The organism is Pseudomonas sp. NPDC089918, from assembly GCF_050280605.1.
Taxonomy (GTDB): domain Bacteria; phylum Pseudomonadota; class Gammaproteobacteria; order Pseudomonadales; family Pseudomonadaceae; genus Aquipseudomonas.
This window is the reverse complement of sequence record NZ_JBNNVP010000008.1, coordinates 1-178974: the sequence shown is the minus strand read 5'-3', so window position 1 is coordinate 178974 and position 178974 is coordinate 1. Positions and strand designations below refer to the sequence as shown.

Genomic DNA, 178974 nt, shown 5'->3' with positions numbered 1-178974 from the left:
GGGGCGAAATCTCCCACGGATCTGTACTGCGTCAACAGTCAGAATCGGGCTTTGTCCCTCCTCCTCCCTTCAAGTCCCAGCATACAAGCGGGCTTGCCCGCGATGAGGCCCGCCCGGACAGCAAAAGACTTATTGAATGATCAGGTTGTTGAACAACAAATCCTCAACCACCGGCTTGCCGGTCTCGTCGTTCATTACTTGCTGGGTCTGCTTCAAGGCTTCCTGACGCAGCTTTTCCTTGGCTTCGACGTTGTTCATGGCTTCAGTAGTCTGTTGGGCAAACAACGCCACCAGCTTATTACGGATCAATGGCTCATTGGCCTTTACCGCTTTGGTCGCCTCGTCACCGGTCACCCGCAACGCCACATCGGCCTTGTAGACCTTGAGCTTCGGCGTACCGTCCAGCCCATAGTTGCCCACGAATGGCGGGCTCAGGGTGATGTAGTTGACCTTCGGGGCTTCACCTTCTTTGGCTTCTTCGGCCAGCGCTGCCACAGGCAGAGACAGGGCCAGCATCAACATGATCCACGCTTTCACAATTCGCTCCTTATCCGGTTTGCGGCCAAGCATAACGACCCGCCGCTCAAGCACAAGCTTATGGCTGACTATCAGGGTCGGGCATGCTCGTTGACCCAATGACTCACACACCTACACTTATCGGCCATCACTCCCAAAGGAATAGCCCTGATGAAAGCCGTGCTGTGCAAAGCCTTCGGCCCTGCCGAATCGCTGGTGCTGGAAGACGTCGCCAGTCCTGTCGCGAAGAAGAATGAAATCCTGCTGGAAGTGCATGCGGCTGGGGTGAATTTCCCGGACACGTTGATCATCGAGGGCAAATATCAGTTCAAGCCGCCCTTCCCGTTTTCTCCGGGTGGCGAAGCGGCCGGCGTGGTCAGCGCAGTGGGCGAAAAGGTCAGCCACCTCAAGGTCGGTGACCGGGTCATGGCCCTGACTGGCTGGGGCAGCTTTGCCGAGCAGGTCGCAGTGCCGGGCTACAACGTGCTACCGATCCCGCCCTCGATGGACTTCAACACCGCCGCCGCATTCAGCATGACCTACGGCACTTCGATGCACGCCCTCAAGCAACGGGGCCACCTGCAACCTGGCGAAACCTTGCTGGTGCTCGGCGCTTCCGGCGGCGTCGGCCTTGCCGCGGTGGAAATCGGCAAAGCCATGGGGGCTCGCGTTATAGCCGCCGCCAGCAGCGCAGAAAAACTCGCGGTGGCCAAGGCTGCCGGCGCCGATGAGTTGATCAACTACAGCGAAACCAGCCTCAAGGACGAGATCAAACGCCTGACCGACGGCCAGGGCGCCGACGTGATCTACGATCCAGTGGGCGGCGACCTGTTCGACCAGGCGATCCGCGCCATTGCCTGGAACGGCCGTCTACTGGTGGTCGGTTTTGCCAGTGGACGAATCCCGGAGCTGCCAGTGAACCTGGCACTGCTCAAAGGCGCCGCGGTAGTCGGCGTGTTCTGGGGCTCCTTTGCCCAGCGCCAACCACAGGACAACGCGGCAAACTTCCAGCAGTTGTTTGGCTGGTTTGCCGAGGGCAAGTTGAAGCCGCTAGTGTCTCAGGTGTATCCCCTGAGCAACGCGGCCCAGGCGATCAATGATCTTGGCCAGCGCAAGGCGGTCGGGAAAGTGGTCGTGCAGGTTCGCTGATTATTTTCTAGCCAGGTCGCAGTCTTGCGACCTGGCTCCGTCATCCCCACACCGACCCTCATTTATACTTGAGCGACATGTTCATAAAGGAACATGCGATCTCCAACATTTCCGCTGTTTTGCCGATGCGAACCGGTGCTATTTTCGGTAACGAAACTGTAACATTCGCATCCGCAGTCAAAACAAGAAATCTGGAGCTCTTGAATGTTTGCTTTCTTTCGTCCTGCCGCACATCAGGCTCCATTGCCTGAAGAAAAAATAGACAGCACCTACCGACGCCTTCGCTGGCAGATCTTCGCCGGGATTTTCATTGGGTATGCGGGTTACTACCTGCTGCGCAAGAACTTCACCCTGGCATTTCCGGATCTGATCGCCCAAGGCTATACAAAAGGCCAACTGGGTGTGGCCATGTCGGCGATTGCGATCGCCTACGGCCTTTCCAAGTTTCTGATGGGCATCGTGTCCGACCGCTCCAACCCTCGTTACTTCCTGCCTTTTGGCCTGATAGTGTCCGCCGGGGTGATGTTCGTTTTCGGTTTCGCACCGTGGGCAACGTCCAGCGTGACCATGATGTTCATCCTGTTGTTCATCAACGGCTGGGCGCAAGGCATGGGCTGGCCACCGAGCGGGCGCACCATGGTGCACTGGTGGTCGCAGAAAGAACGCGGCGGCGTGGTTTCGGTATGGAACACCGCGCATAACGTCGGCGGCGGCTTGATCGGCCCGCTGGCGATACTCGGCATGGGCTGGTTCAACGACTGGCACAGCAAGTTCTACGTACCGGCAGCGGTGGCGTTGCTGGTCGCTGTATTTGCCTTCATTGTCATGCGCGATACCCCGCAATCGACGGGCTTGCCGCCCATCGAGAAGTACAAGAACGACTACCCGGAAGGCTACGACGCCAGCCACGAAGAAGAATTCAGCGCCAAGGACATCTTCGTCAAATACGTGCTGCGCAACAAAATGCTCTGGTTCATCGCGCTGGCCAACGTCTTCGTCTACTTGTTGCGCTACGGCATTCTGGATTGGGCGCCGACTTACCTTAAAGAGGTCAAGCACTTCGACTTCGACAAGACGTCCTGGGCTTACTTCCTGTACGAGTGGGCAGGCATTCCCGGCACGCTGCTGTGCGGCTGGATGTCGGACAAGATCTTCCGGGGCAACCGTGGCCTGACGGGCATGGTGTTCATGGCACTGGTGACCGTTGCGACGATCGTTTACTGGCTGAATCCGCCGGGCAATCCGATGGTCGACATGATCTCGCTGTTCGCCATCGGCTTCCTGATCTATGGCCCGGTGATGCTGGTCGGCCTGCAGGCGCTGGAGCTGGTTCCGAAGAAAGCTGCAGGAACGGCCGCGGGCTTTACCGGTTTGTTTGGTTACCTGGGTGGTTCAGTCGCGGCCAGTGCCCTGATGGGCTACACGGTGGACTACTTCGGCTGGGATGGCGGCTTCATCCTGCTGGTCGCCGCCTGCCTGCTGGCGATGGCGTTCCTGGCACCCACCCTGGGCCACAAGAACGTCGCCAGTCAGAGCCGCGAAGCAATCGCCTGATCGGCCTTTGATTTGCAGCGCTTGAGCCGCGCCTCCAGATTCCGGTCTGGCATGGCGTGGCTACGCAGGGCGTGCGCGGTCTGCTCGACATATTCGCGCGTGGTGCCGTAACGCCCGCAAGCGCTTTCGAATACCTGGCTCAGCACATGATCCGGCAAGTTGCCGGCATAGCTGGGCAGGTGCCGCTCCAAAACGAATCCCAATGCCTGAACCTGGCTTCCGTCTTCGAGACGGCAGTTAAGCCAATGTGGGCGATAGGACGGGAATGGCATTTCACGCTGCCAGAGCGCATAAAGCGAAGCTTCGAGTTGCTCTTCGGGCAAGCGATAGGCAAACCCGCTGCATGAGCCGCCGCGATCCAGGCCAAACACCAGCCCGGGCACTTCCGGCGTACCGCGATGTTCGTGGGACCACAGGTATAAACCGCGATGGTAGCCATGCACCCGACCGCGCACTCGCTCAACCGCCGCACATTCAGGGCGCCAGATCAGCGAACCATAAGCGAATAGCCAGACCGGCCCACCCTTGTGGCGCGCCATGGTCGACTGCATCGAGCTGAGCAATTGTTCGTGCGTAAGCTGCGGCCCCAGATCGAGCCGCGGAGGGTAAGCCAGATTCAAAAAAGCAGATTCAATGGCGCTCATGGCGAATAGCGTTCAGCTCCCCGCGGGTGAAGAATTACTTAATAGAACGCACCGCTGTAACAATAAGGCACATATGTTTTAAGGCAATTTAAGTGCCATGGCGGCGCTCTAAAACTTATTGCCTGAATGAGATATAACCTACCGGCATTTATAAAAATTTATAAATACCGATCGGCTATATGGGGAGTTATAACGATTTAAGATCGAGGATCAAGATCGGGGGGCGTAAGCGAACACATCCGCGCGCATTTGATGGGCATCCATCCCCGCTTCGACCAGGACATCCAGCGTGCCATAGACCATGGCCGGAGAGCCGCTGGCATAGACATGCAGGGCTTTCAGGTCAGGGAAATCTTCACACACTGCCTCATGCAACATGCCGCAGCGCCCTCCCCAGCCACACTGATCGCTGACGACTTTATGCAGGAACAGATTGGACAGTTTTTCCCATTCATCCCAATGTTCGATGTCATAAAAGTCTTCAGGACGACGCACGCCCCAATACAGATGCACCGGATACTTGAATCCCGTAGCCCGGCAATGTTCGATCAGGCTGTGGATCTGGCCCATGCCGGTACCGGCAGCAATCAGTACCAGTGGACCGTCTGGCAATTCCGCCAGATGGGTATCGCCGAACGGCATTTCGATGCGTACCATCGCGTTGCGCTGAAGCTGTTCGATCAGGCTCAGCGCACTGCTTTCGCGCGCCAGTACATGAATTTCCAGGTCGCGCCCGGAATGCGGTGCAGAGGCCAGGGAGAAGGCGGATTTCTCGCCGTTCTCTCGCTCGATCATCAGGTACTGACCGGCGTGATAGCGCGGCGGCTTGCCCGCCGGCGCACGCAGACGCACGCGCCAGGTATCGCCGCCGACATCCCTGCATTCAATGACCTGACACGACACGCTGCGCACCGGCAATTCTCCCAGCGCGAGCACGCCATCCCACAGCACGATGCAGTCTTCCAGCGGCTCTGCAATGCAAGTGTAGAACTCGCCATGGTCACGCACATCGCCGGCTTGTTCGACCCGCCCTTCCACCAGCAACGCGCCGCACACATGGCAATTGCCGTTACGACAGCTTTGCGGGCATTCATAGCCCAGGCGCCGCGCGCCATCGAGAATCCGCTCGCCGGGCAGAATCTCTAGCACTGCTCCGGAGGGCTGCAAGGTTACACGCATCAATCTATTCCTAACTGATTCCAGATGGCATCGATCCGTTGGGTAACGGCTTCATCCTTGACGATGACCCGGCCCCACTCGCGGGTGGTTTCGCCTGGCCATTTATGCGTGGCATCGAGTCCCATCTTCGAGCCCAGGCCGGAAACCGGCGAGGCGAAGTCGAGGTAGTCGATCGGCGTGTTGTCGATCATCACCGTGTCGCGCTTGGGGTCCATGCGCGTGGTGATGGCCCAGATCACGTCGTTCCAGTCCCGTGCGTTGATATCGTCGTCAGTGACGATAACGAACTTGGTGTACATGAACTGTCGCAAAAACGACCAGACACCGAGCATTACCCGCTTGGCATGGCCGGGATACGACTTCTTCATGGTCACGATGGCCATGCGGTACGAACAGCCTTCGGGCGGCAGGTAGAAGTCGGTGATCTCCGGAAACTGCTTTTGCAGGATCGGCACGAACACTTCGTTCAGCGCCACACCGAGGATTGCCGGCTCATCCGGCGGACGGCCGGTATAGGTGCTGTGGTAAATCGGTTTGATCCGGTGAGTGATGCGCTCGACGGTGAACACCGGGAAGCTGTCGACTTCGTTGTAGTAGCCGGTGTGGTCGCCATACGGACCTTCATCGGCCATTTCGCCCGGATGGATCACGCCCTCGAGGATGATCTCGGCGGTGGCCGGCACTTGCAGGTCGTTGCCGCGGCACTTCACCAGTTCGGTGCGGTTGCCGCGCAACAGACCAGCGAAAGCATATTCGGAGAGACTGTCCGGCACCGGCGTCACAGCGCCAAGAATGGTTGCCGGGTCAGCGCCCAGGGCCACAGAGACCGGGAATGGCTGACCAGGGTGTTTTTCGCACCACTCACGGTAATCCAGCGCGCCGCCACGGTGGCTCAACCAGCGCATGATCACCTTGTTGCGGCCGATCACTTGCTGACGATAGATGCCGAGGTTCTGGCGGTCCTTGTTCGGACCTTTGGTGACGGTCAGCCCCCAAGTAATCAGCGGACCGACGTCGCCCGGCCAGCAGGTCTGTACCGGCAACATCGCCAGATCGACATCGTCGCCCTCGATGACCACTTCCTGGCACACCGCGTCTTTGACGACTTTCGGCGCCATGGCAATGATCTTGCGGAAGATCGGCAGCTTGGACCAGGCGTCCTTCAGACCTTTCGGCGGCTCGGGCTCCTTGAGGAACGCCAGCAGCTTGCCGATTTCGCGCAACTCACTGACCGCTTCTGCGCCCATGCCCAGCGCCACGCGCTCGGGGGTGCCGAACAGGTTGCCGAGTACTGGAATGTCATAACCGGTAGGGTTTTCGAAAAGCAGCGCCGGGCCCTTGGCGCGCAACGTGCGATCGCAGACCTCGGTCATTTCGAGCACTGGGGACACTGGAACCTGGATGCGCTTGAGTTCGCCGCGCTTTTCCAGGCCGCTGATAAAGTCGCGCAAGTCGCGATACTGCATGCGTGAGCCTCGTGTTGGCCGTGGCGTTCGGGGCAGGCAGTTTAGCGCCGAACCCCTCTATTCAGAACCACGAACTGCCGTTGATCAAAAATCAGATAGCAAAAAGCCGGGTTTCCCCGGCTTTTGCTGACTTTCTGCGACTTACTTGCGTTTCATCGACAGGAAGAACTCGTCGTTTGTCTTGGTCTGTTTCAGCTTGTCGACCAGGAACTCGATGGCAGAGACTTCGTCCATCGGGTGCAGCAGCTTGCGCAGGATCCACATACGCTGCAGTTCGTCGTCGGCCGTCAGCAACTCTTCGCGGCGAGTACCGGAACGGTTGATGTTGATGGCCGGGAACACACGCTTTTCGGCGATCTTGCGATCCAGAGGCAGTTCCATGTTGCCGGTGCCTTTGAATTCCTCGTAGATCACTTCGTCCATCTTCGAGCCGGTTTCAACCAGCGCGGTAGCGATGATGGTCAGCGAGCCGCCTTCTTCGATGTTCCGTGCAGCGCCGAAGAAACGTTTCGGTTTCTCCAGGGCGTGGGCATCGACACCACCGGTCAGCACCTTGCCGGAGCTCGGGATCACGGTGTTGTAGGCACGCGCCAGACGGGTGATGGAGTCGAGCAGGATCACCACGTCCTTCTTGAGTTCGACCAGGCGCTTGGCCTTCTCGATCACCATTTCGGCAACCTGCACGTGGCGGGTTGGCGGCTCGTCGAACGTCGAGGCAACCACTTCGCCGCGCACGGTGCGCTGCATTTCGGTCACTTCTTCCGGACGTTCGTCGATCAGCAACACGATCAGATGAACTTCAGGATTGTTCCGTGCGATGTTCGCCGCGATGTTTTGCAGCATGATCGTTTTACCGGCTTTCGGCGGTGCAACGATCAGGCCGCGCTGGCCTTTGCCGATCGGGGCGCACAGGTCGATGACACGACCGGTCAAGTCTTCGGTGGAACCGTTGCCGGCTTCCATCTTCATGCGCACGGTCGGGAACAGCGGGGTCAGGTTCTCGAAGAGAATCTTGTTTTTCGCGTTCTCGGGACGATCGTAGTTGATCGTGTCGACCTTGAGCAGTGCGAAATAACGCTCGCCTTCCTTTGGAGGGCGGATCTTGCCAACGATGGTGTCACCGGTGCGCAAGTTGAAGCGGCGGATCTGGCTCGGCGAGACGTAGATATCGTCTGGGCCGGCGAGATAGGAAGCGTCAGCGGAGCGCAGGAAGCCGAAGCCGTCCTGGAGAATCTCCAGCACGCCATCACCGGAGATTTCCTCGCCGCTTTTAGCGTGCTTTTTGAGCAGGGAGAAAATCACGTCCTGCTTGCGCGAACGGGCCATATTTTCTATGCCCATCTGTTCGGCCAATTCGAGCAGTTCGGTAATCGGCTTTTGCTTGAGTTCAGTCAGATTCATATAGGAATGACGTAATCATTTATGGAGGGGGGAAATTAAGCTTTTGGCTTAATGAGGCCGCGCCGCAGAGAAGGCGACAGGATCGCGTACTTATTCGAAAAGGAGTGCGTCGGCGACGGCTAGCAGGGGGCAGTGGAGAAACCAGTGCGGGGCCGAATGTACCACCTGAGTTTCGGAGCGTCTAGCCCTCAATAACGAAAAGGCCCCGCATTATGCGGGGCCTTTTCATGACGCTTTATAACAACGCTTAGATGTTGGCGTCGAGGAAAGCAGCCAGTTGCGACTTCGACAGCGCACCGACCTTGGTGGCTTCGACGTTGCCGTTCTTGAACAGCATCAGCGTCGGGATACCACGTACGCCGTGCTTGGCCGGGGTTTCCTGGTTTTCGTCGATGTTCAGTTTGGCGACGGTCAGCTTGCCAGCGTAAGTGCCAGCGATCTCGTCCAGAACCGGGGCGATCATTTTGCAAGGGCCGCACCACTCAGCCCAGTAGTCAACAAGCACAGGGCCAGCAGCCTTCAGTACTTCTTCTTCGAAGTTAGCGTCGGTGACGTGCTTGATAAGATCGCTGCTCATGGATGTCTCCGGGTTGTAAGCAATAAAAAACGTGGCCCATCATAGCCGCCCTTCCCGTGTTCAGGAAGCCGCAGATGATTGAGTCTCGCTATGGTGGCCCATGAGTTTGGGTATAGCTCAAGTCATGAGGTGGCGGGAGCGACGAAAGCAATTCCGGTACGCAGGGCGGCGTTGCGCACATGCTCCTGCATGGCCTTCTGCGCGGCGCCAGAGGCCCGACGAGCCAGCGCACGGAGGATTTTACGGTGTTCCTGCCAGGTTTCCATCGCCCGTTCGGCCCGGATGAACGGTAGCTTCTGGCTCTCCAGGAAGATATCGGCGCTGGCGGTCAGAATGCTCAGCATCGCCTGATTGCCGCTGGCCAGGAGGATGCGCCGGTGAAACTCGAAGTCCAGTCGTGCCGCCGCCTCGAAGTCGGCGGCACGCAGTTCGTTGCGCATGGCGGCGACATTGTCCTCCAGGGCATCAAGATCGTCGGTGCTCAGGGTCACGGCCGCCAGCCCGGCGGCAAAACCTTCCAGGGCGTAGCGCAACTGGAAGATGTCCAGCGGCGATGCCTGGGCCGCGAACGGCCAGCCCGGCGCCGCATCGCCCCGGGGCAGATCAACTGGTGATTGCACAAACACGCCCTTGCCCGGCTGGATACTGATCACGCCCAGCGCACTCAGGGACGATAACGCCTCACGCAACGACGCCCGGCTGACCCCCAATTGCACCGCCAGGTCCCGTTGCGAGGGCAAGGCATCCCCCGCCCCGAAACCTTGCTCGGTGATCAGTTTGCGGATGGCTTGCAGCGCCACTTCGGGTACGGCGCGGGAGATCGAGTTCATGGTTTTTTCAGACGAGCCAGGCCAATGAGCGGCTAGTTGTAAAGCTATTCGCGGCGTCCGGCAAGTCGTGCCCCATGGGGGTTCGGGAATTTTCACGGGTGCGCCATCAGGGTGCGAAACGCACCCCAACTGTTCAGACCAGTAAGACCGAACGACACCAGCAAAACCGTGGCCTGTGGCCCCCAAAACCGAATCTTGGCATGGCCTGTGCTCTGTCGATCCGCAGAAATCACTTCCCGCCGATCCGGAGATTTGCCATGACCATGCGTTACAGTGCCCTCCTCGCCGCTCTGTTTGCCAGCCTGATGCTGAGCCAGGCACCCGCCCACGCCGACGGTCTGGAGGACGTGGTCAAACGCGGCACCCTCAAAGTCGCGGTGCCCCAGGACTTCCCACCATTCGGTTCGGTCGGTCCGGACATGAAACCTCGCGGCCTGGACATCGACACCGCCCAACTGCTGGCCGACCAGCTCAAGGTCAAACTCGAACTGACCCCGGTCAACAGCACCAACCGCATTCCGTTCCTGACCACCGGCAAAGTCGACCTGGTGATTTCCAGCCTCGGCAAGAACCCTGAGCGCGAGAAAGTCATCGACTTCTCCCGTGCCTACGCGCCGTTCTACCTCGCCGTATTCGGCCCGCCAGACGCCGCCATCAAGGGCCTGGACGATCTCAAGGGCAAAACCATCAGCGTCACCCGTGGCGCCATCGAAGACATCGAGCTGACCAAAGTCGCTCCCGAAGGCGCGACCATCAAACGCTTCGAAGACAACAACTCGACCATCGCCGCTTACCTCGCAGGGCAAGTCGACCTGATCGCCAGCGGTAACGTGGTGATGGTGGCAATCAGCGAGAAAAACCCGAAACGCGTGCCGGCGCTGAAAGTGAAGCTCAAGGACTCGCCGGTTTACGTTGGCGTGAACAAGAACGAGCCGGCGCTGCTGGGCAAGGTCAACGACATCCTCACCACGGCCAAGGCTGACGGTGCGCTGGAAAAGAACTCGAAAACCTGGCTGAAAGAGCCGCTGCCGGCCGATCTCTGATCGTTCGCGGAGACGACTTATGGCTTATCAGTTCGATTTCTTGCCGGTGGTGGAAAACACCGATCTGCTGCTGCGCGGTGCGCTGTTCACCCTTGAGTTGACGGCCATTGGCGCGGTGCTTGGGGTCGGCCTGGGTATCGTCGGGGCACTGGTGCGGGCGTGGAACATCCGCCCGTTCGCCGGCATTTTCGGGGTTTACGTCGAGTTGATCCGCAACACGCCATTCCTGGTGCAGTTGTTTTTCATCTTCTTCGGTTTGCCGTCGCTGGGCCTGCAGATTTCCGAATGGCAGGCGGCGGTGCTGGCGATGGTGATCAACCTTGGTGCCTATTCGACCGAGATCATCCGCGCCGGCATTCAAGCGATCCCCCGCGGGCAGCTGGAAGCCGCGGCCGCCTTGGCGATGACCCGCTTCGAAGCCTTCCGCCACGTGGTTCTGCTGCCGGCGCTGGGCAAGGTCTGGCCGGCCCTGAGCAGCCAGATCATCATCGTCATGCTCGGCTCGGCTGTCTGTTCGCAGATCGCCACCGAAGAGCTGAGCTTCGCCGCCAACTTCATTCAATCGCGTAACTTCCGCGCCTTTGAAACCTATGCCCTGACCACACTGATCTATCTGTGCATGGCGCTGCTGATCCGCCAATTGCTGAACTGGATCGGCCGGCGCTACATAGCAAGGAGCAGCAGCCAATGAGCGATTTCACCCTCTGGGACATCCTGCGCAACCTGCTCACGGGCCTGCAATGGACCCTGGCATTGTCGCTGGTGGCGTTTATCGGCGGCGGGCTGATCGGCTTGCTGATCATGGTGATGCGGATTTCAAAAAAATCCCTGCCCAGCCACTTCGCCCGCACCTACATCGAACTGTTCCAGGGCACGCCGCTATTGATGCAGCTGTTTCTGGTGTTCTTCGGTGTGGCGTTGGCCGGTGTGGAGATTTCGCCGTGGATGGCCGCGGCGATGGCCTTGACGCTGTTCACCAGCGCTTACCTGGCGGAGATCTGGCGCGGTTGTGTCGATTCGATCCCCAATGGCCAGTGGGAAGCCTCGTCGAGCCTGGCGCTCAATCCGCTGGAGCAACTGCGTTACGTGATCCTGCCGCAAGCCCTGCGTATCGCCGTGGCGCCAACCGTGGGCTTCTCGGTGCAAGTGGTCAAAGGCACCGCCGTCACTTCGATCATCGGCTTCACCGAACTGACCAAGACCGGCGGCATGCTCGCCAACGCGACCTTCGAGCCCTTCATGGTCTACGGCCTGGTGGCGCTCGGTTACTTCCTGCTCTGCTACCCCTTGTCCCTCAGTGCGCGCTACCTGGAAAGGAGACTGCATGCCTCTGCTTAGAATTTCCGCCCTGCATAAATATTACGGCGACCACCATGTGCTCAAAGGCATCGACCTGAGTGTCGACGAAGGCCAGGTGGTGGCAATCATTGGCCGCAGCGGCTCGGGCAAATCCACCTTGCTGCGCACCCTCAATGGTCTGGAATCGATCAATGATGGCGTGATCGAAGTCGACGGCGAATACCTCGACGCCGCCCGCGCCGACCTGCGCAGCCTGCGGCAGAAAGTCGGGATGGTGTTCCAGCAGTTCAATCTGTTCCCACACCTCACTGTGGGCGAAAACGTCATGCTCGCGCCGCAAGTGGTGCAGAAAGTGCCGAAAGCCAAAGCCGCCGAACTGGCGCGGCAGATGCTGGAACGGGTCGGGCTGGGGGAAAAATTCGATGCCTTCCCCGACCGACTGTCTGGCGGCCAGCAACAGCGGGTGGCGATTGCCCGGGCGCTGGCGATGTCGCCGAAGGTGCTGTTGTGCGATGAAATCACCTCGGCGCTGGACCCGGAACTGGTCAACGAAGTGCTGAGCGTGGTCCGGCAACTGGCCAAGGAGGGCATGACGCTGATCATGGTCACCCATGAAATGCGCTTTGCCCGCGAGGTTGGGGACAAATTGGTGTTCATGCACCATGGCAAGGTGCATGAGGTGGGGGATCCGAAGGTATTGTTTGCCAACCCGCAGACGGCGGAGCTGGCGAATTTCATTGGCACTGTTGAAGCGACAGCCTGAAAGAGTCTCAGTGTCTTTAATGCCCTCATCGCTAGCAGGCTAGCTCCCACAGGGGTACGCATTCCAATGTGGGAGCTAGCCTGCTAGCGATTGACCGCGCAGCGGTCACCCACTTTCCTGCGTCGGATCAAGGCTTTGAACCGTACGCGTTGGCGGCAGCGTTTGATCGTGGCAGGATGTCGAGGTTATCGACCGAGACCCCCTGACCATGCCGCAATCCCAAGCCAAGAATCTGTCCCTGATCGCCGCAATCGACCTGGGCTCCAACAGCTTTCACATGGTCGTGGCCAAGGCCCAGAACGGCGAAATCCGGATTCTCGAACGTCTCGGGGAGAAGGTTCAGCTGGCCGCCGGCATCGACGAAGAGCGCCAACTCAGCGAAGAATCCATGCAGCGCGGGCTCGATTGCCTGAAGCGTTTCGCCCAACTGATCAGCGGTATGCCGCCCGGCACCGTGCGGATCGTCGGCACCAACGCCCTGCGCGAAGCCCGTAACCGCGCCGAATTCATCCACCGCGCCGAAGAAATTCTTGGCCATCCGGTAGAAGTCATCTCTGGTCGTGAAGAAGCGCGCCTGATTTACCTCGGCGTCTCCCACACCCTCGCCGACACGCCGGGCAAGCGCCTGGTAGCCGACATCGGCGGCGGCAGTACCGAATTCATCATTGGCCAGCGCTTCGAACCGCTGCTGCGCGAAAGCCTGCAAATGGGCTGCGTCAGCTATACCCAGCGCTATTTCAAGGATGGCAAGATCACCCCGGCCCGCTATGCCCAGGCGTACACCGCGGCGCGGCTGGAGATCATGAGCATCGAACACGCCCTGCACCGCCTGACCTGGGATGAAGCCATCGGCTCCTCGGGCACCATTCGCGCCATTGGCCTGGCGCTGAAGGCCGGCGGGCATGGCACTGGCGAAGTGAATGCCGAAGGCCTGGCCTGGCTCAAGCGCAAGCTGTTCAAACTCGGCGATGCCGAGAAAATCGATTTCGAAGGCATCAAGCCCGACCGGCGGGCGATTTTCCCCGCCGGGTTGGCGATTCTCGAAGCGATCTTCGACGCCCTCGAATTGCAACGCATGGACCACTGTGAAGGCGCCCTGCGCGAAGGCGTGCTCTACGACCTGTTGGGCCGTCATCATCATGAAGACGTGCGTGAGCGCACTCTCAGCTCGCTGATGGAGCGTTACCACGTTGATCTGGAACAAGCCGCGCGGGTCGAACGCAAGGCGCTGCATGCTTTCGATCAGGTGGCCGAGGATTGGCAGCTGGATGACGGTGTCTGGCGCGAACTGCTGAGCTGGGCCGCCAAGGTCCATGAAGTGGGTCTGGACATCGCGCACTATCAGTACCACAAGCACGGCGCCTACCTGATCGAGCACTCGGACCTGGCCGGATTCTCCCGCGAAGACCAGCAAATGCTCGCACTGCTGGTGCGGGGCCACCGACGCAACATTCCCAAAGACAAGTTCGCCGAATTCGGCGACGACGGCATCAAGCTGATTCGCCTGTGTGTGCTACTGCGTTTTGCGATTCTGTTCCACCACATCCGCGGTATCCAGGAAATGCCACAGGTCGTGCTGCACGCCAATGGCGACAGCCTGGACGTGTTGTTCCCGGAACACTGGCTGGACGACAACCAGTTGACCCAGGCCGACTTCGCCCTGGAAGCGGAATGGCTGACTCGCGTCAGCTTCGTGCTGAACGTCCGCTAAACCCTGTGGCGAGGGAGCTTGCTCCCGCTGGGCTGCGAAGCGGCCCCAAAAAGAGGGACTGCTGCGCAGTCCAACGGGAGCAAGCTCCCTCGCCACAAGTCATTCACCGCTCGGGCGGGAACAAAAAAGGGCGATCCACATGGATCGCCCTTTTTTGTATCAACCGAATCTACGTTAACGAACAGCCAGAATCGGGCTACCCAAACGCTCAAGCAAGGTGGCCTGGGCACTGCGCGGGTTCTGGTTGCCGGTCGGCGTGTTGCGGATGTAGCGACCGTCCGCCTGCAGGCTCCAGCTGTGGGTGTTATCGGTCAGATAAAGCTCCAGCTCTTTCTTGACCCGCAAAATCAGCTTCTTGCCCTCGACCGGGAAGCAAGTCTCGACGCGCTTGTCGAGGTTGCGCTCCATCCAGTCGGCGCTGGACAGGAACATCTGCTCTTCGCCACCGTTGAGGAAGTAGAAAACCCGGGTGTGTTCCAGGAAACGACCGATGATCGAGCGCACATGGATGTTATGGGAGACCCCGGCGATGCCCGGTCGCAAGCAGCACATGCCACGCACAACCAGATCGATACGCACCCCGGACTGACTGGCCTTGTACAACGCGCGGATGACCTTCGGGTCGGTCAGCGAGTTGAACTTGGCGATGATGTGCGCCGGTTTGCCGTCGAGGGCGAACTGCGTCTCCCGGGCAATCATGTCGAGCATGCCCTTCTTCAACGTGAACGGTGCGTGCAGCAGTTTCTTCATGCGCAGGGTCTTGCCCATACCGATCAACTGGCTGAACAGTTTGCCGACGTCTTCGCACAAGGCGTCGTCGGAGGTCAGCAGGCTGTAGTCGGTGTACAGACGGGCGTTGGCCGCGTGGTAGTTGCCGGTCCCCAAGTGGGCGTAACGGACAATTTCGCCCGCCTCGCGGCGTAAAATCAGCATCATCTTGGCGTGGGTCTTGAAACCGACCACGCCGTAAATCACCACCGCACCGGCCGCTTGCAGACGGCTGGCCAGTTGCAGGTTGGACTCTTCATCGAACCGCGCGCGCAATTCGATCACTGCCGTCACTTCCTTGCCGTTCCGCGCAGCGTCTACCAGCGCATCGACGATCTCGGAGTTGGCGCCGCTTCGATACAACGTCTGGCGTACCGCCAACACATGCGGGTCTTTCGCTGCCTGACGCAGCAAGTCGACCACCGGGGTGAACGACTCGAACGGGTGCAGCAGCAGAATGTCCTGCTTGCTGATCACGCTGAAAATGTTCTCGCTGTTTTGCAGCAGTTTCGGGATCTGCGGGGTGAACGGGTTGTATTGCAGCTCCGGATGACTGTCCAGGCCAGTGATGCTGAACAGCCGGGTCAGGTTGACCGGGCCGTTGACCTGATACAACTCGGTCTCATGCAGGTTGAACTGCTTGAGCAAATAGTCGGACAAGTGTTTCGGGCAGGTATCGGCAACTTCCAGCCGCACCGCGTCACCGTAGCGACGGGAGAACAACTCGCCGCGCAGGGCGCGGGCCAGGTCTTCGACATCTTCGGTGTCGACCGCGAGGTCGGCGTTTCGGGTCAGGCGGAACTGGTAGCAGCCCTTGACCTTCATGCCCTGGAACAGGTCATCGGCGTGGGCGTGGATCATCGACGACAGGAACACATAGTTGTCGCCGGGACCGCCGACTTCTTCCGGCACCTTGATGATCCGCGGCAGCAGACGCGGTGCCGGGATAATCGCCAGACCGGAGTCGCGACCGAAGGCGTCGATGCCTTCGAGCTCGACGATGAAGTTCAGGCTCTTGTTCACCAGCAACGGAAACGGGTGCGTCGGGTCGAGGCCGATCGGGGTGATAATCGGGGCGATCTCGTCGCGGAAATAACGACGAACCCAGGTCTTGAGCTTGGTGGTCCAGTAACGGCGACGGATGAAGCGGACCTGATGTTTTTCCAGTTCCGGCAACAGAATGTCATTGAGGATCGCGTATTGGCGATCGACGTGGCCGTGCACCAGTTCACTGATGCGAGCCAGGGCCTGGTGCGGTTGCAGGCCATCGGCGCCAGCCTGTTCGCGAGCGAAGGTGATCTGCTTCTTCAGGCCGGCGACACGAATCTCGAAGAACTCGTCCAGGTTGCTGGAGAAAATCAGCAGAAACTTCAGCCGCTCCAGCAATGGGTAGGACTCATCCAGCGCCTGTTCCAGCACGCGGATGTTGAACTGCAGTTGCGAGAGCTCACGATGGATGTACAGGCTGCTGTCATCCAGGCCGGGAATGGCAATCGCTGGCGCCGCAACAACGGGCTCGGCCACCACCGCGGCCGGAGCAGGCTCCAGCTCCGGCGGGGTTTCGGCGATTGGCTCCACCACAGGTTGAGCGTCTTTTACGGCAACTTCAGTGAGTCCTTCGGTATTCATCGAATGTTCCTGGGAGGGCTATTTTTGCTCTCGTAACAATTGAGCAGCACGGACGGCAAAGTAAGTCAGGATGCCATCAGCGCCTGCACGTTTAAAAGCGGTCAGGGATTCGAGGATAACCCCTTCGCTCAACCAGCCATTCTGGATCGCTGCCATGTGCATGGCGTATTCACCGCTGACCTGATAGACAAAGGTCGGCACTTTAAATTCTTCTTTGACCCGGTAAAGGATATCCAGATACGGCATGCCTGGCTTGACCATGACCATGTCCGCGCCTTCTGACAAGTCCGCCGCCACTTCGTGCAGGGCTTCGTTGCTGTTGGCCGGGTCCATCTGATAGGAGGCCTTGTTGGCCTTGCCCAGGTTCAGCGCCGAACCCACCGCATCGCGGAACGGGCCGTAATAGGCGCTGGCGTATTTGGCCGAGTAAGCCATGATCCGCACGTTGACGTGATCGGCCAGCTCCAGCGCTTCGCGGATCGCTTGAATGCGACCGTCCATCATGTCCGAAGGCGCCACCACCTGAGCGCCGGCTTCGGCGTGGGACAGGGCCTGTTTAACCAGTGCGTCGACGGTAATGTCGTTCTGCACGTAGCCTTCTTCATCGAGAATGCCGTCTTGACCGTGGGTGGTAAACGGGTCCAGGGCGACGTCGGTGATCACACCCAGCTCCGGGAACCGGTCACGCAGGGCTCGGGTGGCGCGCTGGGCGATGCCGTCGGGATTCCAGGCTTCAGCGGCGTCCAGGGATTTGAGCTCCGGCGGCGTCACCGGGAACAATGCCAGGGCCGGAATCCCCAACTCAACCCACTTGGCCGCTTCTTCCAGCAACAGGTCGATGGTCAGGCGCTCGACGCCCGGCATCGACGCCACCGCTTCGCGACGGTTTTCACCGTCCAGCACGAACACCGGCAGGATCAGGTCATCGACGGTCAGTACGTTTTCACGGACCAGTCGACGCGAGAACTCATCACGACGGTTGCGACGCAGGCGGGTTGCAGGAAACAAACGATTGGCGGGGGTAAAGCTCACGGCAGACTCCTGAGCCCGCGCTGGCGGGCGAGCGTGACAGTTATAAGCGGCCATTATGACGAACGGATGACAGTTGTGCTTCAGGAAGCCGCATTCCATTGTCCTTGTAGGAAATGTTCACGTCGAGACACATTTTGACACTTTCCTGAATGTGTCCGAGGGGTTAGGCTGCGCGTTCATTTCGCCAGCACCCAGACAATGCTCCAACAATTTCTTCAGGAATTCGGCTACTTCGCCCTCTTTCTCGGCACATTCTTCGAAGGCGAAACCATCCTGGTGCTCGCGGGCTTCCTTGCGTTCCGTGGATACATGGACATCAAGGTGGTGATGCTCGTGGCATTCCTCGGCAGTTATGCCGGCGATCAGCTGTGGTATTTCCTGGGACGCAAGCACGGGCGCAAACTGCTGGCGCGCAAACCGCGCTGGCAACTGATGGGCGATCGGGCGCTGGAACATATCCGCAAGCACCCGGACATCTGGGTGCTGAGCTTCCGCTTTGTCTATGGACTGCGCACCGTGATGCCAGTGGCGATCGGTCTGTCGGGCTATCCACCGGGACGTTACCTGCTGCTCAACGGGATTGGCGCAGCCATCTGGGCCGCCGCGCTGGCTTCCGCCGCCTATCATTTCGGCGCAGTGCTCGAAGGCATGCTGGGCAGCGTCAAGAAGTATGAGCTGTGGGTGCTGGGCGCCCTGCTGGTACTGGGCTTTTGCCTGTGGCTGCGGCGGCGCTTCAAGAATGCCCGTCTGGCGAAGAAGATCTACGCCGACGAGCAAGCGTTGAAAGCTGAACAGGCCAAGTCCAGCGAACCTACGACGCCCATCGAGTGAAGCGGTTTCTACAACAATAGAGACCGATGCCGCTGAGCAGGCTGTAACTGAGCAGCCCCACCCAGCCCACCGCATTGCCCATTACACTGTCCGGCCATAACCCGACCATTGGCGCCAGCCACACCAGCGGCAGGTTCGACGCCAGCCGCAACAGCTCCAGCTTCAACGCCTGCGGGCGATTTTCCAGGGCCGCGCCCAACACAAACAGCCCCAGTGCCACGGCGCCCCAGCCCAACACCAGGGCCGAAGTCGGCAGGCTCTGCTCCAGGTTCATCAAGTAACTGCCCAAGGCGATGTAGACGCAGAACTGCAGCGCCACATACCACTGCTGGCGTCCATCCAGCGGCACCTCGAATTTGCGGAACTGGCTCAGGTCCGGTTTGTTCATCGGGTACTTGGCCGCCACATCCGCTGGTCGCCAACCGGTGCGCATGAACCAGATCCGCAGCTTGTCCCACCAGCGTTCGGCGCGCCGTGCGTCATCCCATAGCTGCGCATAGAACTGCACGTTCGCCCACAACGGATTCCAGCTCGCCAGCGGTGTGGTCACGCCGAAAATCACCGGCTCGTTGTCGTCCTCTTCCTGGAACGAGCCAAATAGACGGTCCCAAATAATGAACACCCCGCCGTAGTTGCGATCCATGTAAAGAGCGTTCTGTGCATGGTGAGCCCGATGATTGGACGGCGTGACGAAGAACCATTCGAACCAGCCGAGCTTGGGAATGTGCCGGGTATGCACCCAGAATTGGTACAGCAGATTCAGCGCCGCAACGCTGACGAACACCACGAGTGGAACGCCGAGCACGGCCATGGGCAGGTAGAAAATCCAGCTCAACAGAAACCCGGTGCTGGTCTGGCGCAAGGCCGTGGAGAGGTTGTAATCCTCGCTCTGATGATGCACCGAGTGGGCAGCCCAGAGGATGTTGCGTTCGTGACCCATGCGGTGCAGCCAGTAGTAGCAGAAGTCGTAGAAGACGAAAGCGAACACCCAGACCCAGACGCTGTCGGCCGACAGCTCAATCACGGCCAGATGCTTCAGGGCGAAGGCATAAGTCACCAGGCCGACGCCTTTGGTCAACAGGCCCGTGGTAGTCGACAGCACGCCGGTGCTGAGACTGTTGATCGCGTCTGCCACGCGGTAATTGCTCACCCCGCGCCAACGGTCGGCCAGCAACTCGACCGCAATCAGCACAAAGAAAAACGGCACCGCATACAGAATGAAGTCCATGACGCGCCCTGATCAGAATCGTTCAGCAGAGATTAGGTGTAGCCGCGTGTTAACCCTATGGCAACGAGTGACAAATTAGTGGACATTTAACGCCATGAATCTGGAGAAAAGCCCATGAGCAAAAAAATTGCAGTGATCCTTTCCGGCTGCGGCGTGTACGACGGCGCCGAGATCCACGAAAGCGTGATCACCCTGCTGCGGCTGGACCAGCGCGGCGCCCAGGTGCAGTGTTTCGCACCCGATATCGCGCAGTTGCATGTCATCAACCACCTGACCGGCGAAGAAATGCCCGAGGCGCGCAACGTGCTGGTGGAATCAGCCCGGATCGCCCGGGGCAACATCAAGGATATCCGTGAAGCCAGCGTCGAAGACTTCGATGCGCTGATTGTTCCCGGCGGATTCGGGTCGGCCAAGAACCTGTCGAACTTTGCCGTCGAAGGTGCCGGTTGCAGCGTTCAACCTGACGTCCTGGCGCTGACCGAAGCGTTCGCCGAGGCCGGCAAACCGGTGGGGCTGATCTGCATCTCGCCGGCCCTGGCGGCCAAGATCTACGGCCCGGGCGTGACCTGCACCATCGGCAACGATGCCGATACCGCCGCAGCGATGAACAAAATGGGCGCCACCCATGCCGAGTGCGCGGTGACCGACATCGTCGAAGACAAGGCGCGCAAACTGGTGAGCACTCCGGCGTACATGCTGGCGCAATCAATCAGCGAGGCTGCTTCCGGCATCAATAAACTGGTCGACCGCGTGCTGGAACTGACCCACGAAAACGACGAGTAAAAGAAGCAAGATGATCATTCCCACGCTCCGCGTGGGAATGCAGCCCGGGACGCTCTGCGTCCCAAAGCGGACGCAGAGCGTCCATTGAGGTATTCCCACGCGGAGCGTGGGAACGATCATTTGCTCAAGACTTGCGCGACAACCGCGTAAGTATCCGGTCCAGCGCATTGGCGAATGCCTGCTTCTCGCGCTCGCCAAACGGCGCCGGTCCGCCGCTCATCTGGCCCTGCTCGCGCAGATCGGTGAACAGATTACGCACCGCCAGTCGATCGCCCATGTTCTGCGCATCGAACTCTTTGCCCCGCGGATCCAGCGCCGCCACGCCTTTCTTCACCAACCGGTCCGCCAGCGGCACATCGCTGCAAATTACCAGCTCACCCGGCGCCGCGTGTTCCACCAGGTAATCGTCAGCGGCATCCGGGCCGCTGGGTACTACGATCAACTTCACCAGCGCGAGGCCCGGTTTGATTTGCGGCTGGCCGGCCACCAGCACCACTTCGAACTGGCGCTTGAGGGCGAACTTCACCACCAGATCCTTGGCTGCCCGAGGGCAGGCATCAGCATCGATCCACACGCGCATAGTGTTTCCTCTATTGAAAAGCATCGCGGGCAAGCCCGCTCCCACAAGGTTAGCGCTGAACCTGTGGGAGCGGGCTTGCCCGCGATTATGAGCGTAGCGAATGCTTCAGGAAACCGACACCCGCCGCTTCTCGGCCATCCGGCTACGGCTATACAACACAATGATCGCAATGATCGCCACAGCCTGAGCACTCAGGGAATACGCATCAGCGTGGATCCCTAGCCAGTCGAAGTCAAAGAACGGCACCGGCCGCGTGCCGAAGATCCCGGCCTCCTGCAACGCCTTCACGCCATGACCGGCAAACACCACCGACAATGCGCACAACAACCCGGCATTGATGCCGAAGAACAACGCCAGCGGCAGTTTCGCCGAGCCGCGCAGAATCACCCAGGCCAGGCCGATCAGCAATACCAGCGCCGTCGCCCCGCCCGCCATTACGGCGTTGTGTCCTGCCGGCCCGGCCTGCAACCACAGGGTTTCGTAAAACAGGATCACTTCGAACAGCTCGCGATAAACCGAGAAGAACGCCAGGATCGCAAAGCCGAAACGCCCGCCACCACTCACCAGGCTGCTCTTGATGTAATCCTGCCAGGCCGCTGCGTGGCGACGGTCGTGCATCCACACGCCGAGCCAGAGCACCATGACACTGGCAAACAACGCCGTCGCGCCTTCCAGCAGTTCACGCTGGGCGCCGCTGACGTCGATCACATAAGCCGCAACCGCCCAGGTCGCCAGCCCGGCCAGCAGTGCCAGGCCCCAACCGATGTTGACGCTGCGTACCGCCGATTGCTGACCGGTATTGCGCAGGAATGCGAGGATCGCCGCGAGCACCAGAATCGCTTCCAGACCTTCACGCAGCAGAATCAACAGACCGGAAATGTAGCTCAGCGACCAGCTCAAGCCATCACTGCCCAGCAGGCCAGCGGACTCTTTCAACTTGGCTTTGGCCGCTTCCAGGCGCTGCTCGGCCTGGGCCACCGGCAAGCCGTCCTGCAACGACTGACGGTACGCCATCAGGGATTTTTCGGTGTCTTTGCGCACGTTGGCGTCGACGTTGTCCAGAGAGCTTTCGACCAGCTCGAAGCCTTCCAGGTACGCGGCCACCGACAGGTCGTAGGCCTGATCGTGATCGCCAGCGCGGTAGGCGGCGATGCTCTTGTCCAGGGTGGTCGCCGTGTAATCAAGCAACTGCCCCGGACCACGCTTGACCTGCGGCGGTTGCGCTCGTTGCGCTCGGAAAATGGCGGCCGCTTGCGGACCTTCAGCGGCCTGCACTTCGGCTGGCGTCTGACGTGCCAGGTCGGCGATGTTGTAGGTTTTCTCGGATTTGGCCGCAGCCGGATCGGCGCTGAAGCTGGCGATATAGGTCGCCAGGTCCCAACGTTGACGATCATCCAACTGATCGGCGAAGGCCGGCATGTCGGTGCCTTCAACGCCCATGCTCAACGTGTTGTAGATCGCATAGAGGCTCAGACGGTCCAGTCGCACGGCATCGCGCAGATTGGCCGGCGGTGGCGTCATGCCGACACCCGCCGGACCGTCACCGGCGCCCGCATCGCCATGGCACACCGAGCATTGCTGGGTATACAGCGGCGCGCCGCGAGTCGGGTCTGGAGTGATAACCGGGGCTTGGCTGACCTCATAGGTCACCGCCAGTTTTGCCCCCAGCTGCCGCGCCTGACGGGCAACATCCGCGCCGTCCTTGCGAGCGGCGATGGCAGCGCCAAGGCTGCCGACGCCCTGCTCCAGCTCTGCGCGTTCGGGTTTGGCCGGCAAATCGGCGATCAAACCTTGTAGCACCTTGAGGAATTCCTGCTGTTCGCGGTATTCAGACTCATCGATGACCTTGCCCGCCTCGACCGTCGCTGGGTAATCGGCGCCAATGTAATCGAGCAAATGCAGGGCCTTGGGCGCACCTTCCGCGGTTTCGGCCAGCACATTGAAGCTGCAGAACGCGATCACCGGCAGCACGAGCCACGCCAGAAAACGAGAGGAGGCAATCATGAATAAATCTCAAATGGAAATACGAAGTAACACATTGTTCACTCCCAATGAGTTTCACTCAAGCTTTGTTGGTATTTCCTGCGTAGCTGCGTATAAATTCAGCGGCTAATTGCCACCTCCGCCGGTTTCGTTCAGGGAAGAATCAACGTGTCCATGCGTTCACACCTGTTTTTCTCACTGCTGTTAAGCCTTGCCCTGCAACTGACTGGTTGCGCCGCCTATCGCGACTACGACCTGGAACTGGAGCAAACGACCGCCCAGTTGAAAGCCGGAAATCCGCAGGGCGCTCTCCAACTGCTGGAGCTGCACAATCCGTCAGAAGAACGGGATCTGCTCTACTACTTCGAAAAAGGTGCAGTCCTGAGTGCCGGTGGTGCGCTGCCGCAAAGCCAGGTTGCCTGGCGCAGTGCAGAGCAAATGGTGATCCAGCGCCAGGACACCGTCGAGTCTGCTGGCACACAACTCTTGTCCGCGATGGGCGATCATTGGGGCAGCATCATCAATGACAAACTGCGGCGCTACGATGGCTACGACTACGAAAAAGTCATGCTGACCACGCAGATGGCCCTGAACCAGTTGGCCGTGAATGACTTCGACGGTGCTCGCGCCGACATCAAGAAAACCCACGAACGTGAAGCACTGATTGCCCGTCAGCGGGAAAAGGAATACGAGCGACTTGAAGAAGAAGCCAAGGCTCAGGGCGTTCGCGTGCACTACAAGGATCTCCAGGGCTATCCCGTGATGACCCTCGATGCGCCCGCCGTGATCGCGCTGAAAAACGGCTATCAGAGTGCATTCAGTCACTACCTGGCCGGGTTTACGTATGAAGCGCTGGGTGAGCGTGATCTTGCCGCCCCGGGTTATCGCCAGGCCATCGAGTTGCGACCCGACCTGCCCTTCTTCGAGCAGGCATTGCGCGAACTCGACAAACCCGCAGCCAAGGCAAATGAAAGTGATGTGCTAATCATCGTGCAAAGCGGCCTGGCTCCGGCGCGCAGCTCGGTTCGTGTCCCCTACCCGGTGCGCCTGGAAGACAATCAGGTGATCGTCGCCAACGTGTCGTTTCCGGTGATGGTTCCCGACACGTCGACCCCGGCGTTCACACAGATGACGATCGGCGGTCGCAAACAGCAACTGACCCTTGTTAACAGCATCACCGACATGTCTTTGCGCACGCTGCGCGACGATATGCCGGGCATCATTCAGCGCACCGCGCATCGCGCCTACCTGGCTGCTTCTGTTCAGGCTACAGACAACCGACGCGACCCGAGCAAAGCCTCTTACGTGACGCAGCACGATGGCTTTGAGCACGCGGACACCCGAACCTGGCGCACGTTGTCCAACATCACCCTGGTGGCGCGCCTGCGCCTGAAAAAAGGCGAGCACCTGATCAGCCTGCCCAACGCGCCGGGCGCCGCGCCCCTGAAAGTCCGCATCGAGCAGAACCATCAGGTCATAGGCCTGCGAGCGCTGGGCGAGCGGGTTTACAGCAACGGAGTGGCTTTCGAACCTGCCGTTGCGCCTGAAAGTAGTGTGGTATCCGGTCTGAAATAAGTAATGGCACATTTGTGAAAACATGTAATTAAAAAGCCATTACATAGCCAGCATCCCTGTTTATAATGCCGCGCCGTCGTTATTGCGATACGGCATTTAAGCTCCTCTTTTTATGAGGAATTGGCAGGACGCCAGTCTCCCTGCCGATAGGTCCCAACAGCCCGACCCGCACGCGGCTGCTTATATTCAGGGAAGACGTACCCCTTATGGCATTCCGCGCCCCCACTTTGATCGCGCTCAGCGCTGTCACTCTGCTTTCCGGCTGCTCGGCCTTTCGTAACTACGATTCGGAACTTGCACAAACCAACCAGCAACTGGTCTCCGGCAACGTCGACGCCGCCTTGACCCTGCTGGAAAAGAACAACACCAGCAAAGACAAAGACCTGCTCTATTACTTCGAGAAAGGTGAACTGCTGCGCGCCAAGGGCGACTTGTCCGGCAGCCAGAACGCCTGGACCAGCGCCGATCAGGTGGTGGGCAAGTGGGAAGACGCGGTCAAGCTCGACACCGACAAATACCTGGCTCAGTTCGGCAGCTTCCTGGTCAACGACAAGGTTCGTCGCTACGAAGGCTACGACTACGAAAAAGTCATGCTGACCACGCAGATGGCCCTCAACCTGCTGGCGGTGAATGACTTCGATGGCGCGCGCACCGCGATCAAGAAGACACACGAACGTGAAGCAGTGATCGCCGACCTGCGTGACAAGGAATACCTCAAGAGCGAAGAACAAGCCGAGAAAGAAGGCGTCAAAACCCAGTACAAGGATCTTCAGGGTTACCCGGTGGCGAGCCTCGACGCGCCGGAAGTGGTCAGCCTGAAAAACAGCTACCAGAGTGCGTTCAGCCATTACCTGGCAGGCTTCGTTTATGAAGCCCTGGGCGAGAAAGAACTGGCGGCGCCGGGTTATCGCAAGGCCGTCGAACTGCGCCCGAACACGCCGCTGCTGGAACAGGCACTGGTGAATCTCGACAAACCGGCCAAGGACGAAGACAGCGACATCCTGATCGTCGTGCAAAGCGGTCTGGCACCGGCCCGCGATTCGATCCGCATTCCGTTGCCGTTGCCGATCAGTAACAACGTGGTGATCACGCCGCTGTCGTTCCCGATCATCAAGCCGGATACCTCCACCGCCGTGTTCGCCCAAATCGGCGTGGACGGTCAGCAGTTGGACCTGACGCAACTCAACAGCACCACTGCCATGTCCCGTCGCGCGCTGCGTGATGACATGCCAGGCATCATCCTGCGCACCACCGTGCGGGCGATCACCCGTGGTGTGGCACAGAAGCAGATCAACGAAACCAACCCGCTGGCAGGTCTTGCAGTCGGTATTACTTCAGCCGTACTCGAAGGTGCCGATACTCGTACATGGCGTACGCTGCCGGACAACACTCAGGTGGTGCGTCTGCGCTTGAAGAAAGGCGAGCACCACGTCACGCTGCCAAGCGCCGTGGGCGGCTCGGTGGTCAAGGTCATCGTTGATCAGCGCTTTCAGGTCATCACCCTGCGCGCCGTGGGCAACCAGGTATTCGCCAACGGCCTGGCCGCACACGTGATCCCGAGCGCCAACCCGACCGCCGTCGCCAGCCTCAAACAACCTTAAGAACGGAGTCTTTGCATGCGTTTCAAATTCATCGCTGTCGTCGCCCTGGCCTTGCTGGCCGGCTGCGCCACCCCGCCACCGCCAGAGCCAGGCAGCGCTGCCAGCAAGGTCGTGGCCATGGGCAAGCTCAAGAACATCGTGGTCGGCGCCATGCGCGTGGCCCGGGAAAATGGCTTCATGACGGTCAATGCGCAGCTGAGCAATACCAGCTACAACAACAAGACCTTCTACTACCGTTTTGCCTGGCTCGGCCCTGAAGGCTTCCCGGTTGCCGAAGAGGAAACCTGGAAAAGCCAGATGATGTACGGCGAGCAGACCAGTTTCATTCAGGCGATTGCGCCAACCGCCAAAGCCGTGGATTTCCGTCTCGAAATCAAAACGCCTTAAGCCCGACACCCTATTCGTTCAGTTTTAGAGAGCATTCCCATGTTTGCACGCTTTTCGTTCATCGCCGTCATTGCCCTCCTGGCAAGCGGTTGCGCCAACACTTCGCCAACGCTGGGCAGCAAAAACATCAGCTACGGTGACACCAAGGCCGTGGAAACCGTGACCAACGAGTTCGGTTCCACCGACCTGCAGATGATCGCCGAATCCATGACCCGCTCCCTGGCCCAGTCCGGCATCCTGCAAGGCCGTCCGGTGGTTCAGGTCTACGACGTGAAGAACAAGACCAGCGAGTACATCGATACCCGCGAAATCACCACCAGCATCAAGACCCAACTGATGAAGTCCGGCACTGCCCGCTTCGCCAGCGACAACACCGCCATGCAAAGCCAGGTTGACCAGCTCAAGCTGCAAAACCAGAGCGGTTTGTACAAGAAAAGCACCGTGGCCAAGACGGGCAACATGATCGCTGCCCAATATCGTCTTGAAGGTTCGATCAGCTCGATCGTCAAGCGCAGCAGCGATTACAAGGACGTCTTCTACAAATTCAGCCTGCAGTTGATCGACGTTGAAAGCGGTCTGGCCGAGTGGATGGACGAAAAAGAGATCCGCAAAACCACGGAGCGTTAATCGATGCGCACATGGATTGGCATGATGGCCCTGGCTTGCGCGTTCAGCGTGCAAGCGGCCCCGAAAGTCGCAGTAGCAGACCTGGCGTATCAGGAACGGGTGGAACAATACGTCCACACTGTTTCGGCCCAGAGCAACCACAGCCAGAGCTATTACGGCGCCAGTGGTTCATCCAGTTACGAAGAGTACGAAGCAACCAGCAGCTACATCGAGCAAGGCGAGCTGCGTAAATTCACCGGCGACATTAAGGGCGAGATTCTGCGCACCGGCATGTTCCAGCTGGTGCAGGGCACGCCTTACACAGCATCGTCCAAAGGTGACGTGTATGACGTGATCAAGCGGATCAAGGCCGGTAGCTTCAAGGGTGCCGACTACGTGCTGTTCGGCACCGTGTCAGACATCGACTTCACCCGCGACATGAACGAGCTGGCCAACACCGACAGCTATTCGGCGGTGCTGGGGCTGACGCTGGTGGCGGACTTCAGCCTGATCAACACCAAGACCTTTGAGATCACCTCGGCCTTCACGGCGATGGGCGAAGGTCAGGACACCAAACTGGTGAATGGCCGGGATATCAAGATTTCGCTGAACCGCCCACGGGTGGTACGTGACGTGTCCAAGGCGCTGGGTGAGGATGTGGCTGCGCAACTGAGCCAACAGCTCGGTGGCGGTGGCTACGAGCAGCCGGGGCAAGCGCCGCTGCGCAATAACCTGCCGCAGGATACGGCGCCGGTGATTCTGCGCTGAGTAGGCTCTGATCGTTCCCACGCTCCGCGTGGGAATGCAGCAGGCAGGGACGCTCTGCGTCCCAAAGAGCCGAACGCGGAGCGTCCGTTGAGGCATTCCCACGCAGAGCATGGGAACGATCAGGCGACCTGAAGAGGTCGCCTTTTTTGTACCTGAAGGTTTTACACCGCCGCTTTGCGCAGGGTCGCCATGAACGCCGCCGCGCCAATGAACAGCCCGGCAAACGTGCGGTTCATGCGTTTTTGCTGCTTGGGTGTGCGCAACAAACGCAGCACCTTCGCCGCCAGTCCGGTGTAGCCGGCCATGACGATCAGGTCGACGCAGATCATGGTCACGCCGAGAATCAGATACTGGGCCACCAGCGGCGCGTGGGGGTCGATGAATTGCGGCAGCACCGCGAGCATGAACACCAAGGCCTTGGGGTTGCTGACGTTCACCAGAAAGCCACGGAACACCAGCGCCATCGGCTTGCCGATCTGCCGGATGGCGGCGTCGTCGCTCATGTCATTGGGCAGCGCGCGCCATTGTTTGACCGCGAGGTAGACCAGGTAGGCCACGCCAAACCATTTGATCGCATAGAAAGCCGTGGCGGAGGCCGCGAGGATCGCACCCACACCGGCAGCGACAATCGCGATCTGCAAGGCCAGGCCCAGTTGCAGGCCCAGGGCGTTCCAGTAACCGCGCCAGAACCCATAGCGCAAACCGCTGGACATCGACGCAATGGCGCCGGCACCGGGAGAAAGACTGATCACCCAGCAGGCGGCAAAAAACGCCAGCCATGTTTGAAGCAGCATCGCACACCTCGATTCAGACTCATGACAGACGTCTAAGCTAATGCGCCTTTGGGCCGATGACTACCGATTTTTTGTAGGACATGGCAACTGCCGACCAGCGTTTGCGGCTTGAAGGGCCCATCGTCTGACACACCACCATCGCGGGCAAGCCCGCTCCCACAGTTTTTTGGGGTCGGATTACAGGTTTGTGATCAGCCCGAAACCCTGTGGGAGCGGGCTTGCCCGCGATGGCGGTGTGTCAGACAACAGAAGGCTTACTTTTCAAACCCGCTCGAAGGGAACACATCCGTCCCACGCCAGCGTCGAACCGAGCGCTGGAAGAACAGGCTATTGGGCACTTGCACCATGGCACTGCCGGTGCCGAGTTCTTCGGCTTCGATCAGCGTGGTGTAGAGCAGATTGATCGCCACCACCCGACCTTTGACGCCGGGCTTGTCGGTGGTATCCACCAATTCGACCACATCGCCGATGCGGAACGGGCCGACGGTGAAGATCAGAATTGCGCATAGCAGGTTGGACAGCACGCTCCACATGGCGAAAAACGCCACGGCGGCCACCGCAACGAAACCGGACAACGCCGTCCAGAGCACCGTGGCCGACACACCAAGGCGTTCCAGCACGAAAATCAGCGCACTGCCCATTATCAGCCAACGCAAACCACCGCGCAGCGGCATGAAAAACTGCGGCGGAAACGGATAGCGTTCGCCCAGGCGAGTCAGGCATTTAGCGACAACACGCTGGGCGACATAACCGGCCAGCAGGATCAGCAGAATTTGCACAACCAGCCAGAGCGGCTCGCCCCACACAGCCGGCAACGGCAGCTTGAAGGCTTCCATCAGGACAGTGCCTCCAGCTCCGCCTGCATGCTTTCCAGCAGTTCCAGCGCTTCCATCCAGGCTTCTTCCAGTTCGGCTTCACGCACCTTCAGCTTGGCTTGTTCAGCCAGCAGATCACGCAAATCGTTCTTGCGCATCGGCTCGTAAATGTCGCTGTCGCCAAGGCTGGCATCGATCTTTGCCAGTTTCTCGTGCAGCTTGCCCAGCTCGGCTTCAAGCTTGTCAGCCTCACGCTTGTGCGGTGCCAATTGCTGACGCAACGCAGCGGCAGCCTGGCGCTGGGCCTTCTTGTCGGTCTTGTCCGGATTGACCGGGGTATTGCTGACCGGGGCATTGCGTTGACGGTATTCGACCAGCCAACGGGCGTAGTCTTCCAGATCGCCGTCGAACTCCTCGACCTTGCCGTCGGCCACCAGATAGAAATTGTCAGTAGTGCTTTTGAGCAGATGGCGATCGTGTGAGACCACCAGTACCGCGCCACTGAATTCCTGCAGGGCCATGGTCAGCGCCAGACGCATTTCCAGGTCCAGGTGGTTGGTCGGTTCGTCGAGCAGCAACAGGTTCGGTCGATCCCAAGCGATCAATGCCAGGGCCAGACGCGCCTTCTCACCGCCGGAGAAATTCAGTACCGGCTCATCGATACGCGCGCCGCGGAAGTCGAACCCTCCGAGGAAGTCGCGCAGGGTCTGCTCACGCTCGGTCGGCGCCAGGCGCTGCAAGTGCAGCAACGGGCTGGCTTTGGAGTCGAGAGAATCCAGCTGATGCTGGGCGAAGTAGCCAACGACGGTGTTTTCACCGCGCGTCAGGCGACCGGCCAACGGCTCAAGCTCACCGGCGAGGTTTTTGATCAGGGTCGATTTACCCGCGCCGTTCGGGCCGAGCAAACCGATCCGCGCGCCGGGGGTCAGTTGCAGCTTGACCTTCTCCAGCACGGCTTTGTCGCCGTAACCCAGTCGAGCATCCGACAGGTCGATCAGCGGGCTGGAAATTTTCGTCGACTCGCGGAAGACGAAGTCGAACGGCGAATCGACGTGGGCGGCGGATAGCTCTTCCATCCGCTCCAGTGCCTTGATCCGGCTCTGGGCCTGACGGGCCTTGGTGGCCTGGGCCTTGAAGCGGGCGATGTAGCTTTCCATGTGCGCACGTTGCGCCTGTTGCTTCTCGTAGGCCTGTTGCTGCTGGGCCAGACGTTCGGCACGGGCGCGTTCGAAGGCGCTGTAACCACCGCGATACAGGGTGATCTTGCGTTGATCGACGTGGGCTACGTGATCGACCACGGCATCAAGGAAGTCCCGGTCGTGGGAAATCAGCAGCAAGGTGCCGGGGTAGCTTTTAAGCCACTCTTCGAGCCAGATGATGGCGTCGAGGTCCAAGTGGTTGGTCGGTTCGTCGAGTAGCAACAGGTCCGAAGGGCACATCAAAGCCTGCGCCAGATTCAGACGCATCCGCCAGCCACCGGAGAAATCTCCTACTTGCCGATCCATCTGCTCGTTGGTGAACCCAAGGCCGGCCAGCAGCTTTCGAGCCCGGGCATCGGCGGTGTAGCCGTCGGCGCTGTCGAGTTCCGAGTGCAGGCGGGCCTGAGCGGCACCGTCATGGGCCGCTTCGGCTGCGGCGAGGTCGCGTTGCACCTCGCGCAGGCGCAGGTCGCCATCGAGCACGTAGTCGACCGCCAGGCGTTCGAGTGTCTCGATTTCCTGGCGCATGTGGGCGATGCGCCAGTCGGCCGGCAAGAAGCAGTCACCCGAGTCCGGGTGCAGTTCGCCACGAATCAAGGCGAACAGGCTCGATTTGCCGGCGCCGTTGGCACCGATGAGGCCGGCTTTGTGGCCGGCGTGCAGGGTCAGCTCGGCGTCTTCTAGCAGACGTTGCGGGCCACGCTGTAAAGTGAGGTTCTGAAGTCGAATCATAATGGCGGCGGAGTCTACCAGCTTCGCTCGCAACTGGCGCGAGTAGCACTATGTCCTCTGACCTGTGGAGCTTTTCCGTTATCACTTACTCCCGTCGCGGGGTAGAGCGTGCGTGCCTGCAATTGCAGTCGGCAGGCGTGAATGTGTGCCTGCTGCTGTGCGGGTTGTGGCTGGAAGAGCGTGGAGTTACCTGCAACAAACAACGCTTGCAGCTGCTTCGCGATGTAGCCGGGCCTTGGGACGCGGATGTCGTGCAACCGTTGCGCGCCTTGCGCCTGCAATGGAAAGCCGCCGCTAGCGAGGATGCCGGGCTGAATGATTTGCGCGGACAGGTAAAGTCACTGGAGATGGAAGCCGAACGACATCTGCTGTCACGGCTGGAACGATTGGCACAGAGTTGGCCGCAGTATGAGGAGACCGAACGAACGGCCTGGCTCGAAGGTGTGGCGGCGGGTGCCGCCAACCTGGACCGCGACGCGCTGCATCAGCTGCGCGTCGCGGTAAGCAGCACTTAGGAAGCGCTGGTTGGGGTGGTTGCTGCGATCGATGCGGCGGCCGGCGTTGGCGCTGGCGTGGCTGTCGAGGTGGCTGCTGCTAAAGCAGACGTTGCTGCCGGAGCCGGGTTGGTTGGCTTGGCAACTGGCGCGGTGGCCGGCTTGGCGGCAACCGGTTTTTTCACCGCGGGTTTAGCAGCCGGTTTGGTAGCGGCAGGTTTGGCTGCTGGTTTCGCTGCGGCAGGTTTTGCAGCAGTGGTTGGCTTGGCTGCAGCAGGTTTTGCAGCAGCAGTTTTGGCAGCCGGTTTGGCTGCAGCTTTTGCAGCTGGCTTGGCAGCTGTTTTAGTCGCGACTGATTTCGCGGCTGGCTTGGCAGCAGGTTTCGCAGCGGCAGTTTTTGCAGCTGGTTTTGCGGCCGGTTTGGCAGCTGCTTTCGCCGCTGCAGTTTTCGCCACCGCGGGTTTAGCAGCAGCGGTTCTTGCAGCCGGTTTAGCGGCAGCTGTTTTGGCAGCGGCTGGCTTGGCAGCAGGTTTCGCAGCGGCAGGTTTGGCAGCCGGTTTTGCAGCCCTTGCAGCGACAGTTGTTTTCGCCGCAGGTTTAGCGGCAGGTTTTGCTGCGGCTTTCACCGGTGCTTTGGCAGCCGGTTTGGCAGCAGACTTGGCCGGTGCTTTTGCAGCAGCCGGTTTGGCAGCGGCTTTCTTGGCAGGAGCCGCAGCAGGCTTGGCCGAACGCAGGGACAACGCCTTGCCGACAGCCTCTTGTACACGACCGACGCCCTGGGCCAGTTTCAGGCTTTCTTGAGCATCGCGCTTGAGTTGCAGAATGTAGCTGCGCGTTTCGGATTGACGATCCTTGAGGGCATCGAGCAAGTCCTCAAGCTCCTTCACCGCACCCTTGGCTTTGGCTTGTGCCTTGGCCTTGCCGGCCGCCGCAGCGTCCTGCAATTTGGTACGGGACTTGTGCAATTTCTCTTGCGCTTTTCCGCGTTGCTTCTCCAGTTTGGCGAGCAGTTTTTCAGCATCAGCCAAGGCTTGGGAACAAGCGTTTTCCAAATGCTCGAGCAGGCTGCCCGAGAGTTGTTGGAGTAAGTGCAACGGAGTATTTACTGGCTTCTTGGTGGCCGACATGGTTTTACCTCCTGGCTGACGTGAATGCGGCTCATACTAGACCTCTGCTGCAACCGCCGCTAGGGCATGTTGACAGTATCGAAAGCACTACGTTGCAACGAAGTAAAAATGTTCTGTGCTTGCGCAAAACCAGTTCACCTTTGAACGCATTCACACTGGCATAATCCTGCGCATCTCAGGTCGGAGAGTGCCCATGTCGCGCTACCTTTTTTTATCGTTGTGCGTGGTTTTTTCTGTGGCACAAGCCGCCGAAAAAACCGCCGCAAATGACACTCACGATCTCGCTTACAGCTTGGGCGCAAGCCTTGGCGAACGCTTGCGCCAGGAAGTTCCGGACCTGCAACTTCAGGCCCTGCTCGAAGGTTTGCAACAGGCCTATCAAGGCAAGCCGCTGGCACTGAAAGATGAGCGGATCGAACAGATTCTGGCTGAGCATGAAGCCCGGATTGCCATGCAGTCGCCTGTGCCGCAAAGCGAATTGGCATTGGAAAACGAGCGACGGTTTCTCGTTGAAGAAAAAGCCAAACCCGGCGTTCGCGAACTGGCCGATGGAATATTGCTAACAGAGTTGGTGCCGGGCACCGGTGCCAAGGCCGGTCCGAATGGCAAGGTCCAGGTGCTGTATATCGGACGCCTGCCTGACGGCTCAGTGTTCGACCAAAACAGCGAGGCGCAGTGGTTCAGTCTGGATAGTGTGATCACGGGTTGGCGCAGTGCGCTGCAAAACATGCCGGTCGGCGCGAAATGGCGCCTGGTGATCCCATCGGCCCAAGCCTATGGTGCCGACGGTGCCGGCGACCTGATTGCGCCATTCACGCCGCTGGTATTCGAGGTCGAATTGCGCGGTGCTAAAAGCTGAAAACCGGAAACGAAAAACGGCGCGCATTTGCGCACCGTTTTGAGGGTGTTGCTGGATAAGGTTCAGGCTTGAACCGAATCCTCTTCCTTGTGAGCAGTGTGCAGCACTTCGATCAGGCAATCTTCCAGTTCGAAGCGTTCGTGCAACAAGCCACCCAGCTCCTTGAATTTCTCCGCGACACACTTGCCGGCATCACACAGGTCGTTGAACGCCAGCAGCTTCTCGGTGATGACGTCGATGCGCGGGTAAATTGTCTCGGCCAACTCCAGACCACGAGTATCACCGAACGCCTTGGCTTCGCCCGTCAGCTGTTCGTAGATCTCGAAATGCCCGGCAGACACGTAGTCGACCAGCACACCGCAGAATTCCTGCAACGGTTTTCGGTTCTCGCCCAAAGCTTCGGGCTTGGCGCCGAGAGCGTCATAGGCCCGAACCAGTTCGTGACGCTCCTGCAACCAGCGATCGATCAGCAGATGCACTCCACCCCAACGTTCCTGAGCATTCTGACAACTTTCGAGCATGGTGATTCTCTCTTCCCTTGTGGGTCATGCTGCTCTACACCTGTCGCACACTTGAAGATCAAGAATCGACCAGGCAGAGCGTCATTCGAGCAACATAAATCCAATGACACGTGCGGGCCAGATTATGCCCGCGCGCCTATGGCTTCAAGGTACGCAGGAGATAAAGTTCATACAAGTGTTTAATCACCCGCCAATGCCCGGTGCGACGACTCGCCGCTGAGCGGTCGCTGACACGCGATCCAGACAAGGCGCAGCAACTGATACCCGCCCAGAATCATCATCGCAACGAAGAACAGCAAACTCCATTCCGGGATGCTCAGGTCGAACAGCGTCCAGGAAATTTCCGCGCAATCGGCGGTTCCTTTGAACATTCGCTGCACGACACAAAGCCAGGGCGTACTGGCGAACAGATCGGCCAGATCAGGCGAACATGTCGATAACTGATGCACCGGATCGCTCTGCAACACCACCTGCCGCCACGCCGTGATGGTGCCCGCCAGACTGCAGAACAGACCCAGCAACCAATACAGGAAGGATCCAAAGCGTCCAGGCCCCTGCACCGAAGCCGTCAGGCAGACACCCGTCAGCAGCGCCAGGCAAACCCGCTGCAACAGGCACAACCCGCAAGGCTTGAGGCCGACCACATATTCCAGGTGATAGGAAACGCCCAAGGCCAGGGCACCTGCAATGAAAACCATGAAAAACAAGGAGCGTGAGCAGGCCAAAGACATGGCTTTTCCGTAACAGTAGAGACAGGCGGTTACGGTAGAGGAAAGCGCAGCAGCCTTTCAAGGCAGGCCCCCACGGACACTTCACCAGAAGTGTAGGGAATTCCCGACAGCATCGAGAGGATTTGATGTAGTCCTCTGTAGGACTTTGCCGGCGAAGGATTACAACGCTGAAACAATGGCGGGTTCGAAGCGATTCCCGCCCTGTAGCCGCTGCCGAAGGCTGCGTTCGGCTGCGAAGCAGTCGTCATAAGTTTAACGTGCCCGCCTGATCAAACTGCGGCGTCTGATTTTGCGACTGCTGCGCAGCCGAACGCAGGCTGCGCCAGCTGCTACAGGGGCGGGAATCAGGCGTGAGCCGGCACTGGCAGCGGTGCCGCCAGCAAACGCTCATCCAATAGACCCAAGCCCTCCTGGAACAGCTGATTACTGCGTTCGGTGTCACCCAGTTGCGCCAGCAACCGCGCCAGCTCGGCGCAGGCTTCAGGGTTGCGCTGCACGCGCAGGCTGCTCTCCAGATAATCCCGGGCCTTGCCCCACAGACTGCTTTGCAGGCACAAACGGCCCAACGTCAGCAGCAAGCTCGGGTCGGCGGGATGATCCTTGAGCCAACCCTCGGCGGTGTGCAGTTGCCTGGCCGGATCGCTGCCGCGAACCAGTCCGTAAAGGCGTGCCAGATGGCTGTCGTATTTGCGCTTGAGGGCTGCACACAGGACCTCCTCGGCCTCGACCTGTGCCCCTAGTTGCCGCAATTGCTCGGCATAGGCCAGCACCAGTTGCGGTTCCTGGCGCTGAGCGGCGGTGAGTTGCTGCCAGGCGCGATTGAGTGATTGCAAACCGACCGTTCCGTCCTCTTCCCGCTGCGCCGCCAACGAAAGATTTTCACCCCAGGCACGGCGCTCCAGCTCAGCCAGTTCGGCCGGTGGCAATACCTTGTCCTTGCGTAACTCCGGCAACAAGCGAATCACTGCCGACCAGTCGCCCCGCTGCTGAAGCAGGCGCTGCAACTGGCGCAGGGTCTGGACATTATGAGGGTGACGCTCGTGCATGGCTTGCAGGGTTACCAGCGCGCCTTCAGTGTCGCCGCGGTCAGTCTGCAACTGGGCATGGTTCAAGGCAATCGCCAGCTCGGCCTGGGGCTGCCGCTCGAGGGCGCGCTCCAGCAGGTTGTCGCTTTCCTCGTAGTGACCTTGTTCGTTCGCGGCGCGGGCAGCACCGAGGTAGTAGAGCAGCGGCTGGCGCTCGGCTTCCGCTGCGCGATACAAATGACGCTGCGCACTGGCCCAGCGGCCCTCGGCCAAATCCAGCTGACCGTGTTCTATCGCCACTTGCACCCGCCGACTGCGATTGCGCCGGGACCATGGATTGACCACTCCACCGGAAGTCGTCACCAGCTCGATCAGTGCCTTGATGCCCCAGAACACCAGCCAAAGCACGGCCACCAGGGCGAGGGTTGCCCACAGGCTCGATTCGTAACGGAAAGTTTTGTAGGCGATCAGCACATAGCCAGAATGCTCGGCAATCGCCAGCCCCAGCGCGGCAGCCGCCGCGATGACCACGAACACGATCACATAGAGGCGCTTCATGGCATGGCCTCCTGCGTCGTGCTCGCGGCAGGTTTGGCCAGAGGTTTCACCGACTCCTCGGCGTTGACGTTGCGCCGCTCAAGATAGGCCTGGACCGTACTCAACGTGCCCGTCAGATCTGGCGTGATCACCGTGACTGGCTGCTTGCTCAACTCGGCCACCTGCTCCAGCATGACTTTGCTCTGAGGGTTGTCCGGGTTGAAGTTGCTCTTGAGCACGTCCCGCGCTTCGGCCAGCGCTTGTGTGTAAACCGCGGCCTGGCCATTGAGCGCGGCCCATTGCGCCTGCTCCAGCGCCAGGCTCAGGGCCAGACGCACCTGGCTCAAGCTCTGCCCTGCCAGCAACGGCCGGACATTCTTGTCGGCGTTGAAATCGATGCGGATATAACGAGAGATCTGATCCCACCATTGCGCCCAGCGACTGGCGCCGTCGCCATCAGCGGTCAGGCCCAGCAGGGATTCGCCACGATCCTTGTACTCAGGCGCCAGCTCGGTGAGGTTGATCACCTGATCGCGCAAGGCACCCAGTCGCAGGAACAACCCGGTGCGATCCGGCTGTTCGGTACTGCGCAGGGCCACCAGGGTTTTGGCCACTTGCTCGCGAGCAGCGAAAGCCCCGGGGTCGTTCTGTTCACGAAGAATTTCGTCGGCGCCTTGCACCAGAGCCTGGGCGCTGCTGATGTCCTGCAATGCCGACAGACGCAGGCTGGCCAGGCGCAGCAAGTGCTCGGCTTCGGCCAGACGCCAGTCCTTGCGGCTCGCGCCGAGGACGGTTTCCAGACGTTGATTCAGGCGTTGCTGATCGCCTTGGAGTTGAGTGACCAGACGACTGCGCGCGTCGAGTTCCTCGGCAGCAGGCATTTGCTCGAGGCGAGCCGTCAGGCGTTGTTCGTTGAGCTTCAAGCTCTGGGCCTGATCGTTCAGCGCCTGAACCTGACTCAACTGTTGCTGGTTATTGGCTTGCAGGTGACGCACCTGCCAGACTCCCCAGCCGCCCACGGCAACACCTGCCGCGCCCAACAGCAGCGCGACGATTGCCAACCCATTACCTCGGCGCTGCTCAACAGCAGGTGGCGCAGTTTCAACCGGTGCATCAGCCGGTGCATCAAGCACGGGCCGGACGTCATCTTTAGGCAAGGCTGTTTCGCTCACGTATCCATCCTTTGCATTAGAAAACGGGCACGGGGTGTTCCCGTAACGCCGCCAGCAAGGCCGCGGCACTGGCGCCACGACAATCCACAACTGTTTGGGCCCCGGCGGCGCGTGCCAGCTCGGCGACCCTGGGGCTTGGAACAAACAACGGCAGCCGCACCATGCTCGGCCAGGCATCGCCAGCCAATCGGTGCAGGTGCTCAAAACCCTGTCCACTGCTGACCACCAGCCCGTTCAAGCGTTCCGCCTTGATCCGGTCAGGCAGCGTTGCCGACGGGTACTGCGGCAAACCGCGTCGGTACAACTCCAGATACTCGACACTAGCACCAAGCTCGCGTAAACGCTCAGCCAGCAGCTCGCGTCCACCCTCCCCGCGCAGGATCAGCACTCGCGGATCGGGACCGGCGACAGCCTCGCGCAACGGCGCAAGCGCAAGCAAGGCTTCGCTGTCATCGCCGTCGACCGGGAAGCTCACATCCAGCCCGCTATCCTCGAGAATCTGCGCCGTCGCCGCGCCCACGCTGAACCACTTCAGGCACGGTGGTTGCGACCAGTACTGGTTGAGCAGACTGACAGCGATTCTGGCGGCCGGTTTGCTGACCACGATCACCGCGCAATAGTTTTCCAGGTTCTGAATCACTTCGCGCATTGTGTCAGAGGCAGGAATCGGCTCGATATCCAAAAGCGGCAAGCTGCTGCTGAAAATCCCCGCGTCGGCCAGCACACGGGCAAGCGCCGCCGATTCATCCGCAGGGCGCGTCAGCAACAGGCGCCAGCCAGTCACTCGTGCCCTGCCTCGCCATAGACTGCTTTCAGAATGTCGGCGGCGCCCTGGCTCAGCAGGTCTTCAGCCACTTGCACACCCAATGCCTCGGCATCAGCCCGCGGCGCCCGGGCCTCGGCGCTGAGCAACAGGCCGCCGCCCGGATCGCCCACCAACCCGCGCAACCAGATTTGCTCGCCTTCAAGCACGGCGTAGCAAGCGATTGGCACCTGGCAGCCGCCATTCAAATGTTTGTTGAGCGCACGTTCGGCGGTAACGCGAGTGGCCGTGTCCTGATGATGCAGCGGCGCCAGCAGCGCATGGATTTCAGTGTCGGCGCTACGGCATTCGATACCGACCGCGCCTTGGCCACCGGCCGGCAGGCTGTCTTCGACACTGATGGCCGAGGTGATGCGGTCTTCGAAGCCCAGGCGAATCAAACCCGCCGCGGCGAGGATGATGGCGTCGTATTCGCCGGCATCGAGCTTGGCCAGGCGAGTGTTGACGTTGCCGCGCAGGAAGCGGATTTCCAGGTCCGGGCGGCGGGTCAGCAACTGCGCCTGGCGACGCAAGCTGGAGGTGCCGACGATGCTGCCTGACGGCAACTCATCCAGGCTGGTGTAGGTATTGGAGACAAAAGCATCGCGCGGGTCTTCGCGCTCGCAGATGCAAAACAGACCGAGGCCTTCGGGGAAGTCCATCGGCACGTCTTTCATGGAGTGCACGGCGATGTCGGCTTCGTTTTCCAACAGCGCAGTTTCCAGCTCCTTGACGAACAGGCCCTTGCCGCCGATTTTCGACAGCGGCGAATCAAGCAGCTTGTCGCCGCGACTGACCATAGGCACCAGCGTCACGAGCAGGCCCGGATGGGCCTGTTCCAGACGAGCCTTGACGTATTCGGCCTGCCACAGGGCGAGAGCACTTTTGCGGGTGGCGATGCGGATTTCGCGAGAGGACATGGATCAATCCGTACTGAATAGATACGGCAGATAATAACAGCTCAGCCAAATCCGCTTTGACTTGTATCAGAAACTGCATGGCCTCCCTGGCCCTCAATGTCCGGTAATAGGGTAGAAATCCGGCCCCTAAAGCTGTTGCATCATTTTGCGCACGCCGGCCACATGGCGTCGACTGACGATCAGGGCATCGCCGTTCAGGCCTTTGAGAAACAGCTGGAAATGCCCCAAAGGCGTGCGTTGCAGCCGCTCGATGCGTTCGCGAGCAACCAGTGCGTTGCGGTGGATCCGCACGAAACGGTCGCCAAATTCGTCTTCGAGAGCCTTGAGTGGTTCGTCGAGCAGCACTTCACCGCCTTCATGACGCAAGGTGACGTACTTGTGGTCGGCAATGAAGTAGACCACCTGACCCAACGGAATCAGCTCGATGCCTTTTCGGGTGCGGGCGCTGATGTGGCTGCGCGGACCGCTACCGGTTTCGGCCGCCGGGCGAGTCAAGGCCGCGAGCTGGACGCGATTGGGTCGCTCGGCTTTCTTTAATGCTTCGTGTAACTGTTCTGTGCGCACAGGCTTCACCAGATAGCCCACGGCGCTGGCCTGTAGGGCTTCCACGGCAAATTCATCGGGCCCGGTGCAAAACACCACGGCGGGCGGGGTTTCGCGTTCGCACAATCGTGCAGCCACTTGCAGGCCATCGAGGCCCGGCATGCGAATATCGAGCAGCACGATATCCGGTTTGTGACTGTCGATCAGTGCCAACGCCTCTTCGCCGTTCGTGGCGCTGGGCTCCAGGACATTGTATCCCTCGAGTTCGCCCACCATTCGGCTCAGGCGCTCGCGGGCCAGGGGTTCGTCATCAACGATCAGGACATTCATATTGCGCTGGATTCCTGCGTGAGTCTCGCACAAGGATAGCGTAGACAGGTGAAGTGACGTCCGTCACCGCGATCCACGCTAAGACTAGCGCGAGGGCCAAAAAGTGCCGCGAGACCGGCGGCTAAATTTTTATCTGCCGCGTGACTGGCGGCCCAGGCCCGCACTGGCGAGGCATCGCCGTAGGGTTTGCTGATACACAATATGAACACCCCTCTTCTCTCTATAGTCAGCTGCAGCATCGAGAAGTGCGCTGATCCTCTGTCCAACTGTAGACGGTTGCCGGGACGATATTGCTCAATTGAGAAATATCGTTGTGCAATTTCCGCATCGCTTGCTTCGAGCAGGGGTCGCACGATGAGAAAAAAACCTGTCGACCAGTGTCAGCGACAGGATTGGCAACCCTGTTATTATCCGCGTCAGCGTTTCACGCCATCTTTCTTCAAGCCGATACGAGCGAATTCATGAGCACTGACAAGACCAATCAGTCCTGGGGCGGCCGCTTCAGTGAACCCGTCGACGCCTTCGTCGCCCGCTTCACCGCCTCCGTCACCTTCGACCAGCGCCTGTATCGCCACGACATCATGGGCTCGATCGCCCACGCCAGCATGCTGGCCAAGGTCGGCGTGCTGACCGATGCCGAGCGCGACAGCATCATCGATGGCCTGAACACCATCCAGGGTGAAATCGAGGCCGGCCAGTTCGACTGGCGCATCGACCTTGAAGACGTACACATGAACATCGAGGCGCGTCTGACCGACCGCATCGGCGTGACCGGTAAAAAGCTGCACACCGGCCGCAGCCGTAACGACCAGGTCGCCACCGACATCCGTCTGTGGCTGCGTGACGAGATCGACCTGATCCTGGGCGAAATCACCCGCCTGCAACAAGGCTTGCTGGAGCAGGCCGAGCGCGAAGCCGCCAGCATCATGCCGGGCTTCACTCACCTGCAAACCGCCCAGCCGGTGACCTTCGGGCATCACATGCTGGCCTGGTTCGAAATGCTCAGCCGCGACTACGAGCGTCTGGTCGACTGCCGCAAGCGCACCAACCGCATGCCGCTGGGCAGCGCCGCGCTGGCGGGCACCACGTACCCGATCGACCGCGAGTACACCGCTCAACTGCTGGGCTTCGACGCGGTCGGCGGTAACTCCCTGGACAACGTGTCCGATCGCGACTTCGCTATCGAATTCTGCTCGGCCGCGAGCATCGCGATGATGCACTTGTCGCGGTTCTCCGAAGAATTGGTGCTGTGGACCAGCGCGCAATTCCAGTTCATCGATCTGCCGGACCGTTTCTGCACCGGCAGCTCGATCATGCCGCAAAAGAAAAACCCGGACGTGCCGGAACTGGTTCGCGGCAAGACTGGCCGGGTATTCGGCGCATTGATGGGCTTGCTGACCCTGATGAAAGGCCAACCATTGGCCTACAACAAGGACAACCAGGAAGACAAGGAGCCGCTGTTCGACGCCGCCGACACCCTGCGCGATTCGCTGCGAGCCTTTGCCGACATGATCCCGGCGATCAAGCCGAAACACGCGATGATGCGCGAAGCGGCTCTGCGCGGTTTCTCCACCGCCACTGATCTGGCTGACTACCTGGTGCGCCGTGGCCTGCCGTTCCGTGATTGCCACGAGATCGTCGGCCATGCGGTGAAGTATGGCGTGGACACCGGCAAGGATCTGGCGGAAATGAGCCTGGAAGAACTGCGCAAGTTCAGCGACCAGATCGAACAGGACGTATTTGCCGTGCTGACCCTGGAAGGCTCGGTGAATGCCCGTGACCATATCGGCGGGACTGCGCCGGCGCAGGTCAAGAAGGCTGTTGCTCGCGGCCAGGCATTGCTCGCCAGCCGTTAAAAGCTTCGCGGGCAAGCCCGCTCCCACAAGGATCTCCGACTGGCCAAAATCTATGGCAGACAGAGAACCTGTGGGAGCGGCGGTGCGACGATTCGACTTGCCCGCGATGACTGACTTCAGAGCACTACAAAACCTACTTTTTGGACGCGATCATCTCCAGGAACGCTGGCATCGCCGCGTCCTTGTCCTTTGCGATCCGCTGCACATGCGGGTTCTGCCCCAGACGCTCCAGCAGCGCCTTGGCCGCCGGCATCCCGGCCAACAGATCGATATCGAACAGCTTCTGCGCCACGGCACAGGCCATCGGCACGCTGTACAGAAAATACAAATCCGCAATGCTGAGACTGTCGCCCGCCACGTAAGGGGCGAACTTGCCATGCCTGCCCAGCGAGGCGAACCCCAGCAGCAGCTCGGTCTTGGTCTTGTCCTTGATCGCCTCCGGCACAGACATGCCGAAAAACGCTTCGGGGTAGCAGGCGCGCGCCGGCAGTTCGATGTACAACTCGATTTCCTTGGCCAACGCCAGCGCCTGCGCTCGCTCGAAGGGCTCGCTGGACAGCAGCGGCGTGCCTTTCTGGCTCTGCTCGAGGTACTCGAGAACCACGCTGGTTTCATTGATGAAACCTTGTTCGACGCCCAGCACTGGAACCTTTCCACGCGGGCTGATGGCTAGCGTCTCGGGGGTAGTGCCTGGGTAAAACGGCACCTCTTCAAACGGCAGTCCCTTCTCCAGCAACGCCAGCTTGACCATGTTGTAGTAGTTGCTGACGCAAAATCCATAAAGCTTGAGCATTACATAGCCTCCAGGCCGTGCAGGGGGTTGGCAGCGCCCGTTATAGAACGCCCGGGCACTTCTTGCCAGCAGCATCACAGCGCTGAATGCAGGTAAACTGGCCGCCTTAACTTGAGGAGCCTGCCATGAGCGAGCCAACTGATATCGAGATCGACGAAGAAGAGTTCGCCGAAAACACCCTGATCGAAGCCATCGAAAACCAGATCGAAAGCGATAACCCGCCAGCGGCCAAGGCGACCTTCAACAAGCTGACCCTGGTGGGTTACGAGCGTGAGGAAATCCTCAACCTGATGGCCCACGTGTTGGCGGTGGAAATCGACGCGATCCTCGAAGAAGACCGCGCGTTCAATACCGAATGGTACGAAACTGCGCTGCGTGCGCTGCCAGAGTTGCCGCCGGAAAAGAAATAAGCCCAGCCCTGTCACGGGGCTCTTATGGCCAGGGGGCTTGCCTGTGGCGAGGGAGCTTGCTCCCGCTGGGTCGCGAAGCGGCCCCAAAAGCTTTGCGGCTGCTACGCAGCCGAACGGGAGCAAGCTCCCTCGCCACAGGCAAACCCCCTCGCCACAAAAGCCCGCCCCCACATAGATTGTCACCAATCAGTACCGCCGTGCCCCAGACGCTGACTAAACTGGAAACCACCCCAAGGCGAAAAAACCCTGTTACGAGCACTGGACATGCTGCGCGAGTGGGATCACCTTAGGAGCGCTATCGTCCAATTCCTAGAAAGTCTGGAGTCCTTATGTCGCTTACCCCTGAGTTGGTTGCCGAACTGGAAATCCTCGCCCTCTTCAACCTGGACAGTTCCCAGGAAGGTTTGAAAATTCATCAGACCGCTGCCCCGAAAGCCATTGCCGCTGCCCAAAGACTGTTCGACAAAGAATTGATCACCCAGCCCGATGGCGGTTATCTGACCAGCCTGGGGCGTGACGCTGCACAAAATGTGCAAACCGTTCTAACCATTCTGTCCGTGCGCGAAACAGCCTGAGCCTCACCGCATCGCCCACGGAAACCTCTGTCACGGGATTTCCGCGGGCACACTTTGGTGCCCGCTGTCGCCGCGTGATAGAAACCTGACGCCAGAAATACAAAATCAGCTTAAAAGTCCCGGGGCCGAGGCGCTAAACTGCCCCTCATCCCGAGCCCACCACGTCCGAGCCCCGCGAGCCGGATTGAGCTGACATGACCCGCACCCATGAAATCCGCCCCGATCTGGACGAGGGAATCGACCGTAAGGTTCTCAGCCAGCTGCGCGCCCGTTTTCTGAAGCTCAACGAGGGCCGCATGGCCCGTGCCATGGAAGGGTTATCGACCCGCCAGCAAACGGTTCTGACCCTGCTGCCGCTGTTTTTCCACGTCAATCATCCGTTGTTGCCGGGTTACGTTTCGGGTAGCACCCCGGCCGGGCTGTCGAATTTCGAACCTGACGCCAATACACTCGCCGAAGCCCAGCGCCTGACCCGCTCGTTTTCCTACAAGCCACGCCACGGCAGCAACCCGCCGCGACCGATTCACGGCCTGTTCCTGATGGGCAGCCTCGGTACCTTGGCCCAGGCCGATCAGAGCGACATGGACGTCTGGGTCTGTCACGGGCCGGACTTGAGCGAAAGCGAACTCAGCGAGCTGCGCAAGAAATGCCAGTTGCTTGAAATATGGGCCGCCAGCCAGGGTGCCGAGGCACATTTCTTCCTGATCGACCCTGCTCGCTTCGTGCTCGGCGAGCGCGATACCCAACTGAGTTCGGAAGACTGCGGCACCACCCAGCACTACCTGCTGCTGGACGAGTTCTACCGCACCGCGATCTGGCTGGCTGGCCGCACACCCATCTGGTGGCTGGTGCCGATTTACGAGGAGGCCGCGTACGACCGTTACACCCACACGCTGCTTTCCAAGCGATTCATCCGTGCCGACGAAACCCTGGACCTGGGGCATCTGTCGTACATCCCGCCCGGGGAGTTCATCGGTGCCGGGCTCTGGCAATTGTTCAAGGGCATCGAGTCACCGTACAAATCAGTGCTCAAACTGCTGCTGACCGAGGTCTACGCCAGCGAACACCCCAAGGTCCAGTGCCTGAGCCTGCGTTTCAAGCAGGCGGTGTTTGCCAATCGACTGGACCTCGACGAACTGGATCCATACGTCGTGGTTTACCGGCGCATCGAGGAGTACCTCACAGCCCGGGGCGAACCGGAACGCCTGGAGCTGGTACGCCGCGCGCTGTACCTGAAGGTCAACCGCAAGCTCACCGGCAGCAGCGGTCGCACCCAGAGCTGGCAGCGTTCATTGCTCGAACGCCTGGCCAACGAATGGCAGTGGGATCAGCGTCAGCTCGCATTGCTCGACAGCCGCAGCCAATGGAAAGTCCGCCAGGTCAGCGCCGAACGCCGAACCCTGGTTGGCGAACTGAATTACAGCTATCGCTTCCTGACGCAGTTTGCCCGCAACGAGCAGACCGTCAGCCTGATCAACAAGCGCGACCTCAATGTGCTGGGCCGGCGGTTGTACGCAGCCTTCGAGCGCAAGGCCGACAAGGTCGAATTCATCAACCCGGGCATCGCCCCTGATCTGGCCGAAGACACCTTGACGCTGGTGCAGGCGCCAAACAAGAAAGAACCGGGGCAAACCCAATGGGGTTTGTACAACGGCAGCCTGGCCGCCCACGAATGGGAGCATTTCGCGCCAATCAAGCGCAGCCGCCAGCTGCTGGAACTGCTCACCTGGTGCCACCGCAACGGCGTGATCGACAGCAGCACCCGCCTGGCCCTGCACCCCGGCACCAGCGACTTGAGCGAGTTCGAACTCTTCAACCTGCTTGGCAGCCTGCAACAAAGCATCGCCCTGCCCCTGACCACTGTCGCCGAAGAGCCTTTGCTGCGCGCCAGTGTGCCGAGCGAAGTACTGATTCTGGTGAACGTCGGCATCGACCCGCTCAAGCACCATCGCGACCTGAACATCCTGATGACCACCGAGCGCACCGACTCGCTGAGCTACGCCGGCGTGCGGGAAAACCTGGTGCTGACCCTGGATCAGGTCACGCTCAATAGCTGGAACGAGGTGCTGGTCAGCCGTTTTGACGGCCCCCACGCCCTGCTCGACTGCCTGCGCGATTACCTCAACAATCTGCCGGACGGGCCACAACAGCCCAAGCTGCGGGTGCGTTGCTTCTGTCACAACCGCGCACAATTCATTGCCCGGCGGGTCGAAGAAATCCTCGACACCGCGCAGAACCTGCTGCTGAGCAAACTCAATCATCGTTACCTGATTCAGGTCCAGCAGCACTACCACGTGCTGGAGCTGGTGCCGGGCCAGGTCAATCACATTGCCCTCGCCACCCTGCCGGCGCTGTTCGATTACCTCGGCGAAGAACTGGCGAGCTACAGCCCGTTTCATCTGGACCCGATGGCACTGGAAGACCATGACCTGGCGCTGATCCTGCCCATGGGGCAACCCGATTGCGTTCAGGTGTTCTACCGGATCAACGAACACCAGGCCGATGTGTATGTACTGGATGAATTCAATGCCCTGTGGCAGCAACGCTTGCCCTATCACGACGAACAAAGCCTGTTGGTGCCACTGCAACGATTCCTGCAATCGATTCAGTACCGGCGCGATGCCTTGCTGCCGATGGACACCTCTCAGCCGCTGAGCCTGGAGACTTTGTATTACCAGTTGTTGCCTTCAGGCTCCGCGCGGGCGCGTCGGGTAGAAGCCCGACCGGCACCGCAAACCCCGGTCAACAAACCGTTCTATGACGTGCAGGCCATCGTCGGCAAAGCCGCACCAGGGCAGGTGCAGGTCACTCTGTATTGCAATCAGCGGGAATTTTCAGAGCTGGAACATGGCGACGAACTGTTCAGCGTAGTCGCCCGGGAAATCGTCGAACAGCGCCGCGAGACCGAACGCTATCGCTGCTACATCACCGACCTGGACCTGTCGGGCCTGCTCGGTGATGGTCAGGGTTCAAGCCATCTGTATCTGCGCTACAAGGCCGACCTGGAGCGCGCCTTGAACGAGGCGCTCGAGCAGGTCTGAAGGGATGTCATTCCGGGAAGGCGCCGCCATTGGCAGGTTGCGATTCGACTTCCAGCAAAGTCAGTTTGAGGGTCTTGCCGCCCGGTGCCGGCCAGTCGATGTGCTGACCGACTTTCAGGCCCAGCAAAGCACTGCCCACCGGCGCCAGAATGGAAATCCGGCCTTCGTCGGCGTTGGCATCCTTGGGGTAAACCAGGGTCAGGTGATAGTCCTTGCCGCTGCTCTCTTCACGGCAATGCACACGGGAATTCATGGTCACGACATCGGCGGGCACTTCATCGTGACCGACCAGGGTATCGGCGCGATCCAGTTCGGTTTGCAGCGCGATAACGCCCGGCAGCGTGTCATCCAGGCTGTCGATCAGGCGCTCCAGACGTTGCACGTCCAGACGGGTAAGGGTGATGGAAGGTGCGGTCATGATCAGGGCAGACTCCTTTCTTCTGCACGAAAAAAGCAAAACCCCGCCAGAAAAAGGCGGGGTTTTCACGAGCCTCGATGGGTTGAGGCGTCTCTGGACACTATCACAGCTCAATAAATATACAAGTGAGGCCGCTGAACGCACTCTTTAGGGTTGGCGAGTAACTTTGTGGCGAGGGAGCTTGCTCCCGCTGGGGCGCGCAGCGGCCCCGAAAAGTTCACGACTGCTGCGCAGCCGAACGGGAGCAAGCTCCCTCGCCACAAAAGCCCTTAAGCCAAAGCTTTGCGTTGTGCAGCCTGCGCACAAATCACTCGCCGCCGCTCATCGTCGGCCGAACGCCATTCGCGAATATCTTCGACATGGCGAAAACACCCCAGACAAACTTTCTGCTCATCCAGCCGACACACACCGCTGCACGGCGACGGCACCGCCGGGCTGACATTGCTGTAAAGCGGTTTTGGCGGACGAACGGGAGCGGGCTGGGTCACGATCTCACAGACCTTCGAAATCGAGTTCGACGTCGGCTTGCTGCTTGACGATGCGCTCGAGCATTTCGCCCAGTTGCTCTTCGCTCTTGTCGCACATCCAGCGTTCGCTCTCTTCGTCATAGTCGAAGTGGAAGCCGCCGGACACCGCCGCCAGCCACAGCTGACGCAGCGGTTCCTGACGACTGAAGATCAATTGGCTGCCGCTTTCGAACTTGACGGTGAGCACACCGGCCGAGCTCTCCAGATCGATATCCAGGCCACTCTCGTCGAAAATATCCTCCAGCGTCTGCTGGGTTGCATCGACCAGGTCGTGGAAACGGGCTTCGGTCAAACTCATTGCGGGAACCTCAAAAAGTGTCTACTCACGCTCAAGCGCCGCAAGATACGGGCGAGCCCCGGTGATTGCAAAGGATAACGATCAAGCGTCGATATCGATATGGTAGCGCTGTACCTGTGGGAGCGGGCTTGCTCGCGAAGGGGCCAGCACATCCAACATGTTTGTTGACTGAACCACCGCATTCGCGAGCAAGCCCGCTCCCACAATGGACTGCACATAACTTACCGGCATCAGGCGAAGGCCCGCCGGACGGGAGCCGCGTCGCATAGGCAAGCTGCCGGGTGGCCGGTATACTCCGGCGCAATTAACGCATTTTCAAGGATTTCGCCATGAAGCGCCTGATCTCTTCCCTTGCTGCGCTCGTCGCGGTTGCTTGCCTTGTGTCGGCCTGTGGTCAAAAAGGCCCGCTGTACCTGCCTGATGAAAATCAGGACCCTGCAGAGCAAGCCAAATCGTCGCAGCAGACTCCGTCGAAAGCCCACAAGCACGACGTCTACTAAGGGAACGCTATGGACGCTTTTAACTACCGTGACGGTGAGCTGTTCGCGGAAGGGGTTGCCCTGTCCGCCATCGCCGAGCGCTTTGGCACACCGACTTACGTCTACTCCCGTGCCCACATCGAAGCCCAGTACCTGGCTTACGCCGATGCGCTGGCCGGCATGCCGCACCTGGTCTGCTTTGCGGTCAAGGCCAACTCCAACCTGGGCGTACTGAATGTCCTGGCACGTTTGGGCGCCGGTTTCGACATCGTTTCCCGTGGCGAACTGGAGCGCGTACTGGCCGCTGGCGGCACTGCTGACAAGATCGTGTTCTCCGGTGTCGGCAAGACCCGTGACGACATGCGTCGTGCGCTGGAAGTCGGCGTGCACTGCTTCAACGTCGAGTCCACCGATGAGCTCGAACGCCTGCAAGTAGTGGCCGCCGAGCTGGGCGTTCGCGCGCCGATCTCGTTGCGTGTGAACCCGGACGTCGATGCCGGCACTCACCCGTACATCTCCACCGGTCTCAAGGAAAACAAGTTCGGCATCGCCATCGCCGACGCCGAAGACGTGTACATCCGTGCCGCGCAACTGCCTAACCTGGAAGTGGTCGGCGTCGATTGCCACATCGGTTCGCAACTGACCACCCTACCGCCATTCATCGATGCCCTTGACCGCCTGCTGGGCCTGGTAGACCGCCTCGGCGATTGCGGCATCTACCTGCGCCACATCGATCTCGGTGGTGGTTTGGGCGTGCGTTATCGCGATGAAGAGCCGCCATTGGCTGCCGACTACATCAAAGCCGTGCGCGAGCGTCTCGACGGTCGTGACCTGGCGCTGGTGTTCGAGCCGGGCCGTTTCATCGTCGCCAACGCCGGCGTGCTGCTGACCCAGGTCGAGTACCTCAAGCATACCGAGCACAAAGACTTCGCCATCGTCGACGCGGCCATGAACGACCTGATCCGCCCGGCGCTGTATCAAGCCTGGATGGACGTCACCGCCGTGCGCCCGCGCAGCAGCGCCGCTCGCGCCTACGACATCGTCGGCCCGATCTGCGAAACCGGCGACTTCCTGGCCAAGGATCGTCAGCTGGCCCTGGAAGAAGGCGATCTGTTGGCCGTGCATTCGGCCGGTGCCTATGGGTTTGTCATGAGTTCCAACTACAACACCCGTGGCCGTGCCGCTGAAGTGTTGGTGGACGGTGATCAGGCATTTGAAGTGCGTCGCCGTGAGACGGTAGCCGAGTTGTTTGCTGGCGAAAGCCTGCTGCCGGAGTAAAACCATGCTGCTGCGTTTTACCAAGATGCACGGCCTGGGCAATGATTTCATGGTCCTCGACCTGGTCAGCCAGCACGCGCACATCCTGCCCAAGCACGCAAAGCAATGGGGCGATCGGCACACAGGCATCGGCTTCGACCAGTTGCTGATCGTTGAGGCGCCGAGCAACCCGGACGTGGATTTCCGCTATCGGATCTTCAACGCCGACGGCTCCGAAGTGGAACAGTGCGGCAACGGTGCGCGCTGTTTCGCCCGCTTCGTGCTCGACAAGCGCCTGACCGCCAAGCGGCTGATTCGCGTCGAGACCAAAAGCGGCATCATCGAACTGGACATCCGCAACGATGGCCAGATCAGCGTCAACATGGGCGCCCCGCGCCTGGTGCCGGCCGAGATTCCATTCGACGCCCCGAGCCAGGCCCTGAGCTATCAAGTTGACGTCGACGGCACCACGGTCGAACTGGCCGCGGTGTCCATGGGCAACCCCCATGCCGTGTTGCGGGTCAGCGACATCAACAACGCACCGGTGCATGAACTGGGGCCGAAAATCGAACATCACCCGCGCTTCCCTGCACGGGTCAATGTCGGTTTTCTCCAGGTCATCGACCGGAGCCGTGCGCAGTTGCGCGTCTGGGAACGCGGGGCCGGGGAAACCCAGGCATGCGGAACCGGCGCCTGTGCTGCCGCAGTGGCCGCGATCAGCCAGGGGTGGATGGATTCGCCGCTATTGATCGACCTGCCCGGCGGGCGTCTGTCCATTGAATGGGCAGGCCCAGGCCAACCGGTCATGATGACCGGCCCGGCAGTGCGCGTATACGAAGGACAAGTGCGTCTTTGAGTGAGCCAAATCCATGACCGACAAGCCTCAGGTTCCCGCCCTACAGCCCGACGAATCCCCTTCCGAAAGCCTTGAGGCGGCGGCGATTGCCGCGTACCTGGAGGCTCATCCGGATTTCTTCATCGAGCACGAAGAACTACTCCCGGCGCTGCGCATTCCGCACCAGCGCGGCGACACCATTTCGCTGGTCGAACGCCAGATGACGATTCTGCGCGACCGCAATATCGAGTTGCGTCATCGCCTCTCGCACTTGATGGACGTAGCCCGGGACAACGATCGACTGTTCGACAAGACCCGCCGCCTGATCCTCGCGCTGATGGACGCCACCAGCCTGGAAGATGTGGTGATCAGCGTTGAAGACAGCCTGCGGCAAGACTTCCAGGTGCCCTTCGTCAGTCTGATCCTTCTCGGCGACAACCCGATGCCGGTGGGCCGGTGGGTGACGCATGCCGAAGCGCAAACGGCCATTGGCGGCTTGCTCTCTGAAGACAAAAGCGTCAGCGGCAGCCTGCGTGAGCATGAACTGGACTTCCTGTTCGGTGAAGAACAGCGCAAGCAGATCGGCTCCACCGCCGTCGTCGCCATTAGCCATCAGGGCATCCATGGCGTCCTGGCCATCGCCAGCCGCGATCCGCAGCACTACAAGAGCTCGGTGGGCACGCTGTTTTTGAGTTACATCGCCGAAGTCATGGGCCGCGTGCTGCCACGGGTCAACAGCTCCCTGCGCTCGGTACGCTGACCATGGAACGACAACTGGACGCTTACTGCGAACACCTGCGCAGTGAGCGGCAGGTGTCGCCGCACACGCTGTACGCCTACCGCCGCGACCTCGACAAAGTGCTGGGCTGGTGCATCAAACAGAACATCAGCAGTTGGGCCGCACTGGACATCCAGCGCCTGCGCAGCCTGATCGCTCGCCTGCATGCCCAAGGTCAATCGTCCCGCAGTCTGGCGCGGTTGCTGTCGGCGGTGCGTGGGCTCTATCACTATCTGAACCGCGAAGGTCTGTGCGATCACGACCCAGCCAATGGTCTGGCCCCGCCCAAGGGCGAACGTCGCCTGCCGAAGACCCTCGACACCGATCGCGCACTGCAACTGCTTGAGGGCGCGGTAGAGGATGATTTTCTCGCGCGTCGGGATCAGGCGATTCTGGAACTGTTCTATTCCTCCGGCCTGCGGCTTTCGGAACTGACCGGGCTCAACCTTGATCAGTTGGACCTGGCTGATGGCATGGTCCAGGTGCTCGGCAAGGGCAGCAAGACTCGACTGTTGCCAGTGGGCAAAAAGGCTCGCGAAGCACTAGAGCTATGGTTGCCTTTGCGGGCAATGACCAACCCGGCGGACGACGCAGTGTTTGTCAGCCAGCAAGGCCGGCGTCTCGGTCCACGGGCGATTCAGGTACGGGTCAAGGCTGCCGGCGAGCGCGAACTGGGGCAGAATCTGCACCCGCACATGTTGCGACACTCCTTCGCCAGCCATTTGCTGGAGTCCTCTCAGGACTTGCGGGCGGTGCAGGAACTGCTCGGCCACTCGGACATCAAGACCACCCAGATCTACACCCACCTGGACTTCCAGCACCTGGCGACGGTCTACGACAGCGCCCATCCACGGGCCAAACGCATTAAAGGCGATGATTCATGACCATCCAATTGATCACCTTCGACCTCGACGACACCCTGTGGGACACCGCCCCGGTGATCGCCAGCGCCGAAGTCGTATTGCGTGAATGGCTGACCGAGCATGCACCGAACCTGGGCGCGGTACCGGTGGAACACCTGTGGTCGATTCGCGAGCGCGTGCTGAGCAACGAACCGAGCCTCAAGCACCGCATCAGTGCCTTGCGTCGGCGGGTGTTGTTCCATGCGCTGGAAGAAGCCGGTTATGGACATATCGAAGCATCCGACCTGGCCGATCAGGGTTTCGAAGTGTTTCTGCATGCGCGGCATCAGATCGAAGTGTTCCCTGAAGTGGAGCCGACGCTGGAGACGCTGGCCAAGCATTACGCCTTAGGCGTGGTGACCAACGGCAATGCCGATGTGCGTCGATTGGGGCTGGCGGATTACTTCAAGTTTGCCCTGTGCGCCGAAGACATCGGCATCGCCAAGCCCGATGCGCGACTGTTTCATGAAGCGCTGCAGCGTGGAGGCGCAACCGCCGAAACAGCGGTGCATATTGGCGACCATCCCGGCGATGACATTGCCGGCGCCCAGCAGGCGGGGTTGCGTGCGATCTGGTTTAACCCGGCGGGCAAGGTGTGGGAAGCCGAGAAGGTGCCAGATGCCGAGATTCGTAGCCTGAACGAATTGCCGGGGTTGTTGGCGCGGTGGAATGCCCAACACTAATCCTGTGTAAGTACACAAATACAATGTGGGAGCGGGCTTGCTCGCGAAGGGGCCCCGTCAGCCACCCTTGATGTCGGCTGACACACCGCTTTCGCGAGCAAGCCCGCTCCCACATTGGATCGCGCCCTGCCCAAGATTTTTATTCCACCCATGAAAAAGCCCGCAGCGACGGCGGGCTTTTTCAGCAAGCAAGAAGCAGGCGCTTAGATAGGCCGGCTGCCGTACTTGTTATCAGGCTTCTTGGGAGGATCGGCGACCACATTGGCCTCCACTTCCTGCACTTTGCCGCCCCGCGCAAGAAACTCTTCCATGGCCTTGGCCAGGGCGTCGCGCTCCTTGTTCTTGGCTTCAACGCTCGGCAGTTCATCGACCGATACCGCAGCCTTGGCCTTGCCTTTGGCAGTCGGAACGGGCGTATCACCGCCGTCATCTTCAGCGACGTCTTCTACCGCCGCTTCAAGGCCTTCTTCGGTTTCATCTTCGTCGCCTACTTCGAGGTCGTCGTTTTCCAGATCATCGTCGCTCATGTTCTACCTCATGACTTGCGAAAAGCAGATTAGTTATAGCCCAGCTTTGCCGTCTGTCGACGGCTGCCGGAAAAAAATCAACCACCGCTGGTAACCAGCGGTTTTATGCCCCTTCACCGTGCACGGTGGCGAGGACTTTACGGGCACCGCCATGATCACGGTGCTCGCCCAGATAAACACCTTGCCAGGTCCCCAACGCCAGTCGGCCTGCCGAGATCGGCAAACTGAGCTGACAGCCAAGTACGCTGGCCTTGAAGTGCGCCGGGAGGTCGTCCAGGCCTTCGTCGTTATGCTCATAGCCGTCTGTTCCTTGTGGGATCAGACGATTGAAAAATCGTTCGAAGTCGCGACGTACCGCCGGATCGGCGTTCTCGTTTATGGTCAACGACGCCGAGGTATGCTGTAGCCACAAATGCAACAGACCGACCCGACACGCCTTGAGTTCAGGCAAGCCAGCGAGTAATTCGTCCGTTACCAGATGAAAGCCCCGGGGCCGTGCTCGCAAGGTGATCAGAGTCTGTTGCCACATACAGTTCTCCGCACGTTCGGGGCGCATTCTAGCGCGCTCTGGAAAAAAACAAAGGCCCTAATATTCCTTCAATCGTGTAAGCCATTGGCCGCAGAAAAACGCCCGTCGTAAACGGGACTGAACGTGTATGAAAAAACCTTTCAGCCCTTCCTTCACTGACAAATTCCAGACAAAAAAATGCCCGGCAAGCCGGGCAAGTTTTTCATGCGCGTGCTTACAAGTTGTAGCCGCGTTCGTTGTGAAGCGCCAGATCGATGCCGACAGCTTCTTCTTCCTCGGTGATACGCAGACCCATGACAGCGTCCAGGACCTTGAGGATGATAAAGGTGACGATCGCGGTGTAGATCACCGTGAAGCCCACGCCTTTGCACTGGATCCAGACTTGAGCAGCGATGTCGGTAACGGTACCGAAACCGCCCAGCGATGGTGCCGCGAACACACCGGTCAGGATTGCGCCGAGGATACCGCCGATACCATGCACGCCGAAGGCATCCAGGGAATCGTCATAACCGAGTTTGCGTTTCAGGGTGGTGGCGCAGAAGAAGCACACCACGCCCGCCGCCAGACCGATCACCAGAGCGCCCATTGGACCCACGGTGCCTGCCGCCGGAGTGATTGCAACCAGACCGGCCACCACACCCGAAGCGATACCCAGTGCGCTTGGTTTGCCGTGGGTGATCCACTCGGCAAACATCCAGCCCAGCGCCGCCGCAGCGGTGGCGATCTGGGTGACCAGCATCGCCATGCCGGCAGTGCCGTTGGCGGCGGCAGCGGAACCGGCGTTGAAGCCGAACCAGCCGAACCACAGCATCGCCGCACCCATCAGGGTATAGCCGAGGTTGTGCGGGGCCATCGGGGTGGTCGGGAAACCTTTACGCTTGCCCAACACCAGGCAGGCAATCAGACCAGCCACACCGGCGTTGATGTGCACCACGGTGCCGCCGGCGAAGTCGAGAACGCCCCAGTCCCACATCAGGCCGCCGTTACCGGACCAGACCATGTGCGCGATCGGTGCATAAACCAGGGTGAACCAGATGCCCATGAAGATCAGCATGGCGGAGAACTTCATCCGCTCGGCGAAAGCACCGACGATCAACGCAGGGGTGATGATGGCGAAAGTCATCTGGAAGGTGATGAAGACCGCCTCGGGGAATAGTGCCGCGGGGCCGGTCAGGCTCGAAGGCGTGACACCGGCGAGGAACGCCTTGCCCATGCCGCCGAAGAACGAGTTGAAGTTGACGACGCCCTGCTCCATGCCGGTGGTGTCGAACGCAATGCTGTAGCCATAAATGACCCACAGAATGCTGATCAGACCGGTAATGGCGAAGCACTGCATCATCACGGAAAGAATGTTTTTCGAGCGAACCATGCCGCCGTAGAACAGCGCGAGGCCGGGAATGGTCATGAACAGCACAAGGGCTGTCGAGGTCATCATCCAGGCGGTATCGCCGGAATTGAGGACTGGGGCCGCCACTTCGTCTGCCGCCATGGCCAGGACGGGCATTACGAGGGACAACAGGGCTCCTAGCCCTGCGATTTTACGCAGAGTCATATTGTTTTCTCCTGGGGCGTTGGGTTTGTGGCGGCTTAGATTGCGTCGGTATCGGTTTCGCCGGTACGGATGCGAATCGCCTGTTCCAGATTGACCACGAAGATCTTGCCGTCACCGATCTTGCCGGTGTTGGCGGCCTTGGTTATCGCCTCGATAACCCGGTCCAGATCCTTGTCGTCAATGGCGACATCGATCTTCACCTTGGGCAGAAAATCGACCACGTACTCCGCGCCGCGATACAGCTCGGTGTGACCCTTCTGCCGACCGAAGCCTTTGACCTCAGTAACGGTAATGCCCTGCACGCCGATCTCGGACAGCGACTCGCGCACGTCGTCCAGTTTGAACGGCTTGATGATGGCAGTGACTAGCTTCATGAAAACTCTCTCCCGAATTGGTGGACTTGCCCCAGGAAAACAAACCCGACTCAAGTCTAAGCGCAGTGCCTGGCTTTGTAACGCATCGTTCGGCCTTACCTGCCCGTCCGACGCCAGCTAACCACTCCGCACGAAACTTCCCCCGTTCCGCTTGGCGCACTGCATTCGTCACAGCGACTGCATCAGTGCATGGGTCACCAGCGACTAAGCAGAAAGCTTGCCATCTATCCAAAACCCATTGATTTCAATACGTTGGCCGCTGCCGAAGAGCCTTTCACCCGATTGACGCAACCGTTACGCACAACAACAGTGCGCGGCTGCCCACTCGACTGCGCGAAAAGCGTGCATCGCAGCTGCCGAGATTGACTATAGACACTGCGTGATACACTGCCCGCCATTGTTGACAGGAACATTTCCCATGCTCGCGCCCAAAGACTTCCTCGACGCCCTGAGCGGCACCGCCTCCCGCCTCTTCAGCGGCGACACCCCACTGCCGAAAAGCGAAATCGAAAGCCAGTTCAAGGCTCTGTTGCAGAGCGGCTTCAGCAAGCTGGATCTAGTGAGCCGGGAAGAGTTCGATAGCCAGATGGTCGTGCTGGCACGCACCCGTGCACGGTTGGAGAGCCTTGAGGCGAAAGTGGCGGAGCTGGAAGCGAAGCTCAACCCACCTGCTGACGCCGAGTAATCCGATCGTTCCCACGCTCTGCGTGGGAATGCTGCCAGGGACGCTCCGCGTTCCGCTCCAGATGTGACGCAGAGCGTCACGGGATGCATTCCCACGCAGAGCGTGGGAACGATCATTCAATGTGTTCTGTAGGAGCTGCCGAAGGCTGCGATCTTTTGATCTTTAAGCCCTCAATAACCCCGGCAACGTCCTACAAGAAAACCACCGCCGTCCGATTGCGTCGCAAAGCCCCGGTTTCTAAGCTCACCCAATGCTGAATGTTCAGCACTGGGTTTGGCGACCCGGAAGCTTAAGGCGCACGACGACCATCCGATGGCGGGCTTATTCCCGCCACATCGAGTCATGGCGGTTGTGCGTGGGAGATCTTCGGGTCTGCCGGGTTCCTTTTGCTCCGGTTCGCCAACCCGCGTACAGCTGCCACCCAATCGTTTGGCGACGATTGACGGCAGCCCCTTTTGCAAAAGGAGCTGTATCAATGAATAGCGATGACGCTTATCTGATTCCCCACATCTTCACCCGCCACAAACTCCACCTCCACGCCCTCCTCCTGGAAAACCAAGCCTGGTTCAGCGCCCGAGACCTCGGCCGCCTACTCCGCCTCTTCCTCGACGAACGAGCGCTACGCAAACTCGATCCCGACCAACACCAAACCGTACAAATGCTCATCCACGGAGCCATCGAAAACACTCTGCTGATCAGCGAATCCGGCGTCTACGCGTTACTGGTTTACCACTACTGCCCCGAATACCGAGGCCTGCGCGAATGGCTGACCCACGACGTAGTGCCAGCCCTCAGAGACGCCCAACAACCCGCCTCAACAGAGCGCCCTTTTCTGAGCCTGCTGAATTGGCCGCAGATGTCATTGAGTTTGCTGCACTGGAACAACCAGCCGTAGATTCGGTTGCAGGATGTGCCGCAGCTGCTGGCTGATCGGGAACAGGCAACACGCCCGGCGGTGGGGTCTTGGTGGAAAAGGGCTTCGCGGATGCTGCAGTCCTTTTGAGTACGCTGCTGCCTCAGAGAACTCCCGAATCTCTATGGCCACGTAAATCATTGCAGTAGCCATTTTCTGCGCCAGCCTATGGATAGTCCGTTGGTTCCAACGTCCTTCACTCACGTAAGTACCGTCCTACAACCACTGTCCCCTGCACCTGATTACGTAGACATCCCCGTCTTCGATACCTTCTCTCGCCTTGATTCAACCAGAACAAAAGCGATGAGAAGAAATGGGAAAAGAACTGAACTTCGCAACCAGACTTTTAGATCGAACGCGCGAAAGCTCGCATACAAAATGTTTGTTAAGGACATCGCTCCTCAAGCTTCAAAATTCGACGAATCAGCATTGAAGTTCGACCCGATTACCTCTGCCGCTATTGATGCATGCCACCTATGGGAAGGAGCAGCAATTTACCCATGGGATAAGATTCAGGACTGGAAGTGCAAAGATGATAAAGGCTTGGATTTAGCGATTTGGTATGAGCAGAAGCTATGTGGGTTGTGCTATGCGACTCCGCGAAGAAGCACAATCTGTGTCAAGGTCATCCTTTTGCAGGGCCACCCGGACAAAATGCATCCGCTACGCGGCTGGATCGCCCCTATGGCGCTATCAGTTACAGATGTATATGCACGGATGCTGGGATGCAAAGAGATCGAGATACAGGATCCTGATCCGAATGTTGTTTTTTACTATCAACAACTCGGATTTGTTTTCGACCAGACCGGCCGCCTTGTCATTTACCTGGACGGCCAATAACATCAACACATGCATCCAAACACACGAGGTTTGTATGAGCCCCAAAAAGCGAAAGGCCAAGCTGCTACAAATTGTTGAGTTTCACGCCGAAGCAATCCGTCTAGCCGGCAATGTGTCGGCCAATCAACGTCGGTTTCTTGAGGTCGCAGCAGCTTACGGAAAAGAACTTGAGCCTAGCGGCCTGCTCGCTGGTGGAAGAGCTTGAGGATTATTTTGAAGAAACCGCCTTAATGGCGGTTTTTTTTCGCCTCGTAATTGGCGTGCATGGGGATTCGCAACATCCAGTGAAAGTTTGTCGCCCCAAACATCCCACCAAATCCCCCTCCCCCTACTACCCTTCAAAAACCGCAGGAAGCGGTCCCTGTACAGCTCAAGGAACGACCATGTCCCTCTCCATCGTCCACAGCCGCGCCCAGGTTGGCGTGGAAGCGCCCGCCGTTACCGTAGAAGTCCACCTGGCCAACGGGTTGCCGTCACTGACAATGGTCGGTTTGCCCGAAGCCGCCGTGAAGGAAAGCAAAGACCGGGTGCGCAGCGCGATCATCAATTCCGGCCTGCAATTTCCGGCACGGCGCATCACCTTGAATCTCGCCCCTGCCGACTTACCGAAGGACGGCGGACGGTTCGATCTGGCGATTGCCCTGGGAATTCTGTCGGCCAGCGTGCAAGTGCCGACGTTGACGCTGGATGATGTGGAGTGCCTGGGAGAGCTGGCGTTATCGGGCGCGGTGCGGGCGGTTCGTGGGGTGTTGCCGGCAGCGCTGGCAGCGCGCAAGGCCGGGCGCACGTTGGTGGTGCCGCGGGCGAATGCCGAGGAGGCGTGCCTGGCTTCGGGGTTGAAGGTGATTGCGGTGGATCATCTGCTTGAAGCGGTCGCGCATTTCAATGGCCACACGCCCATCGCCCCCTACGCTTCCAATGGTTTGCTCTACGCCAGCAAACCCTACCCCGATTTGAATGAAGTGCAGGGGCAACTCGCGGCCAAGCGCGCGTTGCTGATTGCGGCGGCGGGTGCTCATAACCTTTTGTTCAGCGGTCCGCCGGGGACGGGGAAAACGTTGTTGGCAAGTCGTCTGCCGGGGCTGTTACCGCCACTGGCCGAGAGTGAAGCGCTGGAAGTCGCGGCGATTCAATCCGTCGCCAGTTGTGTGCCGTTGAGTCATTGGCCACAGCGCCCCTTCCGACAGCCACACCACTCCGCTTCAGGCCCGGCACTGGTAGGCGGCGGCTCAAAACCGCAACCCGGCGAAATCACCCTCGCCCACCATGGCGTGCTGTTCCTCGATGAACTCCCGGAATTTGACCGCAAGGTATTGGAGGTGTTGAGAGAGCCACTGGAATCCGGCCACATCGTGATCTCCCGCGCCAAGGACCGCGTACGCTTCCCGGCGCGCTTTCAACTGGTCGCGGCGATGAATCCTTGCCCCTGTGGATATCTTGGCGAGCCCAGTGGTAAATGCAGTTGTACACCGGACATGGTCCAGCGTTACCGCAACAAACTCTCGGGGCCACTGCTTGACCGCATCGACCTGCATTTGACCGTAGCCCGGGAAAGCACGGCGCTGAACCCGATCAAGGCCGGTGACGACACGGCCAGCGCTTCTGCCCTGGTCGCCCAGGCCCGGGAGCGTCAGCAGCAGCGTCAGGGCTGCGCCAACGCCTTTCTCGACCTGCCAGGTCTACGCCAGCATTGCGCGTTATCCAAAGCAGATGAAGGCTGGCTGGAAAGCGCCTGCGAGCGACTAACCCTTTCGCTTCGTGCTGCTCACCGCCTACTGAAAGTCGCCCGCACCTTGGCGGATCTGGAACAAGTAGACGCTATCAGTCGCAGCCACGTCGCCGAAGCACTGCAATATCGGCCATCAGCCCCCAGCTAGAGACGCAACAGGTTGGCATCGGATACACCCGTTCGTCCCAGGCGCCTTGCCGCGCGCCTGGTTTTTCGCCCAATGATGGACATCAGCCTGGTAATAGCCCGGAGTAACAGGGTTAACGATAGACAGGATGACGGCGGCAGAGCTCCACCACCTGTTCGCGCACGTGGTGCCCGACCCTTTCGCTGTCGCCGTTTTCCAGGGCGTCCAGTACGTCGCACAACCAGCCCGCCAATTGTTTACATTCGATCACGCCGAAACCACGGGTAGTGATGGCTGGGGTACCGATGCGCAGCCCGGAAGTCACGAACGGTGAGCGCGGGTCGTTGGGCACCGAGTTCTTGTTAGCGGTGATGTAGGCATTGCTCAGAGCCGCATCGGCTTCCTTGCCGGTATAGGGCCTGTCGGACAGGTCGATTAGCATCATGTGATTATCGGTGCCACCGGAGACGATCTTGTAACCCCGCTCTTGCAGCACAGCCGCCATGGCCCGGGCGTTGATCACCACTTGGGTCTGATAGGTTTTGAACTCGGGCCTCAGTGCTTCCTTGAAAGCGACGGCTTTGGCGGCGATCTGGTGCATCAATGGGCCGCCCTGAACACCCGGGAATACCGCAGAATCGAGTTTTTTGTAGAATGCTTCATCTTGCCCCTTGGACAAAATCAAGCCACCCCGTGGGCCCCGCAGGGTCTTGTGCGTGGTGCTGGTGACCACATGGGCGTGCGGCAATGGGTCCGGGTATTCTCCTGCGGCGACCAACCCTGCGACGTGGGCCATGTCGACCCAGAAAATGGCTCCGACCTTGTCGGCAATCGCCCGCATGCGCGCCCAGTCTTTGTACCGGGAGTAGGCGGAAAAACCACCGATCAGCATCTTCGGCCGGGTTTCCAGGGCGATACGTTCCATCTCGTCGTAGTCAAGAAAGCCCGTCTCCGGGTCAAGGCCATAAGGAACGATCTTGTAATGACGGCCCGAGAAGTTTGAAGGGTTGCCGTGGGTCAGGTGGCCACCTTGGGCCAGGTTCATGCCCATCACCGTATCGCCGGGATTGATCAACGCCAGGAATACCGCGGCGTTCGCCTGTGCACCCGCATGCGGCTGCACGTTGGCGTAGTCGCAGTTGAACAGGGCCTTGACCCGCTCGATGGCCAGGCGCTCGGCCACATCGACATATTCGCAGCCGCTGTAGTAGCGCTTGCCTGGATAGCCTTCGGCATATTTATTGGTGAGCACGGTGCTCTGGATTTTCATCACCAGAGGGCTGGCGTAATTTTCGGAAGCGATCAGTTCGACGTGGTCTTCCTGACGATGTTCTTCGTTATGAATCGCCTCACACAGCTCGGCGTCGAATGCTTTAAGGGTCAGCGTTGAGTCGTACATATGAAGGGGTCCTTGGTTGGGAAAGTAAGCCGGTTTACGAGAAGAGCCGAGTAACACGCGCTGCGATGTCATCGATCTGCGAGTCCTCACAGATCAACGGCGGCAGCAATCGGAGGGTGGTGCCGCGAGTCACTGTTATCAGCAGGCGTTGTTCATCCCGCGCCCGGCCGACTAGTTCGGCACACTGACGGTTCAGTTCGATACCGACCATCAGGCCTAGGCCGCGAATGGAAACGACCTCGCTGTGATTGCCCAGCGCCTCCTGCAGCGCAGCCAGCAGCCGACGGCCCGATGTGGCTGCGCGCTGCGGGATGTGATCGCGCTCCATGATGTCGAGTACCGTGCATCCCACGCGGCAGGCCAGGGGATTACCGCCGAAAGTGGAGGCATGATGGCCCGGGGAAAACAGTTCAGCGGCCTTGCCCCGAGCCAGGCATGCGCCAATGGGAAAGCCATTGCCCAGTGCCTTGGCCAACGTAATGACATCCGGCACTATTCCCGCGTGTTGGAAGCCAAACCAGGCGCCGGTGCGGCCCATCCCGGTTTGCACTTCATCGATCATCATCAGCCAATCGTGCTCGTCGCACAGTTGCCGCAGAGCCCGCAGATAGCCGGTGGATGCGGCATGCACACCACCCTCACCCTGCACGGGCTCGACCAATACCGCGACGATGTTGGGTGATTGCGCCGCCACCTCGCGGATCGCCTCGATGTTGTCGTAAGGCACCCGTAGAAAGCCTGGCATCAAAGGCTCAAAGCCACGCTGCACGGCCGGGTTCCCGGTGGCCGCGAGGGTGGCCAGAGTGCGACCGTGAAAGCTGTTTTCCATCACAAGCACTTGTGGCTGTGCCACGTGCCTGGCGTTGGCGTGGAGTCGGGCCAACTTGAGCGCCGCTTCGTTGGCTTCAGCCCCCGAGTTGCAAAAAAAGGCACGTTGCATGCCCGACAAGACGCACAAGCGCTCACTCAACTGCTCCTGCCATTCGATGCGAAACATGTTGGTGGTGTGCAGTAACTGGCCCGCTTGCTCGGCAATGGCGGCGGCAATTTCGGGGTTGGCATGCCCGAGACTGGTCACCGCCACACCGGCGATTGCGTCCAGGTATTCGACCCCGTGCATGTCCCACAGAGATGCTCCTTGGCCTCGACTGAAGGAGACCGGCTGACGAGCATAGTTGTGCATGAGGTACGAAGGTGCAGAGGTCATCGGATGGCTTCCTGTAGAGCTGGATCAAGATGTTAGGAGGGTGTAGCGACGACTACTCATCACTTTCCGGATGGGTATCCGCGGTCGGCCAGTAGTAGGCATCCGGCATGGCACGTGCGCCGAAGATGGCCTGACCGACACGCACCACGGTCGCCCCTTCTTCAATGGCGATTTCGAAGTCACCAGACATGCCCATGGACAGTTCCTCCAGCCCGACGCCCGCCGGGGCGTGCTGGCGCAAGCGCTCGCGCAGTTCGCGCAGCCGTACAAAGCAAGGGCGGACACGGACCACGTCGGCCGAAAACAGCGCCAGCGTCATCAAACCACGCACCCGTAACGCCGAGAACGCCGGCAGGGCGTACAAAAAGTCTGCGACGGCTTCGGGCGCCAAGCCGTATTTGCTGGCTTCGCCGGAGGTATTGACCTGAACGAACACATCCAGTTGGCGCCCCTCGATGTGCAGGCGACGATCCAGAGCCTCGGCCACTCGCAGGCTGTCCAGCGCCTGAAACTCACTGGCAAAACGCGCCACCTGCTTGGCCTTGTTGGTTTGCAGGTGGCCGATAACCGACCATCGCAGATCGGCCAGATCGGCCATGGCCTGCGATTTGCGCTGCGCTTCCTGCACTTTGTTCTCACCCAGTAGCCGGCAGCCGGCGGCGTAGGCCAGACGCAGATGTGCTTCGTCAAAGGTTTTGCTGACCGGCAGTAGACGCACACTCGCCGGATCACGTCCGACCCGCTGACAGGCATTGGCGATTCGCTGCTGCACGGCTGCCAGGTTGCGGCGAAAGTCCTCGACGCTGGTGGGCTGTGGGTAACGGCCATGACGCTCGTGCAGGGTGACGGTTTCTTCCAATTGATCGAGCATCAGTGGGTGGCTCCTTTAGTCGTCACAACAGCGTCGGCAGCCGGAATGACCACCGCCTCGCGACGCGGCAAGCGCCCATTGAGTAAGGCGTAGGCCGCCAGACCGATCAGCAATCCCCAAAACGCCCCACCGATCCCCAGCAAGGTGATGTTTGCGGCGCACGCCAGAAAGGTGATCAGCGAGGCTTCGCGGGTTTTGACGTCAGCCATGGCACTGGCCAGGCTGGCGCCGATAGTGCCGAGCAGGGCCAGCCCGGCCAGCGTCGTAATGAAGGTGGGCGGGAACGCCATGAACACAGCGGCGAGGGTCACCCCGAAAATCCCTACGAGGATGTAGAACAATCCCGCGGCAACCCCGGCGACCCAGCGCTTGGACGGATCCTCCGAGGCTTCCTTGCCTGTGCAGATGGCCGCCGTGATGGCCGCGACGTTGAAGGCGTGGGAACCGAAGGGTGCCATCAGTAGGGAGCCCAGCCCTGTGACAGTCAGGATAGGGTTAGCACTGGTACTGAAGCCATCGTTGCGCAGTACCAGCATGCCCGGCATGTACTGGCCGGTGAGGGTGATCAGGAACAGCGGCAGCGCCACGCTGAGCAGCGCATTGATCGAAAACTCGGGCTGGGTGAATACAGGTGCCGCGAATTGCAGCGCCAGCCCCGACAGTTCTACACGGCCCTGCGTCAGAAGATACGCCAGCCCCAGCACCAGAATGCCCACCACCGCGTAGCGCGCGGTAAAGCGCTTGAGCAAAACGTAAGCGGCAATCAGCAACCCGACCAACACCGGGTCAAGACTCATGCCACCAAATGCGCCGATACCGAACTGCAGCAAGATACCGGCCAGCAGCCCGGCAGCCACACCCGGCGGAATCAGTCGGATGACTTTTTCGAAGCAGCCGGACAAACCCAGCAGCACGAAGGCGGCGGCTGAAATGATGTACGCACCTACTGCCTCGGCGTAGGGCGTAGTAGACAGCGCGACGACCAAAAAGGCCGCGGCGGGTGTCGACCAGGCAGTGATGATCGGCTCACGACTCACCCAACTGAGAAACAGCCCGGTAATACCCACGCCAATTGACACCGACCATACCCACGACGCCGTCATCTCGGGGCTGAGCCCGGCGACTTTGGCGGCCTGAAAAACCAGGATGAACGTGCCGCCATAGTTGACGATGACTGAAATCAGCCCGGCGACGATCGGATGCACAAGATCGCGTAAACGCAGGGGCGATGGGGATGCTGAAGAAGACATGATTGCTTTGCTCCTTGCAAAACGAGGTGTTGGCCCCGGGTAAGGGGATTTATAGCGCTGAAATGGCATGTTTTGCCCCTACACTTTCTCGTAGAAGGCCAGACCACTTACCAGACCGCTTGCAGTGACTGAAAGCGATCCCTGCCTCAGCCATACACGCGGGCAAAATTCTTCATGAAGTCGGTCAATGCCTCGACCGCCTGCAGCGTGACCGCGTTATAGAGGCTGGCTCGCAGCCCGCCGACCGAGGCATGCCCCTTCAGCCCGTTGAGACCGGCCTGTTCGGCCCGTTGCACAAAGGTCTTTTCCAGCGCTGCATCGGCGAGCACGAATGGCACGTTATTGATCGAACGAAATGGCGCTTGCACGCTGTTGCGGTAAAAACCATCACTGTCGTCGAGGGTGCGATACAGCAACTCGGCCTTGGCCTGATTAAGCCGGTGAAGGGCATCGAGGCCGCCGCTGCGCTTAATCCATTTAAGCGTCAGGCCGGTGAGGTACCAAGGAAAGGTCGCTGGGGTGTTGAGCATCGACTGGGCGTCGGTGATGTGCGCATAGTTGAGTATGTCGGGGGTGAACGTCTGCGCGGCATCCAGCAACGCCGGTTCGACGATGACCACCGTCAGCCCGGCTACTCCCATGTTTTTTTGCGCGGCGGCATACACAAGGCCATGTTTAGCCATGTCAATCGGCTTGGAAAGCAGGCTTGAACAGGCATCGCACACCAAAGGCGCCAAGCCATCAGGTGCCTCGACGAATTGCACGCCGTGTACGGTTTCGTTCTCGGTGTAGTGCAGGTAGGCCGCGTTCGGGTTGAGGTTCCAGTCCGACACATCGGGGATGCGATCAAAACCAGACGCCTTGCTGCTGGCGACGATGCGAACGTCGCAGTAGCGCCGGGCGGCCTCAATGGCCTTGCCTGACCAGAGGCCGGTATGCAGATAGTCCGCCGTGCGCTTATCCCCCAACAGGTTCATCGGCACCTGGGCAAATTGCAGTGAGGCGCCCCCTTGCATGAACAGCACCTTGTACTCGCCGGGCACCTGCAGAATTTTCCGCAGGTCTTGTTCGGCCTGGTAGGCAACCTCCATGAACACCTCGGAGCGATGGCTGATTTCCATCACCGACATACCCGTACCTGCGAAGTCAAAAAATTCCTCGTGCGCTTGCCGAAGTACTTCCATCGGCAACGCAGTCGGGCCTGCGCTGAAGTTGTGTGACCTGGCCATAGCTGAGTAACCCCTGTTCAAAATTGCTCGCAATGCACGTGCTCGCCGAGCGCAAAGGCAGTGGCGAGGGGCGGATTCTACGGATAGGATGGCCTGCTACTACAGGCCAATTTATTCAATCAAGGCAGACCGCATGGCTAGAACGTTCGAACTGGAAACGCTCAAAATGCGCCTCAACGATGTCGAGTTTCAGCTGTTGGACCTGCACCAGCGGATTCAACGCGCATTGCGTGCATTGATCCTCGAGGGCGCCCTTGACCCAGGCTTGAAGCTGCCTGCGACTCGGGTCTTGGCCAAGTCACTGGGGATTGCCCGCGATACCGTTGAGAACGCCTATGTGCAACTGCACCGCGACGGGTTTATCGTGCGGCGCGAGGGGGCTGGCAGTTATGTCTGTGAAACGCTGGGTACCGACTTGCGCGGCGCAGCGCGCCGACGCATCAAGGCGCAAGAGGTCAAAGGCAACCAGGCGGCACCGGGGGCGGGATTGAGCCAGCGCGGGCGGATGATCTTCGACAGTGGCGGCGTGACCGATCAGCAGGTGATCAAAGCGTTTGCGACCGGCCTGCCGGAAACCCGCACTTTCCCCACCGATGTCTGGGAGCGCCTGCAACGCCAGGTGATGAAGGACTATCGCGCCAACGTGCTGTTGCACGGCGACCCGCAAGGTGCCGAGCCGCTGCGCAAGGCCATCGCCACCTACTTGAACCTCGAGCGTGGGGCCAAGTGCTCCGCAGACCAGATCCTGGTGCTGAGCAGCACTCGCCAAGCCCTCTTTCTGTGTGCGCAGTTGTTGGTGGACGCCGGCAAACCGATCCTGCTGGAAAACCCGGGTTATTTTGGTGCCAGGAAAGCCTTTGAAACCGCCGAGACCAAGGTTCTGCCCATCGATGTCGATGAACTGGGCATACGCACCGACCTGCTGTACGCCGATCGCAGCGGCGCCAACTGCGTCTATGTCACGCCTTCTCATCAATACCCCACCGGCGCGACCTTGCCGCTGGAACGCCGGCTCGAGCTGATCAACTGGGCCGCAGAGAAGGGCAAGTGGATCCTCGAAGATGACTACGACAGCGAGTTTCATTACGACGGGCAACCGACCGCCTGCGTGCAGGGCCTCGACAAGTACCAGCGCACCCTCTACCTCGGCACCTTCAGCAAGACCCTCTACCCCGGGTTGCGAATGGGCTACATGGTCTTGCCCCACGAGTTGATCAAAGCCTTCACCTACGCGCGCAGCATGATGGACGGCCATACGCCCCAAATCCTGCAACTGACCCTTGCACGCTTTATGGAAGACGGCCATTACAACGCCCATGTCCGGGCCATGCGCAAGCTCTATGCCGGGCGCCAATCCATCATGCTCGACGCCATTGGCAAGCACTTGGACGGCATCGTTACCGCCTTGCGCCCCCAGGGCGGGCTGCAAATTCCCTGCCTGCTGCATGATGGCTGGTCGGAGGGAAAAACCATCCGCCAGGCAGCCAGCGCGGGCGTGCAGCTTTCCGGCCTCAGCCGGTTGTACGCCGGCGATCAGAAGAAACAAGGTTGGTTATTGGGTTACTCGTCCTTGACCGCTTATGAAATCGAAGCCGCCATGCTGCGCTTGGCCAATGCGCTGAAAACCAGGTAGAGCAGCGTCAAGCGGCTAGTGGCCCAAGGCATAGTTCATCAACAGGCGTTGTGCCTCAGCGGCAATCCGCGCGCGCTTCATCCCTTTGGGGCAGGCGACAAAGTTCACTTCAAGGTGCCGGTACAAGGGCTCGACGATGGCCGCGTTGAGCAGCCTGAGCCTTGGGGTTCCCGCTCCCCTAAAGCGGCGGGCCTGGTTGATGTCTGGCATTGGAATTCCTTTTCAGGCAAAAAAGCAGAGGGAGGTTAATAAGGCAGTCTGAAACGCTTGGTCAGGTCGGCAACGCCTTCACGAATGGACATCTCCGTGCGGCTGTCGATGGTTCCGCTACGCACCCCGCCGAGTAAGGCGAGGATCATGTCGCCGATTTCCTGGAATTCCTCGGTACCCATGCCGCGCGACGTGCAGGCCGCACTGCCCAGGCGAATGCCAGAGGTCACTGTGGGCTTGGCCTCATCGTTGGGCACGGTGTTTTTGTTCACGGTGATGCCAATCTGTTCCAGGGCGTGCTCGGCGACATTGCCCGCAAGGCCCCAAGGCCGCAGGTCAATGACGCCCAGATGACAGTCGGTGCCCCCCGAAACAATCGACAATCCACCTTCGGCAAGTCGGCCACACAGGACCTGTGCATTGGCGACGACTGCGTGAGCATAAGTGCTGAAAGAGGGCTCCAGCGCCTCACCCAGAGCGACCGCTTTTGCCGCAATGATGTGCATCAGCGGAGCGCATTGCAGGCCGGGAAACACCGCCGTGTTGATTTTCTGCGCAATAGCTTGCTCGTTGCACAGGATCATCCCGCCGCGTGGCCCACGCAGCGTGGTGTGCGTGGTGGTCGTGGTGACGTGGGCGAACGGTATCGGTGATGGATAGGCGCCCCCGGCGACCAGGCCGGCGACATGGCCGATGTCAGCCATCAGGAACGCGCCCACCTCGTCTGCAATGCTTCGAAACCGGGCAAAGTCCAGCGTGCGCGAGTAGGCCGAGGCGCCGACGATCATCAGCCGGGGACGCTCTTGCCGGGCTATCCGCTCGACTTGGTCCATGTCTACTCGATGGGTAACTGGATGCACTCCATAACTCAGGGCCTGGAACCATCGTCCGGACATGTTGAACGTGGCGCCATGTGACAGATGCCCGCCAGCCTTGAGGTCAAGCCCCAGGATCTTGTCGCCCGGAGCCAACAATGCCAGGAATACCGCCTGGTTCGCCTGACTACCCGAATGAGGCTGCAGGTTGGCGTAAGCACACTTGAACAGCCGCTTTGCTCGCTCGATGGCGATGTCTTCAATCGCATCGACATTGCGGCAACCGGCGTAGTAGCGACGCCCCGGATAACCCTCGGCGTGCTTGTTGGTCAATACCGATCCCTGAGCCTCGAGCACCGCGCGGCTGACGAAATTCTCGGCGGCGATCAGCTCGATCGAGTGCATCTGACGCAGGCGTTCGGTGTCGATTGCGCGCCAGACATCCCGGTCTGCCTGGGGCAAATTAACGCCACTGACAACCGGCAGTACGTGCCCGTCCATATGAGCGAAGTGCGGCATTTTTACTCCTGTCGGTGAACGCTAAATAACAAGCAGCACCTGCCTGCGGGCTTATCAATTGGCGACTACCCTATCGGCTAATGGACTGACAAGACATACCATTTCATGCAAGTTCTACAGACCACTTCTGTGCGATGCGGCCTGAGTGCATATACCTTGGGCGAAAACGCACGGGCCCCCGGGCCCTTTTAAAGTGGTCTGGTTGCCTTGCCAGCAATGGACTACCACGCAAGACCATGGCGTGCTTAAGATCTGCGCCGACACGGCCCTGCCCTGTATTTTTCTACTGCCAGCAGGTGACTTAGCCGGATCTTCTTGCCAGAGCGTTGAGGCTCATAGAACAGGTTTAGCCATGTCGATTGTTCATATCGGACTGCTTCCGCAGGTAGCAACGGCGCACTTTGTCAGTCATTTGCACATCATGGTGTTGGCGGCCCTGTTTCCCCTGCTGCCGGATTTTTTTGGCGTGGGTTATGTGGAGCTGGGCCTGGCCCTGAGCATCTTCAATATCGTCACGGCACTGGTGCAGGCCCCCATGGGCTTTGCTGTCGATCATTACGGGGCCAGGCGTTTGCTGATCGCCGGGGTTGCCTTGGGCAGCATCAGTTTCCTGCTGATCGCACTGTTCTCGAGCTACAGCTTTTTGCTGATTGCCATGGCGGTGGCAGGGGTTGCCAACGCCGTCTATCACCCAGCCAACTATGCGTTGCTGTCTCAAGAGATCAATCCTGCCCACATTGGCAAGGCGTTCTCTGTCCATACCTTTGCCGGATTTCTGGGCGCCGCCATTGCGCCGGTGTTCCTGTTGGGGATTGCCACCGCAAGCGATCCGGGCCTGGCATTCGTTGGCGCCGCGCTGGTGGGTTTTGTCGCGCTGGGGCTGTTGTTGATACCCGGTTCGGGGCTGGCACGAGTTGCCCGGGTGCGCCGCACGCTCAAGCCTGAACTCAACATCGCCGACACCCGACTGTTGTCACTGCTCTCGCCGATGATCCTGAGCCTGACCTTGCTGTTCGTATTGTTGAACTTAAGCACCAGCGCGGTTGAAAAATTTTCTGTCGCGGCCCTGATGCAAGGGCAAGGTGCAACGTTGCCCTGGGCCAACTCGGCGCTGACGGCGTTCCTGTTTGCCAGCGCCTTCGGCGTACTGGCCGGCGGTGCGCTGGCCGATCGCACCCAGCGTCATGGAGTGGTTGCCGCCATCGCTTTTGCATTGGCTGCCGTGTTGATGGCCATCATCGCCACGGCCAGCTTGAGCGGGCTGGTATTGATCATCGCTCTTGGCACCGTAGGGTTTCTGACAGGGTTGATCGCACCGTCGCGCGACATGCTGGTGCGGGCGGCATCACCCAAGGGGGCTGAAGGCAAAACCTTCGGCATCGTCTCCACCGGTTTCAACATCGGTGGTGCAATCGGCCCCGTCGGCTTCGGTTGGATGCTGGACCAAGGACACCCCACAGCCATCTTCTGGGCCAGCGTGTCATTCATGAGCCTTACCGTCGTGCTGACTCTGATGCAGGAGTGGTACCTGGCAAGACTCAGAAAAGCGACGCCACTGCTTGTGGCCTTTAGATGACTTGGGGCAAGGCCTCTGCGGCATTTTTACAGCAAACTTGAAGGGCGGCTGCCTGCCGGCATCGTCTCACCACTACCGCCGTTACTTCTTGCATCCGACCCGGAATGAGAGCGGATAAAAATCCATGCAGATCACCTGCTCCCTTACGGTGCGAGGATTTGCAGTGGTGGGTGACGATCAAGCAATGACTGTCGCGTTAACACCTAAAAAATAGCCTGAACAATTGGAGCTAAAACATGGACTGTTTGAACTGTGGAACCGATGACGTGGTTCAAAACATGCTGGCGAAGTTATCCGGACTCTGGAAAACCCGCGCCGCCGTAAACAATGACCAACCGGACTATTGGAACCTTGCCTTCAACCCGGCCAAGCAGGATTTCAGTGTCTCCCTGCTGCCTTTCCGTCATCACCAGGCATGGCAGGAAGTCCCTGAAAAGCTTCAATCCAAGTGTCTCTCCTATGCCTGGGGAATCTATAACCTCAAGACCATCTACATCGAATGCGATGTGGTGGTGCCCGCCTGCGAAGACATTATCAAGACGCCGCCTGCGAGCCAGAACCGCGCACTGCTGCAGGATGTGATGTCTCAGGCACTGCTGGACGAGGCGCTGCACACGCGCATGTCGATCATGGCCTGCAACTATATCTACGACATGCGCGCACTCACGCCACTGGACTTTCGCGACTTCAACCTGGTCACCTGGCGTGAAGGTCTTCTGACCAACTGCAATGCCGAGTGGGAGCGCCGCCTGACGCGCTTCGGTATCGCGTGCGCCAGTGAGACTTTGATCACCGACTACCTAAAGACCATGGCTGAAGACGATAGCATCCAGTCAATCTGCCATGAAGTCACGCGCACCCATGCCATGGATGAATGGAGCCATTCCAGTGTCTTCAGCTTCGTCGCCTCCGACATCGTTCATGGCCTGAGCCGCAAAGAACGTGAGTATCTGCGCTCGATCATTCTGAAGACCGTCCAGATGTTCGCCAACAATGAAATGGGTGCGTGGTCCACGGTATTTTCGATGTTGGCGTTTCCCCATGCCAGAGACATCCTGCATGACGTGGGCGATAGCAACGAGATCAGCGTCTACACCAGCTCGGTCGAAGCTCTGATCAACCGCATCGGACTGACCGGCAACGGCCTTGGCAGTGCTGATGACGCCCTTGAAACCTTACGCGAAAAGGCCCGCGCATGAACGACATCACCCTTCAGGCGCGCTGCGAGCGCGTAATCACTGAAACGACGGGCGTGAAGGTATTCACGTTGCGTGCGCAGGGCGCCCATGCCGAGTTTCTCAACAGCCTGGAGCCAGGCAAACATGTGGCCCTGCAGTACCCGGACACGGCAGGCACTCAGCACCAGCGGCTGTATTCGATCACCCGCAAAAAAAGCGCAGATCTGTTCGAAATCGCGGTCAAGCGCGAAGGCCGCGGCGGGGTGTCGGACCATCTGCATGCCACCTTGCAGGAAGGATCGATAGCACCACTACAATTTGTGGCTGGGGAGATTTCCTTGGCGTCGATCGTCGGCTGTCAACAGGTGGGCATGCTCGCAGGCGGCATTGGTATCACCCTGCCGATTGCCTTGCTGCGCGGGTTGCACGAGCGTTCGCGTCGCGGGTTGTCGGTACCCAGGGTCGCGTTGCTGCTATGTGTGCCGACCATTGCCGAGATCCCTTTTCTGCACGAGTTGCTGGAGCTGGAGTTGACCACGTCCTGGTTCGCCTTGCAGGTGTTTGTCACCCGCGAGACAGTCAAAAGCAACGGGCATTTTACGTCGGGCCGTCCTGGCGCCAAAGACTTGAGCCTTCTGGGAACGCCAGAAACCGTGGTGATTTGCGGCAGCCATCGCTTTGCCCAAGGCTTGCGCGAGCATACCCAGGCGATGTTTCCCGCAAGCAAGCTTCTCATCGAGTCATTCACCCCCCCAGCGGCACCTGTAGCGACAGAGCAGACAAATACCCAGGCGCCAGGCTCCGTGCGATTGCACCTGACGGATAGCGATCAGGTAATTGAAGTGCCCGCAGGCAAGAGCCTGCTGGACATGCTCGAATCCAACGGTATTGCGGTGCGCAGCCTGTGTCGAGCCGGTATCTGCGGCAACTGCCGGATCAAGGTGTCGGACGGTGAGTACACCCTCGAGCCGGACTTCTGCCTCAGTGATCAGGATAAGGACGAAGGATATGCGCTGGCATGTTGCACCTTCCCCCAGTCCGGGGCGATCAAGGTAGGCCTGAACCCACCGGCTTGAATCATCTCTCCTGCTTCTTTCACAAGTGAGTTTTTCCATGAAAACCGCAATTGCACTGCGCCACATTCACTTCGAGGACGTTGGCACCCTCGATACCGTAATCGCCGAGCAGGGGTATGAGCTGCGTTACCTCGACCCCACCCTCGACACACTGGACAGCGCTCAGGTGCAGCAGGCCGATTTGCTGATCGTGCTCGGTGGTCCCGTTGGCGCCTATGACGAACAGCTCTATCCGTTTCTTGAAGATGAGATGGCGCTGGTGCGTCAGCGCTTGCAGTCCAACAAACCCATATTGGGTATCTGTCTGGGCGCGCAACTGATCGCTCGCGCCCTGGGCGCCAGGGTATATCCGCTGGGCATTAAGGAAATCGGCTTTTCGCCACTGACCCTGACCCCGGCGGGGCAGGATTCGGTGCTGGCCAAACTCGGAGACACGCCCGTGCTGCACTGGCACGGCGACCAGTTCGATATTCCTGAAGGTGGCGTGCATTTGGCCAGTACCGCTGTCGGCGCCCATCAGGCGTTTGCGGTGGGCCGCAACGTCCTCGGCCTGCAATTTCACCTGGAAGCCGATGTGCACAAGCTCGAACAATGGCTGGTCGGTCATGCCAGCGAATTGGCGCAGGCCGGTATCACTCCTTGCGAACTGCGTGACGCTGCTGCTGCCGTCGGCAATCGGCTGGCCCGTGCGGCACACGCGGTACTTGGTGATTGGCTGAGTAGCCTGGATAACCACGCTACGGCCTGAAAGTGGTCTGCTTTGCTACCGGCAACCGGACTAGCAGATCACTCCATTTCCACCGTATAAATCGGCCTGTAAGTCATCTTGACCAATATGACCCCAGAGGAACCAAGGAAGGTGGAGAGGGCCTTGTCGGTACGCCTTCTCATCATCACCCAAACCAGGGTTTTCACGTTTTGGTGGGCAAGAAGTACGTTTTTTTATACCTATAAATGCAAGGATGAGGAGTCAAAAATGATCGTAGTTTTGTTTGAGTTGCAGGCACTGCCAGGTCAAGGCGAGACCTACGTTGACCTGGTAAACAAGCTGACGCCGATGCTCGAACCCATGGATGGCTTTATTTCGGTCGAGTGTTTTCAAAGCACGCTGAACCCCAAGAAAGTTATGTCGGTCACTACCTGGCGTGATGAGGAAGCCGTGGTGCAGTGGCGCAACGTGACCGCACACCTGTCGGCGCAAAAAGCGGGCCGCGACAAAATTTTCGATGACTACCGTGTACGTGTGACCTCGGTGATTCGTGACTACGGATTGCGTGATCGTGAACAAGCCCCCTACAACGAAGTGATCGACGGCGAACCCGCCAAAACAACCGCCCAGGTGTAGGGCCCAGGCTCTACCGGGCAAACAGGACTCTTTACGCAATCCCGGGAAACACAGAAACAAGAACGCCGGTTTGATGGATGTTGTACTTGCAATCAAACACATCCAGAACCGGCGTTCTTACCCGCGAAATTAATACTCTCCTTCCTTTTGGGAGAGCTTGCGCGAGCGGCCCATCGACTGCTCAAGGTTGCTCGCACCTTGGCAGACCTTGAGCAAGTCGATGGCATCACCCGCGAGCACTTGGCCGAAGCGCTGCAGTATCGGCCGACAACACTCTAGCCGGCGTCACCCCTTGGTCAGATCAACCAACGGCGTCTGCCGCACCTCAGTCTCCCGCCCACCCTGAATCTCGCTCACCCGCTTCAACGCCTTATCCACAGCCGCCTTATCCGCCAACAAGCTGTAGCTGATCCCGAACTGCTTCTGTTCCTTCGGCCCAATCGTCGGCACCAGGTTCAGTGGCCGCTGATACCGTCGGTTGTAGGAAAAACTCGTCCCCGGCTCAAGCCCCGTGACATAGCCCTGCCCCTGGGTATCGGTGTTTTTCCACAGGGAGAACACGGGCAGTGTTTGAGTATTGAAGCCGACCGAAACCCCCAGGCTGCCGGCCTTGTTATGCAGCACGGTCAGCGTATCGCCCTTGGCATCGGCATACGGCACCACGTTGTAAACCGTTTCGTCGTAGTCCTTGGTCGGTGCGCGGTAGGTTTGCCAGTCCGGCAAATCGCCTTTGGCTTTGTCGTTGAATGGCGAAACTTGCTTCACCGGCGCGGCGAAGCGGGCGCCCTGCTCCAGGAATGGGGTGCTGAAGTTGCTGTGATACAGCGCCTGGTATTCCTTCGGATAGTCGCCATTGTTGGTCAGTGTGTCGTTGAGGGCGAACGCTACGCTGCCGGGTTCGGTGACCAGTTCGGTCGCGACGGAGAAATCGACTTTCTTGAACGCCTGTTCTTTCAGCTCGCCGCGCAGGGTGATGGCGTACGGCGGTTTTTCATCAATGTGCAGGGTGACTTTGTTCGCGGGAATGTTGGCGGCGCGACCGTGCAGGGTCAGCAGTTCACCATTGTCGACGCCGGGGTGGCCGACCCATTCGTAGCCGCAGCGGGTGACCAGTTCGTTGAAACCTTCCAGCCAGCCCAGGCCACCACGGCCGTTGAGTTCGATGAAGGACGGGTTGACCACTTCCTTGACCGGCGAATCCCAGCCCATGCGCACATCGCCGACCGAGGCCTGCAGGACGTTCATGCCACGAGTCGGTACCACCGAGAGTTTCATTGTGCCGTTATCAATGTCGACGATGCTGACACCCTCCTGCCGACCGCCGTGCAAGGTGCGCAGGGTCACGGAGAAGGGTTTGTCGGTTTTCACACCGAGTTGCTGGCTGGTGATCTGCCAGTTCTGGGCGGCTTTGTCGGTGTCGAGCAGGACGTAGTCCCAAGCCATGGCTTGGGAAGCAGCGGACAGTGCGCTGAGAGCAACGAAGAGTTTGAGCGGGGTCATGGCAGCAGCCTTTCTTGGAGTTGTGCCAATTTTATAGACTTGAAGAAACGTTTCAGCAAGCATAAAAATCGAGACACTGGTGCTAAATGCCAAGGAAGACGACTAGAGAGGAATTGATCCGCAGATTTGGGACAAATCCTTGAATTGGGGGTCGATCCCTTCGCGAGCAAGCCCGCTCCCACATTTGATCTCGGGTGTTCACACATAGTGTGTTCACCGCAGATCTACAGTGGGAGCGGGCTTGCTCGCGAAGGGATTTCAGAGGCGACTCAACGAAACCGGTCAACCTCATGCCGCAAGTCCGCCGCCAGCTTCTCCAGCTCTTTGGCAGTCACAGCCAGGTTCGACACCACTTCGCGCTGTTCACTGTTCGCCAAAGCGATGCTTTGCAGATTGCTGCTGAGCAAGGTCGCGGTGCTGCTTTGTTCCTGGGTCGCGGTAGTGATGGCGGCGAATTGCTGACCGGCCGAGCGGCTTTGTTCATCGATCCGCGCCAGTGCCGAAGCGACGTTGGCGTTGCGCGACAGGCCTTCCTGCATCAGCACGTTGCCCTGCTCCATGGTGCTGATGGCGTTGCCGGTTTCCTGCTGGATGCTTTGGATCATCCCGGAAATTTCATCAGTGGCCTGGCGCGTACGCGAGGCCAGGTTGCGCACCTCATCGGCCACCACCGCAAACCCGCGGCCCTGCTCACCAGCGCGGGCGGCTTCGATGGCGGCGTTGAGCGCCAGCAGATTGGTTTGCTCGGCGATCGCGGTAATCACCCCGACAATGCCGCCGATTTCCTGGGAGCGCTGGCCCAAGGTATTGATCACCGTCGCGGTGCTGTTCAATGCACCGGCGATTTGCTCCAGGGATGAGGACGCTTCGTCCATCGACGTACGACCGATCTGGGTTTGCTGTGCGTTTTCCTGCGCCAGTCGCTGGGTGTTGCCCATGTTGTCGGCGATGTTCAACGAGGTGGCGCTGAATTCTTCTACGGCGCCGGCCATGCTGGTGATTTCGCCAGACTGCTGCTCCATCCCTTCATAGGCGCCACCGGACAAACCGGACAACGCCTGGGCACGGCTGTTGACCTCTCCCGAGGCTTTACGGATGTGCTCGACCATGGTCGACAGAGCCTGGCTCATCTGGTTGAAGGCGCGGGCAAGTTGGCCGATTTCGTCATTGCTCGACACGTTCAGGCGCACACTCAAATCACCGGCGCCCAAGGCTTCGGCCTGACGCACCAGATCACCCAGTGGCGCCAGTTTGCTGCGCAGCAACCAGACCGCCGAACCGACTGCCAGCAACATCGCCAGCAGGCTGCCGATCGCCAATTGAATGCCGACGCTCCAGGTCACCGCGCGGATTTCGGTTTTCGGCATGCTCGCCACCACCGACCACGGCCCGCCGTCGAATGGCACGGCAACACTGTAAAAGTCTTGCGACTTGTCGTTCCAGAAGTCGCCTTTACCCGGTGTCTTGGCCAGACCGACAATGCTCGGGACCGCTTGATCCAGCGCTTGCACCCCGGCAATCGGCACCAGCCATTTACCTTGTTCATCCAGCAACGCCAGGGAACCGGTCTGGCCGATGCGGAAGCGTTTGAGGTTGGAGAACTGTGCGTTCTGCGCGTCGGTGTAATCGAATCCTACATACAGCACGGCAATGACCTTACCGCTGCTGTCACGTACGGGGGTGTACTGCGACATGTAGAAGCGTTCGAACAGCAACGCTCGCCCCACATAACTCTGCCCCGCCATCAAACGGGCGTAAGCCGGGTTCGCGTGGTCGAGCAGAGTGCCAATGGCACGGCTGCCGTCTTGTTTGGTGACATTCGTGCTGACCCGAATGAACTCTTCTCCGCTGCGTACGAACACGGTCGCAACACCAGCGGTCATCTGCTTGAACTCGTCGACTTCCGCAAAGTTGTTGTTCAACACTTCACTGCCCAAGTGCAGGCCCGGGGTCTGCACACCCGCCACGGTCACCGGCTCATCCGGGTGCACGCTCAAACCGGCGCTGAAGCGCTTCTCGAACAGGCCGGCCAGGCGCTGGGTGCTTTCACGCAAAGTGCCGTGAAAGGTGCTCAACTGATCGGCAAGCAAGCGGGCCTCACTGGCCAGATGCTCTTCGCGGGTGGCGAGGTTCGCGGTGTCCAGCGAGCGCAGGGCGAACACGGTACTGCCACTGATGACAATCGCCAGAATCACGGCAAGCGCAAGACCCAGCTGTGAGGCAATCCGAGCATGAGGTTGAGACATGACAGCTCCTGACCCAGTGGCCGGATCATTCTGATCCCATCGCACACTCGGCAAAATTTCTGATTGTGGGAAAAACATGGAACCTGCACGAAGGTCCTATCAGCAGATTTTCGGCGGCAAAGCTGAATACTTGAGTAATTAACGGGGATATGGCTCAAGGCCGCCATTGCGGCGGCTCCATCGATTCAGCCCAGGCGTTCGACATCCGGTAATTCCATGGCCCGGACCTCGCCTTGCAGGAAATCGCTGAGGCGGCGCAAACGTTCGCCGCCGGGGCGGGTTTTCGGCCAGACCAGGTAATAATTCTCACCACTGGCAACGGCCGTCGGCCACGGCAGACTCAGACGTCCCTGTGCGACATCCTCCGCCACCATCAGCAAATCGCCCATGGACACGCCGTAACCTCGGGCAGCGGCGATCATGCCCAGCTCCAGCGTGTCGAAGACCTGCCCGCCCTTGAGCGAGACTTGATCGGTCAGGCCCATGCGCTCCAGCCAGTTGCGCCAGTCGCGGCGGTCCGGCGTCGGGTGCAGCAACTCGGTACTGGCCAGGCGCGCAACGTCCCATGGTTGATCCTTCAGAAGATTCGGCGCGCCCACCGGAATCAGCTCTTCGGGGAACAGGAAAGTCGCCTCCCAGTCTGGGGGAAAATGCCCGTTGCTGAGAATGACGGCGCAGTCGAAGGGTTCATGGTTGAAGTCCACCGTATCGATGTCCATCCAGGCGCTGGTCAATTGCACCTCGTTCCCCGGTCGCAGGTGCCGAAAACGACTGAGCCGCGCCAACAGCCAGCGCATGGTCAGGGTCGACGGGGCTTTCATGCGCAGGATGTCGTCCTCGGCACGCAAGGTATTGCAAGCCCGTTCGAGGGCGGTGAAGCCTTCGCGAATGCCGGGCAGGATCAGCCGCGCCGATTCGGTCAGTTGCAGGTTGCGCCCGCTGCGATGAAACAGCCGACAGGCGAAATGCTCTTCGAGCGTACGAATGTGCCGACTGACCGCACTTTGCGTGATCGACAGTTCTTCGGCGGCGCGGGTAAACGAGCTATGCCGCGCCGCCGCTTCGAATGCTCGAAGGGCATACAAGGGAGGAAGACGACGAGACATCAGGAAAGCTCCTATAGCGCGATTGCACCAACTTATCAGAAACTCCCCAGCATGAGTTTTAATCATGCCACCCATCCTTTTTATCCCTTTGTGCAAACCCCGCAGAGCGCCGAGAATCGACGCTTCCTGTTCTCTCTGACAATCGAGCGTGATGACCATGCAGCATCCAGCGCGTAGTGAACTCTGGGCCATTCTGCGGCTGGCGGGGCCGTTGATTGCCTCGCAGTTGGCGCACATGTTGATGGTCCTCACCGACACGTTGATGATGGCGCGCCTGAGCCCCGAGGCGTTGGCCGGCGGCGGCCTGGGCGCGGCGACGTATTCGTTCGTGTCGATCTTCTGCATCGGTGTGATCGCGGCGGTCGGCACCCTGGTGGCGATCCGTCAGGGCGCCGGCGACATCATCGGCGCGGCGCGGCTGACCCAGGCCGGGTTGTGGCTGGCCTGGTTGATGGCGCTGGTGGCGGGTTTGCTGCTGTGGAACCTCAAACCGGTGTTGCTGCTGTTCGGCCAGACCGAAACTAACGTCCAGGCTGCCGGCCAGTTTCTGTTGATCCTGCCGTTCGCCCTGCCTGGCTACCTGAGCTTCATGGCGCTGCGTGGTTTCACCAGCGCCATCGGCCGGGCGACACCGGTGATGGTCATCAGCCTCGCCGGCACCGTGGCCAACTTCCTGCTCAACTATGCGTTGATCACCGGCATGTTCGGTCTGCCGAAAATGGGTCTGGTGGGCATCGGCCTGGTCACGGCGATCGTTGCCAACCTGATGGCGCTGGCGCTCGCGCTGCATATTCGTCGGCATCCGGCCTACGACGCGTATCCATTGCGCCAGGGTCTGTCGCGGCCCAACCGTCAGTACTTAAAGGAACTGTGGCGCCTGGGCCTGCCGATTGGCGGCACCTATGCGGTGGAAGTCGGTCTATTCGCCTTCGCCGCGCTGTGCATGGGCACCATGGGCAGTACGCAACTGGCGGCGCACCAGATCGCCCTGCAAATCGTTTCGGTGGCGTTCATGATTCCGGCGGGGCTTTCCTACGCGATCACCATGCGCATCGGCCAACATTACGGCGCCGGGCAATTGCTTGATGCGCGGCTGGCCGGACGGGTCGGGATCGCCTTTGGTGCGGCGGCAATGCTGGGTTTTGCGATGGTCTTCTGGCTGCTGCCGCATCAGTTGATCGGCTTGTTCCTGGACCACAACGACCCGGCGTTCCGCGAAGTCATCAACCTGGCCGTGAGCCTGTTGGCGGTGGCGGCATGGTTCGAGCTGTTTGACGGCACGCAAACCATCGCCATGGGCTGCATCCGCGGGCTCAAGGATGCCAAGACCACGTTCCTGGTGGGTTTGGGTTGCTATTGGCTGATTGGCGCACCGGCCGCCTGGTGGATGGCCTTCCATTTGAATTGGGGGCCAACGGGGGTCTGGTGGGGGCTGGCGCTGGGGTTGGCGTGTGCGGCGGTGAGCCTGACGCTGGCGTTTGAGTGGAAGATGAAACGGATGATTCGGCGGGAGCCGTCGTCAGGGGCGAGTTTCCAAATCGCCCAGCCAGATTGAGATCCCCTGTGGGAGCGGGCTTGCTCTCTAAAGCGGTGTGTCAGTCGACATCTACGTTGACTGATACACCGCTTTCGCGAGCAAGCCCGCTCCCACATTTGTCCGTGTTTAAACCACGACTTCCAGTGCGGGCTGCTGACTGCTGCCGAACGTCAGGTACTCAACCAGTTCCGCCAACGGCAACGGCTTGCTGATCAGATACCCCTGCACCTGATCGCAACCAAACCCGCGCAACAAATCCAGTTGTTCCGGCGTTTCCACGCCTTCGGCGACCACTTCGAGGTTGAGGTTGTGTGCCAGGTTGATCATCGCGTGGACCAGTTTGCGATTCTCTTCCCGCTCTTCCATGCCGCCGACAAAGCTCTTGTCGACCTTCAACAACGCAATCGGCAGGCTGTTGAGGTGCACGAACGAAGAGAATCCGGTGCCGAAATCATCCAGCGAGAAGCGCACGCCCAAACGCCCCAGGGCGTCCATGGTCTGCTTGACCAGATCGCTGCGACGCATCACCGCGGTTTCCGTCAGTTCGAATTCCAGCCATTGCGCCTCGACGCCTCGCTCGGCAATCAGCCGGCTCAGGGTCGTCAGCAACTGGCTGTCCTGAAACTGCCGGAACGACAGGTTGATCGCCATGTGTAGCGCTGGCAGACCTCGTTCGCGCAACGCCTGCATGTCCCGCAAGGCCCGGGAAATCACCCAGTAACCCAGCGGCACGATCAAGCCGCTTTGCTCGGCCAATGGCACGAATTCGCTGGGGGGCAACAAGCCGCGTTCGCCATGACGCCAGCGAACCAATGCTTCGAGGCCGACGATCTGGCCGTCCTCAAGGTTCAGACGAGGCTGGTAATGCAACTCCAGCTCATCGCGGCGCAAGGCCCGGCGCAGCTCGCTTTCGAGGTCGGCGATGCTGCGGGCATTGCGATTGATCCGTTCGTTGAAGATGTGAAAGGTGCAGCCCTGAGTGCTCTTGGCCTGTTGCATGGCGATGTGCGCGTGCCACATCAACGGGTCGGCGCCGGCCTGCGCTCGTGCGTGAGCGATGCCGAGGCTGGAACCGATCAACAGGCTTTCGCCGTCGATCCAATAGGGTTCGGACAGGGCTTCGGTAATGCGTTCGGCCATCCATTCGGCGCGCTGAGGGGCGCGGCGGGTGTCGATCAGCAGGGCAAATTCATCGCTACCCAGCCGCGCCAGTTGATCGCTGGCCTCCAGTTGGCTTTTCAGCCGCGAGACCACTTGCAGGATCAGCCGATCGCCAGCCTGATGGCCGAGCGCGTCGTTGGCGTGTCGAAAATTGTCGAGGTCGAGGTGACCGAGGGCCAGGCCCCGACCATCGTTTTCGGCCAGGCGCGCCGCCAGCAAGGTCTGGAAACCCTGACGGTTGGCGATACCGGTCAACGGGTCCTGCTCGGCCAGGCGCTGCAAGGTGTTTTCCAGCACGCCGCGTTCACGCACATGGCGCAGGCAGCGGCGCAGCATGCCGGGATCCAGCAGATCGCGCACCAGCCAGTCGCTCACACCGTCGGGCGGCGCCAGCGGCTCGTGTTCGAGCAGCAACACCGTCGGCAGGTTGCAACGGCCGGGTGCTGGCTGCAGAGCGGGAATCGTCAACAACACCGCGCTGCGGTTGTCATCGAACAGGTTGCTGACCGACTCCCAGCTCGGCGCGCTGAGCAGCACAGTCGAACTCCCCATCGGAGCCAGACACTCGCGCAACAACGCTGCCCACGCTGGCTCTTCGGCCAGTAACAGCAAACGCAAGGGTTCGACAGGCGTAGACAAGCTAGCTCCCTAGACTCTGCAAAGATGTAGGCGGCGGGCATTATGCCGCGCAGATAACCAATGACCAAATGACATCGGTTATCAAACACGGCTTTTGTGTCTTGAATACGAACATTAGACGCAAATTCACTACGCATCCTGCGTGAAAGTATCAAAACCGGCAATTAGAGATCGCGTGTTACGTCACAAGTCGGAGAGAGCAGCACAATTCGCTGAGCCTGTTAAAATGCCGGCCCATTTCGCTAATGACTCCCTGATTTCGTATGTCCCGACTCAATCCCCGGCAGCAAGAAGCCGTGAGCTACGTCGGCGGCCCTCTTTTGGTGCTCGCCGGTGCAGGCTCCGGCAAGACCAGCGTGATCACCCGCAAAATTGCGCATCTGATCCAGAGTTGCGGCATCCGTGCCCAGTACATCGTCGCCATGACCTTTACCAACAAGGCCGCGCGGGAGATGAAGGAACGGGTCGGCACCCTGCTCAAGGGCGGCGAAGGCCGTGGCCTGACGGTCTGCACCTTCCACAATCTGGGCCTGAACATCATCCGCAAGGAACACGTGCGGCTGGGCTACAAGCCAGGTTTCTCGATCTTCGACGAGACCGATGTCAAAGCGCTGATGACCGACATCATGCAGAAGGAATACTCGGGCGACGACGGCGTCGACGAGATCAAGAACATGATCGGCTCGTGGAAAAACGACCTGATCCTGCCGCCCGAAGCCCTGGAAAACGCGCGCAATCCCAAGGAACAGACCGCCGCCATCGTCTACACCCACTACCAGCGCACGCTCAAGGCGTTCAACGCGGTGGACTTCGACGACCTGATCCTGCTGCCGGTAAAACTGTTCCAGGAACACGACGATATCCTGGAAAAATGGCAGAACAAGGTCCGCTACCTGCTGGTGGACGAATACCAGGACACCAACGCCAGCCAGTATTTGCTGGTGAAACTGCTGATCGGTAAACGCAACCAGTTCACCGTGGTGGGCGACGACGACCAGTCGATCTACGCCTGGCGCGGCGCCCGCCCGGAAAACCTGATGCTGCTCAAGGACGACTATCCGTCCCTGAAAGTGGTCATGCTCGAGCAAAACTACCGCTCCACCAGCCGCATTCTGCGCTGCGCCAACGTGCTGATCTCCAACAACCCGCACGAATTCGAAAAGCAGCTGTGGAGCGAGATGGGCCACGGCGACGAGATCCGCGTGATCCGTTGCCGCAACGAAGACGCCGAAGCCGAGCGCGTGGCCGTTGAACTGCTGACCCTGCACCTGCGCACGGATCGGCCATACAGCGATTTTGCGATCCTGTATCGCGGTAACTACCAGGCCAAGCTGATCGAGCTGAAGCTGCAGCACCACCAGATTCCGTATCGCCTGTCTGGCGGCAACAGCTTTTTCGGACGTCAGGAAGTGAAAGACCTGATGGCCTACTTCCGCCTGATCGTGAACCCGGACGACGACAACGCCTTCCTGCGGGTGATCAACGTCCCACGCAGGGAGATCGGTTCGACCACGCTGGAGAAGCTGGGCAACTACGCCACCGAGCGAAAAATCTCGATGTACGCTGCCACCGACGAAATCGGTTTGGGCGAGCATCTGGACACGCGCTTCACCGATCGCCTGTCGCGCTTCAAGCGCTTCATGGACAAGGTCCGCGAGCAGTGCGCCGGCGAAGACCCGATCTCCGCCCTGCGCAGCATGGTCATGGACATCGACTACGAGAACTGGCTGCGCACCAACAGCTCCAGCGACAAGGCCGCCGATTACCGCATGGGTAACGTCTGGTTCCTGATCGAGGCGCTGAAGAACACGCTGGAGAAAGACGAAGAAGGCGAGATGACCGTCGAAGACGCCATCGGCAAACTCGTCCTGCGTGACATGCTGGAGCGTCAGCAGGAAGAGGAAGACGGCGCCGACGGTGTGCAGATGATGACCTTGCATGCCTCAAAGGGTCTGGAATTTCCTTACGTGTTCATCATGGGCATGGAAGAGGAAATTCTTCCGCACCGCTCCAGCATCGAAGCCGACACCATCGAAGAGGAGCGTCGCCTGGCCTACGTCGGGATTACCCGAGCGCGTCAGACGTTGGCGTTCACCTTTGCTGCCAAGCGTAAGCAATACGGCGAGATCATCGACTGCGCGCCCAGCCGCTTCCTCGATGAACTGCCGCCGGACGACCTGGCCTGGGAAGGCAATGACGACACTCCCGTTGAAGTCAAAGCCGTCCGCGGTAATACCGCATTGGCGGATATACGCGCGATGTTAAAGCGCTAGAATTGGCTACTTTTTAACCGAACATTTTTTACACGCCAGGCGCACATGGCGTCAGTAGAGGAAAGCTTCATGGAAGCACTGCACAAGAAAATTCGCGAAGAAGGCATCGTGCTTTCCGACCAGGTCCTGAAAGTCGACGCCTTTCTGAACCACCAGATCGACCCGGCCCTGATGAAGCTGATCGGCGACGAATTCGCCACGCTGTTCAAGGATTCGGGCATCACCAAGATCGTCACCATCGAAGCCTCGGGCATCGCGCCTGCGATCATGACCGGCCTGAACCTTGGCGTACCGGTGATTTTCGCCCGCAAACATCAGTCCCTGACCCTGACTGAAAACCTGCTGTCGGCGACCGTTTACTCGTTCACCAAGCAGACCGAAAGCACCGTGGCGATCTCCCCGCGCCACCTGACCAGCAGCGACCGCGTGCTGATCATCGACGACTTTTTGGCCAACGGTAAGGCGTCGCAAGCGTTGATCTCGATCATCAAACAGGCCGGCGCGACCGTGGCCGGCTTGGGTATTGTGATCGAGAAGTCGTTCCAGGGCGGCCGTGCAGAACTGGATGCTCAGGGTTATCGCGTTGAATCGTTGGCTCGGGTGCAGTCGCTGAAGGATGGCGTTGTAACCTTCATCGAATAAACCGCCACACCACATCTGCTGCCTGCTCGCTCCCACATTAAACCGCGTCCGCTTGGACAACTCGGTCAATTGTGGGAGAGAGCTCGCTCCGGGTGACGTTCCGGGATGACAATAACGCGACGATTCAGTGATTACTCGAACACCTCGGTTTCAAGCCTTTGGCAGGTCCATTCTGTAACCCGCCCCAGGCGCTCCTTCATGCATTGCTGCCTGAATGTCCGCATACAAGGCGTTCGCCTCAGCGGTAGTGATTGATCGCGAACAATCGCGCAGCACCACGCGTAAAAGCACATTTTCCTGGCCTGGCAGCAGCCCGAGCCGTTCAATTGCCTGCGCGGGTAAATCCGAGAACGCCCACCGCCCCTGAACTTGCATCTCCTCGATCCAGTCAGAGCAGTCGCCGGCTGCCTGCAACATTCTTTCGGTCAACACTTCCTCGCTCAGCCCCGGCGTTACCGCCAACGAAATGTCACGAGCAATAGACGGCAAACGAGATACTGCGGTCCATGGATTCAGATCATACATCTGCGCCTGCACTCGCACATTCTGATCGCGTAGCAAGCGAATATCTGGAATACCTTTTCGCAACATCGTCAGGCGATCCAGCCCCATCCCGAGCGCCAACCCTCCATGATGCAGCGGGTCAATGTTCAAGCGTTCCAACAAAGACCTCGCAATACGACCACACTCAAGTACCTCAACCGGAACCCCATCATTCAAGACATTTACTTCGATTCCGCCCTCTGTGTAGTGATGCGGACTATTGCTATGGACCCAACGTTTGTCAGGAACGGCGGACTTAAGTATATCGCCGACCAAACGCAACAGATGCTCGTGCGTTGCCAGTTCCGGATCTCCCAGCACCCAAATATCCATTTGATGCGGTTCCGCGCAATGCCAACGATCCCGACTATCACGACGGAAAGTAATACCTGGCGCTGCCAGCAATATCGTCTGTCCCGGCTGGCGCACCTGAGCCGCTCGCTGAAGCGCTACCGGGATCTGGCTGGTGGTTTGTGTTCGCAACAGCGAGTGCTCATCGACCCAACGGGTGTGTTCACTCCCCAGCGTAACCTCTGCCGGGTCATAACCGAGCAAACCGTAATTTTCCTCAGCAGACACAATCCTCGGCCCGGTTTGTAGTTGCGCTTGAGGCCAACCTTTTTCAGAGAGTCCTTTGAGGATTTCATTTAGCAGCAACCGAACGGCGTGATCGGGATCTTTTGTTTCGGTTAGATCATCCAATAATAGAGCCTGATGGACAGACGTATCTGTCAGATATTTCTTTGATGCGCGCACTATATAACCCTCGACCTACAGTTGAATATCGAGCCAGAAAAACAAGCCCATAAATAAACCTAACGACACAAGATCATCTACCACAACCCAAAAATGGCAAATACCAAAATTTCAGAACAAGACTACAGATACACCCCACACAAATAACCAAATTAAATCTTCGAGCCCCGCGCCAGATAAATTGATTCTAAAAAACGCCCAACAAATAATTTAACACATCAAAAAATTCTGTATTAATTATTCCACTCCCAAGCAGTTCGGGGGGCAAAAACCAAAAAATGAAAAAGGATGATCAGATGAAAAATGAAAAAGTCGTCAAAGAAAAGCTTAACCGGATCACTTCTGGCCCGGATAATTTTGGGTGGGCACCGTTGGCTTGGGCTCACACCGAAGAATAAATAATACCAATGCGCGGCGAGTATTCTTGCCGCGCATTGAAAAAAGGAGGGTTTTATGTCGCCACCGAATATGATATCGACACTCTTCGGCCATGAGGAATTATCCATCATTGCAGATTCAGAGGACTTCCTCAGAGAATGTGCGCTATTAGGGTTCAATACGGCCAATATTTCTAAACTAAAGAAATTGCCAAAAAACAGTATTGTTTTTTCTTTTAGCAATGACGCTGCAAAAATGACGTTTGAACTAGCAAAAAACACAGAAAGCAAGAAAAGCATTTTCTGCGCAACTCAAGTGTTCGAACCCAGCGTAACTGCTGCACTCTATAGCCTCAAACTTTTGCTGAGCTGCAATTTTGAACATGCCTTATGCACACAACGATCCGTATTAAACATGCTCAACTCAAATGAGTTATTTCTCCTGTCTGGTAATGGTGCCGATGCGCAAGTCTCAGTTTTTCCGCACGCCCAACCTTACGCGCTACTTGCCGAAGACGTTTCTCACGACTTTGTTCAGTCTGTAGCAGAATTTTTTGAAGTTCATTACGCACACATGAACCCACAAGAGCCCTGTCCGTTTTCTTTTAGCGGCACATTAAAAATCGCTGGAATATTGACAGTACTTAGAAAACCTAACCCGCTATTACCAGAGGGCTTGAAAACTTCCCTAAAATGGCTGAGTGACCGAATTGCGAAAGAAGGTGGATTATTATCAATTAAAGACAACACCATCACTTCACTAAAAATAAACAACGAGGAACATATAAAACTTCTGGATCTTGCGGCTGGCTTTCGTGGACTCAAGCTGACGGAGTTCGCCATTGGGGTAAACGATGCCATCGCACTAAAAATTGATTATAAAATAAACTCACAAATGAATGAAGGTATCAGCGGGGTTCACCTAGCTATTGGTGATGGGTCTTCCGGTTATCACATAGACTTCCTTAGTCCATCCGTGAACGTAAATCCAATACACTAGTCACCTGAGAAAATTAAAAATCTTCTGTCGCAACAACGCCTGCGCATGCGGCCCTATGGGGGAGTCGCTGAACACATCGCTATCACGAGCAAGGCCGCTCCCAAATTGGATGTTCGTCGGACACAGAATTTATATGCTCTGGAGATCCGAGTGGGAGCGAGCCTGCTCGCGATGAACGAATACACGTTTTTCCAGTGGCTACTTGTGCGCCTCAACCTTAAACATTATTCGTTTTACCGCCAGCTCCGCCAACATGATGATCTGTTGAATTGCCATGGTGTATGCCGGTGTACACTTTTAAACACTCACTTCGAGCTGGTTCCTATCGCGGGCAAGCCCGCAGTAGCCTTCAGGCCGGTCAGCAACAACCGCTGAAACAAATCCTCCTTCAGCCCTTCCGGTTTCGTCAGCTGCATCCTTTCCAGATGCACGGGAAATTCCGAAGGCGCTGGCGCATCCAGCGCAGCCTTGCCCAATTCCAGTATCTCGGTGAGCTTGAACTTGCTCTTCAACCAGTTCAGCGCCCGCAATAGATCCCGTTCCTCAGCGGTGAAATCACAGCCCAGCGGATATTCCGGAAACAGATTCGAATGCCGCGCCTGAATGGCCTGCAACCGCTGTGGGCTGTTGTCGGCGAAACGCGGATCGAGGCGAAAATGCTTCGGCAATTTGCCAACGCTCTGCGCCTGCTCGATCAGCCCAGGCTGGAAACGTGAGTCGCTGATATTCAGCAATGCCTCGATCACCGCCGCGTCGGTCTTGCCCCGCAAATCGGCGATGCCGTACTCGGTGACGACGATGTCCCGCAGATGTCGTGGGATCGTGCAGTGGCCGTATTCCCAGACGATATTCGAACTGACTTCACCGCCCGACTCGCGCCAACTGCGCAGCAGCAGGATCGAACGCGCGCCTTCCAGCGCATGGCCCTGGACGACGAAGTTGTATTGCCCGCCGACACCGCTCAGCACCCGCCCGTCTTCGAGTTGATCGGCCACGCCGGCGCCGAGCAAGGTCATGGTGAAGACCGTGTTGATGAAGCGTGCATCAAGGCGCTGCAAGCGTTTGAGTTCCTCCTGGCCATAGAGCTCGTTGATGTAGCTGATGCGGGTCATGTTGAATTCGAGCCGCTTAGCCTGCGGCAACTCGCGCAAGCGCTCGTAGAAACTGCGCGGCCCGAGGAAAAATCCGCCATGCACCGAGATGCCGTCAGTCTGCGCGGCCTCGTCCAGCGTCCCGGCATTCGACTGCTGCTGGGTCGGCACGTCCGGGTAGACCTTGCGCCGCACGATCCCGGCGTCGGCCAACACCAACAAGCCGTTGACGAACATTTCGCTGCAACCGTAAAGGCCCTTGGCGAACGGTTCGATGCCTCCTTCACGCTCAATCAACTGCGCCCACTGGCTGAGATTCAAATCCCCCAGTAACGCCCTGTAACCGTCACTGTCAGCCTGCCGCGCCAGCAACGCTGCCGTCAGGGCATCGCCCATGGAACCGATGCCGATTTGCAAGGTGCCGCCGTCGCGCACCAGCGTGCTGGCGTGCAGCCCGATGAAATGATCCTGGAAACCCACCGGCATATTCGGCGTGGAAAACAGCGTGGTGTTGTCTTTCGCGTCGATCAGCAGGTCGAAGGTGTCGATGCCGATTTCCGCATCGCCGGGCATGTACGGCAAATCGTTGTGCACCTGCCCCACCATCAGGATCGTCTCCCCCGCCGCCCGACGCTTGGCGATCATCGGAAACAAGTCGAGGGTGATATCCGGGTTGCAGCTCAGGCTCAGGCGATCGGGATGCTCGCTGTGGCTGGCGACCAGTTGCGCCACCAGGTTCAAGCCAGCGGCATTGATGTCCCGGGCCGCGTGGCTGTAATTGCTGCTGACGTAATCCTGCTGGGCCGATGCGCTGTTAAGCAGGCTGCCTGGCTGCAGGAAGAATTGATTGACGTGAATGTTGGCCGGCAGGCTGTCGCGATGCAGGTCGGCGAGGAAATCCAGCTCCGGGTAATCGCCAAACACCCGCTCGATGAAGGGCTCGAGGAAGCGCTTTTGCAAGCCGTCGCCCAATGGCGGGCGTCCGAGGCACAGGGCGGTGTAAATCGTCAGTTGCCGCTCGGGCAGTTGCGCGATCCGTTGATACAGCGCGTTGACGAAGTGATTGGGTTTGCCCAGTCCCAGCGGCAATCCCATATGGATATGCGCCGGCAACCGCACCAGGACGTCATCGACCGCCTGTTCGATAGAACACAACTGCACCATCTGATCCTCCCGCCCGTTCCATGAATTGGGGTTGGACCGAGCTTGCCGGGTCTTTGCTGCAAAGCATAGCCTCAGGGGTAAATCGCAGACACAAAAAAGCCGCTCATAAGCGGCTTTTCGTTGAAAATGAAGGCTTATTTCAGGCCAGACATCTTCTGGATGGCGCCCTTGAGCTCAGCATCGGCGCAATCGGCGCAGGTGCCTTTTGGCGGCATCGCATTGATGCCGGAGATTGCTTTCGCCAGCAAGCCGTCCAGGCCGCCTTCTTTCTTGGCGCGCTCGCCCCAGGCTGCAGCATCACCGATTTTCGGTGCGCCCAACAGGCCGGTACCGTGGCAAGCGTTGCAATGTTTCGCAATCACTTCGTCAGGGGTCTTGGCACCACCACCGCCACCAGCTGATGCTGCGACTTCCATCCCCTTGCACTCTTTACCCTGCACACAAACCTGGCCGACTGGCTCAAGACGTTTAGCAATATCGTCGTTGGTTGCTGCTTGTGCGCTGACTGCCCAAAGGGCCAATACGGTTGCTGGTACGGCCAGCATTTTCATAATTAGATTCACGCGTTCACCCTCAATGGTGGCTAGTCACGCCCACGGCCACGGTTCGCAGGCGGGCGCAAGTATAGCGGTAAGCCCGCCACACTGAAACAACCCCAAAGTCGAAGGGGTCTTATCGTGGGAAGGAAATACAGCAGGGGCGTCTGCGCAATCCGGGCAGGACGCCTCTTCTCTTAGAAATTCGCCGGGGTAGCTGCGCTGATTAGTCGCGCCGGAGCATCGAACGGATTACGGAAACGATGCGGCTTGGTACTTTCAAAGTAGTAGCTGTCGCCGGCTTCGAGCACAAATGTTTCGAGCCCGACCACCAGTTCCAGCCGCCCTTCCACCAGAATCCCGGTTTCCTCGCCCTCATGGGTGAGCATCTCTTCACCCGTGTCGGCGCCTGGCGGGTAGATTTCGTTGAGGAATGCAATAGCCCGGCTCGGGTGAGCCCGACCGACCAGTTTCATGGTCACTGCCCCATCGGAAATGTCGATCAGCTCGTGGGCTTTGTAAACGATCTGAGTCGGTATTTCCTGCAGGATTTCTTCGGAAAAGAACTCGACCATGGACATGGGAATCCCGCCCAGTACCTTCCTCAGCGAACTGATCGAGGGGCTGACGCTGTTCTTCTCGATCATCGAAATGGTGCTGTTGGTAACACCCGCGCGTTTGGCGAGCTCACGCTGGGAAAGACCTTTGAGCTTACGGATCGATTGCAGTCGTTCACCGACGTCCAATGCTGGAGCCTCCAGGGGTTCAGGTTGTAGAAATATTGAGCGTTATCATGGCGACAGCGTTCAGTATTTACAACACTTGGGCCTGAATCCTGTTTGGCGAAGCGACTTTCGGTCGGGAACGTTTTTCGTCAGGCCCCGGAATAGAGCAGCGGCACTCGACGCAGGTTGCAGAATATCTGGTAAGGAATCGTGCCCGCGGCCGTCGCAACGTCACTGGCGAGGATATTTTTGCCCCACAACTCGACGGTCGAACCAAGGTCGGCTTGCGGCACGTCGGTCAGGTCGATGCAGAGCATGTCCATCGACACGCGGCCAATCAACTGGCTGCGCTGCCCGGCGACCATCACGGGCGTACCGGTCGGTGCCTGACGTGGATAGCCGTCGGCATAACCCATCGCCACCACGCCCACGCGCATCGGCTTGGGCGTGATGAATTTCGCGCCGTAACCAATCGGTTCGCCGGCCGGCAGTTCACGCACGCAAATCACTTTCGATTCCAGGGTCATCACCGGTTGCAGGCGGGACGCCACGGCATTGGCCTCTTCGAAAGGCGTTGCGCCGTAGAGCATGATGCCCGGGCGCACCCAATCGCTCGGAATCTGCGGCCAACCGAGCACCGCCGGCGAATTACGCAGGCTGATTTCAGCCGACAACCCCTGACGCGCCGCCTCGAACACCGCGACCTGCTCGGCGCTGGTCTGGCAATGCAGCTCATCGGCGCGAGCAAAGTGACTCATCAGCACGATCTTCGCCACTTTGCCGCTGGCCAGCAGCCGTTGATAGGCCGCCTGGTAATCCGCCGGGTGCAGGCCAACCCGATGCATGCCGGAGTCGAGCTTGAGCCAGACCGTGATCGGTTTGCTCAGCGCGGCTTTTTCGATGGCCTCGAGCTGCCACAGCGAATGCACCACACACCAGAAGTCATGCTCGACGATCAGCGACAGCTCATCGGCTTCGAAAAAGCCTTCGAGCAACAACACCGGCGCACGAATGCCAGCGGCGCGCAGCTCCAAAGCTTCTTCGATGCACGCCACGGCAAACCCGTCCGCCTCGGCTTCCAGCGCCTGGGCGCAGCGTACCGCGCCATGGCCGTAGGCATCGGCCTTGATCACCGCAAGGGCCTTGGCCCCGGTGACTTCGCGGGCGATCCGGTAGTTGTGGCGCAGGGCTTGAAGGTCGATCAGGGCACGGGCTGGACGCATGGCGGCAGACTTCTAGTCGGTCATTGAAAAAAAACCGGCGCTGGCTGACAGCGTGAACCGCCAACAGCGCCGGGAGAGGGATCTTTCTGGCTTGGCTTTACGGTAGAGCGTTATGGCAGCGCGGCCACAACCGACAGCTCAACCAGGATTTGCGGTTCGCACAGCTTCGATTCGACCGTCGCGCGGGCCGGTGCGACGCCTTTTGGCAGCCACTGGTCCCACACCGAATTCATGCCTGCGAAGTGCGCATCGATGTCTTTCAGGTAAATCGTCACCGACAGCAGGCGGTTCTTGTCGGTCCCCGCCAGATCCAGCAAACGCTCGATGTTGGCGAGGGTTTCACGGGTCTGCTGTTCAATCCCGGCGCTCATGTCATCGCCGACCTGCCCTGCCAGATACACCGTACTGTTGTGGACAACGATCTGGCTCATGCGCTCATTGGTGAGCTGGCGCTGGATTGACATGTTTTGCGGACTCCTTGAGTTTGTTGCCATAACGGGAAATATCGAGGCCTTCGGCGCTGATCTGCGGCGTTTTCTTCGCCATCAGATCGGCCAGCAAACGACCGGAGCCACAGGCCATGGTCCAGCCGAGCGTGCCGTGGCCCGTATTCAGAAACAGATTTTTGAACGGCGTGGCGCCGACAATCGGGGTGCCGTCCGGAGTGGTCGGACGCAGGCCGGTCCAGAAGCTCGCCTGGGGCAGATCGCCGCCCTGAGGATAAAGGTCGTTGACGATCATCTCCAGGGTTTCGCGCCGGCGCGGGTTCAACGACAGGTCAAAACCGGCGATTTCCGCCATGCCGCCGACGCGGATGCGATTGTCGAAACGGGTGATCGCGACCTTATAGGTCTCGTCGAGAATGGTCGACGTCGGGGCCATCGCCGGGTTGATGATCGGCACGGTCAGCGAGTAACCCTTGAGCGGATACACCGGCGCCCGAATGCCCAACGGCTTGAGCAATTGCGGCGAGTAGCTGCCCAGCGCCAGCACGTAGCGGTCGGCGGTTTCCAGCTTGCCGTCGATCCACACGCCGTTGATGCGATCACCGGCGAAGTCGAGGCGCTGGATGTCCTGGCCAAAACGGAATTCCACACCCAGTTTCGTGGCCATTTCGGCCAGGCGGGTGGTGAAGATCTGGCAGTCGCCGGTCTGGTCATTCGGCAGGCGCAAGGCACCGGCGAGGATGTCGGTGACACTGGCCAGGGCCGGCTCAACCCGGGCAATGCCGGCGCGGTCGAGCAGTTCGAACGGCACGCCGGACTCTTGCAGCACGGCGATGTCTTTGGCGGCGCCATCGAGCTGCGCCTGGGTGCGGAACAGTTGGGTAGTACCGAGGCTGCGGCCTTCGTAGGCAATACCGGTTTCGGCGCGCAATTCGTCGAGGCAGTCGCGGCTGTACTCGGACAGGCGCACCATGCGCTCCTTGTTCACCGCATAACGGCTGGCGGTGCAGTTGCGCAGCATCTGCGCCATCCACAGGTATTGGTCGATGTCGGCGGTGGCCTTGATCGCCAATGGCGCGTGACGCTGCAACAGCCACTTGATGGCTTTGAGCGGCACGCCCGGCGCGGCCCACGGCGAGGCATAACCCGGCGAAACCTGCCCGGCGTTGGCGAAACTGGTTTCCATGGCCGGCGCTGGTTGGCGGTCGACAACCGTCACTTCAAAGCCAGCCCGTGCCAGATAATAGGCACTGGCGGTACCGATGACGCCGCTACCCAAGACCAGAACGCGCATTTTCATATCCCTCATCGCGGCTTACCGCTGACGTTTATTGTGCAGACCGAAGATGTGGGCAGTTTAAAAAAGATTAGCCAGTGCTTTTCACTATATAAGTGCCTATATTTGGCGACAATTCTCGGCAAAAACCCTTTTCACGGAGGCGCATCCCCTATGCGGACCAACACCCAGACCAAACGTGAGCTGGACAAGATCGACCGCAACATCCTGCGGATCCTGCAAGCGGACGGGCGCATTTCCTTCACCGAGCTCGGGGAAAAGGTCGGCCTCTCCACCACGCCCTGCACCGAGCGGGTACGGCGACTGGAGCGCGAAGGGATCATTATGGGCTACAACGCCCGCCTGAATCCGCAGCACCTGAAGGGTAGCCTGCTGGTGTTCGTCGAGATCAGCCTCGACTACAAATCCGGTGATACTTTCGAAGAGTTCCGACGCGCGGTGCTGAAACTGCCCCACGTACTGGAATGCCATTTGGTGTCAGGGGATTTCGATTACCTGGTGAAAGCACGGATTTCCGAGATGGCCTCGTACCGCAAACTGCTGGGCGACATCCTGCTCAAGCTGCCGCATGTGCGCGAATCCAAGAGCTATATCGTGATGGAAGAAGTGAAAGAGAGCTTGAACCTGCCGATTCCGGATTGAGCCTACACCGATCGTTCCCACGCTCCGCGCGGGAATGCAGCCCGGGACGCTCTGCGTCCCATCCAGAGCCGAACGCAGAGCGTCCGAAGAGGCATTCCCACGCAGAGCGTGGGAACGATCAAACCAGCACCTGCCGGGTAGAAGCCATGTACTCATGAATCTGCTTCTCGACCCGCGGATGGATCAGCTCCACCGGTCGCCGCCCGTTGGGGCATGGCAATGTCTTGGTGGTGCCGAACAGCCGACAGATCAGCGGTCGTTCGTCATACACCGTGCAGCCATTGGGGCCCAGATGGACGCAATTGAGTTCATCCATCGCCGCATCCTGCTCCGCCCGGGTCTTGCGCGGCAGGCGGGACATTTCTTCGGGCGAGGTGGTCACCGGCCCACAGCAGTCATGGCAGCCGGGCACGCACTCGAAAGAGGGAATCTGTTGGCGCAGCGTGCGAATTTTCTGACTGTTGCAACTCATCGAAGCGGTGACCGAATACGAAATAGACCGGGATTCTGACGCAAAAACCCCGATCCAGACAGCGCCAACCGACCGGTGTTGCCCGTGTCCGAAGCGGCGGCTTATGCTCCGTCAACTTTTTCAAACACATGCACCCAGGATGACCACATGAACGCCCCCGTTCAGCAACCTGCCTCGAGCCATCAACACGCGGCCTCTTATTACGCCGCCAGCAGCCTGCCGCAGCCCGATCTCGCGGTACTCACAGGTGAGTTGATTGCGGACGTGTGCGTGGTGGGCGGCGGGTTCTCCGGGCTGAACACCGCGCTCGAACTGGCCGAACGCGGCTTCAGCGTGGTGCTGCTGGAAGCGCACAAAATCGGTTGGGGCGCCAGTGGACGCAATGGCGGGCAGTTGATTCGGGGCGTCGGCCATGGTCTCGATCAATTCGCCAACGTGATCGGCGTCGACGGCGTGCGTCAGATGAAACTGATGGGTCTGGAAGCGGTGGAAATCGTCCGACAGCGGATCGAGCGTTTTCAGATCCCTTGCGACCTGACCTGGGGCTACTGCGATCTCGCCAACAAGGCTCAAGACCTGGAAGGCTTCGCCGAAGACGCCATCGAGCTGCACGGCCTCGGTTATCGTTACGAAACCCGTCTGCTGCAAGCCCACGAAATGCACAGCGTGGTGGGTTCCGATCGCTACGTCGGCGGTTTGATCGACATGGGCTCCGGGCATCTGCACCCCTTGAACCTGGCACTCGGCGAAGCGGCAGCCGCCGGGCAATTGGGCGTGAAGCTGTTCGAACAATCGGCGGTGACCCGCATCGATTACGGCCCCGAGGTCAAAGTCCACACCGCCCAGGGCACGGTTCGCGCGAAGACGCTGGTGCTGGGTTGCAACGCCTACCTCAACGATCTCAACCCGCAACTCGGCGGCAAGGTGCTGCCCGCCGGCAGTTATATCATCGCCACCGAACCCTTGAGTGAAGAACAGGCCCACGCCTTGCTACCGCAAAACATGGCGGTCTGCGATCAACGGGTGGCGCTGGATTACTACCGACTCTCGGCCGACCAACGTTTGCTGTTCGGCGGTGCCTGCCATTATTCAGGGCGCGACCCGAAAGACATCGCCGCCTACATGCGACCGAAGATGCTGGCCGTGTTCCCGCAACTGGCCGGGGTGAAAATCGACTATCAATGGGGCGGGATGATTGGCATCGGCGCCAATCGCCTGCCGCAGATCGGTCGGCTCAAGGAGCAGCCGAATGTGTATTACGCCCAGGCCTATTCCGGCCATGGGGTGAACGCCACGCATCTGGCGGGCAAGTTGTTGGCTGAGGCCATCAGCGGCCAGCAGAGCGGAGGTTTCGACCTGTTTGCCAAGGTGCCGCATATCACCTTCCCGGGTGGCAAGCATTTGCGTTCTCCGCTGTTGGCGTTGGGGATGTTGTGGCATCGGTTCAAAGAATTGGTCTGAAAGATTTTCGGCGTCTGTGTCGACGCCTTCGCGAGCAAGCCCGCTCCCACATTTAATCGTTGTCGAACACAAAATCTGCGTTCGTTGACGATCAAATGTGGGAGCGGGCTTGCTCGCGAATAGATTTAAAGAACACCGCAAAACTCAGATCCGCCAGAACGGCTTAAGCCCCTCCTCCCGCGCCTGCTCCTGACTCAATCCGACATCCCTGAGCTGTTCCGGCGTCAATTCCAGCAACACCTTGCGCGTGTGCAGACGATGCCAGAACAGACCCCAGCGACCCAGGCCGGACGGTGCGTTGCGCATCACTGCCTCGCGTGCGCCGTTTTTTTGCCCTGCCGCCAGTTCCTGACTGTGTAACGTCAGCCGCACATCGCTCAAGCCGTTCATTTTCGTCGCTCCTGTTTACTTGGGTAGCCAGAGCTTTCATGATGCGCGGACGGCGAAAAGCATTACAGATTCAACGATGGTGTATTAACTCCATACAGATTTCCCGTTTCAGCGTCTGAATCACATATATTCACCCCATCTGTACTGGTCAACCGAATCACCCATACCGAGACTGCGCCATGACCCTCTATGTCAATCTCGCCGAATTGCTCGGCACGCGTATCGAACAGGGCTTCTATCGCCCCGGTGACCGGTTGCCCTCGGTGCGGGCACTGAGTGTCGAACACGGGGTCAGCCTGAGCACGGTGCAGCAGGCCTATCGAGTGCTGGAAGACGTTGGCCTGGCGATGCCCAAACCCAAGTCCGGCTACTTCGTGCCCGTAAGTCGCGAACTGCCGGAGCTGCCAGTGGTTGGCCGGCCGGCCCAGCGACCGGTGGATATTTCGCAGTGGGATCAAGTGCTGGAACTGATCCGCGCCGTACCGCGCAAGGACGTCGTGCAGCTGGGTCGCGGCATGCCAGACATCACCACGCCGACCATGAAACCGCTGCTGCGCAGCCTGGCGCGAATCAGCCGTCGGCAGGACATGCCCGGCCTGTATTACGACAACATCTATGGCACCCTTGAATTGCGCGAACAGATCGCTCGCCTGATGCTCGACTCTGGTTGCCAGTTGGGCGCCAACGATCTGGTGATCACTACCGGTTGCCACGAAGCACTGTCCACCAGCATCCGCGCCATCTGCGAGCCGGGTGACATCGTCGCCGTGGATTCGCCGAGCTTTCACGGCGCCATGCAGACGCTCAAAGGCCTGGGCATGAAAGCGCTGGAAATCCCTACTGATCCGCTCACCGGCATCAGCCTCGAAGCTTTGGAACTGGCATTGGAGCAATGGCCGATCAAGGCCATACAGTTGACCCCCAACTGCAACAACCCGCTGGGCTACATCATGCCGGAGGCGCGCAAACGTGCGTTGTTGACACTCGCACAGCGTTTTGACGTGGCGATTATCGAGGACGATGTGTATGGCGAACTGGCCTACACCTACCCTCGCCCACGCACGATCAAATCCTTCGACGAAGACGGCCGCGTCCTGCTCTGCAGTTCTTTTTCCAAGACCCTGGCACCAGGCCTGCGCATTGGCTGGGTCGCACCGGGCCGTTATCTGGAACGGGTGCTGCACATGAAGTACATCAGCACCGGCTCCACCGCGCCGCAGCCGCAGATTGCGATTGCCGAGTTTCTCAAGGCCGGGCACTTCGAACCGCATTTGCGGCGGATGCGCACGCAATACCAGCGCAATCGCGACGCGATGATCGACTGGGTGACCCGCTATTTCCCCGCTGGCACCCGGGCCAGCCGCCCGCAAGGCAGCTTCATGCTGTGGGTCGAACTGCCGGAGGGCTTCGATACCCTGAAACTCAATCGGGCGCTGCATGATCAAGGCGTACAGATTGCTGTCGGCAGTATCTTTTCCGCCTCGGGCAAATACCGCAATTGCCTGCGGATGAACTACGCTGCCAAAACAACCCCGCAGATCGAAGAAGCAGTGCGCAAGGTCGGTGCGACAGCTATCAAATTGCTGGCTGAAGGCTGAACGATCAGTCCAGCTGAAATCGCCCCCATGCCTGGAACGGGGTTATGTCGCGAACGCGTGTCGCTTGTGGGGGGACGAGGGTTTCGATATCCAGTTCCAGGCGCCAATGCTGGCCAGCCAGAGGCTGACCGTCGAGCCTGGGTCGGATGCGATCGCCTGGCCGCAGCAGCGCTACGTTGTGCGCGCCGTCGGATTCTCTTAGCCAGTTGACTGCCTGGCCATCGAGTCGTGCAGCGACCAGACGCAGCTGCATAAAGCCCGGCCCGAACCGATAGTGCTGCGCGTCGACAGCCGGCGCCTCGAACCGTAGCGTCATCGGTTGCGGCTCGCTGCATTGCACGTTCAGATATATCCGCCGAATGCCGAAACTCAGAGCCGACCCCGTATTCGACGCCTGCAAGCCATCACGGGTATGCGAACCATAATCCAGCACCATGGGATTGAGCTGCATCGTGCAGTCCGCCTGCGCATAACTCGGTAGCGCGACCGGCCACAATGCCAGCAACAAGAGCCTGACAAAATCTTTCATGAACGTCCTCTGGATCAACTATCACCCGCCCGACAGGTCACTTCGGCGGCCTGGTAAGGCGCGGTGGTTTCTGGGAGTTGGCGGGTGTCGAACTCAAGCAGGCAGCGACGATCGTCGGGCAACGTCAATTGCAGCCCAAGCCACTCGGGAGCATCGGCGATGTACACCAGACCGGTCTCAACCACACTGGTCAGGTACACACCCTCGCTGTCGTACACCGCCCCTCCCTTGGGTACCCACTGCCCGGCCTCGGTTCGCACATGCAGCATCAGCCGGCGGGCGCTGCTCAGCTTAAAGTCGAGTCGAGGTACCGCGCCGCGTCCGGTTTCGATTTCCTGAAAACCATTGAGCACTTCGACATTACGCGGCAGGCTGACGGTGTCTATTTCCAGACGACTGCTCTGGTACGCCGGCAGGCTGGCCGCTACCGCCCTGCCAGTGCCATCGGTCCAGACCGGTCCCTGAGGCGTACTGATTTTTATCCCGGCATCGGAGCCAATCTTCAGCAGACCAAAAGTATCGCGCAGTGCATAAGGTGACGGCGTGAGTCCACTTTCGTGAACAGCCACACCGCCGCGCAACGCGAAATCATAGCTGCGGGTGCCGACACTGCTGTGCGAATAGCCGAGGTCGACACTGGTGTAACGAGGCAGCAGACTGATGCGCCCGCCGAGATTTGTCTGACCGGTATCGGCACGTTCGGCATTGATGCTGTAGCTCGATGTCTCGCTGACTTGTTCGTTGTAACGTGCGCCGGTGCGCATCCCCTGCTGGCGATCCTGACGACCGTATACCCTCAGACTACGGTTTCGCCCGAGGGGAAAGCCAAGGGTGGCGTAAACGCCGGTACCGCGATCATCGTCACCACTTTCGCGTTGCACATTCAGCGACAGGTTGGCAGCACCGAATTCCCGAGACCATGAAGCACTGATCCGCGATCGATCCGGGCTACCGGCCATGGCATAGCGGGTCATCGAACCGCTGAACGCGCCCCAATGCCGATCTGAATAATTAACTGAAGCACCCCATTGACGTTCTGCCCGGCCATAAGGGTCATCGTTCAGAGATTCCGACCCGATGTCCGCCAAGGTTCGAAACCCGCTAGTGCGCTGAGCTGCGGTCAAGCTGGCGGACAAACCGGGGCCCAACGAGGTGCTGAAAGTCGCCTGCAGGCTTTGGCCCTGCCCCGCTGACGCTGTACGCGAACTCAAGTGCTGAATGCTCACCATCGAGTCGCGCGTCAAGGCTTGTTGCACCCCCCAGCCCAATGACTGATAGGCGCTGCTCCCCATCCAACCGGCGGTGAATAACGAGTCCGAGCCCCACTGCCAATCCTTGCTGGCGGCAAAAAACGAGGGTGTCTCACGCTCGTCATGGGTGAACCGCCGTACCTGGCCCGCCGCGATGGCGAAGCCCGGTGGGGTCAACCCACTCAGCGGACGCACATTGGCTGCCGGCACCCGGAAGTGGCGCTGTTCGCCGCTTTCTTCGATCACTGTGACTTCGAGGTCCAGTTGAAGGCTGAGTACAGGTAGATCACGCAAGGTGAATGGCCCAGCGGGAACCAGGGTGGTGTAAATCACGACACCGCTTTGGCGCACTTCTATCCGTGACGGTGAGTAAGCTATCCCTTCAACCGCCGTTCCGACGCCAAGGCCTTCCTGACTGCGCAAGGCGAACGCTGTTTCCGGCAGGACCTGAATGCCGGTAAAGGGCTCACCGGCAAACAGCGACGACCTCATATTGAGCTGACCAAGTTGTACATTGGCCTGATAACGCTCCCAGGTTCGCGATGCCTGGGTGTACAACGTCTCGAACCGCGCCACCCCCTCGAAGGCGGTGTAATTCTGGCGACTGCGCACGACCCAGTCTCCGGCATTGAACCCCAGTTCCGTTCCCAGGTTGCGATACTGCCTGGAGGCGTCCGCGCCTGAGCTGGAAACCACTAGCGCGTCATAGTTCAACACCCCCGCCACACCGCCTGACGCCCAGTTTCGCTGCAGCCGAGGCTGCGCGAGCAACAGATCAGTGGGAACCAAAAGCGCCACTTGTTGCTGGCCTGGAGAGAGTCGCACTTGCGCAGCGGCTATCCCCTCCGTTGCCCGTAAACACGCTTTGTCGTCAGCACTGTCGGGCAAACCTGGCGGCGCAGCAATACCGGCATAATCGAGCAGGTTCGCATCAAGGCATAACTGGCCTTCGTCATCGAAGGTGGCCAGCACCTGCCCGATGGGCGAGCCATTGACGTGCAAGAGGACTCGCGTACGGCCGGCCTGAAAACGGGGTAAATCGCGAAAATGCTCGGCGACTTTCGGGTCGATACCCCGGGCCTCAAGCACCGAGCGATCGAATTCGATCGGCGTTTCGCCCCAGGCTTTTCCGGTCACATCAATCACCAGAACCAGACTGCCGACCCAGCAACGTGAGCCGCCATACCAACGCTTGCGGCGACTCATTATCGGCTGCTCAACGGCGCATCATGGCTGTCGACCGCGAATCCATAAGTCGTCGCGGGAAAAATCCGCACATGGGTGCCCAACGTCGACACGGCGGTGAGCGTCAGTACTTCGCCGGGCAGAATGTAGGTGCGCCCGAGATCGAGCATCACGCCGCTGGGGATCAAGCTCACCGATTTGGCGAGCCGCACTACATAGGGGCCGGGATTGCTCACTTGCACCCGGTCGCCAACAACGCTCCAGAGCAGATGTTTCCAGGGCGCGCGGTCCACTGCCAAGTTGGCCGGGCGCAGGATCACCGGAATGTTCTGCCGCACGCCCAGGCTGAGCCGAGCACCGTCGGCGCCTTGACGAGGCTTTATCCCCTCGAACACCACCCGTTTCAGGCGTTCGGTTTCCAGAGGTTTGGTGCTGCGCAAGATGAACCTGACCTGCTGGCTCTGCCCCGGCTCAACCCGGGCCACGGGCGGAGTCAGCAGCAACAGCGGTTCGTCATCCTCTGCGATGTGTTCGATCGTGCTGTAGAGCAATGCCGGTTGTTCGTCGGAGTTTTTGACATTGAGGGTCGCTTCGCCCAATGCCTCATCGACTATTACGACAGGGGTTTGCGGCACCATGCCAGCCGCCATCGTCAGCGCACTGAAAAATGACAGGCACAGGCCTGCAATGGCGCCGAGCGCCTGCAAAGATTTAGGGGGACACATGAAATTCTCCAGAGGGCATCGACCAGCACGGCGAACGCAATGCCTGTCGATGCCCGATGACACGCCAGGAAACGGCCAATAGCGGTATGACCGTCAGCCCGTTATGCCGCGTCGGCTCAGAGGTAGAACACGTCGAACGTCACCGAACCGTCGAGGGGAAACTCGTCGGTGGTCGCGGGCAGTTCGGAGGTCGGGCGAATAGCCGCAGCCACTTTCATCGGAAAGACATGCAGACGCGCGGCGGCCGGGCCGGCTGCTGCACCAGGCCCCCAGGAATAGGAAACCGGGGCGTTGGACATCAGGCCGCTGACCGGAACTCGCCATACCGGATTGGCCGGAGAGCGCACCAGGAAAGTCTGCGGGTTGCCATCGGTCAGGGGCTGGCCGGTCAGTAGGCCGAAGCCGCCGATGCCGACGCCATTCGTGCTGCCGAGGCCATAGTAAAGGTGATCACCGGAGATGCCATTGAACTTGAGGCCCGACACTTTGGTACCGCCCCGATTGTCCGTGACTGCAATCTCCACCGCAGCGGGTGCATCGCATGCGATCTTCAACGTGATGTCTCGCGGCGGGAGATCGTTTTGTGTTGTCGCGCTCAACGTCGAGGAAAAGATCCGCCCCAGATCGACGTTACTGCCACCGGCGAAAGCAGGAATGCAGGAAGTCGGAATGACCGTACCGCTGACGTTCAGGTCGACACTTGCCGCTTGAACGGCTAATGGAGTGATGGCTGCTGTTAAAGCGGCCATCAAAAAAAGCTTCTTCATAAACACTTACCTGTGAATGGATGAAAGTACCAACGCGTCGAATGCAGCGGGAAATCACGCTTTCTTCCGACACGTCGAATACCCGGCGATCATTCCGTTTCTTGTAGGTTTTTTATGTAGGAGAAGTCGCCATATCAATGGGGCATCCGCGACAGAACCAGTGGCTCTTTTCGGTTATCACCGATGGATCCGATCAATCACGGTCATACCACCCTTCAAACGTGTGTGATCCCAATGCCGTGCCATACTTCCGTGACCCCGACGCGAGAAATCCTGCCTTGATACTCATTCCGGTCCGGCCCTTCGCTTTGTTGCTCGCCTTGTTGCTCGGCAGTTGCACCAGCCTTGATGTCGTCCGCGAATCGAGTCAGGCCCTACCGGCGGCGAACTCGGCGTTCGGGCGGTCGATCCAGGCACAGGCTGCCCCCCATGAGGGCCAATCGGGTTTTCGCTTGCTCTCCGACAGCGCCGAGGCCTTCACCGCCCGCGCCGAGCTGATTCGCAACGCCCAAAGCAGCCTCGATCTGCAGTACTACATCGTCCATGACGGCATCAGCACACGAATACTGGTGAGCGAGTTGCTCAAGGCCGCCGACCGCGGCGTGCGGGTGCGGATTTTGCTCGACGACACCACCAGCGATGGCCTGGACCAGATCATCGCGACCCTCGCCGTCCATCCGAAGATTCAGATCCGCGTGTTCAACCCGCTGCACCTGGGCCGCAGCACCGTCGTTACGCGAACGATGGGCCGGTTCTTCAACCTGTCGCAGCAACACCGGCGCATGCACAACAAACTGTGGGTGGCGGACAACAGCGCGGCGATCGTTGGCGGGCGTAACTTGGGGGACGAGTATTTCGATGCCGAGCCCAACCTGAATTTCACCGACATCGACATGCTCAGTGTCGGCCCGGTTGCAGAGCAGTTGGGACACAGCTTCGACCAGTACTGGAACAGCGCCCTGAGCAAGCCGATCGAGCAGTTTCTCTCGACCAAGCCGACAGCCAGGGATCTGAGAAACACCCGGACCCGACTGGACGAATCCCTGGAGGAAACGCGCAAACAGAACCACGCGCTTTATCAGCAGTTAATGTCCTACACCACTCACCCGCGCCTGGATGTCTGGCGCCGGGAGCTGATCTGGGCCTGGAACCAGGCATTGTGGGACGCACCGAGCAAGGTGCTGTCCGACGGCGAACCTGACCCACACTTGCTGCTGACTACTCAGTTGGCGCCCGAGCTCAATGGGGTCAGCAAAGAGCTGATCATGGTCTCGGCCTACCTCGTACCCGGCCAACCGGGGCTGGTTTACCTGACCGGTCGCGCCGATGCCGGCGTATCGGTCAGTGTGCTGACCAACTCACTGGAAGCCACCGACGTACCGGCCACGCATGGTGGTTACGCGCCTTATCGCAAAGCCTTGCTGGAGCATGGGGTGCAGCTGTTCGAATTACGCCGTCAGCCCGGCGACAATGGAGACAACGGCGATAGCGGATCGAACCTGTTTCACGGCGGCAGCAGCTCCTACCGTAGTTCCGGCTCCAGCCTGCACAGCAAGGCGATGATTTTCGACCGACAGAAAGCCTTTATCGGCTCGTTCAATTTCGACCCGCGCTCGGTACTGTGGAACACCGAAGTCGGGGTACTGGTGGACAACCCGCAGCTCGCCGGGCGGGTGCGCGAACTGGCACTGGAGGGTATGGCGCCTGCCCTCAGCTATCAGGCCCGGCTGGAAAAGGGGCAGATTGTCTGGGTCACCGAAGATGACGACAAGCAGCGCACATTGACCAAAGAACCGGGAGGCTGGTGGCGACACTTCAATTCATGGCTCAGCAGCATGGTCGGCCTGGAGCGGATGTTGTAGTCAGGATGCTGGTGATGAATTGTGGCGAGGGAGCTTGCTCCCGTTCGGCTGCGCAGCAGTCGCAAACCGGCATCCGTGTTCTACCTGAATAAGCGGTGGCGCATGATTCAGGGCCGCTGCGCGACCCAACGGGAGCAAGCTCCCTCGCCACAGACAAGCCCCTTGTCACAGGTTTTGTGCGGCGCTCAGGCCGGTTCGGCAACTGTCCCAAACGCCCCTTGCCGCGATACCAGAATCACCAGCCCCAACGCGCCCGCCGCCATCAGCAACGGCAAGGCATGCCCGCTGATCCACTGGCTCCCGGCACCGGCCGCCAAGGGGCCGATCAGGCAACCAATTCCCCATAACTGTGCGATATGGGCATTGGCGCGCACCAAGGCATCGTCGCGATAGCGCTCGCCAATCAAGATCAGCGACAAGGTGAACAAACCGCCGGCACTGGCGCCAAACAATACCCACAGCGGCCAGATCAACAGCGTGTCGATCAGCAATGGAATCACCAGACTCGACAGCAACAAGAGCATCGCACAGCTGGTGAACAACGTACGCCGTGACAAGCGATCGGCCAGCGCGCCAATCGGCAATTGCAGCAAGGCATCACCCACCACCACGGTACTGACCATCGCCAAGGCGATTTCCGTGGTGAAGCCCTGACGCAGGCAATAGACCGGCAGCAAGGTCAGGATCATCGCTTCGAACGCCGCGAACAGCGACACCGCCCAGGCAATCGCCGGCAAGCCGCGGCAGAAGGTCAACAAGTCACCGAGGGTTACGCTGCAAGCTTCGCTGGTGGGTGCGCCGCCGCGGCCCAACAGCAAGAACGGTGACGTCATCAGCAAACCGACACCAACCCAGAAACCATAATCATGCTCGGTGCCCAACGCCCCCAACAATAACGGCCCGGCCAGCTGACTCAACGCGTAACTGCTGCCGTACAGCGCCACCAGCCGACCGCGCCATTGCTCAACCACCAGTTGATTGATCCAGCTTTCACCGAGGATAAAGACGAGGGTCAGGATCACCCCGATCATCAACCGCAACACCAACCAGACCGGGTAGCTCGGCCACACTGCCAGCAAACCGATGGATACTGCCCCGGCCCACAGGCACAGGCGCATCAGATTGGCCGTGCCAAGACGGGCCGCGAGGTGGCTGGAGACTTTCGCCCCCAGCAGTACGCCAATGGCCGGCATCGCCGCCATCACGCCGATCGCGAACGAGCCATAACCCCAGCCTTCCAGACGCAGCGATACCAACGGCATGCTGACACCCAGGGCCAGGCCGACACTCAAGACAGACGCCAAAACGGCGAAATACGTCGCCCAACGCATGTTCCACACTCCTGTGGATATTTTATGTACAGCACAAAACACTGTGGGAGCAGGCTTGCTCGCGAAGAGGCCATCACATCCAACATTGATGTTGGCTGTTACACCGCCTTCGCGAGCAAGCCCGCTCCCACAGGGGATCTGCGTCGTTCAGGAGCCCGATTTACTACGGGCTCCCTCTCTGGCTTACAATTTGATCCAGGTCGCCTTCAGCTCGGTGTACTTGTCGAACGCGTGCAGTGACTTGTCGCGACCGTTGCCGGACTGTTTGAAGCCACCGAACGGCGCGGTCATGTCGCCGCCGTCGTACTGATTGACCCACACGCTACCGGCACGCAAAGCCTTGGCGGTCAGGTGAGCCTTGGAGATGTCGGCGGTCCAGACTGCAGCGGCCAGACCGTAAGGCGTGTCGTTGGCGATCTGGATGGCTTCTTCAGCGCTGTCGAAGGTGATGACCGACAACACCGGACCAAAGATTTCTTCCTGAGCAATTTTCATCGCGTTGCTCACGCCATCGAAAATCGTCGGCTCAACGTAAGTGCCCCCGGTTTCCTGAAGAATGCGCTTGCCGCCCGCCACCAGTTTGGCGCCATCGGTGTGACCGGACTCGATGTAGGACAACACAGTGTTCATCTGCTGGGTGTCCACCAGCGCACCGACATTGGTTGCCGGGTCCAGCGGGTTGCCCGGCTTCCAGGTTTTCAGGGCCTCGATCACCAGCGGCAGGAATTTGTCCTTGATCGAACGCTCGACCAGCAGGCGCGAACCGGCGGTGCAGACTTCGCCCTGGTTGAAGGCGATGGCACCGGCAGCGGCTTCGGCGGCGGCTTGCAGGTCCGGCGCATCGGCGAACACGATGTTCGGGCTCTTGCCGCCAGCTTCCAGCCAGACGCGCTTCATGTTCGATTCGCCGGAGTAGATCAGCAGTTGCTTGGCGATCTTGGTCGAACCGGTAAACACCAGGGTGTCGACGTCGTTGTGCAGGGCCAGGGCCTTGCCGACGGTGTGACCGTAGCCCGGCAGCACGTTCAGCACGCCTTTCGGGATACCGGCTTCAACCGCCAGCGCCGCAATGCGGATCGCTGTCAGCGGCGATTTTTCGGAAGGCTTGAGGATCACCGAGTTACCGGTGGACAGCGCCGGGCCGAGCTTCCAGCAGGCCATCATCAACGGGAAGTTCCACGGCACGATTGCGCCGACCACGCCGACCGGCTCGCGAGTCACCAGACCCAGCTGATCGTGCGGGGTGGCAGCGACTTCGTCGTAGATCTTGTCGATGGCTTCACCGCTCCAGCTCAGGGCTTGCGCCGCGCCGGGAACGTCGATGTACAGGGAATCGCTGATTGGCTTGCCCATGTCCAGGGTTTCGAGCAGGGCCAGCTCTTCGGCGTGCTGTTTGAGCAGGCCGGCAAAACGAATCATGGTGGCTTTGCGTTTGGTCGGCGCCAGGCGCGACCAGGCGCCGGAATTGAAAGTGGCGCGGGCGTTGTCCACGGCACGCTGGGCGTCGGCGGCGTCACAGCTGGCAATCTTGCCCAGCAGACGGCCATCGACCGGGCTGATGCACTCGAAGGTCTCGCCGGAGACGGCATCGGTGTATTCGCCATTGATGTAGGCGCGGCCTTCGATCTTCAGATCGCGAGCCCGCTGTTCCCAGTCGGCACGAGTCAGGGTGGTCATTCGAGTGTCCTCCTCTTATTGAATACGAGTGCCCCGCGTTCTATGCGGGCGCTGTCAGGAATTCTGCCCGGCCAGCCTGCTTTTCGGCTCAAGGCAACCATTACCCTAAACCAGCGGCCGGTGAAGTTTCAATATATTTGACACAAGGCTGGCAAACGGCCTTGCGATGTTCATTTTAATAAACATAGACTTTCAATTTTCCAGCGCAATCACGGGGGAATACCAGCATGAGCATTCAGGATATCGTCGATTTCAGCCAGGCCAACACCCAGCCCGATCGTTATCGGCCCGACCCTGCAAAAGTCCTCAAGGGCGACCCCGATCAAGCGGTGTACAACCACTACAACAGCCCGTGCGGCCAGATGAGTGCAGGTGTCTGGGAGGGCGAAGTCGGCCAGTGGCGGGTGAACTACACCGAGCACGAATACTGCGAAATCCTTCAGGGAGTTTCAGTGCTGCGTGACAACAATGGCAACGCCAAGACCTTGCGTGTAGGTGATCGCTTCGTGATCCCGGCAGGGTTTCGCGGTACTTGGGAAGTGCTGGAGCCTTGCCGCAAGATTTATGTGGTGTTTGAACAGAAGGTTTAAGGAGTTGTGCTGCCCCAGCCGCCCCCTTCGCGAGCAAGCCCGCTCCCACATTGGATCTGCGTCGTTCACAAATCCAATGTGGGAGCGGGCTTGCTCGCGAAGGGGCCGGCCCAGGCAATACAAAATAGACAGGCACAAAAAAGGCCCGTATCTCGCGATACGGGCCTTTTTCGTAAGTCGGGAAAAATCAATTACTTGATTTTGCCTTCCTTGTAGATCACGTGCTTACGAACAACCGGATCAAATTTCTTGATCTCGATTTTGTCCGGAGTAGTGCGCTTGTTCTTGTCGGTAGTGTAGAAGTGACCAGTACCGGCGCTCGAAATCAAACGAATCAATTCACGCATGATTAGCTCCCTTAGATCTTGCCGGCTTTGCGGATTTCGGCCAGCACGACAGTGATGCCACGCTTGTCGATGATACGCATGCCTTTGGCAGATACGCGCAGACGCACGAAACGTTTCTCTTCTTCAACCCAGAAGCGGTGATGCTGCAGGTTCGGCAGGAAACGACGACGGGTTTTGTTGTTTGCGTGGGAAATGTTATTCCCAGTCACCGGACCCTTACCGGTAACTTGACATACTCTCGACATGCCTCAGCCCTCTAAAACCACATGCCCAACCCGGCATGGGTTGGCCGCTTAATCTCTCAGTCATTTGGCGCCAGGCGCCGCGTTTCTTTAGAGGTCTTACCGGCTACACCTACAGTGAAGGAACCGGGCCCCTAGAAAAGAGCGCTGCTTTATACCAGAAAGACTGGAGAGCAACAACATTCCGTGTGCGCGGACTTAATAAATTCCCCATTTTTCGGCCACCGGGCGCCTTGGATAAAGGCTGTCGCCGATTAAGACCGCTCGTCGCAGAGAATCGGCCAACCGACCGATTCCGGGTTTTCCTCGGTCCGCATCACCGAAACAAGCGCACATAGTCCCCTTAAAATGAAAAAGGGGATAGTCATTTGCAAAAGAGCCCACTAGGGTAAGACTTTTCCAGACTGCACTTGCAGATGGGCCTTCGATCTGTAAAGGAATCCGACCATGCGCCTCGCTGCCCTACCGCTGCTGCTCGCCCCGCTTCTACTGAGCCCCTTGGCCCATGCCGCCGCCTTGAGCGTCTGCACTGAAGCCAGCCCGGAGGGGTTCGATGTGGTGCAATACAACTCGCTGACCACCACCAACGCCTCGGCCGATGTGCTGATGGACCGCCTCGTGGACTTCGACACGGCCAGTGGCAAAGTGGTTGCCAGCCTGGCGGACAGCTGGGAAGTCACGCCCGATGGCCTGACCTACGTCTTCAAGTTGCACCCGCAGGTGAAATTTCACCGCACCGATTACTTCAGCCCGACGCGTGACCTGACCGCCGAAGACGTGAAGTTCAGCTTCGACCGCATGCTCGACCCTGCGAACCCGTGGCACAAAGTCGCCCAGAGCGGTTTCCCGCACGCCCAGTCGATGCAGTTACCGGCGCTGATCAAGAAGATCGACGCATTGGACCCGCTTACCATCCGCTTCACCCTCGACCACCCGGACTCGACTTTCCTGCCCACTCTGAGCATGGGTTTCGCCTCGATCTATTCGGCCGAATACGCCGACCAACTCATGAAGGCCGGCACTCCGGAAAAGCTCAACAGCCAGCCGATCGGCAGCGGCCCGTTCATCTTCACGCGTTTCCAGAAAGACGCCTCGATTCGCTACAAGGCCAACCCGGATTACTTCCGTGGCAAGCCGTCGGTGGACCCGCTGATCTTCGCCATCACTCCGGATGCCAACGTGCGGTTGCAGAAATTGCGCCGCAACGAGTGCCAGATCGCCCTGTCACCCAAGCCTCTGGACGTACGGGCCGCGCTGAAAGAGCCAACCCTGAAAGTCGAAAAGACTGACGCCTTCATGACCGCCTTCGTTGGCATCAACAGCCAGCATCCGCCGCTGGATAAACCTGAAGTACGCCAGGCGATCAATCTCGCGTTCGACAAGGCCAACTATGTCAAAGCCGTGTTCGAAGACACCGCCGAACCCGCCAACGGCCCATATCCGCCCAACACCTGGAGCTACGCCAAAGGCTTGCCGGGCTACTCGCATGACGTCGAAAAGGCCCGTGCGCTGATGGCCAAGGCCGGGCTCAAGAATGGTTTCCAGACCACCATCTGGACCCGCCCTTCCGGCAGCCTGCTGAACCCCAATCCGAGCCTCGGGGCGCAATTGCTGCAGTCCGATCTGGCGGAAATCGGCATCCAGGCCGAGATTCGTGTGATCGAATGGGGCGAACTGATTCGCCGCGCCAAGGCCGGCGAGCACGATCTACTGTTCATGGGCTGGGCTGGCGACAACGGCGACCCGGATAACTTCCTCACGCCGCAGTTTTCCTGCGCGGGGGTCAAATCCGGCACCAACTTCGCCCGCTACTGCAACCAGGACCTGGACAAGCTGATCAGCGCCGGCAAGACCACCGGCGAGCAAGGTGTGCGCACCAAGCTTTACGAACAGGCCCAGGCGCAGATCCAGCAACAGGCGTTGTGGCTGCCACTGGTGCACCCGACAGCCTTCGCGCTGACACGTAAGGATGTGCTGGGCTATCAGGTCAGTCCGTTTGGCCGGCAGGACTATTCGAAGGTCAACCTCAAGTAATTAGCGTCACCACAAAACCTGTGGGAGCGGGCTTGTGGCGAGGGGGCTTGCCCCCGTTGGGCTGCGAAGCAGCCCCAAAATCTCTGATGCACCAAAGATTTTGTGAGTGCTTCGCACTCAAACGGGGGCAAGCCCCCTCGCCACAGACCCACTCCCACAGGGGTTCTTGGTCCTCTACATCCACCCATACTCGGCCATGGACAGCGGATCGCCATCACCGACGATGAAATGATCGAGTACCCGCACATCGATCAGGTCCAGCGCCTCTTGCAGACGCTTGGTCAGCATTCGGTCGGCCTGACTGGGGTCGGAGTTACCCGACGGATGGTTGTGGCACAGGATCAGCGCTGCGGCGTTATGGGCCAGAGCGCGTTTGACCACCTGCCGTGGATAGACGCTGGTGTTGTCGATGGAGCCGCGAAACAGCGCTTCGAACGCCAATACCCGGTGTTTGGAGTCCAGGAACAGGCAGCCAAACACCTCGTGGGGCTCATGGCGGAGCATCGACTTCAGATAATCACGCACAGCCTGCGGATTTTCCAACGCCGACTTGTAGCGCGAGCGTTCAGCCAAATGCCGTCTGCCCATTTCCTGAACTGCCTGCAACTGAGCGAATTTCGCGGGTCCGAGCCCTAATTGTTTGCTGAATGTTTTTTGATCAGCCTCCAGTAGCGAACGCAGACCGCCAAACTGAGTCAACAAATGTCGCGCCAGATCTACCGCACTTTTGCCGGATACGCCGGTACGCAAAAAAATCGCCAGCAGTTCGGCGTCCGAAAGACTCCCCGAGCCTAACTCCAGTAACCTCTCCCGCGGCCGCTCGGCCGCCGGCCAATCTCGAATGCTCATAACACCTCCATGTCTGTGGGCGCCGCTGTTCCGTAGCGGTCGCTGTGATATCGTAGCCCATCTTTTTTGCGGGCGATTTCACTCCTGGGGAGGGGGTATCGCCATGCAGTCATCAACGAAATGAAAGGCAGACCTATGCAGCGGCTGTATCGGAAACGCATCGTTCTGGGCGTCGGCGGCGGTATTGCTGCCTACAAGAGCGCCGAGCTGGTTCGCCGCCTGATCGACCAGGGCGCCGAAGTGCGCGTGGTCATGACCCGCGGCGGCAGCGAATTCATTACCCCGCTGACCATGCAGGCCTTGTCCGGGCATCCGGTCCATCTCGATTTGCTGGACCCGGCGGCCGAAGCCGCGATGGGCCACATCGAGCTGGCCAAATGGGCCGACCTGGTGCTGATCGCCCCCGCCACCGCGGACCTGATCGCCCGCCTGGCCCAAGGCATCGCCGACGACCTGCTGACCACGCTGGTGCTGGCCACCGACGCGGTGGTCGCGATTGCCCCGGCGATGAACCAGGCCATGTGGCGCGACCCGGCGACCCAGGCCAACCTGCACACCCTCGAAAGCCGCGACCTCAAGGTCTTCGGCCCGGCCTCCGGCAGCCAGGCCTGCGGCGACGTCGGCATGGGCCGCATGCTCGAAGCCACCGACCTCGCCCAGTGCGCGGCAGACTGCTTCCAGCGCCAGGCGCTGACCGGTAAACACGTGCTGATCACCGCCGGCCCGACCCAGGAAAACATCGACCCGGTGCGCTACATCACCAACCACAGCTCCGGGAAAATGGGCTTTGCCCTGGCCGAAGCCGCGGTAGAAGCCGGCGCCCGCGTAACCCTGATCACAGGTCCCGTGCACCTGCCGACCCCGGATCGCGTCACGCGTATCGACGTGGTCAGTGCCCGCGACATGCTCGCCGCCTGCGAAGCGGCGATCCCTTGCGACCTGTTCATCGCCTCTGCTGCGGTCGCGGACTACCGTCCGGAAGTCGTCGCCCCACAGAAACTCAAGAAAGACCCTACGAACGGCGACGGCTTGTTGCTACAGATGGTGCGCAACCCAGACATCCTGGCCACCATCGCCACCCGTCCCGACCGTCCGTTCAGTGTCGGTTTCGCTGCCGAAACCGAACACTTGCTCGATTACGCTGCACGCAAGTTGAAAGACAAGAACCTCGATCTGATCGTCGCCAATGACGTCGCGAACCCGAGTATTGGCTTCAACAGCGAAGAAAACGCCTGCAGCGTGATCGACCGTGAGCTGCACGCCACACTCTTCGCCCAGACCAGCAAGAGCAAAATCGCTCGCCAGCTGATCACTTTTATCGCCGAACGTCTGAACCAGGTTTAATTTACATGCACGCTTTGCAAGCCAAGATCCTCGACCCCCGCATCGGTACCGAATTTCCGCTGCCGCAGTACGCCACGCCAGGCTCCGCCGGCCTCGACCTGCGCGCCATGCTGGAAAAAGACACCGTCATCAAGCCGGGCGAAACCCTGCTGATTCCGACGGGCCTGTCTGTCTACATTGGCGATCCAGGTTTGGCCGCGCTGATCCTGCCGCGCTCAGGCCTTGGCCATAAACACGGCATCGTGCTGGGCAATCTGGTCGGCTTGATCGACTCCGATTACCAGGGCCCGCTGATGGTGTCGTGCTGGAACCGTGGCCAGACCGATTTCAACATGGTAGTAGGCGAACGCCTGGCCCAATTGGTGCTGGTACCGGTAGTTCAAGCGCATTTTGAAATGGTCGAAGAGTTCGTCGAAACCCAACGTGGTACCGGCGGTTTCGGCCATTCCGGCAGCCACTGATCCGAAAGATGGCAACCCTATGGCGAGGGGGCTTGCCCCCGTTGGGCAGCGAAGCGGCCCCAAACTCTGTGAGTCATTACCGCTTTTTGTGAGTGCTACGCACTCAAGCGGGAGCAAGCTATCTCACCACAAATTGCACAGTCGTCATCTGGAAGGTTTACCACTGAAAATCAAGGCATTGAACGACCAATTACTCGCCGATGCTGCTGGCATGGCCTTTTCACACCACGAACTCTCAGTGGAAAACGCCGTCATACCCTTCAGTTTGAGCCTGCCAACGAGTTTTTCGCTGGCGGGTCCAGCCACTTTCGAGATGGAGCATTCCTACAGATGAGCACCCCAGCCCAAGTCGCACCCAAGTTCCCCGACAGCATCTTCCGCGCCTACGACATTCGCGGCACCGTCCCGGAATTCTTGAACGCTGAAACAGCTTATTGGCTTGGTCGCGCCATCGGCTCCCAGAGCCTGGCCCAGAACGAACCCAACGTATCCGTCGGCCGTGACGGTCGCCTGTCCGGTCCGGAACTGGTCGAACAACTGATCAAAGGCCTCGCCGACAGCGGTTGCCACGTCAGCGACGTCGGCCTGGTGCCAACGCCTGCGCTGTACTACGCCGCCAACGTACTGGCCGGCAAATCCGGCGTGATGCTCACCGGCAGCCACAACCCGTCGAATTACAACGGCTTCAAGATCGTCATCGCTGGCGACACCTTGGCCAACGAACAGATCCAGGCCCTGCACGAACGCCTCAAGACCAACAACCTGAGCAGCGGCAAGGGCAGCATCACCAAGGTCGAAATCCTCGACCGCTACAACACTGAAATCGTCCAGGACATCAAACTGGCCCGCCGCCTGAAAGTGGTGGTCGATTGCGGCAACGGCGCGGCCGGCGTAATCGCCCCGCAGCTGATCGAAGCCCTGAACTGCGAAGTCATCCCGCTGTTCTGCGAAGTCGATGGCAACTTCCCGAACCACCACCCGGACCCGGGCAAGCCTGAAAACCTCGTGGACCTGATCGCCAAGGTCAAGGAAACCAACGCCGACCTGGGCCTGGCCTTCGACGGCGACGGCGACCGCGTTGGCGTAGTGACCAACACCGGCAGCATCGTCTTCCCTGATCGCCTGTTGATGCTGTTCGCCCGCGACGTCGTGGCGCGCAATCCGGACGCGGAAATCATCTTCGACGTCAAATGCACCCGCCGCCTGATCCCGCTGATCAAGGAATATGGCGGTCGGCCGCTGATGTGGAAGACCGGTCACTCGTTGATCAAAAAGAAAATGAAACAATCCGGCGCCCTGTTGGCCGGCGAAATGAGCGGGCATATCTTTTTCAAGGAGCGCTGGTTCGGTTTCGACGATGGCATTTACGCCGCCGCACGGCTGCTGGAGATCCTCAGCAAGGAAAAATCCACCGCGGAAGAGTTGTTTGCAACCTTCCCGAACGATATTTCTACGCCAGAGATCAATATCCATGTGACCGAAGAGAGCAAATTCAGCATCATTGATGCATTGCACGATGCGCAATGGGGCGAAGGCGCTGACCTGACCACCATTGACGGCGTGCGAGTCGACTATGCCAAAGGCTGGGGCCTGGTTCGCGCCTCCAACACCACACCGGTGCTGGTGCTGCGTTTCGAGGCCGATGACGAGGCTGAATTGCAGCGCATCAAGGATGTGTTCCACGTCCAGCTGAAACGCGTTGCACCTGATCTCCTTTTACCGTTTTGATCTATCGAAGCGCCTTTTATTGAAGTGCCGGAGCCCTGAATGACCCTCGAACGCGAAGCCGCCGCCAACACCGCCAAGGTCCTGTCCGAAGCGCTGCCTTACATTCGCCGCTATGTCGGCAAGACGCTGGTGATCAAATACGGCGGCAACGCGATGGAAAGCGAGGAGCTGAAAACCGGCTTCGCCCGCGACATCGTGCTGATGAAAGCCGTCGGCATCAATCCGGTGGTGGTTCATGGTGGCGGCCCGCAAATCGGCGACCTGCTCAAGCGTCTGTCGATCGAGAGCCACTTCATCGATGGCATGCGCGTGACTGACGCGCAGACCATGGACGTGGTGGAAATGGTCCTCGGCGGCCAGGTCAACAAGGACATCGTCAACCTGATCAACCGTCATGGCGGCAGCGCCATCGGCCTGACCGGTAAAGACGCCGAGCTGATTCGCGCGAAAAAGCTCACCGTCACCCGTCAGACGCCGGAAATGACCCAGCCGGAAATCATCGACATCGGCCACGTCGGCGAAGTGGTCGGGATCAACACCGACCTGTTGAACCTGCTGGTCAAAGGCGACTTCATCCCGGTGATCGCGCCAATCGGTGTCGGCGCCAACGGCGAGTCGTACAACATCAACGCTGATCTGGTGGCCGGTAAAGTGGCCGAAGCGCTGAAGGCTGAAAAGCTGATGCTGCTGACCAACATTGCCGGCCTGATGGACAAGTCGGGCACGGTTCTGACCGGCCTGACGACTCAACAGGTCGACGACCTGATCGCCGACGGCACTATCTATGGCGGCATGCTGCCGAAGATTCGTTGCGCGCTGGAAGCGGTACAAGGCGGTGTGGGCAGCTCGTTGATCATCGATGGCCGGGTGCCAAACGCGATTCTGCTGGAAATTTTTACCGACACGGGTGTGGGTACGCTGATCAGTAATCGCAAGCGTCACTAAGCCACACAAACCAAAAGACCCCGCTCAGCCTGGCTGAGCGGGGTCTTTTTTTGCCTGCAATCCCTGTGACAATCCACCTTTTGTGGCGAGGGAGCTTGCTCCCGCTTGAGTGCGCAGCACTCACAAAATCCTTGGGTCTGCTACGCAGCCCAGCGGGAGCAAGCTCCCCCGCCACACAAGCCCGCGCCCACAGGGGATGCGGTTAGACGCCGAATTGTGCGCGGTAGGCTTCAACCGCCGGCAGGTGTTGCTTGAGCTGCGGGTCATCCGCCAGGAACTCGAGCACCTGATTCAGCGAAACAATGCTGATCACCGGGATGCCGAAGTCACGCTCCACTTCCTGGATGGCCGACAATTCGCCGTTGCCACGCTCCTGACGGTTCAGGGCGATCAACACGCCCGCGGCTTTGGCGCCGTCCTGGGAAGCGATGATCTGCATCACTTCACGGATGGCGGTGCCTGCGGTGATCACGTCGTCGATGATCAGCACGTCGCCGGTCAATGGTGCGCCGACCAGGCTGCCGCCTTCGCCGTGGGCCTTGGCTTCCTTGCGGTTGAAGCACCATGGCAGATCACGGCCATGATGTTCGGCCAGCGCCACGGCGGTGGTCGCCGCCAATGGAATGCCTTTGTAGGCCGGGCCAAACAGCACGTCGAACGAAATACCGCTCTCGACGATGGCTGCCGCATAGAAACGACCCAGCTGCGCCAGGGCAGAACCCGAGTTGAACAGGCCGGCATTGAAGAAGTAAGGACTGGTGCGCCCGGACTTCAGGGTGAACTCACCGAAGCGCAAAACGCCACGATCAATGGCAAAACGAATGAAGTCGCGCTGATACGCTTGCATGAAAAAAACCCCAAATACCACGGATTTAGCTAATTAGGTAGACGCCGTGTATCATACCCGCACGCGATTTTTGGGGCCACTTATGCGGATCATCAGTGTGAACGTCAATGGGATTCAGGCTGCAGTCGAGCGTGGTTTGCTCAGTTGGCTGCAAGCACAGAATGCCGACGTCATCTGCCTGCAGGACACCCGCGCCTCCGCCTTTGAACTGGACGATCCAGCCTTCCAACTGGATGGCTACTTCCTTTATGCCTGCGAAGCTGAAGTTCCCGCCCAAGGTGGCGTGGCTTTGTACTCGCGGTTGCAACCGAAGGCAGTCATCAGCGGTCTCGGCTTCGAGACAGCCGACCGCTACGGGCGTTACCTGCAAGCCGATTTCGACAAGGTCAGCATCGCGACCTTGCTGCTCCCTTCGGGGCAGAACGGCGATGAAGATTTGAACCAGAAGTTCAAGCTAATGGACGACTTCGCCCGTTATCTGGACAAACAGCGGCGCAAACGTCGCGAGTACATTTATTGTGGCTCGCTGTACGTGGCGCAACAGAAGCTGGATATCAAGAACTGGCGCGACAGCCAGCAATCCCCGGGCTTCCTGGCACCTGAGCGCGCCTGGATGGACGAGATTGTCGGCAACATGGGTTATGTCGATGCCCTGCGCGAAGTCAGCCGTGAAGGCGACCAGTACAGCTGGTGGCCGGATAACGAACAGGCCGAGATGCTCAACCTGGGCTGGCGTTTCGATTACCAGTTGCTGACCCCTGGCCTGCGCCGCTTCGTACGCAGCGCACGCCTGCCACGTCAGCCACGGTTCTCGCAGCACGCACCGCTGATCGTGGACTACGACTGGACGCTGACAATCTAAGCGTCTTTTCGCAGACGCAAAAAAGCCGACATCGCTGTCGGCTTTTTTGTGGGCAATGATTCGCTTTCTGTGGGAGCGGGCTTGCCCGCGATGAGGCCGTCACAGTCAACAGATGTGTTGTCTGCCAGATCGCTATCGCGGGCAAGCCCGCTCCCACAGGAAATCCTTGCTGGCTATTATTTGATCAGGCGCCAAGTGAACGGATACCGGTAAGGGAAACCTTCATTGGCCTTCACGCCAGCAATGATCGTCAGCACCAGCGCACCAATCGCGACCAGACCAAACAGGAAGAACCCGACGATCACCACCATCAGCAGGAAGCAGATAGCCGAAGCAATGGCGACGGTGATCTGAAAGTTCAGCGCTTCCTTGCCTTGCGCGTCGATGAACGGGTCTGACTCGCGTTTCATCTGCCAGAGAATCAGCGGCCCGATCAGCGTACCGAACGGCAGCCAGATCCCCAGCAAGGCGGACAGGTGACAAAACATCGCCCACTGACGAACCTCTCGGCTCGGTGTGGGTAGCGGCAGTTGCTCGTCACTCATGGCGTCCTCCTTGCGTGGAGCAGGTCCGATCAGTCGGCCAGTGCAGCCTTCTGCAGTTCGAAAATCTCGATCATGCCTTTCTTCGCCAGTGCCAGCATCGCGTTCAGCTCTTCCGGCTGGAACGGCGCGCCTTCGGCAGTGCCCTGTACTTCGATGAAGCCGCCAGTGCTGGTCATCACCACGTTGAGGTCAGTCTCGGCAGCCGAATCTTCCAGGTAGTCGAGGTCAAGCACAGGCTCGCCCTGGTACATGCCCACCGAAACGGCAGCGATCATTTGCTTGAGCGGGTCGCCACCTTTGAGGCCGCCACGCTTCTTGATCACTTTCAAGGCGTCGGTCAATGCAACCATCGCACCGGTAATGGACGCGGTGCGGGTGCCTCCGTCAGCCTGGATCACGTCGCAGTCGACGTACAGGGTGACGTCGCCCAGCTTGGTCATGTCCAGCGCAGCACGCAGGGAACGGCCGATCAAACGCTGGATTTCCAGAGTACGACCGCCTTGCTTGCCGCGGCTCGCTTCACGCTGGTTACGCTCGCCGGTGGCGCGGGGCAGCATGCCGTATTCGGCGGTCAACCAACCCTGGCCCTGACCTTTGAGGAAACGCGGCACGCCATTCTCGACACTGACGGTGCAGATGACTTTGGTATCACCGAACTCGACCAGTACAGATCCCTCGGCGTGTTTGGTGTAGTTGCGGGTAATGCGGATCGAGCGGAGCTGATCGGCAGCGCGACCACTTGGACGTTTCATAGGGATTACCTGTACGGAGGACGGAAAACTGCCGAGCATTATAGAGCCGTGGGCCGCGAGTGGGCACTTCTAAAAAAAACGCCCGACGATTGAAGCCCCTGAATAGAGCTTAGCCGACGGCGTGCAGCTCTTTGTCACAGCGTGTGTTTGGGCGCATCCGCCCCACTGCGCTACAATCCTGCGCCTTTGCTGCCTGTCGGCTTTAATTCACAGATAGCGGGTCCGCGCAACCATGGGTTACGCGCCGACCTGCATTGCGAGGTACCTCCATGGTGCACAGCATGACCGCCTTCGCCCGCGTCGAGAAAGCCGGCGTCCAGGGCACCCTGAGCTGGGAATTGCGCTCGGTCAACAGCCGCTACCTGGAACCCCACCTGCGTCTGCCGGAATCTTTCCGCGACCTCGAAGGCGCGGTCCGCGAAGCCCTGCGCCAGGAACTGTCCCGGGGCAAGCTCGAATGCACCCTGCGCTTTACCGAAGAAAGCACCGGCAAACCGCTGCAAGTGGACCGCGAGCGCGCCGCGCAACTGGTCGCTGCCGCCGAGACGGTCGCCAGCCTGATCAAGAACCCGGCCGCACTGAACCCGCTGGAAGTCCTGGCCTGGCCCGGCGTACTAGTGGCCGACGCCGCCGACCCGCAAGCGCTGAATGCCGAAGCCTTGGCGCTGTTCCATCAGGGCCTGAAAGAACTCAAGGCCGGTCGCGAGCGCGAAGGCACTGAGCTGGCGCGATTGATCGACGAGCGCCTGACCTCTATTGAAGGGGATGTGGTGATCCTGCGTGAGCTGGTCCCGCAGATGCTCGCCACCCAACGCCAGAAAGTTCTCGACCGCTTCACCGACATGAAGGCCGACCTCGACCCGCAGCGACTGGAACAGGAAATGGTCATGCTCGCGCAAAAGAGCGACGTCGCCGAAGAACTGGATCGCCTGAGCACTCACATCATCGAAGTTCGCCGGGTGCTCAAGTCCGGCGGCGCTGCCGGTCGGCGCCTGGACTTCCTGATGCAGGAACTCAACCGCGAAGCCAACACACTGGGCTCCAAAGCCTTCGACCCGCGCAGCACCCAAGCGGCGGTCAACCTCAAAGTGTTGATCGAGCAGATGCGCGAACAAGTGCAGAATATTGAGTAAGGCAAACCCGACATGACCCACAGCACCGGCACCCTGTACATCATTTCCGCCCCTTCGGGCGCGGGCAAGAGCAGTCTGGTCAAGGCCCTGACCGACGCTGATCAGGAGATCCGTGTCTCGGTCTCCCACACCACCCGCGCCATGCGCCCCGGTGAAGTGAACGGCGTGAACTATCACTTCGTCGAACGCAGCGAGTTCGTGAAGATGATCGAGCACGGGGATTTCCTCGAGCGTGCCGAAGTGTTCGGCAATCTCTATGGCACCTCGCAAAGCCACCTGCAGCAAACCCTGGATGAAGGCCACGACCTGATTCTGGAAATCGACTGGCAGGGTGCAGAACAAGTGCGCAAGTTGATGCCCCAGGCCCGCTCGATCTTCATCCTGCCGCCGTCCCTGGAAGCCTTGCGTCAGCGCCTGAACAATCGCGGCCAGGACAGCAACGAGGTCATCGAAGGCCGGATGCGTGAAGCCGTCAGTGAAATGAGCCACTACGTCGACTACGACTACCTGATCATCAACGACGATTTCGCCCACGCGCTGCGCGATTTGCAGGCGATTTTCCGCGCCAATCAGCTGCATCAGAAGCGTCAGCAGCAGCGTAACGGAAAACTTTTGGCTGAATTGCTCGGCTAAACAGCACTTCCCAAAACCGCTGCAAGGGCTTTACATTGGCACTTATAGCGCGTTGAAGAGTCTGGTCAAAAAATCAGCGCTTCCCTAATCGCTGGTGATTTTTTAAACTGTTGAGTCCGCTCGCCCACCCGGGCAGCGCGCATATTGCATTCGCTCCGAGGAATACCATGGCCCGCGTAACCGTTGAAGACTGCCTGAACCACGTGGAAAACCGTTTTGAACTGGTCATGCTGTCCACCAAGCGTGCCCGTCAACTGGCCACCGGCGGCAAAGAGCCCCTGGTTCAGTGGGAAAACGACAAGCCTACTGTTGTAGCGCTGCGTGAAATCGCCGAAGGCCTGATGAGCTACGAGTTCATCGCCAACGCAGAAATCGTCGAAGACGAACCGCTGTTCGCAGCGTTCGAGGACGAGTCCAACGAGGCAGTATAAGTCCATGCCTGGTCGACGTAGCACGGCGCGGGGTCACAACGAACGGCAGGAATTATCATGCCGAGCATAGACGCCCTCGCCGATCGCTTATCGACCTACCTCGGCAAGGACCAGGTCAACCTGGTCCGCCGAGCGTACTTCTACGCCGAACAAGCCCACGATGGCCAACGCCGCCGCAGCGGTGAGGCGTACGTCACGCACCCACTCGCGGTTGCGAATATTCTTGCCGACATGCATATGGACCATCAGAGCCTGATGGCGGCCATGCTGCATGACGTGATCGAAGACACCGGTATTGCCAAGGAAGCGCTGCAAGCGCAGTTCGGCGAAACCGTGGCCGAACTGGTCGACGGGGTCAGCAAACTGACCCAGATGAACTTCGAGACCAAAGCCGAAGCCCAGGCCGAAAACTTCCAGAAAATGGCCATGGCCATGGCGCGCGATATTCGCGTGATCCTGGTCAAGCTGGCCGACCGCCTGCACAACATGCGCACCCTGGAAGTCCTGTCCGGCGAAAAACGCCGGCGGATCGCCAAGGAAACCCTGGAAATCTATGCGCCCATCGCCAACCGGCTGGGCATGCACGCCATTCGCATAGAGTTCGAAGACCTCGGTTTCAAGGCCATGCACCCGATGCGTTCCGCGCGGATCAACCAGGCGGTCAAACGCGCCCGGGGCAACCGCAAGGAAATCGTCAACAAGATCGAAGAATCCCTCAGCCACTGCCTGGCCATCGACGGCATCCAGGGCGAGGTCAGCGGTCGTCAGAAACACCTCTACGGCATCTACAAGAAAATGCGCGGCAAGCGTCGGGCCTTCAACGAGATCATGGACGTCTACGCGTTCCGGATCATCGTCGACAAGGTCGATACCTGCTACCGCGTGCTAGGCGCTGTACATAATTTGTACAAACCGTTGCCGGGGCGCTTCAAGGATTACATCGCGATCCCCAAGGCCAACGGCTACCAGTCGTTGCACACCACGCTGTTCGGCATGCACGGTGTACCGATCGAGATTCAGATCCGCACCCGTGAAATGGAAGAGATGGCCAACAACGGCATCGCCGCCCATTGGCTGTACAAATCCAGCGGCGACGAGCAGCCCAAAAGCACTCACGCCCGCGCCCGCCAGTGGGTCAAAGGCGTGCTGGAGATGCAGCAACGGGCCGGCAACTCGCTGGAATTCATCGAGAGCGTGAAGATCGACCTGTTCCCGGACGAGGTCTACGTGTTCACGCCCAAAGGCCGGATCATGGAGCTGCCCAAAGGCTCCACGGCGGTCGACTTCGCTTACGCGGTGCACACCGACGTGGGCAACAGCTGCATTGCCTGTCGGATCAATCGTCGTCTCGCACCGCTGTCCGAACCGCTGCAAAGCGGCTCCACGGTCGAGATCGTCAGCGCCCCGGGCGCGCGGCCGAATCCGGCATGGCTCAACTTCGTGGTCACCGGCAAGGCGCGGACTCATATCCGCCATGCGCTGAAACTGCAACGCCGTTCCGAGTCCATCAGCCTCGGCGAACGCCTGCTGAACAAGGTGCTCAACGGCTTCGACAGCTCCCTGGAAAAAGTCCCGGCCGAGCGCGTGCAGTTGATGCTCCACGAATACCGCCTCGAACTGATCGAAGACCTGCTCGAAGACATCGGCCTGGGCAATCGCATGGCTTACGTGGTCGCCCGTCGCCTGCTCGGCGAAGGCGAACAGCTGCCAAGCCCGGAAGGCCCGCTGGCGATTCGTGGCACCGAAGGTCTGGTGCTCAGTTACGCCAAGTGCTGCACGCCGATCCCGGGAGACCCGATTGTCGGCCATCTCTCCGCGGGCAAAGGCATGGTGGTGCACCTGGACAACTGCCGCAACATCAGCGAAATCCGTCACAACCCGGAAAAATGCATCCAGCTCTCGTGGGCCAAGGATGTCACCGGCGAATTCAATGTCGAGCTGCGCGTCGAACTGGAACACCAGCGCGGCCTGATCGCCCTGCTGGCCAGCAGCGTCAACGCGGCCGACGGCAATATCGAAAAAATCAGCATGGACGAACGCGACGGTCGTATCAGCGTGGTCCAACTGGTGGTCAGTGTGCACGACCGCGTACACCTGGCCCGCGTGATCAAGAAACTGCGCGCCCTGACCGGGGTCATCCGCATCACCCGCATGCGCGCGTAGCCCACCCTTCACAAGGAGTCATACATGACCAAGACCGTTATCAACAGCGACAAGGCCCCGGCTGCCATCGGCACTTACTCCCAGGCAATCAAGGCCGGCAACACTGTTTACATGTCGGGCCAGATTCCTCTGGACCCAAAAACCATGGAACTGGTTGAAGGCTTCGAAGCCCAGACCGTCCAGGTGTTCGAGAACCTCAAAGCCGTGGCTGAAGCGGCCGGTGGTTCGCTCAAGGACATCGTCAAACTGAACATCTTCCTCACCGACCTGAGCCACTTCGCCAAGGTCAACGAGATCATGGGCAAGTACTTTGACCAGCCTTACCCTGCCCGCGCCGCCATCGGCGTAGCAGCCCTGCCAAAGGGTTCGCAGGTTGAGATGGATGCCATTCTGGTCATCGAGTAATGTGTCCGGCGCAGCCTTCTAAAGGCTGCGCCGATCTTGTTTTGAAAGGATTCCACCATGCGCCAAGCGCTAGCTCTCTCGCTGGTCGCCCTACTCTTGGGCGGTTGTGCCAGCAACCCTGCCGACCGTGACATCAGCGGCACCTGGATCAATCAAGTGGCGATCGATGCAGCAGCCAAAGGCGGCCCCCTGCGCGAAGCGCTCCAGGCCTATGGCCCGAACCTGGAATGGGACGTCAACACCAAGGCCGGCCAGGCCCGCTACACCAACGGTTTTGAAAATGTCGACGGCAAGCTGCTGGGCGAAGAGTCCGGCGCCTGGAAAGTCGACTTTTATGGCAGCTCGGGTAGTGAGCTGAAGCGTGACGGCAAGCAACTGAGCCAGGTCGCCAGCGACAATGAGCCGGAGCAAGTATTCGACCGTGCGCAGGTTACGGTGCCGGACGGCGCACCGATGGGTGCCAGTTTCGAACGCGCACTGTATTCGGCCTACATGGGCGGCAGCTGGAAAATCGTCAGCGGTCCCGGTGAAGGCAATACCGTGCAATTCCAGGCTGACGGCCAGGTTGCCGGCCTGCCGGGGGCGGATCGTTATGCCTTGTGTCTGGCGGGCGATTGCGCGTCGATGAGCGGCGGCAATGACAACATGTGGCTACAGGCGAATGGTCAGGGCAACACCTGGATCTTTGCGCGCAAGGGCAAGGAACTGGAAATCCTCCAGGCAGTGAACACCGCACAGGCGGATGAAATGCCGCAGTTCACCCCGGGTGATCGCAAGTGGTTGCTGGAAAAACAGTGATACAGAATACAGGAGCCTACGGGCTCCTTTTTCTTTAGCCTGCACCGTCGAATTCTTTGCCTCCCGCTCAAGGATTGATCATGCGCCAACTGCTTATCCTAAGCCTGTTGCTGTTGGGCGGCTGCACCTCTATGCCCGCAGAAACGGATATCAGCGGTATCTGGATCAATCAGGCGGCCATCGATGCAGCGGCCCAAGGCCAGTCCTTACGTGAATCCTTAAACACTCATGGCCGGAATCTGGAATGGGACATCAACACCCACACCGGCAAGGCGCAAGTGAGCAGCGGTTTTGAGAGGGGTGAAGGCCAACTGCTGCAAAAGTCACCCAATGCCTGGACCGTCGACTACAACGGCTACGGCACTGACGAGCTGCGCCTGGATGGCAAGCGACTGACTCAACTGGCCAAGGAGTACGTCCCCCAGCAGGTGTTCAGTCGCCCCGGCAAGACCGCCAAAACGAAAACAGGGTGGGTTGATACCTTCCGGAGCGCCTTGAACGCTGCCTATATGGGCGGGCAGTGGAAAATCATCGACAGTCACGGAGCAGGCCAGCGGGTCGAGTTTACGGAAGATGGCCATGTTTCAGGGTTACCGGGAACCGATCGATACGAGTTGTGCCTGGACGGTGATTGCGCCAGCCAAGGCGCAGGCAATGACACCTTGTATCTGGGCATGGACGACCTGAGTGACACATGGATTTTCGTTCGCAAAGGCAAGCGACTGGAGATTTCCCAGGCAATCAATCAATCCCGGCCAGACGAAATCCCCCACTTCACCCCCGGCCCACGCCAGTGGCTGCTGGTAAAACAATGACCCAAAAACAAAGGCGCCCGCAGGCGCCTGTTGTTTAGAGGCTCGCTCAGTTCAACTCCCCTGAGCAAGTATCGCGGCATACCCTTCGCGGTAACTTGGGTACTTCGGTGTCCAGCCCAAGGCTTTGGCCCGCGCATTGCTGCAGCGCTTGCTGCCAGTGCGCCGCACGCTCGCATCGTCATCCCATTCGGTCACGCCTAAATACTCTCGTAGCCAGCCCACCACTTCTGCCAGTGGTGCTGGCGCATCGTCGACGCCGATATAGCAATCATCCAGCGCCACCCCGCGTCGATCCGCCTCAAGCAGAAACGCCAGCAACCCCGCCGCATCGTCGACGTGAATGCGGTTGGCGTACAACGGTGGATCGATCGCCACGCGATAGCCGCTGCGGACCTGGGTCAGCAACCTCTCTCGACCCGGACCATAAATACCGGTCAGGCGCACGAGACTGGCCGGGATGCCGCTATCGAGCGCCACCTGCTCGGCTTCGAGCATCAAACGACCCGAGTAACCGCCCGCCACCGTCGGCGATGTTTCATCGACCCACTCGCCATCCTGCTGGCCGTAAACGCTGCTGCTGGAAACGAACAGCAGTCGATTGGGTACTTGCCCATAGTCGTTCAGCCATTCCAGCACGTGCTGCAAACCCTGCACATAAGCGGCGCGGTAACCCGCCTCATTGTGATCGGTGGCCGCCGCGCAATACACCAGGTAATCCACCGCACCGATTGGCCAGGTCGCCGGGCAGTCTTTATTGAACAAGTCGCCGGCAACGCCGATCACGCCCTGTGGCAGGCGTGAGACATCACGTCGCAAGCCGTGAACCTCCCACCCGCAAGCCAACAATTGCGTAGCCAGACGACTGCCGACATCACCGCAGCCGGCGATCAAAACAGAAGGCGCGGACATCAGAAAACTCCTATCGGAAAGCTACAGACTAGCGTCGGCAAAGGACACGCGGCTAGCAATGAAGGAAAAAAAGATACTCTATTACTTTTGTTAACAAGAATTACTTGCAATAATGCCTGCCACTTTTGTTCTCGGCCTCACGAGGCCTGGAAGAACATTTACCGTTTTTTCCTTTCAGGTCCGGCCAGCATGACACCCAATCAATTCCCCGCTTCGCCAACCAAACGACCTCGCGCCTGGAGCGCTGTGGCCGCCCTGCTGCTCAGCCTGATGCTGGCGCCGACCGCCGCCTTCGCCGATGCACAAGCGCCGGCCACCCAGCCTGCTGCCGCTCAAACACCCGCAGCGCCTGCCGTGACACCTGCCGCGACCGATCCGGTCCAGGCCATAGACGCCGCTGACGTGCCGGAAGTCCTCGAAACCGACAACACGTTGGGCATGGCCCATGACTTGTCGCCGTGGGGCATGTACCAGAACGCCGACATCATCGTGAAGATCGTGATGATCGGCCTGGCCATCGCCTCAATCATCACCTGGACCATCTGGATCGCCAAGGGCTTCGAGCTGATGGGCGCCAAGCGTCGTCTGCGCACTGAAATCGTCCACCTGAAAAAAGCCGCCACCCTTAAAGAAGCCAGCGCAACGGCAGCCAAGGAAGGCACCCTCGCCAACCTGCTGGTCCACGACGCGCTGGAAGAAATGCGCCTGTCGGCCAACAGCCGCGAGAAAGAAGGCATCAAGGAGCGCGTGAGCTTTCGTCTGGAGCGCCTTGTCGCTGCCTGCGGTCGCAACATGAGCAGCGGCACCGGTGTACTCGCCACCATCGGTTCCACCGCGCCGTTCGTCGGCCTGTTCGGCACCGTGTGGGGCATCATGAACAGCTTCATCGGCATCGCCAAAACCCAGACCACCAACCTCGCTGTCGTAGCTCCCGGCATCGCCGAAGCCCTGCTGGCGACCGCGCTGGGCCTGGTTGCAGCGATTCCTGCAGTGGTTATCTACAACGTCTTCGCCCGCTCCATCGCCGGTTACAAGGCACAAGTGTCCGACGCCTCGGCAGAAGTCCTGCTGCTGGTCAGCCGTGATCTCGACCACCTGCCGACCGAGCAGCGCAGCTCGCAACCGCACATGGTGAAAGTGGGGTAATCGGCCATGGGCCTGCATTTGAAAGAAGGCGCAGACGACGATCTGGCCGAGAACCACGAAATCAACGTCACGCCGTTCATCGACGTGATGCTGGTGCTGTTGATCATCTTCATGGTGGCGGCGCCGCTGGCCACCGTGGACATCAAGGTCGACCTGCCCGCCTCTACCGCCAAACCGGCGCCGCGGCCAGAGAAACCGGTGTTCCTCAGCGTAAAAGCTGACCAGCGCCTGTTCCTCGGCGAAGACGAAGTGAAGACCGAAGCCCTCGGTGCCACGCTCGACGCCAAGACCCAGGGCAAGAAAGACACGACGATCTTCTTCCAGGCCGATAAAGGCGTGGACTACGGCGACCTGATGAGCGTGATGGACGCCCTGCGCGCCGCTGGCTACCTGAAGGTCGGCCTGGTCGGACTCGAGACGGCAGCCAAGAAATGATCAACACGCGCCAAAAGCTGACGCGTTACAGCGGGAGCCTGGCCGTAGTGCTGGGCGTTCATGCGCTGGCCATTGCGCTGGCGCTGAACTGGACGTCGCGCCCGCCGATCGAGCTGCCGCCGCAAGCGATGATGGTCGAGCTGGCGCCGGTTCCGGCCCCGCCACCGCCCGCACCGCCGAAAGTGATCACGCCGCCACAGCCACCGGCCCCGGTGGAAGAACTGCCGCTGCCCAAACTCGCTGAAGCGCCGAAGGCCGAGATCGCCGTGCCCAAGCCGGTCAAACCCAAGCCAAAGCCTCAACCGCCCAAGCCTGTGGAGAAAAAGCCGGAACCGCCGAAGGAAAAGCCCTCCGAGGAAAAACCGAGCGACGCGCAACCGACCCAGGCACCGACGGAGAAATCCGCTCAGCCGGCACCCGGCCCATCACCGGCGCAGCAAGCGGCCAAGGCCAGTTGGCAAGGCACCCTGCTCGCGCACTTGGCCAAGTACAAAAAGTACCCGGCCAGTGCACAGCAGCGGGGCAAGGAAGGCTTGAACCGTCTGCGCTTCGTGGTGGATGCCGAAGGGAACGTGTTGTCGTTCGAACTGGTGGGCCGCTCCGGCAACGCCGATCTGGACCGGGCCACCCTGGAAATGATCCGCCGCGCCCAACCGCTGCCCAAGCCACCGGCCGACATGCTGAACAACGGCTCTATCGAAATCGTTGCGCCGTTCGTTTACTCGCTGGAACGTCGCCGTTAAGACACTGCCGAACCAATGTGGGAGCGAGCCTGCTCGCGATGAGGCCATAGCATTCAACATCCTCATTGACTGTTAAACCGCCATCGCGAGCAGGCTCGCTCCCACAGGGTTATGTAACAACCTATGAAAGGCACCGAAAGGTGCCTTTTGCATATCTGGCAACGGCAAACCTGCATTGCCCAGTGTCACTCAACACACTCAGTCTGATAACGTGCGTCTATCGATTGCAGCCGGTATGCTTGGCCCGCAACTTCATGGACGCTTGCTATGACTCTGACAGAATTACGCTACATCGTTACCCTCGCCCAAGAGCAGCACTTCGGCCACGCGGCCGAGCGTTGCCATGTCAGCCAACCGACCCTGTCGGTGGGCGTGAAAAAGCTTGAAGACGAACTCGGTGTGCTGATTTTCGAGCGCAGCAAGAGCGCCGTGCGCCTGACCCCGGTCGGCGAAGGCATTGTCGCCCAGGCACAGAAAGTCCTGGAGCAGGCCCAAGGCATCCGCGAACTGGCCCAGGCCGGCAAGAACCAGTTGACCGCCCCGCTGAAAGTCGGCGCGATCTACACCGTCGGCCCGTACCTGTTTCCGCACCTGATTCCACAACTGCACCGGGTCGCCCCGCAGATGCCGTTGTACATCGAAGAAAACTTCACCCACGTGCTGCGCGACAAACTGCGCAACGGCGAGCTCGACGCGATCATCATCGCCCTGCCGTTCAACGAAGCCGACGTGCTGACCTTGCAGCTCTACGACGAGCCGTTCTACGTCCTGATGCCGGCCCAGCACCCATGGACCCAAAAAGAATCCATCGACGCCGCCCTGCTCAACGACAAGAGCCTGCTGCTGCTCGGCGAAGGCCACTGCTTCCGCGATCAAGTGCTGGAAGCCTGCCCGACCCTGGCCAAAGGCAACGACGGCGCCAAGCACACCACGGTGGAATCCAGCTCGCTGGAAACCATTCGCCACATGGTCGCCTCCGGTTTGGGTATTTCGATCCTGCCGCTCTCGGCGGTGGACAGCCATCACTACGCCCCGGGCGTGATCGAAGTGCGCCCACTGAGCGCGCCGGTGCCGTTTCGCACCGTGGCCATCGCCTGGCGCGCGAGCTTCCCGCGGCCGAAGGCGATTGAAATCCTCGCTGACTCCATTCGCCTGTGCTCGGTGGCCAAGCCGCCAGCGCCGGTGGTGGCCGGTTAAGTCGCTGCCATGACCGAGTTGTCGCAAGTGTCGGTGACGGCACTCAAGGGTGTCGGCGAAGCCATGGCCGAGAAACTGGCCAAGGTCGGCCTGGAGAATCTCCAGGACGTGCTGTTCCACCTGCCGTTGCGCTATCAGGACCGTACCCGCGTGGTCCCGATCGGCCATTTGCGACCTGGGCAAGACGCCGTGATCGAAGGCACCGTTAGCGGTGCCGACGTGGTCATGGGCCGGCGCCGCAGCCTGGTTGTCCGCCTGCAGGACGGCACCGGCGGACTCAGCTTGCGCTTCTACCATTTCAGCAACGCCCAGAAAGAAGGTCTCAAACGCGGCACGCGCATTCGCTGCTACGGCGAAGCGCGGCCCGGTGCCTCGGGACTGGAGATCTACCACCCGGAATACCGCGCCATCACCGGCGACGAGCCGCCGCCGGTGGATGAAACCCTGACCCCGGTCTACCCGCTCACCGAAGGCCTGACCCAACAGCGTTTGCGCCAGTTGTGCATGCAAACCCTGACCCTGCTCGGCCCCAGCAGCCTGCCCGACTGGCTGCCGACCGAACTGGCCCGGGACTATCAACTGGCGCCGTTGGCCGATGCGATCCGTTACCTGCATCACCCGCCCGCCGATGCCGATGTCGACGAACTCGCCCTCGGTCATCACTGGGCGCAACACCGTTTGGCCTTCGAAGAGCTGTTGACCCATCAACTGTCCCAGCAGCGCCTGCGCGAGAGCATGCGTGCCCTGCGCGCGCCGTCGATGCCAAAAGCCACCAAGCTGCCACAACAGTATTTGGCCAACCTCGGCTTCACCCCAACGGGCGCCCAACAACGGGTCGGCAACGAAATCGCTTACGACCTCAGTCAGCACGAGCCGATGTTGCGGCTGATTCAGGGCGACGTCGGCGCCGGCAAAACCGTGGTCGCTGCCCTCGCCGCACTGCAAGCGCTGGAGGCCGGGTATCAAGTCGCATTAATGGCGCCCACAGAAATTCTCGCTGAGCAGCATTTCATCACCTTCAAGCGCTGGCTCGAACCGCTGGGCATCGAAGTCGCGTGGCTGGCCGGTAAGCTCAAGGGTAAAAATCGTGTAGCCGCGCTGGAGCAAATCGCCAGCGGTACGCCAATGGTGGTCGGCACCCACGCGTTGTTTCAGGAAGAGGTGCAGTTCAAGAACCTGGCGCTGGCGATCATCGACGAACAACATCGCTTCGGCGTACAGCAGCGCCTGGCATTGCGACAGAAAGGCGTCGGCGGGCGGATGTGTCCGCACCAGCTGATCATGACCGCCACGCCGATCCCCCGGACGCTGGCCATGAGCGCCTACGCCGACCTCGACACCTCGATCCTCGACGAACTGCCGCCCGGCCGTACCCCGGTGAACACCGTGCTGGTCACCGACACCCGTCGCGTCGAAGTGATCGAGCGAGTGCGCGGCGCTTGTGCCGAAGGGCGTCAGGCTTATTGGGTATGCACGCTGATCGAAGAGTCGGAAGAGCTGACCTGCCAGGCCGCCGAAACCACTTATGAAGACCTCACCGCCGCCCTCGGCGAGTTGAAAGTCGGCTTGATCCACGGTCGCATGAAGCCCGCCGAGAAAGCTGCGGTGATGGCCGAGTTCAAGGCCGGCAACCTGCAACTGCTGGTCGCCACTACCGTGATCGAAGTCGGCGTGGACGTGCCCAACGCCAGCCTGATGATCATCGAAAACCCCGAACGCCTCGGCCTCGCGCAGCTGCACCAACTGCGTGGCCGTGTCGGTCGGGGCAGTGCCGTCAGCCATTGCGTGCTGCTTTACCATCCGCCGCTGTCGCAGATCGGCCGTCAGCGCCTGGGCATCATGCGCGAAACCAACGACGGTTTTGTCATCGCCGAAAAAGACCTCGAACTGCGTGGCCCCGGCGAAATGCTCGGCACACGCCAGACCGGTCTGCTGCAATTCAAGGTCGCCGACCTGATGCGCGACGCCGACTTACTGCCCGCCGTACGCGACGCCGCTCAGGCTTTGCTCGAGCGCTGGCCGGATCATGTCAGCCCGCTGCTCGACCGCTGGCTACGCCATGGGCAGCAATACGGCCAAGTGTGAGCACTGTTGCAGTTTCCGGACCCTGGCTTTAAACAAGCTGGTTATACTCCTGCAATTGTTTGCAAACGGATACAGACCATGACCGACGTTGCCCTCGCCCCTGAAACCCCGCACGCTCCGTCTGTTATTCGGCTGCTGCTCGGCAAGCTGGGCATCGCCTATGAAGAAGTCCTCGACCATCACGGCCTGAACGCCGCGCGTAAGGTGCAGGCAGTCTTGCTCGACGATGCCGTCGGCGCGCTCATGGTGCTGTTCCCCCAGAGCCAATTGCTGGACCTCAACCGCCTCGCCGAACTCACCGGCCGCCGGTTGACCGCCGTTTCCACCGAACGCCTGGTAAAAATGCTCGGTAAACACAGCCTGAGCCTGCTGCCCGGCCTGCCGGCGCTCACCAGTTCGCCGTGCCTGTATGAAGAAAGCCTGCTGCGCGAACCGACGTTGCTGATCAACTCGGGCGAGCCGGGCGTGCTGCTGGAAATCTCCAGCGACGATTTCAAAACCATGCTGACCAAGGCCAGCGCCGGCAATTTCGGCGAAGCCGTGAACCGCATCCGTCCAAACCTCGACCGCCCCGACGATGACCGCGAGGAAATCACCCAGGCCGTTCAAGCGTTCACCGCGCGACGCATCCAGCAACGCTTGGAAGAAACCATCGAGATTCCGCCGCTGGCCGAAACCGCGCAGAAAATCATCAAATTGCGCGTCGACCCCAACGCCACCATCGACGACATCACCGGCGTCGTCGAAACCGACCCGGCCCTGGCCGCACAAGTCGTCAGTTGGGCGGCGTCGCCGTACTACGCCTCGCCGGGCAAGATTCGTTCAGTGGAAGACGCCATCGTGCGGGTATTGGGTTTCGACCTGGTGATCAACCTGGCGCTGGGCCTGGCCTTGGGCAAAACCCTGAGCCTGCCCAAAGACCACCCGCAACACACCACGCCGTACTGGCAGCAATCGATCTACACCGCCGCCGTCATCGAAGGCCTGACCCGCGCCATGCCCCGCGCCCAGCGCCCGGAAGCAGGCCTGACCTACCTCGCCGGCCTGCTGCACAACTTCGGCTACTTGCTACTGGCCCATGTATTCCCGCCGCACTTCTCGCTGATCTGCCGCCACCTGGAAGTCAACCCGCACCTGTGCCACAGCTACGTGGAACAACACCTGCTGGGCATCAGCCGCGAACAGATCGGCTCATGGCTGATGCGCTTCTGGGACATGCCAGAAGAACTGGCCACCGCCCTGCGCTTCCAGCACGACCCAAGCTACGACGGCGACTACGCCGAATACCCGAACCTCGTCTGCCTGGCCGTACGCCTGCTGCGCGGTCGCGGCATCGGCTCCGGCCCGGACGAAGACATCCCCGACGCCCTGCTGGAACGCGTAGGCCTGACCCGCGACAAAGCCAACGACGTGGTCAGCAAAGTGCTTGAGGCTGAAGTGCTGCTGCGTGAACTGGCTTCGCAATTCAGTCAGGCTTAAAAGCATCGCGGGCAAGCCACGCCCCCACAGGATTTACGCAATCCCTGTGGGAGCGGGCTTGCCCGCGATGAATCCACCGCGACTTATCTGATCACCTCAAACCTGCGCCCCGCTATGATTCGACTGCAAATAGAGCGCTTCCGATGACCCAAACAGCGGCTGTCAGCGTTGCAAGTCATATCCGCAAGCTTGCTCAAGACCACAAGGTTACTGCTGATCCTGATGGCACGAGCCGTATGGCCGTGATCATTACCCGTATGACTGGCGATGTCGTTGAGTTGGATGGCATCGAACAGTTGCTCGTCAATCTCAAGAGAAAAGGCGTTCTAAGCAAGTCTGAGATCCTGGCGCTGCAAGGGCGCTACCTTCATGAGAGACGTACGCAGAAACATAGCGCATGAGTTTTAATCCGCTCAGCGACTTAGAGGCCGCACAACCACTCGACGCCCGCGAGCCTCTTGAGTCGGATGGCTGAAGAGGCTAGCTTGCTCTCGAAAAACCCCGGCGCGCTACCCGAAAGACCTATGCCTTCGGCTTGGCCTTCTTCGGCTTCAGATACTTGGTCAACCCCTGAAACCAGATCACCAACGCCGGGTTGCCCTTGATCTGAATCGACTTGTCCTGAATCCCGGTCATAAACGCCAACTGCTTGTTCTTCGCCTGCATCGTGGCAAAACCATACGCCGCATCCTTAAACGCAATCGCAAACGCCGGCTCGGCATACACACCCGACTTGCTGGTAATGCGCTGATCCTTCACAAAGAAATGCCGCGCCACCTTCCCGTCCAGGGTCTGTAGCTGAAACACCAATGCCTTGTCACCCAACTGCTGCTGAAACGCAGGATTAGTCCGACTGGCCTTACCCATCAACAAACCCAGCATCCACAGAAGAAAACGAAATTTCATGCGCACAGCCTCAAGAGAAAAGTGAACGGCCGGCGCAGTGTAGCGGCTTCAAGCCAGAACGCCACCGTCGGGTTGCGTTAGAAGAAGATGAACCGCTTTTCCCGTATGATGACCGCCAAGTCACGCTTTCCCCGCCTCCACCTTGATCGTTCCCACGCTCCCGCGTAGGAATGCATCCCGTGACGCTCCGCGTCACACCCAACACCCGCCCTACACCTGAAGAAACACATTCCTGTAGGAGCTGCCGAAGGCTGCGATCTTTTGATCTTGATGCCCTCAAACTTCTCGGACATTTCCTTCAAAACGCCGGGCTGTCCATGAACTAGGCAGCTTGATCCCTCATCGATAACCTCTGTTCGTCGCCGCAAAATCGGTGACTCGGACGTGCAAGTCCGGTTCAGGTGCACAATCGTTGATAGCAATTCATCGAGCGTTTTCCTATGCTCGCGGATCGTTATGGCGGCTGTGCGTCGGAGACCTTCGGGTCTGCCGGGCACCTGGACCGGTCTTGCACACCAACGCACAGCTGCCACCTCTTTCGAAGTGCAAAGCGAAACGGTGTCAGCCTCTTAATTCCAGGAAGCTACATCTATGATCAAGCCGACACCGAATCCACCAGAAAACGAAGCCACATCCCCCTACGAATCCTTCGATTCCAGAAAACTCCACGAAGCCGCCGAACGCGCCCTCGACCACCATTTCGCCCCACCACCCAACGAAAAACCCAAACGCAAAGGCAAGCTCTTCACCGTCTCCCCCGACATCGACACCGAAGCCCTCCTGGCCAACGCCTCAGAAGACCTGCTGTCCATCAGCGCCATCGCCGCCAACCTGGCCGATGACGCGGACGGTGCACGACGCTCCTTAGCCTTGGCGCTCAGCAGATTGGCGGATGGGGTCCGGTTGTTGGTGGAGCGAGCGCTGGATCATATTGATTCGCCGAATCCGGCGGAGCATCGAGCCAAGACGTAAACCCAATAAAGAGCGCGCCTTGATCGGCGCGCTCTCGATGAGTGTCTAAAGTGCGAAATCCGAAACGCCTGCAAGAGCAGGTGCTGCTGTTCTGAATGCATCCTTCGCTCTGAGGAATTTGGTCACGATGGGCCAGTAGTAACTCGCAGGTTTTGGGCCGAATTTCGCTGTGGCAGGACCGGTACTCGTTTGAGCACCAAAGAAGTGTCCAACGTTGGTAGCAGGATTGAAGTCTTCAACGATGCCCGTATGAAACACAGGTGAACTGGCGGAGTTAGGGGGCGCTTTAATCCAAAGAGCGATGTCACCCCGTCTCACGTCTTGCGGCAGAACCGTTGTGTAGTAGGTGGAGTTTTGCATGACACGCGTGTCTTCAAACGGAATGTTGTAACCGGCGCTTGTCAGCAACAAGTTCACCATATGTGAACAATCGATCAGTTTTTTACCTGCCGCGTTCGTTTTGAAGCCGTCCCCGCCCATCAGGTATACGTAGTCACCGCCGGTGTAATTGCTCTTGAAATCAAGTGGCTCTGTCATTTCTGCATCCTGCAAATTAATAGCAATAGCTGGCTTGAGTGGCCACCAGCCAAACCACGGTAACCCCACCCGCATCGAGTCTGATGAAGCCTTCGTCTGCTTTTACTGTCAGCTTCATCCCTGCTCCGAGGAGGATTTTTCCCCATCCGTGACGCCCGGAATCGCAGAGCGATGTAAGGGTCGGGATCGCCGAACTGTCCGTACAGCAAATCCCTTGTCCGGATTCGGACTGATGGGACTTGGCGAAGGTGAAACAAGTCAGGTTATTGGCTTCTTCAGTCACCAGTCGGAGCATCGGACCAAGGCGTCGCGAAACCACGAATAGAGAAAGGGGACTTCATGTCCCCTTTTTTTGATGATCCGGAATCGCACTTCGTGAGGGTTTCCAATAGCTGGGGCACGGCGCTCAGCAGAATTACGAATGGGTTTAGTGGTTGGTGAAACGAGCGCTGGATCATTTGCAAGCGCAGGAGATGGCGGCGCACAGCGCCAAGGTGTAACCAGTACAGATCACTCCCACGCAAAGCGCGTGGGAATGATCAAAGAACTACAAAAACTCAATCAAGCATTCGGGCAAGGCACCGGTGCCCAATCGCCCAGGTCCGGGTTCTTGCACATGCTGTTGACTTGAGTGGTGCCTGCGCTGGCGACCTGTTTGCTTTCAGCCTGTTTGGCTTGTGCGGTCTGCAGGGTTTTCTCGGTGGTGACCGCTTCTTTCGGCACGGTTGGCAGCACCGGTTTTTTCGCCGGTTTCACCGCTTTTTTGCTCTTGGTCGGTGCCACGACTGGCGTGGTATCGGCGGTTGCCACGGTGACCACGTCAGTGCGCTGTACGCCGACTTGCTGCAGGTCTTTTTCGTAGGCCTGGGTGTAGTTGTTCAGGTCTTCGCTGGCTTTACCGTTAACCGCAACGATCAGGTCGTTGGACTCTTTGAGGCCCGCGACGATTTCTGCCAGGCGCTTGCGGCCTTCGGTGTCGTTGACGGTCTTGGCCTTGCGGTCGGCGACCAGTTTGGTGAACGCGTTCTGGTAGCACTGCTGCGAAGTCTTGGCGTACGCGGTGCTGCGATCGATGTCGGCGGCGCTTTTGTTGACGTCGGAGGCGTAGGACGCGATGCGCTGGTTGTCATCGGCGATCTGCTTCTGGCGCTCGGTGTAGTAACCGGCCGCGCCGCCCGCCAGGGCGCCGCCCGCTGCACCGATGGCGGCGTTGCGGCCACGGTTCTCGGAATCGGTCAGGGCGCCCAGCAGTGCACCGCCGACAGCGCCGACAGCCGCGCCGGTGACGACCGACTTGGTCATGTTCGAATCGGTGGCACGCAGGTGCTGCACCGGCTCGTAGCAGTTCGGGTAGTACTCGACCTTGGTGCTCGAGGCGACCTTGGAGGTCGGCGACGTGGCGCAACCGGTCAGTACGGTGCTGAAGCCAACGGCCATCAGCAGCAAGTGACGCTTGGAAAGCGAAGCAAAAGGTTTACGGGAGGAAAGCATAGTTGTGTTCTCTTTTAAGTTTGACCAGCTCAGCACGGCCCACCGCCGCCTGAGTCCCTTCCAAGCTCGCTGTACAACGAACGATCAAGACCGCTGGGCGTTCGATGCGAGCAATTCCTTCAATATCGCCGCCGGGTCGGCTCGTCGTTGCTGACGATAATCACCGACATGGCGAACGAATAACGTTGCGCGCGTTACCAGGCTTTTGCCCAGTACCGGCTTGCGCTCCAACTCTTCCTTGATGCGTTGAAACTGCGCCTGGATCACGGCATCGGTGTAGCGCGTGCCGGTCGCCAGGTTGTCGATGTAGATCGCCACCGCGCCGTCCAGCGCGCTGCGGCCATTGTCGATGGCGGTAGCGAACAGCTTGGCGCTGGCCTCGTCCTTGGCGTCCACGGCCTGCTGGCGACTCTTCTGCAAATTGGTCAGGCGAATGTTGTAGTTGTTGACGGTCTCGGCCACCAGGGCCGCCGACTGGATCAGGTTGCCGGCCGCTTCCTCACGCTGCTGGGCGATGAGCGAGACGTTGCGCTTGAGCTCTTCGTTGACCAGCCCCAACTCGGCTTGCAGGCTCGGGTCGACGCTGGCAGCAATGATGCTGTCCAGGCGTTTGGTCGGGTCCTGGGCGTCGTCGATGGCATCGGTCAGCGAAGCCAGCCGACCTTCTTTCTGCCATTGGGCAAACAATTCCTTGTAGCGCGAACGTGGCGCCGACAACGCGCCAATCGCCACCCGGAACCCGGTGGTTTCGTTGTTTTGCTCGGTGCCGTCAGCGGCGAACAGCGGGTACTCGCGACGCATCCCGGTGAACAAGGTGCCCTCGCCTTCCAGGTAGTTGCCGCCCTTGACCACGAAGCCGCCGTAGGTGCCTTGGCGGCGTCCGGCGTGCACGAGCTGGAAGGACTCCTGGACCATCTCGGCGGCGTTGCCGATCACGTCGAACAGGCCGATGGGGTTTGGCAGTTTGGTACCGATCGGCATCAGACGCGCTGCCTGGCCGGTGCCACCGGCGACCTGATTGAAGACTGCCCAGTCGGCCAGTGGCCCGTCGCTTTCGCTGCCTTCCAGACGCCGGGGAAACAGACGCCCTTCCAGGTCCTGACGGCTAATGGCCTGCCCGCCACGGGCAGCAAATTCCCATTCGACCTCGGTCGGCAAGCGCACAAAACCCAGCCCGCCCTCTTCCGCCGAGGTACCACGACCGCTCACCGGTAGCAGGTCCTTGTGGTATTTCATCAGCCAGGCGCTGTACACCGCCGAGAAGCGTTCGGCCTCGAATCGCGACAGCTTCACCTTGGGCAAACGCCCAGCCATGCCTTGCGGCGCTTCCGCTTGCAGTGCCTCGCAGGTGGGCGCCGGCTCGCCGCTGGCCAGCGATTGCGCCTGGGCCATGACCTGGGCGTATTGGCGGGCGGTGACTTCGTATTTGCCGATGAAATAGAGCATCGGCTTGAGCGGGGTCTTGGCGTCCGTCTTCGGCATCAACGGCGTGATGGTCTTGCCCCAATCCTTGGGCAGATCCTTGAGGGTGAACTGGCCGTTGATAAAGTCCCGGCGGTAACCGGAAATGAACGACTGTTGATAACCGGACTCGCCCTCGCTGAAGGGATAGCCGAGGCTGATCTCGCGGTCGTCCAGAGTGCCTTGCGCCAGGATGTAGACGTAACGGAACACCATCTGCCCTTCGCACGGCAGCGGCAGGCTGACGTCGTCGGCCAGCGGCTTGGGGTTGTCCAGTTTGTCTGTACTTTCATCCGCCCAGACCATGCTGGCCAGGCTCAGCGCCACGGCGGCGCCCAATAACTTATACATCTCGGATTCCTTCAAACGCCTGGATACGCGCCACTCGCCAGCCACCACAGGCCGCCGCCACGACGCTGACGCCGAGCACGGCCACCAGGGCCCATGCGTAGTGATGCGCCAGCAGATGACTGGCGTATTCGCCCGGCGCCTGCGCAAATAAATGGTTCAGGCCCGATTGCGCCAGGCCATACAGCCCGGCGCTCAACAGGGCCGCGAGGCCGGCGCTGTACAGCGCCTGCAACACAACAAACAGCAACAGCGCCGCCGTGGAAAACCCCAGCAGGCGCAACACCGACAACGCTCGACGCTTGCGCTCGACCGCCGCCAGCGCACCGGCAAAAATCGCCGCGAATGCTCCCGACAAAGCCAACCCGGCGATGATCCAGAATACGATCGACAGGTTGCGGCTCAGCGATTGCACCTGGGCGATGGCCTGGGCCTGGGTCGAGACCAGCAGATTCTGCGCAGCGAAATACTGGCGTAGCGGCTCGACATCGGTGAGACGACGGGCGTACAGACGAAACGCCGGGTACACCCGTTGCTCCGTCACGCCCACCGCATCACCTGGCCAACCGAGCGCTGGCACGGCGCGGCCGTCCCGGTAATCTTCAGCCGCTTCCAGCAGGGCCAACGGTGCGAACAACCCGTCCCGGGCGAAGGCTTCCAGCGGCAGGACGCGCAACACCTGGACGCGAGTGCGCTGCGCCTCGCCACGACCGGCCACTTGCCGACCGATGCTGGCCTGCAGCCAATCACCGGCCTTGGCCCCGACCTTTTCGGCGGCGGTCTGGCTGAGCAGCACCTGATCCAGCCCTTGGGGCACCGGCAGACTGCCGAGCAAGGGGTCGTTGGCGGCGGTGGGGATCATTTCGACGGTCACCGTCGAAGCGCCAGTGCTCAGATCCGCCGTCGCGGCAATCTGCCGGGTGCGTGGCAAGGCGAAAGCCACGTCGTCGCGCCGGCTCAACTGTTCGATAAACGCAGCACTGAACCGACCGCCGCCCAAGGGAATGATTTCCCGGGTGGCCGGGTCGTTTTCCAGGCGCTCGGTCAAACTGCTGACCAGGCCGAATTTCAAGCCGAACAGCACCAACAACGGCGCGACCACCGCCACCAGCGCCAGTACCGAACAGGCCGACAGCCACGCATCGTTGCGGTAATCTTGCCAAGCCAGGGAAGCCACCAGCGCACTGCGCATCAGCAGGCCTCCCCGAGGGTGGCGGTGACACCGCCATCAACGTCGCGATGACAACGGATGCGCCGCACCTGCAAACCGCTGGCGCGGGCCAGTGATTCGTCGTGGGTGGCGACGACGCAGCACACGCCATGTTCGCGGGCCTGGGTCACCAGCAACTGCATCACTCGTTCCGCGTTCAGCGGATCGAGGGCGGCGGTCGGTTCATCGGCCAGCAGCAAACGCGGCCCATGGGCCAGGGCGCGGGCGCAACTCACCCGTTGCCGTTGGCCGACGGACAAGTCGCCCGGCTTCTTGCCCAGTTGATCGACGATATCCAACGCCCCGGCCAGGCGATCCACGCTGCCGTCGTCCTTCAAACCGAGCAGTTTGCGCGACAGGTCGATGTTGCCGCGCACGTCCAGAAAATCCAGCAGGCCACCGGTTTGCAGCACGTAGCCCAAGTGCCGGCGGCGCAGGTCCGCCAAAGCACTTTGCGCATCTGCGCGCCACAGCCCAGTAATGTCCGTGCGGGTTTGGCCAGGCGCAAAATCAAACTGCCCGGCCTGATCCGGAGCCAGCACCAGCGCCAGCAAATCGAGCAACGTGCTTTTGCCGCAGCCACTGGGGCCGACCACCGCCAATTGTTCACCGGCACGCAGTTGCAGCCGAGGGATCACCAAGCTGTAGCGCTGACTGCCGGCGCCCCGGTGTTTGTGCACTGCGCTCATGTTCAGCATCACGGCAGCGTCGACAACGGAACGCGGTACAAGGCATCACCCGGTTCGGCATCGCCGAAACGCACCCAGTTGGCCAAGTCGTTGTGGAAGGTTTCGTAGAGGCGGATCTTCGAATCCAGCTCGTCGATAAAATCCTCCTGCTCGGCCACGCTCAACGAAAGCCACAAATCCTGGGTCATGTTCAGCGACTTGCTGCGGTAGGGCAGCCCTTCCAGGTACTCACCCAGAACCCCGCCATCAGCCAGGTTGCCACCCTTGCGCAAGGCCGAGGGATCGCGGCTCATGTAGGCACTGGCGCTGGCGATTTCCTGAAAGAAATTCTTCGGCGAGGTCTGGGTCTTGCGGGCCGCATCGACGATCAGTTTCAGCGATTGCTGCAAGTCGTTGAGCTGCAACTTGGTCAGCATCACGCACACCTGAAATGCCGGCAGTGCCGGGTTGGTCAGGTCGCGGTCGGCGGTCCAGGCGCTGACCAGTTGCGGCGCCTGGCTGGCGGCTTTACGCCCCAGGAAGTCCATGTGCATCGCATAACCGACGGCCGCCGATTTGTCGCTCAGGCTCGGCGCGGCGCTCAGCAGCGGCACGGTTTGCGGCTTGTTGCCACGCACCTGATGCACCAGGTCGGCAAACACCGAACCGATCTCGTCCACCCGCTCACCGAACTTGCGTACATCGGCGCCCGGCACCGGAATGTACAGGTCGCCGATCTGCGGGTTGGCGTCGGCGGTCAGGGTGCGATACTGGCTTTGCGCACCGCTGTGGGTTTTCTTGCCGGCATCGCTGAGCAGATGTAAGGCGTAGATCTTGATCTGCTTGCCCAGCGCAGCCTGGCGCACTTCGGCCTCGTTCATTTGCGTGGCGGCATACGGGTCGTTCTTGCGCAAGGCACCGGCATCGGTGACCAACAGGATCAAGCGCCCGCCATAGCCAGACCAGTCCATGCCCTCGACCGCATCCATCACACCGGCAAACGCATCTTCGTTGAACGAATGACTAGAGACCGTGGACGCCTTGACCTGCCGCGCCAGGTCCATGAAGCGCTGTGGGTCGCGGCCCTGGTCCAGGGTGATCAAGGTTTTGGCGACATATTCCAGGCCCGGGGTTTTCTGGGTGCTGCTGCGAAACCCCACCAGGCCGAAGCTGACACTGTCCTGCTCGCCCCGCTCGGCGATACGGGTTTGCAGTTGGTGTACTACGTCGCGGACCTGATCGATGTAGGGCTGCATGGACACGGTGGTGTCAACGACCAACACCACGGCGGTGCGGAACGCGTCGGCGTTAGCGGTAGTGATTGGTGTGTTGCTGGCTGCGGCCCTTGGAGCATTGCCGGGGTCGATGGACGCCACGTTCAGCAACTGCACCGGCTGGCCGTTCTCATCGAAGCTCTCGCGGGAATCGAAGATCGGCAACAGGTAAAACTGGTTCTGCGGCACCGCACTGGCGGCCGGTTCCAGGGCCAGCACCTGCTGGTTGTCTTCGCGATTCTGCTGGGCCTTGAGCAGCAGGTTTTTTGCCGCCGACGGATCGGCCAGCAACCTCTCCACTTCGCCGGGCTGGCGCAGGAACATCACCGGCGCGCGGCCGGAGCGTTCGGTAAACTTGAGTACCAGGCTTTGCTTCCAGTCGCTGACTTGCGCGGCCGGCAACCAGCCGTCACTGCGCCCGTCGGTGGCGGCGCCAACACGCAGCCACGGGCTTCCATCAACTTCTTTGCGCTGATAGACGTAAAGCACGGAAAACGCCGGCAAGGCCTTGTCAGGGGTGGCCCCCGGTTCGCTGGCGAGTTTCGCCCCCGGCTTGCTGAGTACCCGCTGGAACAAGGTTTTTTTGCCGGCCATCAGCAGCGGCCGCTGACCGCCATCGACCTCCGTCGCCACAGGGGGTTTTACGGGTGGCGCCACGGTCGGCGGCGGGCTGGCCGGCGGTGCTGAAACCACCGGCACCTTGGCGTCGGCTTCGACGTCAGCGGACAGCCACCAATAACCCGCGCCGCCCAAGACCAGCGCCACGGCCACCGCGACGGCGGCGAGTGCGAACACCGGCCCCTTTCGCTGCTCCGAGACCGTGGACGACGGCGTCGGTTTCACAGTCGGCGCAACAGGATTGGATCGAGGTTGTGGCTGCGCGGGGCCGGTCGGTATATCGATGGACACCGGCGTCAGTCCCGCCAGGTCATTGCTCACCGCAATCGGCACTACCGGAATTGGCAATGGCCGGATCGTGGTCGCTTCAACCGATTCCCGAGGCAGATTATCCAGCGCCTGCAACAGCGCCGCTGCATCCGGAAAACGGTCGGCCGGGTCCTTGGCCAACAGCTTGCGCAGCACCTCTTGATAGCGACCGTGGTGCACTGGCAGCTCCGGCAACGGTTCTGTCAAATGCGCCAGGGCCGTGGAGAGTGCGTCGTTGCCGGTATACGGCAGTTTGCCAACGAGGATTTCGTAGAGCACCACGCCCAAGGCATAAAGATCGGCTCGGCCATCGATATCCTGGCCGCGCGCCTGTTCCGGGCTCATGTAGCTGGGAGTACCGACAGCGAAACCGGCCTGGGTGAACTGGGTGCGGTCATCCATGGACTTGGCGATGCCGAAGTCCGAGAGCACCGCTGTGCCATCGGCGCGGAACAGAATGTTCGCCGGTTTGACGTCGCGATGAACCAGCCCCAGCCCATGGGCATAGCCCAGGGCCGAGGCGATCTGACGGATGTAGATCAGGCCCTGTTCCGGCGTCAGGCCGGCGGCGATGCGCTCCTTGAGCGTGCCGTTGGGCAGGAATTCCATGGCCATGTAATACAGTTCACCGACATGGCCGATGTCATGGATGGTGACCGTATGCGGGTGAGACAGACGCGCCAGGGTTTTACCTTCGCGCAGGAAGCGCTCGCAGAAACTCGGGTCGGCCGCCAGCGCGGCGGCCATGACCTTCAGCGCCACCTTGCGCTCCAGCGAGCGCTGGGTCGCCAGGTAAACGCTGGCCATGGCGCCTTCGCCGATCTCGCCGTCGATGTCATAGCCGGGGATCAGAATATTCACGGTGGGGTTCATGAAGGCACCTTCACGACGATGACGGTGATGTTGTCCGGAGCACCACGCATCAGGCCCAGGGACACCAGGCTGCTGGCGATTTCACCGGGTTCGTCGTGGCTCAGCACCTCGCTGATTTCATGGTCCTCGACGGTCTTGGTCAGCCCATCGCTGCACAGCAGGTAACTGTCGCCAGGCATCAACAGCAGCTCGACCATCGCCAGCTCCAGTTGCGCCCCTACCCCAACAGCGCGGGTGACAATATTGGACCGTGGATGCACCCGGGCTTCAGCTTCGCTGAGCAGGCCGCTGTCCTGCAGATCCTGAACATAACTGTGGTCCCGCGAGATGCCTTCGAGCAGGCCGTCACGCAGGCGATACAAGCGGCTGTCACCCGCCCACAGGCACACTCCGCGCAAGTCACGCGCCACCAACGCCACCACGGTGCTGCCCATCATGGTCACGCCGCGGTTGGCGGTTTCTTCACGCACGGCGGCGTTGACCCGCAGCAGGTCGGTTTTCAGCGCCGCGACGTATTCATCCAGCGAACGGCCTACGGCAACGTTGCGCAGACTATCGACGATCAGACTGCTGACGTAGTCGCCCGCTGCGTGCCCGCCCATGCCATCGGCGACCACCCACAGGCCGTTTTCCGGCCGGTCCAGGCAAGCATCTTCGTTAACCTGGCGGACCATGCCGACATGGCTCTTGCTTGCGGACTTGAACGTCTTTCCAACGCTTGGACACATCTACACAACACCTTCTTGGCCGAGCAAAAATTGCGCAAAATCAGCGGCGGCCGGCAGGCCCTGGCACCGCAATAAAGCAGGGGCGATACGCTCCGAACCCTGGCCCCACCACAGGCTTGCGCCTTCGCAGGCCAGTTCGGCAAGCGCGGTCATTCGCGCCTTCGGGTCGGTGGCATCAAAACGATGCAGGCCGGCAAAACGGCTGCTTGGCGCGCGTGGCAGGTATGCCGGGCCGCCCAGCGTCTCCAGCCCTGCACCGAAGGCTTCGAAGCTCGCCTCCACGCTCAACGTGCTCAACAGCAATTGCTCAACTTGCTCAAACCAGACATCCGAGCCGCCTACCACCGACGCCGGATCAGCGTCGTGATCCAGCAGTACCGCGACGGTCAGCGGAAAATACCGGCCAACCCGATCGATGCTCGGCATCACCACCCCAACGGCGGCTTGCGGCCCACACACACCGGGCCCGAGCATGAAGCGCCACAGCGGACTGACCAGATAGGCATCCAGCCAACGGTCCCCGAGGCTTTGGCTGGCGAGCAGGCCCGCCGCCAGCCACGAATCCCAGGGGCCGATAAAACTCTGCGGCAAGCCACGGCTGACAAAGTCCCCGCGACTGGCCAACTTTCCATAGAAACCCGGCGTGCTCATAAACGCTCCGGCAGGCTGAAACCGCTGAGTACACGGCTCTTGAACGGGTTGAAGGCGCTGTTGGCCCGCAGCTCATAAGAGACGCTGGCGCCGTCGACTCGCAGCCGCAGGTTGAAGCGGTCCGGCGAGTTGCCGGCGGTCAGGTCCGATTGCTCCAGCAGACGGAACCAGGCCCAGGGCCCGTCCAGGGTGATACCCGAACGACCGCTGGCTGAAGGCGGCATGATCGAGATCCGCACCACACCGATGCTGCCGGGGTTGGGCCATTGCATGGAGGTGGGGCGGCTCGGGCCGTGGTCGTAGCTCAATTGCTGGCCATCGAGGTCGAGCAAAAACTGGGTGATGGTGGCGTCCATCGCCACTGGCTTGAGTTCGAAGCGCACCATCGGCTGGGTGCCGCCGGAACGGAAAAACGCATCCCGGATGGTCGCTGCCCGCTGGAAGGTTTGCAGCACGCCCGGGGCAATGCCTAGCTTCTGTGCGGCGCCCGGCTGCCAACGCCAGGCCTGGGTCGAGGTATCCACGTACGGCTGCAGGTATTTGCGGAAATAGTTGTCCATCACCCCGCCCACGCCGAAGAACTGGCCGAAGTCGTCCAGGGTCGCATCCCGCGCACTGCCCGGCGACATTGGGTAACGCCCGGCCAGGGACTGGCGATAGATGTTCACCACTTCGCTGGTCCAGGCCGCGTTCAGTTGATTGCGTACCCCGCCCATCATGCTGTTGGTGGTGGAGTTGACCACCGATTTGACCAGGCCCTGCACCAGCGGCGGCTGACGTTCGGCGTTGAGGCTGACCCGTGTCGCAGCCGCTGCGGCCTGGTTCTTGGCTTCGCCGAGCAAGGCGTCGCCGCTGGCGCCGACCATGGCGCTGACCTGCACATACAGGGCGTTCATGTCGGCCAGCAGGCCATCGATGGCCGCCGGCTCGCCTTCGTTTTTGCTGACGATGCTGTTGAGTTCGGCAAAATGCGCGGTGATGGGATCTTCACTGGCATCCGGTGTGTTTTGCGTCGCCTGCTCCTGGCCGAGCAAGCTGCCCAGGCGCTCCTTGAGCTTGTCGACCCCGCCCTCCACCGGCGCGCCCTTGGCGGCCAGCAGGCGTTCTTCCTGTTGCAGGTCGGTTTCCTTCGCCACTGCTACCAGCAGTTTTTTCAACGGCGAGGTCGGGCCGGAAATCACCCGCAACACATCGGCGGCCTGGGCCACGCTGGTGATCGGCACGAAGTCGATATCAGCCAGCAAGGCATCCCACTGGCGCTGGTAATCCTGGAAATACAGGCGGCGCACGTCGGCGGCCAGGCTGACGACGTTCTGTTGCTCTGCCTGGTCGCGACCGAGCACCCACTGCTCCTCGGCCAGAGTGCCGGTCTGGTTCAGGCTGGTAAGCAAAAACCCTTGGCGGTAACCCTTGGCCGTGAAGAAGCCGCTCAAGGGTTCGCCCAGCGGCTTGCCGCTCTTGCGGCTGAACACCAGCGCGGCATCGCGCCCGGCCGCTTCGTTGATACGAAAATCCGGGATGCCGTCCGGCAGTTTCTGCCGCTTGACCCGGTCATAGACGCGCTGGGCCACTGGCAGCTGCTGCAACTGCCGACGCAGATCGTCGATCAGGCGCGGGTCCAGACGTGCGGTGGGCGGATGGCGCTCGAACAGCGCCTGCAAGTGCTCCTCCAGGGCCAGACGCTGCTCGGCCGGCAAGTCGCGCGGCAGGCTGCGATCCCAGTCCAGGGCGATCCACGCCTTGATGAAGTCGGCATCGTAATGCTCGCTGTCGGCGAGCATCAGGTAGGCCTTCAAGCCTTCGTAAAGGAAGTCCGAATTGCCGCCGCCGTGCAGTTGCTCTTCGATGCGCGTGAGCAAGCGTGGCGCGAAGACCGCGATCAACAACTTGCGATAGACGCTGCCAGACTCGGCTTCAAGCATGTCGCCCTGATACAGGCCCAGGCCTTCGGCCCAGCTCGGCGAGTCGGCGGCCAGGTGCTTTACCGCGTTGAGCAAGGGCAACACCGCAAGCACGTCCCGTTGTGCCGGGCTGAGGTTCTGCACGGCCTGGCCCAGGGGCGCGACTTTCTGATCGACTTGCGCGATATACGCCTGGTTGGCGCGGTAGCTGACCCACCACAAGGTCCCGACCACCAGCACCAGGGCCACGGTCGAGGCCAGCACACCCCGGGCGATCCACTTGCGCCGACGTTCGACTTTCGGGTTGACCCCCACCAGCCCACGCTCGGCAAAGGCCACGGCGCTGAAGAGTTTTTCGATGAAGTAACTGCGCCCGGTGCCGTTCTGGCGCGCCAGGTGCTGGCGATCCAGGTTCATGCTCTGGGCCATGGAGCCGATCAGCCGGTCAATCGGGCTGCCTTCCTGGGTGCCGCTGGTGAAATACACCCCGCGCAACAGCACCCGCTCTTCAAAGGCGTTGGGTTTGAATACGCCCTCAAGGAAGCTTTGCAGGCAATCCTTCAACGCGCCGAACTGTTGCGGGAAACCGTAGATCAGATCGCGCCGCGCCGGGTCGCGCTCCTGTTGCAAACGCTCCACCAAACGATCGTTGAGGCGCTGTTCCAGGCCGGTGAATTCGCTTTGCAGATGGGCCAGTGGGCTGTCATTGTTTTTACCGTCGTCCAGGGCAAAGGTCATACCCCAGACCTGCGCTCGTTCTTCCTTGCTCAGGGTATCGAAATACTCCATGAACCCTGGCACCAGATCGAGCTTGGTCAGCATCAGGTAGATCGGAAAGCGCACGCCCAGTTGCGTGTACAGCTCCTGGATACGCAGACGGATCGCGGCGGCATGGGCAGCGCGCTCGGCGTCGCTGCCCAGCAGCAAGTCGGAGAGGCTGATGGCGATAAACGCGCCGTCGATCGGACGCCGGGCCCGCTGTTTCTTCAACAGGCCGAGAAAACCCAGCCACGCGGCTTTATCGACTGTCGCGTCGCTGTCCTGGGTGGTGTAGCGCCCTGCGGTGTCGAGCAGCACGGCCTGATCGGTAAACCACCAATCGCAATTGCGCGTGCCACCGACACCACGGACTGCCCCGGCGCCCAACTGCGCCGCCAACGGAAAATGCAGCCCGGAATTGACCAGCGCCGTGGTCTTGCCTGAACCCGGCGGGCCGATGATCACGTACCACGGCAGTTCATACAGGTTACGGCGCTCGTCACCGCCCAGCTTGGCTTTCTTCAACAGCGCCAAGGCTTCGTCCATGCGCTGGCGCAGGGTTTCGAGCTCCTCAGAGGTGGCGATGCTGGTCGGATCCGGCGGGGTTTGCGCCGCCAGGCTGCGCATCACTTCGGCGGCCTGACGGCGCGCCTGGATGATGCGAAACACCCGATAGGCGATCCACACCGCGAACACCAGAATGATCAGCGCCCAGCGCCGCCCTTCGGGCACCAGGAATTCGAGCAGCGGCCCGACAAACCAGATGATCAGGCTCAGGGCGATCAGCCCCAGCAACGGAATGACCCAGCGGATGATAAAACTGAAAAACGCCTTCACTCGACCCCCTCCGCCAACACTGTGATTTCGACCCGACGATTGCGTGCGCGGCCCTCTGTTGTAGCGTTCGAGGCCAACGGTTCGGTGTCGCTGCGGCCTTCGGCGCTGAAGCGTTCGGGCTGGCCGGTCTTGGCTGAAAGGATTTGCAGTACCGAATTGGCCCGCGCCTCGGACAAGGCCCAATTCGATGGAAACCGCAAGGTGGCGATCGGGCGATTGTCACTGTGGCCGGTCACCCGGACCTGGCCCTTGACCTTGCGAACGGCATCGGCGATGCGCAGCATCAGCGGCTGGAAATTGTCGACGATGCTGGCGCTGCCCGAGGCGAACAGCTCATCGCCACGGATGGTCACCACTGAACGGTCAACGGCATCTTCCACAGCGACCCGACCGGCCTTGATTTCATCAGCGAGGAAGCCTGCCAGGCGGGGACGCTCGATCAGTTTCGGTTGCACCACCGGACGGTCGATGGCCTGCACCGGGATTTCGCCCAGCGCATGAATATTTTTAAACACCGGCTCGGCATCGGCGGCCAGTTTCAAGCGCAGGCCGAACAGCAGTGCCAGCAGCAACGCCACGCCGATGGCCACGGCGATCCAAGGCGGCATGAATTGCGCTAGCCGGTCGCGGGCCACGGTGACGCCGCGCCAATGGGGCGACAGTTCACGCTCATAATCGCCACGGGCGCTGCGGATGACCGCACTGGTGCGCTCACGCAAGGCTTCCAGTTGGCTGCGACCGTCGTTCATGACCCGATAACGCCCTTCGAAACCCAGGCACATGCACAGGTACAACAGCTCCAGCAGATACAAACGTTCGCGGGGGCTTTGCAGGCAATGTTCCAACAGCTGGAACACCTTCTCGCCGCCCCAGGCTTCGTTGTGCACGGTGATCAGCAGACTCTGTTTGCCCCAGTCGCTGGCACCACCCCACGGTGTACTCAACACCGCTTCATCCAGGGCGGTGCACAAGGCGTAACGGGCCAGCAACACATCGTTGCGCACCACGCCGGCAGCCTCGGCGCGTTCCTCGAACTGGCGCAGGTAGGCCAGTAATTGCGCGCGCAGGCTCGCCGGCGCCGGGTGGGCAATGGTGTTGCGCAAGCGGGTCAGCAAAGCCAGCAACGGGCCAGCGGCGCTCTCCAGCGGGTTGAGACCTTCGGCCGTGCCGATCAAAAGCGGCGCGGCCGGCATCGAAAGCGGCGCGGCCTGGGCGCGACCAGCCTCCGGGCGGACCGGGTCGGCGCCACGGCCACCGGGTGTCGGCATGAATTGGGTACGATCGTCGTTGCTCATTGCGGTTTATCCTCGGATCGCCCAGAAAGCCAGGTTCAGCCCCGGGAATTGCCCCGCGATGTAGAACGCAAAACCGCCGGAGTTGGCCAGTTGCTGCCAATGCTCGCTGCCCCGGTCCAGTTCGTAATAAGTGGAGCCGGCGTGATACGGAATTTGCCGTGGCGCCACCGGCAGTGGCAGCAGGCCAATGCCCGGTAATTGCAGGTTGACCAGGTTGCGGATGTGCTCCACCGAGCCGACCTTGCTCTGTTGGCCGAAGTGGCTGCGCAGGGTTTCGGCGGGCACGTCGGCGCGCACCACCAGGATGAAGCTGGCGCTGTCGAGCAGGGACTTGTCGGCCAGCATCGCGACGTGGACGCCGTAGGCTTTTTCGACGATCGGAATCGGCGTGGCCTTGCTGTCGATCAGCATCGACAGCGCCTCACGCAGGGCTTGCATCACCGGCGCGAAACTCAGCGCCAAGTCATCGTGCTGGTACTGCGGGTATTCCTGGGGCCGCCGCCCGGAAGCGGTAAAGGTCGAGAACTCGCCGGCCAGACTCACCAGCTCGCTGTAGAACCGCTCGGGGTGCAACGGGCTCAACTGGCTCAAGTGCTGGATCAACGGCTGGGCACGGTTGACCAGTTGCAGCAGCATGAAATCGGCAATCTCCGAGGCACCACCGGCACCGGACGCCACCACTCGCCCGGCGAGGGCTTCGCCGCGCTGATGAAGCAGGCCCAGCAGTTCGCTGCGAAACGCGGCCAGGGGGTTGGAGGCGACCACATCCAGCAGCGGCGGGATGTAAGTGTCGTCGAGCACCAAGGCTCGGTCGGCGCGTTTTTCCTTGATTCGTACCAGGCCGATGGCGGCGTAGTCGCTGATGCCATCCTGGGCTACCAACAATCGCAGCGCCCTCGACCCCACGGCCACGGGGGCCTGGTTTTCGAACGGCGCGTTGTCGTCCCGGACTTCGCGCACCTGGCTCACGTAGCGCGCAGCGCCCAGGGCTTCGCCTTCGTCAACGGTATCTCGCGCACCGGCGCGCTTGAGCGGCAAGGCCAGGTACACCAAACCATCGCGCAGGTTGTCATCGACATTCAGCGGGCTCGGTGCCAGGTCATCCTGGGGAATGTTGAATGGCGTGCCGTCCGGCAACAGGCCCCGCGCCGAGATGATCGCCAGTTTGCCCTGGGCCAGCAGGCCCTGGTCGATCAGCAATTCGGAGAACCCCCAGGCGCCGGCCGACAACGGGCGGCTCCGGGCGTCGATGAGGTTCTCCAGGTAACGGTCATGCTGCTGAAAGTGCTGCGTTCCAATGAACATGCCTTCCGACCAGACCACACGATTGTTCCAGGACATGGGGGGCTCCGATTGTTTATTGGGCAGGGCTGGATGGGGGAACCACGACGGCGCTGCGCACGGCTCGCACGTCGAGGCTGATCTGGTATTCGGTGTATTGGCGCGGCGGGACATTCATCACCGCGCGCCACAACGACTGATCCAGCTCGCGATACCCCACCAGCACGCCGATATGGCGGGTGGCCGGGTCGAGGTCGCGCTGCAGGCTCAACTGCTGGCCGGGCTGGATCAGCACTTCGTCCTGATCGATCAGATCGGCGCCGAGCGTCGCCTGGGCCCGTTCGGCCAGTGCGAAATAATCGGAACGGCCGAAGGTGGCGGCATTTTTCAATTCGAAAATACGCACCCGGACCGGGGCTGGCTGGCCAGTGGCGCCGGGGTTGAGCCCGGCAATGGCGTGAAAGTGCAACTCGACGGCGGCCGTATCGGCCTCGGCCTCTGCCTCTTCGGGCTGGGGTTTGGCCGCATCCTTGGCACATGCGGTCAGCAGAAGCGCGGTGGCAACTGCGAGTAAAAACCTGGGAATCATCCTGCGTCCTCAATGACGTTTCAGCTATCCGTTGTTCCGTTCTTTGCTATGAATGGCGCTATGCGATGGCGACGCTCAGCCGCGGCGCTGCCTTGTACTGTGTTCTTCGTAGGCGCGACTGAATTCCCGACCAAACAGGTCCTGGAAATCCTCTTGGGCCTCGCGGGAAATATTGCTGTAGAGCTCGGTGAACTGCTGCCAGTACTGGGCCTGTCGCGAACCACTGAAAATGCTCGACAGGCCACCGGGCTTGCCCATGCGCTCTTCCAGCTGCGCCGGCTCGAAGCGCGTCAGCAGGTGTTTGATCGCAGCTTCCACGCCGGCCATCACCGCCAATTGGTGGGCACGCAAGTCATCAAAGCTGTCGCGCACGGCCAGGTCCGGCGCCATGAACGCCTGATTGCTGTGGCGCAACAGCAACAGCAATGCTTCATCGACGTTGGGAGCGAATTTCAGCGGGTTGTTTTCCACCGGTTGAATCATCGTCTGCTGAATGCGGAACTCGCCCTTGAGGCTGCTACGGGCGCGCAAGACATCGATCAGGCCTTCGACCATCAGCCGATAACTGCGCCCGATACTTTCCATTTGTGCCTCGGCCTGGGCCTTGTCCAGGCGCACTTGATCCAGCCCGGCACCGCGCAGAAAGGCTTGCAACAGGTCGGGTTGAGAATTGTCGGCCGGGCTGACCGGATCGACCAGGCGTTCGGCGACGGCCACAGGCGGTTCGCAAAGGGGTGCTGGTTCGATCGGTACGCTGATGTGAGGTACGGGTGGCGGTGCAACCTCTGCAACAGGCAGAGGGGCGATCGCCACCGGTGCAGGCTTGTCGCTGAACAGGTCCCAATCTTCCGGAATCACCGGGGCCGACACCAGCGGCGCAGGCCCGGCCACGGGCGTTGGGGTGGGGATCGGGGTCGGTGGGCGGAAGTCATGCTGCTCGGCCGGGACATGGTCGGGCTGAGTGGCCGGCGGGACGCTGGTCGGCGTCAGAAAGTCGAACAGGTCCGGCATCGTGTCCATGGCCGATACGCCCTGAAAATGTGCAGGTGGTGTCACGGGCAACGACGTCGGCGTATTCACGACGGCGCCCTGACGCCCCATCAGGGCCTCGAAGCTGCTGGACGAATCGGCGAAAGGGTTGCCGTCGGTCACCGGCAGACTGAAATCGATACGCGCCTGGATTTCATAATCACCGATGCGGATAACTTCGCCATCTTGCAACGGCTCGCTGTTGCCCTTGCGCAGACGAATACCGGCCTTGACCAATTCCACACCATTAGTGCTGTTATCAGTTAAGTAATACCGGCCATCTTTATATTGAACAACGCAATGTTTGCCAGACACCAAACGCTCTGGATCGGGTAATACCCAGTCATTATCAGAATTACGGCCGATTGCCATCGCGCCCTGATCCATGGATTTCTCAGGGCACTGGCCAGGGGTAATTTTGTGATAACTAGTGATAGTCAAACACAGCGACATCTTGCCTCCTTGCTGAACACTTTGCGCGCGGGCGAATCGGGATTAACTCCCGCCAGACTCGCTCCGACAACCTTGCAAAAACAACCTTGAAACGGCTTTTTACCAGCATGATTGCTGATCTTAACCGGCTTGCGTGACAAAAAACCTGCATCAATGCCTGCTTCGACCTATCGGTCGCGCGGGTTGTTAAGCACTTCACATCTGTCACACAGAGGAAATAGCTTACCTTGACAAGCCATAAGTACTACACCAAAAATGCACAACTTCTTGAATATCAATGATGGCACTTTAAGATCACTGCGTATCCAAAGGGCCATTACACTCAAGGAAACATGTGAAGTTCCACTTGGAACTAACGTGTGAACAGCCCGACTGTCAGTCGGGCGATATGGAGATCAAATTCAGTGGAAGTGCCTTTGCTGCTCGCCGCCGTTTCCGCGACTTCGCCTTGCGGCGAAGATTTGGAATATGACGCGGATTTTTTGCGCCTGGAACGCGATTCCCAAGGCCAGCCCGAGCGCAGCATGGGCGATTCGATATTGCCTGCCGCCCCCCCTGAATGGCGCAGCATCCAGCAGCAAAGTCTGGATTTGTTGCAACGCAGCAAAGACCTGCGTATCACCCATTTCCTTTTGCAAAGTTCCCTTGCCCTCGAAGGCGTCACCGGCCTGGCTCGCGTCCTGACACTGATCAGCGAATTGCTCAAGCAATACTGGGCCGACCTGCATCCGCGCCTGGATGCCGAAGACAACAACGACCCCACCGTGCGCATCAATGCCCTCGCCGGCCTGACGTCCGATGCCACCATTCGCCTGCTGCGCGAAAGCATCCTGGCCCGTTCGCGAACCTTTGGCGCTGTCAGCCTGCGCGCCGCCGCCAATGCCAGCGGCCTGCAAAGCTTCCCTGACGAAAACCTCGGCGCCGAGCAGCTCGCCGGGGCGTTCCTGGACAGCGATCCCGAACAGTTGGAAATCACCCGCGCCGCTTTGCAGGAGGCCCGCAGCGTCGCCGAGGCCATCGAGCAACAGGTCAGCGAACAAATCGGTTCCGCCCAAGGCGTTGACCTTGGCCCATTGAAGCAACCGCTCAAAATGGCCTTGCAGATTCTCGGCCAGTTCGCCCCCCAGAGCGGCGACAGCCCCCTGCCCGACACCCTCAGCGAAGACAGCACCGCGCCGGTTGAATACGCCACCGCACCGAGCGCACCGCGCAGTACCGGTACTGGCGAAATCAACAACCGCGACGACGTGCTGCGCAGCCTGGACCGGATTCTTGCGTACTACACCCGTCATGAGCCCTCCAGCCCGCTGCCGGTGCTGTTGAACCGGGCGAAGAATCTGGTGCACGCCGACTTTGCGGCCATCGTGCGCAACCTGATTCCCGATGGCATGAGCCAATTTGAAAACCTGCGCGGACCAGACAGCGAATAAAAGCGAACGGATCACGCAGTCACGTCACCGGTACCACCGATGACGCCAACACCGTCGCTTGAGCGACCAGGAGCAGCAACGTGGCGAAGCAAAGTTCTCAGAAATTCATCGCGCGCAACCGTGCGCCTCGAGTGCAGATCGAGTACGACGTCGAGCTCTACGGCGCCGAGAAAAAGGTCCAGTTGCCCTTCGTCATGGGCGTCATGGCGGACCTCGCCGGCAAGCCCGCCGAGCCTCTGGCACCTGTGGCCGATCGCAAGTTCCTGGAGGTGGATGTCGACAACTTCGACTCACGCCTCAAGGCCATGCAGCCACGCGTCGCGTTCCACGTGCCCAACGAGCTGACCGGCGAAGGCAACCTGAGCCTGGACATCACCTTTGAAAGCATGGACGACTTCAGCCCGGCCGCCGTGGCGCGCAAGGTCGACTCGCTGAACAAGTTGCTCGAAGCGCGCACCCAACTGGCCAACCTGCTGACCTACATGGACGGCAAGACCGGTGCCGAAGAAATCATCATGAAGGCCATCAAGGATCCGGCGCTGCTCCAGGCGCTTGCCAGTGCGCCGAAGCCAGCCGAGCCTCAGGCTTAATCAGGACGAATGATCATGACCGATTCAGTACGTGCAGACGCTCAGACACTGAGCACCACCGAAGAAGCCAGCGAGTTCGCCTCCCTGCTGCTGCAAGAATTCAAACCCAAGACCGAACGCGCTCGCGAAGCCGTCGAGACCGCCGTGCGCACCTTGGCCGAACAGGCCCTGGCGCAGACCGACCTGGTGTCCAACGACGCCATCAAGTCGATCGAATCAATCATCGCCGCCATCGACGCCAAGCTCACCGCCCAGGTCAACCAGGTCATCCACCACCCCGATTTCCAGCAACTGGAAAGCGCCTGGCGTGGCCTGCATTACTTGGTGAATAACACCGAGAGCGATGAGCAACTGAAGATTCGCGTGCTCAACATCTCCAAGACCGACCTGCACAAGACCCTGAAGAAATTCAAGGGCACCGCGTGGGACCAGAGCCCGATCTTCAAGAAGATGTACGAAGAAGAATACGGCCAGTTCGGCGGCGAACCTTACGGTTGCCTGGTGGGCGATTACTACTTCGACCAGTCGCCTCCGGACGTGGAACTGCTGGGCGAACTGTCGAAAGTCTGCGCCGCCATGCACTCGCCGTTCATCGCAGCCGCATCGCCGACCGTGATGGGCATGGGCTCGTGGCAGGAACTGTCGAACCCGCGCGATCTGACCAAAATCTTTACCACCCCGGAATACGCCGGCTGGCGCTCGCTGCGCGAATCGGAAGACTCGCGTTACATCGGCCTGACCATGCCGCGCTTCCTCGCGCGTCTGCCGTATGGCGCCAAAACCGATCCGGTGGAGGCCTTCGCCTTCGAAGAAAGCACCGACGGTGCCGACAGCTCCAAGTACACCTGGGCCAACGCCGCTTACGCCATGGCGGTGAACATCAACCGTTCGTTCAAACACTTCGGCTGGTGCTCGCGCATTCGTGGCGTGGAGTCTGGCGGTGAAGTGGAAAACCTGCCGGCGCACACCTTCCCGACTGACGATGGTGGCGTGGACATGAAATGCCCGACCGAAATCGCCATTTCGGACCGCCGTGAAGCGGAACTGGCAAAGAACGGTTTCATGCCGCTGCTGCACAAGAAAAACACTGACTTCGCCGCGTTCATCGGCGCCCAGTCGCTGCAAAAACCAGCCGAGTACGATGACCCGGACGCCACCGCCAACGCCAACCTGGCCGCGCGCCTGCCATACCTGTTCGCCACCTGCCGTTTCGCTCATTACTTGAAGTGCATCGTGCGCGACAAGATCGGCTCCTTCAAAGAGAAGGACGAAATGCAGCGTTGGTTGCAGGACTGGATCCTCAACTACGTCGACGGTGACCCGGCGCACTCCACCGAAACCACCAAGGCCCAGCACCCATTGGCTGCGGCCGAAGTGATCGTCGAGGACGTGGAAGGCAACCCGGGGTACTACAACTCCAGGTTCTACCTGCGCCCGCACTATCAGCTCGAAGGTCTGACCGTGTCGCTGCGCCTGGTATCCAAGCTGCCTTCGGCCAAAGGCGCATAAAAACCTGCTGAACGGTACACGGTAAAAATGTGGGAGCGAGCCTGCTCGCGATAGCGGTGGATCAGTCGCTGCCAGTGTTGCCTGACACTCCGCCATCGCGAGCAGGCTCGCTCCCACAGGGGTCTTCATTAGGTTGGAGATCACCTTGAATCCCCTTCAGCTGAACAGATTTCGCAAGGTCGGCGTTAACCAAACAATGTGGTAGAGACCACACAGGGAGAAAACATGGCTGTTGATATTTTCATCAAGATCGGCGACATCAAGGGCGAGTCCATGGACAAGGCCCACAAGGACGAGATCGACGTCTTGAACTGGAGCTGGGGCATGTCTCAGTCCGGCAATATGCACGTGGGCAGCGGTGGTGGTGCCGGCAAGGTGAACATCCAGGACCTGTCGCTGACCAAGTACGTCGACAAAGCCTCACCGAACCTGATGATGCACTGCGCCAGCGGCAAGCACATCGACAAGGTCAAGCTGACCGTGCGCAAGGCCGGTGGCGAAAGCCAGGTCGAGTACATGATCATCAACCTGGAAGAAGTGCTGGTCACTTCCCTGAGCACCGGCGGCTCGGGTAGCGATGATCGCCTGACCGAAAACCTCACCCTGAACTTCGCCAAGGTGCTGGTGGACTACCAGCCGCAAAAAGCCGACGGCACCAAGGAAGGCGGGCCGGTCAAGTTCGGCTGGAACATCCGCCAGAACGTCAAGGTGTAATCGAAGATGCCCCCGGTGTTATGCGCCGGGGGTGTTTTGGTGCTTGCTCGAATCCAATCCTTTTCCCTCCGGTGTCTGAGTCATGGCCAAGCCTTCGTTTATTAATTTGTGGAGCAGCTATCCCACCGTCAAGGATCCATGCGACCAGCCCTGGGGCAACCAGTGCGCGATTCGTATGAGTGTCGCGTTGAATGGCGAGCTGACCATCAAGGTCAACAAATCGACCTATACCGATCCCAAATGCAAGCATGACCATGCCCGTGGCGCCGAGTCTCTGGCGAACTGGCTGTGGCGGCATCATTTGGGGCGTCCGACCATTTTGAGTGGTAGCGCAGCCGATCGTCTGAAACTCAGCCAGAAGACCGGAATCATCTTTTTCAAGGATTGCTTTAGCCGTGCAAACGAGCCTGAAAGCGAGCGCTCAGGCGACCACATCGATCTATGGAATCGTGGCCGAACCAAAGGCTTCTTTGATGGTGATTTCCTTTCCAGACAGGTCTGGTTCTGGGAGTTGACATGATAGAGCCAATGCTCCGAGCGACACTCCTGTGCAGCCTGCTGATCAGCTTGAATGCCTGCGCTGAAACCGACCCAGACCAACTCGACGCGCCCGCTCGCACTCAAGGAACGTTCGCCGGCCAGCTACTCAAACTAGTCGACCAGAACGGTCAATGCGCCGTCCTCAAACCGGATCAGACTCATTTGGTACTGGGTATGGAATGGCCGTGCTATTTCAACCTGAACCCAAAGGGTGAATTGCGGGTAGAAATGTTCAGAGACGTCCCGATTTTCCTGGTTGAACGGAGCGTCCCCGAACCATCGCCTAGTCGGGACTGCGATACAAAATCCCAAGCCGTGCGCAAAATCAACGGCGTTCTGGAAGCCTCGTCGGTCAACCCCAGCGCCATGTGCGGGCTCGGCCAGCAAGACCAGAAAATGTTTACGGCACTATTCCGGTGGTAACCGAAATCGTCATCGGCGATCGCCTGCAACCGTCCCTGCGGGCCCGGTTGAACGCGCCGAGGACGGTTGGTGCTTGCTCCAATCCAATCCTTTCCTGCCTGACGTCCGAGTCATGGCCAAGTCGTCGTTCATCAATGAAAAAGCACCTGCTCACCATGTGCCTGGCGATGAATTTGATCAGCCTGAGCGCATGGGCCGAACATGCCGAGATGCCAACAACCCAGGCAGTTTTTGTGGAACAGAAACTCCGACTGATTGACGACCAGGGACAATGCACGCTGGTCAAACCCGACCAGAGTCGCATGAAACTGGACATGGAATGGCCTTGCAGTTTCAGCCTGGATAAACAGCAGCAACTGCGAGTTGAGACTTTCAACGACATCCCGATATTTGCCGTCTGGCGCAGCGAACATATGCCCGCGCCCAGCCGCGACTGTCTCAGCAAGATGCAGGCTATTCGTCAGATGCCTGAAGGCCTGGAGGCGGGAGCAGTTAACGCATTTGCGTCCTGCGGCTCGGGCGGGGACCAAAAAATGTATGTGGGGCCTTTTACGTGGTAACCGAAATCGCCACCCGCGATCGTCTGCAACCGTCCCTGCTGGACCGGTTGACCGACGACGACCCGAGCAACCCCAAGGAAAGCGTCGACAAGCGCGTGCTCTCCCTGACCCAACTGAAAGCCTCGGTGCTGCGTGACCTGGCGTGGCTGCTCAACACCACTTCGTTGCTCGGCGCCGATGCGACGTTGCACACCCCGGCCGGCACGTCGGTGGTCAACTTCGGGCTGCCGGCGCTGGCCGGCAACAGTGCGTCGAACGTCGATATCGCGGCGCTTGAAGCGCTGATCCACCAGGCCATCGCTACGTTCGAACCGCGGATTCTGCGCAACACCTTGCGCGTGCGGGCCCGGGCATCCGCCGAGATGAACCACAACGCCCTGAGTTTCGAGATCGAAGGCGACCTCTGGGCGCAGCCAGTGCCGCTGCGCCTGATGCTGCAGACCGACCTGGACCTGGAATCCGGCCATGTGCGAGTGATCAACGCCGATCAGCGGAGACGCTCATGAACCCGCGCCTGCTGGAACTGTACAACCAGGAATTGCACCACGTGCGCGAAAGCGCGGCGGAGTTCGCTCAGGAATACCCGAAAATCGCCAGTCGGCTGACGTTGTCCGGCATGGACTGCGCCGACCCGTACGTCGAGCGCTTGCTGGAAGGTTTTGCTTATCTGACGGCGCGGGTACAGCTCAAGCTCGATGCCGAATACCCGACCTTCACCCACAACCTGCTGGAAATCGCGTACCCCCATTACCTGGCGCCGACACCGTCGATGACCGTGGTGCAATTGCAGGCCGACCCCGATGAAGGCTCGCTGAGCAGCGGCTTCCCGCTGCCCCGGGACACGGTCCTGCGCGCCGCCCTGGGCCGCGAAACCCAAACCTGCTGCGAGTACCGCACCGCCCACGCGGTGACGTTGTGGCCGTTGCAGGTCAGCCAGGCCGAGTACTTCGGCAACCCGTCCGCCATGCTCGGGCGCTTGGCCGCCAGTGAACCCAAGGCCAAGGCCGGCCTGCGCCTGACCCTGCGCACCGGCGCCGAACTACCGTTCAACAGTCTGGCTCTGGACAACCTGCCGCTGTACCTCAACGGAGCAGACGAGCAGCCCTTCCGCCTCTACGAACAGCTGCTGGGCAACGTTTGCGCCGTGTTCGCCCGTCAGCCTGGCGGTGATTGGGTGGAACGCCTGCCGCAGGACGCACTGCGCTCCCAGGGCTTCGACGATACCGACGCCGCGCTGCCAGTGGTCTCGCGGGCCTTCCAGGGCTATCGCCTGTTGCAGGAATACTTCGCCCTGCCCCACCGTTTTCTGTTTGTCGACTTCACCCAATTGAGCCGGGCGGTCAAACGCTGTGACGGCCAGGAACTGGAATTGATCGTGCTGTTCGACCGTCACGATCCGAGCCTGGAAGGCAGCGTCGGAGCCGCGCAGTTCCTGCCGTTCTGCACCCCGGCCATCAACTTGTTTCCCAAGCGCCTGGATCGCATTCACTTGTCGGAACGGGTCAATGAACACCATGTGATCGCCGACCGCACCCGACCAATGGATTTCGAGATTCATTCCCTGACCACCCTCACCGGCCACGGCACCGGGTCGGAGCAGCCTTTTTTGCCGTTCTATGCCGTACGCGATCCGTCTCGCTACGGCCGCGACCAGGCCTGGTACACGGTGCGGCGCGAACCCCGCGTGCTGTCCAGCGGCCAGCGGCGCAACGGCCCGCGCTCGACGTACATCGGCAGCGAAACCTTCGTCAGCCTGGTGGACAGTCAGCAGGCGCCTTATCGCCACGACCTGCGCCAACTGGGCGTAACAGCGTTGTGCACCAACCGCGACCTGCCGCTGTTCATGAGTGTGGGCAACAGCAAGACCGACTTCACCCTGGCCGACAGCGCACCTGTCGCGGCGGTGCGCTGCGTGGCAGGCCCGAGCCGCCCACGCGCCAGCCATGCCCACGACGCCAAGGCATGGCGGTTGATCAGCCAGCTGTCGCTGAATTACTTGTCCCTCAGCGAACAAGGCCAAGGCGCCGCCGCCCTGCGCGAACTGCTGCGCCTGTACGGCGACAGCAACGATGCGGCGTTGCAATTGCAGATTGAAGGCCTGCGCGAAGTCAGCAGCAAGGCTTGCACCCGACGCCTGCCGATGCCCGGCCCGATCGTGTTTGGTCGTGGCCTGGAGATCACCCTGGAATTCGATGAAAACGCGTTTCGCGGCACTGGAGTCTTCTTGCTCGGTGCAGTGTTCGAGCGCTTCCTGGCACGCTACGTGTCGATCAACAGTTTTACCGAGACGGTGATCCGTACCACCGAACGCGGCGAGATCATGCGATGGAAAGCCAAGCCCGGACGCCGTCCGACCCTGTGAGTACCCTGGACGCGATGCACCAGGAACCCTGGGAATACGACTTCTTCCAGGCGTTGCGGCGCATCGAGTGCGAATCACCTGAACTGCCGCGCCTGGGCCATTCGTTGCGCCTGGCCGATGATCCGCTGCGCCTTGGGCAACAGGCCGATTGCACCTTCGCCCCGGCGACCCTGGCGTCGGTACAGCCGGGCGTCGACGGTGCGCCGGCGCGCCTGGAGCAGTTCTTTTTCGGCCTCGGCGGCCCCAACGGCCCATTGCCGCTGCACATCACCGAATATGTGCGCGAACGCCAGCGCAACAACGCCGACAGCACCAGTAAACGCTTCCTGGATGTGTTCCATCACCGCCTGCTGAGCCTGTTTTATCGGGCCTGGGCCGAAGCGCGACCGACGGTCAGCCATGACCGCCCGGACGATGACTACTGGTCGGCACGCCTGGCAGCACTGAGCGGCCGCGGCATGCCGAGCCTGCTCAAACAAGGGCTGATCCCCGACACGGCGAAGTTGCATTACAGCGGTCATCTGTCGGCACAAACCCGCTACCCGGATGGTTTGAAGGCCATTCTCAGCGAGTACTTCGGCCTGCCGGTGGAGATCGAAGAGTACGTCGGACAATGGCTGGAACTGCCGGAACGCAGCCGCGTGGGCGTCAGCGCCCATCAATTGGGCGTGGATTTTTGCCTGGGCCGTTACGTCTGGGATCGCCAGCACAAATTCCGCATTCGCCTGGGGCCACTCATGCTGGATGACTACATGAGCATGCTGCCCGGTAGCCAACCCTTCAAAGAGCTGGTGGCCTGGGTGGCCGAATACCTGGGCCATGAACTGGACTGGGACCTGAACCTGGTTCTGAAACAGCCCGAAGTACCGGCGCTGCAACTCAATCGCCGCTTCCGCCTGGGTTTCAATACCTGGCTGGGCAAGCCCGAAAAAGATGCCAAGGACTTAATACTGGCCCGGCATTACGCCGAGCAGGCCAACACCTCACAAACCTCAAGGAGCCAAGAGCATGGGTGAAATCAGTCGCGCCGCGTTGTTCGGTAAACTCAACAGCGTGGCCTACAAAGCCATCGAAGCCGCCACCGTGTTCTGCAAGTTGCGCGGTAACCCTTATGTGGAACTGGCCCACTGGTTTCATCAGTTGCTGCAATTGCAGGACTCGGACCTGCACCGCCTCATCCGCCAGTTCAATATCGAGCCGGCGCGCCTGGCCCGGGACCTGACCGACGCCCTGGACCGTTTGCCACGCGGCTCGACTTCAATCACTGACTTGTCCTCCCATGTGGAAGAAGCCGTGGAGCGTGGCTGGGTCTACGGCAGCCTGATGTTCGGCGAAAGCCAGGTGCGTACCGGTTACCTGGTGCTGGGCATCCTCAAGACGCCGAGCCTGCGCCATGGGCTACTGGGGCTGTCGGCAGAGTTCGACAAGATCAAGATCGAGGCCCTGAGCGAGCGTTTTGACGAATACGTCGGTGACTCGCCGGAAAATGCGCTCAGCGCCAGCGACGGTTTCAACGCAGGCAGCGTGCCTGGTGAAGCCAGCGGCGCCATGGCCCCAAGCGCCATGGGCAAGCAGGAAGCGCTCAAGCGTTTTACCGTCGACCTCACCGAGCAGGCCCGCAGTGGCAAGCTTGATCCGATTGTCGGGCGTGACGAAGAAATCCGCCAACTGGTGGACATCCTCATGCGCCGTCGGCAGAACAACCCGATTCTGACCGGTGAAGCCGGCGTCGGTAAAACCGCCGTGGTCGAAGGTTTTGCCCTGCGCATCGTCGCCGGTGACGTGCCGCCGGCGCTCAAGGATGTGGAATTGCGCAGCCTCGACGTAGGCCTGTTGCAGGCCGGCGCAAGCATGAAAGGTGAATTCGAACAGCGCCTGCGCCAGGTCATCGAAGACGTCCAGGCCTCGCCAAAACCGATCATCCTGTTTATCGACGAAGCCCACACGCTGGTCGGTGCCGGTGGCGCCGCCGGTACCGGGGACGCGGCCAACCTGCTCAAACCGGCCTTGGCCCGGGGTACCCTGCGCACCGTGGCGGCTACGACCTGGGCCGAGTACAAGAAGCACATCGAGAAAGACCCGGCCCTGACGCGCCGCTTCCAGGTGGTGCAAGTCGCCGAGCCGTCCGAAGACAAGGCGCTGTTGATGATGCGCGGCGTGGCCTCGACCATGGAAAAACACCATCAGGTGCAGATCCTTGACGAAGCCCTGGAAGCCTCGGTCAAGCTGTCCCATCGCTACATCCCGGCGCGCCAGTTGCCGGACAAATCCGTGAGCCTGCTGGACACCGCTTGCGCCCGGGTCGCCATCAGCCTGCACGCCGTGCCGGCCGAAGTGGACGACAGCCGTCGCCGCATCGAGGCGCTGGAAACCGAACTGCAAATCATCGCCCGCGAGCACGCCATCGGCATCGTCATCGGCGCCCGCCAGAGCAACAGCGAAAACCTGCTGGCCGCCGAGCGCGAACGCCTGGCCGAACTGGAAAGCCGCTGGGCCGAAGAGAAGACCCTGGTGGACGAACTGCTCGCCACCCGCGCCACCCTGCGCGAAAGCGTCGGCGTGGTAGACCGCGACGTTGGCAGTGAAGACAGCCACGTCCTGCGCGAGAAACTGGTGGACCTGCAACAGCGCCTCAGTTCCCTGCAAGGCGAAACCCCGCTGATTCTGCCAACGGTCGATTACCAAGCCGTGGCCTCAGTGGTCGCCGACTGGACGGGTATTCCGGTGGGCCGCATGGCCCGTAACGAACTGGAAACCGTGCTCAACCTCGACCAGCACCTGAAGAAACGCATCATCGGCCAGGACCATGCCCTGCAGATGATCGCCAAACGCATCCAGACCTCCCGCGCCGGCCTCGACAACCCGAGCAAGCCGATTGGCGTGTTCATGCTCGCCGGCACTTCCGGCGTGGGCAAGACTGAAACTGCACTGGCGCTGGCCGAAGCCATGTACGGCGGCGAGCAGAACGTCATCACCATCAACATGAGCGAATTCCAGGAAGCCCACACCGTGTCCACCCTCAAGGGCGCGCCACCGGGCTACGTTGGCTATGGCGAGGGCGGCGTGCTGACCGAAGCCGTGCGGCGCAAACCCTACAGCGTGGTGCTGCTGGACGAGGTGGAAAAGGCCCACCCGGACGTGCATGAAATCTTCTTCCAGGTCTTCGACAAAGGCGTGATGGAGGACGGCGAAGGCCGGGTGATCGACTTCAAGAACACCTTGATCCTGCTGACCACCAACGCTGGCACCGAGCTGATTGCCCAGGTCTGCAAAGACCCGCAAAACGTGCCCGAGCCCGAAGAGATCGCCAAGGCCCTGCGCCAGCCGCTGCTGGAGATTTTCCCGCCGGCATTGCTGGGCCGCTTGGTGACCATTCCGTACTACCCACTCAGCGACGAGATGCTCAAGGCCATTACCCGCCTGCAACTCAACCGCATCAAGAAGCGTGTGGAGAACACCCACAAAGTGGCCTTCGATTACGACGACGCGGTGATCGACCTGATCGTCTCCCGCTGCACCGAAACCGAAAGTGGCGGGCGAATGATCGACACCATCCTGACCAACAGCCTGCTGCCGGACATGAGCCGCGAGTTCCTCACCCGCATGCTCGAAGGCAAAGCGCTGGCAGGCGTGCGGATCAGCGCCCGGGATAACGAATTGCACTACGACTTCAGCGACGCCGCCTGACCTGGCAGGAACACAGATCCCCCTGTGGGAGCGAGCCTGCTCGCGATAGCGCAATTACATTCAACATCGATGTTGACTGACACACCGCTATCGCGAGCAGGCTCGCTCCCACAGTGGATTGCGTTCCTTCAGCTATTACAACTTGCACGGGACACTCGATGCTATTCAAGCAACTCTCACGCCTGGCAAAAATCACCAGCCCCCTGGGGCCGGATGTGCTGTTGCTCAAGGACATGGGCGGCGGCGAAGAGCTGGGGCGGCTGTTCAACTATGAGTTGCAACTGCACTCGCTGGACAACGCCATCGACCTCAACCAATTGCTGGGCAAACCCATGTGCCTGAGCCTGCAACTGGACGGCGGTGGCGAGCGCTATTTCCATGGCATCGTTGCCCGTTGCAGCCAGAACGTCGACCAGGGCCAGTTCGCCAGCTACCAGGCCACGCTGCGGCCTTGGCTTTGGCTGCTGACCCGCACCTCCGATTGCCGGATTTTCCAGAACCTGACCATCCCGCAGATCATCAAGCAGGTGTTTCGCGACCTGGGTTTTTCCGATTTCGAAGATGCCCTGAGCCGGCCCTATCGCGAGTGGGAATACTGCGTGCAGTATCGCGAAACCAGCTTTGATTTCGTCAGCCGCCTGATGGAGCAGGAAGGGATCTACTACTTCTTCCGCCATGAACAGGGTCGTCATGTGCTGGTGTTGGCCGATGCCTACGGCGCCCACACCAGCGTGCCCGGCTACGCTTCGGTGCCCTACTACCCCAAGAATGAACAGCAGCGCGAACGCGATCACATTCACGACTGGCGCCTGGCCCAGGAAGTCCAGCCAGGTTCGCTGGAACTCAACGACTATGACTTCCAGCGCCCCAGCGCGCGAATTGACGTGCGCTCGGCCATGCCTCGTCCGCACACCGCCGGCGACTATCCGCTGTACGACTATCCCGGCACCTATGTGCAAAGCGCAGACGGCGAACATTACGCCCGCACCCGCATCGAAGCCTTGCAGACGCTGCACGAACAGGTCGAGTTCGCCGGCAACGCCCGGGGCCTGGGGTCAGGTCATTTGTTCAGCCTCACGGGCTTCAGCCGCCAAGACCAGAACCGCGAATACCTGATCGCCGGCGCCCGTTACTACGTCGCCCAGGAAAGCGGGGAAAGCGGCGGCGCTGGCGCTTCGGCGCAGTTCGAAAGCAGCCTGACCTGCATCGACGCGCAACAAAGCTACCGCCCCCTGCCCAACACCCACCGGCCTATCGTCAAAGGCCCGCAGACCGCACTGGTGGTCGGCCCCAAGGGCGAGGAAATCTGGACCGACCAGTTCGGCCGGGTGAAGGTGCATTTCTATTGGGACCGTCACGACCAGTCCAACGAAAACAGTTCGTGCTGGATTCGCGTGTCGCAATCCTGGGCCGGTAAAAACTGGGGCTCGATGCAGATCCCGCGGATCGGCCAGGAAGTGATCGTCAGCTTCCTCGAAGGCGACCCGGACCGGCCGATCATCACCGGCCGCGTCTACAACGCCGAACAAACCGTGCCTTACGACTTGCCGGAAAACGCCACCCAAAGCGGCATGAAAAGCCGTTCGAGCAAGGGCGGCACACCGGCGAACTTCAACGAAATCCGCATGGAAGACAAGAAAGGCGCCGAGCAGCTGTACATCCATGCCGAGCGCAACCAGGACATCGTGGTCGAGGTGGATGAAAGCCACTCGGTAGGTCACGACCGCAACAAGAGCATTGGGCATAACGAGACGGTGACCATTGGCAACAACCGCCTGCGTATCGTCAAACAGGAAGACATTCTTTCGGTGGGCCAGCGCAAGACCGACAGCATCAGCCAGAGCTACGTCATTGAAGTGGGCGAGAACCTGCGGCTGGTCTGTGGTGAAAGCATCCTGGAACTCAATGCCAGCGGCCAGATCAACCTGACCGGCGTGCAAATCAGCTTCTATGCCAGCGGTGATGCCGAGTTCAACACCGGCGGCGTGCTGCACCTGAACAACGGCGGCGGCGCTGGCGCCACGCCTGATGGCCAGGGCGTCAAGGCCAGCATCGACGCCAACATCAATGCCGCGTTTCCCAAGCCCAAGGGCTAATCACGAGATCTGTGTTCCATGACTTACCGAATCAATGAATTCCAGTTCCAACTGCCGGCAGGCGAACTGCAAGACGCGTCGATCAACATCCTCAAGTTCCCTGAACTGGGCACTTCGCTGATTGTCAGCCGCAGCTTGCTGGCCGAGGGCGAAACCCTGCAAAGCAACTTCGACGACCAGCTCAAGCGCCTGGAAAAACAAGTGCAAGACTTGCGTTTTCAACCGGGCGTTGCCGTGCGTCTGGGGGCCAGCCAGGAAGTCGAAGGCATCGAGTTGCGCAGCCAGTTCAACAAGGGCAACGACAAAGTCTTCCAATACCAGTTGGCACTGGTGTTGCCCGGCACCCGCAAAATGCTCGCCCTGAGCTACGTGAAGGCCGAGAAACTTGGCGATGCCGAAGCCGCGCATTGGGCGACCATCAAGAGTTCGCTGTTGTTCGACGTTCCGGCCTGATGAGCACCCTGCATGTCTGACGCACTCTGGGCCGCCCGACTGGGCGATGCGCTCGATCACACCTCGATGATGGCCGACATCCTCGGCGGCGTACTCGAGGTGGCAGCCAACATCGCGATTACCGCACTGGCCACTGCCGCCGTGGTCGCGGCCACCGGCATCACCGTCGTCACCGGGGGGTTGGGATGCTTCGTGCTTGGCTTGGTGGTGGGCACGATCGTGGGCCTTGCCATGAGCAAGACCGGGGCCGACAAAGGCTTAAGCAATCTGTGCGAGAGCTTCAGTAATTCGCTGTTTCCGCCCACGGTGCAGGCGAACATTCTTACCGGTTCCACCAACACCCTCACCAATAACATTCCCGCCGCCCGCGCCGCCGGGGCGATCCCGTCCCATGTCGCGCCGGCCGGCACCGAGCTGGAAATACCCGAGCCCGAAGCAGAAGCCAGCTACCTGGACATGGCCGAAAGCTTCTTCTCCCAGATGTGGCGCCCCACCGTTGCCACTCCCGCGCCCGGCGCGGTGCCCAAGCCGCTGGACCTGCTCGTCTGCATGAAGCATCCGCCAATGCCGCCGCAGTTTATGGCCGAGGGCTCGGACAAGGTCACCATCAACGGCCAGCCCGCCGTGCGTAGCGGCGACCGCAGTACCTGCGACGCCAAGGTGGTGTCGTCCGGGCTGATCTCCTCCAACGTCACCATCGGCGGCGGTTCGGTGGTGGTACGTGAGATCCGCAGCGGCAAGACCCCAGGCGTAGGGCTGGCGGTCACCGCATTGCTGATGCTCAAGGGTGGCAAGGGTAAGTTCTTCAGCAAATTGCCGTGCATGCTGATCGGTGGCGCGACGTCGATGGCCGTCAGCAGCGCGATGGGCGCGATGGCCAACGCCGCCATGGGCTCGTCGAACCCGGTGCACGCGGCGACCGGGGCCAAGGTGCTGGGTGGCGATGACGAGCTGGATTTCGTGTTGCCCGGCATCTTGCCGATGGATTGGCAGCGCTTCTACAACAGCCGCGACGAGCGGCGCGACGGGTTGTTTGGGGCGGGTTGGAGTGTGTCCTATGAGGTGTGCGTTGAAATCCTGCCTCACCCGGAGGGTGGAGAAACGTTGGTGTACACCGATGAGCAGGCCCGGCGCATCGACATGGGTTCGATTCCCTTGGGCGGCGCGGTGTTCAGTGCGGGCGAAGGGCTGAGTGTTCGACGCCACGTTAATGGGCAGTTGTTGATCGAAAGCGATGACGGCGTGTATCGCCTGTTCAATCCAACTCCGGGCAATACGGCGCTCCTGCGCCTTGATCAATTGGGTGATCGCAATGACAACCGCATCCATCTCGACTATGACGAAACCGGACGCTTGGTGCGACTGCGCGACACCTTCGATCTGGTGCAGGTCGAGCTGATTCGCGAACGCGAACGCGTGGCTCGGGTTGAACGCCTGTACCCCGACCAACACCGCGAAGTACTCGCCAGCTATGGCTACGACGCAGCGGGCGATCTGGCCGAAGTGCGCGACGCCACCGACCAGGTACAACGGCGCTTCAGCTACGACGCCGGACGGCGAATGGTCGAGCACCAGTTGCCTACGGGGCTGCGTTGCTTCTATGAATGGGCGCTGATTGAAGACCTGGAATGGCGCGTGGTCCGGCACTGGACCGACGAGGGCGACGCTTACCGGTTCGACTATGACCTCGGCACCGGTGTCACGCGCATCACCGATAGCTTGCAACGCGTCAGTACGCGGCGCTGGAACAGCCAGCACCAGATCACCGAATACACCGACAACCTCGGCCAGACCTGGCAGTTCGAATGGAACGACGAGCGCCAGTTGCTCAGCGCTACCGACCCACAGGGCGGTCAGTATCAATACAGCTACGACGACGCCGGTAACATGATCGGCGAAACCGACCCGCTGGGCCGCAGCGAATCGACCCTATGGCTTGAACTCTGGGCCCTGCCGCTGGTGGAAACCGACGCCGCCGGCAACAGCTGGCAGTATCGCTACGATCAGCGCGGCAACCGCATCGTCGAAACCGATCCGCTGGGCCACATCACCCGCTACCGCTACGACACCCACGGCCAGGTCGTCGAGATCATCGACGCCACTGGCAAAAGCAAGAAACTGCACTGGAACCCGTTCGGCCAACTGGTCGAGCACATCGATTGCTCGGGTTATCCGACGCGGTTCAGCTACGACAACCGGGGCTATCTGCAAACCATCATCGATGCCCTCGGCGAACGCACCCAGTTCAGTTACGACGCCCAAGGGCGCCTGCTCAGCAGCCAATTGCCGGACGGGCGCACCGAGCAGTACCAGCACGACGTCAGCGGCCAATTGACCGGTTATACCGACCCGGCCGGGCACACCACGCTCTATCAACACAACCGTCGCGGCCAGGTGCGCCAGCGCACCGACGCCCACGGCCGACAGGTGCAATTCGGGTACGACAGCTACGGGCGGCTGCAAACTCTGATCAATGAGAACGGCGAAAGTTATCGGTTTGCCTGGGATGCCGGCGATCGGCTGACCGAACAACAGGATCTGGATGGCAGCGCCAAGCGCTACACCTATGACCTGCTGGATAACGTCGCGGCGGTGACGGCTGTTCCGGCGCCTTTCGGCAACGGTTTGGCCATCGTCCCCGAGACGCCTCTGGCCCCCATCGTTCATCGAATGGAACGCGACGCCGTCGGCCGGCTGATCGCCAAAATCACCGACGATGGCCGCACCGACTACACCTACGACCCATTGGACCAGCTCACCGCCGTCACCTTCACCGACCACCACGGCAACGCACAAACCCTGAGCTTCGCCTACGATGCCCTCGGCCAATTGCTCGAAGAACAAAGCGCGGTCGGGAGCCTGCACTACCACTACGACGAACTCGGCAACCTGATCCAGACCCAACTGCCCGACGGCCGCTGGATCAATCGCCTGCACTACGGCAGCGGCCACCTGCACCAGATCAACCTCGACGGCCAGGTCATCAGCGACTTCGAACGTGATCGCCTGCACCGCGAAGTGCTGCGCACCCAAGGCCAGATCAGCACCCGCAGCGAATACGACCGCAGCGGACGCTTACGCTCACGCCAACGCCGACACAGCAGCCAGCCATCGCTGATGCCGGCCGCCGTGCAGAAACATTTCGAGTACGACCCCGCCGACAACCTGATCGGTAAACTCGACCAACAACCCGCTGCGCAACACCGCCAACTGCTGCACTACGACGCCACCGGCCGCATCATCGCCAGCCAGGACAGCCTGCACGGCCAGCGCGAAACCTTCGCCTACGACGCCGCCGCCAACCTGCTGGACGGCCCACAACCCGGCGCCGGGCTGGTGGTGCACAACAAACTGCTGACCTTCCAGGACAAGCGTTACCGCTACGACGCGTTTGGCCGGATGATCGAAAAACGCAGCGCTAAACGGGGCCTGCAGCGCTTTGCCTACGACGCCGAAAGCCGGTTGATTGAAGTGCGCAACGAAAACGGTGCGCGGGAAACGGTTGTGCGCATGACCTACGATCCGTTGGGGCGGCGAATCGGCAAGACCGAGCACGACAACAACGGCTATCCGCTGGGTGAAACGCGCTTTACCTGGGATGGCTTGCGCTTGTTGCAGGAACACCGCAATAGCCAGACCAGCCTGTATCTGTATGCCGATAACGGTTATGAACCGCTGGCGCGGGTCGATGGCAGCGACGGCTTGCAGAAGGTCCGTTACTACCACAACGACCTAAGCGACCTGCCCGAGCAACTGACGGAAGCCGACGGCGCCATGGTGTGGCAGGCCTGGTATCAAGTCTGGGGCAACACCCTCCAGGAGATACGCGAACCGTATTACATCGAGGAACAGAACCTGCGGTTCCAGGGTCAGTACCTGGACCGGGAGACCGGGCTGCACTACAACACGTTTCGGTTCTATGATCCGGATGTGGGGCGTTTTACGACGCCGGATCCGATTGGCTTGGCGGGCGGCCTGAACCTCTATGGTTATGGGCCCAACCCCATTGGCTGGACAGACCCGTGGGGCTGGAGCCCCAGCTCTGTCCTCGATACATCTCTGGGAGGCGTCGTTGGTGACAACATGCAAGCCCAACATGTCATCCCGGTAGCGGTATGGAAGCGGCATGACAAATTCATGAACTCCATTGGTCTGGGCGGCACACGGGACACAGCCCCCAACGGCCTGCTGATGCCCGATAGCCAAGCAAAGGCCGCGGCCATTGGCAGACCGGTTTACCACAATGGTTCACACAAGGACTATTCGGACCTGGTGGACAGAAAACTGGGCAGGATCAAAGCACGCTATAACGCAAAACTTATTACCAAGGCACAGGCACAGCAACAGGTTTCATCACTACAAAGCAGCCTTCGCAAGAAGACTGTTTCAGGAAGAATACGAACCAAATCCAGTACCGGTCGACTTTGCTGACAAGAGGCTTTCATGTTCTATACCCTTGCATTCAAGAAAGACAAAAACTGCCCCACCTTCATTGATGGCGTCATTCATGAGTCGTTCAGCCCTGGCGCCTATGACGATGCGATGGATGCCGACTGGCACGACGCGGGCCCCGACGAAGCTCTCGCTCCCCTCCCGAAAAAGCTGGTGCTGATTACCAAGGACAAGCGCTATGACTTTGACTTTTGCACAGCCTTTGAGGGGCATATTGTCAGTGAGCGCTTCCTGAAAGCCTTCCAGACCCTCAAGACTTCCCGATGGGAGATCGCAGAACTGGAGATCGTCAACCCGAAGGGCGTTTCGGTCGCACAGCGCCAATATTTTTTTATGCGCCAGCAACGAATAGACAAGGAGCCTGTGGACGTGATCGATCAGACACAGTCGAAGATTAATTTTCGAGCGAGCGGCGAAATCAAAAATATCATCAGCCTGACAATCAAAGAAAATGTCAGCACAGATTTTTTTAGTATCGATGAAATTACTTTACTTGGATTCGTATTTCTTTCGCCTCACGCCGCCACTGCACTTAAAGAACTAAATCTGATGGGTGCAGAAGTGGTCGATACGGAGAAGGTCGGCTCAATTGATAGAGCCTAGGTCTCACTCAACATCTGGTAGAGGGACTTCGTTAAAAATTCATCTCTGCGTCCAACAAAAAATGGGCACCCGATTCAATCGGTGTGCCCATTTTTCAATACGGTTCTCCCCGTTTTTCAGGGAGTTCGCCGCAATTATGGATTAACGCTGTCTTTCAAAGACTTGCCTGGCTTGAACGCAACAGTGTTGCTGGCCTTGATTTTGACTGGCTCACCGGTCTGCGGGTTTTTGCCCGTACGGGCACCGCGATGGCGTTGCAGGAAGGTGCCGAAGCCCACCAGCGTGACGCTGTCTTTGCGGTGCAGAGCGCCGGTGATTTCTTCGAGAACGGCGTTGAGAACGCGGTTGGCCTGTTCTTTGGTGAGGTCTGCTTTTTCCGCAATTGCAGCGGCGAGTTCTGGTTTACGCATTAGTGAAGCCCCTTTGACGGTTTTTTGTTGTTATGTCCGTGCTGTTCTCGTTGGAACAGCGCCTAAGGCGCCGCAGGTGCTCTACTCTGCGGCAGACGGGAGTGAGGATGGCACGCGCTTAAGACCGGCGCCAGTCTCCCCGCGACCTTTGTGGGGGCAAAAGCGGGGTGATTCCGACAGAACGACCGCTATTTACGCCAGCAAGGCCGGAAGCTCTTTGTTCAGGGCGAGTTTTTCCATCACCGCCGCGCCTGTCAGGGCATAGCCCAGTAATTGGCCGGCGCTGTCACGGCACAGCACCTTGATGTCTGCCCCCTGCCCTTCGACCGTCCAGACGCCTTCCGCGCCCCGTGGTGGCGGCGAAACCACCAATGGGCAGACCGGTGTTTTCACGGTGATCGGCATCGGGCCATAACTCACCGCTGTAGGGTTTCCGGCGAGGGTCTGGGCCAGCGCTCTCGCACAGCTCATGAGGGGCATGACGTACAACAGATTCAGCCCATCGACCTCGGCGCAGTCGCCCAGGGCGTAAATGTTGGCGTGAGAGGTTTTCAGGTGACGGTCCACCACCACGCCGCGATTGACCTGCAGCCCGGCAGCGGCCGCCAGGTCAATGCGCGGACGCAGACCGATGGCCGACACCACCACATCGCAAGGGATGACCTGGCCGTCGGACAGGTGCGCTTCCAGGCCGTCCGCCACTCGCTGCAAGCGATTGAGCACCGGCCCGAGGTGGAAGCGCGCGCCCAGGCTTTCCAGGCCGGCCTGGACCGCTGCGGCCGCCGCCGGGTGCAGCAAGGTCGGCATGACCTGTTCGCACGGTGCAACCAGTTGCACCTCGTAACCACCGAGAATCAGGTCGTTGGCGAATTCGCAGCCGATCAAACCGGCGCCTAGCAGCAATACCTTATGTTTGCCGGCCGCGGCCGTGCGAAAGCGTGCGTAGTCTTCAAGATCGTTGATCGGAAAAACGGCGTCAGCGGCATCGCCTTCGATCGGCACCCGCACGGTTTCCGCGCCCCACGCCAGGATCAGGTCACGGTAGATCACCGCTTCTTCGCCGATCCACAGGCGTTTATGGCCCGGATCGATACCGCTGATGCGCGTGTGGGTACGCACTTCGGCTTTCAATTGCTCGGCCATGGCACCCGGTTCGGCCATGCTCAGGCCGTCGGCGTCTTTATTCTTGCCGAAGCCGGTGGAGAGCATCGGCTTGGAGTAGGAGCGTCCGTCATCTGCGGTAATCAGCAGCAGCGGGGTTTCGCCATCGAGTTTGCGAAACTCCCGGGCCAGGTTGTAGCCAGCCAGCCCAGTGCCGACGATCACGACAGGTGCGTTCATTCCCTTACTCCCAGGTTCTTAGTTGATTTCGATCATTTCGAAATCCATCTTGCCCACGCCGCAGTCCGGGCACAGCCAGTCTTCCGGTACGTCCTGCCACGGCGTGCCCGCTGCAATACCGTCGTCCGGCCAGCCCTCGGCTTCGTTATAGATCAGGCCGCAGACCACACATTGCCACTTTTTCATTCAGGTACTTCCTCAGGATTCAGGCTTTTGCCGGCGCGAACGGTCGATCGGTGAAGCGTTGCCGTCCGGCTCAGGGCGTTTTGTACTGATCGGACCCGACAGATGCAAGCCTGTTCGGCGCAACGGCAGGCGGGGCCAATCAAATTCGCCGCCTGACATGGTAAGCTCGCCGCCTCATTTGCTGCCAATAATGACTCACTGTGCCGCACTCAAAATCCCCCTCCGCGATACCGGTCTGGCTCCCTCGAAGCCAACTGACGCCCCTTCCCGACACGTCTACGCTCGATTGGCTGTTCGATGAAGGGTCGCTGACCCGGCGCTTGATCCGCCTGTCGAATGACGGTTTCAGTGTCACGCCGCTGTTCGAAGGCTGGCAACCGCTGCGCGCCGATGAATGTGCTGCGCTGGAGCTGGCCGAAGGCAGTGAAGGCTGGGTGCGCGAGGTGTATCTGCGCGGGCACGGTGAAGCCTGGGTGTTTGCCCGCAGCGTGGCGGCGCGTAGTGCGTTGCAGGGCGATGGATTGCATATGGATGAATTGGGCAGCCGTTCGCTGGGCGAATTGCTGTTTTGTGATCGGGCATTTCAGCGCCGGGCCATTGAGGTTTGTCACTATCCTCAAGCATGGCTACCGATGGATGCTCAGGCGCCTGAACTGTGGGGCCGGCGCTCGCGTTTCGACCGCGGCGCCTTGAGCGTGCTGGTGGCCGAGATCTTCCTGCCGACCTTGTGGAGCGCCGCCCGCGCCCATCCGGAGAATTGCTGATGTACCAGAGCCTGCTCAAGTCCCTGAATCGCTTGAACCCACGGGCCTGGGATTTCATTCAGCTGACTCGTATGGACAAGCCGATAGGCATTTATCTGCTGCTGTGGCCAACGTTGTGGGCACTCTGGATTGCCGGTGAAGGTTCGCCTTCATTGGCCAATATCGTGATTTTCGTGCTCGGCGTGGTACTGACCCGTGCCGGCGGTTGCGTGATCAACGATTGGGCGGACCGTAAGGTCGACGGCCACGTGAAACGCACCGAACAGCGACCACTGGTGAGCGGCAAGATCAGCTCGAAAGAAGCCCTGGTGTTCTTCGCGGTCCTGATGGGCGTGAGTTTTCTGCTGGTGCTGTGTACTAACGCGAAGACCGTGTGGCTGTCGCTGGGCGGCTTGGCTCTGGCATTCAGTTATCCATTTATGAAGCGCTACACCTACTACCCGCAAGTGGTGCTGGGCGCGGCGTTTTCCTGGGGCATGCCGATGGCGTTCACCGCCGAAACCGGTGAACTGCCGGCAGCGGCCTGGTTGTTGTGGATCGCCAACCTGTTGTGGACCGTGGGCTATGACACCTATTACGCCATGACCGACCGCGATGACGACCTGAAGATCGGGGTGAAATCCACGGCGATTCTGTTTGGCGACGCCGACAGGGTGATCATTCTGACCCTGCAAGGATTGGCACTGGGGTGTTTGCTGCTGGCGGGTTCGAAATTCCAGCTCGGCGGCTGGTTCCACCTTGGATTGCTGGCGGCGGCGGGTTGTTTTGCGTGGGAGTTCTGGTACACCCGCAGCAAGGACCGGATGCGCTGCTTCCAGGCGTTTTTGCACAATCACTGGGCCGGGTTGGCGATTTTCGTGGGGATTGTGCTGGATTACGCGTTGCGTTGACCGTTGGAAAAGATCGCAGCCTGTGCCAGCTCCAACAGAGGGATGGAGCGACTGCAGGCCGCGAACTGTTTACGGCGCAGGCGAATCGCTTATTTATGCTCGCGCATGATGTGCCAGACGTTCTTCATATTGTCGCCTGCCATGTCACCGGGTTTTTTGTCCTTCATGAAGGTGTAAAGCGGCTTGCCATCATAGGCCCACTGCATCTTACCGTCGTCACGCTTGATCGTGCTCCATTTGCCTTCGGGCTTGGCGCCCGCCGGCGCCATCATTGGCGGCCAGTATTCAGCGCACTCGCCGTTGCACATCGACTTACCGCCTGAGTCCTTGTCGTATGTGTACACCGTCATGCCCTTGTGATCGACCATCATTCCGTCTTTCATCATGGCCGGATCGGCAGCAAAGGCCAGGGACGGCAGCGTTAGCGCAGCCGTGACCAGCAGGGCCTTCCAGGATTGAGCAATGTGATTCATGGAAACCTTCCTCTTGTGGTTGTCAGGATTCGGACTTAGAGCTTAGTTCAGGATCACGCCAATCGCAGGACGGCTAAAATACTGTCACACGACTGCAATAATTCCGTTATCTAATGCGGCGCAAGACAGTTAAATGACAAGAGGATTAAGGCATGGTTGGCAGGAGCATTCTGATCGTCGACGACGAAGCGCCCATTCGCGAAATGATCGCCGTTGCGTTGGACCGCCCTCACCAACTCCAGTTCATCTTCGGCGGCCAGCGCGGTGAAGTAACGCTGTGCCAGGTCCACTG

The 178974-nt window shown here is 60.1% G+C and carries 165 protein-coding genes and 4 pseudogenes; 86 read left to right on the top strand and 83 right to left on the bottom strand.

All coding sequences use genetic code 11. The features are described from left to right. Positions 1-129 precede the first annotated feature (129 nt). Entirely contained in the window at positions 130-537 is a 408-nt protein-coding gene (locus ACQKPC_RS08765) for a flagellar basal body-associated protein FliL (RefSeq protein WP_427624129.1), read from the bottom strand. Between the two features lie 150 nt (positions 538-687). On the opposite strand from ACQKPC_RS08765, the gene ACQKPC_RS08760 reads away from it, so the two are divergent. After that, positions 688-1665: an NADPH:quinone oxidoreductase family protein gene (locus ACQKPC_RS08760; RefSeq protein ID WP_427624128.1), complete on the top strand. Its 978-nt coding sequence runs from the start codon at positions 688-690 to the stop codon at positions 1663-1665. Positions 1666-1869: 204 nt separating this feature from the next. Then, positions 1870-3219: a glycerol-3-phosphate transporter gene (gene glpT / locus ACQKPC_RS08755; protein WP_427624126.1), complete on the top strand. Its 1350-nt coding sequence runs from the start codon at positions 1870-1872 to the stop codon at positions 3217-3219. Here the strand turns inward: glpT and ACQKPC_RS08750 are convergent. The 6 genes from ACQKPC_RS08750 to ACQKPC_RS08725 all read right to left on the bottom strand — a co-directional run bounded on the left by ACQKPC_RS08750 (position 3195) and on the right by ACQKPC_RS08725 (position 9316). Next, positions 3195-3863: a gamma-glutamylcyclotransferase gene (locus tag ACQKPC_RS08750; protein WP_008012527.1), complete on the bottom strand. Its 669-nt coding sequence runs from the start codon at positions 3861-3863 to the stop codon at positions 3195-3197. The two genes, glpT and ACQKPC_RS08750, sit on opposite strands and share 25 nt — an antisense overlap. A gap of 210 nt (positions 3864-4073) precedes the next feature. Continuing rightward, positions 4074-5042: a CDP-6-deoxy-delta-3,4-glucoseen reductase gene (locus ACQKPC_RS08745; RefSeq protein WP_427624124.1), complete on the bottom strand. Its 969-nt coding sequence runs from the start codon at positions 5040-5042 to the stop codon at positions 4074-4076. Next, positions 5042-6508 (bottom strand): 4-hydroxy-3-polyprenylbenzoate decarboxylase, encoded by a 1467-nt coding sequence (gene ubiD / locus ACQKPC_RS08740; RefSeq protein ID WP_007899385.1) that lies wholly within the window; start codon positions 6506-6508, stop codon positions 5042-5044. Before ubiD ends, ACQKPC_RS08745 begins: the two co-directional genes overlap by 1 nt. A gap of 141 nt (positions 6509-6649) precedes the next feature. Beyond that, positions 6650-7909 carry a transcription termination factor Rho gene (gene rho, locus ACQKPC_RS08735; protein WP_427624123.1) on the bottom strand — a complete coding sequence of 420 codons (1260 nt, stop codon included), beginning with the start codon at positions 7907-7909 and terminating at the stop codon, positions 6650-6652. 247 nt (positions 7910-8156) lie between these two features. Further along, the gene (trxA, locus tag ACQKPC_RS08730) at positions 8157-8486 is read right to left on the bottom strand and encodes a thioredoxin TrxA (RefSeq protein WP_007899382.1); all 330 of its coding nucleotides are present in this window, start codon (positions 8484-8486) and stop codon (positions 8157-8159) included. 122 nt (positions 8487-8608) lie between these two features. Then, positions 8609-9316: a FadR/GntR family transcriptional regulator gene (locus tag ACQKPC_RS08725; protein ID WP_063342184.1), complete on the bottom strand. Its 708-nt coding sequence runs from the start codon at positions 9314-9316 to the stop codon at positions 8609-8611. Between the two features lie 257 nt (positions 9317-9573). On the opposite strand from ACQKPC_RS08725, the gene ACQKPC_RS08720 reads away from it, so the two are divergent. The 5 genes from ACQKPC_RS08720 (at position 9574) to ppx (ending at position 14132) form a co-directional block, all read left to right on the top strand. Further along, positions 9574-10359: a transporter substrate-binding domain-containing protein gene (locus ACQKPC_RS08720; protein ID WP_008012517.1), complete on the top strand. Its 786-nt coding sequence runs from the start codon at positions 9574-9576 to the stop codon at positions 10357-10359. 19 nt (positions 10360-10378) lie between these two features. Next, entirely contained in the window at positions 10379-11050 is a 672-nt protein-coding gene (locus ACQKPC_RS08715) for an amino acid ABC transporter permease (protein WP_008076077.1), read from the top strand. Beyond that, a complete protein-coding gene (locus tag ACQKPC_RS08710; protein ID WP_192344992.1) occupies positions 11047-11697 on the top strand; it encodes an amino acid ABC transporter permease in 651 nt (216 codons plus the stop codon). Before ACQKPC_RS08715 ends, ACQKPC_RS08710 begins: the two co-directional genes overlap by 4 nt. Beyond that, complete coding sequence (locus tag ACQKPC_RS08705; RefSeq protein WP_063342180.1) at positions 11684-12421, top strand: amino acid ABC transporter ATP-binding protein; 738 nt, start codon at positions 11684-11686, stop codon at positions 12419-12421. The genes ACQKPC_RS08710 and ACQKPC_RS08705 overlap by 14 nt, the downstream gene beginning before the upstream one ends. A gap of 208 nt (positions 12422-12629) precedes the next feature. After that, a complete protein-coding gene (gene ppx / locus ACQKPC_RS08700; RefSeq protein ID WP_123500426.1) occupies positions 12630-14132 on the top strand; it encodes an exopolyphosphatase in 1503 nt (500 codons plus the stop codon). Positions 14133-14306: 174 nt separating this feature from the next. Here the strand turns inward: ppx and ppk1 are convergent, their stop codons facing one another. Together ppk1 and hemB are read right to left on the bottom strand one after the other, a co-directional pair. Continuing rightward, a complete protein-coding gene (gene ppk1, locus ACQKPC_RS08695; protein WP_427624122.1) occupies positions 14307-16529 on the bottom strand; it encodes a polyphosphate kinase 1 in 2223 nt (740 codons plus the stop codon). 18 nt (positions 16530-16547) lie between these two features. Further along, the gene (gene hemB / locus ACQKPC_RS08690; RefSeq protein WP_427624121.1) at positions 16548-17561 is read right to left on the bottom strand and encodes a porphobilinogen synthase; all 1014 of its coding nucleotides are present in this window, start codon (positions 17559-17561) and stop codon (positions 16548-16550) included. 198 nt (positions 17562-17759) lie between these two features. On the opposite strand from hemB, the gene ACQKPC_RS08685 reads away from it, so the two are divergent. Then, positions 17760-18392, top strand: a complete 633-nt coding sequence (locus tag ACQKPC_RS08685; RefSeq protein ID WP_008076083.1) for a DedA family protein — start codon at positions 17760-17762, stop codon at positions 18390-18392. Here ACQKPC_RS08685 and ACQKPC_RS08680 read toward each other — a convergent pair. Further along, positions 18373-19620 (bottom strand): sterol desaturase family protein, encoded by a 1248-nt coding sequence (locus ACQKPC_RS08680; protein ID WP_427624120.1) that lies wholly within the window; start codon positions 19618-19620, stop codon positions 18373-18375. The genes ACQKPC_RS08685 and ACQKPC_RS08680 overlap by 20 nt on opposite strands. A 114-nt stretch (positions 19621-19734) precedes the next feature. On the opposite strand from ACQKPC_RS08680, the gene elbB reads away from it, so the two are divergent. Beyond that, positions 19735-20403, top strand: a complete 669-nt coding sequence (gene elbB, locus ACQKPC_RS08675) for an isoprenoid biosynthesis glyoxalase ElbB (protein WP_008012504.1) — start codon at positions 19735-19737, stop codon at positions 20401-20403. Positions 20404-20527: 124 nt separating this feature from the next. Here the strand turns inward: elbB and ACQKPC_RS08670 are convergent, their stop codons facing one another. Further along, on the bottom strand, positions 20528-20983 hold the full coding sequence (locus ACQKPC_RS08670; RefSeq protein WP_063342179.1) for a YaiI/YqxD family protein: 456 nt from the start codon (positions 20981-20983) through the stop codon (positions 20528-20530). 105 nt (positions 20984-21088) lie between these two features. Further along, positions 21089-22987 carry an FTR1 family protein gene (locus tag ACQKPC_RS08665; protein WP_427624118.1) on the bottom strand — a complete coding sequence of 633 codons (1899 nt, stop codon included), beginning with the start codon at positions 22985-22987 and terminating at the stop codon, positions 21089-21091. 153 nt (positions 22988-23140) lie between these two features. On the opposite strand from ACQKPC_RS08665, the gene ACQKPC_RS08660 reads away from it, so the two are divergent. The 5 genes from ACQKPC_RS08660 (at position 23141) to ACQKPC_RS08640 (ending at position 27903) form a co-directional block, all read left to right on the top strand. Continuing rightward, a complete protein-coding gene (locus ACQKPC_RS08660; RefSeq protein WP_427624135.1) occupies positions 23141-24541 on the top strand; it encodes a COG3014 family protein in 1401 nt (466 codons plus the stop codon). A gap of 206 nt (positions 24542-24747) precedes the next feature. Next, entirely contained in the window at positions 24748-26142 is a 1395-nt protein-coding gene (locus tag ACQKPC_RS08655) for a COG3014 family protein (RefSeq protein ID WP_427624117.1), read from the top strand. Between the two features lie 15 nt (positions 26143-26157). After that, positions 26158-26529, top strand: coding sequence for a YcfL family protein (locus ACQKPC_RS08650; RefSeq protein WP_007899347.1), 372 nt, complete (start codon positions 26158-26160; stop codon positions 26527-26529). Positions 26530-26568: 39 nt separating this feature from the next. Next, positions 26569-27156 carry a penicillin-binding protein activator LpoB gene (lpoB, locus tag ACQKPC_RS08645; RefSeq protein ID WP_123500440.1) on the top strand — a complete coding sequence of 196 codons (588 nt, stop codon included), beginning with the start codon at positions 26569-26571 and terminating at the stop codon, positions 27154-27156. A gap of 3 nt (positions 27157-27159) precedes the next feature. Beyond that, on the top strand, positions 27160-27903 hold the full coding sequence (locus ACQKPC_RS08640) for a penicillin-binding protein activator LpoB (RefSeq protein ID WP_427624116.1): 744 nt from the start codon (positions 27160-27162) through the stop codon (positions 27901-27903). A 161-nt stretch (positions 27904-28064) separates the two neighbouring features. Here the strand turns inward: ACQKPC_RS08640 and ACQKPC_RS08635 are convergent, their stop codons facing one another. The 3 genes from ACQKPC_RS08635 to ACQKPC_RS08625 all read right to left on the bottom strand — a co-directional run bounded on the left by ACQKPC_RS08635 (position 28065) and on the right by ACQKPC_RS08625 (position 31443). Continuing rightward, complete coding sequence (locus ACQKPC_RS08635) at positions 28065-28697, bottom strand: LysE family transporter (RefSeq protein WP_008076092.1); 633 nt, start codon at positions 28695-28697, stop codon at positions 28065-28067. A gap of 254 nt (positions 28698-28951) precedes the next feature. Further along, positions 28952-29533: a mechanosensitive ion channel domain-containing protein gene (locus tag ACQKPC_RS08630; protein WP_427624114.1), complete on the bottom strand. Its 582-nt coding sequence runs from the start codon at positions 29531-29533 to the stop codon at positions 28952-28954. Continuing rightward, positions 29533-31443 (bottom strand): ATP-binding cassette domain-containing protein, encoded by a 1911-nt coding sequence (locus tag ACQKPC_RS08625; protein WP_192345003.1) that lies wholly within the window; start codon positions 31441-31443, stop codon positions 29533-29535. Before ACQKPC_RS08625 ends, ACQKPC_RS08630 begins: the two co-directional genes overlap by 1 nt. Before the next feature lie 50 nt (positions 31444-31493). On the opposite strand from ACQKPC_RS08625, the gene ACQKPC_RS08620 reads away from it, so the two are divergent. After that, complete coding sequence (locus tag ACQKPC_RS08620; RefSeq protein ID WP_427624113.1) at positions 31494-31958, top strand: TIGR02444 family protein; 465 nt, start codon at positions 31494-31496, stop codon at positions 31956-31958. On the opposite strand, the gene ACQKPC_RS08615 is transcribed toward ACQKPC_RS08620, so the two are convergent. Continuing rightward, positions 31955-33064: an AlgP family protein gene (locus tag ACQKPC_RS08615; protein WP_427624111.1), complete on the bottom strand. Its 1110-nt coding sequence runs from the start codon at positions 33062-33064 to the stop codon at positions 31955-31957. The genes ACQKPC_RS08620 and ACQKPC_RS08615 overlap by 4 nt on opposite strands. Positions 33065-33257: 193 nt before the next feature. Here ACQKPC_RS08615 and ACQKPC_RS08610 point away from each other — a divergent pair, with 193 nt between their 5' ends. Then, positions 33258-33923, top strand: a complete 666-nt coding sequence (locus ACQKPC_RS08610; protein WP_427624110.1) for an FKBP-type peptidyl-prolyl cis-trans isomerase — start codon at positions 33258-33260, stop codon at positions 33921-33923. A gap of 62 nt (positions 33924-33985) precedes the next feature. Here the strand turns inward: ACQKPC_RS08610 and ACQKPC_RS08605 are convergent, their stop codons facing one another. From ACQKPC_RS08605 to ACQKPC_RS08575, 7 genes are all read right to left on the bottom strand, one after another. Next, the gene (locus tag ACQKPC_RS08605; protein WP_007899333.1) at positions 33986-34444 is read right to left on the bottom strand and encodes an Rsd/AlgQ family anti-sigma factor; all 459 of its coding nucleotides are present in this window, start codon (positions 34442-34444) and stop codon (positions 33986-33988) included. Positions 34445-34623: 179 nt separating this feature from the next. After that, positions 34624-35175, bottom strand: a complete 552-nt coding sequence (locus ACQKPC_RS08600; protein WP_427624108.1) for a disulfide bond formation protein B — start codon at positions 35173-35175, stop codon at positions 34624-34626. A 344-nt stretch (positions 35176-35519) separates the two neighbouring features. Then, positions 35520-36758, bottom strand: coding sequence for a heme biosynthesis protein HemY (locus ACQKPC_RS08595; RefSeq protein WP_427624107.1), 1239 nt, complete (start codon positions 36756-36758; stop codon positions 35520-35522). Next, positions 36755-37909: a uroporphyrinogen-III C-methyltransferase gene (locus ACQKPC_RS08590; RefSeq protein ID WP_218395390.1), complete on the bottom strand. Its 1155-nt coding sequence runs from the start codon at positions 37907-37909 to the stop codon at positions 36755-36757. Before ACQKPC_RS08590 ends, ACQKPC_RS08595 begins: the two co-directional genes overlap by 4 nt. A 16-nt stretch (positions 37910-37925) precedes the next feature. Next, complete coding sequence (locus tag ACQKPC_RS08585; protein ID WP_427624106.1) at positions 37926-38693, bottom strand: uroporphyrinogen-III synthase; 768 nt, start codon at positions 38691-38693, stop codon at positions 37926-37928. Beyond that, positions 38690-39631: a hydroxymethylbilane synthase gene (hemC, locus tag ACQKPC_RS08580; protein WP_427624104.1), complete on the bottom strand. Its 942-nt coding sequence runs from the start codon at positions 39629-39631 to the stop codon at positions 38690-38692. The genes ACQKPC_RS08585 and hemC overlap by 4 nt, the downstream gene beginning before the upstream one ends. Before the next feature lie 126 nt (positions 39632-39757). Next, positions 39758-40504, bottom strand: coding sequence for a LytR/AlgR family response regulator transcription factor (locus ACQKPC_RS08575; RefSeq protein WP_007899317.1), 747 nt, complete (start codon positions 40502-40504; stop codon positions 39758-39760). Positions 40505-40965: 461 nt separating this feature from the next. Between ACQKPC_RS08575 and argH the strand changes: the two genes are divergently transcribed. Continuing rightward, positions 40966-42360: an argininosuccinate lyase gene (gene argH / locus ACQKPC_RS08570; RefSeq protein ID WP_008076102.1), complete on the top strand. Its 1395-nt coding sequence runs from the start codon at positions 40966-40968 to the stop codon at positions 42358-42360. A 133-nt stretch (positions 42361-42493) separates the two neighbouring features. Here the strand turns inward: argH and ACQKPC_RS08565 are convergent, their stop codons facing one another. After that, positions 42494-43153 carry a glutathione S-transferase gene (locus ACQKPC_RS08565; protein ID WP_427624103.1) on the bottom strand — a complete coding sequence of 220 codons (660 nt, stop codon included), beginning with the start codon at positions 43151-43153 and terminating at the stop codon, positions 42494-42496. Positions 43154-43278: 125 nt separating this feature from the next. Between ACQKPC_RS08565 and ACQKPC_RS08560 the strand changes: the two genes are divergently transcribed. From ACQKPC_RS08560 to ACQKPC_RS08550, 3 genes are all read left to right on the top strand, one after another. Further along, complete coding sequence (locus tag ACQKPC_RS08560) at positions 43279-43563, top strand: hypothetical protein (RefSeq protein WP_007894899.1); 285 nt, start codon at positions 43279-43281, stop codon at positions 43561-43563. Between the two features lie 329 nt (positions 43564-43892). Further along, positions 43893-44138 carry a TIGR02647 family protein gene (locus ACQKPC_RS08555; RefSeq protein WP_007894898.1) on the top strand — a complete coding sequence of 82 codons (246 nt, stop codon included), beginning with the start codon at positions 43893-43895 and terminating at the stop codon, positions 44136-44138. Between the two features lie 194 nt (positions 44139-44332). Then, positions 44333-47179 carry a class I adenylate cyclase gene (locus ACQKPC_RS08550; protein WP_427624101.1) on the top strand — a complete coding sequence of 949 codons (2847 nt, stop codon included), beginning with the start codon at positions 44333-44335 and terminating at the stop codon, positions 47177-47179. 7 nt (positions 47180-47186) lie between these two features. Here ACQKPC_RS08550 and rnk read toward each other — a convergent pair whose 3' ends face one another. The 3 genes from rnk to cyaY all read right to left on the bottom strand — a co-directional run bounded on the left by rnk (position 47187) and on the right by cyaY (position 48422). Next, positions 47187-47597, bottom strand: a complete 411-nt coding sequence (gene rnk, locus ACQKPC_RS08545; RefSeq protein WP_008076120.1) for a nucleoside diphosphate kinase regulator — start codon at positions 47595-47597, stop codon at positions 47187-47189. Positions 47598-47866: 269 nt separating this feature from the next. Next, positions 47867-48085 (bottom strand): DUF1289 domain-containing protein, encoded by a 219-nt coding sequence (locus ACQKPC_RS08540; protein ID WP_081235258.1) that lies wholly within the window; start codon positions 48083-48085, stop codon positions 47867-47869. A gap of 4 nt (positions 48086-48089) precedes the next feature. Continuing rightward, positions 48090-48422, bottom strand: coding sequence for an iron donor protein CyaY (cyaY, locus tag ACQKPC_RS08535; RefSeq protein WP_063342162.1), 333 nt, complete (start codon positions 48420-48422; stop codon positions 48090-48092). 329 nt (positions 48423-48751) lie between these two features. Here cyaY and lptM point away from each other — a divergent pair, with 329 nt between their 5' ends. The 6 genes from lptM to ACQKPC_RS08505 are packed head-to-tail and all read left to right on the top strand — an operon-like array spanning position 48752 to position 53356. Further along, on the top strand, positions 48752-48922 hold the full coding sequence (lptM, locus tag ACQKPC_RS08530) for an LPS translocon maturation chaperone LptM (RefSeq protein WP_074871901.1): 171 nt from the start codon (positions 48752-48754) through the stop codon (positions 48920-48922). A gap of 9 nt (positions 48923-48931) precedes the next feature. Continuing rightward, entirely contained in the window at positions 48932-50179 is a 1248-nt protein-coding gene (gene lysA, locus ACQKPC_RS08525) for a diaminopimelate decarboxylase (protein ID WP_427624100.1), read from the top strand. 4 nt (positions 50180-50183) lie between these two features. Beyond that, positions 50184-51014, top strand: a complete 831-nt coding sequence (gene dapF / locus ACQKPC_RS08520; protein WP_427624099.1) for a diaminopimelate epimerase — start codon at positions 50184-50186, stop codon at positions 51012-51014. A 13-nt stretch (positions 51015-51027) separates the two neighbouring features. Then, positions 51028-51753 carry a DUF484 family protein gene (locus ACQKPC_RS08515; protein WP_192345026.1) on the top strand — a complete coding sequence of 242 codons (726 nt, stop codon included), beginning with the start codon at positions 51028-51030 and terminating at the stop codon, positions 51751-51753. A gap of 2 nt (positions 51754-51755) precedes the next feature. Further along, positions 51756-52655 (top strand): tyrosine recombinase XerC, encoded by a 900-nt coding sequence (gene xerC, locus ACQKPC_RS08510; RefSeq protein WP_427624098.1) that lies wholly within the window; start codon positions 51756-51758, stop codon positions 52653-52655. Next, positions 52652-53356: an HAD family hydrolase gene (locus ACQKPC_RS08505; RefSeq protein WP_427624097.1), complete on the top strand. Its 705-nt coding sequence runs from the start codon at positions 52652-52654 to the stop codon at positions 53354-53356. The genes xerC and ACQKPC_RS08505 overlap by 4 nt, the downstream gene beginning before the upstream one ends. Before the next feature lie 203 nt (positions 53357-53559). Here ACQKPC_RS08505 and sutA read toward each other — a convergent pair whose 3' ends face one another. The 4 genes from sutA to glnK form a co-directional block, all read right to left on the bottom strand. Beyond that, positions 53560-53883, bottom strand: coding sequence for a transcriptional regulator SutA (sutA, locus tag ACQKPC_RS08500; protein ID WP_427624095.1), 324 nt, complete (start codon positions 53881-53883; stop codon positions 53560-53562). Between the two features lie 103 nt (positions 53884-53986). Further along, positions 53987-54412: a secondary thiamine-phosphate synthase enzyme YjbQ gene (locus tag ACQKPC_RS08495; protein ID WP_007989493.1), complete on the bottom strand. Its 426-nt coding sequence runs from the start codon at positions 54410-54412 to the stop codon at positions 53987-53989. A gap of 214 nt (positions 54413-54626) precedes the next feature. Further along, positions 54627-55964, bottom strand: coding sequence for an ammonium transporter (locus tag ACQKPC_RS08490; RefSeq protein ID WP_427624093.1), 1338 nt, complete (start codon positions 55962-55964; stop codon positions 54627-54629). Positions 55965-55999: 35 nt separating this feature from the next. Then, a complete protein-coding gene (gene glnK / locus ACQKPC_RS08485; protein WP_002555808.1) occupies positions 56000-56338 on the bottom strand; it encodes a P-II family nitrogen regulator in 339 nt (112 codons plus the stop codon). Positions 56339-56756: 418 nt separating this feature from the next. Here glnK and ACQKPC_RS08480 point away from each other — a divergent pair, with 418 nt between their 5' ends. The 5 genes and pseudogenes from ACQKPC_RS08480 to ACQKPC_RS08460 all read left to right on the top strand — a co-directional run bounded on the left by ACQKPC_RS08480 (position 56757) and on the right by ACQKPC_RS08460 (position 60653). Beyond that, positions 56757-57023: an accessory factor UbiK family protein gene (locus ACQKPC_RS08480; RefSeq protein ID WP_007894783.1), complete on the top strand. Its 267-nt coding sequence runs from the start codon at positions 56757-56759 to the stop codon at positions 57021-57023. Positions 57024-57498: 475 nt separating this feature from the next. Then, a pseudogene (locus ACQKPC_RS08475) lies at positions 57499-58026 on the top strand (BRO-N domain-containing protein). A gap of 288 nt (positions 58027-58314) precedes the next feature. After that, entirely contained in the window at positions 58315-58776 is a 462-nt protein-coding gene (locus tag ACQKPC_RS08470; protein WP_427624091.1) for an N-acetyltransferase, read from the top strand. A 34-nt stretch (positions 58777-58810) separates the two neighbouring features. After that, positions 58811-58981, top strand: a complete 171-nt coding sequence (locus tag ACQKPC_RS08465) for a hypothetical protein (RefSeq protein WP_427624090.1) — start codon at positions 58811-58813, stop codon at positions 58979-58981. A 178-nt stretch (positions 58982-59159) separates the two neighbouring features. Continuing rightward, positions 59160-60653: a YifB family Mg chelatase-like AAA ATPase gene (locus ACQKPC_RS08460; protein ID WP_063342153.1), complete on the top strand. Its 1494-nt coding sequence runs from the start codon at positions 59160-59162 to the stop codon at positions 60651-60653. A 112-nt stretch (positions 60654-60765) separates the two neighbouring features. On the opposite strand, the gene glyA is transcribed toward ACQKPC_RS08460, so the two are convergent. The 5 genes from glyA to serC all read right to left on the bottom strand — a co-directional run bounded on the left by glyA (position 60766) and on the right by serC (position 66588). Continuing rightward, on the bottom strand, positions 60766-62031 hold the full coding sequence (glyA, locus tag ACQKPC_RS08455; RefSeq protein ID WP_427624089.1) for a serine hydroxymethyltransferase: 1266 nt from the start codon (positions 62029-62031) through the stop codon (positions 60766-60768). 34 nt (positions 62032-62065) lie between these two features. Next, a complete protein-coding gene (locus ACQKPC_RS08450) occupies positions 62066-63238 on the bottom strand; it encodes an aspartate aminotransferase family protein (protein WP_427624088.1) in 1173 nt (390 codons plus the stop codon). A 52-nt stretch (positions 63239-63290) separates the two neighbouring features. Further along, the gene (locus tag ACQKPC_RS08445) at positions 63291-64109 is read right to left on the bottom strand and encodes a YggS family pyridoxal phosphate-dependent enzyme (RefSeq protein ID WP_427624087.1); all 819 of its coding nucleotides are present in this window, start codon (positions 64107-64109) and stop codon (positions 63291-63293) included. After that, positions 64109-65359 carry a benzoate/H(+) symporter BenE family transporter gene (locus ACQKPC_RS08440; protein ID WP_427624085.1) on the bottom strand — a complete coding sequence of 417 codons (1251 nt, stop codon included), beginning with the start codon at positions 65357-65359 and terminating at the stop codon, positions 64109-64111. Before ACQKPC_RS08440 ends, ACQKPC_RS08445 begins: the two co-directional genes overlap by 1 nt. A gap of 146 nt (positions 65360-65505) precedes the next feature. Next, positions 65506-66588, bottom strand: coding sequence for a 3-phosphoserine/phosphohydroxythreonine transaminase (gene serC, locus ACQKPC_RS08435; protein ID WP_427624084.1), 1083 nt, complete (start codon positions 66586-66588; stop codon positions 65506-65508). Between the two features lie 133 nt (positions 66589-66721). On the opposite strand from serC, the gene ACQKPC_RS08430 reads away from it, so the two are divergent. Further along, the gene (locus tag ACQKPC_RS08430; protein ID WP_427624083.1) at positions 66722-68221 is read left to right on the top strand and encodes a PLP-dependent aminotransferase family protein; all 1500 of its coding nucleotides are present in this window, start codon (positions 66722-66724) and stop codon (positions 68219-68221) included. 15 nt (positions 68222-68236) lie between these two features. Here ACQKPC_RS08430 and ACQKPC_RS08425 read toward each other — a convergent pair whose 3' ends face one another. Next, entirely contained in the window at positions 68237-68431 is a 195-nt protein-coding gene (locus ACQKPC_RS08425; protein ID WP_427624082.1) for a hypothetical protein, read from the bottom strand. 35 nt (positions 68432-68466) lie between these two features. Further along, complete coding sequence (locus tag ACQKPC_RS08420; RefSeq protein WP_427624134.1) at positions 68467-69747, bottom strand: serine hydroxymethyltransferase; 1281 nt, start codon at positions 69745-69747, stop codon at positions 68467-68469. Positions 69748-70123: 376 nt separating this feature from the next. On the opposite strand from ACQKPC_RS08420, the gene ACQKPC_RS08415 reads away from it, so the two are divergent. The 6 genes and pseudogenes from ACQKPC_RS08415 to ACQKPC_RS08390 all read left to right on the top strand — a co-directional run. After that, positions 70124-71341, top strand: coding sequence for an MFS transporter (locus ACQKPC_RS08415; RefSeq protein ID WP_427624132.1), 1218 nt, complete (start codon positions 70124-70126; stop codon positions 71339-71341). 236 nt (positions 71342-71577) lie between these two features. Beyond that, positions 71578-72540 (top strand): AurF N-oxygenase family protein, encoded by a 963-nt coding sequence (locus tag ACQKPC_RS08410; protein WP_427624081.1) that lies wholly within the window; start codon positions 71578-71580, stop codon positions 72538-72540. Then, on the top strand, positions 72537-73595 hold the full coding sequence (locus ACQKPC_RS08405) for a 2Fe-2S iron-sulfur cluster-binding protein (protein WP_427624080.1): 1059 nt from the start codon (positions 72537-72539) through the stop codon (positions 73593-73595). Before ACQKPC_RS08410 ends, ACQKPC_RS08405 begins: the two co-directional genes overlap by 4 nt. Positions 73596-73632: 37 nt before the next feature. Further along, complete coding sequence (locus ACQKPC_RS08400; protein WP_427624079.1) at positions 73633-74343, top strand: glutamine amidotransferase; 711 nt, start codon at positions 73633-73635, stop codon at positions 74341-74343. A 228-nt stretch (positions 74344-74571) separates the two neighbouring features. Continuing rightward, entirely contained in the window at positions 74572-74940 is a 369-nt protein-coding gene (locus tag ACQKPC_RS08395) for an antibiotic biosynthesis monooxygenase family protein (RefSeq protein ID WP_427624078.1), read from the top strand. Positions 74941-75102: 162 nt separating this feature from the next. Continuing rightward, positions 75103-75219: pseudogene (locus ACQKPC_RS08390) on the top strand (hypothetical protein); the annotation flags it as partial. A gap of 6 nt (positions 75220-75225) precedes the next feature. Here ACQKPC_RS08390 and ACQKPC_RS08385 read toward each other — a convergent pair. The 3 genes from ACQKPC_RS08385 to ACQKPC_RS08375 all read right to left on the bottom strand — a co-directional run bounded on the left by ACQKPC_RS08385 (position 75226) and on the right by ACQKPC_RS08375 (position 79792). Next, positions 75226-76440, bottom strand: coding sequence for an aldose 1-epimerase family protein (locus ACQKPC_RS08385; protein WP_427624077.1), 1215 nt, complete (start codon positions 76438-76440; stop codon positions 75226-75228). A gap of 269 nt (positions 76441-76709) precedes the next feature. Next, a complete protein-coding gene (locus ACQKPC_RS08380; protein WP_427624076.1) occupies positions 76710-78686 on the bottom strand; it encodes a methyl-accepting chemotaxis protein in 1977 nt (658 codons plus the stop codon). Between the two features lie 185 nt (positions 78687-78871). Then, positions 78872-79792, bottom strand: coding sequence for a LysR substrate-binding domain-containing protein (locus ACQKPC_RS08375; protein WP_007894759.1), 921 nt, complete (start codon positions 79790-79792; stop codon positions 78872-78874). A 157-nt stretch (positions 79793-79949) separates the two neighbouring features. Between ACQKPC_RS08375 and ACQKPC_RS08370 the strand changes: the two genes are divergently transcribed. Then, positions 79950-81347, top strand: a complete 1398-nt coding sequence (locus ACQKPC_RS08370) for a NorM family multidrug efflux MATE transporter (protein WP_192345038.1) — start codon at positions 79950-79952, stop codon at positions 81345-81347. A gap of 108 nt (positions 81348-81455) precedes the next feature. Here the strand turns inward: ACQKPC_RS08370 and ACQKPC_RS08365 are convergent, their stop codons facing one another. Beyond that, positions 81456-83129, bottom strand: a complete 1674-nt coding sequence (locus ACQKPC_RS08365) for a putative bifunctional diguanylate cyclase/phosphodiesterase (protein WP_427624075.1) — start codon at positions 83127-83129, stop codon at positions 81456-81458. 263 nt (positions 83130-83392) lie between these two features. Here ACQKPC_RS08365 and rep point away from each other — a divergent pair, with 263 nt between their 5' ends. Continuing rightward, entirely contained in the window at positions 83393-85402 is a 2010-nt protein-coding gene (rep, locus tag ACQKPC_RS08360; RefSeq protein ID WP_427624074.1) for a DNA helicase Rep, read from the top strand. 69 nt (positions 85403-85471) lie between these two features. Next, entirely contained in the window at positions 85472-86044 is a 573-nt protein-coding gene (locus tag ACQKPC_RS08355; RefSeq protein WP_007934646.1) for a xanthine phosphoribosyltransferase, read from the top strand. 150 nt (positions 86045-86194) lie between these two features. Here ACQKPC_RS08355 and ACQKPC_RS08350 read toward each other — a convergent pair whose 3' ends face one another. Next, a complete protein-coding gene (locus ACQKPC_RS08350; protein ID WP_401175548.1) occupies positions 86195-87343 on the bottom strand; it encodes a hypothetical protein in 1149 nt (382 codons plus the stop codon). 453 nt (positions 87344-87796) lie between these two features. Here ACQKPC_RS08350 and ACQKPC_RS08345 point away from each other — a divergent pair, with 453 nt between their 5' ends. Then, a complete protein-coding gene (locus ACQKPC_RS08345; RefSeq protein ID WP_427624072.1) occupies positions 87797-88720 on the top strand; it encodes a hypothetical protein in 924 nt (307 codons plus the stop codon). Positions 88721-89025: 305 nt separating this feature from the next. Here the strand turns inward: ACQKPC_RS08345 and ACQKPC_RS08340 are convergent, their stop codons facing one another. The 6 genes from ACQKPC_RS08340 to dadA all read right to left on the bottom strand — a co-directional run bounded on the left by ACQKPC_RS08340 (position 89026) and on the right by dadA (position 95199). After that, positions 89026-90975: an acetyl-CoA hydrolase/transferase C-terminal domain-containing protein gene (locus ACQKPC_RS08340; RefSeq protein WP_427624071.1), complete on the bottom strand. Its 1950-nt coding sequence runs from the start codon at positions 90973-90975 to the stop codon at positions 89026-89028. A 134-nt stretch (positions 90976-91109) separates the two neighbouring features. Then, a complete protein-coding gene (locus ACQKPC_RS08335; protein WP_123720235.1) occupies positions 91110-91526 on the bottom strand; it encodes a c-type cytochrome in 417 nt (138 codons plus the stop codon). Positions 91527-91708: 182 nt separating this feature from the next. Continuing rightward, positions 91709-92257 carry a cupin domain-containing protein gene (locus tag ACQKPC_RS08330; RefSeq protein WP_008073360.1) on the bottom strand — a complete coding sequence of 183 codons (549 nt, stop codon included), beginning with the start codon at positions 92255-92257 and terminating at the stop codon, positions 91709-91711. A 128-nt stretch (positions 92258-92385) separates the two neighbouring features. Further along, entirely contained in the window at positions 92386-93459 is a 1074-nt protein-coding gene (gene alr / locus ACQKPC_RS08325) for an alanine racemase (protein ID WP_427624068.1), read from the bottom strand. A 110-nt stretch (positions 93460-93569) separates the two neighbouring features. Then, positions 93570-93923, bottom strand: coding sequence for a RidA family protein (locus ACQKPC_RS08320; RefSeq protein WP_007894740.1), 354 nt, complete (start codon positions 93921-93923; stop codon positions 93570-93572). Further along, positions 93895-95199 (bottom strand): D-amino acid dehydrogenase, encoded by a 1305-nt coding sequence (gene dadA / locus ACQKPC_RS08315; RefSeq protein ID WP_427624066.1) that lies wholly within the window; start codon positions 95197-95199, stop codon positions 93895-93897. Before dadA ends, ACQKPC_RS08320 begins: the two co-directional genes overlap by 29 nt. 156 nt (positions 95200-95355) lie before the next feature. On the opposite strand from dadA, the gene ACQKPC_RS08310 reads away from it, so the two are divergent. Continuing rightward, the gene (locus tag ACQKPC_RS08310; RefSeq protein WP_003206849.1) at positions 95356-95844 is read left to right on the top strand and encodes an Lrp/AsnC ligand binding domain-containing protein; all 489 of its coding nucleotides are present in this window, start codon (positions 95356-95358) and stop codon (positions 95842-95844) included. A 118-nt stretch (positions 95845-95962) separates the two neighbouring features. Here ACQKPC_RS08310 and ACQKPC_RS08305 read toward each other — a convergent pair whose 3' ends face one another. Further along, positions 95963-96316 carry a YkgJ family cysteine cluster protein gene (locus tag ACQKPC_RS08305; RefSeq protein ID WP_007894729.1) on the bottom strand — a complete coding sequence of 118 codons (354 nt, stop codon included), beginning with the start codon at positions 96314-96316 and terminating at the stop codon, positions 95963-95965. A 147-nt stretch (positions 96317-96463) separates the two neighbouring features. Between ACQKPC_RS08305 and ACQKPC_RS08300 the strand changes: the two genes are divergently transcribed. Then, entirely contained in the window at positions 96464-97777 is a 1314-nt protein-coding gene (locus ACQKPC_RS08300; protein WP_427624065.1) for an NAD(P)/FAD-dependent oxidoreductase, read from the top strand. Between the two features lie 144 nt (positions 97778-97921). Here ACQKPC_RS08300 and ACQKPC_RS08295 read toward each other — a convergent pair whose 3' ends face one another. After that, positions 97922-98167: a DUF1127 domain-containing protein gene (locus tag ACQKPC_RS08295; RefSeq protein WP_427624064.1), complete on the bottom strand. Its 246-nt coding sequence runs from the start codon at positions 98165-98167 to the stop codon at positions 97922-97924. Between the two features lie 179 nt (positions 98168-98346). Between ACQKPC_RS08295 and ACQKPC_RS08290 the strand changes: the two genes are divergently transcribed. After that, a complete protein-coding gene (locus tag ACQKPC_RS08290) occupies positions 98347-99765 on the top strand; it encodes a PLP-dependent aminotransferase family protein (RefSeq protein ID WP_427624063.1) in 1419 nt (472 codons plus the stop codon). A 4-nt stretch (positions 99766-99769) separates the two neighbouring features. Here ACQKPC_RS08290 and ACQKPC_RS08285 read toward each other — a convergent pair whose 3' ends face one another. The 4 genes from ACQKPC_RS08285 to ACQKPC_RS08270 form a co-directional block, all read right to left on the bottom strand. Continuing rightward, the gene (locus ACQKPC_RS08285; RefSeq protein ID WP_427624061.1) at positions 99770-100294 is read right to left on the bottom strand and encodes a hypothetical protein; all 525 of its coding nucleotides are present in this window, start codon (positions 100292-100294) and stop codon (positions 99770-99772) included. A 14-nt stretch (positions 100295-100308) separates the two neighbouring features. Beyond that, the gene (locus tag ACQKPC_RS08280; RefSeq protein ID WP_427624060.1) at positions 100309-102750 is read right to left on the bottom strand and encodes a fimbria/pilus outer membrane usher protein; all 2442 of its coding nucleotides are present in this window, start codon (positions 102748-102750) and stop codon (positions 100309-100311) included. After that, positions 102750-103454, bottom strand: coding sequence for a fimbria/pilus chaperone family protein (locus ACQKPC_RS08275; RefSeq protein WP_427624059.1), 705 nt, complete (start codon positions 103452-103454; stop codon positions 102750-102752). Before ACQKPC_RS08275 ends, ACQKPC_RS08280 begins: the two co-directional genes overlap by 1 nt. A 116-nt stretch (positions 103455-103570) precedes the next feature. Beyond that, on the bottom strand, positions 103571-104221 hold the full coding sequence (locus tag ACQKPC_RS08270; RefSeq protein WP_427624058.1) for a DUF1120 domain-containing protein: 651 nt from the start codon (positions 104219-104221) through the stop codon (positions 103571-103573). Between the two features lie 278 nt (positions 104222-104499). Here ACQKPC_RS08270 and ACQKPC_RS08265 point away from each other — a divergent pair, with 278 nt between their 5' ends. Next, complete coding sequence (locus ACQKPC_RS08265; protein ID WP_427624057.1) at positions 104500-106083, top strand: phospholipase D family protein; 1584 nt, start codon at positions 104500-104502, stop codon at positions 106081-106083. Positions 106084-106268: 185 nt separating this feature from the next. Here ACQKPC_RS08265 and ACQKPC_RS08260 read toward each other — a convergent pair whose 3' ends face one another. Together ACQKPC_RS08260 and ACQKPC_RS08255 are read right to left on the bottom strand one after the other, a co-directional pair. After that, the gene (locus ACQKPC_RS08260; RefSeq protein WP_427624056.1) at positions 106269-107414 is read right to left on the bottom strand and encodes an MFS transporter; all 1146 of its coding nucleotides are present in this window, start codon (positions 107412-107414) and stop codon (positions 106269-106271) included. 183 nt (positions 107415-107597) lie between these two features. Further along, positions 107598-109091, bottom strand: a complete 1494-nt coding sequence (locus tag ACQKPC_RS08255; RefSeq protein WP_038980753.1) for an aldehyde dehydrogenase — start codon at positions 109089-109091, stop codon at positions 107598-107600. Positions 109092-109318: 227 nt separating this feature from the next. Between ACQKPC_RS08255 and ACQKPC_RS08250 the strand changes: the two genes are divergently transcribed. Further along, complete coding sequence (locus ACQKPC_RS08250) at positions 109319-109681, top strand: cupin domain-containing protein (protein WP_427624055.1); 363 nt, start codon at positions 109319-109321, stop codon at positions 109679-109681. A gap of 191 nt (positions 109682-109872) precedes the next feature. Here the strand turns inward: ACQKPC_RS08250 and rpmG are convergent, their stop codons facing one another. Both rpmG and rpmB read right to left on the bottom strand, forming a co-directional pair. After that, complete coding sequence (gene rpmG / locus ACQKPC_RS08245; RefSeq protein ID WP_007894709.1) at positions 109873-110028, bottom strand: 50S ribosomal protein L33; 156 nt, start codon at positions 110026-110028, stop codon at positions 109873-109875. 11 nt (positions 110029-110039) lie between these two features. Then, a complete protein-coding gene (gene rpmB, locus ACQKPC_RS08240; protein WP_007894701.1) occupies positions 110040-110273 on the bottom strand; it encodes a 50S ribosomal protein L28 in 234 nt (77 codons plus the stop codon). Between the two features lie 444 nt (positions 110274-110717). Here rpmB and ACQKPC_RS08235 point away from each other — a divergent pair, with 444 nt between their 5' ends. After that, positions 110718-112304 carry an ABC transporter substrate-binding protein gene (locus ACQKPC_RS08235; RefSeq protein ID WP_427624054.1) on the top strand — a complete coding sequence of 529 codons (1587 nt, stop codon included), beginning with the start codon at positions 110718-110720 and terminating at the stop codon, positions 112302-112304. 174 nt (positions 112305-112478) lie between these two features. Here the strand turns inward: ACQKPC_RS08235 and radC are convergent, their stop codons facing one another. Next, positions 112479-113153 carry a RadC family protein gene (gene radC, locus ACQKPC_RS08230; protein WP_008073393.1) on the bottom strand — a complete coding sequence of 225 codons (675 nt, stop codon included), beginning with the start codon at positions 113151-113153 and terminating at the stop codon, positions 112479-112481. A gap of 135 nt (positions 113154-113288) precedes the next feature. Here radC and coaBC point away from each other — a divergent pair, with 135 nt between their 5' ends. The 4 genes and pseudogenes from coaBC to argB all read left to right on the top strand — a co-directional run bounded on the left by coaBC (position 113289) and on the right by argB (position 117631). Further along, entirely contained in the window at positions 113289-114497 is a 1209-nt protein-coding gene (gene coaBC / locus ACQKPC_RS08225) for a bifunctional phosphopantothenoylcysteine decarboxylase/phosphopantothenate--cysteine ligase CoaBC (RefSeq protein ID WP_427624131.1), read from the top strand. Positions 114498-114502: 5 nt separating this feature from the next. Next, positions 114503-114958, top strand: a complete 456-nt coding sequence (dut, locus tag ACQKPC_RS08220; protein ID WP_007894692.1) for a dUTP diphosphatase — start codon at positions 114503-114505, stop codon at positions 114956-114958. Positions 114959-115309: 351 nt separating this feature from the next. Next, positions 115310-116686 (top strand): annotated as a pseudogene (locus ACQKPC_RS08215) (phosphomannomutase/phosphoglucomutase); the annotation flags it as partial. Between the two features lie 39 nt (positions 116687-116725). Then, complete coding sequence (gene argB / locus ACQKPC_RS08210) at positions 116726-117631, top strand: acetylglutamate kinase (protein ID WP_007894690.1); 906 nt, start codon at positions 116726-116728, stop codon at positions 117629-117631. A 202-nt stretch (positions 117632-117833) separates the two neighbouring features. On the opposite strand, the gene pyrE is transcribed toward argB, so the two are convergent. Then, positions 117834-118478, bottom strand: coding sequence for an orotate phosphoribosyltransferase (pyrE, locus tag ACQKPC_RS08205; protein WP_007894680.1), 645 nt, complete (start codon positions 118476-118478; stop codon positions 117834-117836). Between the two features lie 82 nt (positions 118479-118560). Between pyrE and ACQKPC_RS08200 the strand changes: the two genes are divergently transcribed. Then, positions 118561-119340 carry an exodeoxyribonuclease III gene (locus tag ACQKPC_RS08200; protein ID WP_007934608.1) on the top strand — a complete coding sequence of 260 codons (780 nt, stop codon included), beginning with the start codon at positions 118561-118563 and terminating at the stop codon, positions 119338-119340. A 176-nt stretch (positions 119341-119516) separates the two neighbouring features. Here the strand turns inward: ACQKPC_RS08200 and ACQKPC_RS08195 are convergent, their stop codons facing one another. Together ACQKPC_RS08195 and rph are read right to left on the bottom strand one after the other, a co-directional pair. Continuing rightward, positions 119517-119885 carry a DUF4870 domain-containing protein gene (locus ACQKPC_RS08195; RefSeq protein ID WP_008073410.1) on the bottom strand — a complete coding sequence of 123 codons (369 nt, stop codon included), beginning with the start codon at positions 119883-119885 and terminating at the stop codon, positions 119517-119519. A gap of 29 nt (positions 119886-119914) precedes the next feature. Then, complete coding sequence (rph, locus tag ACQKPC_RS08190; protein ID WP_427624052.1) at positions 119915-120637, bottom strand: ribonuclease PH; 723 nt, start codon at positions 120635-120637, stop codon at positions 119915-119917. Positions 120638-120906: 269 nt separating this feature from the next. Here rph and ACQKPC_RS08185 point away from each other — a divergent pair, with 269 nt between their 5' ends. The 7 genes from ACQKPC_RS08185 (at position 120907) to ACQKPC_RS08155 (ending at position 127015) form a co-directional block, all read left to right on the top strand. Then, positions 120907-121770, top strand: coding sequence for a YicC/YloC family endoribonuclease (locus tag ACQKPC_RS08185; protein ID WP_123499449.1), 864 nt, complete (start codon positions 120907-120909; stop codon positions 121768-121770). Positions 121771-121782: 12 nt separating this feature from the next. After that, complete coding sequence (gene gmk, locus ACQKPC_RS08180) at positions 121783-122403, top strand: guanylate kinase (protein ID WP_007894672.1); 621 nt, start codon at positions 121783-121785, stop codon at positions 122401-122403. 167 nt (positions 122404-122570) lie between these two features. Next, on the top strand, positions 122571-122834 hold the full coding sequence (gene rpoZ, locus ACQKPC_RS08175) for a DNA-directed RNA polymerase subunit omega (protein ID WP_007894670.1): 264 nt from the start codon (positions 122571-122573) through the stop codon (positions 122832-122834). Positions 122835-122891: 57 nt separating this feature from the next. Then, positions 122892-124997: a bifunctional GTP diphosphokinase/guanosine-3',5'-bis pyrophosphate 3'-pyrophosphohydrolase gene (gene spoT / locus ACQKPC_RS08170; protein ID WP_123499445.1), complete on the top strand. Its 2106-nt coding sequence runs from the start codon at positions 122892-122894 to the stop codon at positions 124995-124997. A gap of 24 nt (positions 124998-125021) precedes the next feature. After that, complete coding sequence (locus ACQKPC_RS08165) at positions 125022-125402, top strand: RidA family protein (RefSeq protein WP_427624051.1); 381 nt, start codon at positions 125022-125024, stop codon at positions 125400-125402. A 57-nt stretch (positions 125403-125459) separates the two neighbouring features. Then, the gene (locus ACQKPC_RS08160; protein WP_063342129.1) at positions 125460-126200 is read left to right on the top strand and encodes a hypothetical protein; all 741 of its coding nucleotides are present in this window, start codon (positions 125460-125462) and stop codon (positions 126198-126200) included. Positions 126201-126280: 80 nt separating this feature from the next. Continuing rightward, the gene (locus ACQKPC_RS08155) at positions 126281-127015 is read left to right on the top strand and encodes a hypothetical protein (protein WP_427624050.1); all 735 of its coding nucleotides are present in this window, start codon (positions 126281-126283) and stop codon (positions 127013-127015) included. Between the two features lie 51 nt (positions 127016-127066). Here ACQKPC_RS08155 and ACQKPC_RS08150 read toward each other — a convergent pair whose 3' ends face one another. Next, complete coding sequence (locus ACQKPC_RS08150; protein ID WP_427624049.1) at positions 127067-127924, bottom strand: SDR family oxidoreductase; 858 nt, start codon at positions 127922-127924, stop codon at positions 127067-127069. Positions 127925-128113: 189 nt separating this feature from the next. Here ACQKPC_RS08150 and exbB point away from each other — a divergent pair, with 189 nt between their 5' ends. The 7 genes from exbB (at position 128114) to ACQKPC_RS08115 (ending at position 135410) form a co-directional block, all read left to right on the top strand. Continuing rightward, the gene (gene exbB, locus ACQKPC_RS08145) at positions 128114-129070 is read left to right on the top strand and encodes a tonB-system energizer ExbB (protein ID WP_427624048.1); all 957 of its coding nucleotides are present in this window, start codon (positions 128114-128116) and stop codon (positions 129068-129070) included. Between the two features lie 6 nt (positions 129071-129076). After that, positions 129077-129505 carry a TonB system transport protein ExbD gene (gene exbD / locus ACQKPC_RS08140; RefSeq protein ID WP_007934588.1) on the top strand — a complete coding sequence of 143 codons (429 nt, stop codon included), beginning with the start codon at positions 129077-129079 and terminating at the stop codon, positions 129503-129505. After that, positions 129502-130248: an energy transducer TonB family protein gene (locus tag ACQKPC_RS08135; protein WP_008007617.1), complete on the top strand. Its 747-nt coding sequence runs from the start codon at positions 129502-129504 to the stop codon at positions 130246-130248. The genes exbD and ACQKPC_RS08135 overlap by 4 nt, the downstream gene beginning before the upstream one ends. Positions 130249-130515: 267 nt before the next feature. Beyond that, positions 130516-131445 carry a hydrogen peroxide-inducible genes activator gene (locus ACQKPC_RS08130; protein WP_008007618.1) on the top strand — a complete coding sequence of 310 codons (930 nt, stop codon included), beginning with the start codon at positions 130516-130518 and terminating at the stop codon, positions 131443-131445. Positions 131446-131454: 9 nt separating this feature from the next. Continuing rightward, on the top strand, positions 131455-133530 hold the full coding sequence (gene recG, locus ACQKPC_RS08125) for an ATP-dependent DNA helicase RecG (RefSeq protein ID WP_007894644.1): 2076 nt from the start codon (positions 131455-131457) through the stop codon (positions 133528-133530). A gap of 78 nt (positions 133531-133608) precedes the next feature. Further along, on the top strand, positions 133609-135009 hold the full coding sequence (locus tag ACQKPC_RS08120) for an aminoacyl-tRNA deacylase and HDOD domain-containing protein (protein ID WP_427624047.1): 1401 nt from the start codon (positions 133609-133611) through the stop codon (positions 135007-135009). A gap of 143 nt (positions 135010-135152) precedes the next feature. After that, positions 135153-135410 carry a hypothetical protein gene (locus ACQKPC_RS08115; RefSeq protein WP_427624046.1) on the top strand — a complete coding sequence of 86 codons (258 nt, stop codon included), beginning with the start codon at positions 135153-135155 and terminating at the stop codon, positions 135408-135410. 121 nt (positions 135411-135531) lie between these two features. Here the strand turns inward: ACQKPC_RS08115 and ACQKPC_RS08110 are convergent, their stop codons facing one another. Then, a complete protein-coding gene (locus ACQKPC_RS08110; protein ID WP_008007623.1) occupies positions 135532-135915 on the bottom strand; it encodes a hypothetical protein in 384 nt (127 codons plus the stop codon). Between the two features lie 591 nt (positions 135916-136506). Between ACQKPC_RS08110 and ACQKPC_RS08105 the strand changes: the two genes are divergently transcribed. Continuing rightward, positions 136507-136887, top strand: coding sequence for a DUF6124 family protein (locus tag ACQKPC_RS08105; protein WP_427624045.1), 381 nt, complete (start codon positions 136507-136509; stop codon positions 136885-136887). A 45-nt stretch (positions 136888-136932) separates the two neighbouring features. Here ACQKPC_RS08105 and ACQKPC_RS08100 read toward each other — a convergent pair whose 3' ends face one another. The 14 genes from ACQKPC_RS08100 to tagH all read right to left on the bottom strand — a co-directional run bounded on the left by ACQKPC_RS08100 (position 136933) and on the right by tagH (position 155199). After that, positions 136933-137424 (bottom strand): hypothetical protein, encoded by a 492-nt coding sequence (locus tag ACQKPC_RS08100; RefSeq protein WP_427624044.1) that lies wholly within the window; start codon positions 137422-137424, stop codon positions 136933-136935. Between the two features lie 16 nt (positions 137425-137440). Next, on the bottom strand, positions 137441-137707 hold the full coding sequence (locus ACQKPC_RS08095; protein ID WP_427624043.1) for a hypothetical protein: 267 nt from the start codon (positions 137705-137707) through the stop codon (positions 137441-137443). Between the two features lie 278 nt (positions 137708-137985). Beyond that, positions 137986-138915, bottom strand: coding sequence for a type VI secretion system-associated lipoprotein TagQ (tagQ, locus tag ACQKPC_RS08090; RefSeq protein WP_192345084.1), 930 nt, complete (start codon positions 138913-138915; stop codon positions 137986-137988). 84 nt (positions 138916-138999) lie between these two features. Then, positions 139000-140682, bottom strand: coding sequence for a formylglycine-generating enzyme family protein (locus ACQKPC_RS08085; RefSeq protein WP_427624130.1), 1683 nt, complete (start codon positions 140680-140682; stop codon positions 139000-139002). Positions 140683-140719: 37 nt separating this feature from the next. Further along, positions 140720-141916, bottom strand: a complete 1197-nt coding sequence (locus tag ACQKPC_RS08080) for an ABC transporter permease (protein WP_427624042.1) — start codon at positions 141914-141916, stop codon at positions 140720-140722. Next, positions 141916-142632, bottom strand: coding sequence for an ABC transporter ATP-binding protein (locus ACQKPC_RS08075; protein ID WP_427624041.1), 717 nt, complete (start codon positions 142630-142632; stop codon positions 141916-141918). Before ACQKPC_RS08075 ends, ACQKPC_RS08080 begins: the two co-directional genes overlap by 1 nt. Continuing rightward, positions 142632-145676, bottom strand: a complete 3045-nt coding sequence (locus ACQKPC_RS08070) for a serine/threonine-protein kinase (RefSeq protein WP_427624040.1) — start codon at positions 145674-145676, stop codon at positions 142632-142634. Before ACQKPC_RS08070 ends, ACQKPC_RS08075 begins: the two co-directional genes overlap by 1 nt. Next, the gene (locus ACQKPC_RS08065; protein ID WP_192345089.1) at positions 145673-146404 is read right to left on the bottom strand and encodes a PP2C family protein-serine/threonine phosphatase; all 732 of its coding nucleotides are present in this window, start codon (positions 146402-146404) and stop codon (positions 145673-145675) included. Before ACQKPC_RS08065 ends, ACQKPC_RS08070 begins: the two co-directional genes overlap by 4 nt. Beyond that, positions 146405-147055 (bottom strand): type VI secretion system-associated protein TagF, encoded by a 651-nt coding sequence (gene tagF / locus ACQKPC_RS08060; RefSeq protein WP_427624039.1) that lies wholly within the window; start codon positions 147053-147055, stop codon positions 146405-146407. Beyond that, a complete protein-coding gene (gene tssM / locus ACQKPC_RS08055; RefSeq protein ID WP_427624038.1) occupies positions 147052-150552 on the bottom strand; it encodes a type VI secretion system membrane subunit TssM in 3501 nt (1166 codons plus the stop codon). The genes tagF and tssM overlap by 4 nt, the downstream gene beginning before the upstream one ends. After that, the gene (locus ACQKPC_RS08050; protein ID WP_192345092.1) at positions 150549-151847 is read right to left on the bottom strand and encodes a DotU family type VI secretion system protein; all 1299 of its coding nucleotides are present in this window, start codon (positions 151845-151847) and stop codon (positions 150549-150551) included. Before ACQKPC_RS08050 ends, tssM begins: the two co-directional genes overlap by 4 nt. 6 nt (positions 151848-151853) lie before the next feature. Then, positions 151854-153188, bottom strand: coding sequence for a type VI secretion system baseplate subunit TssK (gene tssK, locus ACQKPC_RS08045; protein WP_427624036.1), 1335 nt, complete (start codon positions 153186-153188; stop codon positions 151854-151856). 16 nt (positions 153189-153204) lie between these two features. Next, on the bottom strand, positions 153205-153717 hold the full coding sequence (gene tssJ, locus ACQKPC_RS08040; RefSeq protein WP_427624034.1) for a type VI secretion system lipoprotein TssJ: 513 nt from the start codon (positions 153715-153717) through the stop codon (positions 153205-153207). 75 nt (positions 153718-153792) lie between these two features. Continuing rightward, on the bottom strand, positions 153793-155199 hold the full coding sequence (gene tagH, locus ACQKPC_RS08035; RefSeq protein WP_427624032.1) for a type VI secretion system-associated FHA domain protein TagH: 1407 nt from the start codon (positions 155197-155199) through the stop codon (positions 153793-153795). A gap of 404 nt (positions 155200-155603) precedes the next feature. Here tagH and tssA point away from each other — a divergent pair, with 404 nt between their 5' ends. From tssA to ACQKPC_RS07960, 15 genes are all read left to right on the top strand, one after another. After that, the gene (tssA, locus tag ACQKPC_RS08030; protein ID WP_427624030.1) at positions 155604-156629 is read left to right on the top strand and encodes a type VI secretion system protein TssA; all 1026 of its coding nucleotides are present in this window, start codon (positions 155604-155606) and stop codon (positions 156627-156629) included. 80 nt (positions 156630-156709) lie between these two features. After that, the gene (tssB, locus tag ACQKPC_RS08025; protein WP_007894500.1) at positions 156710-157219 is read left to right on the top strand and encodes a type VI secretion system contractile sheath small subunit; all 510 of its coding nucleotides are present in this window, start codon (positions 156710-156712) and stop codon (positions 157217-157219) included. Between the two features lie 15 nt (positions 157220-157234). Next, complete coding sequence (tssC, locus tag ACQKPC_RS08020) at positions 157235-158728, top strand: type VI secretion system contractile sheath large subunit (RefSeq protein WP_007894498.1); 1494 nt, start codon at positions 157235-157237, stop codon at positions 158726-158728. A 225-nt stretch (positions 158729-158953) separates the two neighbouring features. Beyond that, on the top strand, positions 158954-159442 hold the full coding sequence (locus tag ACQKPC_RS08015; protein ID WP_007894494.1) for an Hcp family type VI secretion system effector: 489 nt from the start codon (positions 158954-158956) through the stop codon (positions 159440-159442). Between the two features lie 82 nt (positions 159443-159524). After that, on the top strand, positions 159525-159962 hold the full coding sequence (locus tag ACQKPC_RS08010; RefSeq protein WP_123500799.1) for a type VI secretion system amidase effector protein Tae4: 438 nt from the start codon (positions 159525-159527) through the stop codon (positions 159960-159962). Next, positions 159959-160405, top strand: coding sequence for a hypothetical protein (locus tag ACQKPC_RS08005; RefSeq protein WP_427624027.1), 447 nt, complete (start codon positions 159959-159961; stop codon positions 160403-160405). The genes ACQKPC_RS08010 and ACQKPC_RS08005 overlap by 4 nt, the downstream gene beginning before the upstream one ends. Positions 160406-160539: 134 nt before the next feature. Further along, on the top strand, positions 160540-160965 hold the full coding sequence (locus ACQKPC_RS08000) for a hypothetical protein (RefSeq protein ID WP_427624025.1): 426 nt from the start codon (positions 160540-160542) through the stop codon (positions 160963-160965). Then, a complete protein-coding gene (tssE, locus tag ACQKPC_RS07995) occupies positions 160959-161471 on the top strand; it encodes a type VI secretion system baseplate subunit TssE (protein WP_427624023.1) in 513 nt (170 codons plus the stop codon). The genes ACQKPC_RS08000 and tssE overlap by 7 nt, the downstream gene beginning before the upstream one ends. After that, positions 161468-163327: a type VI secretion system baseplate subunit TssF gene (gene tssF / locus ACQKPC_RS07990; RefSeq protein ID WP_008007711.1), complete on the top strand. Its 1860-nt coding sequence runs from the start codon at positions 161468-161470 to the stop codon at positions 163325-163327. The genes tssE and tssF overlap by 4 nt, the downstream gene beginning before the upstream one ends. Beyond that, positions 163291-164343 (top strand): type VI secretion system baseplate subunit TssG, encoded by a 1053-nt coding sequence (gene tssG / locus ACQKPC_RS07985; RefSeq protein WP_427624021.1) that lies wholly within the window; start codon positions 163291-163293, stop codon positions 164341-164343. Before tssF ends, tssG begins: the two co-directional genes overlap by 37 nt. Then, on the top strand, positions 164336-167014 hold the full coding sequence (gene tssH / locus ACQKPC_RS07980) for a type VI secretion system ATPase TssH (protein WP_427624020.1): 2679 nt from the start codon (positions 164336-164338) through the stop codon (positions 167012-167014). Before tssG ends, tssH begins: the two co-directional genes overlap by 8 nt. Positions 167015-167172: 158 nt before the next feature. Then, entirely contained in the window at positions 167173-169110 is a 1938-nt protein-coding gene (tssI, locus tag ACQKPC_RS07975; RefSeq protein WP_427624019.1) for a type VI secretion system tip protein TssI/VgrG, read from the top strand. A gap of 18 nt (positions 169111-169128) precedes the next feature. Next, a complete protein-coding gene (locus ACQKPC_RS07970) occupies positions 169129-169563 on the top strand; it encodes a DcrB-related protein (protein ID WP_008007718.1) in 435 nt (144 codons plus the stop codon). Positions 169564-169575: 12 nt separating this feature from the next. Beyond that, complete coding sequence (locus ACQKPC_RS07965; RefSeq protein WP_427624017.1) at positions 169576-173994, top strand: RHS repeat-associated core domain-containing protein; 4419 nt, start codon at positions 169576-169578, stop codon at positions 173992-173994. Between the two features lie 12 nt (positions 173995-174006). Further along, positions 174007-174618 carry an Imm43 family immunity protein gene (locus ACQKPC_RS07960; RefSeq protein ID WP_427624016.1) on the top strand — a complete coding sequence of 204 codons (612 nt, stop codon included), beginning with the start codon at positions 174007-174009 and terminating at the stop codon, positions 174616-174618. A gap of 134 nt (positions 174619-174752) precedes the next feature. Here ACQKPC_RS07960 and ACQKPC_RS07955 read toward each other — a convergent pair whose 3' ends face one another. From ACQKPC_RS07955 to ACQKPC_RS07945, 3 genes are all read right to left on the bottom strand, one after another. Then, positions 174753-175028 carry an HU family DNA-binding protein gene (locus ACQKPC_RS07955; RefSeq protein WP_003213368.1) on the bottom strand — a complete coding sequence of 92 codons (276 nt, stop codon included), beginning with the start codon at positions 175026-175028 and terminating at the stop codon, positions 174753-174755. Positions 175029-175220: 192 nt separating this feature from the next. Next, the gene (locus ACQKPC_RS07950) at positions 175221-176369 is read right to left on the bottom strand and encodes an NAD(P)/FAD-dependent oxidoreductase (protein ID WP_427624015.1); all 1149 of its coding nucleotides are present in this window, start codon (positions 176367-176369) and stop codon (positions 175221-175223) included. A gap of 18 nt (positions 176370-176387) precedes the next feature. Further along, complete coding sequence (locus tag ACQKPC_RS07945; RefSeq protein WP_007896465.1) at positions 176388-176555, bottom strand: rubredoxin; 168 nt, start codon at positions 176553-176555, stop codon at positions 176388-176390. 200 nt (positions 176556-176755) lie between these two features. On the opposite strand from ACQKPC_RS07945, the gene ACQKPC_RS07940 reads away from it, so the two are divergent. Further along, positions 176756-177319: a chorismate--pyruvate lyase family protein gene (locus ACQKPC_RS07940; protein WP_427624013.1), complete on the top strand. Its 564-nt coding sequence runs from the start codon at positions 176756-176758 to the stop codon at positions 177317-177319. Further along, on the top strand, positions 177319-178209 hold the full coding sequence (ubiA, locus tag ACQKPC_RS07935) for a 4-hydroxybenzoate octaprenyltransferase (protein ID WP_427624012.1): 891 nt from the start codon (positions 177319-177321) through the stop codon (positions 178207-178209). The genes ACQKPC_RS07940 and ubiA overlap by 1 nt, the downstream gene beginning before the upstream one ends. Positions 178210-178298: 89 nt before the next feature. Here ubiA and ACQKPC_RS07930 read toward each other — a convergent pair whose 3' ends face one another. Then, positions 178299-178682: a COG4315 family predicted lipoprotein gene (locus tag ACQKPC_RS07930; RefSeq protein WP_218395587.1), complete on the bottom strand. Its 384-nt coding sequence runs from the start codon at positions 178680-178682 to the stop codon at positions 178299-178301. A 152-nt stretch (positions 178683-178834) separates the two neighbouring features. Here ACQKPC_RS07930 and ACQKPC_RS07925 point away from each other — a divergent pair. Next, positions 178835-178906: pseudogene (locus ACQKPC_RS07925) on the top strand (DNA-binding response regulator); the annotation flags it as partial. Positions 178907-178974: the final 68 nt, after the last annotated feature.

Excerpts from the sequence above, each read along its gene's own strand:
- ACQKPC_RS08445 (WP_427624087.1), bottom strand. The coding sequence starts at position 64,109 with ATGCTCGATCAATTGGAAGAAACCGTCACCCTGCACGAGCGTCATGGC.
- ACQKPC_RS08000 (WP_427624025.1), top strand. The coding sequence starts at position 160,540 with ATGAAAAAGCACCTGCTCACCATGTGCCTGGCGATGAATTTGATCAGC.
- ACQKPC_RS08385 (WP_427624077.1), bottom strand. The coding sequence starts at position 76,440 with ATGACCCCGCTCAAACTCTTCGTTGCTCTCAGCGCACTGTCCGCTGCT.
- ACQKPC_RS07960 (WP_427624016.1), top strand. The coding sequence starts at position 174,007 with ATGTTCTATACCCTTGCATTCAAGAAAGACAAAAACTGCCCCACCTTC.
- ACQKPC_RS08630 (WP_427624114.1), bottom strand. The coding sequence starts at position 29,533 with ATGGAAGCCTTCAAGCTGCCGTTGCCGGCTGTGTGGGGCGAGCCGCTC.
- serC (WP_427624084.1), bottom strand. The coding sequence starts at position 66,588 with ATGGCCAGGTCACACAACTTCAGCGCAGGCCCGACTGCGTTGCCGATG.
- ACQKPC_RS08075 (WP_427624041.1), bottom strand. The coding sequence starts at position 142,632 with ATGCTGAACATGAGCGCAGTGCACAAACACCGGGGCGCCGGCAGTCAG.
- ACQKPC_RS08260 (WP_427624056.1), bottom strand. The coding sequence starts at position 107,414 with ATGCGTTGGGCGACGTATTTCGCCGTTTTGGCGTCTGTCTTGAGTGTC.
- ubiD (WP_007899385.1), bottom strand. The coding sequence starts at position 6,508 with ATGCAGTATCGCGACTTGCGCGACTTTATCAGCGGCCTGGAAAAGCGC.
- recG (WP_007894644.1), top strand. The coding sequence starts at position 131,455 with ATGACCGAGTTGTCGCAAGTGTCGGTGACGGCACTCAAGGGTGTCGGC.
- ACQKPC_RS08560 (WP_007894899.1), top strand. The coding sequence starts at position 43,279 with ATGAGCGAGCCAACTGATATCGAGATCGACGAAGAAGAGTTCGCCGAA.
- ACQKPC_RS08400 (WP_427624079.1), top strand. The coding sequence starts at position 73,633 with ATGAAAACCGCAATTGCACTGCGCCACATTCACTTCGAGGACGTTGGC.
- ppk1 (WP_427624122.1), bottom strand. The coding sequence starts at position 16,529 with ATGAATACCGAAGGACTCACTGAAGTTGCCGTAAAAGACGCTCAACCT.
- ACQKPC_RS08065 (WP_192345089.1), bottom strand. The coding sequence starts at position 146,404 with ATGTGTCCAAGCGTTGGAAAGACGTTCAAGTCCGCAAGCAAGAGCCAT.
- ACQKPC_RS08130 (WP_008007618.1), top strand. The coding sequence starts at position 130,516 with ATGACTCTGACAGAATTACGCTACATCGTTACCCTCGCCCAAGAGCAG.
- ACQKPC_RS08460 (WP_063342153.1), top strand. The coding sequence starts at position 59,160 with ATGTCCCTCTCCATCGTCCACAGCCGCGCCCAGGTTGGCGTGGAAGCG.
- ACQKPC_RS08370 (WP_192345038.1), top strand. The coding sequence starts at position 79,950 with ATGCAGCATCCAGCGCGTAGTGAACTCTGGGCCATTCTGCGGCTGGCG.
- ACQKPC_RS08300 (WP_427624065.1), top strand. The coding sequence starts at position 96,464 with ATGAACGCCCCCGTTCAGCAACCTGCCTCGAGCCATCAACACGCGGCC.
- ACQKPC_RS08005 (WP_427624027.1), top strand. The coding sequence starts at position 159,959 with ATGATAGAGCCAATGCTCCGAGCGACACTCCTGTGCAGCCTGCTGATC.
- ACQKPC_RS08610 (WP_427624110.1), top strand. The coding sequence starts at position 33,258 with ATGTCGCGCTACCTTTTTTTATCGTTGTGCGTGGTTTTTTCTGTGGCA.
- ACQKPC_RS08295 (WP_427624064.1), bottom strand. The coding sequence starts at position 98,167 with ATGAACGGCTTGAGCGATGTGCGGCTGACGTTACACAGTCAGGAACTG.
- ACQKPC_RS08280 (WP_427624060.1), bottom strand. The coding sequence starts at position 102,750 with ATGAGTCGCCGCAAGCGTTGGTATGGCGGCTCACGTTGCTGGGTCGGC.
- ACQKPC_RS08195 (WP_008073410.1), bottom strand. The coding sequence starts at position 119,885 with ATGAGTGACGAGCAACTGCCGCTACCCACACCGAGCCGAGAGGTTCGT.
- ACQKPC_RS08250 (WP_427624055.1), top strand. The coding sequence starts at position 109,319 with ATGAGCATTCAGGATATCGTCGATTTCAGCCAGGCCAACACCCAGCCC.
- ACQKPC_RS08340 (WP_427624071.1), bottom strand. The coding sequence starts at position 90,975 with ATGGTGCAGTTGTGTTCTATCGAACAGGCGGTCGATGACGTCCTGGTG.
- ACQKPC_RS08120 (WP_427624047.1), top strand. The coding sequence starts at position 133,609 with ATGACCGACGTTGCCCTCGCCCCTGAAACCCCGCACGCTCCGTCTGTT.
- argB (WP_007894690.1), top strand. The coding sequence starts at position 116,726 with ATGACCCTCGAACGCGAAGCCGCCGCCAACACCGCCAAGGTCCTGTCC.
- ACQKPC_RS07955 (WP_003213368.1), bottom strand. The coding sequence starts at position 175,028 with ATGCGTAAACCAGAACTCGCCGCTGCAATTGCGGAAAAAGCAGACCTC.
- ACQKPC_RS07970 (WP_008007718.1), top strand. The coding sequence starts at position 169,129 with ATGACTTACCGAATCAATGAATTCCAGTTCCAACTGCCGGCAGGCGAA.
- argH (WP_008076102.1), top strand. The coding sequence starts at position 40,966 with ATGAGCACTGACAAGACCAATCAGTCCTGGGGCGGCCGCTTCAGTGAA.
- ACQKPC_RS08380 (WP_427624076.1), bottom strand. The coding sequence starts at position 78,686 with ATGTCTCAACCTCATGCTCGGATTGCCTCACAGCTGGGTCTTGCGCTT.
- alr (WP_427624068.1), bottom strand. The coding sequence starts at position 93,459 with ATGCGTCCAGCCCGTGCCCTGATCGACCTTCAAGCCCTGCGCCACAAC.
- tssI (WP_427624019.1), top strand. The coding sequence starts at position 167,173 with ATGCTATTCAAGCAACTCTCACGCCTGGCAAAAATCACCAGCCCCCTG.
- ACQKPC_RS08705 (WP_063342180.1), top strand. The coding sequence starts at position 11,684 with ATGCCTCTGCTTAGAATTTCCGCCCTGCATAAATATTACGGCGACCAC.
- exbD (WP_007934588.1), top strand. The coding sequence starts at position 129,077 with ATGGGCCTGCATTTGAAAGAAGGCGCAGACGACGATCTGGCCGAGAAC.
- ACQKPC_RS08420 (WP_427624134.1), bottom strand. The coding sequence starts at position 69,747 with ATGGACGGGCACGTACTGCCGGTTGTCAGTGGCGTTAATTTGCCCCAG.
- ACQKPC_RS07950 (WP_427624015.1), bottom strand. The coding sequence starts at position 176,369 with ATGAACGCACCTGTCGTGATCGTCGGCACTGGGCTGGCTGGCTACAAC.
- ACQKPC_RS08480 (WP_007894783.1), top strand. The coding sequence starts at position 56,757 with ATGCTCGCGCCCAAAGACTTCCTCGACGCCCTGAGCGGCACCGCCTCC.
- ACQKPC_RS08670 (WP_063342179.1), bottom strand. The coding sequence starts at position 20,983 with ATGCGCGTGTGGATCGATGCTGATGCCTGCCCTCGGGCAGCCAAGGAT.
- ACQKPC_RS08490 (WP_427624093.1), bottom strand. The coding sequence starts at position 55,964 with ATGACTCTGCGTAAAATCGCAGGGCTAGGAGCCCTGTTGTCCCTCGTA.
- ACQKPC_RS08235 (WP_427624054.1), top strand. The coding sequence starts at position 110,718 with ATGCGCCTCGCTGCCCTACCGCTGCTGCTCGCCCCGCTTCTACTGAGC.
- ACQKPC_RS08575 (WP_007899317.1), bottom strand. The coding sequence starts at position 40,504 with ATGAATGTCCTGATCGTTGATGACGAACCCCTGGCCCGCGAGCGCCTG.
- ACQKPC_RS08375 (WP_007894759.1), bottom strand. The coding sequence starts at position 79,792 with ATGTCTCGTCGTCTTCCTCCCTTGTATGCCCTTCGAGCATTCGAAGCG.
- ACQKPC_RS08320 (WP_007894740.1), bottom strand. The coding sequence starts at position 93,923 with ATGTCAATCCAGCGCCAGCTCACCAATGAGCGCATGAGCCAGATCGTT.
- dut (WP_007894692.1), top strand. The coding sequence starts at position 114,503 with ATGCACGCTTTGCAAGCCAAGATCCTCGACCCCCGCATCGGTACCGAA.
- ACQKPC_RS08505 (WP_427624097.1), top strand. The coding sequence starts at position 52,652 with ATGACCATCCAATTGATCACCTTCGACCTCGACGACACCCTGTGGGAC.
- ACQKPC_RS08465 (WP_427624090.1), top strand. The coding sequence starts at position 58,811 with ATGAGCCCCAAAAAGCGAAAGGCCAAGCTGCTACAAATTGTTGAGTTT.
- ACQKPC_RS08310 (WP_003206849.1), top strand. The coding sequence starts at position 95,356 with ATGCGGACCAACACCCAGACCAAACGTGAGCTGGACAAGATCGACCGC.
- lpoB (WP_123500440.1), top strand. The coding sequence starts at position 26,569 with ATGTTTGCACGCTTTTCGTTCATCGCCGTCATTGCCCTCCTGGCAAGC.
- ACQKPC_RS08595 (WP_427624107.1), bottom strand. The coding sequence starts at position 36,758 with ATGAAGCGCCTCTATGTGATCGTGTTCGTGGTCATCGCGGCGGCTGCC.
- ACQKPC_RS08665 (WP_427624118.1), bottom strand. The coding sequence starts at position 22,987 with ATGATTGCCTCCTCTCGTTTTCTGGCGTGGCTCGTGCTGCCGGTGATC.
- ACQKPC_RS08470 (WP_427624091.1), top strand. The coding sequence starts at position 58,315 with ATGTTTGTTAAGGACATCGCTCCTCAAGCTTCAAAATTCGACGAATCA.
- ACQKPC_RS08720 (WP_008012517.1), top strand. The coding sequence starts at position 9,574 with ATGACCATGCGTTACAGTGCCCTCCTCGCCGCTCTGTTTGCCAGCCTG.
- ACQKPC_RS08450 (WP_427624088.1), bottom strand. The coding sequence starts at position 63,238 with ATGACCTCTGCACCTTCGTACCTCATGCACAACTATGCTCGTCAGCCG.
- ACQKPC_RS08165 (WP_427624051.1), top strand. The coding sequence starts at position 125,022 with ATGACCAAGACCGTTATCAACAGCGACAAGGCCCCGGCTGCCATCGGC.
- ACQKPC_RS08495 (WP_007989493.1), bottom strand. The coding sequence starts at position 54,412 with ATGTGGCAACAGACTCTGATCACCTTGCGAGCACGGCCCCGGGGCTTT.
- rph (WP_427624052.1), bottom strand. The coding sequence starts at position 120,637 with ATGAAACGTCCAAGTGGTCGCGCTGCCGATCAGCTCCGCTCGATCCGC.
- ACQKPC_RS08150 (WP_427624049.1), bottom strand. The coding sequence starts at position 127,924 with ATGTCCGCGCCTTCTGTTTTGATCGCCGGCTGCGGTGATGTCGGCAGT.
- ACQKPC_RS08655 (WP_427624117.1), top strand. The coding sequence starts at position 24,748 with ATGGCATTCCGCGCCCCCACTTTGATCGCGCTCAGCGCTGTCACTCTG.
- glnK (WP_002555808.1), bottom strand. The coding sequence starts at position 56,338 with ATGAAGCTAGTCACTGCCATCATCAAGCCGTTCAAACTGGACGACGTG.
- rpoZ (WP_007894670.1), top strand. The coding sequence starts at position 122,571 with ATGGCCCGCGTAACCGTTGAAGACTGCCTGAACCACGTGGAAAACCGT.
- ACQKPC_RS08355 (WP_007934646.1), top strand. The coding sequence starts at position 85,472 with ATGGAAGCACTGCACAAGAAAATTCGCGAAGAAGGCATCGTGCTTTCC.
- exbB (WP_427624048.1), top strand. The coding sequence starts at position 128,114 with ATGACACCCAATCAATTCCCCGCTTCGCCAACCAAACGACCTCGCGCC.
- dadA (WP_427624066.1), bottom strand. The coding sequence starts at position 95,199 with ATGCGCGTTCTGGTCTTGGGTAGCGGCGTCATCGGTACCGCCAGTGCC.
- ACQKPC_RS08410 (WP_427624081.1), top strand. The coding sequence starts at position 71,578 with ATGGACTGTTTGAACTGTGGAACCGATGACGTGGTTCAAAACATGCTG.
- spoT (WP_123499445.1), top strand. The coding sequence starts at position 122,892 with ATGCCGAGCATAGACGCCCTCGCCGATCGCTTATCGACCTACCTCGGC.
- ACQKPC_RS08710 (WP_192344992.1), top strand. The coding sequence starts at position 11,047 with ATGAGCGATTTCACCCTCTGGGACATCCTGCGCAACCTGCTCACGGGC.
- ACQKPC_RS08745 (WP_427624124.1), bottom strand. The coding sequence starts at position 5,042 with ATGCGTGTAACCTTGCAGCCCTCCGGAGCAGTGCTAGAGATTCTGCCC.
- ACQKPC_RS08405 (WP_427624080.1), top strand. The coding sequence starts at position 72,537 with ATGAACGACATCACCCTTCAGGCGCGCTGCGAGCGCGTAATCACTGAA.
- ppx (WP_123500426.1), top strand. The coding sequence starts at position 12,630 with ATGCCGCAATCCCAAGCCAAGAATCTGTCCCTGATCGCCGCAATCGAC.
- ACQKPC_RS08160 (WP_063342129.1), top strand. The coding sequence starts at position 125,460 with ATGCGCCAAGCGCTAGCTCTCTCGCTGGTCGCCCTACTCTTGGGCGGT.
- tssC (WP_007894498.1), top strand. The coding sequence starts at position 157,235 with ATGACCGATTCAGTACGTGCAGACGCTCAGACACTGAGCACCACCGAA.
- tssH (WP_427624020.1), top strand. The coding sequence starts at position 164,336 with ATGGGTGAAATCAGTCGCGCCGCGTTGTTCGGTAAACTCAACAGCGTG.
- xerC (WP_427624098.1), top strand. The coding sequence starts at position 51,756 with ATGGAACGACAACTGGACGCTTACTGCGAACACCTGCGCAGTGAGCGG.
- ACQKPC_RS07945 (WP_007896465.1), bottom strand. The coding sequence starts at position 176,555 with ATGAAAAAGTGGCAATGTGTGGTCTGCGGCCTGATCTATAACGAAGCC.
- ACQKPC_RS08105 (WP_427624045.1), top strand. The coding sequence starts at position 136,507 with ATGATCAAGCCGACACCGAATCCACCAGAAAACGAAGCCACATCCCCC.
- ACQKPC_RS08605 (WP_007899333.1), bottom strand. The coding sequence starts at position 34,444 with ATGCTCGAAAGTTGTCAGAATGCTCAGGAACGTTGGGGTGGAGTGCAT.
- ACQKPC_RS08440 (WP_427624085.1), bottom strand. The coding sequence starts at position 65,359 with ATGTCTTCTTCAGCATCCCCATCGCCCCTGCGTTTACGCGATCTTGTG.
- ACQKPC_RS08550 (WP_427624101.1), top strand. The coding sequence starts at position 44,333 with ATGACCCGCACCCATGAAATCCGCCCCGATCTGGACGAGGGAATCGAC.
- ACQKPC_RS08335 (WP_123720235.1), bottom strand. The coding sequence starts at position 91,526 with ATGAAAATGCTGGCCGTACCAGCAACCGTATTGGCCCTTTGGGCAGTC.
- lptM (WP_074871901.1), top strand. The coding sequence starts at position 48,752 with ATGAAGCGCCTGATCTCTTCCCTTGCTGCGCTCGTCGCGGTTGCTTGC.
- ACQKPC_RS08680 (WP_427624120.1), bottom strand. The coding sequence starts at position 19,620 with ATGGACTTCATTCTGTATGCGGTGCCGTTTTTCTTTGTGCTGATTGCG.
- ubiA (WP_427624012.1), top strand. The coding sequence starts at position 177,319 with ATGTACCAGAGCCTGCTCAAGTCCCTGAATCGCTTGAACCCACGGGCC.
- ACQKPC_RS08185 (WP_123499449.1), top strand. The coding sequence starts at position 120,907 with ATGGTGCACAGCATGACCGCCTTCGCCCGCGTCGAGAAAGCCGGCGTC.
- tssJ (WP_427624034.1), bottom strand. The coding sequence starts at position 153,717 with ATGATTCCCAGGTTTTTACTCGCAGTTGCCACCGCGCTTCTGCTGACC.
- tssG (WP_427624021.1), top strand. The coding sequence starts at position 163,291 with ATGGAAAGCCAAGCCCGGACGCCGTCCGACCCTGTGAGTACCCTGGAC.
- ACQKPC_RS08070 (WP_427624040.1), bottom strand. The coding sequence starts at position 145,676 with ATGAACCCCACCGTGAATATTCTGATCCCCGGCTATGACATCGACGGC.
- coaBC (WP_427624131.1), top strand. The coding sequence starts at position 113,289 with ATGCAGCGGCTGTATCGGAAACGCATCGTTCTGGGCGTCGGCGGCGGT.
- ACQKPC_RS08555 (WP_007894898.1), top strand. The coding sequence starts at position 43,893 with ATGTCGCTTACCCCTGAGTTGGTTGCCGAACTGGAAATCCTCGCCCTC.
- ACQKPC_RS08270 (WP_427624058.1), bottom strand. The coding sequence starts at position 104,221 with ATGAAGAAGCTTTTTTTGATGGCCGCTTTAACAGCAGCCATCACTCCA.
- ACQKPC_RS07965 (WP_427624017.1), top strand. The coding sequence starts at position 169,576 with ATGTCTGACGCACTCTGGGCCGCCCGACTGGGCGATGCGCTCGATCAC.
- ACQKPC_RS08275 (WP_427624059.1), bottom strand. The coding sequence starts at position 103,454 with ATGTGTCCCCCTAAATCTTTGCAGGCGCTCGGCGCCATTGCAGGCCTG.
- ACQKPC_RS08255 (WP_038980753.1), bottom strand. The coding sequence starts at position 109,091 with ATGACCACCCTGACTCGTGCCGACTGGGAACAGCGGGCTCGCGATCTG.
- ACQKPC_RS08640 (WP_427624116.1), top strand. The coding sequence starts at position 27,160 with ATGCGCACATGGATTGGCATGATGGCCCTGGCTTGCGCGTTCAGCGTG.
- dapF (WP_427624099.1), top strand. The coding sequence starts at position 50,184 with ATGCTGCTGCGTTTTACCAAGATGCACGGCCTGGGCAATGATTTCATG.
- ACQKPC_RS08685 (WP_008076083.1), top strand. The coding sequence starts at position 17,760 with ATGCTCCAACAATTTCTTCAGGAATTCGGCTACTTCGCCCTCTTTCTC.
- tagH (WP_427624032.1), bottom strand. The coding sequence starts at position 155,199 with ATGTCGCTGTGTTTGACTATCACTAGTTATCACAAAATTACCCCTGGC.
- rnk (WP_008076120.1), bottom strand. The coding sequence starts at position 47,597 with ATGACCGCACCTTCCATCACCCTTACCCGTCTGGACGTGCAACGTCTG.
- ACQKPC_RS08760 (WP_427624128.1), top strand. The coding sequence starts at position 688 with ATGAAAGCCGTGCTGTGCAAAGCCTTCGGCCCTGCCGAATCGCTGGTG.
- ACQKPC_RS08600 (WP_427624108.1), bottom strand. The coding sequence starts at position 35,175 with ATGTCTTTGGCCTGCTCACGCTCCTTGTTTTTCATGGTTTTCATTGCA.
- ACQKPC_RS08135 (WP_008007617.1), top strand. The coding sequence starts at position 129,502 with ATGATCAACACGCGCCAAAAGCTGACGCGTTACAGCGGGAGCCTGGCC.
- gmk (WP_007894672.1), top strand. The coding sequence starts at position 121,783 with ATGACCCACAGCACCGGCACCCTGTACATCATTTCCGCCCCTTCGGGC.
- trxA (WP_007899382.1), bottom strand. The coding sequence starts at position 8,486 with ATGAGCAGCGATCTTATCAAGCACGTCACCGACGCTAACTTCGAAGAA.
- cyaY (WP_063342162.1), bottom strand. The coding sequence starts at position 48,422 with ATGAGTTTGACCGAAGCCCGTTTCCACGACCTGGTCGATGCAACCCAG.
- glpT (WP_427624126.1), top strand. The coding sequence starts at position 1,870 with ATGTTTGCTTTCTTTCGTCCTGCCGCACATCAGGCTCCATTGCCTGAA.
- lysA (WP_427624100.1), top strand. The coding sequence starts at position 48,932 with ATGGACGCTTTTAACTACCGTGACGGTGAGCTGTTCGCGGAAGGGGTT.
- ACQKPC_RS08715 (WP_008076077.1), top strand. The coding sequence starts at position 10,379 with ATGGCTTATCAGTTCGATTTCTTGCCGGTGGTGGAAAACACCGATCTG.
- tssF (WP_008007711.1), top strand. The coding sequence starts at position 161,468 with ATGAACCCGCGCCTGCTGGAACTGTACAACCAGGAATTGCACCACGTG.
- hemC (WP_427624104.1), bottom strand. The coding sequence starts at position 39,631 with ATGTCCTCTCGCGAAATCCGCATCGCCACCCGCAAAAGTGCTCTCGCC.
- ACQKPC_RS08565 (WP_427624103.1), bottom strand. The coding sequence starts at position 43,153 with ATGCTCAAGCTTTATGGATTTTGCGTCAGCAACTACTACAACATGGTC.
- ACQKPC_RS07930 (WP_218395587.1), bottom strand. The coding sequence starts at position 178,682 with ATGAATCACATTGCTCAATCCTGGAAGGCCCTGCTGGTCACGGCTGCG.
- tssK (WP_427624036.1), bottom strand. The coding sequence starts at position 153,188 with ATGTCCTGGAACAATCGTGTGGTCTGGTCGGAAGGCATGTTCATTGGA.
- ACQKPC_RS08155 (WP_427624050.1), top strand. The coding sequence starts at position 126,281 with ATGCGCCAACTGCTTATCCTAAGCCTGTTGCTGTTGGGCGGCTGCACC.
- ACQKPC_RS08725 (WP_063342184.1), bottom strand. The coding sequence starts at position 9,316 with ATGAACTCGATCTCCCGCGCCGTACCCGAAGTGGCGCTGCAAGCCATC.
- ACQKPC_RS08615 (WP_427624111.1), bottom strand. The coding sequence starts at position 33,064 with ATGTCGGCCACCAAGAAGCCAGTAAATACTCCGTTGCACTTACTCCAA.
- rep (WP_427624074.1), top strand. The coding sequence starts at position 83,393 with ATGTCCCGACTCAATCCCCGGCAGCAAGAAGCCGTGAGCTACGTCGGC.
- ACQKPC_RS08010 (WP_123500799.1), top strand. The coding sequence starts at position 159,525 with ATGGCCAAGCCTTCGTTTATTAATTTGTGGAGCAGCTATCCCACCGTC.
- ACQKPC_RS08305 (WP_007894729.1), bottom strand. The coding sequence starts at position 96,316 with ATGAGTTGCAACAGTCAGAAAATTCGCACGCTGCGCCAACAGATTCCC.
- rpmG (WP_007894709.1), bottom strand. The coding sequence starts at position 110,028 with ATGCGTGAATTGATTCGTTTGATTTCGAGCGCCGGTACTGGTCACTTC.
- ACQKPC_RS08100 (WP_427624044.1), bottom strand. The coding sequence starts at position 137,424 with ATGACAGAGCCACTTGATTTCAAGAGCAATTACACCGGCGGTGACTAC.
- tagF (WP_427624039.1), bottom strand. The coding sequence starts at position 147,055 with ATGAGCACGCCGGGTTTCTATGGAAAGTTGGCCAGTCGCGGGGACTTT.
- ACQKPC_RS08200 (WP_007934608.1), top strand. The coding sequence starts at position 118,561 with ATGCGGATCATCAGTGTGAACGTCAATGGGATTCAGGCTGCAGTCGAG.
- ACQKPC_RS08425 (WP_427624082.1), bottom strand. The coding sequence starts at position 68,431 with ATGCCAGACATCAACCAGGCCCGCCGCTTTAGGGGAGCGGGAACCCCA.
- ACQKPC_RS08515 (WP_192345026.1), top strand. The coding sequence starts at position 51,028 with ATGACCGACAAGCCTCAGGTTCCCGCCCTACAGCCCGACGAATCCCCT.
- ACQKPC_RS08620 (WP_427624113.1), top strand. The coding sequence starts at position 31,494 with ATGTCCTCTGACCTGTGGAGCTTTTCCGTTATCACTTACTCCCGTCGC.
- ACQKPC_RS08015 (WP_007894494.1), top strand. The coding sequence starts at position 158,954 with ATGGCTGTTGATATTTTCATCAAGATCGGCGACATCAAGGGCGAGTCC.
- ACQKPC_RS08290 (WP_427624063.1), top strand. The coding sequence starts at position 98,347 with ATGACCCTCTATGTCAATCTCGCCGAATTGCTCGGCACGCGTATCGAA.
- rho (WP_427624123.1), bottom strand. The coding sequence starts at position 7,909 with ATGAATCTGACTGAACTCAAGCAAAAGCCGATTACCGAACTGCTCGAA.
- ACQKPC_RS08660 (WP_427624135.1), top strand. The coding sequence starts at position 23,141 with ATGCGTTCACACCTGTTTTTCTCACTGCTGTTAAGCCTTGCCCTGCAA.
- ACQKPC_RS08080 (WP_427624042.1), bottom strand. The coding sequence starts at position 141,916 with ATGCGCAGTGCGCTGGTGGCTTCCCTGGCTTGGCAAGATTACCGCAAC.
- ACQKPC_RS08395 (WP_427624078.1), top strand. The coding sequence starts at position 74,572 with ATGATCGTAGTTTTGTTTGAGTTGCAGGCACTGCCAGGTCAAGGCGAG.
- ACQKPC_RS08345 (WP_427624072.1), top strand. The coding sequence starts at position 87,797 with ATGTCGCCACCGAATATGATATCGACACTCTTCGGCCATGAGGAATTA.
- ACQKPC_RS08750 (WP_008012527.1), bottom strand. The coding sequence starts at position 3,863 with ATGAGCGCCATTGAATCTGCTTTTTTGAATCTGGCTTACCCTCCGCGG.
- glyA (WP_427624089.1), bottom strand. The coding sequence starts at position 62,031 with ATGTACGACTCAACGCTGACCCTTAAAGCATTCGACGCCGAGCTGTGT.
- elbB (WP_008012504.1), top strand. The coding sequence starts at position 19,735 with ATGAGCAAAAAAATTGCAGTGATCCTTTCCGGCTGCGGCGTGTACGAC.
- ACQKPC_RS08110 (WP_008007623.1), bottom strand. The coding sequence starts at position 135,915 with ATGAAATTTCGTTTTCTTCTGTGGATGCTGGGTTTGTTGATGGGTAAG.
- radC (WP_008073393.1), bottom strand. The coding sequence starts at position 113,153 with ATGAGCATTCGAGATTGGCCGGCGGCCGAGCGGCCGCGGGAGAGGTTA.
- pyrE (WP_007894680.1), bottom strand. The coding sequence starts at position 118,478 with ATGCAAGCGTATCAGCGCGACTTCATTCGTTTTGCCATTGATCGTGGC.
- ACQKPC_RS08085 (WP_427624130.1), bottom strand. The coding sequence starts at position 140,682 with ATGGTCTGGGCGGATGAAAGTACAGACAAACTGGACAACCCCAAGCCG.
- ACQKPC_RS08625 (WP_192345003.1), bottom strand. The coding sequence starts at position 31,443 with ATGATTCGACTTCAGAACCTCACTTTACAGCGTGGCCCGCAACGTCTG.
- ACQKPC_RS08285 (WP_427624061.1), bottom strand. The coding sequence starts at position 100,294 with ATGAAAGATTTTGTCAGGCTCTTGTTGCTGGCATTGTGGCCGGTCGCG.
- ACQKPC_RS08430 (WP_427624083.1), top strand. The coding sequence starts at position 66,722 with ATGGCTAGAACGTTCGAACTGGAAACGCTCAAAATGCGCCTCAACGAT.
- ACQKPC_RS08050 (WP_192345092.1), bottom strand. The coding sequence starts at position 151,847 with ATGAGCAACGACGATCGTACCCAATTCATGCCGACACCCGGTGGCCGT.
- tagQ (WP_192345084.1), bottom strand. The coding sequence starts at position 138,915 with ATGCTTTCCTCCCGTAAACCTTTTGCTTCGCTTTCCAAGCGTCACTTG.
- ACQKPC_RS08115 (WP_427624046.1), top strand. The coding sequence starts at position 135,153 with ATGACCCAAACAGCGGCTGTCAGCGTTGCAAGTCATATCCGCAAGCTT.
- ACQKPC_RS08635 (WP_008076092.1), bottom strand. The coding sequence starts at position 28,697 with ATGCTGCTTCAAACATGGCTGGCGTTTTTTGCCGCCTGCTGGGTGATC.
- rpmB (WP_007894701.1), bottom strand. The coding sequence starts at position 110,273 with ATGTCGAGAGTATGTCAAGTTACCGGTAAGGGTCCGGTGACTGGGAAT.
- sutA (WP_427624095.1), bottom strand. The coding sequence starts at position 53,883 with ATGAGCGACGATGATCTGGAAAACGACGACCTCGAAGTAGGCGACGAA.
- ACQKPC_RS08650 (WP_007899347.1), top strand. The coding sequence starts at position 26,158 with ATGCGTTTCAAATTCATCGCTGTCGTCGCCCTGGCCTTGCTGGCCGGC.